Genomic DNA, 227,541 nt, shown 5'->3' on the forward strand with positions numbered 1-227,541 from the left:
ATGCAGATGAAGTCGATGCAGACCGCGAACGAGAACGCCCAGTCGGCCAACAAGCTCCTCGCGTACGGCTGATCCCCATTCAGAAACAAGGACCCACACACCATGACACGTTCGCTCGAAATCGCGAGGACCGGCCTCGATGCCCAGCAAGCCCAGCTGGACGTGATATCCAACAACCTGGCCAACGTCGGCACCACCGGCTTCAAGCGCAGCCGCGTGGTGTTCGAGGACCTGATGTACCAGAACCTGCGCCAGGTCGGCGGCCAGACCTCCGACCAGACGCGCCTGCCTTCCGGACTGCAGGTGGGCACCGGCGTGCGGGTGGTCGCTACCGAGCGCCTCCATGCGCAGGGCAACATGACCAAGACCGACAACCCCAAGGACGTGGCCATCAACGGCGACGGCTTCTTCCAGGTGCTGATGCCCGATGGCACGACCGCCTACACACGCGACGGCTCCTTCCAGACCGACCGCGACGGCCAGCTGGTCACCGCGAGCGGCTTCCCGATTCAGCCGGCCATCACCATTCCGCAGAACGCGACCGGCCTGACCATCGGACGCGACGGCATGGTGTCCGTCACGCAGGCGGGCAGCACCGCGACCGTGCAGATCGGCCAGCTGCAGCTCGCGACTTTCCTCAACCCTACGGGCCTTCAGAGCCTGGGCGAGAACCTGTATGCCGAAACCGATTCCTCCGGCGCGCCCAATCAGCTCAATCCGGGATTGGAGGGCGCGGGCATCCTCAGCCAGGGCTACGTGGAATCGTCCAACGTGAACGTGGTCGAGGAGCTCGTCAACATGATCAAGACGCAGCGCGCGTACGAGATCAACAGCAAGGCGGTGCAGACCTCCGACCAGATGCTGCAAAGGCTGGCCCAGCTATGACCTCCCGCAGGTTGGCCCGGTTCCGCGGTGTCGCTGGAAGGGGTGTGGTGGCGTTGTTGGGTGTCTTGCTGGCCGCCGGCTGCGCGCAGATCCCGCGCGAGCCGCTGGTGCACCAGCCGATGACGGCGCGCGCCAACCCCTACGCGCCCCTGCCGGCGCCGCGCGCCACCGGCGCCATCTTCCGCGACGGGCCGGGCGCCAATGCGCTGTTCGAGGACCGCCGGCCGCGCAACATCGGCGACATCCTGACCATCGTCATCAGCGAGAAGGTCAATGCCAGCAAGAACTCGGGTGCCAACGCCAGCCGCAACGGCAGCCTCACCGCCGCGTTCCCGACCATTCCCAAGTTGCTCGGTGGGCTGCTGGACGACCAGGACGCCAAGCTCTCGGGCAACAACATCCTCACCGCCAAGGGCGGCGCCAACGCCAATAACACCTTCAACGGCGTGATCACCGTCACCGTGGTGGACGTGATGCCCAACGGCAACCTGCTGGTGTCCGGCGAGAAGCAGATGGGCATCAACCAGGGCACCGAGTTCATCCGCTTCTCGGGCGTGGTGAACCCGCGCACCGTCTCGGGCAGCAACACCGTGCCCTCCACGCTGGTGGCCGATGCGCGCATCGAGTACACGGCCAAGGGCTACATCGACGAGGCGCAGCACATGGGCTGGATGCAGCGCTTCTTCCTGAACGTCATGCCGTTCTGATGGCTCTCCCCCAGGTTGGCTCACTTCGTGTAGCCGCCCACCCCCTCACCGGGGGCGACACCAGCGGCCCGGCAAAGCCGGTTCCGCGGTGTCCCCCGAACGCGGCCCGTTCCGGTGCCGCTCTGAAAGAGAGAGTTTGTTTATGAGCTTGTCGCGATATTTGATGACCGGGATTGCAGCGCTTTGTGTGTTGACGTCTCCCGCGCATGCCGAGCGCATCAAGGAGCTGGCCAGCATCCAGGGCGTGCGCGACAACCCGCTGATCGGCTACGGCCTGATGGTGGGCCTCGACGGCACGGGCGACCAGACCATGCAGACGCCCTTCACCACGCAGAGCCTGAACAACATGCTGCAGCAGCTGGGCATCAGCATCCCGGCGGGCGTGAACATGCAGCTCAAGAACGTGGCGGCGGTGATGGTCACGGCCACGCTGCCGTCCTTCGCGCGGCCGGGCCAGACCATCGACGTCACGGTCTCCTCCATGGGCAACGCCAAGAGCCTGCGCGGCGGCACGTTGCTGATGACGCCGCTCAAGGGCGTGGACGGCGCGACCTATGCGATCGCGCAGGGCAACATGGTGGTGGGCGGCGCCGGTGCCTCGGCCAGCGGCAGCAAGGTGCAGATCAACCAGTTGAGCTCGGGCCGCATTCCCGGCGGCGCGCTGGTGGAGCGCACGGTGGAAGCGCCGGTGGGCGGCGAGGGCACCTTCTCGCTCGAGCTCAACCGCTCCGACTTCGGCACCGCGCAGCGCGTGGTGGAAGCCATCAACCGCCAACTCGGCCCCGGCATCGCCGAAGCGGCCGATGCCCGCATGATCCGCGTGCGTGCCCCGCAGACGCAGGAGCGCGTCGGCTTCCTTGCCCGCCTGGAGAACATCGAGGTGACGCCGATGCAGGCGGTGGCCCGCGTGGTGATCAACGCGCGCACCGGCTCGGTGGTGATGAACCAGGCGGTGCGCGTCAACGACTGCGCGGTGGCGCACGGCAATCTCTCGGTCGTCATCAACACCGAACCCGTGATCAGCCAGCCCGGGCCCTTCTCGGGCGGCTCCACGGTCGTGGCGCAAACATCGCAGATCTCGGTCTCGCAGGGCGGGGGCGCGCTGCAGATGGTGCGTGGCGGAGCCTCGCTCTCGGACGTCATCAAGGGCCTGAACAGCCTGGGCGCCAATCCGCAGGACCTGGTTTCCATCCTGCAGGCGATGAAGAGCGCGGGCGCACTGCGCGCAGAACTCGAGATCATCTGAGGCCGCGGCATGGGGATGACCACCGACAACCGCAGCGCCGCGCTCGACCAGCGCTTCGCGCTCGACGTGCAGGGCGTCGACGCCCTGCGGCGCACCGTGCGCAGCTCGCCCGAGGAGGGGCTGAAGCAGGTGTCGCGGCAGTTCGAGGCGCTGTTCATGAACATGGTGCTCAAGAGCATGCGCCAGGCGGTGCCGCAGAGCGGCCTGCTCGACAGCCAGAACGAGAAGCTCTACCTTTCGATGTTCGACCAGCAGCTCACGCAGAACCTGTCGGGGCGCGGCGTGGGGCTGGCCGAGGCGATGCTCGCGCAACTGAGCCGCAGCCTTCCATCGTCCGTGCCGCAGGGCGATGGCGATGCCGCGGGCATGTCGCTCGCGCCGCCGGGCGCCTTCGCGCTCAAGCCGCAGGCGGGCATTCCGCTGGGCTCGTCGCCCACCCCGGCAGCGGTGCCGGCGGCGCGGCGCTCCGCGGACCTGAGCCTGTACCAGAGCAACGTCGAGCGCCCGCCCGCCACGGTGGATTCGCTGCAGGGCAAGGTCGACGCCTTCGTAGAGCGAATGGGCGCCTCGGCCCAGGCCGCGAGCGAAGCCAGCGGCGTGCCCGCGCCGCTGATCCTGGCGCAGGCCGCGCTCGAATCGGGCTGGGGCAAGCGCGAGATCCGCGCCGACGACGGCACGCAGAGCTACAACCTGTTCGGCATCAAGGCCGATCGCGGCTGGAAGGGCCCGACGGTCGAGACCACCACGACCGAGTACGTGGACGGGGAGCCGCAGAAGGTGCGCGCGAAGTTCCGGGCCTACGGCTCCTACGAGGAGGCCTTCACCGACTACGCGAAGTTCATCACGCGCAACCCGCGCTACGCCAACGTGCTGGCCACCGACGACCCGGCCGCGGCCGCGCACGGCCTGCAGAAGGCGGGCTACGCCACCGATCCGCAGTACGGGCACAAGCTCGTTCGCATCATGCAGAAGTTCACCTGAACCTAAAGGAATACCTCCATGGCTGAAATCGCAAGCCTGCGCCCGCAGGCCGACATCCCGGCACCCGTCGGCAACCGGCTGGAGGTGGTCACCTTCACGCTGGGCGAAGAGGAATACGGCATCGACATCCAGAAGGTGCAGGAGCTGCGCGGCTACGACGCGGTGACGCGCATCGCGAACGCGCCGGAATTCATCAAGGGGGTGGTGAACCTGCGCGGAATCATCGTTCCGATCATCGACATGCGCATCAAGTTCGCGCTGGGCGCGCCGACGTACGACCAATTCACGGTGGTGATCGTGCTGAACATCGGCGGGCGCGTGGTGGGGATGGTGGTGGACAGCGTGTCGGACGTGATCACGCTGGGCGCGGAGCAGATCAAGCCTGCGCCGGAGATGGGCGCAGCGCTGGACACCGACTACCTGATCGGGCTGGGCACGCTGGAGGAGCGGATGCTGATCCTGGTGGACATCGACAAGTTGATGTCGAGCGAGGAGATGGGCCTGATCGAAATGATCGCAGGCTGACTGGGCACATTGGTTCAACGAGAGAGCCGGCCGGGCGCCGGTGAAAGGGAGTGAGATGAAGAACTGGAAGATCGGCACCCGCCTGGGCATCGGCTTTGCGCTGGTGCTGGCATTGCTGGCCATCGTCGCGGGCATCGGCGTGCTGCGCCTGCAGAACGTGGGCGAGGCGACCGAGGAGATGGTGCAGCGCTCGCTGGTGAAGGAGCGCCTGGCCGCGACCTGGCTGCAGAACACCAGCAACAACAGCGTGCGCACCTTCGCGCTGCTCAAGAGCAACGACGCCGAAGTGCAGGACTACCTGCAGAAGAACATCACCAAGACCAGCGCGCTCATCTCGCAGACGCAGAAGAAGCTCGAGGAGCTGCTGGACACGCCCGAGGAGCAGGCGATCAGCGCCGAGATCAAGAAGCGGCGCAGCGAATACCTGGGCCTGCGCAACGGCATCCTCAAGCTCAAGACGGAGGGCCGGCAGGACGAGGCGGCACGGCTCACCAACGAGAAGCTGATCCCGATGCTCGACGCCTATGACGCCAGCATCCGCAGCATGCTGACGCACCAGGCCGCGCGCATCGACCTCGCCGCCGGTTCCATCGACGCGCTCTACCGTTCGGGGCGCGTGAACGTGATTGCGCTGGCCCTGGTCGCGCTGGCACTTGGCGCGGTGCTGGCCTGGCTGCTGACGCGCAGCATCACGCGCCCGCTCAACGAGGCGGTGCAGGTGGCCCAGACCGTGGCCGTCGGCGACCTGCGCAGCGAGGTGGTGGTGAAGACGAGCGACGAGACCGGCCTGCTCATGCAGGCGCTCCAGGGCATGAACGCCAACCTGGCGCGCGTGGTGGGCCAGGTGCGCAACGGCACGGACACCATCGCGGCGGCCTCCACGCAGATCGCTTCAGGCAACCAGGACCTCTCGACGCGCACCGAGCAGCAGGCGAGCTCCCTGCAGCAGACGGCCGCCTCGATGGAAGAGCTGACCTCCACCGTCAAGCAGAACGCCGACAACGCGCGGCAGGCCAATCAACTGGCGCTTTCGGCCTCGGAAGTGGCGGTGAGGGGAGGCCATATGGTCAACCAGGTGGTGGACACCATGGCTTCCATCCATGCCTCCTCGAGGAAGGTCGTCGACATCATCGGCGTGATCGATGGGATTGCCTTCCAGACCAACATTCTGGCTTTGAACGCCGCGGTCGAGGCCGCCCGCGCCGGCGAACAGGGCCGCGGCTTCGCGGTGGTGGCATCGGAAGTGCGCAACCTCGCGCAGCGCTCTGCGGCCGCAGCCAAGGAAATCAAGGGCCTGATCGACGACTCGGTGGGCAAGGTCGATGCCGGCACGGCGCTGGTGGGCGAAGCCGGCAAGACGATGGAAGAGATCGTGGGCAGCATCCGCCGCGTGACCGATATCGTGGGCGAGATCAGCGCGGCGAGCCACGAGCAGACGCAGGGCATCGAGCAGATCAACCAGGCGATCACGCAGATGGACCAGGTGACGCAGCAGAACGCGGCGCTGGTGGAAGAGGCCGCCGCCGCCGCGCAGTCGATGCAGGAACAGGCCGGCAGCCTGGTCGAGGCGGTGAGCGTGTTCAAGCTGGATGTCCGCACGCGTGCACTTGTTTTCGAGCGCGAGCCTCAAGACTGGCGCGCAACTGCCGATAACTGATCGAGCACCGCGCCAACAGCCGGTTGGCCACCGAACCCGCGAATTTCTTCAGAGAGATCAAGACATGCTGAACAAGACCCACGAATCCGCCCACCAGGCCGTGCCCGGCACGGTCGCCTCCCTCGCCTCCGGCGGCCGCCCGCTGGAATTCCTGGCCTTCACGCTGGGCGAGGAGGAATACGGCATCGACATCCAGAAGGTGCAGGAGCTGCGCGGCTACGACGCGGTGACGCGCATCGCGAACGCGCCGGAATTCATCAAGGGGGTGGTGAACCTGCGCGGGATCATCGTTCCGATCATCGACATGCGCATCAAGTTCGCGCTGGGCGCGCCGACGTACGACCAGTTCACGGTGGTGATCGTGCTGAACATCGGCGGGCGCGTGGTGGGGATGGTGGTGGACAGCGTGTCGGACGTGATCACGCTGGGCGCGGAGCAGATCAAGCCTGCGCCGGAGATGGGTTCGGCGCTGGACACCGACTACCTGATCGGGCTGGGCACGCTGGAGGAGCGGATGCTGATCCTGGTGGACATCGATCGGCTGATGTCGAGCGAGGAGATGGGCCTGGTGGAAAGGATCGCTGCCTGATCTGGCTCTCCCCCAGGTTGGCTCACTTGGTGTAGCCGCCCACCCCCTGCCGGGGGCAACACCAGCGGCCCGGCGAAGCCGGTTCCGACGGTGTTTCACCAACGGGCCTGGCTCCGCCGGCCGCGATTTCCGCACGACGAGAAGGAATACTGAAATGAAGAACTGGAAGATCGGCACGCGCCTGGGCCTCGGCTTCGCCGTGGTGCTCCTGCTGCTGGCTGCCACCTCGGGCGTCGGGGTGCTGCGCCTGCAGAGCGTGGGCAATGCCACCGACGACATGGTGCGCGGCGCCTTGGTCAAGGAGCGGCTGGCCAGCGAATGGGCCAAACTGCTGGGCGCGGCGATCGTGCAGACCTTCGCGATGGCCAAGGCCACCGAACCCGGCACCGAAGCCCATTTCGCCAAGGCCCGGCTCGAGACCTCGCAGCGCATCAATCCGGTGCAGAAGAAGCTGGAGGAGCTGCTGAGCGCGCCGGAGGAGAAGAAGCTCTACGGCCAGGTGGCCGAGGCGCGCAAGGTCGTCCTGGAGACCCTGGCCGAGATCGTCAAGCTCAAGGCCGGCGGTGATGCGGCAGGCGCCAACCAGCTGGCCGACACCCGCTTCTCCGCCGCGCTCAGCGTCTATGAAGAGGCGGTGTCCAGGATTGCGGCCTACGAGCGCGAGCAGATCGATGCGACCACTGCCGGCATTGCGAGGGACCACCATGGCGGGCGCATGCTGATGATGGTGCTGTCGGCCGTGGCGCTGGTGCTGGGCGTCCTGTGCGCCTGGCTGACCGCGCGCAGCATTACCCGGCCGCTGGGCGAGGCCGTCAGGGTCGCCGAGACCGTGGCGAGCGGCGACCTCAGCGCCCGCATCGAAGCGGACTCGCGCGACGAGACCGGCCAGCTCATGAGCGCGCTGCGCAACATGAACGCGAGCCTGGCGCGGGTGGTGGGCGAGGTGCGCGAGGGCACCGACACCATCGCGACGGCATCGGGCCAGATCGCCTCGGGCAACCAGGATCTCTCGTCGCGCACCGAAGAGCAGGCCAGCTCCCTGCAGCAGACCGCGGCTTCGATGGAAGAGCTGACCTCCACCGTCAAGCAGAACGCGGACAACGCGCGGCAGGCGAACCAATTGGCGCTCTCGGCCTCCGAAGTGGCGGTGAAGGGCGGGAGCGTGGTCGGCCAGGTGGTGGACACCATGGCCTCGATCCATGCCTCGTCCAAGAAGATCGTCGACATCATCGGCGTGATCGACGGCATCGCCTTCCAGACCAACATCCTCGCGCTCAACGCTGCGGTGGAAGCGGCGCGGGCCGGCGAGCAGGGCCGGGGCTTCGCGGTGGTGGCGTCCGAGGTGCGCAACCTCGCGCAGCGCTCGGCTGCAGCCGCCAAGGAAATCAAGGGCCTGATCGACGACTCGGTGGGCAAGGTCGACGCCGGCACGGCGCTGGTGGGCGAAGCCGGCAAGACGATGGAAGAAATCGTCGGCAGCATCCGCCGCGTGACCGACATCGTGGGCGAGATCAGCGCGGCGAGCCACGAGCAGACGCAAGGCATCGAGCAGATCAACCAGGCGATCACGCAGATGGACCAGGTGACGCAGCAGAACGCGGCGCTGGTGGAAGAGGCTGCCGCCGCGGCGCAATCGATGCAGGAGCAGGCCGGCAGCCTCGTGCAAGCCGTCAGCGTGTTCAGGCTGAAGACAACGGAGCCGAGCCTCGGCTGAATCTTTCCCCCCAACCGGAATCGCATCATGAAGTTTCTTTCCAACCTCCGCATAGGGACGCGCCTGGCCCTGGGCTTCGGCCTCGTGCTCGCCCTGACCCTGGCTTCCGCCGCCATCGCGCTGATCAGCGCCAACAAGAACGCCGAGGCCACGCGCCAGATGATGCAAGGCCCGCTGGCCAAGGAGCGGCTGATCTCCGACTGGTACGTGCTGACCTACTCGGCCATCGCACGGACCTCGATGATCGCGAAGACCACGGATGCGACCCTGCCCGTCACCTTCGCCGAAGTCATCTCCGACAGCGTGAAGAAGGGTGCCGAAACCATGGCCAAGGTCGAGGCCCTGCTGGTGACCGACCAGGAGAAGGCCACCTTCAAATCCATCGTCGAGCTGCGGGCCAAGTACCAGCTCGCCAAGGACGCGGTGCAGAAGGCCAAGGCCAGCGGCGATGCGGCAGAGACCGAGCGCGTGTTCAAGGACGTGTTCCAACCCGCCGCCAAGGCCTACGAGAGCCAGGTGCTGGGACTGCTGTCGATGGAACGCAAGGCCATCGACGACACGAGCGACGCCATCGACGCGGCGAACGCGCGCGGCTTCAACCTACGCGTCCTGATGACGGCGCTGACGCTGCTGGTCGGCGGGCTCTGCGCCTTCCTGATCGCGCGCAGCATCACCCGGCCGCTGGGCCAGGCGGTGAAGGTCGCCGAGACGGTGGCGAGCGGCGATCTCGGCACCCGCATCGAGGTGCAGTCGCGCGACGAGACCGGGCAACTCATGCACGCGCTCAAGAACATGAACGAGAGCCTGGCTCGCGTGGTGGGCCAGGTGCGCGCCGGCACCGACACCATCGCCACCGCCTCGGGCCAGATCGCGGCGGGCAACCATGACCTCTCCTCGCGCACCGAGGAGCAGGCCAGTTCGCTGGAAGAGACGGCGGCCTCGATGGAAGAGCTGACCTCCACCGTCAAGCAGAACGCGGACAACGCGCGGCAGGCGAATCAGCTGGCGCTCTCGGCCTCGGAAGTGGCGGTCAAGGGCGGTAGCGTGGTCTCGCAGGTCGTGGGCACCATGGGGTCGATCAATGCCTCGTCCAGGAAGATCGTCGACATCATCGGCGTCATCGACGGCATCGCCTTCCAGACCAACATCCTGGCGCTCAATGCCGCGGTGGAAGCAGCGCGGGCCGGCGAGCAAGGCCGCGGCTTCGCGGTGGTGGCCTCGGAAGTGCGCAACCTGGCGCAGCGTTCGGCGGCCGCGGCCAAGGAGATCAAGGCCCTGATCGACGATTCGGTGGACAAGGTCGAGGAGGGCAGCAGGCAGGTGGCCGAGGCCGGCCGCACCATGGAAGAGATCGTCGACAGCGTCAAGCGCGTCACCGACATCATGGGCGAGATCACCTCGGCCAGCCAGGAGCAGACCCAGGGCATCGAGCAGGTCAACCAGGCCATCAGCCAGATGGACCAGGTGACGCAGCAGAACGCGGCGCTGGTGGAAGAGGCCTCGGCCGCTGCGCACTCCATGCAGGAGCAGGCCGCCAGCCTGGTCGAGTCGGTGCGCGTCTTCAAGCTCGGCCACGACGAGCCTGCGGCGATGGTGCTGGCACACGCGCAGGACAAGAGCCGCACGGCCGCTGCGAAGGCGAAGAGCACCGCAGCCGAAGGCGGAGGTACGCCAGTGAGCCGGGCGCCCGTGCTGCCAAAGCGCGTCACGCCGGCCATCAAGGGCCCGGCGCCCGCCCCAGCCAAGGCCGCGCCCAAGGCGCTCCCGCAGGCTGCGAGCGCGGCACCGGCCGGCGACTGGACGGAGTTCTAGGGTGATCAATCGGCAGCACTCAATTTCGGGCCCGGCCCGCCGATAAACCGTGGGTCCGGCCCGAGTTCATGGGCCCACATGAAGGAAGAAGAAAATGCAGTGGTTCCAAGAGCTTCGTGTCAGCGTCAAGCTGATCCTCGCCTTCCTGGTGGTCGCGGCGCTGGGCGCCGTGGTCAGCGCGCTCGGCATCTTTCACATGAGCCGGATCAGCGCATCGACCGGAAGGCTCTACAACCATGAGATGCGCACGCTCGAAGCGGCGCAGGCGGCCAACATCCACCTGCTGTATGCCAGCCGCGCGCAGATGAGCCTGCTGTCGGCCTCGACCAAGGGCGAGCGCAATGCCGGCATCGCAGAGCTCAGGAAGGCCGGCGCCGAGCTGGGCGAGCGCATGGCCCAGATCAAGCCGGTACTGCTCGAAAGCGAGGCGGGCGCCAAGCTTCACGAGCGCTACGAGGCACTGGTGCAGCCGCTGCGCAAGCGCATGGGCGAGTTCGTCGAGCTGATCTCCAAACAGTCGCTGGACAGCTCGCAGTTCGACGGCCGCGTGGCTGAGGAGAGCACACAGCTGCTGAAGGATTCGCGCGCGGTCGAGGAAGTGCTCACCCAGATGGTGAAGCATGCCGACGGCATGGCCAAGGCCAGCATGGAGAGTGCCGAGGGCACCTTCAAGACCTCGCGCCTGCTGATCATGGCGATGACCTTGGTGGGCCTGGTTGCCAGCGTGGGCCTGGGCGTGGTGGTGGCCCGCCTGCTGTCGCGCCAGCTCGGCGGCGAGCCGGCCTATGCAGCCGACGTGGTGGGCCGCATCGCGGATGGCGATCTCACGGTGGGCGTGGCGGCGGAGACGGCCGCCCAAGGCAGCGTGCTGCACTCGATCAAGCAGATGCAGGACCAGCTGACCGACGTCGTGGTCAGGATCAAGCATTCGAGCGATGCGATCGCGACGGCATCCGGCGAGATCGCCTCGGGCAACCAGGATCTCTCGTCGCGCACCGAAGAGCAGGCCAGCTCCCTGCAGCAGACGGCCGCTTCGATGGAAGAGCTGACCTCCACCGTCAAGCAGAACGCGGACAACGCACGGCAGGCCAATCAGCTGGCGCTCTCGGCCTCCGAAGTGGCGGTGAAGGGCGGGAGCGTGGTCGACCAGGTGGTGGACACCATGGCCTCGATCCACGCCTCATCCAAGAAGATCGTGGACATCATCGGCGTGATCGACGGCATCGCCTTCCAGACCAACATCCTCGCGCTCAACGCTGCGGTGGAAGCGGCGCGGGCCGGCGAGCAGGGCCGGGGCTTCGCGGTGGTGGCATCGGAAGTGCGCAACCTCGCGCAGCGCTCGGCCGCAGCCGCCAAGGAAATCAAGGGCCTGATCGACGACTCGGTGGGCAAGGTCGATGCCGGCACCGCGCTGGTGGGCGAAGCCGGCAAGACGATGGAAGAAATCGTGGGCAGCATCCGCCGCGTGACCGATATCGTGGGCGAGATCAGCGCGGCGAGCCACGAGCAGACGCAAGGCATCGAGCAGATCAACCAGGCGATCACGCAGATGGACCAGGTGACGCAGCAGAACGCGGCGCTGGTGGAAGAGGCCGCTGCCGCTGCGCAATCGATGCAGGAACAGGCCGGCAGCCTGGTGCAGACCGTGAGCGCGTTCAGGCTCGCTGCATGAGCTCAGGGCCCGCCTTCAGCTTCGGCCGCCGCTGCCGATAAACAGGAAACGGGCCGGCCGCCGCGCCGCGCCCCCTTTCCGGAACAGATATCCCTACAGGTAAAGCAATGTCGATGTTCTATACCGGCCTGACGGGCCTGAGCGTGGCCCGCAGCGCGCTCATGACCACGGCGCACAACACGGCCAACGTCTACACGGCGGGCTACAGCCGCCAGACCTCGATGATCGCCAGCAACGGCGCCATCGGCCTGGCCTCGGGCTTCGTCGGCACGGGCGCCCGCGTCACCACGGTGGCGCGCAGCTACGACGCCTACCTCACCTCGCAGCTCAACGGCGCCGAGGCCTCGGGGGCCGCGCTCGCCAGCTACAACGCGCAGATCAGCCGCATCGACTCGCTGCTGGCCGACAAGACCTCCGGCCTCTCGCCGCTGATGCAAGGCTTCTTCTCCAGCGTGCAGGGCGTGGCCAACACGCCGGCCGACCCGGCGGCGCGCCAGCAGCTCATCAGCTCCGCGCAGGCGTTGGCCAACAAGTTCCGCGCCACCGACCAGTACCTCAGCGACCTCAACACCTCGGCCAACGAGCAGATCCAGGGGAGCGTGGGCGAGATCAACACCTACGCCAAGCAGATCGCCACCCTCAACCACCAGATCGGCCAGCTGAGCGCCGTGGCCGGCGGCCAGCCCCCCAACGACCTGCTGGACCAGCGCGACCAGCTGGTCAACCAACTGGGCAAGCTGGTGGACGTGAAGGTGCTGGAACAGGACGGCGGCAAGTACAACGTCTTCATCGGCAACGGCCAGTCGCTGGTGCTGGGCGACCAGGCGATGTCGCTCAAGGCCGGTCCCTCCGCAGCCGACCCGACTCGCACGGCGCTGTCGCTGGTGGGCATCAACGGCACGGCTACGGAGCTAGCCGACAGCGTGTTCAGCGGCGGCTCCATCGGCGGGCTGATGGCCTTCCGCAACGAGACGCTCAGCACCTCGCAGAACGCCATCGGCCGCCTGGCCATGGCGCTCACCGACAGCTTCAACGACCAGCACAAGCTGGGCATCGACCTCAACGGCGTGCTGGGCACCGACTTCTTCTCGCAGGCCGCGCCGGGCGTGTTCACCAACGCCCACAACAATGGCGACATGGTGCTCGGCGCGAGCATCACCGACACCTCGCAGCTCAGCATCAGCGACTACGCGGTGGAAGTGAAGGACGTGGCGGGCGTGCTCAACTACTCGGTCACGCGCCTCACCGACAAACAGGTGATCGGCACCTTCGCGGCCTTCCCGATCAGCTTCGACGGCGTCAGCCTCAGCGTGGCCAGCGGCACGGCGCAGGCCGGCGACCGCTTCCTGGTGCAGCCCACGCGCACCGGCGCGCGCGACGTCGACGTGCTGGTGATCGATCCGGCCAAGGTGGCCGCGGCCTCGCCGCTGATTGCGGGCAACACCGCCGGCAACCAGGGCAACGGCGCGCTGGGCGCGCCCACGGTCGACGCGGGCTACCTGGCCGCGCCGCTCGCGGCGCCGGTGACCCTGAGCTTCGACGCCGCCACCGGCGAGTTGTCGGGCTTCCCGGCGACTTCCGCGGTCACCGTGACCCTGGCCGACGGGACCTCGACCGTCTATGCCGCCGGCGACCCCGTGCCCTACACGGCCGGCGCATTGATGAGCTTCGACGGGATCACCGTCAAGATGACGGGCGCGCCCGCCGATGGCGACACCTTCACCATCAAGAACAACAGCGGCGGCGTCTCCGACGGCAGCAATGCGCTGCTGCTCGGCGCGCTGCAGAAGAAGACCGCCATGGATGGCGGCACCTCCACCTTCGGCAGCGCCTTCGCGCAGCTGGTGAGCGCAGTGGGCAACCGGACGATGGAGATCCGCACGGCCGAGCAGACGCAGACGAGCGTGACGGAGCAGATCCGCGCCAGCCGCGACTCGATCTCGGGTGTGAACCAGGACGAGGAAACCGCCAACCTGCTGATGTACCAGCAGATGTACCAGGCGAACGCCAAGGTGATCCAGACCGCCTCGACCATGTTCGACGCCATCCTCGGCATCCGCGGCTGACAGCGCCGCGGGCCACACACCATCTTCCAGGAGTCGCGATGCGCATCAGCACCCAATCCTTCTATGCACGGAGCATGAACGACATCGGTTCGCAGCAGCAGCAGCTGTTCCGGATCCAGCAGCAGCTCGCCGCCGAGAGCAAGTTCCTGACGCCGGCCGACGACCCGGTCGCGTCGGCGCGCGCGCTGGGCGTCTCCGATACGCTCGCGCAGTCCTCGCAGTACGCGACCAGCCGCGGCCGCGCGACCCTGTCGCTGTCGCGGGAGGAGGACGCCCTCAAGTCCGCCACCGAGATCCTGCAGAACGTCAAGACCATGATCGTGCAGGCCGGCAACGGCACCCTGTCCGACGCCGACCGCGCCTCGCTGGCCACCGCGATGCAGAGCAACCTCGACCAGCTGGTGAACGTGGCCAATGCCGACGACGGCAACGGGCAGTTCCTGTTCGCCGGCTACAAGAGCGCCAACCCGCCCTTCGTGGCGCAGGCCGGTGGCGGCGTGCAGTACATGGGCGACCAGGGGCAGCGCCTGATCCAGGTCGACGTGGCGCGGCAGATGTCAGCCGCCGACGATGGCCGCAGCGTTTTCCAGTCGGTGCAGGGCAGTGCGGGCTATGTCGCCAGCGCGAGCGCGGCCAACACCGGCTCGGGCGTGTTCGGCGGGGTCGGCGTGACCGATGCCTCGGCGCCCCTCTACGGCAAGGACTTCGACATCAGCTTCGCCGGCGGCAACTACACGGTGACGACGAACGACACCCCGCCCGTCGTTGCGGCCACCGGCCCCTACACGCCCGGCACGCCCATCGCCTTCGGCGGCGTTCAGCTCAGCATGAGCGGCACGCCGGCGGACGGCGACAGCTTCCGGGTCGCCACCGCGAAGAACGCGGGCACGGACGTCTTCGCGGCCATCGGCGATGTGATCAGCGCGCTGCGCCAGCCGCTCGCCGCCGGCGGCGCCGCGGCGCAGGCCCATCTGCAGAACGCGCTCTCCACCGGCAACGTGAAGATCACCAACGCGCACGACAACGTGCTGACCATCCGCTCCTCGGTCGGCTCGCGCATGAACGAGATCGATGCCCTGGACGACGCGGGCGCCTCGCGCGACCTGATCGACAAGAGCTATCTGTCCGACCTGCAGGACCTGGACCCGGCCGCAGCCATCTCGGAATTCCTGCAGCGCCAGACCTCGCTGCAGGCGACGCAGCAGACCTTTGCGCGGCTGCATGGGATTTCGTTGTTCAATTACCTTTGAACGCGCCGGCAAACCAGGCTTGAAAGGCAGCGCGCAGGTTGACGCAAGCAGCAGCTTTCCTCCGAGAATGTTGGTGGCTGGGTCATTCTTGTCTTAGGCTTCAGGAAGTCCTTCGTCGAAATGCAAACGCCGATCTTCCTTCCGGCGCTCGAGTCTGGCGCACGCGACGTGATCGCTGATCGTGCTCGGCAGACAGCTGCAGCCGCTGCGCTGATGGGCTGCCTGTTGGTCGCGCACGGCACGGCGGCCGCCGATGCTGCAGCTGGCGCGCGGCTCTCCGCCGCGCGCTGCGCATCTTGCCACTCGTCCACCGAAGCGATCCACTCGACGGTGCCGCTGCTCGAAGGCCAGCCCAGGGCTTACTTCATTGCCCAGTGGCGTGCCTTTCGCGAGCGCAAACGTACTGCCCCGGTGATGGTGACCCTCGCCGCGGAGTTGAGCGAGCAGGATGTCGATGACCTTGCCGAACACTTCGCCGCACTGGTGCCCCCTCCCACGGTGCAAGCGGCCGGCAGCGAGGCCGGCCGCGCATTGGCCGACCGCTTGCGATGTGCCGGCTGCCACGGTCCGGGGTTGAAGGGGACGAACGCCGGCGCGGCACGACTCGCCGGGCAAAAGGTGCGTTACACCACCTGGTCGTTGCAGCTGATGCGCAGCGGCACGCGGCCGCACGGAAGCTCCGCGAAGCCGGATCCGCTGCTTGCCGGCCTCAGCAATGCCGAGATCGAGTCGCTGGCCGCGTATCTGGCCTCGCTGCCCTGAACTTGGGGCCGCTGGGGCGCGCCTCCACGACCTGGATGTGCTCGTCGATCACCTCGATCAAGGCTGGCTGGGATGCTTCCGGCCGCGGGCGCCGCCCAGCCTGGGCAGCAACATGCCGACCTGCTGGCGGTACGCCTGGTAGCGTTGACCAAACTGTTCGATGAGATCGCGCTCCTCGAACCAGATGCCGATCAGGATGTAGCCGGTAGAGGCCGCGGCGAACAGCAGATGGCCCGCCGTCATTGTCGGCGCGGCCCAGAAGGCCAGGATGAAGCCGAGATAGATCGGGTGCCGCACATGGCGGTAGAACAGCGGCGTGCGAAAGTCTGCGGCCGGCAGCGCGTCCCCGCGCATGTTCGCCCACACCTGCCGCAGGCCGAAGAGCTCGAAGTGGTTGATCAGGAAGGTGCTGATGAGGAGCACGCCCCAGCCCAGCCAGAACACGCCTTGCAAGGCGATGCGCGCAACGGGATCGTCGACCCTCCACAGTACCGGCTCGGCGATGGGCCGCCACTGCCACAGCAGCAGGGCGAGCGCCGCGCTGGCCGCCAGCACGAAGGTGCTGCGCTCCACCGATTCCGGGATCAGCCGGGTCCACCAGCGCTTGAAGCCGCGTCGGGCCATGACGCTGTGCTGCACCGCGAAGAGCCCCAGCAGCATGACGTTCACGAGCAGCGCCTCGACGAGCGGCGCACTGGTCCCGCTGTCGATGGTCTTTGGCAGTAGCGGCAGGTTGCCGACGAAGCCGATCGCGTAGGCGAAGGTGGCGAGGAAGAAGAGGTACACCACCAGCCCATAGAGTGCGGCGAGGATTGCCATGACGAATCTCCTGTAGCGATGATTTGAGGACGAGTCGAGCCCGCGTACCTGCGCGCTGCAGGCACGAAAGGCCTTGGGAAGAAAGACTGGCCCGCTGCGGGCCGGTGCCGCCGGCGCTACGGCACTTCGCAGCCGTGCGGCTTGCGCGGCTTCATCGTGCCCACCCGCGGTTGTCGAGCACCTGGGCAATGCGCAAGGCGGCGCGGGCCGCCCCATCGGTTTCTACCGGACGGTAGCGCACAGGTTCATGCATCGCGGCGAGCGCCCGCCGGGCCAGGGCATCCGGGTCCAGCGTCGCCGCGTAGTCCATCGAGCGGTCGGCGGCATAGTTGGCGAGGCGCTGGCGCACGTGCACACACTGTTCGAAATGGCGCTGGAGCGGAAAGCTCAGGAAGGGGCGGCGCGTGGCCACGAGTTCCATCGTGGTCGACAGCCCGCCCTGCACCAGCGCCAGGTCGCAGCAAGCCAGATGCTCGAAGAGGTTGTGCACGTAAGACCGCAGCTCCAGCCCGGGCTGGGGCTCGAACTCGTCGGTGGACAGCCGAGGGCCGGTGACGAGGATCAGGCGCAGTTCGGGCAGTTCGCGTTTCATGCGCGGGAAGGCCTGCGCGATCCGTTGCAGCAGGTGCCGGCCGGTAGAGGTGCCGCCCACCGCTGCAATGGCGATCTTCTCGTCGCTGCGGTAGCCATGCCGCATGCGCAAGCGCTCGGTATCCGCCAGGGCGCGCGGATCGAAAGGCAGGCAGTAGCCGCAATAGCAGAAATTGCGATCGGTCCAGTCGCGGATGGCCGGCATGCCGGGGCCGAAGGGCTGCTCGGTCACGTCTTCGCGGTTGCCGACGAAGATGGCCGCGTCGCGCAGGTACGGATAGCGCGCCACGTGCTCGATGTCGTCCGCGTTGCGGTCGGCGCACAGCAAGGCTTCGCGCTCGTTGCCTTCCTCCATGGGCAGGCAGCCGACGAAGTCGGTGAGAAAGACATACGGTTGGCGCTTGAGCTCCGGGTTCTCGTGATAGTGGTAGTCCACTTCCCACGCCTCGTCGCCGATCACGATGTCGTAGTGCTCGGCCTCGATCAGGTCCACGAAGCTCATGAAGTTGTGGCTCATGACCTCGTCCATGGTGCGCAGCGCGAAAAAGGCCGAGAGGTCGTGTTCGCCGGCCACCCGTTCGAAGTGGCGGCTCTCGTTGGCCAGGCGCCGGGTGATCGGGTGCAGGTGTTCGCCTTCGCGCTCGAGGTAGCTCGCGGCGGGGTCGGTGGTAAACCAGTCGATCGACAGGTCCGGCTGCAGCTTGCGCAGCTCACGCGCGATGGCCAGGTCGCGCTGCACGTGGCCCAGGCCGATGGGGCTGGAGACGAACAGCGCGCGGCGAGGGCGCTTCATGGCACGCGTCCAGGTGCGCTCGCGCGGCCTGCCGCCGATGAACTCTCGCAACGTGCGGTTGAAGACCACCGGGTCGCGTGCCGCCGTCACATGGCCGCCGCCCCCGATGGTGAGCATTTCCGAGCCCGCCACCAGCGCATGGATCTCGCGGCCCTTGGCGTACGGAATGCGCCCGTCCTGGTCGCCGTGGATCACCAGCGTGGGACAGGCCACGCGGCGCGCCAGCTCTCGCACGTCCTTGTCCAGCCAGGCGTTGCGGCACCAGTCCAGCCAGTCGGCCCGCGTGGCCCAGGCGTAGTGCGCGCCGTCTTCGTACGGCTTGGTCGAGTGCGCTTCGCTGAAGATGGTGGTCATGAACCAGTCGACATAGGCCGGCCAGTCGCCGCGCAGCAACTCGCCTTCCTTCGCAACACGTTGCGCCAGCCTTGGGTCTTCGAGCAGCGACTCTGCAAAGCCGCCGGCCGCGACCATGTGCGTGACGCGCTGCGGCTGTTCGGCCGCCAGCCGCAGCACGGTCATGGCCGCGGCCGAAATGCCGACCAGGGCCACGCGTTCGGCGCCCACCGCATCGAGCACGGCAACGAAGTCGCCGTAGAAGTGATCGAAGCTGTAAGCCTCCTGCCCCGCCGGCCGGTCGGAGCGGCCGTTGCCGCGACCGTCCATCGTGATGACACGGAAGTGCCGTGACAGGTAGGGCACCGTACCCTTGAGCATCTGGCTGTGCACGATCTGGAAGGGCGGTGCGAAGGCAATCCACGGGCCGCTCTCGCCCCAGGTTGCGTACCAGACCCTGACGCCCTCGCGCTCGATGAAACCCTCTTGTACCGGCTGCACGGTTTCGTACGGGGAGGAGACGGCATCCGGCACGGTACCGGCCTCGGGCAGGGGACCTGCGATCCGGGCCAGACGCTGCGGCAGCTTGCGATCGGCCGTGCTCATGGGGATCTCCTGCCGCGCACGACGGGTGCTTGTGCAGTGCGGGCGGCCGCCTTGGCGTCCAGCGATTCGAGCAACCATTGCACGGCGTCCAGCGCAGCGCGGTGCTGGGCCTGCTCTTCCTTCACGCCCAGCAGGTCGGCGAATTCCATGCCGAGCCAGAACTCCGAGATCCAGCAGGCGATGACCTCGGGCGTGAACGGGGGCGGCAGCTTCGTGCCGTCGGCCTCCAATGCAGCAACGGCCTCGCGCACTGCCTCCAGCACGAGTTCCTTCCAGGCCAGCAGGCGCGGCAGGAACTTCTCGCGCAGACCGGCGTTCGACAAGCTGGCCGCCCACAGCTCCGCTTGCAGGCGCACGAATCCCGATCCGAGGTCTTCCTCGTAGAACCGCCGCGCGCTGGCCCACTTCTGCGCGAAGCCGTCGTCGCTGGCGTACATCGAGGCCTGTCGTGCCAACAGCCGCTGGTTCGCGGCGTCGAGCACATCGATGACCAACTGGTCCTTGCTGCGGAAGTGGTAGTTGATCAGCGCATGGTTGACGCCGGCGTCCTTGGCAATCTCGCGCACGCTCAACGCGGCGTAGCCTTCGGACACCAGGCGTCTGAACGCCGCATCCAGGATGCGCTCCCGCGTGTGCGTCGCGTCACCGTCGTGAAGCTTCGAGACCACGGATCCAGACCGGCGGGCAGTAGCGTCTGACATCGTTGATTCACCGACTGGTTTAAACAGTCGTTCAATACTAAGAGCTCGATGGGCGGATGTCAATCGGGCGCCAGCGCCCCCAGAAGATGCAGCACCACCTGGCGACGGTGCGGGCGCAGGCGGTGCTCCCACACGTAGATGCCCTGCCATGTGCCCAGGGCGAGGCGGCCGTTCAAGACCGGGACCGACAGCTGCACCGCCGTGAGCGCGGCGCGGACATGGGCCGGCATGTCGTCCGGCCCTTCGTCGCGATGGCGGAACAGCGGATCACCATCGGGCACCAGGCGGGCAAGGAAGCGATTCAGATCGGCCTGCACATCGGGATCGGCGTTCTCCTGGATCAGGAGGCTGGCGGAGGTGTGGCGGATGAAGAGGGTGAGGAGGCCGGTCCGGACACGTTGCGCGTCGACCCATTCCGTCACGGGGCGCGTGATCTCGACGAGCGCGCGCCCGGGCGTATCGATGTCCAGGGAGGTGGTGGACTGCTGCTGGTGCATGGGATGAAGGATAGGGCGATACACCTGCCGGCTTCGACGGACGGCAATGGAGGCTCCCACCTGCGATGCTAGGTTGATCGAGATCAATAGAGGGCGGGGAAGTCGCTCCTAGAGTTGCTTCTTCTTTCAACCCGTGGAGTTTCCAGCATGCGCTCTTTTTCCGAACTCAACTTGTCTCCCGCACGCGAAGCGCGCCGGGTACTCCTGGTGTCCCTGATGGCCTTTGTTCCAGCCTTCGGCGGAGTCGCTTTCGCGCAGGGCTCGGGTGAAGCCGATCCGGCTCAAGCCAAGGCACGTCCCACGGCCAGGTCGACCCCGGCGGAGCGCTCGGCAGCGCGGGCCGGCCGCGCGACCGAAGGCGGCGAGGCCGCACGGGGCCCCCAGATGGGCGAGGTGGAGGTGCGACCGACCACCGCGCCGCGCCTGTCGAAAGCAGAACGCAAGGCGGCAACTGCGCAGCGCCGGGCTGCTGCCCGCGCGGCGAACCGCCGAGGGGAATTCGCGCGTGGCGGGAATGCGGACGCACCGGAGACCAAGAAGCGCTGAGTGCCGGTCGGTTCCACGGGGGGCCGTTCGGCAAGGTCAGGCTTCATTCGCAAACAAGGCCCTGCCGAGGATGGCTGCTGTTGCAGGAAGGGGTTTGCGAAGCCAGATCTCGATGCACCTAGACGCCTTGCGCTCCTTCACCGTCTCGCCGGCGAACCCCTGCCCCTGATCTTCAATGACGACACGGACATCGAAAGCGTCAGCACGCTGGTGCGCGCCGGCCAGCTCGAAGCAACGTTGCAGGTCGTGCTGCCCGCATGGCTAGGCAGTCCGCAGCCGGGCTTGGTGGTGCGCGGAATCACACGTCTGGGTTGGATGACGCTCGGTGCTCATGTGCTGGATTCGCCAGGTGTCATTGACGAACTGTCTATGCCTGACAGGCCCGGTGCCCTCACCCCCACCCTTCCGGGCTCGACCCGTATCGTCCGAACAACGCCCAGCACGAGACTTTCCTCACGCCGGCACAAAGTTTTCACGACCAGCAATGCTTCTTTACGTGGGCTTCAGCGACGCTTAAGCATCGACCCAGAGACTGATTCCACAGCAGAGGAAGAAGTCCCGAGCTCCACCGAAAGGATCCCCCGTCATGAAGCGTTCTGCCGCCCCCCAGCCCCTGACCCCCTCGCAGATCGAGCTGGTGCTCGAGTTGCTCGAGCTGCGCCAGCTGGCCCCGAAGGAGACCGCCACGAAGTTCAACGAGCTGGTCCAGGCCGGGACGTTCTCGGAAGCCCAGCAGGATGCCATCGAGATCCTCTTCGGGCTCGAGGAAGACGAGATACCCGACGCGCTGTTCGATTTCGTGGACGAGGATGCCCGGCCCATCGTTCGCGATGCGCTGGCGCACGAGGCGCGGCTCAGCTTCGTGGCCGCCTGAGAGGCTCAGGCAGACAGGCCGGCGCGATGCCGGCACCCCCTGGTCAAGAGGCCGCCGCCTTGCGATAGCGCTGCCGGGCCTCGGCCAGCATGGCCTCCTTGGGCAGCAGCTGGGTGCCGCCCACCCACAGCCGGGCCGGATTGCCCTTGCGATCGCGCACCAGACGGATCGATTGGCCGGGGCTGTTGTACCCGGAGGTCCTGGCAATGACCCCGCTGTCCTTGCCCGAGATCTCGAACTCCGTCGTCGCGCCGTCGAAGGGCACGCTCATCGCTGGCGCGACGTGGCAGACCACCTCGCCCATCGCGACCAGATCGCTGGCACCCCACATGCTCCACCAGCGGCCATTCCAGGCCGCCTGCTTGCGGCCCGGCGCGCCATGGCGCTTGAATGCGGAAAGAATGCTCTGGATGCCGTCCACCCATGCGTAGGACCACCCGTCCAGCGCGTTGCAGAGCACCGTGATCGTGAAGCCCGACTCCGGGAAGCGCGCCGTGCGCGAAACGAAGCCCTGCAGGCCGCCGGTGTGGCCATACCACTCCCTTGGCCCGGGTCCGCTCATCATGGTGCCGTAGCCATAGTGCGACTCCTGCATGCTGCAGGGGTCGCGCCAGCGGCGATGGATCATCTCGCGCCGGCTGGCGGCCGACAGGATGCTCTTCCTGCTCTCGGGCGCGAGCTGCGCGAAGAAGCGGGCCACGTCCGCCGCGGTCGAGACGAAGCCGCCTGCCGGCGCGATGGCATGGCAGACGTTGTCGCCCGGCACGATCAGCCGCTGCCCGAAGGGAAACTGGGTGCTGTGCCCCTTGGCCAACGGGGCCGACCGAGGCAGTTGCGGCATGTCGGGCACGGTCTCGCGCAGGCCCGCGGCCTTGACGACGTGGCGGGCGATCCATGCCGTGTACTCGGTGCCGCTGATCTCCTCGATCATCAGCCCCAGCAGTCCGTAGCCATGGTTGGAGTACTTGAGCTGAAGGCCGGGCGCGAGCGGCTGCTTCTTCGCCAGTTCCGCCCGCAGCTCGTCGCGCGACAGGAAAGGCCGCCGGTCGAGGAACTGCCCGCTGTCCGCACCGTCGCGCACGACGCCTGCGCCGTGGGACAGCAGCTCGCCGACCCGCGCCTTCGCCAGCTCCTTGTGCAGGCCGCCCACATGGCGGCCGATCGGATCATCGAGGCCAAGCTTGCCCTGCTCCCGCAGCAGCATGACGCCGCTGGCGGTAAAGGTCTTGGAGTGCGAGGCGATGCGAAAGCGATGCCGCGGCGTGAGCGCCTCGCCGGTGCTCAGGTCGGCCGCGCCGAGCGCGAACTCCGCGACGAGTTCCTGGTCCTGCGCAATCGCCACGCTGCAGCCGACCTGCTGGTGTCGTTCGAGCTGGAAGGCGAGCCAGGCGGGGATGTAGGCGAGGGCGGGCTGGAGCCAGGCGGACGTGGCGTTCTTCTTCTTCATGGTGTGGTCGCTGCGGCAAAAAAAGGGGAGGGGAGTGTAGTGCGGCAGGCGCAGGGCACGCCAATCCGCCGATGCGGCCCTCGCGGGCGCATCGACCGCAGCAGGCGCTCAGCCAAAAGTGAACGCGTAGACCTGCACCCCGGGATCCATGAACTCGATCTCGAACAGGCGGTCCTTCCCGGCCGTTGTCTGGCGAACCAATTGGTAAAGCCGCTGCCCATCGATGGTGCCGTTGCCCTGGGCGTCGGTGTCGAAGCCGTGGTCCGAGAGCGGGGGCTGGCCATCCAGGCGCACCCTGAATCGCACGGGCCTGCCGTCGGCCGAGGGGCCGAGCACCAGGTGCAGGTCGCGTGCATGAAAGCGATAGGCGATGCGTCCATCGACGCGGTTCAGCACCGCGCGCTCGCGCTCGACCGTCCAGTCGCCGGCCAGCGCCCAATGGTCGGTTCGCAACGAGGCGGGGACCTGGTAGCCGTTTGCGCGGTCGCGCGCCAGGCCGCCCGGCGAGGCAAAGTTGTGCGCGCGGTGGTAGCCCAGGTAGGTCTCCTCCGATCCTGCAGCGGTGGGCGCGGCCGCGGCCTGGACGCCCTGGCCCTGCGGCGCGACGCGTCCGGATGGCACCTGCGGCCGTCCCGCCTCCTGCAGCAACTGCTGGATGACCTGCTCCGCCTCCTCGTACTGGTTCTCCCCGAACTGGTGGTGACGTATGCGCCCCTGCGCATCGATGAAGTAGAAGGCTGGCCAGGCCCGGTTGCCGAACCCGCGCCAGATGGCGAAGTCGTTGTCGACGGCGACGGGGAACCCGATGCCCAGATCCTTCGTGGCCTTGCGCACGTTGGACAAGCGCTTCTCGAAGGCGAACTCGGGCGCATGCACGCCGAGGACCACCAGGCCCGCGTCTTTGTACTTGTCGGCCCATGCGCGAAGGTACGGGAGGGTGCGCAGGCAGTTGATGCACGAGTAGGTCCAGAAGTCCACCAGCACGACCTTTCCGCGCAGGCCTTCGGGCGTCAGCGGATCGGAGTTGATCCATTCGGTCGCACCTGCCAGCGAAGGGAAGAAGCCTTCCGTTCCAAGTACGCGTGCTGGTGCCGGTGCCGGTTCGCGGGCGGCGGTCGGCAGCATGACCGGCTCGTCGACGCCGGCGCCGGGGCGCGGCAGGGACGACAGCGGTCCCGGATGCTCGATCTTCTCCAGCAGCGTCTTCTCCAGTTCCGAGGTGGTCGCGAACGAGAGCCGGCTGAGCAGGCCGGTGTCCAGGCCGAGCGCGATCGCGCCGACACCGACCAGGACTGCCGCACCGGCGGCACGCCGGATCCATTCGCCGGTCCGCAGCGATCCCTTCAAGGCCGAGAACACGCGTGCGCCGAACAGCAGCGCGGCCGCCAGGGAGGTGCACGCGCCCGCGGCATATGCGAGCAGCAGCAACGAGGTGCCGGCGCTGGCGCCGTTGAGTGCCGCGCCGGTCAGGATCAGCCCGAGGATCGGTCCTGCGCAGGGCGCCCACAGCAGGCCCGTGCCGATGCCCAGCAGGAGCGGCGACAGGACCGACGGGCGCGGCGATGAAGGCGCCGCTCCCGGTTGGGACGGCTCGGACAGCCGCATGCCCAGCGCGACGAGCGGCCTGCTCATGCGATCTGCCCAGGCCGGCAGCAGCAGCGTGAGGCCGAACAGGGCGAGCAGGGCCATGGCCGCGTACCGGCCGTACTCGTTGAGCGCGACGACCCAGCCGCCGCCTACGGCAGCCAGTGTGGCGATGCCGGTGAAGGCAAGCGCCATTCCCAGCAGCATCGGCAGGCCATGCGAACGGAACGGGCGGTCGGCGCGCGCGAACACGAAGGGGAGCACCGGCAGGATGCAGGGGCTCAGGATGGTGAGCACGCCGCCGAGGTAGGCAATCGCGAGAATGATCATGATGCGGGGTCCCGTTGGAGGGGCATGACGACCCGGGCCTCCAGGCCGCCTTCGTCGCGGTTGTGCAAGCTCAGCTGCGCGCCCATCGCGATGCCAAGCTGGTGGGCGATGGCCAGCCCGAGGCCCGTGCCTCCCGTGCTCCGGTTGCGAGAGCCTTCGACCCGGTAGAAGGGCTTGAGAACGGCTTCGAGCTGATCGGGGGGGATGCCCGGCCCGTTGTCGACGATGGCGATGACGAGCCGGTCCGCGTCGGCGCGCACCTGCATGCGCACCTCGCTTCCGAACTTCAGCGCGTTGTCGACCAGGTTGGCGACGATCCGGCGCAGCGCGTTCGGACGCGTCACGATGGGCCCGCCGATCCGCCCCTCCAGGCGCACTTGCTGGCCCGAGTCCTGGTAGTCGGCGACCATGCTTTCGAGCAGCGCGTCGGCATCGACGCGGCACGGCGGCTCCGTGGCACCGTGCAGCGTCCTTGCATAGGTGACGCCTTCCCTGACGAGCGCATTCATGGCGTCGAGGTCCTGCCGGAACTTCAACTGGTCCTTCTCGTTGTCCATCATCTCGGTGCGCAGCCGCATCCGGGTGATGGGCGTCTGCAGATCGTGGGAGATGGCAGCCAGGATCTCCACCCGCTCGGCCATGTAGCCCGCGATCCGTCGCTGCATGGCGTTGAACGCACGCGCCGCGTGCGCCACTTCGGTAGGGCCTTCCTCCCCGAGCATCCGGCCCTTCAGGTCGGGCCCGAGCTCGTCCGCGGCAGCCGCGAGGCGGGCCAGGGGCCGCGTGACGAGGCGCACCGCGAACCAGGCGCAGATGCCGAGCACCGCGAGCTGCAGCAGCAGCACCCACATGACCCAGTTCGATACCGGCATGCCGACCCGGCGCGCATCGACGACCACCGGGCTGCCGTCGCTGAGCCTGACCTGGATGCGGACGTCGTCGCCGGTGGCCTGTGCCACCTTCACGACTTCGAAGGGGTGCAGCGCGTTCACGATGGCCGCGGCAAACGCCTGCGACTGCTCCGAAGCGGGCTGCGGGCCCGCGACGCCGTCGCCCAGCATGAAGCGGTAGTTGCGCCGCTCCAGCCGGCCCAGCCAGCCCTCGCGCTCGGCGGCGGGCAGGTGGTCCAGGATGGCGATCGAGCTCGCGATGTCGCGCTCGATGCCGGTCATCATCAGCTCGCGAAGCGCCATGCCGCGCTCGTAGCGGATCGCCGCGAAGGTCAGCAGCTGCGCGATCGCGAGGCCCACCACGATGATGAGCGTGACGCGGGCGAACAGGGAGCGAGGGGTCATGGCCTGCCTTCCGGTTTGGTGACCCGACGCGACGCGATGAGGTGGCAGTTCACCGGATTGCGGACCTCGTGCGCGATGCCCCCCGCGAAGAACAGCAGGGCGAGCCAGAACTTCTTCATGCCGGCCTCACGAACCCGTCGGAGACGGCTCTGCCAGGAGTGCCTGGATCTTCTTCTCGGTCACCCCGTAGCTGCCCTCGCCGAAGTGCGAGTAGACGATGCGCCCCTGCTTGTCGATCAGGTAGACGGCAGGCCAGTACTGGTTCCTGAAAGCCTTCCATGTCGCATAGTTGTTGTCCTGGGCGACAGCATGCTTGATCTCCAGGCGCTCGATGGCCTTCTGGACATTCCTGGTGGACTTCTCGTACGCGAACTCGGGCGTATGCACGCCGACCACGACCAGGCCGCTGTCCTTGTACCTGGCATGCCAGTCCTTGACGTACGGCAGATGGTTCAGGCAATTGATGCAGGTGTAGGTCCAGAAGTCGACCAGGACCACCTTGCCGCGCAACTCTTCCATCTTCAAGGGCTCGGAGTTGAGCCACTTCTCGAGGTCCTGGAACTCGGGCGCCGGCTGCTGCGCGGCGACCGGCGTGTTGCCGGCCAGCGGAGCGCCGGCGAAGGTCAGGGCGGCAAACGAGGCCGCGAGCAAGGCGGCAAAGGCGAGATGGTTGAACTTCATGGCGATCCTTTGCGGACGGGTTGGTGAAGGAACGCCCGGATCTTCAACCCTATCGCCCTCGAACGGCGCGGAAGCGGTACATCTCTGTATCGACGCACGAAGTCGACACACTACGTTTCACAAGGCAGGGTGGTCGCCCTCGGTCTTCGAGGCGGTATCGCCTCCGGTGCAGGTCGCCCTACAGGTCCGTCAACCTGGTCGTGTGGTCGGTGGTCAGTCGACTGTCAGGAGCGCCGGCCTCCTGCAAACGTCCCACCGACAACAGAAGCGCGGCGGCGGCGAGTGCGCCGGCCGCGACGAGCATTCCGAAACCGAACGTGTGTACGAGCCATGCTGTGCCAACGGCACAAAGCAGAAGTGCAAATGCTTTGGGCATGCAAGTAGTTTGACCCGGGTGATCCGATCCCCGGTGTGACCAAACTGGCGAAATGGGCAGATAGCAACGGCTCAGTCCAAATGGACTGGTCGCAGCGCGAGCGGGGAAGCACACGCAAAAGAAGGACTTGCGGCGACCTCGTTCGCGCGGCGCCGGCGATCGTCCGCTGTCCCCGCCTCAGGGTTTCGCGGCCGCGTCCTGGTTCCGGAACGCCGCCTCGCCGGCGTCCGACACCTCGACCCACTTCTTGTCCGGCACCGCGTCCGCGGCGTAGTTGTCGTGCCAGTTCCACCACTTGTAGGTCGGCGTCTGGGGATAGCCTTCGGGCGAGTCTTCCCAGACCTCCTGCCGGCCCAGCGGCGTGATGTCGAGGTAGTTCCAGGTGTTGCCCATCTGCTCGTCGCCGCGGTTGTTGAGGAAGTAGGTGCGGAACACACGGTCGCCGTCGCGCAAGAACACGTTCGTGCCATGCCACTCGTCCACGCCGAAGTCGGCGTCGAAGCGGTCGGTGAGGGTGAACCACGGCAGCTCCCAGCCCATCCGCGCCTTCAGCCGCACGATGTCCGGCTGGGGCGCACGCGAGACGAAGACCAGCGTGGTGTCACGGGCGTTCAGGTGGGCGACGTGGGCGACCTGGTCGGCCACCATGGAGCAGCCACGGCAGGCATGGTCGGGCCAGCCGAACACGCCCGGCTCGAAGAAGGCACGGTAGACGATCAACTGGCGCCGGCCGTCGAACAGGTCGAGCAGGCTGGCCTTGCCCGCCGGCCCCTCGAAGGCATAGGCCTTCTCCACGGCCATCCACGGCATTCGCCGGCGCTCGGCGGCCAGGGCGTCGCGGGCGCGGGTCTGGGCCTTTTCCTTCACGAGCAGCTGCTCGCGGGCCGCCTCCCACGCCTGTGGCGACACGATCGGTGGTGTGTGCATGGCGGGCTGGCCGCCTTGCCGAGCGTTCTCGGTTGACTGGGTCATGGTCGAATCTCCTGTTGGGCGAATGCCCGTGCCTCGGGCTGAGGCGCGATGCCATTCGCTGCGGGTCGTGCGGCAGTCTGGCACCGGGAATCGAACGGGGGGAGTAACAAGTTTGGCGGCATTTCCCGCGGGCCGTCACCCTGCCTGGCGGCTCACCAGGAAGTCCACGAAGGTGCGCACGCGCAAGGGCACGAAGCGCAGCTGCGGATAGAGGAGGTTGTAGGGCCGGCTTCGCCCGCCGAAGGGCTTGAGCACCTCGATCAGCCGCCCCTGGCGCAGGTCTTCCTCGACCACGAATCGATAAGCCTGGAAGATGCCCGCGCCGTGACGGGCCAGCGTGACCCCCGCGAGAACATCGTCCGAGCAGGCGTAGCCGCCGGAGGTGGACACCTCGATGTCTTGACCATCCCTTCGAAACAGCCAGGGGATGGTGCGGCCGCTGCTGGGCAGTTCGAACTGGATGCATTCGTGGGCGGGCAGGTCGTCCACGGTTCGTGGTTCTCCGCGCCGGTTCAGGTAGTCGGGGGCAGCGACCAGCACGAGCTCGGCGTCCTCGAGACGGCGTGCGATCAGCGTCGAATCGCCGGGCGCTCGCACCCGCACCGCCAGGTCGTAGCCATCGGCGGCGAAGTCGATGTTGCGGTTGCTGACGTGAACCTCGACCCGGATGTCAGGGTAGCGCGCCCTGAATGCCGGCAGCAGTGGCAGCAATCGGTAGTGCCCATAGGTGGTCGGCGCGCTGATGCGCAGCAGGCCGCTCGGCGTGACCTGCTGGCCGCTGACCTCGCGCTCGGCCTCCACCAGCTGGTGGAGCGCCTGGCGGCACTGCTCGTAATAGGCCTGGCCCGCATCGCTCAGCCGGATCTGCCGCGTCGTGCGCAGGAAGAGGCGAACGCCGAGGCGTTCCTCGAGCCGGGCCACGGTCCTGCTCACCGCGGCCGGCGTCAGGCCCGCGATGTTGGCGGCGGCGGTGAACCCGCCATGCTCCGCGGCCAGGCAGAACAGTTCCAGGCTTCCCAGCATCAAGTCATCGAATTGCCGGTTCATGATTTACACGATGTAAGGACTGAAGTGGCATGGTCTGTCTTTATTAACACCATGGGGACAAATAGAGTACGGCCCAGGGGGAAGTGACACAAGCCCCCTCTCACCTCCACCACCGAAAGGAAGTCACCATGAAGACCCACCCCAAGACCGTCGTCATCACCGGCGCCTCGAGCGGCATCGGCCTGGCGCTGGCCGCCGCTTTCCTCCATCGCGGCGACAACGTCGTCGGCAACGCCCGGACCGCCGAACGCCTGCAGGAAGCCGCCGCGTCGCTCGGTTCGCCCGACAACTTCCTGGGCGTGCCCGGCGACGTCGCCGATCCGGCCGTCGGCAGCGCGCTGGTCCAACGGGCCATCGAGCGCTTCGGCCAGGTGGACGTGCTCGTCAACAACGCCGGCATCTTCAACGCCAAGCCTTTCGTCGAGTACACGCAGGATGACCTGGAAGCGTTGGTCAACACCAACCTGAAGGGCTTCTTCTATCCGTCGCAGGCCGCTGCGCGCCACATGGTCGAACGCAAGGCGGGGCACATCATCAGCATCACCGCGAGCATCGCGTTGGCACCGAACCAGAGCGTGCCGGCCCTGCTGCCCGTGCTGATCAAGGGCGGCATCAACCAGGCGACGAAGGCCCTGGCGCTGGAACTGGCGCCCCACAACGTCCAGGTGACGGCCGTGGCGCCGGGCATCGTCGACACGCCGATGTACACGAAGGACATGCACGGCTTCCTCAACACGCTGCAGCCGGCGGGCCGCATCGGGACGGCGCAGGAAATCGTCGACGCCGTGCTGTACTTGAGCGGCGCCGGCTTCACGACCGGCATCGTGCTGCCGGTGGATGGCGGCATGGCCGCCGGCAAGTGGTGAGACGGGGCGCCGCCCGCTCACTCCTGCGCTTCGACCGTCGATGAAAAGACGTAGCCCTCGCTGCGCACCGTCTTGATGTAGCGGGGCTCGCGCGCATCGTCACGCAGGCGCTGCCGCAGCCTGCTGACGAGCAGGTCGATCGAACGCTCGAAGAGCTCCGCTTCCCGGCCCTGGGTCAGGCTCAGCAACTGGTCGCGGCTCAGCACCTTCTGGGGATGGTCGAGAAAGACGCGCAGCAGCCGGTACTCGGCGCCGCTCAGGGCCACCATCACGCCGCTATCGTCGATCAGGTGGCGCGCGGTGGTGTCGACCTGCCAGTCGCCGAAGGCCAGCCGGGTGGCGCCTTCGGTCGATCGCATGTTCGGCGGCAGCATCCGCGTGCGGCGCAGCACGGCACGCACGCGGGCGAGCAGTTCGCGGGCGGCGAAGGGCTTGGCCAGGTAGTCGTCGGCGCCCATTTCCAGCCCGAGGATCCGGTCGGCTTCCTCGTTGCGGGCCGTCAGCATCAGGATGGGCGTGGCCTTGTACTTGCCCGCGCGCAGGTCGCGGCAGAGCGACAGGCCGTCTTCGCCCGGCAACATCAGGTCCAGGATGATCAGGTCGAAGGGGCCCGATTCTTCCAGCGCCGCCCGCATGTGGCGGCCCGTTGGCACCGCGGCGACGCGCAGGCCGTTCTTGACCAGGTAGGCGGTCAGCAGTTCGCGGATCTCCCGGTCGTCGTCGACGATGAGGATGTGGTCGGAGCTCTTCGGAGTCATGGCGGCGCGGCTTTGCAGGGGGCGGGTGTGCAGGCGCAAATGTAGCCCTCCATGCATGTCTCTGGTTGCGCGGCCTGCCCGATGTTCGCGGGCAGGCCGGCTTGATGCCGGATCGGCTTCAGACCAGGCGGATCACGACGTCGATGTTGCCGCGCGTGGCCTTCGAATACGGGCAGGTCTGGTGCGCGGTGTCCACCAGTGCCTGGGCGACCTCGCGGTCCAGGCCCGGCAGGCTGACGTCGAGCCGGGCCTGGAGGAAGTAGTCGGGCCCCGCGGTGCCCAGGTCCACCTCGGCATCGACGGCGAGGTCCGGCGGCAGCCTGACTTTCAGCTTGCCGGCGGCCAGCCCGATGGCACCGATGAAGCAGGCCGACCAGCCGACCGCGAACAGCTGCTCGGGGTTGGTGCCGGGCTTGCCGGAGCCCGGCGAGCTGAGCTTGACGTCCAGCGCGCCGTCGCTGGACTTGCCGGCGCCGTCGCGGCCTCCGGTGGTGTGGGTACTGGCGGTGTAGAGGACCTTGTCGATCTTCGTGGTCATGTGGATGTTTTCAGGTTGGGTTGAGGGATGCTTCGTCATCGCCAAGGGCCGGATCTGCTTCGTCGGCAGGACCGGATGGCGATGACGCAATTCAATCGGGCGGCTGTATCGACGGTGTGTCGAGCCACCCTGACATTTGCATTCCCATGTGTCGGCCTCGGCGTGCGACACAGCGGCATACAAAGCGCCCACCCCGGGGGGCCTGCCTCGGGCTTCTTCGCGGCCGCTGGGGCGCCCTCAGGCAAGAGGCGGGGGCTGGTCGTCGGCTGGCCGGGCGAGCGCATTGGCCGCCGACTGCAATTCGGGCACGAAGGTGAGCAGCCTGCGAGTGAGCCAGTAGAGGTGGGACGCATCGATGGGGTCGGGCAACCTCAGCGTCTTGATCAGGCGCTGCGCCCGCTCCCCGAGGCCGACAGTGCCCAGCGACTCGAGGACCATCGCCAGCTCGCGCCGCACCTGCTCGTCCACGAGGTCATGCTCATCCAGGCTGTGCCAGATCGCCTCGACTGCGCGTTCGCACAGCTCGGCCTCCGATGGCGGCGTCATGGCTTCTGCATAGTCCAGCAATCCGGGAGGCATCGGACGCACGCCGGGCGCTTGGTTGGACGCGAGGCTTCTACGTGAAGGCATCGGCTGCTCCTTCCTGCAGACACGATACGCCGCGGCGGGCTCAACGGCAATGCGGGAGACCAGGGGGTCCCGGAGGCCGGCCGGTGCAGGATGCTGGCATTCCATGATTGAGCCTGGCTCAATCGAAGCTAAGGTCGGCGGCATGGACCGCCTGCCGCCCCTCAACGCCATTCGTGCCTTCGAGGCTGCCGCACGGCACATGAGCATCACGCTGGCGGCCGACGAGCTCAACGTCACGCCCGGCGCCGTCAGCCGGCAGATCAAGAGCCTCGAGGAGACGCTGGGCCTGCAACTGCTCGAGCGCGGGCACCGGCAGATCTCGCTGACGCGCCAGGGCGGCGACTATTACCGGGCGGTGACGCGCGCGATCGACGCGCTGCGCGACGCGACCCGACGGCTCAAGCGGCGCAGCCAGCGCAGGCAGCTCAAGATCCGCGCCTACACCACCTTCGCGATGCGCTGGCTGATCCCGCGGCTGTCGGGCTTCCATGCCGCGCACCCGGATGTCGAGGTGCTGCTGAAGGCCTCGCTCGCGCCGGTCGATTTCCGCAAGGAGGACATCGACGGTGCGATCCGCCTGGGCGACGGCAACTGGCCCGGCACCCACAGCTACCGGCTGGTGGACAACGTCCTGGCGCCGGTCGCCAGCCCCGGGCTGCTGAAGACGGGGCCGAAGCTCAAGCGGCCGGCCGACCTGGCGCACCACACGCTGCTGCACACCGTTGCCCGGCCGGACGACTGGGCCTACTGGCTGGAGGCGGCCGGTGGCGCCAGGCAACTCGACCCGCGCGCCGGCATGACCTACGAGAGCTCGGCCATGAGCTACGCCGCCGCCATCGAGGGCCAGGGCGTCGCCATGGCGCAGCTCTTCCTGGTGGAGAAGGATCTGGAGGAGGGCCGGCTGGTACTGCCCTTCCGCAAGACGCTCGACATGGGTGACTTCACCTACTACCTGCTCACGCCCAGCCATCGCGACGAGCCGGCGCCCATGAAGACCTTCCGCCTCTGGATGATGGAGCAGTTCAGGAAGCCCTGAGCGGGCCGGCTTTTGGCTTGCGTCCTGCTCGGGCCCGGCCATCCGTCAGGAGGCAGCGAGTGCCGGCGCCGAGGCTTGATCGCCCGCATCCGGGCATCGAATCGCCCCGGCGCGCAGCAAGGTCGCGATCTCCGCGTCATCGAATCCCGATTCGCGCAGCACCTGCCGCGTGTGTTCGCCGCAAGAGGGTGCCGGCCGGTGCGGCTGCGCGTTGGCCTGCGCGCTGTCGACGGGGAAGCCGGGCATGCGGATCGTTCCGTGCACCGGGTGTTCGACCTGTGCCAGCATGCCGTTGGCCTCGAGCTGCGGATGCTGTGCGAGGTCCTCGTAGCTCGCCACCCGTGCGCACAGGATGTCGGCCGCGCGCAGCAGCGGCAGCCATTCGCCGGTCGTCCGGGTCTTCAGCGCCTCGGTCAGGATCTCGACCATGGCCAGGCGGTTGGCGACGCGCAGGGGCGAGGTGGCAAAGCGCCGATCGGTCGCGAGCGCGGGCAGGCCCAGCAGCGCGCACAGCCTCGTCCAGCGCTCGGGCATGTAGGCGGCGATCATCAGCCAGCCGTCGCGCGTCTCGAAGGCCTGGTTGGGGGCCGAGTAGGGCGCCGCGCTGCCGACGCGCACGGGCAGCTGCGCGTCGGCCAGGAAGCTGGTGATGGACGATTGCTGCAGTGCCAGCGCGGCATTGAGCAGGCTCACGTCGAGCTGGCCGCCTTGGCCGTCGCGTGCGCGCTGGGCGAGCTTGGCGAGCACGGCCATGACCGCGACGTAGCCGGTCATCACGTCGACGATGGGCGCCTGGACCTTGCAGGGCTCCGCGCCCTCGAGCCCGATCAGGCTCATGAGGCCGGAATCGGCCTGCACGATGCCATCGACGCCCGCGCGCTGGGCATAGGGGCCGGTCTGGCCATAGGCCGAGATGGAGCAGTAGATAAGCCCGGGATGTTCGCCGGCGAGCGTTTCGAAGCCCAGGCCCAGCCGGCTCATCACCCCCGGCCGCATGCTCTCGACCACGATATCCGCGCCTGCGACGAGGCGCCTGGCGACCGCCACGCCGCCTTGCGTCTTCAGGTCGAGCGACGCCCCCAGCTTGTTGCGATTGAACCCGTGGTAGAGCGCGGCATCCTCGCCGATCCAGCCCGGCCCGAGGCTGCGGCCGAGCTCGCCCCCGGGCGACTCGACCTTGACGACGCGCGCGCCCATGTCGGCCAGCAGCATGGTGCAGGTCGGCCCGGCGCCGATCTGCGTGAAGTCGACGACCGTCAGGCCGTCCAGCGCATGGCGAAGCATGGTCAGGCTCCCGGAGAAGCAGCGCCGAGGCTGCGCTTGAATGCGCCTTGCGCAGTGGCGACCAGCTCGCCCGATTCGGTGAGCAGCTCGCCCGTTGCGAAGTAGAGGCTGCGGCCCGACCTCGTGACCTTGCCGGTGGCGCGCAGGCGGCCGGTGCTTGCCTTGCGGAGGTAACTGATGGCCAGCGACACCGTCACGGCCTGGCCCATCGCCTCGCCCTCGTGCGCAGCGAGACCGGCATAGCCGCAGGCCGCGTCCAGCAGGGTCGCGGCGACGCCGCCCTGCAGGCTGCCCTGGCGGTTCAGGTGGCGCGCGCCCACCTCGATCTCGAAGGTGGCGTGGCCCGCGCCCACATCCACCAGCGCGATGCCCAGGTACTCGAGCAGCGGGTTGTCGCTCACAGCGACACCTTGATGCCGTTGTCGTGGATGACCCGGTCCCAGCGCTTGAGCTCCTTGCCGATGTAGTCCTTCAGCTCGGCCGGCGTCGAGCTCTGCACCTCGAAGCCCTGGTTGGCGATCTGCCTGGCGACCGCCGGGTCCTTCAACGCACCGGCCATGGCCTCGTTGAGCTTGTTCACGACCGCCGCGGGCGTCTTCGCGGGCGCCAGCAGGCTGTACCAGAGGCTGGCGTCGTAGTTCTTCATGCCGGCGTCGCCGAAGGTGGGCAGCTCGGGCATGAGCGCGGTGCGCTTCTGGCCTGCCACGCCCAGTGCGCGCAGCTTGCCGGCCTGGATGTGCTGCGCCACCGAGGCGTAGGTCGCGAACGACACCTGTACCTGGCCTGCGATCAGGTCGGTGATCGACGGGCCCGTGCCGCGGTAGGGCACGTGCAGCATCTCGGTCTTGTTGAGCTTCGCGAAGACCTCGCCGGCCAGGTGCTGCGGCGTGCCGTTGCCGGGGCTGCTGTAGCCCAGCTTCCCCGGGTTGGACTTCGCGTAGGCGATGAACTCCGGCAGTGTCTTGTACGGCTCCTGCGTGTTCGCGACCAGCACGATCGGTACCGAGCCCAGCAGGCCGACCGGCTCGAAGTCGCGCTCGATGCGAAACGGCACCTTCATGTCGAGGAAGGGGTTCATCGTCACCTGGCTGGATGCGATGACCAGCGTGTAGCCGTCGGGTGCAGCCCGCGCGACCAGCTCGGTGCCCAGGTTGCCGCCGGCGCCGGGCCGGTTGTCGATGACGATGGTCTGGCCCAGCAGCTGGCCCATGCGCGGCGCGATGGCGCGCGCCAGGATGTCGTTGCCGCCGCCCGGCGAGAACGGCACGACCAGCGTGACCGGCTTCTGCTTCGGGAACTCGGCCTGCGCTGCGGCCGGCAGGGCCAGCGCGGCCATGGAGGCGGCGAGGGCCAGGACGGCCTGGCGCCGTTGGGAAAGGGTGTTCATGATCGGTTTCCGTTCGATGTTGTCGTGATTTCAACGCCCGGCGTAGGCGGGCGGCCGCTTCTCGGCGAAGGCCTTGCGGCCTTCGAGGCGGTCCTCGGTATCGCGCAGCACGCCCCAGTAGAGCTCGGTGAGCTGCTGCGCATCCGCCTCGCTCAGGTGCTGGGTCTGGCGGGACAGCTTCTTGATGGCCTGCACCGCCAGCGGCGCATTGGCTGCCACGGTCTGGGCCAGCGCCAGCGCGCGGTCCATCAGCGCCTGGGGTTCGACCACCTGCGTGACCAGGCCGATGCGCAGTGCCTCCGCGGCGGCGATGCGCTCGCCGGTCAAGGCCATCTGCATCGCATGCGCCGAAGGGACCGCCTTGAGCAGGCGGTGCAGGCCGGAAACCGCGGGGATCGATCCCACCCTGGCTTCCGGCAGGCCGAAGCCGGCATTGCTCGACGCGATGCGCAGGTCGCATTGCAGCGCGATCTCGAGGCCGGCTCCGAGGCAATGGCCGTTCACCGCCGCGATGACCGGCTTCCAGACGCACAGGTCCGCCAGGTCCATCAGGCGGATGTACAGGCCCAGGTCCACGGAGCGCTCGGTGTCCTGGAACACCGCCTCCGCGTAGCTCGCCGGCGAGGTCTGCGTGCCCTTCAGGTCGGCGCCGGCGCAGAAGGCGCGCTCGCCCGCGCCGGTGATGATGGCGGCGCGCAGCTCGCTGCGGTCGCGCAGTTCCGCCAGGTGCGCGCGCAGCTCGCGCAGCGCCTCCACGCTCAGGGCGTTGAGCGCCTGCTGCCGGTCCATGGTCAGCACCGCGACCGCACCGTGGATCTCGAATCGGACGTTCACGGCGTCACCTCACACGCTGGGAGAGGAAAGGCTGCGCCCGCCGCACACGTACAGCGTCTGCCCGGTCACATAGGACGACAGGGGGTCGAGGAAGAACACGACCGCGTTCGCGATGTCCTCCGCGGTGCCGATGCGCTTGACCGGTACCGAGCCCTTCAGCCGCGCCTGCACCTCGGGCGCGAAGTTGCGGAACAGCGGCGTGTCGACGATGCCCGGCGCGACGGCGTTCACCGTCACGCCCTGGGAGGCGAACTCGATGGCCAGCGAGCGCGTCAGGCTCACCACGCCGCCCTTGGCCGCCGAGTAGTTGGCCTGGCCGAAGCCGCCCAGCCAGGCGCGCGAGGAGATGTTGACGATGCGTCCCTGGCCGCGCTCGATCATGCCCGGCAGCACGGCGCGGCAGCACAGGAACTGCGAGCGCAGGTTGGTGTCGATGACCAGGTCCCAGTCCTCGTCGCTCATCTTCAGGAAGCGCATGTCGCGCACCGCGCCGGCGTTGTTGACGAGGTGGTCGATGCGGCCGGCCTTCTCGGCGACCTCGGCCATTGCCCGGTTGACCGCAGCGGAATCGGTCAGGTCGACGGTCACGCCGATGGCCCGGCGGCCGTCGGCCTCGAGCGCGCCGACGGCATCGGCCAGGGCCGCGCCGTCGCGGTCCAGCAGCGCCACCGTCGAACCTTCGCGCGCCAGGCGCTTCGCGATGCCCAAGCCGATGCCGCGTGCGGCGCCCGTCACCACGGCCACCTGGCCGGTCTCGAATCGTGCAGCAGTCATGGTCAGGCTCCCAGGAGATGGACGGAGGAGGCCGCGTGGTCTACGCCGGCAATGCCGCCCCCGGTGCACTGCGCCAGCCCGATGCGCGCACCCGCGACCTGGCGCGTGCCGGCACGGCCCTGCAGGTGCCACATGAGCTCCACCATCTGCGCCACGCCGGTGGCGCCCAGCGGATGGCCCTTGGCCAGCAGCCCGCCGCTCGGGTTGACCGGTAGCCGGCCGCCCAGCTGCGTCGCCCCGGAACGCAGCAGCGGCACCGCCTCGCCGCGCGGCGCCAGGCCCAGCGCCTCGTAGTACAGCAGCTCGGCGATGGTGAAGGCGTCGTGCAGTTCCACCACGTTCACGTCCTGCGGGCCCAGGCCGGCCTGCTCGTAGGCCTGGCGCGCGGCGCGCGCCGTGATCTCGGCATCGAGGATGTCGTCGTCGGCCGCCTCGCGGATGCCAGAGACCACCACCGAGGACAGCACCTTCACCGGCTTCTGCCTGCGGCCGGGCCGGCTGCTCAGCACCACCGCCGCCGCGCCGTCCACCTGCGAGGGGCAGCACTGCAGCAGCGTCAGGGGGTCGGCGATCATGCGCGAGGCCAGCACCTCCTCGACCGTGGTCTCGGTGCGCTGCTGCGCGTACTCGTTGAGCGAGCCGTTGCGGCGGTTCTTCACCGCGACGGCGGCCAGATCCGACGCCGTCGCCTCGCGCTCGTGCAGGAAGCGCGTGCCGCGCATCGCGTACACCGCCGGCAGCACCATGCCGGCCTTGGCATACAGCTCGGTCTTGTGGTCGTTGCGCTGTAGCGGGATGGTGCCGCCGCCCAGCGCGGTGAGCTGCTCGATGCCGAAGACCAGCACGGTGTCGTACTGCTGCGCGAGCAGGGCGTGGCGCGCGAGATGCACGCCGGTCGCGCCGCTGGCGCAGGCGTTCTCGACGTTGTAGACCGGCACGCCCTCGAAGCCCAGGTCGCGCACGATCAGCTGGCCGAGGATCATGCCGCCGAGCACGTTGGCGCAATAGATCGCCTGGATCTCTTCCTTCGACACGCCTGCGTCGTCCATGGCCTTCAGGATGGCCTGCTGCGCCAGCTCGGGCGCAATGACGCCGGGGTGGCGGCCGAAGGGCGTCATCGCGCCGCCGGTGATGTGGATGTGTTGCATGTTGCGCTCCTCGGGACGGTCAGTGGCCGACGGCCACGAAGACGTAGCCGAATGCGTCGTCGGGGCGGGCCGCGTAGCGTTCGCCGATCGTCGGCCGCGGCTTGCCGCACAGGCGCCCGAAGATGCGCACCGGCCCGGGGAAGTCGACATAGCCGAGTGCATAAGGGGCCTGGCCGCTCTTCGCGCCCGGGTGGATGACGGTGTAGCTGTAGACCTCGCCGACGGCATCGACGCCGACCGTCTCGTGCCGATCCGCCAGCGGCGAGGAGGACGGCAGCGCGGGAAAGACCAGCTCGCCGGTGGCGCGGTCACGCGAGGCGAGCAGGGCGGGTTCGGAAGCGGCGCTCCACAACGGGTATGAAAGCTCGGGCACGAAGGTCTCCTGGTGGGTGGAATGGGCCCTAGTTTTGGCTTTCGAGCCTTCGCGCTCAAACGATATTTGCAGGGCGCACGGTTGAGAAAAACGCAAGCAGGACACGGGTCGCGCGGATTGCGCATGACGCGCCGGGGCGTCGCATGGCGGAGCTCGCGTCGCGGCATCTCGATCGCGGCATGGCGGGGTGCGGCTCCCTGGGGCGGAGACCTTCGGCTGATTGGTGGACCACTACTCTTGATAACCCTCTCACGCTGGCATATAAGAGCTTCGTGGTTTCCTTGTTTCGTCTGCAAGACGGCAAAGGAGGGCGCCATGAAGAGACGCATCTACTGGCTGATGCCCGACCTGGCGAGCGCCCGGCGGGTGATGCATGACCTGGTGCAGGCGCGGGTCGATACCGCGCACATTCACTTCGCAGGTCCCGAAGGCGCGGACATGCGCGGGCTCCATGCGGCCAACGTCTGGCAGACCTCGGACCTGGTGCACGCCGCCGAAAGCGGCCTCGTGATCGGCAGCGCGGTGGGCGCGGTCGCGGGCCTGGTGGCAGCGCTGCTGTTTCCCATCGTCGGCGATGCGCCGCAATGGGAGGTGGCGGTGGTGCTCGCGGTGCTGGGCGGCCTGTTCGGCGCCTGGTCCTCCAGCATGATCGGCATCTCCATTCCCAGTCCGCGGCTGGCGCGCTTCCAGGGCGCGATCGCCTCGGGCCAGGTGCTGCTGATGGTCGACCTGCCGCGCCCGCGCGTGGCGGAGGTCGAGGCGCTGCTCGAGCGCGCCCATCCCGAAGCCCGCTTCGCAGGCGAAGAGCGGCTGGTCCCGGTCTTGCCCTGAAACGCGCATGCGCGGCGCACGGATGAAGGGCCTCGCACATGATCATTGCCATCGTGCTGGCACTCATCGTCCTCGGGTCGGTGCTGTTTCACTTCGTCAATCCCTGGTGGATCACGCCACTGGCGTCGAACTGGAAGGCGATGGACGACACCCTGACGATCACGCTGGCGATCACCGGCGTCTTCTTTGTCGGCATCAACCTGTTCATGGTCTACGCGCTGCTGCGCTACCGGCACCGGCCCGGCAGCCCACGCGCGGCGCACGAGCCTGAGAGCAAGGCGCTGGAGCGCTGGCTGATCGGCATCACCACCGTGGGCATCATGGCGCTGCTGGCGCCGGGCCTGGTGGTCTATGCCAGCTACGTGAAGCCGCCGCACGACGCCACGGTGCTGGAGGTGCTGGGCCAGCAGTGGCAATGGCGCTTCCGGCTCCCCGGCGCCGACGGCAAGCTGGGCCTGAGCGAGACGCGCCACGTCACGTCGACCAATCCCTTCGGGCTCGACCCGGCAGATCCCGCGGGCCAGGACGACATCCTCATCGCCGACCAGGAGGTCCACCTTCCGCTGGGCAGGCCGGTGCACGTGATCCTGCGCTCGCACGACGTGCTGCACGACTTCTACGTACCGCCGTTCCGCGCCCGCATGAACATGGTGCCGGGGCAGATCAGCACCTTCTGGTTCACGCCCACCCAGGCCGGGCGCTACGAGGCGATGTGCGCGCAGCTGTGCGGCGTCGGCCATCCGAACATGCGTGCCGTGGTGGTGGTGGAGGACGCGGCCGGCTACCAGGCCTGGCTCCAGGACAAGCAGACCTTCGCGGTGACGCAGCGGCCGCCGCCGTCCACCGAGGGCGGGCCGGTCGCGCAGGGCCGCGCACTGGCCGCCGCGAAGGGCTGCGTGGCCTGCCACTCCACCGATGGGAGTCCGCGCGTGGGCCCGTCCTGGAAGGACCTCTTCGGGAAGACCGAGAACATGCGCGACGGCTCCACGGCGTTCGTCGACGATGCCTACCTGCGCGCCTTCATCCGCGACCCGCAGGCGCGCGGGGTGAAGGGCTTCGCGCCCGTCATGCCCAAGATTCCCTTGAGCGACGAGGAGCTCGCGGCGCTGGTGGCCTACATCAAGAGCCTGAGCCCCGCGCCGCCGCTGGCCCCGCCACAACAGAAGGCGCAGCGATGAGCCGGGCGCGCGCCTGCGAGGAGTGAAGGAACCCCAATGTCCAGCGTCGTCGTCCCCGCCCCGCACCATGAAGCGAAGAGCTTCTGGACCCGCTATGTCTGGAGCCAGGACCACAAGGTGATCGCGGTCCAGTACGCCTGCACCGCCATCGCCGTCGGCGTGATCGGCGTGGTGCTGTCGAACCTGATGCGGCTGCAGCTGGGCTTTCCCGGCGCCTTCGAGTTCATCACCGCCGAGCGCTACTACCAGTTCGTCACCATGCACGGGATGATCATGGTGATCTACCTGCTCACCGCGCTCTTCCTCGGCGGTTTCGGCAACTACCTGATCCCGCTGATGGTCGGGGCGCGCGACATGGTGTTCCCGTACCTCAACATGCTGAGCTTCTGGGTGTACCTGCTGTCGGTGCTGGTGCTGATGGCGAGCTTCTTCGTCACCGGCGGGCCCACCGGCGCGGGCTGGACGCTCTACCCGCCACAGTCCATCCTGCCCGGCACGCCGGGACGCGACGTCGGCATCATCCTCATGCTGGTGTCGCTGCTGATCTTCATCGTCGCCACCACCATGGGCGGCCTCAACTACGTGACCACCGTGCTGCAGGCACGCTGCGAGGGCATGACCCTGCTGCGCATGCCGCTGTCGGTGTGGGGCATCTTCGTGGCCACGATCCTGGCGCTGCTGGGCTTCCCGGCACTCTTCGTTAGCGGCGTGATGCTGCTGCTGGACCGCGCGGTCGGCACCAGCTTCTTCATGCCGGCGCTGCTGTCGATGGGGCAGGCGACCCCCTACAAGGGCGGCAGTCCGCTGCTGTTCCAGCACCTGTTCTGGTTCTTCGGCCATCCCGAGGTCTACATCGTCGCGCTGCCGGCCTTCGGGCTGGTCTCCGACCTGATCAGCGTCCATGCGCGCAAGCGCATCTTCGGCTACCGCATGATGGTCTGGGCCATCGTGGCCATCGGCGGGCTGAGCCTGGTGGTGTGGGCCCACCACATGTTCGTGGCCGGCATGAACCCGTACTTCGCCTTCTTCTTCGCGACCACCACGCTGATCATCGCGGTGCCCACGGCGATCAAGGTCTACAACTGGCTGCTGACGCTGTGGCGCGGCGACATCCACCTGTCGGTGCCGATGCTGTTCTCGCTGGCCTTCATCTGCACGTTCGCCATCGGCGGGCTCACCGGCCTCTTCCTCGGCAACGTGAGCGTGGACATCCCGCTGTCGGGCACCTACTTCGTGGTGGCGCACTTCCACATGGTGATGGGCGTGGCGCCGTTGCTGGTGGTGTTCGGCGGCATCTACCACTGGTACCCCAAGGTGACGGGCCGCATGCTCGACGACCGGCTGGGCCAACTGCATTTCTGGATCACCTTCATCGGCACCTACCTGATCTATTTCCCGATGCACTACCTCGGCTTGCTGGGCATGCCGCGGCGCTACTACAACTTCGATCTCTACCAGTTCATCCCGCCCTCGGCCTACAGCCTCAACGCCTTCATCACGGTGGTGGCGCTGGCGGTCGGCGTGGCGCAGGTGCTGTTCATCTTCAACCTGGCGTGGAGCGTGCGGCATGGCCGGGTGGCGGATGGGAATCCATGGCGGGCTGCTTCGCTGGAATGGCAGACGCCGCAGACGCCGCCGGTGCACGGCAATTGGGGGCCGGCGCTGCCGGTGGTTTATCGCGGGGCTTATGCCTATGGAGTGCCGGGGGCGCGGGAGGACTTTATTGCGCAGAATGCGCCGCCGGATGCGGGTGGGGTGGAGGAATCCGAGGAGCGGGGCGGCAAGAGTGGGGATGGGGGAAGGGCGGCATGAGCACTGCACTGCGCCTTCTGCTTGTACGTTGCGCTTCGGTTGAGGCCGGAGCCGGGATTTCGCCCCGGCGGGCGAGTTACTTTCTTTGTCTCGCCAAAGAAAGTAACCAAAGAAAGGCGACCCCACTGCGCGCGTCCCTCCGCTTCGCTACGGGCAACCTGCGGTGCTCGCTTCAGGCGGGGTGCGCGCAAACTCGCTTCGCTCAAACACGCGCGGCCCTTTTTTCGCCTGAAGCTGCGCTCCTCGGCACGCGCAGAGGGGCGTGGGGACCGGTCGGGCCATTGCTTCGCTCGGCCATCAACGGCCTTGCTGCGCAAGGCCTGGAACAGGTGCAGGTGCATGCGCCAGTGCGTGCGCATGAGCACGAGCGTGTGCGTGAGTGTCAGCGTGAGAGAAGACCCGAAGCTCACGCCAACCTGCACACCACACAAGGACGCGCCATGGCGCGTTGGATTCCAAGTCCCCTCTGGCCGCGCCGAGGAGCGGAGCTTTTCGCGGATCAGGGCCGCGCGTGTTTGAGCGAAGCGAGTTTGCGCGGACCCCGCGAAAAGCGAGCACCGCAGGTTGCCCGCAGCTTCGCTGCGGGTCGCGGCCAGTGGGGTCGCCTTTCTTTGGTTGCTTTCTTTGGCGAGACAAAGAAAGTGACTCGCCCGCCGGGGCGAAATCCCGGCTCCGGACTCACACCAAGCGCAAAGTACAAACAGAAAGCCCGGTCCTCCCACCCCAACCCTCCCCAAGAGGGGGATCGAGCAAGACCGGACAAAGACGAAGGCCCGAGGGAGACCACCCGATGAACACCAGCGCCGTCCTTCGCCCCGGCTACGGCCGCCACCGCCCCGACCCGAACGCCGCCGCGCTCTCCGCAAGCATCGGCCTGTGGGTCTTCATCGGCGTCGCGACCGTGCTGTTCTCGCTGTTCGTCGCCGCCTACGTGATGCGCATGAGCGGCGAGGACGCCGTGGCGATCACGCTGCCGTGGCAACTGGGCCTCAGCACCGCGCTGCTCGCCGGCGGCAGCATGGCGCTGCAGGCCTCCGCCTCGGCGGCACGCCGCGTCGCAATGCGCCGAACCCGCCGGCTGCTGCTGGCCGGCGGCCTTTGCGCAGGCGCCTTCCTGCTGGTGCAGCTGTGGGCCTGGTCGGCGCTGCTGTCGGCGCAGGTCATGCCCGCCGGCAATCCGGGTGGCAGCTTCTTCTACCTGCTGACGGCGGTGCACGGGCTGCATGTCGCGGGCGGCCTGGCAGCCTGGGCCTGGACGGCGCGCGCCGCCTGGCATCCCGCCGCGGACCTGGTCGGACTGGGCTGGCGCATCGGGCTGTGCGCGCGCTACTGGCACTTCCTGCTGGGGGTGTGGGTGGTGCTGTTCGCCATGCTGGGCTGGCTGACGCCCGAAGTGGCGCGCTTCATCTGCGGCACGGCTTAGGAGTCACACGCCATGAACACCGCCGCCGTCCCCCCGATCGCGCCACTCATCCTCGCGCCAGCCACCGCCCCGGCCGGCTGGCGCGGGCTGATTGCCGACTGGTCCTCCGACCGCGAAGCCTTCCACGTCTCGTGGGGCAAGGCGATGATGTGGATCTTCCTGCTGAGCGACACCTTCATCTTCAGCTGCTTCCTCGTCGGCTACATGACGGTGCGGGTCTCCACCACCGTGCCCTGGCCGAACCCCAGCGAGGTGTTCGCGCTGCACGTGGCCGGCGCCGACGTGCCGCTGCTGCTGATCGCGATCATGACCTTCGTCCTCATCAGCAGCAGCGGGACGATGGCGATGGCGGTGAACTTCGCCTACCGCCGCGACCGCGCCAACGCCGCCGCGCTGATCCTGGTGACGGCGCTGTGCGGCGAGGTCTTCGTCGGCATACAGGCCTTCGAGTGGTCCAAGCTGATCATGGAAGAGGGCGTTCGGCCCTGGGGCAACCCGATGGGCGCGGCGCAGTTCGGCTCGGCCTTCTTCATGATCACCGGCTTCCACGGACTTCATGTGTCCTGTGGAGTGGTGTACCTGCTGGTCGTCGCCTTCAAGCTGATCCGCGGCGACTACGAGCGAACGGGCAACTACCAGATCGTGGAGATCGCCGGGCTCTACTGGCATTTCGTGGACCTGGTGTGGGTGTTCATCTTCGCGCTGTTCTATCTCTGGTGAGGAGGCAAGACCATGGACCCCGGCACCGGCCAGCAGCATCCGATCAGCCTCTACCTCAAGATCTGGGGGCTGCTGTTCGTGCTCAGCACGCTCTCTTACCTGGTGGACTACCTGCACCTGCAGGGCTATCTGCGCTGGGGGCTGATTCTGACCTTCATGATCCTGAAGGCAGGCCTGATCGTCGCGGTCTTCATGCACATGGCCTGGGAGCGGCTGGCACTGGTCTACGCCATCCTGCTGCCGCCGCTGGCGCTGCTGGTGCTGGTCTGGCTGATGGCGGCGGAGGCGGGGCACACCTTGCTCACGCGGCTGCTTTTCTTCAACTGAAGCCCCAACGGATCCACCGTGCGGGGGATTCCTTCGCGCCCGGGGCGCCCTAGAGTCGAGATGCACGCGGCGAATGCGTGCACCCGAAGGGAGCAACCATGACAACATCGCAACTGATGCTCGGCGCCGTTGCGGCGGCGCTGGCCCTGATGGCGGCCTTGCCATCGCCCGCACCCGCGCAGGCGCACGCGCCGGACCGGAGCCACCTGGCCTCGGTCAGCGTCGAGGCGCTGCAGCGCACCTACCTCGAATGTGACCGCGTCGCGACCCACACCCTGCTGGACCTCGGCAGCGCCGCGCATTGCTCGATCGTCGGCGAGGAGCTCAAGCATCGCGTCTTCGGCGGCGACTTCGAGCGGCTGATTGCGTGGTGGCGTGCGAACAGGTGGAGCAGCGCGGAGGCGCTCTCCGACTCGCAGTCGCCCGACCGCAGGGCGGACGCTCGCTAGCCCTGCGCTGCGTTCGGATGTCCATCCGGACATCCGCTTTGAACAGCCCGGGTTCTGACGACAATGGCCCGCAGCACAACCCATGAACCCGGTCGCCTCGTCGATGCTCAAGCTTGCCCTGGCCTGCACGATCGCACTGGCCGGCGTCACCATGCTCCAGGACCGCATGCTCTACTTTCCCGCGCCGGCCACGGTGGCCGAGATGGCCACGGGCGGGCTGCAGGCCTGGCCGTCGGAGCAGGACTTCCGCGGCCTGGCTGTGGAGCCGGGCGGCATCGCCCGCGGCACCGTCATCGTCTTCCATGGCAACGCCGGACATGCCGGCCACCGCGCCTACTACGCCGGCGCGCTCGCGGGGCTGGGCTTTCGGGTGCTGCTGGCCGAGTACCCGGGCTACGGCCCGCGCGGCGGGGACGTGGGCGAGCGCAGCCTCGTCGAAGACGCGCGACAGACCGTGGCGCTGGCACATCGTGCGTATGGCCCGCCGCTGGTCGTCATCGGCGAATCGCTGGGCGCCGGCGTCGCGGCGGCGGCGGTCGCGCAGGAGCGCGATCAGGTCTCCGGACTGATGCTGATCACGCCCTGGGACCGGCTCGCGCACGTCGCCGCCTACCACTACCCCTGGCTGCCCGTGAGCTGGCTGCTGCGCGACCGCTACGACAGCGTCGCCCACCTCGCCGCCTTCGGCCGCCCGGTGCTGGTGGTGGTCGCGGGCCGCGACCGCGTCGTGCCCTCGCGCCTGGGCATCGCGCTCCACGAGGCGCTGCGCCCGCCCAAGCGGCTGGTGACGATCGAGGAGGCCGGCCACAACGACTGGCCCGGGCAGGTCGACGCACGATGGTGGCAGGCCGCGATGGACTTCCTGCTGGGCAAGGCCCCGCCCTGAGCCTCCCCCTGCGCCAGCAGCGTCCACTGCGTCAATGCGGCGATCAGGCACCACAGCAGCGGGATCGGCCACAGCAGGGCCGCGAACACCCGCGCCAGGCGTGCCTGCGGCGGCGCGCGCAGGAGCAGCAGCAGGCCGAGCGTCCCGATCGCCGTCGGGTCGGGCGCCATCCCGAAGAGCCCGGCCTCGCGCCAGGGGCGGCCCAGCAGCACCAGGCCGACCCACGGCTGCACCAGCACGGCGAAGAGCAGCAGCCCGAGGCCCAGCACCTCGCGCCCGCGGCGCTGTCTCCGCAGTTCGAGCCCGATGCCCGCGGCGCACAGGAGCAGCAGCCCTTCAATGCCGAAAGCCACCCCGAACCAGCTCGCCGCCCAGTTGATGGCGGCGTAGCGTTGCAGGTGGAATGCCCAGGCCACCCAGAGCCAGCACGCCGCGAGCATGGCGCAGCAGGCGCGCGCCCCCGGGCCGGGGCGCCCCTTCAGCGCGACGAGTACCAGCGCCAGCCCGAGCGCCACGGCGAAGAACTGCGCCGGCCACAGCTCGGCGTTGTAGAGCTCGAAAAGCCGGTGCCAGGTGCGTGCAGAGAACAGCAGGAAGTCCGAAGGCCGGTAGCTCCACCACTCGGACATCGCTCACAGCGCCTGCACGTGGGCCGCCATGCGCTGGCGCATGGGCGCGTCCGGCATCGGGCCGAGCAGGGCGCCCATGTTCTGCTGCACATGCGCCACGCTGCGGGTGGCCGGGATCGCGCAGGTCAGCGCCGGGTGCGAAATGATGAACTTGAGCGCGAACTGCGCCCAGCTGTCGCAGCCGATCTCGTCGGCCCAGGGCGGCAGCGGATGGCGTTGCAACGCGCGCAGCAGCGCGCCCTCGCGGAAGGGCCGATTGGCGATCACGGCGATGCGGCGCTCGCGCGCCAGCGGCAGGATGCGCGATTCCACCTCGCGGTCGAGCAGGTTGTAGCTGACCTGGACGAAGTCGATCGGCTGGTTGGCCATGATCGATTCGATCTCGCGGTGCCGGCGCCCCTCGGAGGTGGTGATGCCCACGTAGCGCAGCTGCCCGGCCGACTTCATTGCGAACAGCGTGGGCAGGTGCGCCTCCCAGGCGAGCAGGTTGTGCACCTGCATCAGGTCGAAGCGCGGCACCCGCCAGAGCCGCCGCGACTCCTCGATCTGCCCGGGCCCGCGCGCCCCGGCGCCGATCCAGACCTTGTCCGCCGCGAACACGCCCGCCGTGCGGTTGATGCGGGCCAGCCCCTCGCCGATGACCGACTGCGAGGAGCCGTACATCGGCGACGAATCGATCATGCGGCCGCCGGCGTCGAAGAAGGCGCGCATCACCTCGGCGCATTCTTCGCGCGCGGCGCGGTCGTTGCCGACATTGAAGGTGATCCAGCTGCCCAGGCCGATCGCCGGCACCCGCTCCCCGGTGGAAGGAATCGCCCGCGTGGCCGGGCCGCGCGGCCGCGCCTGGGCATGCCCGGCGCAGGGGCCCAGGAGGGGCGGGAGGCCCGCCGCGAGCGAGCACAGGAACTCGCGGCGGGTCGGCGCGATTCGCAGACCTGCAGCCATGCTTGTGTGTCCCTTGGAAGCTTGCATGTTCTCAAGGACGCGCCGCCGCCGCAAGCCCGTGCGGCACCAGCCGCTCAGGGCGCGCGCAGCGCCTGCGTCAACTCCATCACCGACGCCAGCCCGCTCGCGAAGCGCGGCGCCAGAAACGCACCCAGCTGCGGCATCAGCAACTGCAACATCCCGATCCCCGCCAGCAGCGTCAGCGGAAAGCCCACTGCAAAGATGCTGAACTGCGGCGAGGCGCGGTTCAGGATGCCCATCGCGAGGTTCAGCGTGAGCAGCGCCGTGATCAGCGGCAGCGCCAGCATGAAGCCTGTCGCGAAGATCTGCGCGCCGCCGTGCACCAGCAGCAGCCAGCCTTGCGCGGCCAGCGGCGCGTCGGCGACCGGCAGGACCTGGAAGCTGTCGGCGAGCGCCGCCACCAGCAGCAGGTGGCCGTCCAGCGCGAGGAAGATCAGCATCGCCAGCATGTGCAGCAGCCGCGCCACCACCATGGTCGCGCCGCCGCTCATCGGGTCGAAGAAGGAGGCGAAGGACAGGCCCATCTGCAGGCCCACGTACTCGCCCGCGGCCAGCACGGCGGCGAACATCAGGCGCATCGTGAAGCCGATGGCCGCGCCGATGAGCACCTGCTGCATCACGATCCACACCCCGCCGATCGAGACCACCGGCACCTGCGGCATCGCCGGCAACGCGGGCGCCAGCGCAATGGCCAGCAGCGCCGCGATCGCGACCTTGAGCTGCCGCGGCACATTGGGCTCGCCGAAGATCGGTGCCGTGCCGACCAGCGCCAGCATGCGCACGAACGGCCAGAGGAAGGCCACCATCCAGGCGTTCAGCTCCGCCGAGGTGATGGAGAGGACGCTTGGGCTCACCAGGTAACCGCCTGCGAGTTCGCTTGGCGTCCTGTTCTCTTCCCTTCGGGGGAGGGGTAGAGGTGTTCGTTCGCCTGTTTTGGCGGTGTGCTTGTTTTGAGGCAGGAGCCGGGGCGTCGTCCCGGCAGCCGAGTCACTTTCTTTTGTCTCGCCAAAAGAAAGTAACCAAAGAAAAGGCGACCCCACTGGCCGCGACCCGCAGCGAAGCTGCGGGCAACCTGCGGTGCTCGCTTTTCGCGGGGTCCGCGCAAACTCGCCTCCGGCTCAAACACGCGCGGCCCTTTATCCGCGAAAAGCTGCGCTCCTCGGCGCGGCCAGAGGGGACTTGGAATCCAACGCGCCATGGCGCGTCCTTGTGTGGGGTGGGGGTTGGCGTGAGCTTCTGGTCTTTGCTGACGCTGACACTCGCGCCCATGCGCATGCGCATGCCCATGCCCATGCTCGTGCTCGTGCTCGTGCTCGTGCTCCAGTTCGTGCGTGTTCGCATGTGCCAGTTCCAGGCCTCGCGCAGCGAGGCCGTTGGTGGCCGAGCGAAGCGATGGCCCGTCCCATATCCCCTCTGCGCGTGCCGAGGAGCGGAGCTTTTCGCGGATCAGGGCCGCGCGTGTTTGAGCGCAGCGAGTTTGCGCGGACCCCGCGAAAAGCGAGCACCGCAGGTTGCCCGTAGCGAAGCGGAGGGACGCGCGCAGTGGGGTCGCCTTTCTTTGGTTACTTTCTTTGGCGAGACAAAGAAAGTGACTCGCCCGCCGGGGCGAACTCCCGGCCCCAGCCTCAAACCAACAACAGCGCAACAAGAGAGGCCCGATGCCCAGCGAGTCCCAGCCGAAAGCCAACACCCGATGCCTCATCCACTAGGCGACGAGCTGCGGGATGCTCGAGAACAGCGTGCGGATGTAGTCCAGCATCTGCCCCAGCATCCACGGCCCGGCGATCACCAGCACTGCGAACACGGCCAGCAGCTTCGGGATGAAGGACAGCGTGGCCTCGTTGATCTGCGTCGCAGCCTGGAAGATGCTGATGACCAGGCCCACCACCAGCGCCACCAGCAGCAGCGGCGCGCCGAGCAGCAGGGAGACGTGGATGGCCTGGCTGCCGATGGACATGACCGATTCGGGTGTCATTCCAGGATTCCTATACGAAGAAGCTCTGGGCGAGCGCGCCGATGAGCAGTTGCCAGCCGTCGGCCATGACGAAGAGCATCAGCTTGAAGGGCAGGGCGATGGAGGCGGGCGGCACCATCATCATCCCCATCGACATGAGCACGCTGGCCACCACCAGGTCGATGATCAGGAAGGGGATGAAGATGGTGAAGCCGATCTGGAAGGCGGTCTTCAGCTCGCTGATGACGAAGGAGGGCAGCAGGATGCGCAGCGGCACGTCCTCCGGCCCTTCCATCGCCGGCACCTTGGCCAGCTTGGCGAACAGCGCGAGGTCGTTCTCGCGCGTCTGCTTGAGCATGAAGGTCTTGAAGGGGGCGATGCCGCGCTCGAGTGCACGCTCGGTGCTGATCTTGTTTTCCGACAGCGGCTTGTAGGCCTCGTCGTAGACCTTGTCGAAGACCGGCGCCATCACGAAGAAGGTGAGGAAGAGCGACAGGCCCACGAGGATCTGGTTGGGCGGAGAGGCCTGGGTGCCCAGCGCCGTGCGCAGCAGGCCCAGCACGATGAGGATGCGGGTGAAGCTGGTCATCGACAGCAGCAGCGCCGGCAGGAAGCTCAGCGAGGTCAGCAGCACCAGCGTCTGCACGCTGAGCGACCAGGTCTGGCTGCCGCCGGGCCCGGGCGTGCTGGTGAGCCCCGGCAGGCCTTGCGCGAAGGCGAGCGCGGGCAAGGCCAGCGCGAGCAGCAGGCCCGCGCGGCGCAGGTGGCGAAGAGGAAGGCGTCGCATCAGGCGCCCGGCTTCGGATGGATGCCCAGCGATTCACGCAGCTTCTGCGCGAACAGCTCCACCGCCTTCGCGCTGCCGCCGTGTGCCGCAGGCGGCGCCGATGCCGCGGGCAGGGCCTGCGCCGGCAGCGAGTGCAGCGCGTTGACCTGGCTCGCGGTGACGCCCAGCACCAGCCAGGTCTCGCCCACCTCGACCACCACCACGCGCTCGCGCTGGCCGACCATCGCGCTGCCCACCACCTTGACGAGGGCGCTGCCGCCGAAGCGCGGCAGGCCGAAGCGGCGCGCCAGCCAGGCGCACAGGAAGATCAGACCCAGCACCAGCACCATGCCGAGCCCGGCTTGCAGCAGGCCGGATGCGCCGACGGCCGGCGCAGCCTCGGCGGCGGGCGCGGGCACCGTGGGCAGGGCCGCGTGCGCGCAGAGCGTGGCCGCGCAGGCTGCCAGCACGGCCGCGCCGCGCGTGAAAGGCCCAGGGAGCTTCATGAACGGCTGAGCTTCTGCATGCGCTCGGAGGGGGTGACGATGTCGGTCAGTCGGATGCCGTACTTGTCGTTCACCACCACCACCTCGCCCTGCGCGATCAGGTAGCCGTTGATCAGCACGTCCAGCGGCTGGCCGGCCAGTCCGTCGAGCTCCACCACCGAGCCCTGCGACAGCTGAAGCAGGTTCTTGATGGTGATGCGCGTGCGGCCGATCTCGGCCATCAGCTGCACCGGCACGTCGAGGATGCGTTCGATGTCCACCGCGCCGGCGGCGGCGGCGGTGTTCTGCAGCGGCTGGAAGACCTGGGCGCCGGCCGGTGCCGCCGCCGGGGCGGGGGCGCTCGCCGGCTGGGGCGCCGGGGCTGAAGCCGCGGTCTGCTCGGCCAGGGCGCTCGCCCAGTCGTCCATGTCGCCGCCGGAGGAAGTGTTGTCAGTCATGGTCGCTCTTCGGATCGCTGTCTTTGTGGGAGATCATCTGTTGCACGCGCAGCGCGTAGCGTTCGTTGGAGACGCCGTAGCCGCACTCCATCACGGGAACGCCGTCGACGCGCGCGAGCACGGTTTCGGGCAGCTCGATCGGCAGCACGTCGCCGACCTGCAGGCGCATCAGCTCGCCGATGGTGGTGCCGATGGTCACGAAGTCGGCGGTGAGCGCCACGTCGGCGCTCTGCATCTGCTGGCTCATCTGCTTGACCCAGCGCTTGTCGATCTCGATCTCGTCCTGCACCGGGTTGGACAGCAGGTCGCGGATCGGCTCGATCATCGAGTAGGGGATGCACACGTGCAGGAAGCCGCCCACCGGGCCGAATTCGATCTGCAGCGTGGTGGTGACCACCACCTCGTTCGGCGCCACGATGTTGGCCAGCTTGCCGTGCATCTCGGCGCGGATGTAGTCGAAGGCCAGCGGGAACACAGGCTGCCAGGCATCGCCATAGCACTGCAGGCTGAGGTTGAGCAGGCGCTTGATGATGCGCTGCTCGGTGCGCGTGAAGTCGCGGCCCTCCACGCGCACGTGGTAACGCCCGTCGCTGCCGAAGAGGTTGTCCACCACCAGGAACACCAGCTTCGGATCGAACACGAACAGCGCCGTGCCGCGCAGCGGCTTCAGGTGCAGCATGTTGATGTTGGTGGGCACCGGCAGGTGCCGCACGAACTCGCCGTACTGCTGGATCTGCACCGGGCCGACCGAGACGTCGGGGCTGCGGCGCATGAAGTTCAGCAACGCGCTGCGCAGGTTGCGCGCGAAGCGCTCGTTGATGACCTCCAGCGTGTGCATGCGGCCGCGCACCACGCGGTCGGGCGCGCCGAGGTCGTAGAGCGGCAGGCCGTCGGCCTGGGGCTCGGGCGCGCGGCGCTGGTCGACGGCGCCGCCGGTGACGCCCGACAGCAGCGCATCGACCTCGTCCTGCGAGAGCACCTGTTCATAGGCCATGGGTCGTGTGTCCGAAGCGAGGGCTGATCACTGCACCACGAAGGTGTTGAAGGAGACGCCGGCGATCGCCTGCGGCTGGGCCTCGGGAGAGAGCGGCCGGTTGAGCTCGGTGCGGATCTCCTCGGCGAGCTTGGCCTTGTCCTGGGTAGACAGCAGCGTCTCGGGCTGGCGGTTCGACAGCAGCAGCAGCAGGCGGCTGCGCAGCTCGGGCATGAACTCGACCAGCTGCGCCTTGGCCTGCTCATCGTTCACCTTGAGCGCCATGCCGATGTGCAGGAAGCGGCTGCGGCCCTCGGACTGCACGTTGACGGTCAGCGGCTCGAGGGTCACGAAGATGGGCTTGGGCATCGGCTTGGGCGCCGCGGCGGCCGGCGCTTCCTGCGCGAACAGGCTGCTGCGGCTCAATGCGAAGCCGCCGCCGGCCAGCGCGGCCAGGCTGGTGAGGACCAACAGTCCGATCAAAAGCTTCGAGGAGCGCGGCGCCGCGGCGGTGGGGAGAGAGGGACTGGTGGCCATGGGAAGCAACGTTTGGGTGGTCTTATTTTTGGTTGATGCGCGGCGAAACGAAGCCCCGATCAAGCGGGGGAAAGGGCCTCAGATCGCGCGTTTCGGATTCAGGCGAAGGTGTCGATGGCGGTGGTGCGCGATGGTGTGCTGGCGCGTGCGGGCAGCGGCGTGGTTGCCGCTTCGCTGCGCCCCGCGCCCGGATAGCTCGCGCCGTTCGCGGATGCGTTCTGGCGCTGCTCCTGCTGCTGGCCGGAGCCGCCCGCGCCGGCCCAGGGCCGCGATTCGGCGCCGACCGAGGTCTGGCCCAGGCTGATGCCCTGCTCGGCCAGGGTGCTGCGCAGTTGCGGCAGCGCGGCCTCGACGGCCTTGCGCACGGACTCGTGCGCGGAGACGAACATGGCCTGGGCCTGGTTGTCGCCGACGCTGAGGGTGATCTTCAGCGGGCCGAGACCGGCCGGGTTGAGATTGAGCTCGGCCACCTGCTGGCCGCCGGCCGTCATGCGCAGCATCTGGTGGCCCAGCGCCGGGGCCCACTCGGCACTGCCGACGGGCGGGGCGAGGGTCTGCGCCGGTGCCGGGCTGGCCGCGGGCTGCGCGCGGTCCAGCGCGGGCTGCATCGGGGAGGCCGCTGCGAGCACGGCCGGGGGCGCCACGGGTGCGGAGGCGGTCTCTGTGTCTGCCGCCGCCGCTGCGAGGATGGCGGGTTGCGCCTCGACGGACGTGGCATCGCCGGCGGTGAGCGACGCTGCGGGCACGGCCTTCGTGTCGGCGGGGGCTGAAGCCGCCGCGGCGCCGGCGGCTGCCGGTGTCTTTGCGGACGGCAGCGCGCTGGCCAGCGGGAGCGCCGATGCGGGGGCGTTGGCGGTGGCGGGCTGCACGGTGGCCTCGGCGCTCGCGGCCGGCATGCCCGGCAGCACGAGGCCCTTGTCGGCCGGTGCGGCGGAGCTGCCAGCCGCCGTGGTCGTGTCCACGGCCGGGCCGGTCGGTGGCGCCTTGGCATCCTGGCGCGCGCCTTCGTCCGCGGCGGACGATGCATCGGCGCCGGGCGTCGATGCGACGGCGGCCGCTGCGGCGAGCGATGCGTCCTTCGGCAGCGCCGTGCCGGCCGCGGGCAGCACCGTGCCGCCCTTGCCCATGCCCGTGCCCGTGCCGGTGCCCGCGCCGTCAGCCGCGGTGGGCGCCGGCGCCGTGGCCACGACCTGCGGCGCGAACAGCGCGATGGTCAGCAGCTCCGAGCCCGGCTCGTCCTTCCGCCCCATGTGGCGGTTCGGTTTCTGCGGCGTGGCCGCGGCTTCGGCGCTGGCCGCTTCCGCGCCGTCCTGCGCGCGGCGCGTGCCGGCGCGTGAGCGCTCCAGAACGGCGCCGAAGCTGCTGCGTGTGCTCTCGTCCGCGGCGGGGCGGCCCCGCGCGCCGGACTGGGCGGCCGGCTGCGCCGAGCTCGCCGGGAGGGCGGCGGAGGGAATGAAGGTGGGCATGGGCGGTTCCTCTAGAAATTCGGTTGGGCGGCGCGGTCGATGAACTTGCGCGCCGCGCGCTCGTCGCTGTCGCGCTGCTCGCGCTTGGCCTGCACGGCGAGCTCCTGGCGGCGCAGGCGATCGGCCAGCGTGTCGAAGGAGTTGAGGCGCCGCGCCTGGTGCTGCCAGTCGCCGCGCCCGAGGTCCAGCCGCAGCCCGGCCTGCTTGACGATGGCGCGCTGCTGCTCGATCGCGCCGTCCAGCGTGCCCAGGAAGTTGTTGAAGTTGCGCCACTGCGAGGCGGGCAGGCCGTGCGCCATCAGCGACTGCAGCTGGTTGGCATAGTCCTGGCGGTACTGCAGCAGCAGGTCCAGCTTCTGGTGCGCGCTGACTTGTGCGCTCTGCAGCACGCCCAGGCGGCGCGCTGCTTCTTCCTTTTGCTTGCGCGCCAATTCCTGCAGGGTGTCGAGGGGGAGCTTCTTGGACATGGCGTGACTCCGTCAATGCGGGCTACTCGAACAGGCCGGCCATGCGCGCCACCGAAGCCGCGTAATCGGTGCGCTCGTCCATGCCCTGCTGGAGGAAGGCCTCCAGCTTGGGATACAGGGCGATGGCCTGGTCCAGCTGCAAGTCGTGGCCGGCGGCGTAGGCGCCGACGCTGATCAGGTCGCGGTTGCGCTGGTAGCGCGACAGCATCTGCTTGAAGCGGCGCACCGTGTCGAACTGGGACGACGGGATCAGCGCCGTCATCGCCCGGCTGATCGAGGCCTCGATGTCGATGGCCGGGTAGTGGCCGGCCTCGGCCAGCGTGCGCGAGAGCACCACGTGGCCGTCGAGAATGGCGCGCGCCGAGTCGGCAATCGGGTCCTGCTGGTCGTCGCCCTCGGAGAGCACGGTGTAGAAGGCGGTGATCGAGCCGCCGCGGCCCTGCGCGTCGCGCGCGCCGTTGCCCGCGCGCTCCACCAGTGCCGGCAGCTTGGCGAAGACCGAGGGCGGGTAGCCCTTGGTCGCGGGCGGCTCGCCCACCGCCAGCGCGATCTCGCGCTGCGCCATGGCGTAGCGGGTGAGCGAATCCATGATCAGCAGCACGTCCTTGCCCTGGTCGCGGAAGTATTCGGCCAGGCAGGTCGCATAAGCCGCGCCCTGCAGTCGCAGCAGCGGCGAGTTGTCGGCCGGGGCGGCGACCACCACGGCGCGCGCCAGGCCTTCCTCGCCCAGGGTGTTCTCGATGAAGTCCTTGACCTCGCGGCCGCGCTCGCCGATCAGCCCGACCACGATCACCTCGGCGCTGGTGTAGCGCGCCATCATGCCGAGCAGCACGCTCTTGCCGACGCCGGAGCCGGCGAACAGGCCCATGCGCTGGCCGCGGCCGACGGTCAGCATCGCGTTGATGGCGCGCACGCCGGTATCGAGCACCGAGTCGATGGGCGCGCGGGTGAGGGGGTTGATGGGCGGCGCCGACAGCGGCACCTTGCGCGCGATCTCCAGCGGGCCCAGGCCATCGAGCGGGCGGCCGACGGCATCGACCACACGCCCGAGCATGCCCTCGCCGACCGGGAGGCGCTTGCCATGGGCCTCGTCGCCGGCCGTGGCCGAGCCCGGACGCGCGAACACGCGTGCGCCGGGGATGAGACCGGCCACCTCGCTCTGGGGCATCAGGAACAGGCGATCGCCGGCGAAGCCGACCACTTCGGCCTCGGCATGGCGCTGGGGATAGCCGGGCGGCAATTCGATCAGGCAGTCGCTGCCCACGGGCAGCTGCAGGCCGACGGCCTCCAGCACCAGGCCGACGGCCCGCGTGAGGCGGCCGGAGTGGGTGACGGTGGCAGCGGTGCGGTTGATCTCCACGCGCGCCTGCGCGAGCGTGCCGAGCCAGGACTGCAGATGCGGGTTGGCGGTGGCGGCCGGCATCAGAGCTCCGCGGCGTCGATGTCGCGGCTCAGGGCCGCGGTCACGCTCTTCCAGCGTGTCTCCAGGCTGGCATCCATCTCGCCGCTGGCGGACTGCACCCGGCAGCCGCCGCGTGCCAGCGTGTCGTCGGGGCGCACCTGCCAGCCGGCGATCTGCAGCTCGTTGCCCAGGCTGCTCTTCACCAGCGCCACGTCGTCGGGATGCAGCAGCAGGCGCGGTTCGCCCTGCAGTGCGGGTTCGGCATGCAGCAGGTCCTGCACCAGTGGCAGCACCCATTCGGGCTCCGCGCGCAGGGTGCGGTGCACCACCTGGCGCGCCACGTCGAGCGCCAGCGTGAGGATGGCGTCGGCCAGTTCGCTCTCGGCCCGGCGCAGCGCGGCCGGCAGCGTGGCGGCGAGGGCGCGCAACTGCTCGGCATGGGCGCTGGCGGCGGCGAGGCCCGTGGCCAGCCCTTCGGCGTGGCCTTCGGCGCGGCCCTTCGCCAGGCCCTCGCGGTGGCCTTCGATGCGGCCTTCGGCACGCGCCTGCAGGCGCAGGCGGGAGAGCTCGTTGTCGCGCGCCAGGGCCTCCGGGTCCACGCGCGGAACGACCAGGGGCTGCATGCTGTCGTGCGCGGCATCGTCGCTTTCCAGCGTGCCCATTTCCCAGCGCTGCCAGGCCGACAGCGAGGGCTTGGCGGCGGCCTTCGGCGCGGCGGCCGGCCGCGCGGGCGCATAGGCCGCGGCGAGCCGTGCGCGCGACGCGGGAGCGGTGGCTGTTTGCTTAGACGAAGTCATCGGTTCCCGGGGCGGCGATCACGACCTCGCCGGCATCGGCGAGGCGGCGCACCACTTGCAGGATGGCCTTCTGCTCGGCTTCGACCTGCGAGACCCGCACCGGGCCGCGCAGCTCGATGTCCTCGCGCAGCGTCTCGGCGGCGCGCTGCGACATGTTCTTGAGGAACTTGTCGCGCAGCTCCTGCGTCGAGCCCTTGAGCGCGACGATGAGCGACTCGGATTCGATGTCCTTGAGCAGGCGCTGGACGAAGCGGTCCTCCAGGTCCAGCAGGTTCTCGAAGACGAACATCTCGTCGACGATGCGCTGCGCCAGGGTCTCGTCGTGCTCGCGCACGTGGGCGATCGCCTCTTCCTCCTGCGCGGTGCTCATGAGGTTGACGATCTCGGCCGCAGTGCGAACGCCGCCCAGGCGGCTGCGCTTGAGGCCTTCGCCCGAGAGCATCTCGGTCAGCACGTCGGTCAGCTCGGCCAGCGCCGCGGGCTGCACGCCGCCGAAGGTGGCCACGCGCATGATCACGTCGTGGCGCAGGCGCACCGGCAGCTTTTCCAGCACTTCGGAGGCCTTCTTGCGGTCCAGGTGGACCAGCAGCGTGGCAAGGATCTGCGGGTGCTCGTCGCGGATCAGCTCCACGACCTCGCCGGCCTCCAGGTCGTTGAGCCGCTCGATGCCGCCGTGCGGCTCGTCGGGCTGCAGGATGTCCTCGAGCAGGTTGCTGGCGCGGTCGTCGCCCAGCGCCTTGCGCAGCACTGCGCGGATGTAGCTGCCCGAGCCCAGGTGCAAGGCGGAGAGCTGTTCGGTCTCGAGGCGGAATTCCGCGAGGACGGCCGCCAGCTCCTCCTTGGAAACCTGGCTCAGCTTGGCCATCGCGGCGCCCAGTGCCTGCACCTCGGTGGTGGGCAGGTGGTGCAGCGTGGCGGCGGCGCGGTCCTCGCCGAGGGACATCAGGAGGATGGCGGCCTTGCGTGTTCCGGCTTCGCTCATGGGTTCATCCAGTGCTTGATCAGAGTGGCGACGAGCCGCGGGTCCTGCTCGGCGGTCTGCTGTACGTAGTCGAGGTCGGCCTGGCGGCGCTCGGCTTCGCGCTGGAGGGCGCTCAGCTGGGCGGCGCCGGCTTCATCCTCGGGATCGATGGCGGAGGCCGCCGGTGCCGGTTCGGGTGCCGCCGCGGCGGGCGGCGGCGCCAGGTGCTTGCGCAGCAGCGGCCGGAACACGGCGAACCAGGCGAACAGGGCGAGCACCCCGAGCAGCAGGTACAGGCCGATGCTCTTGGCGAGTTCGATGTTGGCGGGGTCCTTCCAGAGGGGCACCTCGGCCTGCTGCTCGTCCTGCCCGTCGCGGGCGAAGGCGCTGTTGAGCACGTTGAGCGAATCGCCGCGCTCCTGGCTGTAGCCCATGGCCTCCTTCACCAGGTTGCGGATCTGGTCGACCTCGGCCGGCGTCAGCGCGCGTGCCTTGCCGTCGGCGCCGGCCACGTGGTTCACCACCACCGCCACCGACAGGCGCTTGATCCCGCCGGCGCCCTGCTGCACATGGCGGATGGAGCGGTCGAGCTCGTAGTTGGTCGTCGTGTCCTTGCGCGAGCTGCTGGGCCCGGCCGGCGCGGTGCTGGTGGTCGCCGTCGTGGTGGTGGCGGCGCCCGGGGGCGTGGCGCCGTTGGCGGGTGCGTTGGCCGGCCGCGGTGCCGTGATCGGTGCGCCGGGGTTCACCGGCGGCTGGTTCGACAGCGCGCCCGGCACGCCGCCCGGCGGGGTGGCGCCGAGCTGGTTCGACTCGCTGGACTGCTGGCTGCGCACCGCGGCGTTGCGCGGGTCCTGGTTCGGCGCGAACTTCTCCTCGGTGCGCTCGACCACCGAGAAGTCGATGTCGGCCGCGACCTGGGCGCGCACATTGCTCGCGCCGAGGATGGGCTGCAGGATGGCCTCGATGCGGCGGATGTAGCCTTGTTCGATCTCCTGCGCGTACTTGAGCTGGCTCACGTCCAGCCCGCGCGCGCCGGCGTTGGCGGCCGACAGCAGGTTGCCGCGCTGGTCCACCACCGTCACGCTCTTGGGGTCCAGCTCCGGCACGCTGCTGGAGATCATGTGGACGATGGCGCTGACCTGGCCCTCGTCGATGCCGCGGCCGCGGTGCAGGCTCAGCACCACGGAGGCGGAAGGCTTCTTCTGCTCGCGCACGAAGAGCGAGGGCTTGGGCAGCGCCAGGTGGACGCGGGCCGACTCGACCGTGCCGATCGACTCGATCGAGCGGGCCAGCTCACCCTCCAGCCCGCGCTGGTAGTTGACCTGCTCGGCGAACTGGCTGGTGCCGAACTTCTGGTTGTCCATCAGCTCGAAGCCCACCCCGCCGCCCTTGGGCAGGCCCTGGGCCGCGAGCTTGAGGCGCACTTCGGGCACCTTGTCGCCCGCGATCAGGATCGCGCTGCCGCCCTCGGCGAACTTGTAGGGCACGTTCATCTGCGTCAGCGAGGCGATGATCGCGCCGCCGTCGCGGTCCGAGACGTTGGTGTAGAGCACCTTGTAGTCCGGTGCGCGGCTCCAAAGCGTGAAGGCGGCGGCCGCCGCCACCAGGGCTGCGGCGCCGACGATCAGCGGCAGCTTGGGCTGGGCGCGCAGGCGTTCCAGCAGCGGCGTGCCCGCCGCTGCCGGCATCGCGCCCGCGGGCGCTGCCGTGCTGCTCATGCTTGGGCCCCGGCCATGGCACAGGCCAGGAGGAGCGGGAGAAGTCGTCGAGGTGGAGTCATGCCGTTGAAGTCGCGAGCAGCCTTTTTGTTTCGCGATCGATTCTCGGCAGCAGGCGTGAAATCGATTGGTCGAACAGCCGGGGTTTTCGCCGTCAGTTGAGCGCATCTCTTTCGGGTCCCCGCGGTTACGCTGAAAACACGCGGGAGAGCCACGGCCCTCCTGTAGGAACGCAAGCGTCTTCCAGACTTACCAAAAGGTTCTACATGTCCATCTCAGCCATCGAATCCGTCCTGCAGCAGATGCGGGTGACCGCGCTCCAGACCGGCATCGCGCCGCGCCCCGCCGCCGAGTCGGCCCCGCAGGCCGGCTTCGCCGCCGAACTGAGGCGCTCGCTCGAGGGCATCAGCACGGCGCAGAACAAGGCCTACGGCCAGGCCGAGGCCTTCGAGCTCGGGCGTCCCGGCGTCGCACTGAACGACGTGATGGTCGACCTGCAGAAGGCCAACGTGGCTTTCCAGACCGGCCTGCAGGTGCGCAACCGGCTGGTGGCGGCCTACCAGGAAGTGATGAGCCTGCCGGCATAGGCTCCCCCCAGGTTGGCTCACTTCGTGTAGCCGCCCACCCCCTACCGGGGGGCAACACCAGCGGCCCGGCAAAGCCGGTTCCGCGGTGTTCCTGGAATCAGGGGCGCGAAACGAGCTCTGGGATGGCCCTAAAGATTTGGAAAGCGCTGCCGATAACTGAACCAACGATGGCTTGAATCTCACGGTGGGAAGCGGGTCCAGCGTTGCGGCCGGTTTGGCCGAAGTCCACAACCTTTGTTTATCAGGAGTCGAACATGGCGCAAGTCATCAACACCAACAGCCTCTCGCTGGTGGCGCAGAACAACCTCAACAAGTCCCAGAGCTCGTTGAACACGGCGATCGAGCGCCTGTCCTCCGGCATGCGCATCAACAGCGCCAAGGACGACGCGGCCGGCCAGGCCATCGCCAACCGCTTCACCGCCAACGTCAAGGGCCTGACCCAGGCCGCGCGCAATGCCAACGACGGCATCTCGCTCGCCCAGACGACGGAAGGCGCGCTGAACGAAATCAACAACAACCTGCAGCGCGTTCGCGAACTGTCGGTGCAAGCCGCCAACGGCACGAACTCCTCCAGCGACCTCTCGTCGATCCAGGCTGAAATCAAGCAGCGCCTCGACGAAATCGACCGCGTGTCGGCCCAGACCCAGTTCAACGGCGTGAACGTGCTCGCCAAGGACAGCAAGCTGAGCATCCAGGTCGGCGCGAACGACGGCGAGACGATCGACATCAACCTGCAGGAAATCACGTCCAAGACGCTCGGCCTGGGCAACATGGACATCACGAAGAAGTCGCTCGACCTGTCGACCGTCAGCGCGACCGCCACGACCGTGGTGACCCCGGGTACGACCGGCGCGACCACCTCGGTGAACCTGACGGCCGTCGACGGCGCCGCCGCCAGCTCGTACACCGTGTACGTCGACGACGCCGACGCCGACACGCTCTACGTGTCCGACGACGGCGGCACGACCTTCTACGCCGCCACCTACGACAGCGCATCGGGCACCCTCGGCTTCGACGGCTCCACCCCGCTGGGCGCCGCTCCGACGGCAACGCTGGCTGCGGCCGGCCAGGAAATCTCCACCGGCACGGGCGCGACCGTCAACGTCGACAACGTCGTGGCAGTCAACACCGACGCCGCCGCGTCGATCGACATGTTCGTCGACCAGAACGGCGACTGGTTCGTGTCGCGCGACGGCGGCACCAACGTCATCGCGGCGACCTTCGACGCGACGACCGGCCAGGTGACCTACGACAGCGGCGACTTCGCCACCGAAGCGCCGCCCGCCACCGGCATCTCGGATGCGATCACCAGCTACGAAGTGCCCCCGGTCGCGGTGCCGGATGTCACCGCCGACCTCTCCGGTCTGCCGGCGGCTTCGGTGGGCGCGTCCCCGACCCTGCACAAGGTCACGAACGCCGACGGCTCTGCCGGTGGCTACGTGGTCAAGGGCCAGGCGAACGGCGCCGACGTGTACTACAAGGCCAACGTGGCCAACGACGGCACCGTGACCCTGGGCGAGCAGTACAACCAGGACCCGCTGGCTTCGATCGACAAGGCCCTGGCCGGCGTCGACGAGCTGCGCAGCCAGCTCGGTGCGGTCCAGAACCGTTTCGAGTCGACCATCACGAACCTGAACAACACGACCAACAACCTGTCGGCCGCCCGTTCGCGTATCGAGGATGCCGACTATGCGGTGGAAGTGTCGAACATGACGCGCGCCCAGATCCTGCAACAGGCCGGCACCTCCGTCCTGGCGCAGGCCAACCAGACCACGCAAGGCGTTCTCTCGCTGCTGCGCTGATCGGCAAATCGCGCCCATGCACCTGCCGCAAGGCAGGTGCGCGCGGCGCAGACGTGGGGCTTTCCAGCCGCGCGTCTGCGCTTTTCCCTGCGGCTTCCAAGATAGAGGCCGCAGGGAAAAGCGAACAACCGGAGTCGGTGTCATGTCAGTCCCAGTCAGCCCTGCGGCAGAGAGCGCGCGGGCAGCGCAAATGCTCGCCGGCCGTGGCGGCGATGCCGACGCTGCGGCGGCGGCCAGGACGACGCCGGAGCCGGACCCGGCTGCGGTCGAGGCGGCGCCGGACGCGATCGAGAACGCGGTGCGCGAGATCAACGAATCCCTGCGGGGCCAGTCGATCGGCGTGCGCTTCGAGGTCGACGGCGAGACCGACCGGCTGGTCGTGAAGGTGGTCGACCGGACGAGCGGCGAACTGATCCGCCAGATCCCGTCCGAGGAAGTGCTGCGCATCGCGAAGCTGCTGGGCAGGGTGCCCGGCGCGCTGGTGAGCGAGTCGGCTTGAACGATAGAACTGGCAACTGAAGAGGAACAACAACCATGGCAGTCAGCAGCATCGGCGTCGGCTCCGGGCTCGACCTGGGTACCTTGCTCAAGCAGCTCGAGACCGCCGAGAGCCAGCCCCTGGTCGCGATCCAGAGCCGGGCGACCAGCTACACCACGAAGCTGTCGGCCTACTCGCAGGTGCAGAGCGCGCTCAACACGCTGAAGACCGCCGGCGACAAGCTCGCCGATCCGGCGTTCTTCAAGACGGTGAAGGCCTCGGTCGGCGATGCCGACGTGCTGAGCGCGACGACCAGCGGCACCTCGGTGTCCGGCAGCTACGCCATCGATGTCACGCAGCTGGCGCAATCGCAGTCGCTGGTGTCGACCGGGCAGGCGAGCGCGAAGACGGCGATCGGCAAGGGCACCATCACGATCAACTTCGGCACCATCGACGGCGGCACGCTGAACCCCGCCACCGGGCAGTACACCGGCGCGAGCTTCGATGCCGATGCCGAGCGCGAGCCGGCGCAGATCACCATCGGCGACAGCACCAACACGCTCGAAGGGATCCGCGATGCGATCAACAAGGCGAACGCCGGCGTCACCGCCAGCGTGGTGAACGACGGCAGCGGCACGCCCTACCGCCTGGTGCTGGTGTCGGCCCAGTCGGGCGAGGCCTCGACCATGCAGATCTCGGTGGCCGGCGATGCCGCGCTGCAGAACCTGCTGGCGTACGACCCGGCCGGCACGCAGACGATGAAGCAGACCACGGTCGGCCAGGACGCCAGGCTCAACGTGAACGGCATCGACATCGTCAGCGCCAGCAACACCGTGCAGGAAGGCATCCAGGGCACCACGCTGACGCTTGCGAAGATCGGCACGAGCAGCCTCAAGCTGACGAGCGACACCTCCGCGGTCTCGGCGGCCATCACCGCCTTCGTCAACGCCTACAACAGCCTGCAGAGCACCGCATCCAAGCTCACGGCCTACAACGCCGACACCAAGACCGGCGCTGCCCTGATGGGCGACCAGACGCTGCGCAACGTGCTGACGCGGGTCCGCCAGACCCTCACGGGCGCGCAGGAGGGCGGGCCCAACGACATGAAGGTGCTGTCGGAGATCGGGGTGAGCTTTCAGAAGGACGGCACGCTCGCGATCGACTCGACCAAGCTGGCCGGCGCGCTGAGCAAGAACCTGGAGGGCGTTGCCGGACTGTTCTCCAGCGCCACCGGCAGTACCGGCGGCTACGGCAAGCAGGTGAGCGCGCTCGTGACGGAAGTGACCTCCAGCGACGGTGCGCTGACCATCGCCACCAACGGCGTGAACGCCACGCTCGAGGACCTGAGCGACCAGTACAACGCGGTGCAGGCGCGCGTCGAGTCCACGGTGGAGCGCTACCGCGCCCAGTTCACGCAGCTCGACGTGCTGATCAACAGCCTCAACAACACCATGACCTATCTCACGCAGCAGTTCGATGCGATGAACGCCGTGAGCAAGAAGTAATCAGCCCAACGAAAGCCGTCGATGTACACACCCCACAACCTCAGGACCGGCGCCGGCGCCTATGCGCGCCTGGGCGTCGAAACGCAGGCGATGAGCGCATCGCCGCACCAGCTCATCTGCATGCTGTTCGACGGCGCCATCACGGCCATCGGGATGGCGCGGCACCACATCGCGGAGGGCGACGTCGCGGCCAAGGGACGTGCGATCTCGAAGGCCGTCGGCATCGTCGCCAATGGCCTGAAGGCCAGCTTGGACGCGAAGGCCGCCGGCGCTGCCGGTGCCGAACTGGTTGCGAACCTGTCGGCGCTGTACGACTACGTGATCCGGCGCCTGCTGCAGGCCAACCTGCGCGACGACCTCAGCGCGCTCGACGAGGCCCGGTCGCTGCTCGAAAGCGTGGCGTCCGCATGGCGCGAGATCGGCGCCGCCGAGCGCTAACCCAAGATGAAGGAAAGGGAGACGGACATGACCGCGACGAGCGAGGTTGTCCATTGCTATGCCCAGCTCGCCTCGACCCTGTCGTTGATGGCGACGCTGGCGCGCGTGAAGGAATGGGACCGCTTGCCGGAGCTCGAGGCGCAGTGCGCATCGGTGCTAAAGCGGCTGAGTGCCGTCTCGGCACAGGAGACGCTGGGCCCCGCGCAGGTCGCGGAGGCACGGCGCCTGCTGCAGCGCATCCGCGCCGACCAGCAGGCGGTGTGCGAGCTGGTCAAGCCGCAGCTGGCGCATCTGGTCGCCACCCTGGCCGACATGCAGAAGCGCAGCGAGCTCGACCGCGCCTACGGCTTGTCGCGCTGAGCGCCGAGGCACGCCCACCCGGATGAGCAGGCTCGGCGCACCCACCGACCACGCACTGTTGGCCGCGAAGCTCGCGCCGCGGCTGGAACTGGTCGCGCTGCAGCAGGGCCAGGTGGCGAGCGATGCCGAGCCCGGTCCGGTGGTCCAGGTCCAGAAGGTCGCGAACGATGTGCGCCTGCCCTCCCATATCGCGCTGGAGCGCCAGCTCCCGGCCGGCCTGCCCGCTGCGCCGGCTGCGCCGGACACGCCGGCGCCCCCGGCCGCGCGCCTGTCCCCGGCGGCCCGCCTGATCGGCGCCTTGCTGGCGCAGTGGCCGGACGCGGGACCGTTGCGAGCAACCGCGCCGCTGTGGCCCTCGGCGCGCCAGCCGGCGAATGCCGCCACGGTTGCCGCGGCGCTCGCGCAGGCGGTGGGCCGCAGCGGGCTGTTCTACGAATCGCATCTGCGCGAGTTCGTCGCGGGCACGCGCACGCTGGCGCAGTTGGCGCAGGAACCGCAGGCGCGCTGGGCCGCGCCGGTTTCGCCGGCTGTTCAACTGCAGCGTGGCGACCAGGCGGCACAGGCTGCTGCCGGGGCGGCGCATGTGCCGTCCGATGCGATGCGGGACGGTTTGCCCGCCGCATCCGCCGTACCCGTCGTGCCGATGCCCGTCGCTCCTGCGCTGCCACTTGCGGCGCAGGCGGCCGATGCGGCGCCGGCATCCGCGCCGGGCGCTGCGCTGCCCACTGAGTCGACACCTGCGCAGGGCGAGCCGGATGCGCCCGTGCCACCTGCGCCGGCCCCGCGTGCCAATGCTGTCTCCACCGATGCGGTCCCGCTGGCCGATGCTCGGCGCGTGCGCGCGGCGTACCGCGCAGGCGAGGGCGCTTCCGCCGCAACGTTCGAGGCCGATGCCGCGACGCAGCGCGCGGAAGCGGCGGCGACCGTGCGACATGGCGCGGCGCCAGCCGTCCCGAGTGCGCTGCCCCAGGCCGCCGAGCTGATCCATCCGCAGGCTGCCACCGTGGTGCACCAGCAGCTCGACCTGCTGGCCACCGCCGTGTTCCGCTGGAGCGGCCAGGCCTGGCCGGAGGTTCCGATGGACTGGTCGATCCAGCAGGAGGAGGGACGGCCGCGCGACGAGGCCGCGCAGCAGGACGAGGCGCGGCGCTGGAGCACGACGGTTGCGCTGGAGCTTCCGCGGCTCGGGCCGGTGGAACTGCGCCTGACACTGGCCGGCGGCGCGGTGCAGGCGCAGTTCGTGACGGGCCATGCTGCCACCGCGGAACGGCTGCGGGCGCACGGCGCGGCACTCGAGCAGCGGTTCGAGTCCGCTGGCTTGCGGCTCGACGGCCTGCGCGTCAGCGAAAGGGAGGGGTGATGAGCTATTCCCTTGGTTGGGCTTTGGTGCCTCTCCCTTTGGGAGTCAACCAAAGCGCAAGGTACGAATCCAACGCGCGGGCGCTCCAATGACGAATGCCGAAGACGAGCGTCCGAGCGCTGTAGCCCTGTCCTACCTGGACAAGAACCGGGCGCCGATCGTGGTCGCCAAGGGTTACGGGGTGGTGGCCGAATCGATCATGCGCGAGGCCCGCGAGAACGGGCTTTATGTCCACGCCTCGCCCGAACTGATCCGCCTGCTGATGCAGGTCGACCTGGACCGGCAGATTCCCCCGGAGCTCTATGTCGCCGTGGCCGAAGTCATGGCCTGGATCCATGGCCTGGAGCAGGCCGAGGTGCACACCGCATCGCGCTGAGTTGCAGTGCGCCAAGTAATACTTTTGGGGGCGCAATTGACGTTCAGCTTTTGTTCATTTAAACCACGGCCGGACTGTTACTACTTTTTTCTAATCTAATTGGACGATAGGGTACTTATGAAAATGCATGAGTTCTTCTTAAGGCTGTTCCACCCTCGTGGCGCCCTGTAGGACTCTTCGCACAAAGTCTGTAATTTATTCCTCACTTCCCTGGGCCAAACGCTACAAACGTTACAAATCTTAAGTGTCCTGCATACACTTGAGGCTTGATTGAACGGAGTGCAAAGTGGAAACGGACAAGGTGATGAACGGGGCAGGCGGAGACATTTCGAAAGAAATTGGGGACATCAATCTCGCCTACATGCTCCTGGCCCAAAAACTCGTGAAACAGGACCGTGCAGCCGCGATGTTCAAGCTCGGCGTGAGCCGCGAACTCGCCGACATGCTGGCCGGCATGTCGCTGGCGCAGATCCTCAAGCTGGCCGCCTCCAACTTTCTGCTGTGCAGCTTCCGCATCGACGACCATCCGTCGATGTCGGCCGTCGTCGGCGACGAGAAGGACACGACGCTGCAACAGGCACACATGTCGATCCTGATGGCGGCGCGGCGCCTGCAGGTGCGCGACGTCGGCGTTGCGGCGTGAGCGCGGCTGGCGGGCAGATGACCCGGAAAAGCGTGCTGCGCGAGGTGCGCGAGGTGCAACTCGCGATCGAGCTGATCGAGCTCGGCGCCCGCCTGCAATTCCTGGAGGCCGAAGTCGATCTGAGCCGGGAACGCCTGATCCGCCTCTACAAGGAACTCAAGGGCGTCTCGCCGCCCAAGGGATTGCTGCCTTTTTCGACGGATTGGTACATGACATGGCTGGCCAATATCCATTCGTCGATGTTTTACAACATGTATCAATTCATGTTGACACATGCCGATGAGAGCGGTCTGCAAGCGCTCATCAAGAGTTATCGGCTTTATGTGGAGCAGATTGAATTGCAAGGCGGCGAAATCGTGCTGGATTTCACGCGCGCCTACACCATGGTGCGCTTTTTCGACAGCGACATGCTGCAACTGAGCGCCTGCTGCCGGTGCGGCGGCAAGTTCGTGGCGCACGCCCACGACAGCAAGAACGGCTACGTGTGCGTGCTGTGCCGCCCGCCCTCCCGCGCGGGCAAGGCGCGGGGCGCCAAGCGTGCGGAGGCGGACATTTCAAGCCGATCGGGACTTCAGAAACCGGCTTCCCCTGCCGATAGACCGGAAGCAGCGCCTGCGGGGAGGGCACTGCAGGCGGCCCTGCCCTGACGGCAGGCACTGGATTCGAAGCCTTGACGGGCAAAGGGGAAGCGCGTGCTGGTTCTGGTCGGGTATCTGGTAGTGGTGGGGGCCGTGTTCGGCGGCTATGCCTTGATGGGCGGCCACTTCGGCGTCCTGTTCCAGCCGGTGGAGCTTCTGATGATCGGCGGTGCCGCCCTGGGCGCCTTCATCGCGGGCAACAACGGCAAGACCATCAAGGCCACCATCAAGGAGCTGCCGCTGCTCCTGCGTTCCTCCAAGCACAACCGGCAGCTGTACATGGACCTGCTGGCGTTGCTCTACGAGCTGCTGGCCAAGGCGCGCAAGGAAGGGATGATGAAGCTCGAGGCCGATGTCGAGGCGCCCGCCTCGAGCGAGATCTTCGGACGCTACCCCGACATCCTGGGCGACTCCAACATGATGGAGTTCCTCTGCGACTACCTGCGCCTGGTGATCAGCGGCAACACCGACGCCTTCGAGATCGAGGCGCTGATGGACCACGAGATCGAGACCATCAAGCACGAGGCCGAGGTGCCCAGCCACAGCCTTTCGCGCATCGCCGACGCGTTGCCCGCGCTGGGCATCGTGGCCGCGGTGATGGGCGTGGTCCATGCGCTGGGCTCGGCCGACCTGCCGCCTTCGGAAATGGGTGCGCTGATCGCCCACGCCATGGTCGGCACCTTCCTCGGCGTGCTGCTGGCGTACGGCTTCGTGTCGCCGCTGGCCTCGCTGATCGAGCAGAAGGTGGCCGAGGGCATGAAGATGTACCAGTGCGCCAAGGTCACGCTGCTGGCCAGCCTCAATGGCTACGCGCCGCAGCTGGCGGTGGAGTTCGGCCGCAAGGTGCTGTTCTCGACCGAGCGGCCGACCTTTACCGAGCTCGACAGCCATGTGCGCGAAGTCAAAGCCCGCTGAGCGCGCAGGGGAGTCGGCATGAGCGCAGACAAGGGCCGCATCGTCGTCAAGCGCGTCGCGGCTGAGGGCGGCGGCGGGCACCATGGCGGCGGCTGGAAGATCGCCTATGCCGACTTCATGACGGCGATGATGGCCTTCTTCCTCGTGATGTGGCTGCTGTCCAATGCGAGTCCCAACCAGCGCGAGGGCATCGCCGAGCATTTCCGCATGCCGCTGAAGGTGGCGATCAACGGCGGCGAGAAGAGCGGCACCAGCAGCAGCGTCATTCCCGGTGGCGGCATGGATCCGACCACCCACGTCGACGGCGAGGTCCGCCTGGCCCAGGCCGACATGGAAGACACGGCCGACGCGGACCGCCTTGCCAGCATGAAAAAGCGGCTGGACGACCTGATCGAGAACAGCCCGATCTTCAAGCAGTTCCGCTCGCAGATCCTGATCGACATCACGACCGAGGGCTTGCGGCTGCAAATCGTGGACAACGAGAACCGCCCGATGTTCGACCTGGCCAGCGCCCGGCTGCTGCCGCACGTGCGCGGCATCCTGCGGGAGATCGGACCGGTGTTGATGGAGCTCCCCAACAAGATCACGCTGTCGGGTCACACCGACGCCATCGTCTACACCAACGGCGACCGCTCCTATGGCAACTGGGAACTGTCGGCCGACCGCGCCAACGCCTCGCGCCGCGAGCTGGTGATGGGCGGCATGGCCGAGGACAAGGTGATGCGCGTGGTCGGCCTGGCCGACAGCATGCACCTGGACAAGGCCGAGCCGCGCAACCCGATCAACCGCCGCATCAGCATCATCGTGCTCAACCACCGCACGCAGCAGCAGATCGAGCGCGAGAACGGCGGCGACGGCGCCGGCGGCGCCACGCGTGCCGGGCGCCTGCAACGGCCTGCGCCCTTGCCCGTCGACAACGTCAAGGTGACGGCGTACAAGCCGCCGCCGCAGCAGAACTAACCCGGCCCGCAGAAGCCGGATCAAGGAGCACCCAATGGACCTCAGTCAATTCACACAAGCATTCTTCGTCGAGGCGGTCGAGCTGCTGGCGGAGATGGAACAGCTGCTGCTCGAACTCGACGTCGCGGCGCCCGATGCCGAGCAGCTGAACGCCATCTTCCGCGCCGCGCACTCGATCAAGGGCGGCGCGGCCACCTTCGGCTTCACCGCCCTGACCGACACCACGCACCTGCTGGAAACACTCCTGGACCGGGCGCGCCATGGCCAATTGAGCCTGAGCGCTCCGATGATCGATGCCTTTTTGGAAACGAAGGACGCCTTGCAAGAACAACTGACGGCCTACCAGGCGGGCAAAGAACCGGAGCCTGAGAGGGTGGCGCAGATCTGTGCCGTGCTGCAACAACTGGCGCTGGAGAACGGCGCCGCCGAGCCTCCGCTCATGGCGGCGCCCGCCCCGGCCCCGGTGGCCGCCGCGCCCGCCGAACCCGTGCCGCAAGGCGCGCTGCGCATCCGCTTCTCGCGGCTGTCCGACAGCGAATGCGACCTGCTCGCGGACGAGCTCGGCAACCTGGGCAAGGTGCTGTCGCGCACGCGCAGCGGCGGCCAATTGACGGCGCTGCTCGAGACCACCTGCAGCCCCGATGACATCATCGCCGTGTGCTGCTTCGTCATCGACGAATCGCAGATCGACATCACGCGCGAGGCGGCGGCGCCCGAAGCGGCCGTGGCCGCCGTCTCAGAGGCCCCGGCCGCCGCGCCGAAGGCAGCGCCGGTTGCCGGCGCGCCGGCTGCGCCGGCCGCTGCAATGGCAAATGCCAAGGAGTCCAGCTCGATCCGCGTCGACGTGGAGAAGGTCGACCAGCTCATCAACCTGGTGGGCGAGCTGGTGATCACCCAATCGATGCTGACCCAGGCCGCGACCATGCTCGACCCCGTGGCCTACGAGCGCTTCCTCAGCGGCCTCGGCCACCTGGAGCGCAATGCGCGCGATCTGCAGGAGTCGGTGATGTCCATCCGCATGATGCCGATGGACTACGTCTTCAGCCGTTTCCCGCGCGTGATCCGCGACGTCAGCGCCAAGCTGGGCAAGCAGGTCCGGCTCGACACCTACGGCAAGGAAACCGAGCTCGACAAGGGCCTGATCGAACGCATCGTCGACCCGCTCACGCACCTGGTGCGCAACAGCCTGGACCACGGCATCGAGACGCCGGAGCAGCGCCTGGCCAAGGGCAAGGACGCCACCGGCCAGCTGCTGCTGTCGGCCCAGCACCACGGCGGCAACATCGTGATCGAGGTCAGCGACGACGGCGCCGGCCTCAACCGCGGCAAGATCCTGGCCAAGGCGCAGCAGCAGGGCATCGCGGTCAGCGACGGCATGCCCGACGACGAGGTGTGGCAGCTGATCTTCGCGCCCGGCTTCTCCACTGCCGAGCAGGTCACCGACATCTCGGGCCGCGGCGTCGGCATGGACGTGGTCAAGCGCAACATCCAGGAGATGGGCGGTCACGTGGAGATCAGCTCTCGCGAAGGCCGCGGCACCACCACCCGCATCGTGCTGCCGCTGACGCTCGCCATCCTCAACGGCATGTCGGTCAAGGTCGGCGAAGAGGCCTACATCCTGCCGCTGAGCTACGTCATCGAGTCGCTGCAGCCGCTGGCGGAGCACCTGCATTCGATCACCGCCGACGGCCACGTGATCAAGGTGCGCGGCGAATACCTGCCGCTCATCGAGCTGCACCGCGTGTTCGACGTGGCCGGCGCGCAGACCCATCCGACGCAGGGCATCCTGGTGATCGTGCAGGCCGACGACACGCGCTTCGCGCTGCTGGTCGACGAGCTGCTCGGCCAGCACCAGGTGGTGGTCAAGAACCTCGAAACCAACTACCGCAAGGTGCCCGGCATCTCGGCCGCGACCATCCTGGGCGATGGCAGCGTGGCCTTCATCATCGACGTCGGCGCCATGCCGCGAATCCAGCGGGCCCAGGCGGCCAGTGCCGCCGCATTGGCGGGCGCCTCGAGGATGGATGCCATCGCGGCCTGAGAGCACCGGAACCACGCCATGCGCTTCGACTTCTTCCGGCGTCACGAATCCAGCGACGCCCCCGCGTCCGGGCAGGCAGCCGCTACCGGCGAACGCGACGCCAGCGGCTACGTGACCTACGCCCAGCTGCTCGACGCGGGCAAGCGCGTCATGGGCTACAGGCTGGCTTGGCGCGCGGCCTCGCCGGCCAGCTCGGTGGATGCCCTCTCGCAGTTCAAGGCGCTCATGAGCTGCGCCGGCAGGCATCTCAACAGCCCCAAGACCGGATGGGCCCTCGGACGCACCCTCCTGTTCATCGACGTCTCCGCCGAGTCGATCGTGGCCGGCGAGCTGCAGCTGCTGCCGCCCGAGAACGTCGTGCTGTGCGTCGGGTCCGAGCTGCTCGTGAACGAGGAGCTGCGTCCCATCGTGCTGTTCCTGCGCGAGCAGGGCTTCAGCTTCATGCTCTGCGGCGCCGACGCGCTGCCGCAGGAAGAGGAGCTGTGCGGACTCGTGACCCACTTCGACGTGGGTGCGGGCGACCGCGCGCTGGTGGAGCGCCTGCGCGGCGAGGCCCGGCCGGGCTGGCCGCCGCTGCAGCTGATCGTCACGCGCATGGACGAATGGAGCGACTTCAGTGCCGCCGCCGCTCAGCGGCTGGAGGTGTTCGTCGAGGGACGGCACCTCGGTCCCGGAGAGCACGACGCGCCCAGCGAAGGCACCATGCAGCCGGAGTCGATGCTGATCGTGCAGCTGATGCAGATGATCCAGCGCAACCAGGACGTGCGCGAGATCGAGGCCGTGCTCAAGCGTGACGCCGCGTTGACCTACCGGCTGCTGCGCTACATCAACTCGCCGGCCATTGGCGCCGGCGTCGAGATCCATTCGCTGCGCCATGCCGTGACCATGCTCGGCTATGCACCGCTGTTCCGCTGGCTCTCGGTGCTGCTGGCCATGAGCAATGCCAAGGCCAGCCCGCCATTCTTGATGAAGAAGGCCGTCCTGCGCGGCCGCTTCGTCGAGCTGATGGGCAAGGGCATGCTGCCGGCCTCGGATGCCGACAACCTGTTCGTGGTCGGCATGTTCTCGCTCATCGACCGGCTGCTCGGCGTCCCCATGCGGGAAGTGCTCGGCAAGGTCCAGCTCAGCGAGGCGGTCCAACAGGCGATCCTCACGCGCGAGGGTGCCTATGGGCCGCTCCTGGCGCTGGCCGAGAGCTGCGAGGAAGACGGCACGCGCGCCGCGAGCCTGGCCGAGGCGCTCTTCATGAGCGCCGACCAGGTCAACGCCGCGCACCTGTCGGCACTGGCCTGGGCCCAGGACCTCGGCCCCGCCGAGGCACCCTGAGCGCGGCGAGATGCAGGGCTTTTGGGCGCTTGATCGCCACATTGAAAAAGACATGCGCTATGTACATTGAAAGCCCATCCCCGGCGTCGCTCGTGAACTCCGAATTCCTCTTCACAGACCACGATTTCGCGAAGGTCCGCACGCTGATCCATCGCCGCGCGGGCATTGCGCTGGGCGAGCAGAAGCGCCAGATGGTCTACAGCCGGCTGTCGCGCCGGCTGCGCGAACTGCGGCTGCCCGAGTTCTCGCGCTACCTCGAGATGCTGGAGTCCAGCCATGACGGCGAGGAGTGGCAGGCCTTCATCAATTCGCTGACCACCAATCTGACCTCCTTCTTCCGCGAGGCGCACCATTTCCCGGTGCTGGCGGAGCATGCGAGGCGCAGCAAGCAGCCTGTCACCGTCTGGTGCGCCGCTGCCTCCACCGGCGAGGAGCCGTATTCGATCGCCATCACGCTGGTCGAGGCCTTGGGCGAACGCGCCGGCACGGCCCGCGTGATCGCCACCGACATCGACACTGCCGTGCTGGCCAAGGCCTCGGCAGGCGTCTTCACGCTGGAGCAGGTCAAGAGCCTGCCGGCCGAGCGGCTGCGGCGCTTCTTCAGCAAGGGCACCGGCGCCAACGCGGGCAAGGTGCGGGTGCGGCCCGAGCTCGCGGCGATGGTCCGGTTCGAGCGCCTCAACCTGCTGGACCCGGTGTGGCCGGTGAAGGAGCCGGTAGACGCGATCTTCTGCCGCAACGTGATGATCTATTTCGACAAGCCGACGCAGAAGCGCATCCTTGATCGCTTCGAGCCGCTGCTGAAGCCGGGGGCGCTGCTGTTTGCCGGGCACTCGGAGAATGCGTCGCTGGTGAGTCCGGGGTTCAAGGCGATCGGGCAGACGGTCTACGAAGTGAATCGGAAGGCGAGGCCATGAGCGCTTCACAGCTGCGCAAGGGTGCTGCCCTCTTGCTCCCTCGCCCGTTTTGGGGAGAGGGTTGGGGTGAGGGCGCTCGGTGGTCTGGTTTGGACGTTGCAGTTGGTGTGAGTGCGGAGCCGGGAATTCGCCCCGGCGGGCGAGTTACTTTCTTTGTCTCGCCAAAGAAAGTAACCAAAGAAAGGCGACCCCACTGCGCGTGTCCCTCCGCTTCGCTACGGGCAACCTGCGGTGCTCGCTTCAGGCGGGGTCCGCGCAAACTCGCTTCGCTCAAACACGCGCGGCCCTTAATCCGCCTGAAGCTGCGCTCCTCGGCACGCGCAGAGGGGATATGGGACGGGCCATCGCTTCGCTCGGCCACCAACGGCTTCGCTGCGCGAAGCCTCGAACAGGGGCATGCGAACAGGTACGAACATGTGCATGTGCATGTGCATGTGCATGTGCATGTGCATGTGCGCGAGAGTCAGCGTGAGCAAGGACCCAGAGCTCACGTCAACCTGCACACCACACAAGGACGCGCCACGGCGCGTTGGACTCCAAGTCCCCTCTGGCCGCGCCGAGGAGCGCAGCTTTTCGCGGATAAAGGGCCGCGCGTGTTTGAGCGAAGCGAGTTTGCGCGGACCCCGCGAAAAGCGAGCACCGCAGGTTGCCCCGTAGCGAAGCGAAGGGGTCGCGGCCAGTGGGGTCGCCTTTTCTTTGGTTACTTTCTTTTGGCGAGACAAAAGAAAGTGACTCGGCTGCCGGGACGACGCCCCGGCTCCTGCCTCAACACACCAGCAACGTACGAATCGACAGCCCGGTGCCTCCACCCCAACTCTCCCCCGAAGGGCCAGAGACCAAGACAAGAGGCTTCCACATGACCGCCGCAGCCCCAGGCTCCGTCGCCAGCCACCACTACTTCGACCGCGACTTCGACCGCATGGCGGTCAAGCTGCTGCCCTCGGAGTACTACGTCACCGCCGCCGACACAGTGATGACCACCGTGCTGGGCTCCTGCGTGGCGGCCTGCCTGGTCGACCGCGACGCCGGCGTCGCCGGCATGAATCACTTCATGCTGCCGGAGGACGGCGAGCCCGGCACCCGGGGCCAGGCCGAGTCGATGCGCTACGGCGCCTACGCGATGGACGTGCTGATCCGCGAGCTGCTGCGTGCCGGCGCACGGCGCGATCGCCTGCAGGCCAAGGTCTTCGGCGGCGCCGCGGTGCTCGCCAACATGACCACGCTGAACATCGGCGACCGCAACGCCGACTTCGTGCTGCGCTATCTGGAGACGGAGCGCATCACCGTCGCCGCCCAGGACCTGCGCGGCCCGCACGCGCGCCGCGTGTGCCTGCTGCCGCACAGCGGCAAGGCCGTGGTGCGAAAACTGCGCGCACAGGTCGACGTGCAGTCCGTGCAGCGCGAAGAGGGCGAGCTGCTGCGCAAGCTCGCGGCCGCCAACAAGAGCAAGGGGAGTTGCCTCTCGTGAAGAAGATCAAGGTGCTGTGCGTGGACGATTCGGCGCTGATCCGCAGCGTGATGACCGAGCTCATCAACAGCCAGAGCGACATGACGGTGGTCGGCACCGCCGCCGACCCGCTGGTGGCGCGCGACCTCATCAAGCAGACCAACCCGGATGTGCTGACGCTGGACGTCGAGATGCCGCGCATGGACGGACTCGAGTTCCTCGAGAAGCTGATGCGCCTGCGGCCGATGCCGGTGGTGATGGTGTCATCGCTGACCGAGCGCGGCTCCGAGATCGCCTTGCGTGCGCTGGAGCTCGGTGCAATCGACTTCGTCACCAAGCCGCGGCTGGGCGTGCGCGACGGGCTGATCCAGTACACCGAGCACATCGCCGGCAAGATCCGGGCCGCCGCCCAGGCGCGGCTGCTGCCGAGCCGCCCGGCGGCGGCGCTGCCGGCCGCCGGGAGCGCCCAGGAGCCGCTGCTGCGCAGTCCGCTGCTGTCGACCGAGAAGCTGATCATCATCGGCGCCTCCACCGGCGGCACCGAGGCCATCCGCGAGGTGCTGCAACCGCTGCCGCCCGACGCGCCGGCGGTGCTGATCGCGCAGCACATGCCGCCCGGCTTCACCCGCTCGTTCGCGCAGCGCCTCGACGGGCTGTGCCGCATCCATGTGAAGGAGGCCGAGCAAGGCGAGCGCGTGCTGCCGGGCTACGCCTACATCGCACCCGGCGGCTGGCACCTCGCGCTGGGCCGCAGCGGCGCCAACTACGTGGCCCAGCTCAACCAGGAGCCGCCGGTGAACCGCCATCGGCCCTCGATCGATGTGCTCTTCGACTCGGCGGCCCGGCATGCGGGCAAGAACGCGATCGGGATGATCCTCACCGGCATGGGCCGTGACGGCGCCGAGGGCCTGCTGCGCATGCGACAGGCGGGCGCCCACACCCTGTCGCAGGACGAGGCGAGCTGCGTCGTCTACGGCATGCCGCGCGAGGCCGTGCTGCTCGGTGCCGTGGACGAGGTGTCGCCCCTGAACGAGATAACCCGCCGCGTGCTCGCGCACCTGCGCACCTTCGGCGAACGCACCAACCGCGTGTGACGCCGGCTTGTATCTGAACCATTGAAGCTGGAGAAATCGTGATCGATAAGAGCATCAAAATCCTGGTCGTGGATGACTTCCCGACCATGCGCCGCATCGTGCGCAACCTGTTGAAGGAACTCGACTTCCTCAACGTCGACGAGGCCGAGGACGGTGCCGCCGGCATCGAGAAGCTGCGCGGAGGCGACTTCGGCTTCGTGGTGTCGGACTGGAACATGCCCAACATGGACGGCCTGACCATGCTGAAGGCCATCCGCGCCGACCCGGAGCTGGCCAAGCTGCCGGTGCTGATGGTCACGGCAGAGGCCAAGAAGGAGAACATCATCGCCGCGGCGCAGGCTGGCGCCAACGGCTATGTGGTCAAGCCCTTCACCGCGGCGACGCTCGAGGAAAAGCTCAACAAGATCTTCGAGAAGCTGCAAAAAGAGGCCGCCTGACATGAGCTCCAACACACAAGGCAACACGCATGACGAACTGCTGGGCCGCATCGGCCACCTGACGCGCCAGCTGCGCGAGGGCATGCGCGAGCTGGGCCTGGACAAGCAGGTCGAGCGCGCAGCGCAGGCCATTCCCGACGCGCGGGACCGCCTCAACTACGTGGCCGCCATGACGGAGCGGGCGGCGCATCGTGCGCTCAACGCCATCGACGTGGCGCAGCCGATGCAGGAGGCGCTATCGAACGGCGCGAAGGACCTGAGCGGGCGGTGGGACCAGTGGTTCGCCAACCCGATCGAGCTGGACCAGGCCCGCGGGCTGGTAATGGACACGCGCGGCTACCTGCAGCAGGTGCCGGAGCGCGCCAGCGCCATCAACTCGCAGTTGATGGAGATCATGATGGCGCAGGACTTCCAGGACCTGACGGGCCAGGTCATCAAGAAGATGATGGAAGTGGTCAACGAGGTCGAGACGCAGCTGCTGCAGGTGCTGATCGACAACTCGCCGATGGAAAAGCGGCCGGAGCTCGCCGTGGTTCAGGCCAACGGCTTGATGAATGGGCCGCAGATCAAGGCCGACAACCCCGATGCGGTGACGGATCAGTCGCAGGTGGATGACCTGTTGGCGAGCTTGGGGTTCTAGCGTCTGCGGACCCTGTCTCGCTCCGTCCCGGCGCGTCAAGGTAGTTGTCGCTCGTTCGAGCAGCCATCGACTGAATGTCGTTGGTGGCCGAATGCATCTTGATGATGGAGTCGCCTGGCCGCATCGAGATCGGCGAAGCCTTTGGCGGAAATTTTCCCGCTGACACCAGGTTGACTTGCTATTGCGGTCGATGCTCGCCAGAACGGCCTGCAATTCAACCTCGCGTCGCCTGCCAGAATGCTTCTCGTCTTTCGCAAAAATGAATGACCTCTTTCAGTACGAATTGTGAGTAACCCTACTTTTTATCACCTGGCCTGGTTATGCGGTCGAGAAGTGGGTCGTCTGGCGAAATTTTGTAATACCGTATCCAATCTTTGATTTGATCAGTCGATAAGTCGCTGACCCCAGAAATGGCAGATTGAAGATTGTTTAGAATATCCGAGGCGTCCTCCGTTTTTAATTCGCCGAATTTATGCCCTGATTCGGCTCGATATTCTCGAACGGCCTGATCGGCGAGCCTGTATGAACTGTTTTCCTTCCCCCAGAAAAAGAGCGCATCTTCGAATCTCGATCCTTCCCATTTGTTCGATCCAATCCCTCTTGCACAATCGTCTGAGAAAAGCACGGGAATTCCAGCCTGAACAAGGCCAGGTGTCATATCTTTTTGGTATTCATCAAAATCTTCCTGAACCCCGACGGTATTGCGCACGCACTCATTGGTATCGAAACCTGCAACGATTACAAAATCAGCAGCACGTACTTGTTCACGAAGCTCAGGATCTTCTAGTTTGTTGAGTGGACTTATCGAATAATAAGTGTGCGGAACACTGCCAACTGCCCTTTTCAGCTCTGGCTTCAGATCTGGCTGGGCTGGTCTTGTGCAAATTAGGACTTGCCCACCCAATTCCTTGACCTTATCGATCAGCGACAATTGATTTTTTGTGATCTGCTCATCGAAGTCGTTTCGATCCTCGCCGACTTCATCAATAAGCAATAACGTTGGCTTCAGCCCCTTCTCGCGTAAGGAATCAAGTGCACGATCGAGTTTCAAAGCTGGATACCCGTTTTCATCTTTAGCCAGGGTTGCATTCATAATGTGCAGCTTTTTTTCGCCTACCTCAAGAACATGGTTTGCTTCGCCAGCCTCAAAAGACGTTACTTCATTCGAGGTTTCATTTTCTGTTCCTCTGTATTCGTCTTTTTGTAAGCTGGCTGGATCGGCTTGCGTAAGTTCTATAAAAGCATTTTCATGAACTCGCCTGGCAAGCTCTAGCCTATAAGTCGCCCCGAATCCTGCTGCAGTTCGCGCCAGTCTACGCTCTTGATGACGGCTATTGATCCACTGCACTGGATGATCGGGGTTGAACATCTGATTGATCAAGCAGCCACGGAGATTCTTGAACCCTCGCACAATATTTTGTTCAACGTCTTTAACACCGCGGGCTGCTGCCTCACTGGTCGTCATTTCTTTCGTATATCGTGGGTGGCCTGATGGGATCATGGCTTTCTCCAATGATAAAAACGGGTCAAGAGTGGCTTTAAAGTCGCGGGAATAACCGCTTTACATTCCATTGCCGATGCCAAAGGAAGGAGATGTTGATGTGGTTGTAACGGCAAGTGGCGCCAAGTTCCCATTCACCCTGAAGATCACACAGGAGCATTGGAAAAATGCGCCGAAAGTCACAGTTCGGACCGACGCTTGGGATAGGCGCTGAAGACAGGTAAGTTGCCGCTGTATGATAGAAGTTCGATCCTGGAGGTATACAAATTGTCGCCTGATCAATTCCGCGAGCTATGCCGCAGCACCGCGAGGATACTTCAACTGGATCGGCCAGATGCATTATTCGATGACGACGGTGTGCACCTGGACGGAGTAAAGGTAGGACTTTTCCATGCTGAGGATTGGGATCGAGATGGAATTTTTTGCTACGCCGACCTTGGCTCCATCGATTCTTGTGCAGCAGCGCCGCAGCTGGCTGAAGAGATGCTCGCGCTCAATCTTGAGCTGGACTCTGGCTTGGGCGAGGTCATCGGCATAGAGCGACAAAGCCGTCATCTCGTTTTTCGCGCGCGGCTCGATAATGGGAGCAAACCACTGCGTGAAGCTGAAGTGGCCGAACAACTACGCAGCTATGCGGCGCTTGCGAACGAACTCTACCAAACTGTCCTCGCGGATCTGAGCCGTCCGGCCCAGCACACAGCTTAACCCTCCGCAAGGCATTATTCGGAAATTTACCTTCGACACACTGGTGGGCCTGCTCTGCCGCCATTGGCAAGTCGGTCAGTCTTGTGGTCAGCTGACGCTGGCGGGCTAAAGGAGCTGAAGCCTGCTTTCCCATTTCCAGGCGACACATTACTGTACTAGTGTGTGCGCTTAGTACAAGATGAGGCCGGCGAAATTGACCCATTGCAAATGGCGGCCATGGGTCAAAAGGAAACGGTCGTGAGCGAACTATGTAAAGAGCCGAGAGTCACGCGCCAGACTCGGGCGGATAGCGTAGCGTCGCCGCGGGTCAACGGGAACCAGCAACTGCTGAGACGCGCACAAGATGGGGTACGCATTGCGCGAGGCGGACCAAGATGGCGCGGACTGGACGAGCTCGAGCAAAAATTCAACCGCTTCGCTTTCAAGACCCTGACGCAGCTCCAGAAGTTGGGGGACAGAGGCTCGGACAAGACGCCGGATCATCCCCAAGCCGATCAGTGGGCGCGCCTGGGGCCCGATCGTCGCAAGTTCATCTCGGCCGCGCGAGACAACATCTGCGCACTAGCGGCTAGGGGCAGATTCGAGAGGAAATTGCCGCAGGCACTGATCGGCAACTCGCCGCGACGGAGATGCGGACGGAGATCGCAATCGAACGATTCCTCGATGGTCCTGCCGGGAACTGAAAGCACGCATCCGTTCCGCAGGTGGTACCAATTGCTCCATCGAAAGGTCAATCGTGATATTTTCTCAAGGAAGTAGTCCAAAAGCAATTTTGCAGAATCTTCGATTTTCAAAATGCCAGTGGCACAACGTCGAAAGCACCTCCAACAACGACGCAGCTGGCGCAGCATTACGGTTTTGATTTGCAGTTGCTCGGAGCTGAGACTCACGGAACAATTTTATTATTCGGGCAGATTCACAAGAGTTCACTGGGCGAAGATGCCATTGAAATGAAGCTTGCCATTGTGGATGCGCAACAGAAAATCCTTGATGATTTGTTGCAAATTCGCCCAGAGCGTGTTTTCGTGGAAGGCTTGTCTGTCCCTCAATCGTCCAAGGATGTTCTGGTATCGAAGTGTTTTTCTGATTATTGCTTGGGGCAGACATTGACTGCAGATCAAGAAAATCTGTTACTAGATTCTTTTGCTCCCGACATCTATTTGGCGCTTGCCACACAGCTTCGCAAAGCGTAAGCCTTCTTCCAACAACTACAGAAGAGGACCGCATCCGGTCTAGCCAAGCGGATTGGGCGCCACCGAGCGATAGGAAGTGGATCTTGGAAGAGAGGGAGGCCCGGGTCATGAAAATGGTTCAACAATCGTTGAATGACCAGGAGGGGCTGTCGCTCTGATATTTGGTGTCGGGCACCAACAAAATTGATCAGGCGCTTGTGATGCTGGATTTCGTCCGACCATCTACTCTAAAGATTACATTGGATTTTCCAGTCAGGTCATGCGGATGCCGGACGAAATGTACATCGCCAAGATTGGTCGAGCGCGAGCGGCTTTTGAACAACTGAATGATTCAAATGCTTGGCGGGATAGAAAGACTTTAAGGTCGTGCCAAATGCTGAAACAGCTGGTCGAGGCGTTAGGCATTCATGAATCAACTATACGGGCGCCGAATCATGAGCTGATGCTCAGATATGTGAGCGACGTCAATGTTGACGATGTGAATCGACGTATGGTGATCGATGCATTGGCGAGTCGGCTGTGTTTTTGCGGTGACCAGGAGCTCGCGGAAATTCTGGTTGCATTTGACAAGATGCACCTTCTGCCCCAACTCACATCGGAACCGCGTGTGGGGCATGCTCTAATGCTCAATAAAATATCAAAAACGCAGCCAATTTTAAAAGAACTCGCCGATATCATCGTTTCGAATGCACTTCTGCTTCCCCAGGAGCATTGTCGTCAGGTGCTTTCCGTGTTGGATAGAAGGGGGGTTTTTACAACGATCGAAGTCGAGCGCACTGCGATAGACGACGCCCTGAAGGCGGCCAAGTACTTCGTGCGCCTACCCTTTTCCTTCTGATTGAGCTTGGGTCCTCACTCCGGGGCGTATCGCACGGTGTGCGTAGCCTAACCCCCGAGTTGGAGGGCATTCCTGCCCCTGATCGAGGGATTGTCCAGCGCCCCCGAATCCAATAATCAGCCACGACTCGGCGATGTTCGCCGATGCTCTCCCGGAGCAGGAATGGCTGAAGAAAGCGATCTCGAAAAGACAGAACCGGCCTCGCCGCGGCGCCTGGAGAAGGCGCGCGAAGAAGGCAACGTGGCCCGCTCTCGCGAGCTGGTCACCTTCGTTCTGCTCGCCACCGCTGTCGCCGGCCTGTGGGCGCTGTCCGGGCCGTTGGGCCGGCACTTCCAGGCATCGTTCATCCACGGACTGCGCTTCGAGCGTGCGGCGGCCTTCGACACCTCCTTCATGCTGACGCAGGCCGGGCTGCTCGCGATGCAGGCGCTGATCGCGACGGCGCCGCTGATGGGCATGCTCGTGCTGGCCGCGCTGGTGGCGCCGCTGATGCTCGGCGGCTGGCTGTTCTCGACCCAGGCGCTGGGCCCCAAGTTCGACAAGCTCGATCCCATCGCGGGTATCAAGCGCCTGATCTCCACCCAGTCGCTGGCCGAACTGTTCAAGGCACTGGCCAAGTCGCTGCTGATCGGCGGCGTGGCCTGGCTGGTGATCATGGATGGCATGGACGAGGTCAACGCGCTGATGGCCCAGTCCGAGCGCGCCGCGCTGCCGCAGATGATCCTGCTCGTGGCGCGCAACTGCGCACTCATCACCGCCGCGCTGCTGCTGATCGCACTGGTGGACGTGCCCTGGCAGCTGTGGAGCTACTACCGCAAGCTGCGCATGTCGCGCGAGGACCTGCGCCAGGAGCACAAGGAAAGCGAGGGCGACCCGCACATCAAGGCGCAGATCCGCCGCCAGCAGCAGCAGATGGCCAAGCGCCGCATGATGTCCGAGGTGCCCAAGGCCGACATCGTGGTCACCAATCCCACGCACTTCGCGGTCGCCCTCAAGTACGTCGACGGCGACATGCGCGCGCCGCGCGTGGTGGCCAAGGGCACGGACCGCGTGGCCGAGCGCATCCGCGAGATCGCCCGGGAGAACAAGGTCGCGATCCTCGAGGCGCCGCCGCTCACGCGCGCGCTCTACAAGAACACGCGCCTGGGCGACGAGATTCCTGCCGGCCTCTACACGGCAGTGGCCGAGGTGCTGGCCTGGGTCTACCGGCTCAAGCGCTGGCAGGCCGAGGGCGGCGAGGCGCCGCGCACGCCGGGCGATCTGCCCATTCCCCAGGACCTTGAATACAACGTGCAGGCTGCATGAACGCGATCGCCACTTTCCTGCGACTGCCGCCGCAGAGCCTCTCGGGCACCCACATGAAGGGCCTGGCAGGGCCCATCCTCATCATCATGATCCTGAGCATGATGGTGCTGCCGCTGCCGCCCTTCCTGCTGGACCTGCTGTTCACCTTCAACATCGCGATGTCGGTGATGGTGCTGCTGGTCAGCATGTACACCATGAAGGCGCTGGACTTCGCCGCCTTCCCGGCGGTGCTGCTGTTCTCCACACTGCTGCGCCTGTCGCTCAACGTGGCCTCCACCCGCGTGGTGCTGATGCACGGCCATACCGGCCCCGACGCAGCGGGCAAGGTGATCGAGGCCTTCGGCCACTTCCTGGTGGGCGGCAACTTCGCGGTCGGCGTGATGGTCTTCATCATCCTGGTGCTGATCAACTTCATGGTCATCACCAAGGGCGCGGGCCGCATCGCCGAGGTCGGCGCGCGCTTCATGCTCGACGCCATGCCCGGCAAGCAGATGGCGATCGATGCCGACCTCAACGCCGGGCTGATCGGCGAGGACGTGGCGCGCAAGCGGCGCACCGAGGTCGCGCAGGAAGCCGACTTCTACGGCTCCATGGACGGTGCCAGCAAGTTCGTGCGCGGCGATGCCATCGCAGGCCTGCTGATCATGGTGATCAACATCATCGGCGGGCTGGTGGTGGGCGTGGTGCAGCACGGGCTGGACTTCTCGACTGCCGGCAAGACCTACACGCTGCTGGCCATCGGCGACGGCCTGGTGGCGCAGATCCCGGCGCTGGTGATCTCGACCGCGGCCGGCGTGATCGTGTCGCGCGTGACCACCGACGAGGACGTGGGGCGCCAGCTCACCGGCCAGCTCTTTTCCAACCCGCAGGTGCTGTTCCTCACGGCCGCGATCATCGGCCTGATGGGCATGATTCCCGGCATGCCGAACCTGGCCTTCCTGCTGATCGCGGGCAGCCTCGCCTGGTTCGGCCGCCGGCTGCTGCTGCGCGCGCCGCAGAAGGCGGCCGAGCAGGCGGCTGCCGCCAAGGCCGCGGCCGCCGCGCCGGCGACCGAGGCGGCCGAGGCCACCTGGGATGACGTGGCCCTGGTCGACCCGCTGGGCATGGAAGTCGGCTATCGGCTGATCCCGCTGGTGGACCAGTCGCAGCAGGGCGAGCTGCTGGGCCGCATCAAGAGCATCCGCAAGAAGATCGCGCAGGAGCTGGGCTTCCTGGTGCCGGTGGTGCACATCCGCGACAACCTCGAGATCCAGCCCAACAGCTACATCATCCGCCTCAAGGGCGTGGAGATCGGGCGCGGCGAGGCGTATCCGAACCAGTGGATGGCGATCAATCCCGGCCAGGTCACGGGCACGCTGCCCGGCACACCGACCCAGGACCCGGCCTTCGGCCTGCCCGCGGTGTGGATCGACGCCAGCCAGCGCCAGCAGGCGCAGGTCTTCGGCTACACGGTGGTCGACGCCTGCACGGTGATGGCCACGCACCTCAACCACCTGATCCAGACCCACGCCGCCGAGCTGCTGGGCCGCCAGGAGGTGCAGCAGCTGCTGGACCAGGTCGGCAAGACCGCTCCCAAGCTGACCGAGGACCTGGTGCCCAAGGTGCTCTCGCTGAGCACGCTGCACAAGGTGCTGCAGAACCTGCTCGAGGAGGAGGTGCCGATCCGCGACATGCGCACCATCCTCGACGTGATGGCCGAGCACGCGCCGACCGTCAAGGACGCCACCGAGCTGACCTCGCTCACGCGCCTGGCGCTGGGCCGCGCCATCGTGCAGCAGCTGTTCCCGGGCGATTCGGAGCTGCAGGTGCTCGGGCTCGACGCCGCGCTCGACGGCGTGCTGCAGCAGGCCATGACCAACAACAGCGGCATCGAGCCGGGCCTGGCCGACAACCTGCTCGCGCAGACCCAGGCCGCGATCGCGCGCCAGGAGCAGATGGGCCTGGTGCCGGTGCTGGTCGTGCAGCACTCGCTGCGCGTGCTGCTCTCTCGCTTCCTGCGGCGCAGCCTGCCGCAGCTCAAGGTGCTCTCGCATGCCGAGATCCCTGATTCCCGTCACATCAAGATCACCGCCACCATCGGAGGAAGAGTTTGAACATCATCACGGACGTGCGCAGCGCCGCACGCAAGTTCGTCGCCGCCACCAGCCGCGAAGCCCTGCGGCTGGCCCGCGAAGCGCTGGGTTCGGAGGCGATGGTGCTGACCAACCGCGTCGTCGCCGAGGGCGTGGAGATCGTCGCCATGGCGCCGGAGGAAATGGAGCAGGTGGCGGAGCACGCGACGCCTGTGGCGTCCGCTGTTGCGCCGGCACCGGCACCGGCCCCGGCGCCTGTGCCCGCGGCCGCCGTGCCGGCGCCTGAGCCCATCGCGACCGCTGCGATGCCCGCGCCCATGCCTGTGCCCTCGATGCCCCAGATGCCCTTCGTGCCCGCCATGCCTTCTCGGCCGGCGGTGCCCGTCACGCCCTTGCTGCAACGGGCCCTGCCGGCTGCGCACGTCCTCCCGACCGAGCCTGCCGTCGAGGCGCCGGCCGCCGCCGCGCGCCACGCCGACCCGGTGCTCAGCGAGCTGCACTCCATGCGCGGGATGATCGAGGAACAGCTGGCCACCGTCGTCTGGAACGACCGCCAGCGCCGCGACCCGATGCGCGGGCGCCTGCTGCGCACGCTGCTTGGCGCCGGCTTCAGCGCCCGCCTGGCCAAGGCCATGCTGGAGCACCTGCCCGCCGGCCAGAGCTATGCCGAGGGCATGGCCTTCGTGCGCTCGGAACTGGTGCGCACCGTGCCGGTGATGCAGGACGAGGATGCACTGCTGGCCCAGGGCGGCGTCTATGCGCTGATGGGCCCCACCGGCGTCGGCAAGACCACCACCACCGCCAAGCTCGCGGCGCGCTGCGTGATGCGCTTCGGCGCCGACAAGCTGGCGTTGGTCACCACCGACAGCTACCGGATCGGCGCCTACGAGCAGCTGCGCATCTATGGCCAGATCCTCAACGTGCCGGTCTACGCGGTGAAGGACGCGACCGACCTGCAACTGGTGCTCAACGACCTGCGCAACAAGCACATGGTTCTCATCGACACCGTGGGCATGAGCCAGCGCGACCGCGCCGTCTCGGAGCAGATCGCCATGCTCGGCAGCAGCCCGCGGCCGGTGAAGCGGCTGCTGCTGCTCAACGCCGCCAGCCATGGCGACACCCTCAACGAGGTGGTGCATGCCTACCGCCACGGCGCGAGCGGCAACGAATTGGCCGGCTGCATCTTCACCAAGGTGGACGAGGCCACGCACCCTGGTGCGCTCATCGACACCGTGATCCGCCACCGGCTGCCGGTGCACTACGTCTCCAGCGGCCAGAAGGTGCCGGAGAACCTGGCGCCGGCCGACCGCGCCGCGCTGGTCGACAGCGTGTTCCAGGCCAAGGCGCCGAGCGCGCTCTTCGTGCCCGGCGAGAGCGACCTGCAAGACAGGCCGGCCGCCGCCGAGGACGCGTCGGAAGTAGCGCAGGCGCAGGCCGAGACCGAGCGCCTGCGGCTGAAGTACCAACAGCTGATCCATGCCATGGCCCACGACGCGCAGGAGGTGGCGTGGGCCGCGAAGGCGCTGACCGATGCCGACCTGGGCTTCGACGCGGCGCGCGAGCTGTGGCGCATGGCGGCCGACGAGAACGTGCTGCACAAGACCGTGCTGCAGTCGCTCAAGGCGCATGCATGGAGCGAAATCGCCACCGGCTGCGACCGCCACGTGCTGGCGCTCGGCGGGCAACTCGGCCTCAAGTCGAACGAAGGCGGCGATGCCTATGGATGCGAGAGCAGCCTGCTGCTGTCGGATCGCGATGGACGGCCGCTGGCCGCGCCCAACCAGTGGCTCTCCACTGCCGGTGCGGGCACGTCTGTCGCGGCGGCGCGCAGGGCCGGGCTGCGCCCGCTGCAGTGGGTGGCTCAGCAGGACTTCGGCAAGCCGGTGGTGCATGCGTTGCCGCGCCTGCCCGCCATCGAATTCATGGGCGAGCTCCAGGCCCGCGGCCTGGCCTGGCTGGCGCGTGCGCCGGGCTCGACCGCCATCGTCGACGCGGCCGGCGGCCGCGGCACGCTGGCGCGGCTGGCGCTGGCTTTCGGCGAGGCGCACCCGGTGCGCTTCAAGGGCAAGCCGGCGCTGCAGGCCGAGGCGCACGCCGAGGTGCTGCTGCGCGGCGAGCATGGGCTGCCTGCCCTGCGCTGCGTGGTGACGCGCGTGATGGAGCCGAAGAGCCGCAAGATCCTCGCGCAGGGCTACCTGCTGTCGAACATCGGCAGCGAGGTCGGCGCGGCGCAGCTCGCGCAGTGGCAGGCCTGGGCGGCGGAGGCCGAGCCCTGCTTCCGGCTGATCCGCCAGGGCCTGCAGCTGGTGGGCGGCATGGGCGAGCTGGGCGACCCGCACATGATGAAGCGCGTGCTGATCGCCGGCCAGGCCAGCACCACCGTGTGGCGCCTGCTGCACGCCGAAGGGGAATGGGCGGGCCGCACCCGCTCGCTGCTGAGCCAGCTGACCGGCCGGCGCCTGCGGCCCGACCGCGCACCCACCGGCAACGTGCTCTACGAGGGCGTGGCCAAGATGTTCCTGTTGCTGGAGGCGCTGGGTACGTGAGCAGATTGGTACTCGATCAGGCCGACGGGCTGCGCCGCCTGCTGGCGCAGACCCGCACCCGTGTGTTCGCCTTCGCCAGCATGGGGCGCGGGCTCGGCGTCACTACCGTGGCGATGAACCTGGCCGCGGCCCTGGCATACCAGGGCAGGGAGGTGCTGCTGCTGGACGAGCATGGCACGCGGGCGGGCACCGTCTCGGCCGCCTGGTCGGTCGATCCTCTTGGAACGCTGGCCGATGTGGCCAGCCGCCGCCTCACCCTGGAGGGTGCAGCCGCGCGCGCGCCCTGCGGCGTCTACGTATTGCCGGCGGTGCCGCGAACGCCGGCCGGCAGCCCCGACCCGCGCACGCTGTGGGACGGCGACGTGATCCTGGTCGACGCCGCACTCGACGGTGAAGGCCGTCTCTCCGCCCTGGCGCAGGCGGCCGATGAGCTGGTGCTGGTGATGCAGCCGCACGCGGCCTCCATCACCGCCACCTACGCGGGCATCAAGCGGCTGCACTACGCGCATGCGCTGCGCCAACTGCGCTTCCTGGTCAACGGCGTGGCCGAGCCCGGGGCAGCGCAGCAGGTGATGCACAACCTGGCCCAAGCCGGCAGCCGCTACCTCGCGGTCTCGCTTCAGCCGGCCGGGTTCGTGCGTGCCGAGACGCACGCGGGCGACGCCGGGCGGCTGGGTCGCACCGTGGTCGAGGCCTATCCCGCCAGCCCGGCGGCGGCGGATTTCCGTCGCATCGCCGACGAGATGGGCCAGTGGCCCTGGCGCCCGGGCGCAAGCCTCGCGCCGCAACCCGCGCCCGGGACGCAGGGCACGAACACCGCCGAGGCCTGCTGAGGCCGCGGCACCCGGAGAAGGAAAAGGACGACCGTGTACACCGCACAGGGAACCATTGAAAAGTCCCATCTGCTCAAGCAGCACCAGCCCATGGTGCGGCGCATGGCGCTGCAGATGCTGGCCAAGCTGCCTGCCAGCGTGGAGCTCGACGACCTCATCCAGGCCGGCATGATCGGCCTGCTCGATGCGTCGACGCGCTACCAGGACAACCGTGGCGCGCAGTTCGAGACCTTTGCCAGCCAGCGCATCCGCGGCGCCATGCTCGACGAGCTGCGCGCCAACGACTGGGGCTCGCGCGGCCTGCGCCAGTCGGCGCGCAAGGTCGAAGGCGCGATCCAGGCGCTGGAGCACCGGCTGGGCCGGGCGCCCACCGAGGGCGAGATCGCCAAGGAGCTGAAGATGACGCTGGAGGCCTACCAGGGCCTGCTGCAGGAGATCCAGGGCTGCCAGTTGCTCTACGTCGAGGACTTCTCGCAGGACGGCGAGGGCGACAGTCCGTTCCTCGACCGTCATGCGAGCGAGGCGCGCGGCGAGCGTGGCGGCGCCAGCGACGACCCGCTGGCCCAGCTGATGGAGAGCGGCTTCCGGCACCAGCTGGTGGCCGCCATCGCCGAGCTCCCCGAGCGCGACCGGCTGCTGCTCAACCTCTACTACGAGGAGGAGCTCAATCTGCGCGAGATCGGCGCCATCCTCGAGGTCAGCCAGTCGCGCGTGTGCCAGCTGCACAGCCAGGCCATCAGCCGGCTGCGGGCGAAGCTCAAGGACCTGCTGTAACTTGCCCGGCGCCGGGCTTCAGTGCCCGCCCGAGGGCCCCCGGCGCGCCTGCGACTGGTTGGCCGAGCCAACCTGGCTTTCGCGATCGTTGCGGCTCTCCGGCGTGCGCTTCGGCTCGTTGCGCTGGGTGGCGGCCTGGTGACCGGCCTTGTTGTGCTCGGTCTGACCCTTTCGGTCGTTCTGCGAATTCGACATGCGGCTCCTTACGAATGAAACGGACATGCTTTCATGTAGCGCCGTGCCGCGCGTGCTTTCACGCCTGTCAGCGCCGCCTCGGGGTGTAGGAAAACGCCGCCACCCGTGCGGCAATGTTGATTTCTGCCGCGCAATCGCACAGCATGATCGCCATGGACACACCCATCTTCAGCGCGCTGCCCGGCGGAGGCCAGACACTCGCCGGTGAAGGGGCCGAACTCGCCGAGCTCGGCCTCGAAGGAACCGTGGTCGCGCTGACGGCGGACCACCATGCGTACGCCAGCGAGCACGAGCGCGCGACCCGCGCCCAGCTCGCCTGGCGGCTGGCCCGGCTCAAGAAGTCGCGCTTCGAGGGCGAGTACGACAACGCGCGCATCTATCCCGCGCCGGTGTACTTCGTGCCCAGCGACACGCTGGTCGGCGACGCGCTGCCCAGTGCGCTCGGCATCGCGAGCCATCACGCCCTGTTCGGAGGCGTGGTGCCCCATCCCTTCGTGCTCACCAAGGCGTTGGTGCACCCGCTGATCGATCCGGCCGCCGCGGCGCCGCCCGGATGGAGCCACGGCTTCGCCGGCCAGGTCGCGCATGCGGTGCTGCAGGGCTTCTCGGTTTTTGCCCGCGAGGATGCGAGCCGCGCCGGCATGCGGCTGCTGGAACAGGGCGCCGTGCGCGTCAAGCCCGTGCGCGCGACCGGCGGCCGTGGGCAGCAGGTGGTGCGCGACCCGCAGGCGCTGGAGGCGTGCATCGCAGCCCTGGATGCAGCGGAAATCGCCGAGCACGGGCTGGTGCTGGAAGAGAACCTCGAGCAACCCGTGACCTACAGCGTCGGCCAGGTGCACGTGGGCCGGGCCATTGCCAGCTACTACGGCTGGCAACGCATGACGACGGACAACCAGGGCCACAAGGTCTACGGCGGCTCGGACCTCACGGTGGCACGGGGCGACTTCGATGCGCTGCTGGAGCTGAGCTTTCCCGAGGAGATCCGCCTCGCCGTGGAGCAGGCGCGCAGCCTGCACAGCACGGTCCTCGCGGCGTTCCCGGGCTTCTTCGCCTCGCGCATCAACTACGACGTGGCGCAGGGCGAGAGCAGCGCAGGGCGCTGGTGCTCCGGCGTGCTGGAGCAGTCCTGGCGCGTGGGTGGTGCGAGCGGCGCGGAAATCGCGGCGCTCGAGGTTTTCGAGGAGCAGCCGGAGCGCCGTGCGGTCAACGCCTCCTGCTTCGAGATCTACGGCGAAGGCGTCGTGCCGCCGCCCAATGCGTGCGTGTACTTCAGCGGCGTGGATGCCAGTGTCGGCCCGATCACGAAGTACACCGTGGTCGAACCCTGATGCCCACCCGACATGCACTGATCGACATTCCCGTAGATGGCGTGCACATCGCCGGCACGCTGGTCGCTGCGTCGACCATGGTGCCCGGCGTGCTGCTGGTGCACGGCTGGGATGGTAGTCAGCAGCAGGACATCACACTGGCCCACGAGCTCGCGGCCCTGGGCTGCATCTGCCTGACCTTCGACCTGCGCGGCCACGCCCGCCACGTCGCGCAGCGCGAGGCCGTCACGCGCGAGGACAACCTGCGCGACGTGCTGGCCGCCTACGACACGCTGGTCGGCCATCCGGCGGTGGACCCCCAGGCCGTCGCCGTTATCGGCAGCAGCTACGGCGGCTACCTCGCGGCCGTGCTGACCTCGCTGCGCCCGGTGCGCTGGCTGGGCCTGCGCGTGCCGGCCATCTACCGCGACGAGAACTGGGAGCAGCCGAAGCGGCGGCTCAACGGCGACGACCTGACCCTGTACCGCCAGACCACCATCGAACCCGAGAAGAACCGCGCGCTGGCCGCCTGCGAGGACTTCTTCGGCGACGTGCTCATCGTCGAGTCGGAGCACGACACCATCGTGCCGCACCCGGTGATCGAAAACTACCTGGCCGCTTTCAAGTACGCGCACTCCGTGACCCACCGCCTGATGGCCGGCGTGGACCACGCGATGTCGAAGAAGGTTTGGCGGCAGGCCTACGTCCAGATCGTGGTCGCCTGGATGACCGAGAGGCGCCTGGCGGCGAAGGCCGAGGACAAGGAACGCCCGCCCCAGCAGGCGCAGCGCTACGAAACCTGGCCGAGCGCGAGCGTTTGAACGTGTTGTGCGCAAGCCGCCGACATAAACGAGAAATTTTTAATACGCCTGTTTGCTGCGCGCCCTTCAGGAAGCGCGGGACTGAGCCGAAAAGCACTCAGATTCAATCAAACAGCGAGCATCAAAAATACATGTCCAGACTCATCATCCTCGCCAGGCACGGCAGTGTGCGGCAAGTCAACATCGATGGCCAGGTCACCACGATCGGACGCGATCCCGAGTGCGGCGTGCAGATCGACAGCCTGGGCGTGAGCCGGCGCCACGCCACCATCCACTGGACCGGCGACCGCTTCGTGCTGACCGACCTGGAGAGCTTCAACGGCACCTTCGTCAACAACGAGCGCATCTGGGAACATGCACTGCAGAACGGCGACGCGATCGCCATGGGCGAGTGCCAGCTGCGCTTTCTCTACAGCTCGAAGGCGCTGCCCAGCGCCGATGCGTTGCGGCTGGTGACGCGGGCCGACGACCTGCGCGACTGGCATGCCGCGCGGGAGCGCAGCGACTGGGCTGCGTTCTTCCGGCGGGGCGGGGCGACGAACCGGCGCGGCGGGGCGGCAATGCACCATCGTTAATGGCGGGGAGGGAACCGGGGCATGGCTTGCGTTACCCACATGGACCTATAACTTCAGAGAACGACTGCCGCCTTGCGGCGTCGCTGCCATGCCATGTCAGCTATCGAATCCTTGCTGGGCCCCGATCCTGGGGCGCACGCAGGCGAGCCAGCCCGCACGCCCCGCACGCTGCTCGTCGATACGGATGTCCTGATCCATCTTCAGGAAGACGAAAGCCGCGAGGAGGTCACCCTCTACAGCGTGCCGGGATCGATGCAGGAAGTCGCCTGGTTGTCCGAGCGCACCGAGGCGTGGTCGCACGTGCTGCCCCATCCTGCGCAGGAGCAATCCGTGTGCACGCTCACCGTGAATCACGAGACACGCGAGGTCTTCCTGTCCGAGACCTGGCCCCGTGCGGCGCTTGACCAGGTCACGCTGGGCGAGGAACTGAACACCCATGCCGAGCGGCATCGCCTGTGGCGGCGCATGCTGCTGGTGCCGCAGGATGGTGGCGTCGAACCTTCCCCGTCTCTTCTTTAAAGGCTGAGGTCCCATGAGTACTCCAAGGAGTAGAACGCAGCGCATGACCGGCATGGGTTGCCAGCCACCGTTGATCTCGCGCTCCCCAGGCACTTCAACCCTTCAGCAGAGCGAAGTTGTAGAAATTTCCCATCAGGGCCAGTACATTCCGGCATATCTCCAACCGACCGCGCTGCCTCGTGTCCAACACGTCGTGCCCGTGGGGCACGGGCAGTACCCTTCCGATTTCCCAAACCAATTGCCCCCGATCGTGGAGCGCGATGCGTATCGCGTGCTCCAGTTGCCCCTTCCACCGTTCATGGACAAATGGTTGAAGCCCGGTTCTGAGCGCCTGGATTCCTACCTGCTGCCCGACATCGGGTCGCCGTCTTCAAGCAAGCTCCCCGAAGTCGGCTCTCCGCCTGGCAAGCGATCCTGGCCATTCGCCGGCAACGTGCCACCGGTCGAGCTGGCGCGCTTGCATGGCTCTACGCTCCCAAAGTCGCAACCGCCGGAAGCGCCGCAAATCCGGACCCTCGATCTGGACGAAGTCGAGGCGCGCTTGATGGCGTCTCAGAATCCGCAGAAATTGACCCCCGAGACTCCAGAACTGCCGAAGAGTCGTCCTCTCGTCGACAAGCTTGTGACGACCGATGCCTTCTTCTCGTCTGATGATGCAGATCTCGATCCGGTTGCGTTTGTGTGCGCCGTAAAGAGTCTCTCCCTGCGCTCGCACCAGGGCACGCTGCTTGATCTGCAGGAATATGACTCCTACGAGGAGATGGCCGAATTCGTCAAGACCCTGGCGCCCAACGAAAGTCAGAATCTGTTGACCCCGATGCGGAACTGGAAAGCGGCGGGGAAACTGTACGAGACCAAAATGATTGGACTGCTGATTCTGGAAACCGACTATGTCCCATCGCCGAAGCAATTGAAAGAATTCATGGGTGATCTTCCTTGCGCTTGGCCGCGCGCGCTGGAGCACTTGCGCAAGCCTTGCCTGGATAGGCATGTCGACAATGCAAGAAGGAAAACACGAGTCGCTTTATCGAGAGCAGAGTTTGTTCGAAGGCTGACTGCGCGCTATCCGGACCCGCCGAAGCTCCATGGTTGAGCATGGGCCACGCGGGCATCCACGTGCATCCAGGTGCCGTGCTCCAGCGGAACACGTTCTGCGCAAGCCCGCTCTCGTTGTCTCGATTCATCCTCATGAACCATGCGATGAGGCCGACGGCGAGAGACGGGGCGGGGGAACCGGGCGAATATGCGTTCCTGTTTTCTCCCCAGCAAGTCTTTCTATCGATCATGGAGCCATCCCATCTGCGCGATCTGCTTGCTGGACTTGCCTTCGCTGACGAGTTGCAGGCATTGCGTCTGCCGCATCGTCAGGCGTGGCACGTCCGCACCGGGGTTCGACGCGGCAGGGAACACCTGCGCTGCCCCCGGCATTCGTAGCACTTCGATCTAGAGTCCAGGGGTTTGCATCGTAGTTGATGCGACTGTTTGCGCGTTGCTGCCAGCGAGCTGGCAGCAACGCGCGGCGAACACGGCCGGCGGCACGTACCCCAGGGTACTGTGCGGCCGGCGATGGTTGTAGTCCTCGCGCCAGTTGTCGATGACGCTGCGCATGTGGCTCAAGCTGGCAAACCAGTGCTGCGACAGGCACTCGTCGCGGAAGCGGCTGTTGAAGCTCTCGATGTAGGCGTTCTGCACCGGCTTGCCGGGCTGGATGAAGCGCAGCTCCACGCCGTTCTTCGCCGCCCAGGTCTGCATCGTGCGTCCGGCGAACTCCGGGCCGTTGTCGGTGCGGATCACCTTGGGCAAGCCCCGCTCGGCCTTGGCCTGGTCTAGCACGCGCGTCACGTACAGCGCGGGGATCGATGTGTCGGCAACGATCTGCACCGACTCCTTGGAACAGTCGTCCACCACCGTCAGCGTCTTTACCCGCCGGCCATTGGCCAGCTCATCAAACACAAAGTCCATGCTCCACACCTCGTTGGGTTGTGTCGGGCGTACCAGTGGCTGGCGCTCTGGCACCGGCAGCTTCTTGCGCCGCCGCTTTCGCACCATCAAGCCCTCTTCGCGATAGATCCGGTAGGTGCGCTTCACGTTGATGGCCCAACCGTCGATTTGCAGCCGGCTGTGCAGCATGCGGTAGCCGTGGCGGCGGTGCTGCCCCGCGAGCTCCTTCAGGCGCTCGCGCAAGGCCGCATTGCCGTCGTCGCGGGGTTCGTAGCGCAGCGTGCTGGCACTCATGCCCACCAGCCTGAGGGCCCGGCGTTCGCTCAGGCCCAGACCCCGAAACTGCCGCACGACCTCGCGCCGCGCCGCCACGGCCTTCACTTTCCCTTGAGCACCTCGCGCATGGCGTCGATCTCGAGCATCGAGTTGGCCAGCAGCTTCTTCAGCTTAGTGTTCTCTGCCTCCAGCGACTTCAGGCGCTGCGCGTCCGAGACGTTCATGCCACCGAACTTAGCCTTCCAGGCGTAGTAGCTCGGCTCGCTGAAGCCATGCTTCCTGCACAGCTCCTTGACCGGCATGCCCGCATCGGCCTCACGCAGGAAGCCAATGATCTGTTCCTCGGTGTATCGCTTCTTCATCGGTCCGATCTCCATTTCGGGTTGATCGGACTCTAGACCTAAGCTCTACGAATTTCCGGGGGCAGCGCAGCCTAGCCGAACTGTCCGCCTCATTTGCTCTGTTCTGATGAGCAAAACACATCACTTGATTTCAGTTCGCGTCTGCACTGATAGATGGTGTTGCTCTTCATCACCGAGCCGGAAATCTTGACGATGCGGCTCAGGTCTTGAACTGCTTGTTCCAGCGACTACACGTCTTGTCCTAACCGGTACATGCCGAGACTGAACAGGGACACAGGTCAACTTGCTGACCAGCGGCGTGGGCTCAGCGTTAACGAAACCCCAGGCCCTAGTCAAGCTAGTGCAACTATGTTGGGAAAGCGTCTATGCATGTGGTTCTTCTCCTCTCTTGTTTGGGGATGAAGAGTAGCGCGGACGCTCCCGACTTGGCGCGGCAGATTTCACGTTTTGTGGGTGCTTCTAGGCATGGCGTCGGCCTTCCACATTGGAAGGCCGTTTTCAAGCGAAGGCGTAGCCTTTCGGGCGATTTGCCTACAGATTGCCTACAACCCTTCACAAACAAAAAACCCTGCTATCGCTTTGATAGCAGGGTTTCCTTGCTGCGATTGGTGCCGGAGAGATGAATCGAACACCCGACCTTCTCATTACGAATGAGCTGCTCTACCGACTGAGCTACACCGGCTAAGCCCGCGATTATAGCGGCTCGTGATACCCGGTCAGCCGTCCGACCTCGTTCTTCGACCCCAAAACCACAGCCACCCGCTCGTGCAGCTTGGTGGGCTCCAGGTCGAGGATGCGTTGGCGGCCGTTGGTGGCGGCGCCGCCGGCCTGCTCGACCAGCCAGCTCATGGGGTTGGCCTCGTACATCAGGCGAAGCTTCCCGGCTTTCTCGGGTTCGCGCTTGTCCCAGGGGTACAGGAAGACGCCGCCGCGCATCAGGATGCGGTGCACGTCGGCCACCATGCTGGCGATCCAGCGCATGTTGAAGTCCTTGCCGCGCGGGCCGTCCTTGCCGGCCAGGCATTCGTCGATGTAGCGCTTTACCGGGGCGTCCCAGTGCCGCATGTTGCTCATGTTGACGGCGAACTCCCTGGTGTCGGCCGGGATCTGGATGTCCTCCTGCGTGAGCATGAAGGAACCCTGCTCGCGGTCCAGCGTAAACATCGCGACGCCGCTGCCCACGGTCAGCACCAGCGTCGTCTGCGGGCCGTAGATGCAGTAGCCGGCCGCGACCTGCATGCTGCCGGCCTGCAGGAAGTCGGATTCCTGCACGCCGGGCGAGCCCTCGGGCTTCTTCAGCACGCTGAAGATGGTGCCGATGCTGACGTTGACGTCGATGTTGCTGGAGCCGTCCAGCGGATCGAACAGCAGCAGGTATTCGCCCTGCGGGTAGCGGTTGGGCACCACGTAGATGCTGTCCATCTCCTCACTGGCCATGGCCGCGAGGTGGCCTCCCCATTCATTGGCCTCGATCAGCACCTCGTTGGCGATGATGTCGAGCTTCTTCTGGACCTCGCCCTGTACGTTCTCGCTCTCGGCCGAGCCGAGCACATTGCCGAGCGCGCCCTTGTTGACGGCCTGGCTGATGCTCTTGCAGGCGCGCGCCACCACTTCGAGCAGAAGGCGCAGCTGGCCGGGAATGAGGCCGTCGGCGCGCTGCTGTTCGATGAGGTAGCGGGTGAGCGAAACGTTCTTGGGCATTCAGTAACTCCAGAGGGAACCTGTCGATTCGGGGTATGGCTTATCCGGCGAGCGCACGCGTGACGACCTCGTGCGTGTCCTTGCTGAGATCGGGCTTGGCCGCCACGCGCATGATGGCTTCGCGCGCGGCGCTGCGGTAGGGCTCGGCCAGCTTGCTCCAGCGGTCGAGAGCGCGCGCCAGGCGCGCAGCGACTTGCGGGTTGATGGCATCGAGCTCGATCACGCGCTCGCTCCAGAACACGTAGCCCGCGGCATCGGGGCGGTGCAGCGCACCCGGGTTGGCGTTGCAGTAGCTGAAGATCACGCTGCGCGCGCGGTTCGGGTTCTTGAGCGAGAAGTCGGGATGCTTCATCAACTGCTTGACGAGCGGCAGGATGTCGCCGCCGCGGTCGGGGGCGCCGGCCTGCAGCGAGAACCACTTGTCGATGACCAGCGCCTCGTCCTTGAAGATCGCGTGGAAGCGCGCCAGGGCCTGCGCCGCCAGGGCGTGGCCCGAGGACACCAGTGCCTGGAGTGCATTGAAGCGGTCGGTCATGTTGCCGGCGTCCTTGAAGCGCTGCAGCGTCCTGCCGGGCCAGACCGTATCGCCCGTGGCGCGCGCGGCCAGGCAGAGGTAGGACAGGGCGAGGCCGGCCAGCGCGCGGCGGCCGGAGGAGCGAGGGTCGGGGCTGTAAGGGCCGGTGTCGCGGTGCTCCTCATAAGCCTGCTCCCAGTCGGCGAAGAGGCCGGCGGCGAGTTGGGCGCGCATGGCCTCGCGCACGAGATGCACGCGCTGCGGATCGACCATCTCCAACTGCTCGGCGATGTAGGTTTCCGACGGCAGCGTGAGCACCAGTTCCTTGAAGGCGGCATCGAGCGCGGGGTCGCGCAGCACGCGGCGCATGGCCTCCAGGCAGGCCTCGTTGAGCGGTGCTTCGCTTGCGCCCGCAACCGGCGCGTTGATCGCCTGGATCGCGGCGCGCAGCGCCAGGCGCTGGGCGGCCTCCCAGCGGTTGAAAGGGTCGGCGTCGTGCGCCAGCAGCGCGAGCAGCTGGGCGTCGCTGTACTCGTACTCCAGGATCACCGGCGCGCTGAAGCCGCGCAGGATCGAGGGCACCGGCTCGGCGTCGACATGGATGAAGGTGAACTGCTCGCCGGCGCGCGTCAGCACCAGGGTGCGCGTGCCCGCGCCCGGGGCCTCCTCGCCGGCCAGCTGCAGCGGCAGCTCGCGCCCGTCGGGGTCGAGCAGGCCGAGGTTGACCGGGATCACGAAGGGTTCCTTGAAGGGCTGGCCCGGCGTCGGCGGGCAGCTCTGCGCGAAGCTCAGGGTGTAGGTGCGCTGCGCGGCGTCGTACACGCCGTGGGCGGCCAGCCGCGGCGTGCCGGCCTGGCTGTACCAGCGCTTGAACTGCGGCAAGCGGTGCGCGAGCTCGGAATCGGGGTTTGCATCGGCAATGGCTTGCGCAAAGTCGTCGCAGGTCACGGCCTGTCCGTCGTGGCGCTCGAAGTACAGCGTCATGCCGCGCGCGAAGCCCTGCCGGCCGACCAGCGTCTGCATCATGCGCACCACCTCGGCACCCTTCTCATAGATGGTGACGGTGTAGAAGTTGCTGATCTCGATGTAGCTGTCCGGCCGAACGGGGTGTGCCATCGGGCCTGCGTCCTCGGGGAACTGGGCGGTGCGCAGCACGCGCACGTCCTCGATGCGCTTGACGGCACGCGCCGAAGCGTCGACGCACAGGTCCTGGCTGAACTCCTGGTCGCGGAACACCGTGAGGCCTTCCTTGAGCGAGAGCTGGAACCAGTCGCGGCAGGTCACGCGGTCGCCGGTCCAATTGTGGAAGTACTCGTGGCCGACAACGCTCTCGATGTTGCCGTAGTCGGCGTCGGTGGCGGTGGCCTGGTTGGCCAGGACGTACTTCGTGTTGAAGATGTTCAGGCCCTTGTTCTCCATCGCGCCCATGTTGAAGTCGCTGGTGGCGACGATCATGAAGCGGTCCAGGTCGAGCGGCAGGCCGAAGCGGGCCTCGTCCCACATCACGGAGTTGACCAGCGAGTTCATCGCGTGCTCGGTCTTGTCGAGGTCGCCGGCACGCACATAGACCTGCAGCAGGTGCTCCTTGCCGTTGCGGGCCTTGATGCGCTGCTCGCGCGCCACGAGCTTGCCGGCCACCAGCGCGAACAGGTAGCTGGGCTTGCGGAAGGGATCGACCCATTTGGCGAAATGGCGGCCCTCGGGCAGTTCGCCCTGCTCGACCAGGTTTCCGTTCGACAGCAGGACGGGGTAGGCGGCCTTGGCGGCGCGGATCGTCACCGTGTAGCTCGCCATCACGTCGGGACGGTCGAGGAAGTAGGTGATGCGGCGGAAACCCTCGGCCTCGCACTGGGTGAAGAAGGTGTCCTCGCTCACGAACAGCCCCATGAGCTTGGTGTTCTTGGCGGGGGCGCAGGTGGTGAAGAGCTCGAGCTCGAACGCGTCGGGCAGGTTGTCGATCACCAACTGATCGGCCTCCATGCGAAAGGAGGCGCCCTGGCCGTCGACCAGCACGCGTGCCAGGTTGAGCTCGTCGCCGTCCAGGCGCAGCGGCTCGGGCGCGACCTCGGGGTTGCGGCGCAGGCGCATGCGGTTGAGCACGCGGGTCTTGGCCGGGTCCAGGTCGAAGGTCAGGTCGACGGTGTCGATCCAGTAGGCGGGAGCGCGGTAGTCCTCGCGGCGGATCGCGACAGGCTCGGCTTGGGCATCACGCATGAGCATCGACATCAAAGTGTCTCCAGGGATTTTTTATACGCCTTGCTTGAGCGAGGCTTCGATGAAGGCGTCGAGGTCGCCGTCCAGTACCTTCTGGGTGGCCGAGATCTCGACATTGGTGCGCAGGTCCTTGATGCGGCTGTTGTCCAGCACGTAGCTGCGGATCTGGTGGCCCCAGCCGACGTCGGTCTTGCTGTCCTCCAGCTTCTGCTGTTCTTCCTGGCGCTTGCGCATCTCGTGGTCGTACAGGCGCGAGCGCAGGCGCTTCCAGGCGACGTCGCGGTTGCTGTGCTGGCTGCGGCCGTCCTGGCACTGCACCACGATGCCGGTTGGGATGTGCGTGAGGCGCACCGCCGAGTCGGTCTTGTTGATGTGCTGGCCACCGGCGCCGCTGGCGCGGTAGGTGTCCACTCGCACATCCGCGGGGTTGATCTCGATCTCGATCGAGTCGTCGATCTCCGGGTAGACGAAGATGCTGGCGAAGCTGGTGTGGCGCCCGCCCGAAGAGTCGAAGGGCGACTTGCGCACCAGGCGGTGCACGCCGGTCTCGGTGCGCAGCAGGCCGAAGGCGTACTCGCCCTCGACCTTGATGGTGGCGCCCTTGATGCCCGCGGTGTCGCCCGGGGTCTCGTCCTCGATCTGGGTCTTGAAGCCCTTGCGCTCGGCGTATTTCAGGTACTGGCGCAGCAGCATGCTGGCCCAGTCGCAGGCCTCGGTGCCGCCGGCGCCGGCCTGGATGTCGATGAAGGCGTTGAGCGGGTCGGCCGGGTTGTTGAACATCCGGCGGAACTCGAGCTGCTTGATGTCTTCCTCGAGCTTGGCGGCGTCGTCGGCGATGGCCTGCAGGCCATCCATGTCGCCTTCCTCCTTCGACATCTCGTAGAGCTCGGTGTTGTCCGAAAGCCCGCTGGTGAGCCGGTCGAGCGTGACGACCACGTCGTCGAGCGCCTTCTTTTCACGGCCCAGCTCCTGGGCCTTCTTCGGGTCGTTCCAGACGGAGGGATCTTCGAGCGATGCGTTGACCGTCCTCAGACGTTCGGCCTTGGCATCGTAGTCAAAGATACCTCCGTAGGTCGGCCGTCCTGGCGCTCAGGTCTGCGAGGGTTGCGCCGATTTGGTTGATTTGCTCTGCATCCATGGGGAATCCTGACGGTGTTCGGGGGTAAACCGGGGATTTTCTCACGCCCGTCAAGGCCCTTCGTCCGCCATGAATGCCTCGATGAGCGCCGCGACTCGGGCCGGCTGGTCGTGGTGCAGCATGTGGCCCGCTTCCTCGAGCCGTTCCAGGCGCACATTGCGCACCGATTTCAGCCGCTCCTGGAAGTCGGCCAGGGTGTAGCGGCCCTTCCACCAGTGGCCCAGGCTGTCGTCGGAGGCCACCACGGCCAGCACCGGGGCCTGGATGGCGGCGTAGAGCGCCAGCGCCTCGTCGACACGGAACAGGTTGGCATTCACGATCTTGTGCGCCGGGTCGCCCAGGATCTCCCAGCGCTCGCCGCCCTCGGCCGGTGTACGGGCGACGGACCAGTGGCCGGCCAGCCAGTCGGCCTTGTCCTGCGACAGGCGCGGGTTGGTCTTCATCAGCCGCCGCGCCACCCCGTCGGGGCCGGTATAGCTGGCCAGCGCCATCTCGCCGCGGTGCAGGCGCTTGAGCTGGTCGATCCACTTGCCGTAGCGGCCGGGCGCCTCAGCCGGCTCCAGGGGGGGCATGCCGAAGCCCTCGAGGTTGACGAGGCGGCGCAGCCGCTGGGGCCGCACGCCGCCGTACTGCATCGCGATATTGCCGCCCATGCTGTGGCCGACCAGGTCGACGGGCGTGTCGCCGGCGTAGTGGTCGAGCAGCCAGTCGAGGTCCGCGAGGTAGTCGGGCATCCAGTAGTTGTCGACGGCGCCGCCCTCGGTCAGGCCGAAGCCGCGCCAGTCCGGGGCAATCACGTGGCGCTCCGCGGCCAGGGCATCGACCACGAACTGCCAGGACGCGGCCACGTCCATCCAGCCGTGCAGCAGCACGAGGGGAGGGCGCGCCGGAGAAGGCGTGCCCCAGATGCGGACGTGGTAGCGCAGGTTGCGGATGGGGACGAATTCGCTGCGGGACGGGCGGAGGACTTGATACATGGCCGATCGATGATACGGACCAGGCCCGGGCCCTGCAGTCCAGCAGCGGACAGCAAGCCCGCGCGCTAGCCGGTAGCATTCATCGCATGCAAAAAATCCAACTCGGGCAGAGCGATCTGCGCGTCACGCCGATCTGCCTCGGCACCATGACCTTCGGCGAGCAGGTGGACGAGCCCACCGCCCACGCCATCCTCGGCCGTTCGCTCGAGCGCGGCATCGACTTCATCGACACGGCCGAGATGTATGCCGTGCCCACCCGCGCGGAGACTTTCGGCGCGACCGAGACCATCATCGGCCGCTGGTTCGAGAAGAATCCCGGCGTGCGCGACAGGATCGTGCTCGCCACCAAGGCGGCCGGCCCATCGCGTGGCATGCCCTGGGTGCGCGAAGGCAGCGGCATGACGGCGGCCGACATCGTGGCCTCCTGCGAAGGCAGCCTCCGCCGCCTGAAGACGGACGTGATCGACCTCTACCAGATCCACTGGCCCGAGCGCCACGTGCCGGCCTTCGGCAACATGTACTACGACCCGGCGCGCGAGACTTCGCGCACCTCCATCCACGAGCAGCTCGAGGCGATGGCCGGCCTGGTGAGTGCGGGCAAGGTCCGCGCCATCGGCCTGTCGAACGAGACGCCCTATGGCGTGCACGAGTTCGTGCGCCTGGCCGAGCAGCACGGCCTGCCGCGCGTGGCCACGGTGCAGAACGTCTACAACCTGCTGAATCGCACGGTCGAGAACGGCCTCGACGAGACCATGCACCGGCTCGGCGTCTCGCTGCTGGCCTATTCGCCGCTCGGCGCCGGCTTGCTGACCGGCAAGTACGACAAGAGCGGCATCACAGGGCCCGATGCGCCGCAGGGCGCGCGCATCGCGCGCTACGAGTCGGTTCGCAAGCAGCGCTGGGGCCGTCCCGAGTCGCTCGAGGCGGCGCGCCGCTACAACGCCCTGGCGCGCGGAATCGGCATGACGCCGACGCAGTTTGCGCTGGCCTTCTGCCACGGCAAGTGGCAGGTGGCGAGCACCATCATCGGCGTGACCTCGCTGGCCCAGCTCGAGGAGAACCTCGACGCCTGGGACAAGCGGCTGCCGCCCGAAGTGCTGGCGGAGGTGGACAAGCTGCGCTGGGAGATGCGGGACCCCGCTATCTGAGAGCACTGTCCCGCGCCCGCATGAGCAGGAAATCCCACGTCAGCGAAACCCCCGCCACCCAACTGCTGCGGGCGAACGGCATCGACTTCACCGAGCATCCCTACGAATACCTGGAGCACGGCGGTGCCCAGCACAGCGCCGAGGTGCTGGGCCTGGACCCCTTCACGGTGGTCAAGACGCTGGTGATGCAGGACCAGGACGCCAAGCCATTGATCGTGCTGATGCACGGCAACCGCACGGTCTCGACCAAGAACCTGGCGCGGCAGATCGGCGCCAAGTCGGTCGAGCCCTGCAAGCCCGAGGTCGCCAACCGGCACAGCGGCTACCTGGTGGGTGGCACGTCGCCCTTCGCGACGCGGCGGGCGATGGCGGTCTACATCGAGTCGACGATCCTCGAGCTGCCGAGGATCGTCATCAACGGCGGGCGGCGCGGCTACCTGGTGGGCATCGACCCGCAGGTCTGCGTGCGGCTGCTCGGCGCGAAGCCGGTGCAGTGCGCGCTGGCAGAATAGCCGGCCGATCCGGGCGGCACATCGCCCGCCCGGACCGTTTGGAGACACCGTGAGTTCCTACCTGCCTTCGTTGATCGCGATCGTCCTGTCATACCTGCTGGGCTCGCTGTCCTTTGCCGTCATCGTCAGCAAGGCGCTCGGCATGGCCGACCCCCGCAGCTACGGCAGCAAGAACCCGGGCGCGACCAATGTGCTGCGCTCCGGGAACAAGGGCGCGGCACTGGCGACATTGCTGCTGGATGCGGTCAAGGGCTGGCTGCCCGTTTTCCTGATCCATCGCCTGGGCGAGCCCTACGGCATGGGGCAGGGGACTGCGGCGCTGGCGGGGCTGGCGGCCTTTCTCGGGCACCTGTACCCGGTCTTCTTCGGCTTCCAGGGTGGCAAGGGTGTCGCCACGGCGGCCGGAGCGCTGCTGGGCATCGAGTGGTTGCTGGGGCTGGCGACCGGCACCACCTGGCTGATCATCGCCGTCTTCTTCCGCTATTCCTCGCTGGCCTCGATCGTGGCGGCCTTCTTCGCGCCCGCCTACTACCTGATCGGCGGCGGCATCGCGTGGCCGCTCTCGCGCGAGGTGCTGCTCGCGCTGATCGCGATCAGCCTGCTGCTGATCTGGCGGCACCGGGAAAACATTCGCCGCCTCGCGGCCGGCACGGAGTCCCGGCTGGGCTCCAAGGCCAGGACACAGGAGTGATTTCAAGCATGGCAAGCATTCAGCGCTTTCACGTCGGCCCGCGACTGTCCGAGACGGCGGTCCACAACGGCACCATCTACCTCGCGGGCCAGGTGCCCGACGACACCACGCAGGACATCCGCGGCCAGGCCGCACAGGTGCTGGCGATGGTTGACCGCCTGCTGGCGGAGGCCGGCAGCGACAAGTCGCGCATCCTGATGACGCAGATCTTCCTGGCCGACATCGGCGACATCACGGCGATGAACGAGGTGTGGGACGCGTGGATTCCCGCCGGACATACGCCCCCGCGCGCCACCGTGCAGGCGGCGATGGCCAATGCGGCCTACAAGATCGAGATCGTCGTCACCGCTGCCGCGGCGTAGCTCCGAAGCTCAGAACCGCTTCTCGAGGACCATCTGGTCCGCGTCGCGCCGCATCGAGAAGCGGCTGATGAAGCTGTTGCCCAGCAGTACGTAAGGCATAGGCTGCTGCGACACGATCGCCTCGACGTCGTAGACCTCGACGTCGCCGACCCGCACGGAATTCAGGCGCACCAGGTAGCCCTGTGCGGTGCCGTTCGCGGTATTCATGCGAACCGGCCGCCCCTTGCTGAAATCGAGCCCGATGCGCTGAGCGTCCGCCGCCGAGAGCGCAACAGCCGTGGCGCCGGTGTCGAGCATGAAGCTGACGCTGCGTCCATTGATCGCGCCCTGCGTCAAGAAATGCCCGCCGCTGGATGCCGGCAGCACAATGCGCGTGCCGCCCCCGCCACCACCCGCGCTGCCGCCGCCGATGCTGACCGGTTGGTCCATGCGCAGCGCCACGCGCTTGCCGCCGGCCTCCACCGTGGCCTGCTCGGCCGTCATCGACAGCAGCTTCACGCCCTGGAAGGTGTCGCCCACGGCCACCGTCTTGGGCGCACTGCCGTCGACGATCAGGATGGCGCGGCTGCCGATGGTGCCGGTCAGCATCACGGACTGGGCATGCGCGAAACCGCATGCCGCGGCCAGCAGCATCGGAAGAAGGCCGGCCTTCATAGGGCGCTCAGTCACGGAAGTTGTTGAAGGACAGGGGCATATCGGGCACGTCCTTCTTAATCAGTGCCATCGCGGCCTGCAGGTCGTCGCGCTTGGCACCGGTCACCCGCACCGCGTCGCCCTGGATCGCGGCCTGCACCTTGAGCTTGCTGTCCTTGACCAGGCGCTGGATCTTCTTGGCGGTCTCGCTCTCGATGCCGTTCTTGACCTTGATCACCTGCTTGACCTTGTCGCCGCCGATCTTCTGGACATCCCCCTTGTCGAGGAAGCGCACGTCCACGCTGCGCTTGGTGAGCTTGTTGCGCAGGATGTCTTCCACCTGCACGAGCTGGAATTCGGCATCGCCGATGAGCGTGATTTCCTTGTCCTTGAGCTCGACCGAGGCCGCGGTGCCCTTGAAGTCGAATCGCGTGCCGATCTCCTTGGCCGTGTTCTCCACGGCATTCTTGACCTCGGGCAGGTTGGGTTCGCAGACGGTATCGAAAGACGGCATGGACTCTCCTCTGAATCTCACGGGTGTGAATGCGACAATTCTCCCATGATCGTGGAGCACAACGTACCGCTGCAGCAGCACAACAGCTTCGGTATCGTCGCGCGCGCCCAGCACCTGGTGCGCATCGCGAGCGAGGCCGACGTGGCCGCGTTGCTGGCCGACGAGGCCTGGCGCGGCGCGCCCAAGTTCGTGCTCGGCGGCGGCAGCAACATCGTGCTGACCGGCGACGTCAAGCCGTTGGTGCTGAAGGTGGAGATCAAGGGGCGCCGGCTGGTCGAAGAGACGCCGCGCGCCTGGATTCTGGAGGCGGGCGCCGGCGAGACCTGGCACGACACGGTGCGCTGGATGCTCGACCAAGGCTTGCCCGGCGTGGAGAACATGGCGCTGATCCCCGGCACCGTGGGTGGGGCGCCGGTGCAGAACATCGGCGCCTATGGGGTCGAGCTGCAGGACCGCTTCGAATCGCTGGACGCCATCGACCTCGAGACCGGCCGCGCCTTCACCCTCGACGCGGCCCAATGCGCTTTCGGCTACCGCGACTCGGTGTTCAAGCACGCGGCGAGCGGCAGCAACGACTTCGGCCTGGCGGGCCGGGCGCTGATCACGCGGGTGCGCTTCCGGCTGCCGCGGCCCTGGAAGCCGGTGCTGGGGTACCTGGACCTGGAGCGCAAGATGGCCGAGACCGGCAATTTCACGCCCAGCCCGACAGAAATCTTCGACTGGGTCTGCGCCATCCGCAGCGCGAAGCTGCCGGACTGGCGGGTGCTCGGGAATGCCGGCAGCTTCTTCAAGAATCCCACGGTCACCCCGGAGCAATGCGCCGACATCATCGCGCGCGACCCGAAGATCGTGCACTACCCGATGCCCGACGGCAGCATCAAGCTGGCCGCCGGCTGGCTGATCGATGCCTGCGGGTGGAAGGGCAAGACCGTCGGCAATGCCGGCGTCTACGAGAAGCAGGCGCTGGTGCTGGTCAACCGCGGCGGCCCCGCGCACCCGGCGACCGGCGGCGAGGTCATGACGCTGGCCAAGGCGATCCAGACCAGCGTTTACGAGCGCTTCGGCATCCGGCTGGAGCCGGAGCCGGTGGTCGTGTAACGGGGGACGAACGGTCCAGTGGGCCGCGGTAAGCTCAGTCCGTCTCGTTCTTCAACTGAGGGAGCGAAGCGCCCTGGCCCGCCGAGAGCAGGCCCACCTGGGCGTAGATGCCCAGCTTTTCGCGTGTGTCCACGATGTCGAGGTTGCGCATGGTGAGTTGGCCGATGCGGTCGGCCGGCGAAAAGCTCGACTCGCCCTTTTCCATGGTGAGGCGTTCGGGCTTGTAGGTGAGGTTCGGCGACTCGGTGTTGAGGATCGAGTAATCGTTGCCGCGGCGCAGCTCGATGGTGACTTCGCCGGTGACCGCGCGTGCTACCCAGCGCTGGGCCGTCTCGCGCAGCATGATGGCCTGCGGATCGAACCAGCGGCCCTGGTAGAGCAGGCGGCCCAGGCGGCGGCCGTGGTCGCGGTACTGCTCGATGGTGTCCTCGTTGTGGATGCCGGTGACCAGGCGCTCGTAGGCGATGAAGAGCAGCGCCAGGCCCGGGGCCTCGTAGATGCCGCGGCTCTTGGCCTCGATGATGCGGTTCTCGATCTGGTCGCTCATGCCGAGGCCGTGGCGGCCGCCTACGCGGTTGGCTTCCAGCAGGAGTTCGACCAGGCTGGGGTATTCCACGCCGTTGATCGCGACCGGACGGCCTTCGACGAAGCGCACGGTGACTTCCTCGCGCTTCACCTCCACCTCGTCCTTCCAGAAGGCGACGCCCATGATCGGCTGCACGATCTTCATGCCGCTGTTCAGGTGCTCCAGGTCCTTGGCCTCGTGCGTGGCGCCGAGCATGTTGGAGTCGGTGGAGTAGGCCTTCTCGGCCGACATCTTGTAGGCGAAGCCGGCCTTCTGCATGAAGGCCGACATTTCGGCGCGGCCGCCCAGTTCGTCGATGAAGGTCTGGTCCAGCCACGGCTTGTAGATCTTCAGCGCCGGGTTGGTGAGCAGGCCGTAGCGGTAGAAGCGCTCGATGTCGTTGCCCTTGTAGGTGCTGCCGTCGCCCCAGATGTTGACGTCGTCTTCCTTCATGGCCGCGACCAGCATGGTGCCGGTGACGGCGCGGCCCAGCGGCGTGGTGTTGAAGTAGGTGAGGCCGGCGGTGGTCACGTGGAAGGCGCCAGCCTGCAGTGCGGCGAGGCCTTCGGCGGCGAGCTGCGTGCGGCAATCGACCAGCCGGGCCTTCTCGGCGCCGTAGAGCATCGCCTTGCGCGGGATCTCGTCGTAGTCGGGCTCGTCGGGCTGGCCCAGGTTGGCCGTGTAGGCGTAGGGGATGGCACCCTTGTTGCGCATCCAGTGCAGCGCGGCGCTTGTGTCCAGTCCGCCGGAAAACGCGATGCCGACCTTCTGGCCGGCGGGAATGTTCTGAAGGATGGTGGCCATGGTTCGAATCCCGGGTTCAGCCGAAATGGCAGATGTAGCTGTACGGCTCGCCGCTCACGCGGATCTGGAAGCTGGAATTGCCGGGCACGCTGAACTTCTCGCCGGCGCCCGAGGCCACCCATTCGCTGCTGCCGGAGAGCAGGTACTCGCAGCGGCCGGCCGTGCCTTCCATCGTCTCTGGGGCGCCGGTGCTGAAGGTGAGGGTGGAGGGCAGGATCACCCCCACCGACTTCTTGCTGCCATCGGCCAGCGTGAGGCTGTGGCTCACGCATTTGCCGTCGAAATACACGTTGGCCTGTGTTGCGACCGTGGCGTTGCGGAGGGATTCGGTGCTTGTCGTCATTTGAAGGGGAGGGCCTGGCGCTGCGGAGAGGAAAGCCCGTGATTTTAGGCTTTGCCGGCAGGCCCTCCGGGCCGGCGCTCAGCGCCAGCGGCCGTGGTGTCCGCCACGCCAGCCGCCACCCCATCCACGCGAGTAGCCGAGGTTGAGCGAGATGCCCACCGGCGGATAGACGTACGGTGCCGGGTAATAGGCAGGTGCGACATAGACCGGTGCCGGGTAGTAGAGCGGGGCCGGCTGCACATAGACCGGCGCGGGCTGACCATAGGCCGGTGCGCCGCCGCCCGAGATGACCACCCCTGGTTCGGGCGTCACGCTGTTCCAGTCGGGTTGGCCGCCGTCGTCGTCGATGGGGCGCTGCGCGATCTGCGGTTGCGGCGCCACCGGCGAGGGGGTTGCGACGCCGTAGTCGCCGACCTCGATCGGGATGCTGGCGCCGGGGCGGGTGTCGGTGACCGTGGTGTAGTGCCGGCCGCCGTATTCGTAGGTCACGTTGTACCGGGTGTTGCCCGTGGTTTCGTGCGAGGGCGTGGCCGAGATCACGCGGGCCCAGACCTGCTCGGCCTGGGCAAGGCTCGCGGTACCGGCAAGGGCAGCCAGGAGCGAGAGGGCGATGGTGTTGCGAATGGATTTTTGCGTGCGCATGTCAGGACTCCTGAGGGTGGGGCACAGGGCCCCTCTGAACCTGGTTCGACGCGATCCGGCAGCCCGGGTTCAACCGTTTACACGGTGTGGCTTTTCCATTGGGCAGCATCGAATCCCGTGGTAACGCCGGCTGGCGGGCCCCAGTTGACCACCGGACGCTTGATCAGGCTGGGATTGGCCAGCAAGGCGGCGCGGGCGGAGGCGGTATCCACCACCGAGGCGCGCGTCGCCTCGTCGAGCCGGCGCCAGGTTGTGCCGCGCCGGTTGACCAGGGCCTCCCAGCCCGGCGCGCGCAGCCACTGGTCGAGCTCGGCCTCGGGAACGCCCTCCTTCTTGAAATCGTGAAAACGGTAGGGGATGCCGTGTTCGTCGAGCCAGGCGCGGGCACGCTTGACGGTGTCGCAGTTCGTGATGCCATAGAGCGTTGTCATCTCGCGATGATGCCCGTGCGGCGAGTGGGCGACAATTCCGGGCTCCATGAAAAGCCTTGCCGACTGGCTCGCTCACGCCGAGCGCCTGCACCCCAAGAACATCGAACTCGGGCTCGAGCGCGTCCGCGCAATGGCCGCCAAGCTCGGTCTCGCCTTCGACTGCCCCGTGATCACGGTGGCCGGCACCAACGGCAAAGGCTCGACCTGCGCGATGCTGGAGTCGATCCTCATGCATGCGGGATACCGCACCGCGGTGTTCACCTCGCCCCATCTGGTGCGCTTCGAGGAGCGGTTGCGGCTCTCGGGCGAAGCGGTGCCTGCCGAGGCGCTGGCGGCGCACTTCGAAGCCGTCGAGCGGGTGCGCGGCGAGATGGCCCTGACGTACTTCGAGTTCACCACGCTCGCCATCCTGCTGTGCATCGCAGCCAGCAAGCCCGATGTCGCGATCCTCGAGGTCGGCCTGGGCGGACGGTTGGACGCGGTCAACGTGATCGATGCCGATTGCGCCATCATCACCAGCATCGACCTGGACCACATGGAGTTTCTGGGCCCCGACCGCGAAAGCATCGGCTTCGAGAAGGCCGGGATCATGCGCGCCGGCCGGCCCGCGATCGTCAGCGACCCGATCCCGCCGCAAAGTGTCATCGGGCACGCCGAAGCCATCGGCGCCGATCTCTGGCGCGTGGGGCGCGACTTCAACGTCTCCGGCGACAAGCAGCAGTGGGGCTGGAGCGGCCGCGGGCGGCGCTACAGCGGACTGGCCTACCCGGCGCTGCGCGGCGCCAACCAGCTCGTCAATGCAGCCGGCGTGCTGGCCGCGCTGGAGTCGCTGCGGCAGCGGCTGCCGGTCACCGCCCAGGCGGTGCGCACCGGGCTGGCCTCGGTCGAGCTTCCGGGCCGCTTCCAGATCGTGCCGGGCGAGCCCGCCCTGGTGCTCGACGTGGCGCACAACCCGCACGCGGTGGCAGCGCTGGCCGAGAACCTCGATGCCATGGGCTTCTACCCGACCACCCACGGCGTGTTCGGCGTGATGGCCGACAAGGACCTGGCGCCGATGTTCGCGCGCATCGGCCCGATGGTCGACCGCTGGTACTTCACCGACCTGCCGACCCCGCGCGCCGCCAAGGCCGCCAACCTGCTGACGCGCTGGACGGCGCAGAACACCCGCGCCGATGCCTCGGCGAGCGCGTATGCCGCTCCCATGGAGGCGTTGCAAGCGGCCATCGATCGAGCGGACCCCGCTGATAGAATCGTGGTCTTCGGATCGTTCTTCACAGTGGGTGGTGTGCTCGAGCACGGAACACCTCGTCTGCGGGCCCGGCACCTGTCGCCGGACTCCTGATTGGCCTGATCTCCGGCGCCTTTTCTACTCACGCTGCACTCCATCAGGGAATCGAATTTCATGGCGTTCTTCCAGTTCCGCACCCGCGGTCCGCAGGCCAACGAAGGGCGAAACGCCGGCGTCCCGGCGCCGCCGGCCGAAAGCGTCGAGGCGATGCGCCGGCGCGCGCGGCATCGGCTGGTGGGCGCCGCGGTGCTGGTGCTGATCGGCGTGGTCGGGTTCCCGCTCCTGTTCGACACCCAGCCGCGGCCGGTGTCGGTCGACATCCCGATCGAGATCCCCGATCGCAACAAGACCAAGCCGCTGCCCCTGCCGGCACAGCCAGCGCCTGTCCCGTCGACGGCCGCGCCGCCGGCGAGTCCGCCAGTGGCCACACGGTCCTCGGGTGGCGAGATGATCACCGAGTTGGCGGACGGCACGGAAGTCCCGGCGTCCAGGCCCGCACCCTCCGCGCCGCCGGTCGAGACCAAACCGCCGCGGGTGGCTGAAGCCAGGCCCGAACCCAAGCCTGAAGCCAAACCAGAACCCAAGCCGGAACCCAAGCCAAAGCCGGAGCCCAAGCCCGAAGCCAGGGCGGAAGCAAAGTCCGATGCCAGGGCGGAAGCAAAGCCCGATGCCAGGGCGGAAGCAAAGCCCGATGCCAGGGCCCCCGCCAAGACCGCTGACGATGCTGCCCGGGTGCGTGCCCTGCTCGAAGGCAAATCCGCCGCCGCCGCGGCTGCCAAGCCCACCGCCGCAGGGGACGACAGCGGCCGTTTCGTGGTTCAGGTCGGGGCCTTCGCCGATGCCGACAAGGCGCGCGAGGTCCGGCAGAAGCTGGAGAAGGCCGGGCTCAGGACTTACACGAATGTCGCGAAAACGGCCGACGGCGAGCGCACGCGGGTGCGCGTCGGCCCCTTCGGCACGCGCGCCGAGGCGGACAGGGTGGCGGGCAAGGTCAAGGGCTTGTCTTTGTCGGCTGCCGTCCTCAGCTTGTAGGCGGACGTGGCTGCCCTCGACTGGCTTGCCATCGCGCTGCTGGTGGTGTCGATGCTTTTCGGTCTGGTGCGCGGATTGGTGTACGAGGTGATCCTGCTGGCCGCCTGGGTGGCCGCCTTCTTCTGCGCGCAGTGGTTCGCGGCCGATGTGGGCGCCTGGCTGCCCTTCGGCGATCCGGCGGCCAACTGGCGCTATGCGGCGGGCTTCGCGCTGGTGTTCGTGGGGGTGGTTTTCGGCGTCGGGCTGGTGGCCAGCCTGATGCGCAAGCTGATCACCGCCGTGGGGCTGCGGCCGGTGGATCGCCTGTTGGGCGGCGTTTTCGGCCTGGCGCGCGGCGCGGTTGCGCTGCTGGCCACGGCGGTCGTGGTTCATTTGCTCGCGCTGAGCGACGCGGCCTGGTGGCAGGAATCGCGCAGCGCCACTGTTCTGGATGCGGCATTGCAGGGCTTGAAACCCGCGCTGCCTGAAAAATTGGCAAGCTACCTGCCCTGAGCCCTGAGAGGATCGCTTCATGTGTGGAATCGTCGGCGTTGTCAGCAACGCACCCGTCAACCAGCTGCTCTATGACGCGCTCCTGCTGCTGCAGCACCGCGGCCAGGACGCCGCCGGCATCGTCACGCTGCTGGAGCGCAAGTTCTTCATGCACAAGGCAAAGGGCATGGTGCGCGACGTGTTCCGCACGCGCAACATGCGGGCGCTGCCGGGCAGCGTGGGCCTGGGGCAGGTGCGCTACCCGACTGCCGGCAACGCCTTTAGTGAAGAGGAGGCCCAGCCCTTCTACGTGAACGCGCCGTTCGGCATCGTCCTGGTGCACAACGGCAACCTCACCAATGCGCACGCACTGCGCGCCGAGCTGTTCTCCACCGACCACCGCCACACCAATACCGACAGCGATTCCGAAGTGCTGCTCAATGTGCTGGCGCACGAACTCGACCGCTCGACGCGCGGCGGCATGCTCAATTCCGAGACCCTGTTCGCCGCCGTGCGCAACGTGCACCGGCGCGTGCGCGGCTCCTATGCCGTAGTGGCGCTGATCGCGGGCCACGGCCTGCTCGCCTTCCGCGACCCCTACGGCATCCGGCCGCTGGCCATCGGGCGCGGCGCCGACGGCACCTACATGGTGGCCAGCGAGACGGTGGCGCTCGAGGGCTCGGGCCACGTGTTCGAGCGCTATGTAGCGCCGGGCGAGGCGGTGTTCATCGACCTTCAGGGCCAGCTGCATGCGCAGCAATGCGCCGAGTCGCCCAGCCTCAACCCCTGCATGTTCGAGTTCGTGTATCTTGCGCGGCCCGATTCGGTGCTGGACGGCATCTCGGTCTACCAGGCGCGGCTCAACCTCGGCGAAACGCTGGCCCAGCGAGTGATCTCCACCGTGCCGCCGAACGAGATCGACGTGATCATCCCGATCCCCGAATCGAGCCGCCCCAGCGCGACACAGCTCGCCCATCTGCTGGGCATTCCGTATCGCGAAGGCTTCGTGAAGAACCGCTACGTAGGCCGCACCTTCATCATGCCGGGGCAGGGCGTGCGCAAGAAGTCGGTGCGCCAGAAACTCAATGTCATCGGCAGCGAATTCAAGGGCCGCAACGTGCTGCTCGTCGACGATTCGATCGTGCGCGGCACGACCAGCCGCGAGATCGTGCAGATGGCGCGCGAAGCCGGCGCCCGCAAGGTCTACCTCGCGAGCGCGGCGCCGCCGGTGCGCTACCCGAACGTCTACGGCATCGACATGCCGACCAAGGACGAGCTGGTCGCCCATGACCGCACCGTCGAGGAAATCCGCGAGCTGATCGGCTGCGATGCACTGATCTACCAGGATGTCGAGGGCATGAAGCGCGCCGTGCTCAAGGCCTCGCCGGGCAACGGTCCGAAGCTCGACGGTTTCGATGCCTCGTGCTTCGACGGCGTCTACGTGACGGGCGACATCGACACCGAGGCCATCACCCGCATGAACGGCAACCGTCCCCGCATCGAAGAGACCGACGAGGACTCGTCGCGCCTCGCACTTCCCAACCTGAGCTGAAGCAGAACATCGTGACCGACCGATCCCTCCCCCCGGGGCTGCACCGCGACACGCTCGCCGTGCGTGCCGCGCTCGAGCGAAGCCAGTACGGCGAGAACTCGGAGGCGCTGTTCCTCACCAGCAGCTTCGTGCAGCCCGACGCCGAGATTTCCGCGCGCCGCTTCGCGGGTACCGAGGAAGGCTTCACCTACACCCGCACCTCGAACCCGACGGTCGCCAGCTTCGAGCGGCGGCTTGCCGCGCTCGAGGGCACCGAGGCGGCGATCGGCGCCGCCAGCGGCATGGCTGCGATCCTCATGATGTGCATGGGGCTGCTCAAGGCCGGCGACCATGTGGTGTGCTCGCGCTCGGTGTTCGGCTCCACGCTCAACCTGATCGGGCGCGACTTCGGCAAGTTCGGCGTGGAGACCACCTTCGTCTCGCAGACCGACGTGGCCGAATGGAAGGCCGCGATCAAGCCCAACACGAAGCTGCTGTTTGCCGAGACACCGACCAACCCGTTGACCGATGTGTGCGATATCCGTGCGCTGGCCGACCTGGCGCACGGTGCAGGCGCGCTGCTGGCGGTCGACAACTGCTTCTGCTCGCCGGCCCTGCAGCGGCCCGTCGAGTTCGGGGCCGACCTCGTCATCCACTCGGGCACCAAGTACCTCGAGGGCCAAGGCCGCGTGCTGGCCGGCGCCATCTGCGGCTCGCAGAAGCTCATCGACGTGTTCGCGACCGTGGTGCGCACTGCCGGCATGGCGCTGTCGCCCTTCAATGCCTGGGTCGTGCTCAAGGGCCTCGAGACCCTGGGCATCCGCATGCAGGCCCATTGCGCCGGTGGCCTTGCGCTGGCGCAGTGGCTCGAGACGCAGCCCGCGGTGAAGCGGGTGTACTACCCTGGCCTGGCCTCGCATCCGCAGCATGAGCTGGCGATGCGCCAGCAGTCGGGGCAGGGTGGGGCCGTGGTCTCCTTCGATGTGCAGGGCGATACGCCCGAGGCCGCACGCGCCAACGCCTTCCATGTGATCGACAGCACCCGCGTGCTGTCGATCACCGCCAATCTCGGCGACACCAAGACCACCATCACCCACCCGGCCACCACCTCGCACGGCCGCCTGAGCGAAGAACAGCGCCAGGCCGCCGGCATCGGCCAGGGCCTGATCCGCGTGGCGGTCGGGCTCGACCATATCGACGATATCCGTGCCGACCTCTTGCGCGGCCTTGACACGCTCAGCACCTGATTCCATGACCGTTCGCACCCGCATCGCGCCGTCACCCACGGGCTTCCTCCACCTCGGCACCGCGCGCACCGCGCTCTACTCGTGGGCCTATGCGCGCCACTACGGCGGCCAGTTCGTGCTGCGCATCGAGGACACCGACGTCGCCCGCTCGACGCAGGAGTCGGTCGAGCAGATCCTCGCCTCGATGCACTGGCTGGGACTGGACTACGACGAGGGCCCGATCTACCAGATGCAGCGCCTCGACCGCTATGGCCAAGTCGTCGAACAGATGCTCGCTGCCGGCACGGCCTACCGCTGCTACTGCACGCCCGCCGAGCTCGATGTGATGAAGGAGGCGCAGCGCGCCCGCGGCGAGAAGGCCCTCTACGACGGCCGCTGGCGCCCCGCGCCGGGCAAGGTGCTGCCGCCCATCCCCGCGGGCGTGCCGCCGGTGATCCGCTTCTGCAATCCGCCCGACGGCAACGTGAGCTGGGACGACCTCGTCAAAGGTCCGATCACCATCAACAATCGGGAGATCGACGACCTCATCATCGTGCGCGCCGACGGCGTGCCGACCTATAACTTCGCGGTGGTGGTCGACGACTGGGACATGAACATCTCGCATGTGTTCCGCGGCGATGAGCACATCAACAACACGCCCTGGCAGATCAACATCTTCCGCGCGCTCGGCGCGCCGTTGCCGCAGTTCGGCCATGTGCCCGTGATCCTCGGCGAGGACGGGCAGAAGCTCTCGAAGCGTCGCGGTGCCGTCAGCGTCACGGCCTACGAGGAGGGCGGCTACCTGCCTGAGGCCATGCTCAACTACCTCGCACGGCTTGGCTGGAGCCATGGCGACGACGAGCTGTTCACGCGCGAGCAGATGGTGGCCTGGTTCGACGGCACGCATCTCTCCAAGAGCCCGGCGCAATGGGATGCGGCCAAGCTCGCATGGGTGAATGCGCAGTACATCAAGGCCAGGCCGGATGCAGAGCTTGCCCCGCTCGTAGCTGAGCAATTGCAGAAGCGAGGCATCGTGCCGGACGACAGGCTTGCGGCGATCTGCGCACTGTTCAAGGACCGCTGCGACACCACGGTGGCGTTGGCCAACTGGGCCGCCGCGTTCTACGCGGACGTGCAGCCCAGCGAGGCCGATCGCGCGCAGCATTTGACGGATGCCGTTCGTCCCGCGCTCGCCGTGTTGGCCGACAAGCTTGCGACCGTGGCGTGGGACAAGGCGTCCATTGCCGCCGCGATCAAGGAGGTGCTGGCCGCGCAGGGCCTCAAGATGCCCGCGCTGGCCATGCCGGTGCGTGTGCTGGTGATGGGCACGGCGCAGACGCCGTCGCTCGATGCCGTGCTCGCACTCTTCTCTCGTGAAGAAATTTTGAAGCGATTACAGGTCGCGTAAATTTAGACGCTATAATTTGAGGCTCGACGCCCACAGGGGGTATAGCTCAGCTGGGAGAGCGCTTGCATGGCATGCAAGAGGTCAGCGGTTCGATCCCGCTTACCTCCACCATCTGGAAGTCGAGACAACCAAGCGTTGATCGCAACGCGGTTCTTAGGTTTATGACCCTATCGTCTAGAGGCCTAGGACACCACCCTTTCACGGTGGCTACCGGGGTTCGAATCCCCGTAGGGTCGCCAGTTTTCACGCAAGTGAAGAAGGCACAAGTCGGCGGCACTTGGCTCCATCCGGAGTGAACGCAGCCTACCAGGAGTGGTAGTTCAGTTGGTTAGAATACCGGCCTGTCACGCCGGGGGTCGCGGGTTCGAGTCCCGTCCACTCCGCCAAAAAATCAACGGGTTACGTCAGCAATGACGTAACCCGTTTTTCTTTGTCCGGGCCGTGGAACGTGATTTGCTCGATGCGCGCCGCTTCCCGCTGGCGAGACGAACGCCGCCGTCTTCATCTAAGGCACCAACCTTCAGTCGCCTTCTTCCAGCCGAAAGCCATGACGGACGGCTGTTCCAGCAAGCGCCGCAGCGAGCATGCTCGCGCAGCGCAGCATCAATCCGCCGGTATTCACTTGTTCTCCTGACGTGTCCAGACCTTTTCGCGCACCAGCTCCGCAATCTGGATCGTGTAGCTCTGGAACAGCTCGTTCTTGCCGATGGGGATCGCCCGGCGATGGTCGGCATCGCGCATCCATGCTCGGAGGGCTTCCGCGTCGCGCCAATACGAAAGCGAGATCAGCTTGCCTTCGTTGTCGCGGCTGAGGAAGCTCTCCTTGGAGACAAAGCCGTCGATCTTCGCCGCTGCAACGAGCAGCTGCGCAACCATTTCGCGATTGCGCTGCTCCATTCCCGGGAGGACCTTGAATTCGATGATGCAGATCAGCATGGCGAGTGTCCGGTTAGGCAAACTGCTCGGCCGCCAGGGCGCTCAAGGCCTTCCTGTCGACCTTGTTGATGGGGGTCTTCGGCAATGAGGGCAGCCGAAAATAGCGAGCCGGCTGCTTGTAGCGTGCGAGCCGCTCCGCGCAATGCCGCTCCAGCACGGTTTCGTGGGTCGTGTCATCCATGCCTGGGCGGGAGACCACGAAGGCGAGCAGGATCTCGCCGCGATAGCTGTCGGGCTTGCCGACGACGGCTGCCTCGAGAACGCCTGGGTGTTCCTGTAATACTTCTTCGATCTCGCGGGGGTAGACGTTGTAGCCGCCGACGATGATGAGGTCTTTCTTGCGTCCGCGGACGAACAGGTGCCCATCGCCGTCGATCTCGCCGAGGTCGCCGGTGTACAGCCACCCGTCGCGCAGCGTCTCGGAGGTCTCAGCCGGCAGATTGCGGTACCCCTGCATGAGCTGGGGGCCTTGCGCCCGGATCTCGCCGCATTCACCGGCACCCAGCAATTGCCGCCCCGTCTCGGCATCGACGATCTCGATCCTCGTGCCGGGCAGCGGGAGCCCGACGGAGCCTGCCTTGACCGCATGGCCAGGTCCGTTGAAGCTCAGCACGGGGCCGGCCTCGGTCATGCCGTAGCCTTCATAGATCGCGACCTGGACCGTTTCCTCCCAGCGGCGCAGCACGGCGAGCGGCAGCGCCGATGCACCCGAATAGCACATGCGCAAGGACGACCAATCCGTGGTTTCAAACCGGGGATGCGCCATCAGCGACACGTAGATCGAGGGACTCCCCGGAAAGAGAGTGATGCGGTGCCGTTCGATGGCATCGAAGAGGTCGTCGCGGCGGAATGTGGGGAGGATGACCAGGGTGCCGGCGCATCGCGCCGCGAGATACAGCCCCATCGCCATTCCGTACGAATGGAAGAGCGGCATGGCGCACAGGATGCGTTCGCCAGCGGGGCGAGTGGGGAGCATGGCTTCCCTCTGCTCGACGTTGGTGCGCAGCGCGGCGTGCGTGAGATTGACGCCTTTCGGCCGTCCCGACGTACCGCCCGTGTATTGAAGAAGGGAAAGGGAAGAGGGGGCGACCTCCGGTGGCAAGTTGTCCGTGTCCGGACCTCCAATGCATGCCTGCCCACCAACCTTGTTCATCCAGATCACCGACAGGCCCAGGGAATCGGCCAGTGGGGCCACCAGTTCTTGCAGTGCCTGGTCCGCGATGACCGCGTCGCAGCCGGCATCCTGCAACTGGAAACGAAGCTCGCGCGCGGTGTATTCCGGATTCATCGGCAGCATCTGGGCTCCCGAGGCCAGCACACCGAAGTGGGCGATGCAGGCTCCGAAGCCGTTTCGCAGAATGACCGCCACGCGTGCCGGAGTCGTGGCTTCCCGCAGGCGATTGGCAAGAGCGATGACTTCCCTGTAATAGTCGTGGTAGCTCATGGTCTCGCCTTCGCAGACCAGTGCAAGTCGGTCCGGCGTCTGCACGGCGGCCTGCAGCAGCAGCTCGATCACGGTGCCCCGATATCGCTCCAGAAGATTCTTGGGTTCGGTCATGAGGCAGCATCGCTCACGCGCAGCACGAGCGCCATGGCTGTGTCTCCAGCCGCGCAGCCGGTGAAGAGCCCCAGTCCTCCCCCGCGCATCTCGAGCGTCTCGATCAGCTCGATGATGGCGCGCAAGCCGGTCGGCGCCTGCGGATGTCCCCAGACCAGCGAGCACCCGAACGCGTTCATGTCGAGAAGGGAGAGTCCGGTCTCCCGTGCGAGGACGATGTCGTTGACGGCGAAGGGGTTGTGCGTCGTCACCGCATGCAGCTCGGCAAAGCGCAGATCGGCGCGCTGCATGGCCTGCCTGGCGGCCGGCACCGGCGCGTACGGCATCTGCATGGCCTCGGCGCGCGCCTGGCCCGTCGCGAGGATCTCGATCTGCACATCCGGTCGGATGCTGAGCTGTCGCGCCCGATCGCGGGTGGCGACCAGCATGCCCGCGCTGCCGTCCGCCGGGTGGGTCTGGGCACCGTAGGTCACGGTGCCGTCCGGCATCACCGGCTTCAGCCTGGCGAGCCCTTCCTGTGTGGTGGGGTGAATGCCTTCGTCGCCGGAGAGTGTCGCCACCGACTTCTTGAAACGGGCATCGGGCACCTCGAACGGGAGCTGCATGAAGCGGCGGTGGAAGGCGCGATCGTCCGCCAGCGCGGTGGCGTACTGCTCGTAGCGGTGCAGCACCAATTCGTGCTGCTCTCCCTGTGAGATGCCGAAGCGGGCGGCCACGGCTTCCGCGGTACTCAGCATCGAATGCGAAGTCCAGGGGTCTCGTTCGAAGGAGCCCGTGACCCAGCTCTCGTGCTCGCCGGTGCCGCCGACGCCGCGCGGATCGGGGTAGTAAAGCTGCGGCCCATTCGACACTCGGTCCGCCGCCAGCACCAATCCGCAGGCGGATGCGCCGGTGGCGACCTCGTGCGCCGCCGATGCCAGGCAGCGCACGGAGGTGGCGCAGGCCTGCGCGATGGTCGGCCCCGCCAATGCCGGCATGCCGGCCAGGGCCGCGACCCACGGCAACCCATAGAACGCGCCACGCTGTGGCACGGTGGTGCCGAGCACGCCAAAATCGATCAAGTCCGTGTCGATGCCCTTGGCGTCCAGCGCCCTGCGTGTGAGCCAGGCGCAGAACTCGAGGCTGTGCAGGTGCGACAGGCTGCCCTGCCAGCGCGCGAAGGGAGACGACCAGTAGGCGCCGTAGGGAATGAATGCGCGAATCATCGCTCGGCTCGCCAGGTGCCGCCCTGGGCCCGCACCATCACGCGCGCTCGGCTGTCGAGTCCATTGTGGTCGGAGGCCGTGATGCGGTAGATGCCGTTCGTGCCGACCAGGCCCGAGGTCTGGGTCTCGAGTGCATCGCGCAGCGCCGAGCGGAACTGTGCCGTGCCGGGCTTGGCCTTGGCCAGCGCGGCGGCGGCCGCCTTGTCCAGCAGCAGGTAGCCGTCGTACGCCCACGTGGCGAACGCATTCACCGGCCCGGGCCGCTCCAGCTTTCCGTACAACGCGGCAAACTTCAAGGAGACCTCTTTGACCGGATCGCCGTCCGGCAGGTCCTTGTAGATCACCACGGGGCCGATTGGCGCCAGTGCCCCGTCGATGCGGGAACCACCCACGCGCAGGAAGTCGTCGTTGACGACACCGTGCGTGTGGTAGACCGGGCCCTTGAAGCCACGCTCGATCAAGGTCAGGTGCGGCAGGGCGGCCGGTGTCCCCGTCGCCCCGACCAGCACCGCATCGGGTTTCAGCGCGAGGGTCTTGAGCACTTGCGGCACGACGGACGAGTCGTTGCGGGCGAAGCGCTCGTCGTTGAGCACCTTGATGCCGTACTTGCCGCTCAGCGAGGTCAGGCTGCGATAGACCTGGTCGCCCCAGGGCTGCGAGTAGCCGATGTAGCCCACGGTCTTGACGTTCTTCTTCTGCATGTGCTCCAGCACACCACCGATCATCAGGTCGGCTGACTGGGGCACGACGAAGACCCAGGGATGCTGGTTGGCCGGGACGTCCATCGGGGCGAGCGAGACATGCGGCGTGCGGCTTTCCAGTGCGACGTCCGCCAGCACGAGCGAACTGGGCGTGTTGGAGGAGCCCACCAGGACGTCGACGCGATCGGACAGGACCAGCTTGCGCGCGTTCTTCACCGCCAGTGAAGGATCGGTCGCATCGTCGAGGATGGTGTAGCGCACTGGCTCACCGGCCAGCTTGTCAGGCAGAAGGCTGATCATGTCCCGCTCGGGACCGCCTTGCGACGAAGCGGCGCCAGTGACACTGAGCACTACGCCGACTCATCCATCCGGCGAGGCAGGCGACTGAACACAAAAGCCGGAGCTTCCTCAGGATTCTGGGTGCGTTCACAAGGTGTCCTCTGCAACGAAGTGGAACGAAGCGTTCGGCGCAGCATAGGCGACCGCCCCGGGCTGCAGGGCCAGGATCCGAAAAAGTGATACGCGTATAACCCGGGCCGAAATGCGCCTGGCCTTGCCGGGCCGTACCGGATAATTCCGTGATGCCCTTCGCATCCGACTCCAACGACAAGGAGGACGCTGCGCCCCCGGCCGGCTCGCTCTTTGGCCGTTTGCGCATGCGGCATCTCGTCGCCATCGAGATACTTGCCGAACGAAAGAACATCCGTCAGGCTTCCCAGGCCTTGTTCCTGTCGCAACCGGCATCGACCAAGCTGCTGCAGGAGATCGAATCGATCTTCGAGGCCCGCCTCTTCGAGCGCACAGCACACGGCATCGAGATCACGCCGCAAGGCGAGGTGCTGCTTCACTGGGCTCGCAAGGCCATGGCCGACATGGACGCCGCACGCGCGGAGATCAGCGCGCTGCGCGATGGATGGGAAGGCCGGGTGCGGGTTGGTGTGTTCCCTGTTGCAGCATCGATGCTGGTTCCCGAAGCGGTCGCGCTCCTCAGCAGGTCGCGGCCAGGCATCCAGGTGGAACTGCAGGAGGGCCTTGAGACGACGCTGCTTCCTCAGCTGGAGAAGGGACGCCTCGACTGCGTGATCGGCCGTGCAACACACCTGGCCGGAGCACGCGGCCTCTCCCACGAGACCTTGTTCGAGGAGCCCACCGTCGTCGTCTGCGCGGTCGACCACCCTCTGCTGGAATCACCCGACTGGACGAATGCCGACATCGATCGCTACGAGTGGATCCTTCCGGCACGATCGGGCCAACTGTATGCCCTGGTCGCCACCGGCCTGGCCAGGCGCCGGGCAGCGCCTCCGCGCGTGGCCGTCGAGACGTCTTCCATTCTCACGCTGGTCGAGATCCTTCGCCAGTCACAGCTGCTTTCCGCGATCGCCAGCGGCGTTGCGCGGCGCTTCCTGGAAATCGGCCTGTTGAAGACCCTGGACCTGCCGCTTTCCGCTTCGCTGCATCCGGTGGCGATCATCACGAATCACGCGGCTTCGATGCACCCGGCCACATCGATGTTTCTCGAGGCCGTGCGCGAGGTGTGTGCGAAGCGCTCAGCTGCGTGATGCGATCTGGCTCAACCGGCAACGCCTGAATAGCCTTCGTGCGCTCTCCGCTTCGGCGGGCCTGAGCGGCCCGCATCGCATGATGGGAACAACAACGCCGCCGCCCCCTGGCCCCATAAAGCAGTGGGCTTCCAGGCGCCGGCGCGCGCTTGCCTGAGCTGTGACGGCGCACTAAGGCGCCGGGGGCCTTGCCTCGGCGCCGAGCGCCAGGCTGTGGACGCGGGCACGCCCGAACTGCGCGACGCCGACGCCATAGTCCCATTGCTCCACGGTGCAGCGCCGTTCGCCGTCTGCGCCTTCGAAGCGGATGAGGTTGACCGAATTCGGGGCGCCCGCGCGCAGCCGGGTGGACACGGCGGTGCCCGCCTGAACGCACCACATCCTGCGCGCGGGCCCGCCGGCGTCTTCGTGCAGCGGCAGCACGAAGGGCAGGTGGATGTGCCCGCCGAGGACCAGGTCGGCCTCGGCCTCGGCCCAGATCCGCATGGCCTCCTCGCGGCCGATGAGCAGGTTCTTGTGATCCTCTTCGCGCGTGACTGCGACCGGCTGGTGCACCACCACGACCCGCAGCTGCCGGGCCGAGCCTTTCGCGAGGCGGCGCGCCACGCGTTCGGCCTGCTGCGCGGAGGTGGCGCCGTTCTCGTGCCGGTACCAGCGCGTGGTGTTGACGCCGACGAGGAGGAAGTCCGGCAAGTCCACGACCGGCTCGAGCTCGTCGCCAAAGGCCGCGCTGTAGCGCGCATACGGCGCCAGCAGGCGGGTGGACAGCGCGAAGAGCGGGATGTCGTGGTTGCCCGGTATGGCCAGCAGCCGTGGAATGGCCAGGCTGTCCACGAACGCGCGAGCCCGCGCGAACTGCGCGCGCGTCGCTCGCTGCGTGATGTCGCCGGAGAGCACGAGCGCATCAGGCCGCTCGGTCCGCACCAGCATGGCCAGCGCACGCATCACATCGGGCTGCTCGGTGCCGAAATGCGGATCGGACATGTGAAGCAAACAGCTCATCGACCCGCATCCTCCCGCTCGCTGCGGGCCGGCTTGATGAGCCAGAGCGGCTCGGGCGCGACCCGGAAGTGCAGCGGCATGGCCATGCGCAGCACCTCGCCGTCGGCCGCGACCTTGGCGTGGCGCCGCGTGGTCCTGGCCGGGCTGACGGACATCGACCGGAAGGAGGCGTGCATGACGTTGTCCGACTCGGCGAGCCGGCCCATGGCGCCGCGCAGCATCAGCGCGAACATGGCGAGGCGGCTGCTCGGCCGAAGGGCAATGGCCGTGAGTTCGCCCTGCTCGACCGCTTCGGGCCGCGGCATGCCGACCTGCTGCAGTTGCAGCGCGTTGTTGCCGACGAAGAGCGTCGGCGTGCGCACCAGGCGCTCCTCGCCGTGCCAGCGGATGCGCAGATCCCAGCCGGGGTGGGGGCGCATCGCGGTCGCTATCGCCGCCCAAAGCGCTACCCACCGGCTGCGGCCATAGCGGGATTTGTAGACTTCACGGTCCTCCAGCACGCGCGCATAAAGGCCGAGGCTGGCATTGACCAGGAAGACGCGATCGTTGACCAGGCCCACCTGCACCGGCACCGGCCGCTCGCCGAGCAGCACCCGCAGCGCCTCGTCGATGTCGGTGGGAATCGCATGCGTGCGGCTGAAATAGTTGAAGGTGCCCTTCGGCAGCACGCCCAGTGCGCAGCCGCTGCCCAGCACCGCCTGCGCGACGGCGTTGATCGTGCCGTCGCCACCCGCGGCGACAACCACGCCGCTTTCGGCACGCGCCGCATCGACCGCCTCGCGGATCCGTTCGGACAGGCGGTGCAGGCGCGAGACTTCGAAGAGCCGATACGCCCGGCCCTGCGCGGCGCAGGCGCGCGCGATCGCCTCGCGCAGGGCCTGCGCACTGCCGCGCCCCGAATGGACGTTGAAGACGACGAAGAGCGCAGACTGCGCGTGCGAGTTGCAGCCAGACATCGGTTATGCCCGCATCCACGCCGCCATGCCGTCGAGCACTTCCGCCAGGACCTCCTTGTCGCTGCGGCCTGAACGGCGCAGCACGTGGAAGGCATGGTCCGCCTCGGCGATTTCCATCAGCGTCGCGGAAGCACCGAGCTTCGAGACCACGGCGCGGATGCTGGCCAGGTCCGCAAGCTCGTCGCGCGTGCCCTGCACGAACAGCATCGGCACGTGCACGTCGGACAGATGGTCGGCGCGCCCGGTCGAGGGCGTCCCGGCCGGGTGCAGCGGAAAGCCGACGAACACGAGGCCGGCCACCCCTGGCAGCGGATCGAGCGCCTGCGCCTGCGAAGTCATGCGCCCCCCGAAGGACTTGCCTCCCGCGAAGAGGGGCAGCGATCCGAAGCGCTCCACCGCCTGCGCCACCGCCGCGCGCACGGCGGCATGCGCGACGGGCGGCGGATCGGGCCGCTTCTTGCCGAGTTCCATCGACGGAAACTGGTAGCGCAGGGTGGCGATGCCACGCGCTGCGAGCCCTTCGGACATAGCGCCCATGAAGGCGTGTCCCATGCCCGCCCCGGCGCCATGGGCGAAGACGTAGCAGGCGATGGGGTCGGCCGGCATCTGCACCAGTCCCGAGACGGTGCCATGGTCGCCGACCTGGAAGTTGATTTGTTGCGTGCTCGGGCTCATGCTGGATTCTGTCGGACGTGCCCAGTTTGCGGCCTGCGTCGGCCGAACACCCCCGAAACAAGGGTTTTCCCGGGCGTTATATAGCAAGCCCCACATAGGCCGTATGGGCGCGTCCGTATGCGTACGGCTTCGCAAAGGAATACCTTTGCAGGCACGATTTTTGATCGCCACGAAGACCGCCCCCACGAGCCATGAGCATGAACGCCAGCACCCAACCCATCCGCTTCTTCCACCGCGGCCGGATCGTCGACGTGAGCGGCGTGCATCCCACCCGCTCGGTGCTGGACTGGCTGCGCGAGGACGCGCGCTGCACCGGCACCAAGGAAGGCTGCAACGAGGGCGATTGCGGTGCGTGCACGGTGGCGATCGGCGAACTGGCCGAGGCCGGCGAGAAGGATGCGGTGGGCGGCCTGCGGCTGCAGACGGTCAACGCCTGCATCCAATTCCTGCCCACGCTGCACGGCAAGGCGCTGTTCACGGTCGAAGACCTCAAGGCGCAGTGCACCGGCCGGCGCGACCGGGCCCCGCGCGACAAGCAGGCGGCGACCCAGCTGCATCCGGTGCAGCAGGCCATGGTCGACTGCCATGGTTCGCAATGCGGGTTCTGCACGCCGGGCTTCGTGATGTCGCTCTGGTCCACCTACGAGCACCACCGGAACGCGGGCACGCAGCCCACGCGCCAGCAGCTGGCCGACGATCTCTCGGGCAACCTGTGCCGCTGCACCGGCTACCGGCCGATCCTCGACGCCGGCCAGCGCATGTTCGACCTGCCGGCGGTGCGGCTGGACACGGAGCCGGTGGTGGCCGCGCTCCAGAGCCTCAAGCACCAGGCGAGCTTCGACTACGTCGCGCCGCTGGGCCAGCGGCTGGACCATTTCCATGCACCGACGACGCTGGCGCAACTGGCCGCGCTGCGCGAGGCCAAGCCGGCCGCCCAGCTGCTGTCCGGCTCCACCGACGTCGGCCTGTGGGTCAACAAGCAGTTCCGCGACCTGGGCGACATCATCTACGTGGGCGACGTGGCCGAGATGAAGGTGGTGGAGGAGCGCGAGGTCGACGGTACCCCCGCTCTCTACATCGGCGCCGGCGCCTCGCTCGAGAACGCCTTCCGCGCGCTCGCGGCGCGGGTGCCCGCGCTCACCGACGTCTGGCTGCGCTTCGCCTCGCCGCCGATCCGCAACGCCGGCACCATGGGCGGCAACGTCGCCAACGGCTCGCCAATCGGCGACTCGCCGCCGGTGCTGATGTCGCTGGACGCCGAGATCGAGCTGCGCCGCGGCGAGCGTGTGCGCCGCATGCCGCTGCCCGAGTTCTACGTCGACTACATGAAGAACCGGCTGGAGCCCGGCGAGTTCGTGCAGGGCCTGGTGCTGCCGCTGGCGGCGATGAAGCGCCAGGTGCGGGCCTACAAGATCAGCAAGCGCTTCGACTGCGACATCTCGGCGCTGTGCGGCGGCTTCGCGGTCGAGCTCGACGGCGACATCGTCAAGGAAGTGCGGCTGGCCTACGGCGGCATGGCCGCGGTCGTCAAGCGCGCGGCGCAGGCCGAGGCCGCGCTCGTGGGCAAGCCCTGGACGCAGGCCAGCGTCGCCGCCGCCAAGCTGGCGCTGGCGCAGGACTTCAAGCCCCTGACCGACATGCGCGCCAGCGCCGACTACCGCCTGCTGGTGGCGCAGAACCTGCTGCAGCGCCTGTGGCTGGAAACGCGCACGAAGGAGCCGCTGCCGGTGGAAGCCACCAGCGTCTGGAGCGCGATGCCGCACGCAACCGCTGCTGCCGCCGCCGCCGAAGGAGTCTGAACATGAACAAGCCGCTCGACCCCGCACTGCTGCAATCGGCCGAAGCCTTCGCCGACTACCTGAAGAACACCGCCGCGCGCATCGACGTGCATGCCGAGGCGAAGGCGCACGACGACGGCGCGCGCGTCGGCATCAGCCGCCCGCACGAGTCGGCGCACCTGCACGTGGCGGGAGAAGCCACCTACATCGACGACATCCCCGAGCTCGCGGGCACCCTGCACTGCGCGCTCGGCCTGTCGCCGGTGGCGAACGGGCGGCTCAAGAACATGAACCTGGAGGCGATCTGCGCCATGCCCGGCGTGGTGGCGGTGCTGACCGCGGCCGACATCCCGGGCAGCAACGACTGCGGCTCGATCGTCCACGACGACCCGATCCTCTGCAGCGGCGACATCCGCTACCTGGGCCAGCCGGTGTTCGCGGTGATCGCCGAGACGCGCGACGCCGCGCGCCGCGCCGCCGCCCGCGCGAAGGACGCGCTGGACATCGAGGCCGAGCCGCCCGTCATCACGCCGCAGCAGGCGCACGAGAAGGGCCAGTACGTGCTGCCGCCGATGCACCTGGTGCGCAGCACCCAGGAAGGCGGCGCGCAGGCTGCGATCGCCAGGGCGCCGCGCCGGCTCAAGGCCACGCTCGACGTGGGCGGACAGGAGCAGTTCTACCTCGAGGGCCAGATCAGCTACGCAATCCCGAAGGAGGGTGGCGCGATGCACGTGCATTGCTCGACCCAGCACCCGAGCGAGATGCAGCACCTGGTGGCGCATGCCTTGCACCTGCATGCCAACGCGGTGCAGGTCGAGTGCCGGCGCATGGGCGGGGGCTTCGGGGGCAAGGAGTCGCAGTCGGGGCTTTTCGCCTGCGTGGCGGCGGTGGCGGCGAACAAGCTGAAGCGCCCCGTCAAGCTGCGGCTGGACCGCGACGACGACTTCCTGATCACCGGGCGGCGCCACTGCTTCTGGTACGAGTACGAAGTAGGCTTCGACGACGAGGGCCGCATCCTCGGCGCCGAGATCAGCATGGTCTCGCGCGCCGGCCACTCGGCCGATCTCTCGGGCCCGGTGATGACGCGGGCGCTGTGCCACTTCGACAACGCCTACTGGCTGCCCGACGTGGCGATGCACGGCTACTCGGGGCGCACCAACACGCAGAGCAACACCGCCTTCCGCGGCTTCGGCGGGCCGCAGGGCGCGATCGCGATCGAGAACATCCTCGACAGCGTGGCGCGCGAGCTCGGCCGCGATCCGCTGGACGTGCGGCGCGTGAACTTCTACGGCAAGGGCGAGCGCAACGTCACGCCCTACGGCCAGGTGGTGTCCGACAACATCATCCATGAGCTGGTCTCCGAGCTGGAGGGCACCAGCGCCTACCGCGCACGGCGCGAGGAGATCGCAGCCTTCAACAAGTCGAGCCCGGTGCTCAAGCGCGGCATCGCGCTGGCGCCGCTGAAGTTCGGCATCTCCTTCAACGTCAAGCACTTCAACCAGGCCGGTGCGCTGGTGCACGTCTACACCGACGGCTCGATCCTGGTGAACCACGGCGGGACCGAGATGGGGCAAGGCCTCAACACCAAGGTGGCGCAGGTGGTGGCGCACGAGCTGGGCGTGAGCTTCGAGAGCGTGCGCGTCACGGCGACCGACACGCAGAAGGTGGCCAACACCTCGGCCACCGCGGCATCGACCGGCGCCGACCTCAACGGCAAGGCCGCGCAGGACGCGGCACGCCAGATCCGCGAGCGCCTGGCCGCCTGCGCCGCCGCGCGCCATGGCGGCAAGGCCGAGGACGTGCGCTTCGCCAACGACCAGGTCGAGGTCGCCGGCCGCTCGCTGTCCTTCAGCACTGTCGTCGGCGAGGCCTACCTCGACCGCGTGCAGTTGTGGTCCGACGGCTTCTACGCCACGCCCGGCCTGAGCTGGGACAAGGACAAGATGCAGGGCCGCCCCTTCTATTACTACGCCTACGGCGCCGCCGTGAGCGAGGTGATCGTCGACACGCTCACCGGCGAGTGGAAGCTGCTGCGTGCCGACATCCTGCACGACGCCGGCAAGTCGCTCAACCCTGCGGTGGACATCGGCCAGGTCGAGGGCGCCTTCATCCAGGGCATGGGCTGGCTCACCACCGAGGAGCTGGTTTGGCATCCGAAGACCGGCCTGCTCACCACCCACGCGCCCAGCACCTACAAGATCCCGACGGCCAACGACTGCCCGCCGGTCTTCAACGTGCGCCTGTTCGAGGGCCAGAACTTCGAGGACTCGATCCACCGCAGCAAGGCGGTGGGCGAGCCGCCGCTCCTGCTGCCTTTCTCGGTCTTCTTCGCGATCCGCGACGCGGTGTCGGCGGTGGGCGAGCACCGGGTGGACCCGCCGCTGACGGCGCCGGCCACCAGCGAATCCATCCTGCGCGCGGTCACGGCCGTGGCGGCCGCGCAGGCGGCCTCGGCCTGAAGCAGCCCGTTGAACAAGGGGATCGATGTGAATGCCGCGCTGTATAACTGCCCGGACATCGGCATCACCCTGCGGGCAGCTCATGAGAGACCAAGCGCTTCTGGACAAGATCGACCTGCACCTCATCCGGGTGCTTCATACCGTGCTGACCGACCGCAGCGTCTCGCGCGCCGCCATTCGCCTGGGCATGTACCAGCCGGCCGTCTCGGCCGCGCTGAAGCGCCTGCGCGAGCTCTCGGGCGACCCGCTGCTGGTGCGCTCGGGCTCGGGCATGGTGCCCACGGACGCGGGGCTGCGCATGATCGACCCGGCCGCCAGCATCCTGCGCGCGGCGGAGATGCTGTTCTCCGACGCGCGGGGCTTCGATCCGCAGACCGCGCAGACCACCTTCCGCATCGCCGCCTCGGACTACCTGGACCCGCTCTTCCTGCCCATGCTGGTGGCGCAGGTCAAGGCACAGGCGCCGCTGTGTCGCATCGAGATCCATGCGCTCTCGTCCGACTCGGACTACCACGCGCACCTGTCGCTCGGCCAGGTGGACCTGGTGATCGGCAACTGGCTCAAGCCGCCCGAGGACCTGCACATGGCGCGGCTCTTCGGCGACGAGATCGTCTGCCTGGTCAACCAGGACCATCCGGCCGTGCGCCGCGGCTGGGACCTGGAGAGCTGGCTCGCGGCCGAGCACGTGGCGCCCACGCCGCTGCACCCGGGCGCGCGCGGCATCATCGACCAGATGCTCGACGAGGTGGGCCGGCAGCGCAACATCACGGCGCGCTGCGCGCATTTCGGGCTGATCCCGGACATGGTGGCCTCCAGCCTGCTGGTGCTCACCACGGGGCGGCAATACTGCGAGCGCTTCGTCGAGCGGCTGCCGGTCGCGATCCTCCCGTGCCCGGTCGAGCTGCCGCGCCTCATGTACTACCAGCTCTGGCATGAGCGCACCCATTCCTCCAGCTCGGCGCGCTGGCTGCGCGAGCGGACCAAATCGGTGGCGGCCTCGCTGAGGCCCGCACCTTCGGCGGCCGGCTCCGGATAGCCGGCCTCTTTACCCACTCGCGCCCGGCGTCGCGACAGCTGCCCAACGCCACAACAGAAAGACTCGGAGACAACGCGATGAACCGTACAGAGCAGGTGCTCGGCATGCCCGGGCACGACACGCCGACCCTCACAACGCAGGGGCCCGCGGCCGGCTGGACAGAACGCCTGTTCAAGCTCAGGGAGCACAACACCACGGTGCGCACCGAGATCGTGGCGGGCCTCACCACCTTCCTGACGATGGCCTACATCATCTTCGTCAACCCCTCGATCCTGGGCGACGCTGGGATGCCGAAGGACGCGGTGTTCGTCGCCACCTGCCTGATCGCGGCGCTGGGCACCGGGATCATGGCCCTCTACGCCAACTACCCGATCGCGCTGGCACCGGGCATGGGGCTCAACGCCTACTTCGCCTACGTGGTGGTGCTGCAGATGGGCTTCACCTGGCAGGCGGCGCTGGGCGCGGTCTTCGTCTCGGGCTGCCTGTTCCTGCTGGTCACGGTGTTCCGGCTGCGCGAGCTGATCATCCGCGGCATCCCGCAGTCCATACGGCTGGCGATCACGGTGGGCATCGGGCTTTTCCTCGCGATCATCGCGCTCAAGAGCGCGGGCATCGTCGCGCCGTCGAAGGCCACCTACGTCACGTTGGGCGACCTGCACACGCCGCAGGCGGTGCTGGCCACCATCGGCTTCTTCCTGATCGTGGTGCTCGACCGCCTCAAGGTGCCGGGCGCGATCCTGATCGGCATCATCACGGTGACGGTGCTGTCCTTCTTCTTCGCCGGCAACACCTTCCACGGCGTGTTCGCGGCGCCACCGTCGATCGCGCCCACCTTCCTGCAGCTGGACATCAAGTCGGCGCTGTCGGGCGGCATCCTCAACGTGATCCTGGTGTTCTTCCTGGTCGAGCTGTTCGACGCCACCGGCACCTTGATGGGCGTGGCCCGCCGCGCCGGCCTGCTGGTGCCGGGCAAGATGGACCGGCTCAACAAGTCGCTGCTCGCCGACAGCGGCGCGATCTTCGCCGGCTCGCTGCTGGGCACGTCGAGCACCACGGCCTACGTGGAGAGCGCGGCCGGCGTGCAGGCCGGCGGGCGCACCGGGCTCACCGCGCTGACGGTGGCGGTGCTGTTCCTGGCTGCGCTGGCGATCTCGCCCCTGGCCGGCGCCGTGCCCGCCTACGCCACCGCGCCTGCGCTCTTTTTCGTGGCATGCCTCATGCTGAGGGACATCACCGAACTCGATTGGGACGACACGACCGAGGTGATCCCGGCCGCGGTGACCGCCCTGGCCATGCCCTTCACCTACTCGATCGCCAACGGCCTGGCCTTCGGCTTCATCACCTATGCGGTGCTCAAGCTGTTCACCGGGCGCGCCAGGCAGGTGCACTGGATGGTCTGGCTGATCGGCGGCGTGTTCCTCTTCAAGTTCATCTACATAGGCGGACACTGAACGGCAGAAAATAATGCGATCGCCCCCCAGGGCGATGCAGGGCGATCCGAAAACCCAGAGGCCAGGCACAGGCATGACAATCCACAGACTCCAGCTTTCCAACATCACCAAGCGCTATCCCTCGGTCGTCGCCAACAGCGACGTATCGCTGACGGTGGCGCCGGGCGAGACCCATGCCGTGCTCGGCGAGAACGGCGCCGGCAAGTCCACGCTGATGAAGATCATCTACGGCTCGGTGAAGCCGGACGAGGGCAGCGTGACGTTCAACGGCCAGCCCGTCAGCGTGCGCAACCCGCAGGAGGCGAGGGCGCTGGGCATCAGCATGGTGTTCCAGCACTTCAGCCTGTTCGACACCCTGACCGTCGCAGAGAACGTCTGGCTCGGGTTGGACAAGAGCCTCACGCTGGCCGAGGTCACGCGCCGCATCGTGGCCAAGGCCGGCGAGTATGGGCTCGACATCGACCCGTCACGGCCGGTCCATACGCTATCGGTCGGCGAAATGCAGCGGGTCGAGATCATCCGCGCCCTGCTGACCGATCCCAAGCTGCTGATCCTCGACGAGCCGACTTCGGTCCTGACGCCGCAGGCCGTGCAGAAGCTCTTCGTGGTTCTGAAGAAGCTGTCTGCCGACGGCTGCAGCATCCTCTACATCAGCCACAAGCTGCACGAGATCCGCGAGCTGTGCACCGCCTGCACCGTGCTGCGCGGCGGCAAGGTGACGGGCGTGTGCGACCCGCGCCAGGAGAGCAACGAATCGCTGTCACGCCTGATGATCGGTGCGGAACCACCGCCCTTGCAGCACCGGCCGGTGCATGCAGGGGCCGTGGCTCTGCGGGTCCAGGCCTTGACGCTGCCGCGCGAGGACCAGTTCGGCGTCGACCTCGACGCCGTCTCGCTCGAGGTGCGCGCCGGCGAGGTGGTGGGCATCGCGGGTGTGTCGGGCAACGGCCAGAAGGAGCTCCTGTACGCGCTCTCCGGCGAGGACACGCGCGCCCAGGCCGGAATGATCGAAGTCTTCGGCCAGCCGGCCGGGCACTTCCGTCCGCGCCGGCGGCGCGCGCTGGGCCTGCACTTCGTGCCCGAGGAGCGGCTGGGCCGCGGTGCGGTGCCGACGCTGAGCCTGGCGCACAACATGCTGCTCACGCGCAGCAACGCGGTGGGGAAGGGTGGCTGGATCCGCACCGGCGCGCTGCAGCAGCATGCGGGGCGGATCATCGAGCGCTTCAAGGTCAAGGCCGGCGGGCCGGGCGCGGCGGCGCGCTCGCTCTCGGGCGGCAACCTGCAGAAGTTCATCGTCGGGCGCGAGATCGATGCCGACCCGAAGATCTTCGTGGTCTCGCAGCCCACCTGGGGCGTGGACGTGGGCGCGGCAGCGCTGATCCGCGGCGAGATCCTGGCACTGCGCGACGCCGGCTGCGCCGTGCTGGTGGTGAGCGAGGAGCTGGACGAGCTGTTCGAGATCAGCGACCGGCTGCACGTGATCGCCAAGGGCCGGCTCTCGCCCTCCGTCGATCGCGCCGCCGCCACGGTGCCGCAGATCGGCGAGTGGATGAGCGGCCTGTGGGGCGCCCGGCCCCAGGCGATGCCGCAAGAGGAGGTGGCCCATGCTTAAGCTCGAACCCCGTCCGCAGCTCTCGCGCTTCTGGAGCTACGGCTCGCCGATCCTCGCGCTGCTGATCACGGTGCTGATCGGCATGGCGCTCTTCTCGGCGCTGGGGAAGGACCCGGTCAAGGGGCTCGCGGTCTTCTTCTGGGAGCCGATCAAGAGCGGCTATGCGCTGGGCGAACTGATGGTCAAGGCGACGCCGCTGCTCATCATCGCTCTCGGCCTGGCCGTGTGCTTCCGCTCCAACGTGTGGAACATCGGCGCCGAAGGCCAGTTCGTCTTCGGCGCCATCGCGGCCGGCGGCGTGGCCTTGATGGCCGACAAGAGCACCGGTTCGTGGATCGTGGCCGCGATCCTGGTGGCCGGCATCCTGGGCGGCATGGTCTGGGCCGGCATCGTCGCCTTCCTTCGCGACAAGTTCAACGCCAACGAGATCCTCGTGAGCCTGATGCTGGTGTACGTGGCGACGCTGCTGCTGGGCTACATGGTCTACGGCCCGTGGAAGGACCCGATGGGCTACAACTTCCCGCAGACGAAGACCTTCGAGGCGGTGACCCAGATCCCGCGGCTCATGAAGGGTTCGCGCGTTAGCATCGGACTCATCATCGCGCTGATCGGCGCGGCGGCGCTCTGGGTGTTCCTGTTCCGCACGCGGGCCGGTTTCGCACAGCAGGTCGGCGGGCTGGCGCCGGCGGCGGCGCGCTACGCGGGCTTCTCGGCACGGCGCGCAATCTGGATCGCGCTGCTCACCTCGGGCGGCGCGGCCGGGCTGGCGGGTGCACTGGAAGTGGCAGGCCCGATCGGACAGCTCACGCCCTACGTGCCGGCCGGCTACGGCTTCGCGGCCATCATCGTGGCCTTCGTCGGGCGGCTGCATCCGGTGGGCATGATCTTCTCGGCCATCTTGATGAGCATGTTCTACATCGGCGGCGAGCTGGCGCAGTCGCGCCTGGGGCTGCCCAAGTCGCTGACCGGCGTGTTCCAGGGGCTGCTGCTGTTCACGCTGCTGGCCTGCGACACGCTGATCGCCTACCGCATCCGGCGCAAGTCGGCACCCAAGCCGGTGGCCGCGCCCGCGGGCACCTCGTCGCTGCAGGCGAGCACGCCGCTGACGGCGCCTGTCACTGTCCAGGCTACGGAAGGAGCCCTCTGATGGAAAGCTACGCACTCCTCCTGGGCTCTACGCTCAGCGCCGGCACCGTGCTCGCGATCGCGGCGCTGGGCCTCCTGATCAACGAGAAGGCCGGCATCGTCAACCTCGGGGCCGAGGGCATGATGCTGTGCGCCGCCATCGCCGGCTTCGCCACCGTCGTGACCACGCACAACAGCTGGCTGGGCTTCGCGGCCGGCATGGCGGCCGGCGCGCTGCTGGCGGCCTTCTTCGGCGTCCTGGTGATCTGGCTCAACACCAACCAGTACGCGACCGGGCTGGCGCTGAGCCTCTTCGGCGTCGGCTTCTCGGCCTTCGCGGGCATCAACTTCGTGCAGGCCAAGCTGCCCGAGAGCACCAACTACGCGCTGCCGCTGCTGGGGGACATCCCGCTGGTCGGGCCGGCGCTGTTCCGCCATCACCCGATGGTGTATTTCGCGGTGCTGCTGACCATCGGGCTGATCTGGTTCCTGTACCGCACGCGCGCCGGGCTGGTGCTGCGCTCGGTGGGCGAGTCGCCGGAGTCCTCGCATGCGCTGGGCTACCCGGTGCGGCGCATCCGCTTCATGGCGGTGATCGCGGGCGGCGCGCTGTGCGGGCTGTCGGGCGCGTATCTCTCGACCGTCTACACGCCGCTGTGGGTCGAGGGCATGGTGGCCGGCCGCGGCTGGATCGCGCTGGCGCTGACCACCTTCGCCACCTGGCGCCCGGTGCGGGTGCTGCTGGGTGCCTACCTGTTCGGCGGAGTCTCGATGCTGGGCTTCCACCTGCAGAGCACGGGTGTCAACGTGCCCAGCCAGTTCCTCAGCATGCTGCAGTACATCGCGCCGATCGTGGTGCTGGCCCTGATCTCGCGCAACCCCGCATTCATCCGCATCAACATGCCGGCTTCCATCGGGAAACCCTTCTACCCCGGCTCATAATCGCGTTCACAATTGTTTCCGACAAACATCCTTCGAGGGTTCCCCCAATGAACGATATGAACAAACGTTTCCTGCTCAAGCTGGCTGCACTGACCGCGGTCGCCTCGGCCGCGCTCATCGGCTGCGGCAAGAAGGAAGAAGCGCCGGCCCCGGCCCCCGCTGCACCGGCACCGGCGCCGAGCGCCGCGGCGCCCGCGCCCGCCGCACCGCTGAACGTCGCTTTCGCCTATGTGGGCCCGGTGGGCGACGGCGGCTGGTCCTTCGCGCACGACAACGGGCGCAAGGCCATCGAGAAGGAATTCGGCGGCAAGATCAAGACCACCTTCGTCGAGAGCGTGCCCGAGTCGGCCGACGCCGAGCGCGTGTTCCGCGACATGGTGAGCCAGGGCAACAAGCTGATCTTCGGCACCACCTTCGGCTACATGGAGCCGATGCTCAAGGTGGCGAACGACCACAAGGACGTGAAGTTCGAGCATGCCACCGGCTACAAGACTGCCGAGAACATGCGCACCTACGACAGCCGCACCTACGAGGGCGCGTACATGGCCGGCATCATCGCGGGCTCGATGACCAAGAGCAACACGCTGGGCGTGGTCGGCTCGGTGCCGATCCCCGAGGTGTTGCGCAATATCAACTCCTTCACGATGGGCGCGCAGTCGGTCAACCCGAAGATCACGACCAAGGTGGTGTGGGTCAACGAGTGGTTCAGCCCGCCGAAGGAAACCGAGGCTGCGACTGCGCTCATCAACGGCGGCGCCGACGTGCTGTTCCAGAACACCGATTCGCCGGCCGTGCTCAAGACCGCGCAGGAAAAGGGCAAGCGCGCCTTCGGCTGGGACTCGGACATGACGGCCTACGGCCCCAAGGCCCACCTGGCTTCGGCCATCATCAACTGGACGCCGTACTACACCAAGGCGGTGCAGGACGCGCTGGACGGCAAGTGGGCCACCGGCCAGACCTGGTGGGGCGTCAAGGAAGGCGCGATCGACATCGTCTCCATCGCCGAGGACGTGCCGGCCGAGGCCAAGGCCAAGGTCGAGGAGGTCAAGAAGGGCCTGAAGGATGGCAGCTTCTCGATCTGGAAGGGGCCGATCGTCGGGCAGGACGGCAAGGAGCTGGTGGCTGCCGGCGCCGCCGCCGACGACAAGTTCCTCTCGGGCGTGAACTTCTACGTCAAGGGCGTGGAAGGCAAGGTGCCTGGCGGCGACAAGAAGTAAGCGGGCCCGCCCGGCTTTCGCTTGGAAGGGTTGCCGCTGCGGCAACCCTTTTTGCATTTCCGTTTCCCACGATGATCGAAAGAGAACTCTGGCATCCCGTGGCGCTGTCGGGCGAGGTCGCGCAGGCGCCGCTCGCGGTGCGGCTGCTGGGCGACGGCCTGGTTCTGTGGCGCGACGCCGCGGGCGCCGTGCAGGCCTGGGCCGACCGCTGCCCGCATCGCGGCGCGCAGCTCTCGCTGGGGCGCGTCTGCGATGGCGGCGCCACGCTCGAATGCCCATACCACGGCTGGCGCTTCGCCAGCGGCGGCCGCAGCGTCTATGTGCCGGCGCTGCCGGACTTCGTGCCGCCACCCACGCATCGCGCCACCGTCCATGCGGTGCAGGAGGCCTATGGCCTGGTGTGGGTGCGGCTGGAAGGCGAGGGCGGCGAACTGCCGGTGTTCCCGGCCGAACACGATGCGCGCCTGCGCAAGCTCGACTGCGGGCCCTACGAGGTCCAGACCAGCGCGCCGCGGCTGGTCGAGAACTTCCTGGACATGGCGCACTTCGGCTTCATCCATGAAGGCTGGCTGGGCGCGCGCGAGATGGCCGTGATCGACGACTACCGCGTCGAGGCCACGCCCGAAGGCCTGCTCGCGACCGGCTGCAAGGCGTGGCAGCCGCAGTCGACCATCAACTCCACGGCGCCCGCGCTGGTCGAATACCGCTACGAGGTCACCGCGCCCTATGCCGCGGTGCTGACCAAAGTGCCGGAGGCGGCCAGCGTGGGCATCGAGGGTTACCAGGAATCGATCGCGCTTTTCATCTGCCCGATGGAGCCCGAGCGCTGCCGCGTCTGGTTCCGGCTTGCCATGGCCGACTTCGAGCGCGACGACGCGCAGCTGCGCGCCTTCCAGGACACCATCTTCCTGCAGGACAAGCCCGTGCTCGAATCGCAGCGCCCGCGCAGCCTGCCGCTGGACCTGCGGGCCGAGCTGCATACTGCGGCGGACAAGGCTTCCTCCTTCTACCGCCGGCACCTGAGGGCGCGCGGCATCACTTTCGGAGTCTGCTGAACATGACGAGCCCCACGCTTCCGCCCATCGCCGCCGATCGCCTCCCCGCGCTGCTGCGTGCCATGCCCAAGGCCGAGCTGCACATGCACATCGAGGGCTCGCTGGAGCCCGAGCTGATCTTCGCGCTGGCGCAACGCAATGGCGTGGCCCTTCCCTACGCCAGCGTGGAGGAGTTGCGCCGCGCCTATGCCTTCACCAACCTGCAGAGCTTCCTCGACATCTACTACGCCGGTGCCAGCGTGCTGCTGAAGGAGCAGGACTTCTACGACATGGCCTGGGCCTACCTCGAGCGCGCCGCCGCCGACAACGTGGTCCACACCGAGATGTTCTTCGACCCGCAGACCCACACCGCGCGCGGCGTCGCGATGCAGACGGTGATCGACGGCCTGCACCGCGCCTGCGTCGACGCGAACGCGAAGCTGGGCGTGAGCGCCGCGCTGATCCTGTGCTTCCTGCGGCACCTGAGCGAGGAGGAGGCCTTCGCCACGCTGGAGCAGGCGCTGCCGTTTCGCGACAAGTTCATCGGCATCGGCCTCGATTCCAGCGAGGTCGGCCACCCGCCCGAGAAGTTCGCGCGCGTGTTCGCGCGCTGCCGCGAGCTGGGCTTTCACCTCGTCGCCCATGCGGGCGAAGAGGGGCCGCCGGCCTACGTGTGGAGCGCGCTCGATGTGCTGAAGGTGGAGCGGGTCGACCATGGCGTGCAGAGCATCAAGGACCCGGCGCTGATGAAGCGGCTGGCGCAGGACCGCATCCCGCTGACCGTCTGCCCGCTGTCCAACCTCAAGCTCTGCGTCTTTCCGGACCTGGCACGGCACAACCTCGGCGAGCTGCTCGATGCAGGCCTGGTCGCGACCGTGAACTCGGACGACCCGGCCTACTTCGGCGGCTACATGAACGAGAACTTCGTCCAGACCTTCGCGGCAACCGGGTTGACGGCGCAGCATGCGTGGCAACTGGCGGCGAACAGCTTCGAGGGCAGCTTCGTCGATGCGGCGACCAAGGCGGGCTGGATGAACCGGCTGAACGAGAGCTTTACGCAGTTCGGCAAGGCGTGAGGAGGTGTCAGCGGACCGCCTGCATGTTCGGATTTACCCCATGTCGAAGAGCGGCAGCTACGGCCTGCGTGCGCGTCCGGTGCGGATCGCTTCCTTGCGCGCCTTCTGCAGTTCCTTCAGCTGTGCCAGCTGGCTCGGGCAGTCGGCGTTGGTCGCCACCAGCACGAAGGGGCTGCGCCGCAGCGCCTCGACGGATTTCTCGACGTCGGTCGGCATCCGGTTCTTGTTGACCAGACCGGCCGCGACGGCTGCCCGGGAGTCCTTGAAGAAGCCTTTCTCGAAGGCTGGCGTGCCGCAGCGCGCCGCGATCACGCGGTAGTCGGCTTCCTGCTGCTCCGCGGCATGGGGCGCCGCAGGCTGTCGTGTCGTCTGGGCGTCCACCGGCAGGGAGATGCCGATGACCGACGCCGATAGGAGTGCTCCCAGTTCAACACGCGCTTTCATAAGACCTGCCGCTTCACGAACGCTAGGGGGTTCGTCATCGGGCATGGTACTGCCGCACGACGGCAGTTGCATGGCGCCGGCGTGAACTAATGCCCTGAGCATCCATGGAGTTGCGGATTCGCATCGATGCGGTGGCGCCGGCGCCACGCAGATTCGCACCGAACTCGACCGGCTATCCTGGGGCATGGACAACTTGTTCGTGGCTGCCGCACTGCTGAGCGCGGTCCTGCACGCGGCCTGGAACGCCGCGGTGAAGGCCAGCGCGCAGCCGGCCCGGGCGATGACGGCGCAGATGCTGGTCTCGGCGCTCCTGGCCGTGCCCGCCCTGATCTGGGCCGGGCTGCCGGCTGCCTCGTCCTGGCCATGGATGATCGCCTCCGTGCTGCTGAACATGGGCGCCGTGACGGCGCTGCTGCGCGGCTACGCGCATGCCGGCTTCGGGATCGTCTACCCGATGGCGCGGGCCTCGTCGGTGCTGATGGTGCTGCCGCTGGCCGCGGCGGTGGCGGGCGAACGGCCGACGCTGCCGGGCATGCTCGGCATCGTGCTGGTGAGCGCGGCCATGTCGATGCTCGCGCTGGGCTCGGCCCGCCGGCGTGCGCTGACGCGGCCGGCGCTGGGCTGGATCCTGGCCGCGGGGGGCTTCGCGGCAGGCTATGCCGTCTGCGACGCGCAGGGCGTGCGGCAAGCACAATCCCCGCTGGCCTACGGCTCCGCGCTGACGATCGCGAACGCGGCCACCTGGACCTTGCTGCAGCGGCGTGCCGGCGGTCCCCCCGGCAGCCTGCGTGCGCAGTGGCCGCGCGCCGTGCCGGCCGCCCTGGCCGCGATGCTGTCCTACCTGCTGATCCTGTGGGTGCTGCAGCATGCGCCCATCGCACTCGGCTCGGCACTGCGCGATACCAGCGCGATCTTCGCCGCCCTCATCGCGGTCGTGTTCCTGAAGGAGCCGCTGGAGCGGCGCGTCCTGTTCGCCATCGTGCTGGCGACGGCCGGCTCGATGTTGATCCGCGCGGGCTGACCTGGCCCCCTTTGAGCCTCCCCGGAGAATGGATGCCTGACCTCCTTGCAAGCCATCTGCGGCCGGCCTGCCCGTCTGGCTTATGCTGCCCGGTCCACCATGTCGATGAAATCAGGTTTCAGCAACCTTCGCATCAGCTTGAACACGCGCCTGAGCGCCGGCGTGGCGGCGGTGGTGCTGGCCGCGACCTTCGCCATCGCCACCGTCGCCTTGCATCTTGTCAAGGCCAGCATGCAGGCATCGATCGCCAACGAGGAGTTCGCGCGGGTGACGGCCATCGCCGATGCGGTCGACCAGAAGTTCGTCGGCCGGCGGACCTTGCTGAAGACCCTTGCCGAAAGCGTGCAGTCGCACGATGTCCCGAGCGCCGCGCCGCTGCAGGGCCTGCTGGAGAAGCACCAGTCGCTGCGCGAGGCCTTCGACAACGTCTCGTTCATCGATCTCGAGGGCGAGATCGTCGCCAACCTGAACGGGGCGCAGATGATCGGACGCGCGAATGTCAAGGACCGCTCGTACGTCGCGGACACCATCTCCGCCGGCGCCGGGGTGATCTCGGCGCCCTACCGCAACCGGCTCAACGGACTGGCACAGGTCGCTATCACGCAGCCGGTGCGAGACGGCGCCGGGCAGGTGCGCCTGGTGATATCGGGCTCCATCAACCTGAAGGAGCGCAACATCCTTGGGGAGCTGGCCGACGTCAAGTTCGGCAAGACGGGCCACTTGTTCATTGTTTCCAATGATGGCATCGTGATCGATCATCCGCGCCCGGAGCTGGTGCTGAATCAGGCTGGCACCGATGGCGCCGGGGATACCGAGATCCAGCGCGCGATCTCGGGTTTCGAGGGCACGACCGAGGGGCTGGACCAGGACCGGGTGCGTGCCCTGTACGCCTTCAAGCGCATGCGCCAGGCCGATTGGATCCTGGGCGCCGTGTATCCGCAGAATGAGGCGTTCGCGCATATCGATGCCATCGAGCGCGTGGCCTGGGGCGGCGCGATCGTGCTGGCCGTGCTGGCCGGCGCGGCCGCGCTGGCCGTGGTGCGGGGGCAGCTGCAGCCGCTTTCGCAGCTGCACCGGCGCATGCTGGATGCGCAGGCCGCGCCGGCGGAAGCCGCGGCGCCACGCAGCTATGCCCGCGACGAGATCGGCGATCTCTGGCGGACTTTCGACGAACTGATGCTGCAGCGGCGAGCCAGCGAGAAATTTCTGCGAGACATCACGGACAACCTGCCGGCCATGGTGTCGCACGCCGATGCGCAAGGCCGCTACACCTTCGTGAACGCGCGCCTGTGCGAGAAGCTGGGCCGCAGCGCGGCCGAACTCGTGGGCCAGCCCATGCGAGACGCGCATGGTGCCGACTACAGCGTGATCCCGGAGCGCTACCTGCAACGCGCGCTGGCCGGCGAGCCCGTGACCTTCGAACGCCGGGGCTCCATCAGGCAGGGCGAGGAGCCCCGCTTCTTCCAGACCGAGCTCATCCCCGACCGGGACCCGACAGGCACGGTCCGCGGCTACTACGCGATGTCCTCCGACGTGACGGAGCGCAAGCGCATCGAGCTGAGCCTGGCGCACAGCGAGGCGCAGATCCGCACCATCACCGACAACATCCCTGCGCTGGTCTCGCACGTGGACGCCTCGCTGCGCTACACCTTCGTCAATGCGAAAGTCAAGGCGCTGCACAAGTCCGACGCGTTGGTCGGCCGGCCGATCTCGGAGGTGCGCGGCCCGTCGGACTTCGCAGGTGTCGAGCCCTACTATCTGCGCGCGCTCGCCGGGGAGACGGTGATCGTCGAGACGGCCGGCGATGCGGCCCTCGGGATCGACGGCCGCACCTACAAGGCCTACTACATCCCCGACCAGGACGATGTCGGCATGGTGCAAGGCGTGTTCGCCATGACCTTCGACATCACCGACGAGGTCAACGTCCGCAAGGCCCTGAGCGAGCAGGAGAAGCGGCTGCGCGACGTCACGGACAGCATTCCTGCCCTGGTGGGGTATTTCGATCGCGATGAGAACTGCCTCTACGGCAACAGCCGGGCGCGGCAGATGGCGGGCCTGGGCAATGGCCCGCTCGAAGGCGTGACCTTGCGCGCCGCCGTGGGCGAGGCGGTTTACGCGCAGCACGTGCCCTTTCTCCCGGCAGTGCTTGCGGGGCAGGCCGCGCGCTTCCCGGTCGAGGCGCCACTGTACGGCAAGAGCGGCTACTTCCAGGTGAACCTGATTCCGGACAAGGACCTCCAGGGAAGAGTGCCGGGCTTCTACGTCATGACCTTCAACATCACTGCGTTGAAGGAGGCGGAAAAGCTCCTGGCCGAGAGTGAGATGCGCCTGCGCACCATCACCGACAACCTGCCGGCACTCATCACCTACATCGACCGGGACCAGAAGATCACCTTCGCGAACGGCACCTACCGCGAGTGGCTGGGGCTCGATCCCGCCAAGCTGGTGGGGCACCATATCCGAGACGTCGCGGGACCCGAGCTGTACGAGTCGCGCAAGGCCATGATCGATCGGGCGCTGGCGGGGGAGCGCGTCGAGTTCGAGGCAGCCACCAAGCGGGGGGACTTCGATCGCGTCACCCACGTCATCTATGTGCCGGACGTCGGAGCCGACGGAGCGACCCATGGCATCTTCTCGCTCAGCCTGGACATTACCGAGCTGAAGGTGGTGGAGCGCAAGCTGATAGAACTGGCGCGGGTGGACACCCTCACTGGCCTGCCGAACCGCCTGGCCTTCAACGAGCTGTTGCCCGCGGCGATTGCCCGCGCTGCACGCGCGGAAAGAGCGCTCGCCCTGATGTTCCTCGACATCGACCATTTCAAGTCCATCAATGACACGCTCGGCCATGCAATGGGCGACGAGGTGCTGGCCGAGTTCGCCCGGCGCCTGCAGGCCAGCGTCAGAAGCACCGACACGGTGGTGCGGCTGGCCGGCGACGAGTTCGTGATCGTGCTCGAGAACCTGGACAGGCCGGAGGCGGCCTCGATGGTGGCCAGGAAGGTCATCGCGCGCGTCAACTCGGCGGCCTTCCAGCTCGATGGCCGCGGGCTGGATGTCACGACCAGCATCGGCGTCGCCTTCCATCTCCCTGCCGGTGCCGCCGTCACGACGGCGGAACTGCTGGCCCGCGCGGACGCTGCGCTCTACCGCGCCAAGGCGGCGGGGCGCAATACTTTCGTGCTCAGTGCGGACTGAGTTTTCTCATGGGGGAAGGGAGCGCCCGTGCGCCGCGTACAGCTGTGCTGAAATCGTGCCGGGGGACCTCAGAATCCCCAAGGCAAAACTGAACAAGAGGTCAAAGCCATGTCGTCTGCTGAAGTCGTCACGCCGGATCAGTTGTTGAAGGAGCTCGATGCCCAGAGCCGCATGCCGATCATGCGCATCGGCCAGGCGTTGGTCTCGCTCGGCATGGTCACCGAGAAGCAGCTGGAGGCCGCGCTGGCGCAGCAGCAGCTCGATCGCAACGTGCCGCTGGGCGAGACGCTGGTGCGCATGGGCGTGGTCAGCCGCTCCCAGCTGCAGATTGCGCTGGTGCGCAAGATGGGCTACCCGCTGGTCAACCTGCAGCTGTTTCCACCCGCGGCCGAGGCCCTGCGCAAGATCGACCATGGGGTGGCGCGGCGCCTGCAGGTGATGCCGCTGATGATCCACGAGGGCCGCCTCGTGCTTGCCCTCGACGACCCTGCCAGCCGGCACGCGGCCATCGACGAGGTGGAGTTCATCGGCCAGATGAAGGTGGTGCCGGTGATCGGCCAGTGCCGCGACCTGGACGAAGTGCTGCAAAAGGCGTACGAGAAGATCGGTGCGCAGGCGCAGGGGCGCTCGGCGGCGACCGACCCGATGAGTATCGACTTCGACCTGGCCGGCACCAGCGAGCTGCTGGAGACGCTGGAAAAGGAGGTCCGCCCACCGGCCGACGAGGACGCGCCGATCGAGCAATCGGACAACTCGCTGGTGCGGATGATCAACAGCATGATCCAGGAGGCGCACCGCGAGGGCGTGTCGGACATCCACATCGAGAGTTACCCCGGGCGCGAGAAGACGCGCATCCGCTTTCGCCGCGACGGCCGGCTTTACACCTACCTGGAACTGCCGCCCAGCTACCGCAATGCAATCGTCGCGCGCGTGAAGATCATGTGCGACCTCGACATCAGCGAGAAGCGCAAGCCTCAGGACGGCAAGATCAACTTCGCCAAGTTCTCGCCCCAGCATCGCATCGAGCTGCGCGTCGCGACCATCCCGACCACCAGCGGGCTGGAAGACGTGGTGATGCGCATCCTGGCGTCGGCCAAGCCCATTGCGCTGGATGCGCTCGGATTGTCGGCGCGCAACCTGGCGCGTCTGACCGAGGCCATCGAGCGCCCCTACGGCATGGTCCTGTGCGTCGGGCCGACCGGCTCGGGCAAGACCACCACGCTGCACTCGGCGCTCATGCACATCAACACGCCCGAGCGCAAGATCTGGACCGCGGAAGACCCCATCGAGATCACCCAGCCGGGGCTGCGGCAGGTGCAGGTCAACCCCCGCATCGACTGGACCTTCGCCAAGGCGCTGCGGGCCTTCGTGCGCGCCGATCCGGACGTGATCATGGTGGGCGAGATCCGCGACGAGGAGACCGCGAAGACGGCGATCGAGGCCTCGCTGACGGGCCACCTGGTGCTGTCGACGCTGCACACCAACAGCGCGCCCGAGACGGTGACCCGGCTTCTCGACATGGGCATGGACCCCTTCAATTTCGCGGACTCGCTGCTGGCGGTGCTGGCGCAGCGGCTGGTGCGCCGCCTCTGCACGCACTGCATCAGCAGCCGTCCCCTGACGCCGGAGGAGATCGACGAACTGGTGTCCGACTACCTGAATGCCTACGCGGTGAAGGCCTCGCCGTCCGATCGCGAGGGGGTGGTCGCTTCCTGGGAGCGCCGCCATGCCCGCGACGGGCGGCTCATGAGCTTCTCGAGCGCAGGCTGCAAGGAGTGCAGGGACACCGGCTTCAGGGGGCGCGTCGGCATCCACGAGCTGATGCTGATGTCCAAGGGGCTACGTCGCCTGGTGCAAGGTGGCGCCCGTGCCGAAGAGATTCAGCAGACGGCGCTGCGCGAGGGCATGCGCACCTTGCGCCAGGACGGCATCGCCAAGGTGCTGTCCGGCCAGACCACGATCGACGAAGTGCGCGCGACCAGCAACGTCTGATGCTGGCGCGGGCCCCTTCTCGACCGGCTGGGGCCCCGGGTCAGGCGGCGTCCCACGCCACGACCGGCAGGGCGGCGATGGCAGGTTCGGCGAACAGGAAGCCCTGGAAGAGGTCCACGCCCAGCGCGCGCAGCGCATGGACTTCTTCCGCGGCCTCGACCCCTTCCGCGATCACCCGGATCTGGAGCTCGTCGCAGGTTGCCACCAAGCCTTTCACGATCACGATGCGGACCGGGTCCGTGTGGATGTCGCGGACCAGGCTCATGTCGATCTTCACGACGTCGGGCTGGAAGGCGGCGAGCAGTTCGAAGCCCGCATAGGCGGCGCCGAAATCGTCGATCGCGGACGTGAACCCGTAGCGCTTGAAGATGCGGAAGGTGGCGGCGAGGCCAGGCAGGTCATCGACGCGCTCGCCTTCGGTGATCTCGAACATCAGGCGCTGGACTGGAAAGTTGCAGCGCGCGGCCGCGGCCATGGCGGTGCGGAAGCAGGCCTCCTGGCCGGCGACGTCGTTGGGCATGACGTTGAGGCTGAGCCTGGACTCCATGCCCAGCGCGGCCGCGAGCTCGATTGCCTTCACGCGGCTGGCCTCGTGGAACGCAAAGCGGTCTTGCGGGCCCACGCGGGCGAGCACTTCGGAAGCGCCTTCGCCGGCAACGCCGCGCACCAATGCCTCGTGCGCGAAGATTTCCCGCCGCGCGAGGTCGACGATGGGCTGGAAGGCCATCGTGAAGACCGAGTCATCGCCCGGGGAAGCGGCGTCGGCTCTGATCGGGGCAGTCACTGGAAATGGTCCTCGCGGGCGATGGTTGAGCGGGTGCCGCCGGGCGGTCGCAGGGCGCGGCGCAAATTCCTGCACGCCCGCATTGTGCGCGTGCCCGGGCGCCGCGGCGCGGCTTCGGCGCCACAAAGCGGCCGCTCAGCGGACGAAGTCACGGCCGGCAGCGTCGCCTAAAATGCTGCCCCCGGCGCTGCTGCCCCGCAGCGCCGATTTTTTGACCGGGGCCATGTAGAGGAACACCATGTACAAAAACCTCGCCGCCGCGCTCGCGGCCGCCTGTTTTTTCATTTCGCCTTCTTTTTCGCAATCCGCCGCCCGGGCCGACCCGCTCAAGATCGGCTTCGTGTATGTCGCACCCGTCACCGATGCCGGCTGGGTGCGGCAGCACGAGGAGGGCCGCAAGGCCGTCGAGGCGGCGCTCGGCGGCAAAGTGAAGACCACTTATGTCGAGAACGTGCCGGAGGGCCCCGATGCCGAGCGCGTGATCCGCGATCTCGCGCAGCAGGGCCACAAGCTGATCTTCACGCCCAGCTTCGGCTACATGGAGCCCACCCTCAAGGTGGCGCGCGACTTCCCCGACGTGAAGTTCGAGTCCATCACCGGCTACAAGCCCGCACCCAACGTCTCGACCGCGAACGCCCGCTACTACCAGGGCCGCTACCTGGCGGGCGTGGCGGCGGGGCGCATGAGCAAGACCCATGTCGCGGGCTACGTCGCGGGCTTCCCGATTCCGGAGGTGCTGCAGGGTATCAACGCCTTCACGCTGGGTATGCGCTCGGTCGATCCGAAGGCGCGGGTCAAGGTCGTGTGGCTCGACGCCTGGTTCGATCCGCCACGGGAGCGCGACGCTGCGATGACGCTGTTCAACCAGGACGTGGACGTGATCGCCTTCCACACCGGCTCCACCGCCGTGATGGCCGCGGCGCAGGAGCGCGGCAAGATGGCTGTGGCCTACCACTCCGACATGCGCAAGGTCGCGCCCGATGCGCAGATCGTCGCCGTCACCCACGAGTGGGGCGGCTACTACACGCGGCGCGCGAAGGCGGTGCTCGACGGCAGCTGGAAGCCGGTCAACGTCTGGGGCGGCGTGAAGGAAGGAATGGTCCGCGTCGGCGACTTCGGCCCCAAGGTGCCCAGGGCCGTACAGGAAGAGGTGCTGGCACGGCAGCAGGACATCGCGAGCGGCAAGCTGCAGGTCTTCCGCGCGGGCCAGGACGTGCGCGACAACGAGGGCAAGGTCGTCATCGCCAAGGGCACGGGCCTGCGCGACGATCAGATCCTCGTCATGAACTGGCTGGTCGAGGGCGTCGAAGGGCGCGTTGCACGCTGACGCCGACGGGCCGTCTCAGTGCACGAAGCCGCGCTCGCGGTGGAAGTACGCCGCCTCGGGGTCGAGCTTCTTCACCTGCACCGCCGGCGAGCCGGCGTAGACCGCGTACTCCTCGCCGTGCGCCTTGTTGAGCACCGAGCCCGCGCCCAGCATCGAACGGTCGGGCAGGGCGGCGCCGCCCAGCACCGTCACCCGCGTGCCCACCAGGCAGTAGGCACCGATGCGGATGGGCTTGCAGTCCTGCCTGTTCTCCTGCACGTTGATGCCGTGCGTGATCAGCTGAGAGTGGTAGCCCGCGACGGTGGTGAAGGCGCCGATGTCGACGCGGTCGGTGCAGTCGATGATGTGCTGCTTGGTGACGGCCGCATGCTCGCCCAGCGAGAGCGTCGGGTCGCGGTCGGTGCGATGCCTGAAATGGGCCCCCGCCGGCGGGTGGCCGGTGATCCAGTTCGAGCGGTCGATGACGGAGTGCGCGCCGCACTCGAGCCGGCCCAGGTGGATGGCGACGTTGAAGTGGCCGATGTACGCCCCTTCGCCCATCACCAGGTGGCCCGGGAAGACATAGGAGAGCCCGATGCGCGCACCGTCGGCGATCTCGTAGCCCCAGAAGCGGCGCAGCACCGCGCGCTTCAGCGTCCAGGGCAGGAACACCACCAGGAGGCCCAGCAGCCGCTTCACCGGGCGGCCTTCCGTTCGTCGAGCACGCGACGGTAGGTCGCCACGTAGTTGGAGGCCATGTGCTGCGCCGAGTAGTGCGCGGCGTTCTCGATGCCCAGCCGGCGCATCTCGGCGAAGCGCGGTGCTGCGTTTTCGATGGCGGTGGCCATGGCGTCGGCGTCGTCGGGGTCCACGTAGACCGCGCCTTCGCCGCCGATCTCGTTCATCGGCGCCAGGTCGGAGGTGAAGACCGGGCAGCCGCAGGCCTGGGCCTCGATCACCGGCCAGCCGAAGCCTTCCTGCAGCGAAGGGAAGAGCAGGGCGGTCGCGCTGGCGTAGAGCGCGCGCAGCTCCTCGTGCGAGACGCCTTGCACGGTCTTGATCCGGTCGGCCACGCCGTGCTTGCGCGCCAGCTCGGCCATCTCCGGCACCAGTTCCGGGCCGATGAACAGCAACTGCTCCACCGGCGCGGGCCGGCCGCTCGCCTCCGCGCGCTCGTGCAGCGCGATGAAGGTCTCCAACACCTTGCGGCGGTTCTTGCGCGCCAGGTCCCAGCCGACATGGACCAGGAACTTGTCCCCGGCCGAGATGCCGAAGCGCCGGATCAGGCCCTGGGCCTCGTCGGGCGGCACCGGCCGGAAATCGTCGTTGAGCCCGTTGAGCACCACGGTGACCCGCGCTTCCTCGGCCAGTCCCAGCGCCAGCAGCTCGCGACGGGTCAGGTGCGAGACGCAGGCCACCAGGTCGGCCGTGCGCAGCCCCTTGACGATGAGCCGCTGGAACAGCCGGCCCGTCCAGCCCACGTTCCAGCCGTCGACCATGCCCTTGGCGGCCTGCACCGCGATGACGTCGTGGCAGGTGATGACGTTGGGCTTGGACTTCACCCAGGGGATGTACATGCCGTTGGAATGGTCCGCGACGTGCACGATGTCGGCCCAGCGCAGGTGGCGTGCGAGAGAGGGAATGAAGAGGATGAACTTGTCCACGTAGCCCAGCCACTTCCACAGCCGCGAGGAGGTGGGCACCCGCAGCACGCGCCGCGGCGGCGTCAGCACGCGCAGTTCGCAGCCGTTGTGGGGAAGTTCGCGTTCCAGGATGCGCTTGAAGGCCAGCATGCTGGTCTGGCCGTCGGGGACATAGTTCCCGATGAGGAGCACTTTCATGTTGGACATGCGCGGCGGTCTGCGTCGCGTGAAGTCATCGCTGTTCCTGTTGGGGTGAAAAAAGAATTATGTTCTAGCGGCAGGGGCACCCGGGCGGTCGGCCACGGACGCCGGGGCTGTCATATAGCCTCCATACGCGCTCGCACATTTCGTACCGGGCCCGCTGCCTTACCCTCCCAGCCCATGCAAGCCTACCGTGCCTCCCTTTTGCGATTCGATGCCGCCGGCCAGCCGGTTTTCGACGAGGACGGCCTGCTGGTCGTCGGCCCCGACGCCGCCGGCCGCCAGCGGGTGCAGGATGCCGGTGCCTTTGCAAGCGTCGCCGCTCGCCATCCGGGCGTGGCGGTCACGCACTGGCCAGGCCGCATCATTGCGCCGGGCTTCGTGGACATGCACATCCACTTCCCGCAGACCGACATCATCGGTGCGCCTTCCGAGGGCCTGCTGCCCTGGCTCGAGAACTACACCTTCCCGGCCGAGAGCCGCTTCGCCGAGGCGGCGCATGCGGCCGAGGTGGCCGAGGTCTTCTTCGACGAGCTGCTGCGCAACGGCGTCACCACCTCCCTGACCTTCGCGACCTCGCATCCAGCCTCGGTCCAGGCCTTCTTCGAGGCGGCTCAGCGCCGTTCGCTGCGGATGATCACGGGGAAGGTGCTGCAGGACCGCCATTCGCCCGACGGTGTACGCGATCAAACTGAACAAAGCCTGATCGACACCGAATCGCTGATTCGCCGCTGGCACGACGTGGACCGGCTGGGCTACGCGATCACCCCGCGCTTCGCCCCCACCAGCACCGACGCGCAGCTGCGCGGCGCGGGCGAGCTGGCCGCCAAATACCCCGGCACCTGGATCCACTCGCACGTGGCCGAGAACAAGGACGAGGTGAAGTGGGCGCGCGAGCTCTTCCCCGGCGCCCGTTCCTACCTCGACGTCTACCAAGGCTTCGGCCTGATGCGCGAGCGCGCCGTCTATGCCCACTGCATCCATTTCGACGACGACGACCGCCGCCTGATGCGCGAGACCGGCACCGCCGCGGCCGTGAGCCCGACCAGCAACCTGTTCCTCGGCAGCGGCTTCTTCGACTTCGAGGGGGCCGACCGCATCGGATGCGCCTACGGCCTGGCCAGCGACGTGGGGGGCGGCACCAGCTTCAGCCCCTTCTCGACCATGCTGGCCGCCTACTACGTGGGCCGCGAGGGCCAGACCAAGCCGGGTGTCAGCATCGCGCCCTCGCAGCTGTGGTGGCGCCACACCGGCGGCGCGGCGCGGGCCCTCGGGCTGGAGGGCGTCATCGGCAACCTGCAGCCGGGTTGCGAGGCCGACTTCGTGGTGCTCGACCCCAAGGCCACCCCGATGCTCACGCGCAAGACGGCGCGGGCGGACAGCCTGGAAGAATTGCTGTTCGCGATGATCGTGCTGGGGGACGACCGGCTGGTGGAGCGCACCGTGATCCCCCAGGCCCCGGCCGGCTGAGCCTTTCGGGCAATGGGCGCTGCCTAGAATAGCGGCCCCAAGGAAGGACCCGCGTTATGACACCCCCACGCTCATCACTTCGTGTATCGCTGCCCCCCAAGGGGGCTTCATCGCCCTTCGGGCGGCCGGGCGGGCGCTGACATGAGCATCAAGAGCGACAAGTGGATCCGGCGCATGGCCGAGAAGAACGGCATGATCGAGCCCTTCGAGCCGGGCCAGATCCGCGAGCAGGACGGCCATCGCATCATCAGCTACGGCACCTCCAGCTACGGCTACGACATCCGCTGCGCGCCCGAGTTCAAGGTCTTCACCAACATCCACAGCACGGTGGTCGACCCGAAGAACTTCGACGAGAAGAGCTTCGTCGATTTCCACGGCGACTCCTGCATCATCCCGCCCAACAGCTTCGCCCTGGCGCGCACGGTGGAGTACTTCCGCATCCCGCGCAACGTGCTGACCATCTGCCTGGGCAAGAGCACCTACGCGCGCTGCGGGATCATCGTCAACGTCACCCCTTTCGAGCCCGAATGGGAAGGCTACGTGACGCTGGAGTTCAGCAACACCACCCCACTGCCGGCCAAGATCTACGCTGGCGAGGGCTGCGCCCAGGTGCTCTTCTTCGAGAGCGACGAGGTCTGCGAGATCAGCTACAAGGACCGCGGCGGCAAGTACCAGGGGCAGCGCGGTGTGACGCTGCCCAAGGCCTGACGACTCGCGGCGCTGTCCTGCACGCGCTTGCGCCTCGCCTGCCATGCGGCGCCATCCGGGCTGCGCGAGGATCCTTGGCCGTGGATGTGCTCCCGGATCGGGCGCGTACCATCGGCGGGGCAGCAGCCGTCGCAGGCGGCAAGGAGACGCGTCATGAGATGGGAAGGTAACGAACAATCGGACAACGTCGAGGACCGCCGCAGTGGAGGCGGCGGCTTCGGCGGGTTGCCGATCGGTGGGCGCAGCGTCGGGCTGGGCACCATCGCGGTCGCCGTGATCGCGGGGTGGATCTTCGGCATCAATCCGCTCACCCTGCTGGGGATGATGAGCGGCGGCGAGCCGCCGGCCCAGGTTCAGCAGCAGGGCCCGGCCCAGAAGCCGCCGGCGGAGGACCGCGAGGCCGCGTTCGTCTCCACCGTGCTGCGCAACACCGAGGTGGTGTGGAGCGACATCTTCCGGCAGAACGGCAGCAATTACACGCCCACGCGCCTGGTGTTGTTCCGCGGCGCCACGCCCACGGCCTGCGGCGCCGGCCAGGCAGCCATGGGGCCCTTCTACTGCCCGGGCGACAAGAAGGTCTATATCGACCTGGGCTTCTACGACACCCTCTCCCGCCAGCTCGGCGCGCCCGGCGAATTCGCCCGCGCCTACGTGATCGCGCACGAGGTGGGCCACCACGTGCAGGACGAGCTGGGCGTCACCGGCAAGGTCGACCAGATGCGCGGTCGCCTGAGCCCGGCGCAGAACAACGCGCTGAGCGTGCGGGTCGAGCTGCAGGCCGACTGCTTCGCCGGCGTCTGGGCCCACCATTCCCAGGAGTCCAAGCGTTGGCTGGACCCCGGCGACATCGAGGCCGCGATGAACGCAGCCGCCAAGATCGGCGACGACGCCCTTCAGCGCTCGGCTGGCCGGGCCGTGGTCCCCGACAGCTTCACCCATGGCTCCAGCGCGCAGCGCCAGCGCTGGTTCGGCGCGGGCTACAAGAGCGGCAAGATCCAGGATTGCGACACCTTCGCCGCGCGGGGCCTTTGAGGCGGAGCTCGGGCGCTATCGAAAAGAGAGCAATCCGACCCGTCACCGCACTGTCATCCCCGTTTATTGCCGCAGTGCGACAATAGTGGGCTTCATGACCAGTTCCTTCTCCAATCTTTCCCTGGCCGAACCGCTGGCGCGCGCGGTGGCCGAAATGGGCTACGAGAGCATGACGCCGATCCAGGAGCAGGCCATTCCGGTGGTGCTCGCGGGTCAGGACGTAATGGGCGCGGCGCAGACCGGCACCGGCAAGACCGCGGCCTTCTCGCTGCCCCTGCTCCAGCGCATGCTCAAGCACGAGAACAGCTCGACCTCGCCCGCGCGCCATCCTGTGCGTGCGCTGGTGCTGCTGCCCACGCGCGAGCTGGCCGACCAGGTCGCGCAGCAGGTCAAGCTGTACGCCAAGTACACCAACCTGCGCAGCACGGTGGTGTTCGGCGGCATCGACATGAAGCCGCAGACGCTGGAGCTCAAGAAGGGCGTCGAGGTCCTGGTGGCCACGCCGGGCCGGTTGCTGGACCACATCGAGGCCAAGAACGCGGTGCTCAACCAGGTCGAGTACGTGGTGCTCGACGAGGCCGACCGCATGCTTGACATCGGCTTCCTCCCTGACCTGCAGCGCATCCTCTCGTACCTGCCCAAGCAGCGCACCACCCTGCTGTTCTCGGCCACCTTCTCGCCCGAGATCAGGCGCCTGGCCGGCAGCTACCTGCAGAACCCGGTCACCATCGAGGTGGCGCGCCCGAACGAGACGGCCTCCACCGTCGAGCAGCATTTCTACAGCGTGAGCGACGACGACAAGCGCCGCGCGCTCAAGCAGATCCTGAGGCAGCGTGGCCTCAAGCAGGCCTTCGTCTTCGTCAACAGCAAGCTGGGTTGTGCGCGGCTTGCGCGCTCGCTCGAGCGCGAGGGGCTCAACACCACGGCCTTGCACGGCGACAAGAGCCAGGACGAGCGCCTGAAGTCGCTGGCTGCCTTCAAGGCCGGCGAAGTCGACTTGCTGGTGGCCACCGACGTGGCGGCGCGCGGCCTCGACATCAAGGACGTGCCGGCCGTCTTCAACTTCGACATCCCCTTCAACGCCGAAGATTACGTTCACCGCATCGGCCGCACCGGCCGCGCCGGCGCCTCGGGCCTGGCGGTGAGCTTCGCCAGCGGCGGCAACGACGTGCGGCTGGTGGCCGACATCGAGAAGCTGATCAAGAAGAAGATCGAGCTGGAGCCGGTGGAGTTCGAGGAAGACCGTCCGCGCGGGCGCATCAACGATGGCCGCCGCCACTGGCGCGACGAGGGCGAGGCCGGCGACGCGCGCGACGTGCTCGACCAGCCGCGCGAGCGCAACGGCGAAGCCCGCTTCGGACGCGGCGCACGGCCGCACCGCGCACCCTCGGCGCCGCGCGATCCGTTCTTCGAGAAGCCCTACGAGAGCCCGGAGCGCGAGGCCGCGCCTTCCTGGGAGGCCGCTGCCAAGGCAACGCCCGCGCGCGGCCTTTCGAGCAACATCAAGAGCAAGCGCAAGGTCCCGGCGTTGTTCAAGGCCTCGGAGCCGCAGCCGAACTGACCCCGGCGCTCAGCCAGGCTTCTGTGCCTGCGCGCAGCGCACCTGGATCAGCTCGCGATCCGCGGCCTTCGCGCCGATGCGCACCGCGCTCAGGCAACCGCCCCAGACGCAGCCCGTGTCGGTCGACAGCAGGTCGGGCCGCGACAGCCAACCCAGCGTAGACCAGTGGCCGAAGGCGACCGTCAGGTTCGCGGTGCGCCGCCCCGGCACGTCGAACCAGGGCATGAAGCCCGCGGGCGCGGCGGCTGATCCGTCCTTGGTCTCGAACTCCATCACACCCTCTGCGCTGCAGAAGCGCAGCCGCGTCAGGGCGTTGACGATGACGCGCAGGCGTGCGCTGCCACTGAGCGCATCGCTCCATTGCGCGGGCTCGTTGCCGTACATGGTCTGCAGGAACTCGGTCCAGGCGGGGCCGCGCAGCACCGACTCGAGCTCCGCCGCCAGCGCCAGCGTGTCCGCGAGGCTCCATTGCGGCAGCACGCCCGCATGCACCATCAGCAGCTCGCCATCGGCCAATTCGCGATGCAATGCCATCGGTTGCCGGCGCAGCCAGTCGAGGAGGGCTTCGCGGTCGGGTGCGGCCAGCACCGCGTCCAGCGTGTCCTTGCGACCGTGCTTGCGCGCGCCCTGGGCCACGCCCAGCAGGTGCAGGTCATGGTTGCCCAGCAGGCTCTGCGCGGCGCCGTCCAGGCGCTGCATGCGACGCAGCACGGCCAGCGAGTCGGGGCCGCGGTTGACCAGGTCGCCCAGCAGCACGAGCTGATCGCGGCTGGGGGAGAAGGCGATGTGGTCGAGCAGGCGCGCCAGGGGTTCATCGCAGCCCTGCACGTCGCCGATCAAGTAAAGTGCCATGGGTCCCCATTCTCCCCCGCCTCCATGGATGTTTTTCTCCTGGCCTTGCTGACCACGCTCAACGCGTTGTTCGCAATGTCCGAAATGGCCCTGTCCACCAGCCGCCGGGCGCGCCTGGCCGCGCTGGCTGAAACGGGGGACGCGGGCGCCGCGGCCGCGCTGGACCTGATGGAATCGCCCACGCAGTTCCTCTCGACCGTGCAGATCGGCATCACCTCGATCGGCATGCTGAGCGGCATCGTCGGCGAGGCCGCCTTCGCCGGGCCCCTGGCCATCTGGATGGAGGGCGCGGGCATGGGCCCGGGGGCGGCCAGCTTCGTGTCCACCGCATTGGTGGTGAGCTGCATCACCTTCTTCACCATCATCTTCGGCGAGCTGGTGCCCAAGCGCATCGGCCAGCTCTATCCCGAGCCGGTGGCACGCCACGTCGCACGGCCGATGCACATGCTGGCCGCGGCCGCGAAGCCCTTCGTGCTACTGCTGTCGGGCGTGACGGCCGCGACGCTCAAGTTGCTGCGCATCGACCTGAACGCCGGCCGCATGGTGACCGAGGAGGAGATCTCGGCCAGCCTGGAGGAGGGCGTAGACGCCGGTGTCATCGAGATGCACGAGCACCAGATGGTGCGCAATGTGTTCCACCTGGACGACCGGCGCCTCAGCTCGCTGATGGTGCCGCGCGCCGACATCGACTGGCTTGAAGCATCCGCCAGCGTCGAGGAGGCCCTGCGGAAGGTGTCGGTGGACGCGGTGCGCGACGAGGTCCATTCGTGGTACCCGGTGTGCCGCGGCTCGCTGGACGACGTGGTGGGCACCATCAGCGTGGCCCGGCTGCTGGCGCTGGGGCTCGCGCACGCCGGCAGCATCGAGGACGAGGCGCAGCCGGCGATCTTCGTGCCCGAGACGCTCACCGGCATGGAGCTGCTCGAGCAGTTCCGCGCGCGCGCCGCGCGCCTGGTGTTCGTGGTCGACGAGTACGGTGTGGTGCAGGGGCTGATGACGCCGGGCGACCTGCTCGAAGCCATCACCGGCGAGCTGCAGACCGCCACCCAGGCCGACGCCTGGGCCCGCAAGGGGCCCGATGGGGTGTGGGAGCTCGACGGGCTGATGCCGGTGGCCGAGTTGCGGGCGCGCCTGGGCATCCGAGAGCTGCCCGACGAGGATCGCGGCCGCTACAACACGGTGGCCGGGCTACTGATCTTCGTGGCCGGCCACCTGCCCGAGGTGAACGAGGAGATCGATTGCGAGGGCTGGCGCTTCCGGATCGTGGCGCTCGACGGCAAGCGCATCGACCGGGTGGTGGCTCGTGCGATCGCTGCGGCGGCCCAGAACGTGGCGGCCTGAGGACAGCGCGCGCTCGCAGATTGCGAACGAAGGCTCCGTGCGATTCAGCGCGGCCGCGGATGCTGAGCGCGCCACATCCAGGGCGGCACGGGGCGGCGATCCGCCCACAGCCCGGCACGCTTGACCTTGGCCTCGAACTCGGCGAACTCGTACTGGCCCCGCTCCGTGGGGCTCTGTTCGTCGGCATAGGCATGCGACCACCAGGCCATGCCCACGCTGAGCATCGCGAGGCCGGCGTCCAGCGTTTTCGCGCAGCGGGCTTCGGTACAGTCGTCCGGTGCAACCTGCACGCGGCACACGCGGCGGTGATAGCGGTCGTCGTCGTGTTCGCAGTGCAGCCGCGCCATCTTGCGGTAGGCGATCTGCGACAGCGCCTGCTTGGCACGCCGGCCGAAGGGCTGGTTGAGCTCGGGCGCGTCGATGGCATGCAGCCGCACGGTGAGCTGGCGAAAGGCGCCAGGCTCGCCGCACCGGACCTTGAGGGTGTCGCCGTCGCTGATGGCGACGACCAGGCAGAAGAGGGCGGAGGAAAGCATGAGGCCAAAGCGGTCGATGCTAAAGGCTCTGCCCGATGCAGGCCGCCGCTACGCCCCCTCGCGCAAGGCCTGCAGCACTCGCGCCAGCGCCGGGCTGGGCTCCTGCCGGTCCCACACCATGCCCACCGGTCCCACGTCGGAGCCCAGCGACAGCGGCAGGATCGACAGCATTCCCAAGCGCTGGTAATGGTGCGCCGCGGCGCCGGAGAGCACGCCGATGCAGCGGCTCTCGCGCATCAGCGCCTGATTGAGTGTGGGGGAGGTCGATTCGATCCACGGCTCGGGCGGTGCGAGGCCCTGCTCGACAAAGGTGGCGTCGATCGCGCGGCGCAGCGCCGTGTGCTGCGGCGGCAGGATCCAGGGATGTGTCGCAGCCTTCGCCCACGTCACGCCGGCTGCGCGCAGCAGCGGATGCCTGCGGCCCGTCACCGCGCAATGGGGGTCCTTGAACAGCGCCTCACTGTGCACGTGAGGGCCGAAGGCCCGCTCGTCCAGGCGACCCACGATCAGGTCCAACTCGCGGCGCTCGAAGCGCGCCCACAGGCCCGCGGCCGTATCCTCCACCACCTCGATGCGCAGCGGCTCCAGCTGCTTCTCCAGCGCGAGCAGCGCACGCGGCAGCAGGCCGGCGCTGGTCACCAGCATGCTCCCGATGCGCACCGCGCCCAGCGTGCCGGCCGCCACGGCCGCGAGCTCCTGCTGCAGCTGGCGCGAGTCCGCGACCATGCGCCGCGCATGGCGCAGCGCCACCGGCAGATAGGGGCTGGGCCGGATCTGCCGTCCGCGCAGGAACAGCGGCACGCCCAGCGCTGCCTCGACCTCGGCCAGCCATTGCGACACTGCCGGCTGGCTCGCGCCCAGCGCCTCCGCCGCGGCCGTGAGGCTGCCGTGCCGCTCCACCGCCAGAAGGATCTCGAGGTGGCGCAGGCGCAGGCGGCGCAGGTTCAGCGCCAGCCGGCGCTCCTCGTCTTGCATAAGAGATTGCGATGGATCCAGATGAAAGAAGGTGTGGATCATTATGTGACGCCGCCCGATGATCCGGCCATCCGAAACACTCCCCGCAGGAGATGCAATGAACGCGACGACCCGACGCAGCGTGCTGGGACTGGGCCTGGCCCTCGTCTTGGCCGGCAGCCACGCCCAGACCTACCCGGTACGCCCCGTCAAGCTGGTGGTGCCTTTCCCAGCCGGCGGCGGCACCGACATCGTGGCGCGCAAGGTGGCCGAGCACGTGCGCGAGGAACTGGGGCAGCCCGTGGTCGTCGAGAACAGGGCCGGCGCCAGCGGCAACATCGGCGCCGACAGCGTTGCGCGCTCGGCACCCGATGGCTACACCCTGATGCTCACCGCTGCGCCCTTCGCCATTGCCCGGCGGTGTTCAAGAACCTGAGCTTCGACCCCGTCAAGGACTTCACCCCGGTGGCCCAGATCGCCAGCGTGCCTCTCCTGGTCGTGACCCGCGCCGAATCGCCGCTCAAGAGCATCGCCGACCTCGCCGCCGCCGCGAAGAAGGACGGCAACGCCATCAACTATGCCACCTTCGGCAACGGTGCGCCGCCGCACCTGGTGGGCGAGCGCATGAAGTCGCTGGGCGCCTTCGATATGACCCACGTGCCCTACAAGGGCGGGCAGGCCGCGCTGCCGGACATCCTCTCCGGCCAGATCGACGTGGCCATCATGGACGTGGTCTCGATGACGCCGCTGATCAAGGCCGGCCGCTTGCGCGCGCTGGCCATCACCGGCCCGAAGCGCTCGCCTGCCTTTCCCGACGTGCCCACGTTGGCGCAGGCCGGCATCCCTTTCGACACGGTGGGCTGGTACGCGGTCTTCGGCCCAGCGGGGCTGGACCCCGTCGTCGCGACGCGCCTCAACGCTGCGCTGCTCAAGGTGATGGCGCGGCCTGACATGCGCAGCCTGCTGATCGACGGCGGTTCCATGCCGGTCGATCGGCAGACGCCTGCCCAATGGGCCACCGCCTTCAAGGAAAACGTCCAGGTCTGGGGCCGTGTCGCCCGCGAGTCCGGCGCTTCCGTCGATTGAGGGGGCCCCGTGCAACCGTCTTCTCTTGCCCCTGACGCAGCCGTGCACGAGGTCGAGATCGTGCGCGACGTGGTCTACGGCCGCGGGCTCGTGCAGCGCCTCCGGCCGGGTGGGCCGGTCGAGCGCGAACTCGCACTCGACCTCTACCGCCCCGTCGATCCCGCGCGGCCCGGCCAGCTGCGCCCGGCCCTGGTGCTGGCCTTCGGCGGCGCCTTTCACCGCGGCTCCAAGGAAAACGACGCCTTCGAGGCGGAGGGCGGCAACACCTCCGTGGCCGAGTACTGCCTGCGATTCGCCCGCCGCGGCTACGTGGCCTGCGCGATCGACTACCGACTGGTCCCGGAAGACCCGGAACCCGGCGCTACGCCCGTGGTAGGCCAGCCCGAGCGGATCCCGACCTCGCGCGTCGCCGTGGTGCGCCGCCTGTTGCAACTGCCGCCCGCTACCCCCGAGATGCTTTGGCGCGGCATCGAGGCCGCCAGCGACGACATGGCTGCCGCCGCGCGCTTCGTGCGCCTCCAGGCCGCCGCGTGGCAGGTGGACCCGGCGCGGATCGCCATCGGCGGGTTTTCCGCCGGCGCCCGCACCGCGCTCAACGTGGCCTTCGGCGAGCAGGTGCCGGTGGCGGCGGTGCTGGCGCTGTCCGGCTACATCGATGACAACGACCTCGCGGGACACCTGGCGCGCCGCGCCGGCGGCGGCCCGGCCGTGCTGCTGGTGAGCGCCGAGCACGACCTCGACTACGTGGCGGCCGCTGCGCCGGGCCTGGTTGCCCGCCTGCGCGGGGCGGGCCTGCAATGCGACCAGGTGCGGGTGCCCGGCGCCAGCCATTTCTACCGCGCCGAAGCCGCCGCCCGGTACGATCGGTATGGCACCACCACCGTCGAGGGCGCCATGGATACCTTCCTGCGCCATGTCCTCGGCCCGACGCTCGGATGAGCGAGGAGACCGCCATGACCGAATCCTTCCTGCAGGCCTTCGCCGACGCGTGGAACCGCCACGACATCGACGCCCTCATGCAGTTCATGACCGAGGACTGCGTCTTCGAGGCCAGCGCCGGGCCCGAGCCCTGCGGCACCCGCTTCGTGGGGCAGCAGGCGGTGCGTGAAGGCTTCAGCCGCGTCTGGCACGACTATCCCGACGCCCAGTGGCTCGGCGCGCGGCACTTCATCGCCGGCGATCGGGGCGTCTCCGAATGGACCTTCGTGGGCACCCGCGCCAGCGACGGCGTGCGCGTCGAAACCAACGGCTGCGACCACTTCACCTTCCGCGACGGCCTGATCCAGGTCAAGAACTCCTGGCGCAAGGCTCGCGGCTGAGCCCCTGCGTGTGGCGCCGGCGCCCCAGCGCGCCAAAAGCCGCTTGGGGAAGTAACTATTTGTATGATTCAATCGGCGGCGGAGTAGAGGACCGTCGAGGACATCCATGAAAAGACTGCTGAGCATCTTCTGCATCGCCGCCCTGGTGGCCGGCTGCGCGACCCGACCCAACGAGGGTCCCGGTTCAGGTTCCGGCGCGGACTACGTCCCCGCCGTTCAGGCGCCTGCCAACAACCCTGCAGCCTATGAACAGGACCTGGCCCGGTGCCGCGCCTCGGCCGCCACCATCCCGTTCCGGGCCAGCCAGCATGACGATGCGCTCGTCGTGCTCGACACCGGCGTGGTTGGCGCCGGCTGGATGGCGGGCATCCCGACGCTCAGCGGCGTGGCGGTGGTCGGCGGCCTTTATGCCTTCAACAAGGCTGTCTACACCCCCGAGCGCCGCGCCTGGCATGCCAAGCAGGAAACCGCCATGGTCAACTGCCTGGCGCAGAAGGGCTACGTCAACACCGATCCCAGCGTGCGCGTGACCTGGGTGCCGCCGGGCCAGCGCTTCGCCCAGCCAGCGCTGCGCAGCACCGGGCGCGATACCTACAACGCCGAGCAGTTCGCCAAGGCCCGCCGCTGCAGCGTGCTGCCGATGGCCACCCTGATCGAGAAGGGCCCCGGCTACGAGCGCCATCGCATCCCGTGCAGCAACGGCGAGACGATGGCGGTGCGCTGCGAGTTCGGGAACTGCCGGGGGGGGTAGGAGCGCCAAGTCCGGCGCACACCAGAAGCCAGATGGCTCATTCCGCCCATACCCGGCGGATCGAGTGCGGCGCGAGTTCGATGTCTTCGTCCGGTTCGGTCTCGAATCCCGATGAGGCTACGGAATCGGAATCCGTTTCGCTGATTTGTCGGTCGTCGGGCTCGTACCTTTCGGTTCTCGGTGTGTAGAGATCTTGAGGCGTTTGGGGCTCTCGAAGAGGGGGAAGGGTTCTTTCGGCTCCCGGTCGGTAGACCCCACCTCCTCGTGCGTCTTCACTGTGCTTCAGGATCAGCGCCCAGTAGACAATGAAGATGCCGAACCCGGCCACCAGGTTCCAGATCGTCAGCTGAGTGTTTTCGTCGTTGTCCTTGATCCTGTCCCCCATCAAGGCAGTCATGAGGACCAGGAGAGCGTGGACGGAGCCGTTCGCGCTTTGCCGGGCGGCATCGGTGACGAGCAGTTGTCTGCACAAGCGCTCGACCGCCTCCATGACTGAACTCACATTGGCGGGCAGAAACCCAAGTCCAATGCGAACCCCTTCGGTGTCCTGGCGCCTCTTCTCGGCAACGTCCTCGTTCAGTTGCTTCAGAAGCTCGGATGGAAGAATTGTCGGTTTGTCACTGGCAATCGAGGCCATCACGTCCTGCTCGACGGAGGTGAGCTTCGAGCCTGGGAGATAAATTCTCACGAACTCGTACGTGTATAGCTCTTCCACGATGGCCTCGCGTTCCTTCGACGTCAAACCACCGTGCAATCGGCATGTGTTCCTGATCATCTGGGCAAAACGAGTGAAGTCCGGTGTCTTCACATTGGATTGCAGAGTGGATATCGGAGGCAGTCTTGCGGGCTTCAGCGCGGTGTCACTGATGAATTCGCGCACCAGAAGCTTCAGCAACTCCTTTTCTTCTGCGCTCAGCCCGCTCGGGTCTGCACGCTGCAGCTCTTGCCATTTTTCCGCGTACTGATCAACTTCTTTTTGGAGTTCTGCCAAGTCTCGGCTTTGCTCCTTGTCGATTCGACCCACCGCGAGACTTTTCAGTCGATCCAGCTCACGTGCCTTCTTGTAGACGCCGAGCTCTTTCTCGATGTCTTTCACGCGCGCTAACTGCTCCGCGTCATAGCAGTTCGGGTCTTTGCTCAATGCCCCCCACATGTGCGTCAAATTTTTTGTCTGTTGATACACCCGAAGCGCCTTGCGAAGACTCTCCAGGTAGTGCTGGTGCGCCTCGTCAAGCTGATCCTTTCCGAGATTCTTCATGCGCTTGAACTCTCGTTGGTACAACTCGAGGTTCTTCGCGTCGATCTTTTGCCGGCGTTCCTGGCGAGGTGTCTTCAGCAGCTCCTTGGCCACATCGGTCAGCTCGCCGATGTACCCGGAGTGCGCGGCCTCCTCTTGCATGTTGGGCGCTTCCTTTTTCCGGTATTTCCAGGTCTGGATCCACCTCAGGATGGTCGGCAGGATCACCTCGTCCCCAACCTCGACAGCGGCCCACGTCATGGCGTTTCCCACGGAGGCGGGAAGATCCAGGACAGCGGTCTGGAGGGCTGCAAGATGTTCCGGCATCATCCTCTCGGTTTCATTGCCTGTGCGAGGGAGGGCACCGGCGCCGGCGGTCGGCAGTGTTTTGCCTATGAACACTCCCGCAAACGCATTGAGCAAGCCGTAGAGGCCTCCAGATGTGACTACACCGAGCGTTGAAACGGATTCGACGTTGTCGTTTAAAGTGACCCAGAAGTTCAAGCCATCGCGAGCGAGGCAGTAGAAAGCCACAGGCGAAAACTTCAAGGCCAACCTGGCCAGCACGTCGGTCTCGTAGCAGGCCAGCAGCAGGCCGAGGTACAGCATGCCCAGCCACAGGCGCGAAATGACGCTCGTTGGGTTGGCGGTGCCCAGAACGCCGGAGAGGATGCCACCCAGAACGTTGAGTGCCGGGGCAAGGGTGAGAGCCAGGATACCCGCAATGCGCAGCGAGCCTTCCTGGCCGCCGAGCGCTTCGGCTTTGGCTACCTCGAAGGCGACGGCATCTTGAATGAGTTTGGCCAGAAGCACGAACAAGAAGGTACGCGCCATCACATTGGCCGTATTGGCGGCCAATCGGCCGGCATCGCTGCGGAAGTCATTGCGCGCGACCGCGCCGAGACAGTCGATCAGCAGGCAGCGCCGTTCCTGCCTGGCGTCGGCCCCCTGTCCTTCATGGTTCGCCACCGCCGGCTGCATGCATTTCACAAGGTGCCGGACATCGGCGGACAACTCGTCGTCGTCGTCTGAAAGTTCTGGCGCGTCGTGGCCCGCGGGATCGACGATCAGGCCCTCTGCATAGGTGGTGATCGCGTTCAGCGCCCGGATGTCCTGCTGAGGCAAGCTCCGCTGCACTCTACGGAGGGCGCGGGGCAGGTCCTTTGTGGCGATGCGATTGATGTGCGGCAACGCCGACTGTCTGACCAGACCACGCTCTGTGGCGGCCATGCGTTTGTCAAATGTCTCCTTGATCTCCGCGATGGGGATTGTGAGTGTAGGGATTTCGCGCCTTGCCGGAATCTCATCCATCGAACGGCCGCCGCCTTGCGGTTCTGTTCGTGGCGTCTCGGGTGGCGCTTTGGGTGGTGTATTGGTGCTGTAGGAGTGGGAACTGCTGGTGGAGCTGGAGCTGCGATGCATCGAGGGCCTTCTTGATTGATTGGGGAAGGCCGTGTCTAACCGCGATGCGCAACACGGTCAAAATTTGTCGCAACTTTGTCGCGCTTTGTCGCGACCTTCTCGCACGCGGCCGCACCTGCCCGCGCTCTGCTCAGCCCTCGCGCGCCACAGGATGCTGTGCCAAGGCCTCCAATGCCAGAACGAGGGCCGAATGATCATCCTGCCCATGGCCCAGCGCCGCGCACGCATTCATGAGCTGCGCCGCACCGGCGGTCTGCGGCAGCGCGACACCCAGCGAGCGAGCGCTCTGCATCGCAAGGTTCAGATCCTTCTGGTGCAGCGAGATTCGGAAGCCCGGCGCGAAGGTGCGCTTGATCATCCGCTCGCCGTGCACCTCGAGGATGCGCGAAGAGGCGAAGCCGCCCATCAGCGCCTGGCGCACCTTGGCCGGGTCCGCACCGGCCTTGCTGGCGAAGACCAGTGCCTCGCCCACGGCCGCGATGTTCAGCGCCACGATGATCTGGTTGGCCACCTTGCACACTTGGCCGTCGCCCGCGGTGCCGACCAGCGTGACGTTCTTGCCCATCTTCTCGAGCAGAGGCCGCACGCGTCCGAAGACGCCTTCGTCGCCGCCGCACATGATGGTCAGGCTGGCCGCCTTGGCGCCCACCTCGCCGCCCGAGACCGGCGCATCGACATAGCCGCACCCCAGTTCCTCGATGCGCTTCGCGAAGCCCTTGGTCGCGATCGGATCGATGGAGCTGCAGTCCACCACCGTTTTGCCCTTGGTCAAGGCCGAGGCCACGCCGTTCTCGCCGAACAGCACCTTCTCCACATCGGGCGTGTCGGGGACCATGATGAAGATCACGTCGGCCTGCTTCGTCACATCGGCAGCCGAGCTGCACACGATGGCGCGCGAGCCGAGGGGCTCGGGCACCGGCCCGTGCGTGTTGACGAAGAGCGTGTGGCCTGCGTCGAGCAAATGCCCCGCCATGGGCGCGCCCATGATGCCGAGGCCGATGAAACCGATCTTTTGGGATGTCGTGGTGGACATGCGATGAATTCCTTGTCTTGTCTGTCTGTCGTTATTGGCGTTACTGGGTGAGGGCGGTGCGCCATCCGAGCCCGTCGAAGGTGTCGCTCTTCGGCTTGTATTCGCAGCCGATCCAGCCGGTGTAGCCGGCGCCATCGATGTGCTTGAAGAGCCACGGGTAGTTGATCTCCCCCGTGCCGGGCTCGCCGCGCCCCGGGTTGTCGGCCAGCTGGATATGGCCGATGCGGGCCATGTTCTTGGTGATCGTGGCGGCCAGCTCGCCTTCCATGCGCTGTGCGTGGTAGATGTCGTACTGCAGCAGCAGGTTGGCCGAACCCACCTCGTCGATGATCGACAGCGCCTGGTCGGTGCGAGTGAGGAAGAAGCCGGGAATGTCGAAGTGGTTGACCGGCTCGATCAGCAGCATGATCCCGGCGCTCTGCAGTTCGCGGGCGGCGAAGCGCAGGTTCTCCACCGCAACCTGCCGTGCCTCCTGCGCGCTCACGCCCGGTGGCAGCTTGCCCAGCAGGCAGTTGAGCTTGGGGCAGCCCAGCGCCGTCGCGTAGTCGATGGCCATGCCCACACCCTCGCGGAACTCGCCCACGCGGTCGGGGTGGCAGGCGATGCCGCGCTCGCCCCCCTCCCAGTTGCCCGCGGGCAGGTTGTGCAGCACCTGCTGCAGGCCGTTGGCGCGCAACGCGGCGGCGAGCTCCTTCTTGTCGAAGGGGTAGGGGAACAGGTATTCGACAGCCTTGAAGCCGGCCTTGGCGGCGGCTTCGAAGCGCTGCATGAAGGGCAGCTCGGTGAACAGCATCGTCAGGTTGGCGGCGAAGCGCGGCATCTCGTGGGTCTCCTCTGAATCAATCCAGCATCGCCGCGGCAACGGCGGTCGGTGCGTCCTCGGGGTTCTCGGCCAGCGCCTCGAACTCGTTGATGGCGTCGATCTCGGTGCCCATCGCGATGTTGGTCACGCGCTCCAGCATCACCTCGATGACCACCGGCACGCCGAACTCGGCCATCAACTGCTCGGCGCGCTGGATGGCGGGCTTCATCTCCTCCTGCTTGTAGACGCGCAGCGCCTTGCAGCCCAGGCCCTCGACCACCTTCAGGTGATCGACGCCGTAGTCGCGCTCGATACCGCTCTGCTCGGTGGCGTTGATGTTCTCGAAGCCCAGCTGCACGCAGTAGTCCATCTCGAAGCCGCGCTGCGCCTGGCGGATCAGGCCCAGGTAGGAGTTGTTGACCACGATGTGGATGTACGGCAGCTTGAACTGCGCGCCCACGGCCAGCTCCTCGATCATGAACTGGAAGTCGTAGTCGCCCGAGAGCGCGACGATCTTGCGCGACGGGTCGGCGGCACGCACGCCGAGCGCGGCGGGAATGGTCCAGCCCAGCGGGCCGGCCTGGCCGCAGTTGATCCAATGCCGCGGGTTGTAGACGTGCAGGAACTGCGCGGCCGCGATCTGCGAGAGCCCGATGGTGCTCACGTAGCAGGTGTCGTTGTCGAAGTTGCGGTTCATGCACTGGTAGACGCGCTGCGGCTTCATCGGCACGTCCTCGAAGTTGGTCTTGCGCAGCATCGTCTTCTTGCGCTCCAGGCACTCGCCGGCCCATTCGCGGCGACTCGGCATCCGGCCCGCGGCCTTCATTTCCTCGGCCACCTCGACGAAGAGCTGCAAGGCCGCCTTCGCGTCCGAGACGATGCCGAAGTCGGGCGTGAACACCCGGCCGATCTGAGTGGGCTCGATGTCCACGTGCACGAAGGTGCGGCCCTTGGTGTAGACCTCGACCGAGCCGGTGTGGCGGTTGGCCCAGCGGTTGCCGATGCCCAGCACGAAATCGGAAGCGAGCATCGTCGCGTTGCCGTAGCGGTGGCTGGTCTGCAGGCCGCACATGCCGGCCATCAGCGGGTGGTTGTCGGGGATCGCGCCCCAGCCCATCAGCGTGGGGATCACCGGCACGCCGGTCGCCTCGGCGAAGCGCACCAGCAGGTCGCACGCATCGGCGTTGATGATGCCGCCGCCGGCCACGATCAGCGGGCGCTCGGCTGCATTCAGCATGGCGATGGCCTTGTCGATCTGGGCGCGCGTTGCGGCCGGCTTGTAGGGCGTGAGCGGCTGGTAGGTGTCGATGTCGAACTCGATCTGCGCCATTTGCACGTCGAAGGGCAGGTCGATCAGCACCGGGCCCGGGCGGCCCGAGCGCATCAGGTGGAAGGCCTGCTGGAACACCTGCGGTACCTGGCCCGGCTCGCGCACCGTGACCGACCACTTGGTGACCGGCTTGGAGATCGACTCGATGTCCACTGCCTGGAAGTCTTCCTTGTAGAGGCGGGCGCGCGGCGCCTGGCCCGTGATGCAGAGGATCGGAATCGAGTCCGCCCAGGCCGAGTACAACCCGGTGATCATGTCGGTGCCGGCCGGCCCCGAGGTGCCGATGCAAACGCCGATGTTCCCGGCCACCGCGCGGGTGTAGCCCTCGGCCATGTGCGAGGCGCCCTCTACGTGGCGCGCCAGGATGTGGGCGATGCTGCCGTGCTTGCGCAGGGCCGAGTAGAGCGGATTGATGGCGGCGCCGGGCACGCCGAAGGCCTGCGTGACACCTTCTTTTTCCATCACCAGAACGGCGGCCTGGGCCGCGGTCATCTTTGCCATGTGAAGTCTCCTTGGGATGCCTGCACTTTAGGAATTCGAGGCTTCCGGCAGAAGGCGGCGCGGGACCATAAAAGCTATTCCGTGCCGGAATAACTGGGCTACGATGAGCAGGATGGACCGACTGCTTGCCATGGAGATGTTCGTTCGCGTGGTGGAGACCGGCAGCTTCTCCAAGGCCGCACGCGAGTTCAACACCACCCAGCCCACCGTGACCAAGCAGGTCGCGGCCACCGAGGCCCGGTTGAAGGTGCGGCTGCTCAACCGCAACACGCGCGGCGTGAGCCTCACCGAGGCGGGATCGCTCTACTACGACAAGTGCAAGAACATCGTGCGCGAGGCGGAGGAGGCCGAGCACGTCGTGCGCCGTCGCGACTCCCAGGCCCAGGGCCTGCTGCGCATCGGCACCTCGGTCGCCTTCGGCCGGCGCGTGGTGGTGCCGCTGGCGCTGGAGTACATGGCGCGCCATCCGCAGGTGCAGGTGGACCTGAGCTTCGAGGACCGCTACGTGGACCTGATCGCGCAGGGCATCGACGTCGCGGTGCGGATGGGCAAGCTCGCCGATTCCTCGCTGGGCGCTCGCTTCCTCGGCATGAACCCGTGGGTGATCGTGGCGGCGCCGGCCTACCTGAAGAAGCACGGCACGCCGAAGCGCGCGCAGGACCTCAGCGCCCATGTCGCGCTGATCTACAGCAGCGTCGTGGGCGATGATGTCTGGCGCATGCGCACGCCCAAGGGTGAGCCGGTGACGGTGCCGGTCACCGGCCGCCTGCGCTCCAACAACCTCTCTGCGGTGCTGGCCGCGGCGCGCGAGGGGCTGGGCATCGCGCTGATGCCGCGCTACGTGGCGAGCGACTCGCTGGCGGCGGGGCGGGTGATGGAGGTGCTGCCGGGCCATGCGCTGCCGGAGCAGGAAATCCATGCGGTCTTTCCGTCGCCGAAGCTGGTGCCGGGAAAGGTGTCGGGCTTCGTGGCCTTCTTGCAGGGGCGCTTCGGCGAGGGGTGGTGGCAGGGCTGATCCGCGGGGGCCGTCGGTCGGTCACGCGGATCGTCGCCGAGGCAACGGACTGGTGATGCCGTCAGGCCGCGGCGAGCGCCCGCTGCTGCTCATCCAGCCTGAACACGCCCACCACCTCCGACAGCTTGCCCGCCTGGTCCTGCAGCGAGCTTGCCGCGGCCGCCGCCTCTTCCACCAGCGCCGCGTTCTGCTGCGTCACCTGGTCCATCTGCGTGATCGCCTGGTTGATCTGCTCGATGCCCTGCGTCTGCTCGTGGCTCGCCGCGCTGATCTCGCCCACGATGTCGGTCACGCGGCGGATGCTGCCGACGATTTCTTCCATCGTCTTGCCGGCTTCGCCCACCAGCGCGGTGCCGGCGTCGACCTTGCCCACCGAGTCGTCGATCAGGCCCTTGATTTCCTTGGCGGCTGCAGCCGAGCGCTGCGCGAGGTTGCGCACCTCGGACGCCACCACCGCGAAGCCCCGGCCCTGCTCGCCGGCCCGCGCCGCTTCCACCGCAGCGTTGAGCGCGAGGATGTTGGTCTGGAAGGCGATGCCGTCGATCACGCCGATGATGTCCACGATCTTCTTGGACGAGGCGTGGATCGAGGCCATGGTGTCCACCACCTGGCCGACCACGCTCCCGCCCTTCACCGCCACTTCGGAGGCCGAGAGCGCCAGTTGGTTCGCCTGCCGCGCGTTGTCCGCGTTCTGCTTGACGGTGGAGGTCAGCTCTTCCATCGACGCGGCCGTCTGTTCCAGCGAACTGGCCTGCTCCTCGGTGCGCGACGAGAGATCCTGATTGCCAACGGCAATCTGCGTGCTGCCCGACGAGACATTGACCACCACGCCCTGCACCTGCTGCAGCGCGTGCTGCAGCGCGCCCCGCATGCGGTCGATGGCCTGCAGCAGCCGGCCGGTCTCATCACCGGCATAGCGGGCCTGCGGCCGGCCGCTCAGGTCCATGTCGGCGATGGCGCCGGCGGCGCTTTGCGCCAGGCGCAGCGGGCGCGTGATGCTGCGCGCCAGGTACCAGGCCAGCATCGTGCCGACGACGAGCGACAGCGCGGAGCAGACGACCAGCATCATCGTGGTCTGGACCCGCAGGGCCTCCGCGCGCTGTGCCGCGGCGTCGAGGCCGGCGCGCTGCAGATCGACCATCTGCTTCACGCCCGCGAGGTAGGCGACCGAGGTCGGCTCGAAGCGCGCATCGAAGACCCGGCCCGCGCCCTCGAGGTCGCCGGCCAGCTTGAGGCGGCTCACCTCCTCGCGCGCGGCCAGGTAGCCTTTGCGCAGCTCGCCGACCTTCTCGAACAACTCGCGCTCCTCGGGCGCGGTCATCTGCGACTCGATGAACTTCTGCAGCTCGTTGGTGTCCTTGATGGCCGCTGCAGTGTGCGGCGCGAAGTAGGCGATCAGCGCGGTGTCGCTGCTCTTGGCGATGGCCGCGGCGCGCTGCACGCCCGAGGTGGTGTGGCGCAGCCAGTCGGACGCGGCGCGCTCGGTCTTGACCTTCTGTTCGGTCATTTGGGTGATCTCCCCGCCCAGCTGCTGCAGCTTGAGCGCCGAGACTGCGCTGCTGGCCAGGAAGAGGGCGAGGATGAGGCCGAGCACGATGGCCAGGCGCTTGCCGATGGAAAGATTGTCTAGTAGCACGATGAACTCCGGGCGAATGGGGGAAGCGATGAATGCGGCAGCGCCGGAACGCCTCGCCGCCCCGGCGGGGAACGCGAAGGTCCTCGGCCGAAGCCCCGTAGAGCTCTATCGGCAGCCCGGGCTGGAACTTGAGGAGTACCGGCCGGGCGATGTGCCCGCCGATGTCGCCGCTGCGTTACCGACCCACGGCGTCGAAGCCGCTGCGCACAGCAGGAAGTCGCGGGTTCGGCACACAATCGCAGGCGCACAGTGCGCAGGAGATTTCCTCATGAATCCATCGATGCCGCCTGCTCCGCCGCGCCCGCCCGGGAGCCAGTCAGAGAAGGCACCGCCGGTGCCAGCGGGCGCACCCCTGACGCCCGAATGGCTGCGATGGGCCGCTGAACAGTTGCTGCGCGGCTGCACGCCGGAATCGGTCCTGGCCTCCATGATCGCTGCCGGCCTCGACCCGCAAGCCAGCGCGGAGCTGATTGAACTGGTGCCCGGCAACGCCGTCTACGTCGCGGCCGAGGGCCGGGCGCAGCAACTGCGCAAGCTCGAGTCCACGCTGGCCAACCTGCAGCTGCTCTGGGAGATCGACCCGATGTACAGCATCGTGGACAAGCGCGTGTCGGTCAGCGAGGAGGAGTTCATCGAGCGCTATGTGCGAGGCTGCCGGCCGCTGGTGCTCACGGGCCATACGCGGGACTGGCCTGCGATGCAGCGATGGTCGCCAGACTATCTGAAAGAGCGCTTCGGCCATCTCGATGTCGAGGTCCAGGCCGAACGCCAGGCGAATCCACGCTACGAGGAAGACAAGGCGTCGCACCGGCGGAACGTTCGCCTGGGCGATTTCGTCGACCAGGTGCTGGGCGGCGGCGAAACCAACGACTACTACCTCACCGCCAACAACGAAGCATTGCGGCGGCCCGACTTCGCTCCTCTGCTGGAGGACATCGGCAGCCTGCCGCCGTGTTGCATTCGCGCGGAACTGGCCGAGCGGTCGTCCTTCTGGTTCGGGCCGGCCGGCACCGTGACCCCCTTGCACCACGACACGCTGATGCTGTTCCACACGCAGGTTGTCGGGCGCAAGCGCTGGCGCCTCATCTCGCCCTTGCAGGGGCCACGCCTGTACAACACGAACGGGGTCTTCAGCCCCATCGACCTGGACGCGGTCGACCTGAGGCAGTTTCCCCTGTTCGCAGGCGTGCGCGTACTTGAAGTCGTGGTCTGGCCGGGCGAGACGATGTTCCTGCCGCTGGCCTGGTGGCATCAGGTGCGTGCGCTGGACGTCAGCGTGTCCTTCTCGTACTCGAACCTGGCCCTGCCGATTCCGAACCTCTTCACCTACTTCGATCCGGTGCCGCGTGCCGTCCCGGATGCTTGATGGAGAGCGCGCCCTGCGGCTGGCGCAGGGCGCACGCTTCGACCTCTGAAGGCCTGGCTCAGGCAACGCGGCACGATTTGACGACAAAGGGCGCCGGGTCGGTGCCGAAAAACGCGTTGGTGCAAGGGACCGTCCCATTGACCGTCTTCTGCACCCAGCGCGTGTCGGCGCCATACCGCACCACGGTCGGCGCCGACACGGTGAAGCTTTGTCCCTCGTTGGCCAGGAATGCGCCCGAGGGCGGCGGCGCTGGGACGGGAGCAGGCGCTGGGGCAGGTGCAGGCGCTGGGGCAGGTGCAGGTGCTGGGGCGGGTGCAGGCGCTGGGGCAGGTGCGGGTGCGGGTGCGGGTGCGGGCGCTGGTGCAGGTGCTGGTGCAGGCGCTGGTGCTGGTGCTGGTGCTGGTGCTGGTGCTGGTGCGGACGCCAGCCTGCAGGACTTCACCACGAACGGTGCCGGGTCGGTGCCGAAGTAGGCATTGGTGCAGGGTACCGTGCCGCTAACCGTCTTCTGCACCCAGCGTGTGTCAGCGCCGTAGGCCACCAGGGTCGGACTCGACACCGTAAAGGTGCCCCCTTCGACGGCCAGCATCGCTCCGGACGGCGGCGGCGCAGGTGCAGGTGCAGGTGCAGGCGCAGGTGCAGGTGCCGGTGCCGGTGCCGGTGCCGGTGCCGGTGCCGGTGCCGGTGCCGGTGCAGGTGCAGGTGCAGGGGCCGGTGCAGGTGCAGGTGCAGGTGCAGGTGCAGGGGCCGGTGCAGGGGCAGGCGCAGGTGCGGGCGCAGGGGCAGGCGCAGGGGCAGGCGCAGGGGCAGGCGCGGGTGCGGGCGCAGGGGCAGGCGCGGGTGCGGGCGCAGGGGCAGGGGCAGGCGCAGGTGCGGGTGCAGGCGCGGTCGCCAGCCTGCAGGACTTCACCACGAAGGGCGCCGGGTCGGTGCCGAAGAACTCGTTGGTACATGGCACCGTGCCGACTACCGCCTTCTGTACCCAGCGCGTGTCGGCGCCATAGGCCACCAGGGTCGAGCTCGACACCGTGAAGGTGCCGCCTTCGACGGCCAGCGTCGCGCCGGACGGTACAGGTGCGGGTGCAGGAGCCGGTGCGGGTGCGGGTGCGGGTGCGGGCGCCGGCGCCGGCGCCGGCGCCGGCGCAGGCGGTGCCGCAGTCCCCGTGTCCGCCACGCAGGACTTGGTCACACCCGGCGCGGGATCGGTGCCGAAGAAGGTTGTGTTGCAGGTGCCTGTACCCGTCACGACCTTGTCGACCCAGCGCGAGTCGACGCCGTAGCTGACCACGGTCGAGCTCGTCGTGCTGAAGGCAGCGCCTTGCGCGGCCACGGTGCGGTCGGCAGTCGTTACCTGGCTGCCCGCCGTCACGCCGCCGGCCTTGGGCGCCAGCACATGGCAAGTCTTGGCGACGTTCGGCGCCGGATTCATCCCGAAGAACTCGCTCCTGCAGCTCACGTTGCCCGTGACCGTCTTGTGGGCCCAGTTGCCGCCCTGCCCGAACTGCACGACGGTGGAAGCCGGCAGCGTGAAGGTGTGGCCCTGGTCGGCCACCTTCGTCCAGCCGCCCTGCACCTTCAGGATCTTCGCGACGGAGGGCACGCCGGCGCTGTCGATCGCGAACAGCATGTAGTAGCCGGCGGGCAGGATGTTCGGGCTCTCGTTGAGGGTGATGTTGACCGTCGAGCTCCCGGCGGCCTGGGTGAAGGGAAGGTTGAGAAAGCGTTGGCCGAAGTCGGTCGAATGCGTCACCGCGCCGGTGCGCACCAGCGTGACGCGCTGGATCGACAGCGGCGACACGACGCTGATCTGGAAGTCGCTGCCGAGGGTCAGCTGGGCCGGGGCCGTGTTGATGATCGGGCGCGCCGCGCGCTGGCCGCTGCTGTCGAACAGGTAGGGCGGCGAATAGATCTCGGCGTTGAGGTTCAGCACCGGCCCGGGCGAGCCGCCGCCGACAGAGAGCACCGTGGCATCGGGCAGCAGCATCGCCGTGGAGTGGTAGAGCCGGGCCTTCTGCGCCGCGTTGCCGGTCGTCCACTGGCCCGTGGCCGGGTTCCAGAGGAGGGCCGTGAACGCGGTGTCGACCAGCTCGTTGTCCTGGGCCGAGCCGCCGGTGACCAGCACCTTGCCGTCGGCCAGCACGGTGGCCGTGCCCCATTCGCGGTTGGGGCCGGGGCCCGCGACGGTGCTGACGACCGGCGTGCGCCCGTTGATGTCGACCACCACCGCGCTGCCGTCGTCGGCCACCATCAGCATCTTGCCGCGGTCGAACATCGCCCAGGGCAGCACCCAATTGAGGAACTTCGGCAGCGTGCCGATCGGTCCCATGGTGGGCGCTTCGGTGTTGATACTGAACATCTGGTTGCTGCTGGCCACGACCACGCGGCCGTTCGGCGCCAGCACGGCGCGGGGATAGAACCAGTCGCCCGGCCAGTTGGGGATGGCCGAGAGCGTGCGCCAGCCCTGGCCCGGCGTGTAGATCTCCGGCACGCCGGAGCCGGCGCCGCCGCCGTCGATGCCTGCCAGCATCAGCGCCCGGCCGTCGGCCAGCGGAACCGCAGTGCCGTACCAGCGCGCATAGGCCATCGGCGGCCCCGCGGTGATGGTGGAGGAGGCCGGATCGTAGAAGTTGACGTCGGCCACGCCGCCGTTGACTTGGTTGGGCGTAATCCCGCGCGTGTCGCCACCCGCCATCAGCACCTGCCCGGCCGGCAGCACGGTCTGGGCGGTGCAGAAGAGGTCGGTGCGCACGCTGTGCTGCAGCAGGCTGTGGGCGTTGGTGGTCGGCGTCCAGACGTCGTAGTAAAGCTGGGCTCCCTGGGCGCCGCTCGGGTCGGTGCCGTAGCTCATGACCTTGCCGTCGGGCGTCAGCACGGCGTGGATGGCATTGATGGGCCAGGTGATAGGTGCCGCCCACTGGCCGCCGGTGTCGGGCGCCACGGCGTCGGCGGCCGCCGCGGCGGCTGCACTCGTGATGGCGCTCGTTGTCGTCGTGGGCGGACCGGCGACGCCCGGACCGCGGTCGACAGGGGCGGGGCGGTCCCGCTCCAGTTCGCGCTGCCGGGCGATGTCCTCGGGCGTCTTGACGGCCTTGCGTGCCCTGACGAGCGAGGTCTTGGCGTCGGCATCGGTGGTAGTGGCGGGCGAGGAGGGATCGGCCATGCTGGCCGCTGCTGCGGCGACAGTCGGAGCCATCCCGCCTTCATCATTCCCGGGGGTGGGGGCGGGGGCCGGGGCGGGTGCGGAGGTATCGGTGGTGCCGGCCGCGGAGCCGGCCAAACCCGTAGTCGCTACACCACCGTCGCTGCCGCCGCCGCCGCATGCCGTGATCACCAGTGGCGCCCACAGGGCCATCCACCTGAAGCCCGAAGCCCGGGGAAACGGCGGCGAGGCAGTTGGCATATCCAACCCCCAAGAAAGGAGAACTTAGAGGTTATACAGCCACCATTCTGAGTGTCGTCCACCAATATATGTAGCGCCAAAGATCTAGGTGGTATCCCTGAGCCCCGATTGAACCGACTGGGAGCCACGCCTTGGACAAGATTGCAACTGATGCACGCCTCGGCGTTCGGGGCATTTGTCATTGAAAGCAGCATGCGCCCGGTCGCAAATGTCGAAGCGCACTGATCAACCAGGACACATTTCAGAGACAAAAGATCAGATTTGATTTGGGCCGATCGGCCCAGAATCCGGCCCCTCGACGGGAGCGAGGGCCGCAAAGCTGAAGCCATGACTTGGCCTTCCCCGGACGCGGGGAGGCCAAGAACTTGAACAAGCACCTTCACAGGATCGTCTTCAACGCTGCGCGCGGCATGCGCATGGTCGTGCAAGAAACGGCGCGCAGCGCGGGCAGAGCCAGCGGCGCCACTTCCGCCCGTATCGGGAGTGCGCTGGCGAGCCTGCTGGTTGCCATGGCGGCGCAGGCGCAGATCGTCGGCGCACCCGGTGTTGCACCGGGCCTCAGGCCCACGGTGCTGGTGGCGCCCAATGGGGTTCCTCTCGTCAACATCCAGACTCCTTCGGCTGCGGGCGTCTCGCGCAACCTCTACCACCAGTTCGACGTCCAGCCGCGCGGCGTCATCCTCAACAACAGCCGCACCGATGCGCAGACCCAGCTGGGTGGCTGGGTGCAGGCCAATCCGTGGCTGGCCAACGGGCCGGCGCGGATCATCCTCAACGAGGTGGTCAGCGGCAACCCCACGCAACTGCGCGGCGCGATCGAGGTCGGCGGCCAGCGCGCCGAGGTCATCGTGGCCAACCCTGCGGGCATCGCCGTCGATGGCGCCACCTTCATCAACGCCAGCCGCGCAACCCTGACCACCGGCACCCCGCAGCTCGATGCGGCAGGCGGCCTGGACGGCTACGTGGTGCGCGGCGGCACCGTGAGCATCGACGGCGCTGGATTGGATGGGTGCGAAGAACGCCATCAGCACCGAAGGCTCGCATGTGAGCGGCACGCAGGGCGTGATGCTCGATGCCGGGCGCCTGCTCAACATCGTCGAGGGGCGCAACACCAGCAGCGCCAGCGCCGACTTCGACAGGAAGCGCTCCAGTCCGATCAAGGACCCGGTCTTCATGCAGAACCGGGCATCCGGCACCGGCATCGACGTCAAGACCGACACCGCCGCGGCGAGCACCCTCACCAGCAGCCAGGGCGGCGTCCTGCTGCGGGGCGGGGCAGTGAACCTGCAGGGCGTGCAGGTCGCAGTTGCCAAGGACATTGCCATCGAAGGCAGCGAGGTCAATATCGTCGGGGCCACGAACCGCAGCCAAGTCAGCGGGGAGCAGCGCCAGCGTGGCGGCGACTTCGGCCCCCTGGGCCTGCACGACCTGGGGCATGGCCTGGGGGCGAAGAGCGCGGACACGCTAAACGCCGAGACCACCACCCTCGCGCGCACGACGCTGAACGGCGCCAACGTCAGCATCAGCGCCACCGGAGCGGATGGCAAAGGGGGTGACCTGCACATCGCCGGCACCACCATCGACACCCCCGGCACCCTGAACCCGAACGCCGGGACCCTGTCCCTGGACACCCAGAGCACGGTGGCCACGCTGGAGACCGGCAGCCAGCGCAAGGACTTCTCGTGGCAGCAGCAGGCATCGCGCGGCAGCAGCGACGAGACCACGCACTACAACCTGTTCAATGTCGGCACGCTGGCGGTCGACGCCCATCGGGTACAGGCCGGGCTGGGCGCGAGGGACAGCCTCGACCAGCTCGCCAGGCAGCCGGGCATGGGCTGGATCGAGCAGCTCAACGCCGATCCCAATCTCAGCGGCAAGGTCGACTGGGCCAGGGTCGAGGAGGCGCACCGCAACTGGGACTACAAGCAGCAGGGCCTCACGCCCGAGGGCGCGGCCATCGTGACGCTGGCGGTGGCGTACTTCACGGCCGGAGCGGCATCGGGCCTTGGCGCCAGTGCCGGCACGGCCGTGGGTGGGACAGCCGGCACAGTCGCCGGGGGCGCGGTCACGGCCGGCGTCACCGCGCTGGCGAGCCAGGCGAGCGTGGCGTTGATCAACAACCGGGGCGATATCGGTGGGGCGCTGAACGACCTGGGGTCCAGCGCCAGCGTCAAGAGCCTGCTGACAGCCATCGCCACGGGCGGGGTGCTGGCGGGGCTGAACCTCGATCCGACGGGCTTGCCGACAACGGGAGGCGGAGCGCAGCCCTTCATGACGCAGCTCAGGCAGAACCTCACGGCAGGCGCGGCCCGAGCCGTGATCGACACGGCCATCAATGGCGGCAGCTTCGAGGAGAACCTGAGGGACGGTCTGAGGACTGCGCTACTGGACACCGTTGCCGCGCAAGGTGCCAATGCGATCGGCGACAACTTCGAGGGCTTCACCAACAAGGTAGCTCAAGATGACTAGAGATGCGCTGACCACAGCTGGCTACTTGGATCAATGGATCAAGTTCTTTGAATCATCCATTTCGGACAGCATCCAACGGATCTCCGAGCCCTCAAAGAACCCAGCATATCGGCCGCAGTATGTTCGAGACTTAGCCTTCATGCACGCGAAGGTGATGTATTACCGCTATTCTCGTGGCGACCCAACCTCCGACTTGGCCCAATACTTCGACCCGCTACTTCTCTTTTGGGAAGAGTCGGAACGTCTAGGTAAGGGCGTTTGGACGCCAGAACAGAAGTACAAGCGGCAAACATGGTCCGTCAACATCGATCAGTACATCGACTGCTTTTGGTTGATTGGTTTGGCGCTTGCACTAGATATCTCAGAGTCGCAGTGGCGGCGGCTAGTTTCCCTGTGCGGCAATGATGGCGAGGACCGGCTGTTGGACCGAATCATTGCCACCAGATCGCCGCAACGCAAGATTGGCCACGCGCTGATTTACCCCAAGCCATACCAAGGACTTTTGGAGGCGATCGACGCATCGTCCAACATGCAGGCGCTCAAGCTTAGCGAGTTTGTCGGACTCTGGTACAAGGAACTGGCTGGCGCCGTGAAGTCGGGAAGGCGCACGCAAGCGTATTCCTCTCGGGTCCCTTATTGGTATGAGTACCACAAGCCAATGAGGGGTGCGTACTTCGGCTACTGGTGCGTCGAGGCGGTGGCTGCCGTGAAAGCGTTCGGCCTGGACGACAGCCTCTGCGTAGGACACCCTCATTATCCGGGCGATCTTCTTCGCCCCGAACAGGTCACAGCGCCCGACGTGTCGCGCCTCCTGCCCGACTTGGCGGCAACGATCGGCGCTCCACCTGAACCGCCGTTCACAGGTGAGCCGCGTCACCTTACAAAGTGGGAAGCGTTCAAGATGCTGGTCAAGAGCAAGCTGAACTCCTAGCGAGACATCGGCGGGACCAACGATGCGCGAGACAGCCTGTCGTTCAGGCGGCCGCGACGTCAACATCCGCACCACGACCACCACCAACCAAGTCGGCCCGAACGGCAACATCCGAATCGACCGCGTGGCGGGCCTCTATTGAGGAGAAACCAAAGGACGAGTTGAAGAACGCGATCCTGGTGGAGTTCGGGGCCATGATGTGTCCTTGAAAAGGAGGCAACTTCACTCGGCCAAGAGCCGCATCGATCTGCACACTGCTGGAACAAGACAGGTTGCTTCGGGACGAATTCGAGGCAGTTCATTCCCCTTAAGCCGCCACGAATGCCCCGTGCAACCCCAGCGGCAAGGCGCGGGGCAGGACCGCCTGCGCCACCGGCCCCGCGCCCAGCCGGTCAGCCTCGAAGCAGGACAGCACCGTCTTCCCTCGCGCCAGGTCGAGCACGGTTCCCAGAACCCAGCCCGGCCGCCGGCCGTCGGGCACGAAGACATGCTCCTCCACCATCGCCTGCGGCCCGTACACGAAGCGCTGCGAGCGGCCGGTCTCGACATCGGTGCGCGCGATCGCGCCGAAGCCCGGCCGCCCCTTCACCTGCTGCGTCGCATGCACCACGCTGCGGTGACGCAGCCCCACGCGGCGCGGATCGATGCGCGGGAACTCCGCCTCGAGTTCCAGGACGTTCTGCGTGGCGCGGCCGGTGCCGAGGTCCAGGGTGGCCACGGTCAGGCGGGGTTCGGCGCTCCTCACCAGGCGCCCGCGCATCAGTTCGCGGTTGGTGGTGAAGATCGAGCTCGCATCCTCCGAGCGCGCGTAGTCGATGTGGATCCGCGTGCCGCCCGGCGTGGCCTCTTCCCATGCGTTGCCCACATGGAACAGGAAGCCGGCCGGCAGCGTCAGCAACTGCCGCTTGTCCCAGTCCTTCTTGTCGATGACGAGGGCACGCATGCCCAGCTCGGGCCGCCACACGTGCGCATCGAGGAAGCTGGTACCAGCGGCCCGTCGCTTGCCCTCGCTGTCGTAGACCAGCGGCGGCATCAGGAAGACCAGGTGCCGCTCGGTCACGGCGAAGTCGTGGACCATCGGCAGGTCGGCCACCGGCACCGCGGCGGCGCGGCGCAACCGGCCCTCGGGCCCGATCTCGTAGAGCGCCAGCAGCGCCTGGGCGCTGCCGATGCCGAAGTTCCAGACCGTGCCGTCCGGGTCCACCTTGGGGTGGGCCGAGAAGGGCATGCCTGCGAGGTCGGCGCGCCAGGTCTTCGGGCCCAGCGTGTCGAGCGTGCGCGCGTCGATGCGCGTGGCGGAGCCACCTTCCCACAAGGCGAGCACTTCGCCCTGCAGCGGCAGCACGCTGGTGTTGGCGACATTGATGCTGTCGGCCGATGTGGGCGGCTCGACGCCCGGCGGCACCGTGCCGAAGGCCTCGGTCAGCCGCCGGCCGGCGCGCACCTCGGCCACGCGCTTGGGCGTGGCGACGTAGCGGCCCTGGTGATGCACCTGGCGTCCCTCGATGACGAGGCGCTGCACCATGCCGTCGCCGTCGAACCAGTGGTGGTAGCGCTGGCCGCCCAGGTCGTGGCCGGCCGGGCCGATGCGGTAGAGCGTGCCGGCCACTGCGTCGGGAAAGCGCCCGCGCACCTGGGCGGGCGCCAGCGGCAGGTCGCCCGGCGCAGAGGCGAAGCCCAGCTTCCACGGAGCGTCGGAGGCTTCGAAGTCGGACTGCCAGTCGTCGGCCGTGGCCGCGTGGGCGAGCAGCGGAGCGAGGAGGGGTGTCGCGCCGGCCGTGGCCAGCAGGCGCAGGAGTTCGCGTCGTTGCATGGCTCGCCTCAGCGCAGGTGGATCACGGTCTGGAGATCGGCATTCAGCTGGAGCGCCGCCGCGTCGAAGCCCGGTGCCCCGCGGTCGCCCTTGGCATCGTTGGAGAAGCCGTAGCGCTCGGTGGGCAGGCCCATCAGGTTGGTGTCGAGCTTGCCGTTGCCGTTCTCGTCGGCGAACACGCGCAGCGCGTAGCGCCCTGGGGCCAGGCCGGGGAAGGAGAGCCTGGCCGCGCCGGCGCTGGCCTGCACGATCTGCGCGGCCACCGTCTTGTTGCTCTCGTAGCCTTGGGCGCTGTCGTAGAGCGCCACGTAGAGCGGTGTCGGTGCCGCAGGGCCGTCGACGACGCTCACATGCAGGTCGGCCGCCAGCGCGCCCAGCGGGGCGAGCAGGGCGGCGGCGAGGAGGGGAAGCTTGTTCATGAGGGCCTCTTGGAAAGTGAGGCCCCGACGATCGCGCAGGCAGGCCGCGCTGCCCAGCGCGATGCGACGAGATGCGGGATCGCGGCGCGAAGCGCCTTGTCGCGCGAGCGAAGCGCCGAGAATCCGGGGGAGGGCGGTTCTAGGGCGGCCCCGCAGCCTCTTCGTTCGACGAAGCGAACAGGTCCCAGGTCGCCATGAAAAGCGCCGCCACCACCGGCCCGATGACGAAGCCGTTCACCCCGAACAGCGCCATGCCGCCCACCGTGGACATCAGCACGATGTAGTCGGGCATCTGCGTGTCCTTGCCCACCAGGATCGGGCGCAGCACGTTGTCGACGAGGCCGATCACCACCACGCCGAAGACGATCAACGCGACGCCTTCCCAGACGTGGCCGGTCGCCAGGAAATAGATGGCCACCGGCAGCCAGATCAGCGCCGCCCCGACCGCGGGCAGCAGCGAGAGAAAGGCCATCAGCGCTGCCCACAGCAGCGCGCCCTGCACGCCCAGCACCCAGAAGGCCAGCCCCCCCAGGGCGCCTTGCACGGCGGCCACCGCCACGTTGCCCTTGACGGTGGCGCGGATCACGGTCGTGAACTTGTTGAGCAGGAAGTGCGTGTGTGGCCGCGCTATCGGCAGCGCCTCGCGGATGAGCTTCGACAGCGCGGCGCCGTCGCGCAGCAGGAAGAACAGCATGTAGAGCATCAGCGCGAAGCTCACCACGAAATCGAAGGTGTTCTGCCCGATATTGAGCGCCTGCGTGGCGACCAGTTGGCCGGTCTGGGCGGCGCCCTGCGCGATCCGGGACAGCATCGCCTCCACGTTGCCCAGGCCGAAGCGGTCGAGCAGGTTGAGCAGCCACTGCGGCATGGCGCCGAGGACCTGCTGGAAGTAGCGCGCAAAGTTGATTTCGCCCGTGCGGATGCGCTGCGTCACCAGCGAGGCCTCCTGCACCAGCGAGACCGTCACCATCGCCAGCGGGATGATCACGATCACCAGGCAGATCGCCAGGGTGGCCAGCGCTGCCAGGTTGTGGCGCCCCGGCATGCGCTTGAGCAGCCGCCTGTAGAGCGGGGTAAACAGGATGGCCAGCGCCACGGCCCAGAGCACCGCGCCGAAGAAGGGCAGCAGGATCCAGAAGAAGGCGGCCGTCACGGCCGCGAGCAGGAGGAGGAAGACCGTGCGCTGCAGATCGGGTGAATTCATGGCCCGGCGACTGTAGCCGAGGCCGGGCCATGGGCCTGTCAGCGGGCAGCCCGTGCCGGCGCCGCCGGCGCGGCAAGGCTGGCGGTCAGCGCGAGGCTCGTGGCAGCGCCACCGGCGCCAGCGTGGCGCGCAGGCGCTCGTCGGCAGCGGGGCTGGCGGCGACCTCGGCTTCCAGCGCCTCCTCGACATTGCCGATGTGGTCCAGCATCAGCTGGCGCGCGCGCTTCATCTCGCCCGCCTCGAGCGCGGCGACGATGGCCGCATGCTCGGCGCAGGACTGTCCCGCCTCGTGCGTGGACTGGAACAGCGTGGCCGCCAGCGTGGTGCGCGCCGTGAGGTCGCGCAGCACGTCGCACAGCAGCCGATGGCCCATCTGATCGGCCAGGCAGACGTGGAAGTCGGCCAGCAGGAAGGCGCGGGTGGCGGCGTCGGCGCCGGCGATGGCGCGCTTCTCGTCGGCGATGTGCTCGCGCAGCTTGCGGATCACCTTCGACAGCGGCCGACCCGACTCGGCCAGGATGCCCGCCTCGATGATGCGGCGCGCTGCGAAGGCATCGCGCGCCTCCTCGGCCGAGGGCTCCACCACATACCAGCCGCGGCGCGACTGCACCTCGACGAAGCCCCGCGCCTGCAGCTGCATCAGCGCCTCTCGCACCATGGTGCGGCTGACCCCGAAATTCTCCGCCAGCTGCTGCTCGCCGAGGCGCTCGCCGGGCGCGAGCTTCTGGGCGAGGATGGCTTCGACCACGCGTGCGGCAATGGTGGTGGGGGTGACATCGGTGGTAGTCATTGGAGTACCTTCGCCTTCGGCTACGGTGCTATTCGCCTTCGGAGCGGCCGTGCGGCTCATGGCGCGCTAGTGTGCCGGATGAGCAGCGTGCGCCGCGTGCGCTGCGGCAACCGGCGAATCGGGCTCGGCCAGCGGCTGGTCTTCCGGCGAGTGGGTGCCGTCCAGCACGGCACGGGCACGCTCGCGGTCGATGTCGCCTTCCCAGGCTGCGATCGCGACGGTGGCCACGCAGTTGCCGATCAGGTTGCCCAGGGCGCGGGCGATGCCCATGAACCAGTCCACCGACAGCACCAGCACCAGCCCGATCGCGGGAATGGCGGGAATCGCATGCAGTGTCGCGGCCAGCACCACGATGGCCGAGCCCGGCACGCCGTGCGCGCCCTTGGACGTGACCAGCGCGATCGCAAGGATGGCCAGCAGGTCCGACATCGAGATCGGCGTGTTGGTCGCCTGCGCGATGAAGACGGCCGCCAGCGTGATGTAGATCGAGAAGGCGTCGAGGTTGAAGGAGTAGCCGGTCGGGATCACCAGGCCCACCGTCGAGTCGCGGATGCCCATGTGGCGCAGCTTGGCCATGATCTGGGGCAGCACGCTGTCCGACGAGGTGGTGGCGAAGACGATGGCGAGCTCTTCGCGCAGGTAGCGCAGCAGCTTGATCAGGCTGAAGCCCGAGAGCCTCATCACGAAGCCCAGGATCACGAACACGAAGACGAGCACCGAGGCATAGAACAGCACCACCAGCATGCCGAGCTGCTTGAGCGAGCCGATGCCGTACTTGCCCACCGTGAAGGCGATGGCGCCCAGCACGCCCAGCGGCGCCAGCTTGATGATGATGCCCATGATCTTGAAGAGCACCAGCGACAGCGAGTCCACCACCATCGCCACCGGCTTGCCGAGGTCGCCGAGCAGCGCCAGCGCGCAGCCGAACAGCACGGCGAACAGCAGCACCTGCAGCACGTCGCCGGTAGCGAACGCGTTGACCACCGTGGTCGGGATCAGCTTCATCAGGAACTCGACCGTGCCCCCGCTGGTGAGTTTGTCGGCATTCGACGCATAGGCGCTCATCGCCGCCGGGTCGAGCGCGCGCGGGTCCACGTTCATGCCCACCCCGGGCTTGAACACGAAGGCCAGCACCAGGCCCAGGGCCAGCGCGATGGTGGTCAGCACCTCGAAGTAGATCAGCGCCTTGACGCCGACCCGGCCCACCCGTTTGAGGTCGCCCGCGCCGGCGATGCCGTGCACCACCACGCAGAAGACCAGCACCGGGATGATCATCTTGATCAGCTTGATGAAGCCGTCGCCCAGCGGCTTGAGCTTCACGGCGAAGTCGGGGAAGAACAGGCCCGCCGCCACGCCGAGTACCAGCGCGATGACCACCTGACCGAAGAGCGATTTGGCGAAACGGGGCATTTCTTGTCTCCGTGATGGTTGCATGCAAGACAAAGAGGATCTTGCATACAAGCAATGTAGGCAAGATTTTGCGATTTTGCTTGCGGGTATTCCCGGAGATAGGTCGACCGGCTCGCTGTTCTGGGAGAAGAAGTCGTAGGCGAGGTGGCGTGTGGATCCCTGTCGAGCGCGTCGAAGGTGGATTGCTCAGCGGTGGAGCGTACTTGCGGACCGTCCCGGACTTTACCGGGGTCAACAACCTGCTCAGCCTGCCGGAACTCCCCACGATGAACAGCCTGCTGGCGCAGGCTCTGTATGGCTATCGGGGGCTGGGTCAATGAGCACCCGGAAAGAAAGCCGCGTCACGGCACAGTTCGCTGTGGTGGACCAGCACAGGGTTCGGCGTGTCGTGACTGAGCGCACAGACTTCATGCACATTACAACGCTCGATGGGCGCCATGAGGCCCCGATCCCCGGCCTCAAGGAGTACTTGATGGACGGGAGGCAATGTGAATAAGAACGATGAGAACTCGTTCGAAACCCCCGGCGGTGGCTTGCAACTGACCCGCGCGTAGTGCGCGCCGCCTGGCGCGCACGCAGGTGCACGATTGCGGCGCCGACGCGCGCCGCATCTATGCTTTGCCGGGCGATGTCCTCGGCGTTACAGGGAGACGGGCGACATGGAAGGCGTATGGACCGCCCCGGTGATCGCGCAGCTGATGATGGCTCCGGCACTGGTCTGTGTGGCAGCGAATCGCCGCGAATGAGTCAGGCTGCGTGGGCCGCATTGCGGGTTGCGTTGCTCGCTTGCTTCCAATGGACCATCGGCAGACCGGGAACCGGCGAGCGGAAAAACGGGATCCGGGTCCCCATCAGGCTTCCAAGGTAGACCGTTCTCAGGTCCGCGCCACCGAAGGTAATGCTGGCCAACCAGGGGGCGATCGTTCCCCGTGCGCTCTGCATGTCCTCCACCCGGAGCGTCCCGTTGGCCATGCGCTCCAGCAGTCGTGCGCTCGCAACCGAATCGCCATCGTCCAGCAGGATCCGCTTGTCTCCCTGCGGCGTCACCGCGATCAGCTGATCGGTCATGATCAAGGTGCACCAGAGGTTCCCGTGCACGTCGAATGCAATGCCGTCGGGCATCCCGCCGAGATGACTGGGACCGAACGTCTCGCGGTTTACAAGGGCGACCCGGCCGGGCCTGGACTCGTCCAGCCGCATGCGCGTGATGCACGGTCCGGTCGTCTCGACGATGTACAGCCACTCTTCGCGGGCGTCGAGGCGAATTTCGTTGGTGAAGCGAAAGCCGTCGGCAACGACGTGCAGGCGTCCTCGCTCCACGACGGCGACATATCCGTCGCGCACCCTTGATGTCACGGCCGCTGTCCATGGGTTCACACGGGTGGAGACTGTCAACCAGATCCGGTCGCGCGAGTCCCGAAGCACGAAGTTGACCTTCCCGATGGGCATCCCGTCGATCCTGTCGTACAGGGTGCGGGTGGTACCGTCGCGCGTCATCACCTCGAGAAGATCCGTTCCGAAGTTCGAGATCAGGATGTCCCCGTTCGCCGCGAATGCCAGGCCATTCGGCAGCGTGCCCTGCGTGAACTTCGCCTGGTGGTCCTGGGTGGTGGCCTCCGAGTGACCCTGGAAGCCCTCGTCGGCCTTCTGCCCGATGAAGCGCTGCGATCCATCAGATGCGATGCGGGTGACGCCGCCGCGCGCGTCTGCGACCCAGAGCGTGCCGTCGGGCTCGGCCAGGATGCACTCCGGACGCTGCAAGTCTCGGCCGACGTAGCCGATCTGCGCGCGCTCGACGGAGAACCCGTCCAGCGGATTGGTCTTACTCACTTCGGGGCCGGTCGCCGTCAGAGGTCCATCTGGATGCCGAGAGGCGGGAGCACGCGCTGCAGATGCGCAAGTTCGCCTCGCATGTGCGTCTTGAATTGGTCCGGCGGCAGGATCCAGGGCTCCATTCCATTGCTCTTGAGCTTCGCGACCAGGGCAGGATCGCGCAGCGTCCTGGAAAAGCCGTCGTGCAGCGCAGCCAGGATGGCCGGGGGCACGTTCGGCGGCGCCAGGATCGTCACGTACGAGGGCAGATCGACGTCCTTCACCCCGATTTCTGCGAATGTGGGGACTTGGGGGAGCGAGGCCGCACGCTTGTTTCCCGTGATCCCGAGCGCCTTGAGTTTGTTCGACTCGAGGAATGGCCACACGACGGCGGTCCCGACGAACATGAGGTCGACGACGCCGGAGAGGAGGTCGGTCATGAAGTCGCCCCTGTAGGGGACGTGCAGAAGGTCCACTCCGGCGGACTTCGCGAACAGCGCTCCCACGACATGGGTCGAATTGCCGTTGCCCGCCGATGCGTAGCTGATCCTGCCCGGTGCGTTCTTCGCTGCGTCGAGCACGTCCTGGACGCTGTTGAAACGGGAGCCCGCCCTCGTCACCATGATGAACCCCTCGCCCACCGCGACGGGCGTGACGGGAGTGAAACCATCGATGGGATCGTAGGGGATCTTCTTCATGAGAACGGCGGTGGTCAGGTGACCAGCTGTCGTGAAGAGGACGACCGATCCGTCCGGCTTGGAGCGGGACACCTCGGCGGACGCGATCGTGGCCGCGGCCCCGGGCTTGTTCTCGACGATCGCATTGCGGCCGGTGACGGTGCGATAGGCTTCCGCGAACCACCGGGCCGAAGCGTCCAGGGCATTCCCCGGCGGAAACGGCATGATCATCCGCAACATGTCAGGCAGCACGGCCTGGGACCGGCCGAGCGCCGGCGACAGAGCCGCACATGTCGCAATGAGGGCGTGGCGGCGGGTCAGGGAGGTGGTCGTGTTCATGCTAGCTCTTTTGGGGCCTTCGAGTGCGTGAGCAACTTAAGTGTTGACCGTGAGCGCGAGCGGCATCAGGTCGGCCGGCTGCTTGCGCGTCTCCAGATACATCTGCAGCCAGTTCGCCCACTCGACCATCAGGTGGTCCACGTGGCCGGACACGAGGGCCTGCGGCGCGGCGGCGCCCCACCAGACGATGAACCGGGCTTCGAATCCGGAGGGCCTGTCGCGCAGCTGATGCGCCATGTAGGCAAAGGTCTGCCCATTCCGGCAGACGCCACGGCCCAGCCACCTGTGGGGAAACTCGGGGTCCATGGGGACCGGCAACTCGGCGTCGTCCGGCAGGACTTCCAATCGCAGCAGGCTGGGCATCGCGGTATGGCCAGCGATTTCGAGGATGCCGATCACCCCGCCCTCGAGCATCAGCTTGCCGAGATGGTCGGGGTGAGCGCGCTGCATGGCCATGCTGTTGGCGCCGCTGTAGCCGGTTCGCACCCAGTCCAGGAATTCCGCGCTGTTGCCTTCGGACACGAGCGCGGTCGCCCTCGATTCGACCCACTCGCCCTTGGAGGCAGCGGCCCACGCTTCCTTCTTCGCGTCCGACTCCTCCAGCTCCTTCGCGAACAGCTTCGCCATGCCTTCCGTGCCCAGCTTGTCCATCAGCAGGCTCATCATGTGCCTGGCGCGGCGCACTTCCATGCGGCGGATCGTGTCCTGCGAGAGGGTCTCGCCGTTCTTTTGAAAAACGAATTTCTGCATGTCGGTTCTCCGGGTTGAATGCGATGCGGTTGGGGGGGCTCCACGGCCGCGCGGCCGGGATCAGGCGTGTTCAAGGCTGTTGTTGACTACACGTATGGATAAAGTCTAGTGTCGACGCTACGCCATGCATGTCAGGGTTTACGAGGACGGAGATGAACAGCCTCGAGCCCTGCCGCCGGCTTCGCCAGGCCTCCTCCTGTACGGACGTATAAGATGGCGGAGCAATGCAGACCACGGCCAAATCTCCCCCGCGTCGCCTTTCCCCCGGCGCCAGTTCGACAGGTCCGAAGCGACGGGCGGACAGCGAGGCGACCCGCCAGCGAATCCTCAATTGCGCCGAGAAGCTGTTCGCCGATGCGGGCTTCCATGCCACCTCGGTGCGCGACATCGCGACGCTGGCGGAATGCCAGTTCGCCCTCATCGGCTACCACTTCGGCTCAAAGTCGGAACTGTTGGACCATGTGCTTACGCGCCGTTCGTCCGTCCTGAACGAGGAGCGGATGGAGCGGCTCGATCGCCTTCGCGATCGCAGCAAGGGAAAGCCGATCGCGATCCGCGAACTGGTCGAGGCTTTCGTCGGGGCCATCATGGAGCGCGCAGGCCAGGGCGACGCTGGATGGTCCAACTACACCCGGTTGATTGCCGCGATCGCCATCAGTGCGGAGTGGAGCTACCTGACGGACAAGCATTTCAACCAGGTGGCGCGCCAGTACGTTGCCGAGATGAAGCGGTCTCTGCCGAAGGTCACCGACGAGCGCCTGCACCAGGCGTTCTTCTTCCTGCTGGGCGCCATGTGCACCGTCTGCGCGCGGCCCGATCGGGTCGAGACGCTGTCGCAAGGTCGTTTCGGCTCCAAGGAAGTCGCTCACATGACCGAGAGCCTGTACACGTTCCTCGCGGCGGGGATCACGGCCGTAGCGCGGGATGCAGGTGCAAACAAGACCGCGGGCATGCCGCGGTAGGCAAGCAAGGCGGCATCGCCGTCATGCCGAGGCGGCATTTCCGCGCCACCGCAACGGCTTGTACCCTCCCGGGCATCTGCACCGAGACACCATGCCCTCCTACTGCATCGCGAATATCGAAGTCCACACGCCTGACATCTACGATTCCTATCGACGTCAGACGGCCGGCACGTTGCCGAAGTTCGGCGGACGGTTCCTTGTCCGTGGCGGCGTCACCGAGGTCGCCGAAGGGTCCTGGCAGCCTGCGAGGCTCGTCGTCATCGAGTTCCCGTCGATGGACGATTTGCAAGCTTGGTATCGGTCTCCGGAGTATCAGTCGATCGTCCGAGGCCGGCGCGAGGGCGCCCGCTCGGACGTGGTGTTCGTGGAAGGCTTTGCTCCTTGAAGCCGATCGGCATCCGACCACACAGAGGCAAGTGCACGGGCGGTGACGGCCGATGCGTTGCCTGTGCCATCGATGCGCGGCTGCGGCCACTTTGTCCGACCCCCCCGCCTCCCTCCACGTGATCCTCCAAAGATGAACACCGCAATCAGCCTCGACGACAAGTACACGGCCGTCTCGGGCCTGGCCTACATGAATGGCACGCATGCGCTGGTGCGACTGCCCATGCTGCAGCGTGAACGCGATGCCGCGGCAGGCCTCGACACAGCCGGCTTCATCAGTGGCTACCGCGGCTCGCCGCTGGGCGGCTACGACCAGGCGCTGCAGAAGGCGAAGCAGCACCTGGACCGCCACCACGTAAGCTTCTTGCCGGGCATCAACGAGGAACTGGCGGCGACGGCCGTGTGGGGCACGCAGCAGGCGAACCTGCGGCCTGGAGCGAAGTACGACGGTGTCTTCGGAATCTGGTACGGGAAGGGCCCGGGCGTGGACCGCAGCGCGGATGTGTTCCGGCACGCCAACCAGGCCGGCACCTCCGCGCACGGAGGAGTGCTTGCACTGGCGGGCGACGACCACAGCGCGAAGTCCTCGACGATGGCGGCGCAGACCGACCACCTGTTCCAGGCGGTGGGCATGCCGGTGCTCGCGCCGGCCACCCTGCAGGACTTCATCGACCTTGGGCTGCATGGCTTCGCGATGTCCCGCTTCACCGGCCTGTGGGTCGGCATCAAGTGCGTCACGGACTGCGTGGAGAGCGCCGGCATCGTCGATGTGTCGCCCGACAGGATCCGCCCGGTGCTGCCGCAGGGACTCGACTTGCCGCCGGGAGGACTGAACATCCGCTGGCCCGAGGAGGGTTTCCTTGCGATGGAGCAGCGGCTCATGCAGCACAAGCTGCCCGCGGCTCTGGCCTATGCGCGCGCGAACCGGCTCGATCGCGTGCACTTCGATTCGCCGGGCGCGCGCCGCGGCATCGTGACCTCCGGCAAGTCGTGGCTCGACGTGATGCAGGCCCTGGAGGACCTCGGCATCGACGCGACGGCCGCGCGCGAGCTCGGCCTGAAGGTCTACCAGGTGACGATGCCCTGGCCGCTGGAACCGGAAGGCCTTGTGGCTTTCGCGCAGGGCTGCGAAGAGCTGCTGGTCGTCGAGGAGAAGCGCGACCTGCTGGAGAGCCAGGCCAAGCAGGTGCTTTACGGGCGGCCTGCCGCGCCGCGCGTGATCGGAAAGGCCGGCGCCGATGACCTGCTGTCCGCCGCGGGCGAAATCGATCCCGCGATCGTGGCCCGCGCGGTCGCGAAGTGGCTCGGTCTAGCAGGGCCGCTCGCCACTCGTCGCATCGCCGCCATCGACGCGGCGGTGCGCGCTGCCGAGGTGCACAAGCCCTCGGAGCAGCGAACGCCCTATTTCTGTTCGGGTTGCCCACACAACACCTCGACCAAAGTGCCGGAGGGCTCGCGCGCGCAGGCGGGCATCGGCTGCCACTACATGGCGCAGTGGATGGACCGCGAGACCGAGACATTCACGCAGATGGGCGGCGAGGGCGCGAACTGGGTCGGCCAGTCCCGCTACGTGAGCGACGGCCACGTGTTCCAGAACCTGGGCGACGGTACGTACTTTCACTCCGGCCATCTCGCGATCCGACAGGCCGTCGCGGCCGGCACCTCGATCACATACAAGATCCTGTTCAATGACGCCGTCGCCATGACGGGCGGCCAGGAACACGACGGCCGCCTCACGCCGGCTTCGATCGCGCGGCAGGTGCTGGCCGAAGGCGTGCGCGAGGTGGTGGTGGTCACGGACGATCCGGCCAAGTACCCGGCGGGGTTCTTCCCTGCCGGCGTGCAGGTGCATCCGCGCACCGAGCTCGACCTCGTGCAGCGGCGCCTGCGCGAGATCCCGCAGGTGACTGCGCTCATCTTCGACCAGACTTGCGCGGCCGAGAAGCGCCGCCGCCGCAAGAAAGCCGCGATGCCGCAGGAGCAGCGGCGCGCCTTCATCCATTCCGGGGTCTGCGAAGGCTGCGGTGATTGCGGCGTGCAGTCCAACTGCGTATCGATCGAGCCGCTGGAGACCGACTTCGGCCGCAAGCGCCGCATCAACCAGTCGTCCTGCAACCAGGACCTGTCATGCGTGCAAGGCTTCTGCCCGAGCTTCGTGACGGTGACCGGCGGCAAGCCGCGCAAGGCACTCGCCGCTGCCGGCGATGGCGGTGGCAAGCCGATGCCAGCGTTGCCGGACACCCAAGTGCCCGCAATCGCAGCACGTTATGGCTTGCTCGTGACCGGTGTGGGCGGAACCGGCGTCATCACCATCGGGCAACTGCTCGGCATGGCCGCGCACCTGGAAGGCAAGGCCGCGAACGTACTGGACATGACGGGCCTGGCGCAGAAGGGCGGCGCCGTCACAAGCCACGTGCAGATCGCGCCCTCGCGCGATCTCCTGCACGCGCCCAAGCTCGCGGCCGCGTCAGCCGACGCGGTGATCGGCTGCGACCTTCTGGTGACGGCCGGCAGCGACGTGCTCGCTCGGCTGCGGCGAGCCCACACCCGCGTCGTCGTGAACACCGACTCGCCGCCGACCGGCGCGTTCACGCGCGACGCCGAATGGAGCCTGCCGGGCGACCAGCTGCTGGACGCTGTCACGCAGGTCGTGGGGACGGACCATGTCGCCAGCGTGCCAGCCGCATCGCTTGCAGCGGCCCTGCTCGGGGACGCGATCGCTGCCAACGCATTCCTGCTGGGATTCGCGTGGCAGAAAGGTCTGATCCCGCTGGCGGCGGCCTCGATCGAGCGCACGATCGAGCTGAATGCAGTGGCCGTCGAGATGAACCGTCAGGCCTTCCGGTGGGGACGCGCGGCTGCCGCGGACCTGCCCTCGGTCCAGGCGGCCGCGCGGCCCGCGCAAGTGATCCAGTTCGTGCCGCGCCTCACGCAGACGCTGGAGCAACTGGTCGAGCACCGTGCGGGCCACCTGATGGCCTACCAGTCGGCTGCGCTCGCGGCCCGCTACCGCACGTTCGTGGAGCGTGTCGCGCAGGCCGAGTCGGCACTCGGAGGCGGCCGGCGTCTCGCCGAGGCTGTGGCCCGTTCCTATGCGAAGCTTCTCGCGTACAAGGACGAGTACGAGGTCGCGCGGCTGTACGCCGACCCGAAGTTCCGCGAGCAACTCGACGCGGCGTTCGAAGGCGACTGGCGTCTCACCTACAACATGGCGCCGCCGGTGCTTCCCGGCCGCGATCCGCAGGGCCACCTGCGCAAGCGCGAGTTCGGCCCGTGGATCGCTTGCCTCTTCCCCCTGCTGGCGCGTCTGAAGGGGTTGCGCGGGACGGCCTTCGACGTGTTCGGCTACACGGCGGAGCGGCGCGAGGAGCGCCGGCTCATCGCGGACTACGAACGACTCGTCGAACACGTGCTGCACAGGCTCCACCCCGGCAACCACGGCCAGGCGATCGCGTTGGCCGTCCTGCCCGAGCAGGTGCGCGGCTTCGGCCACGTTAAGGAGAAAGCGATCGCGAGGATGCGGGCCGAGCAGGCGCGCCTGCTGGCCCTTTTCGACGCGGCTCCAGTGCCCGAAGTACGCGAGGCGGCCTGACGTGAACCGCGAGCAGCTGGTCCGCGTCGGCGGCAGCGACGTGCCCGAACGCGAAGCCACTTGCTGCGCGGTGCCGAATACGGGCAGCACTACCAGGTGGCGGAGGGCACGGCGCCCCGCCTGCTTGGCGGCGAAGCTCGCCTGGCGCCAGGCGATGTCGAGATTGTCTCGCCCACGCATGGCGTGCATCGCGTCCGCCGCACGCCAATGCTGTTGCAGAGTAGACTGCAGCTGGCCCCGTCTCGGGTCGCCGGATCGGAGCGCCATGTCGCCGCTTCGGCGCCGCCGAGTTGCGGCTTTTGGAATGACATGAACGTTAGGCAGCTGCGATACTTCCTCCAGGTCGCCGAAGTCGGCAGCGTGACGCGCGCAGCGGAGGTCCTGCACATCGCCCAGCCGGCGTTGTCGCGCCAGATTCGCTCGCTCGAAGAAGACCTCGACGCGACTCTGTTCCACCGTTCCGAACGCGGCATCGCGCTCACGGAGGCCGGGGCATGCCTTCGCGAGAGGGCCGTCGAACTGCTGCGGCACTTCGATCGGGTGCGCTCGGAGGTTCGAGACCGGTCTGGCGATCCCAGGGGTGAGCTGACGATCGCGCTGCCTCCGTCCATGTCGGAGCTGCTCGCATTTCCGGTCGTCCAGCGATTCAGGACCAGCTTCCCCAACGTCTTGCTGAGAGTATTCGAAGCTTCTAGCGGGGTCCTCGACGCGTGGTCGATGGTTGCACACGGCAAGGCCGACTTGGCGGTGGTGGGCTCCGGAGAACCGCTCGCCAGTCTCGAAGCCTACCCATTCATCGAAGAGCCAATGGGCCTGATCGGCCCAGCCGAATCAGGTCTTGCCTTGGACAAGCCGGTGACCCTCGAAGATCTCGTCGATCGGCCGATGGTCATGACAAGCCGCCCCAACGTGGGCCGCATGTTCTTGGAAAGTGCGATGGCCGAGCGCAATCTCCGCCTCAACGTCGCGCTGGAGGTCAATACTCGGCAGCTGGTGCTGAAGGCGGTCCAATCAGGGCTGGGCTTCACAACCTTGCCCTTGTGTTCCGGGTGCGAGCTGCTCGAGCGGGGTGCCATCTCCATGGCGCCGATCGAGGGCGTGGTGATCTCTTGGCTTTTGATCAAGGGTCGCGAACAGGGGTTGTCCGTCGCCGGCCAGCGCATGCAGCTCATGCTTCGTCAGGTTGCACACGAGCAGATATCCACCGGTCGCTGGCCACTCGCCAGGATGAAGGGCTTCATGCCGCCGGAGGGCGGGCTCCCTCCGCCGCTTTCCACGTGACACCCCGGATCGGCATCGCCTCCATGCTGAGAAAGCATTTCCACCGCTAGCGCCGGGTTGCTAGCCTCTCCTCGCGTCACATGACTACTAGAGGAGACAGTCGCATGAACAGGCGAAACATCATCGCCGCATCGATCGCATCGGTGCTGGGAACCCAACTGCACGCGCAGGGTAGCAACGACTATCCACGCCGCCCGGTCACGGTCATTTTTCCGTTCCCACCCGGATCGCCGGGCGATGTGGAAGTACGGGAAATCGGCAATGCAATGCAGAAGGCCACGGGTCAGCCGCTCGTCCTGGACTATCGCCCCGGCGCAAGCGGCACCATCGGCACGCAACTCGTCCAGCGTGCCGCACCGGACGGTTACACGCTCCTGTACGGCTCCACGACCTCGATCGTGACGTCGCCCGCCGTCATCATGAAGACGCCCTACAGCGGCACAGCCGACTTCGAGCCCATCACAGGCATTGGGCGCATCGACGCGGTGCTGCTCGTGCCGGCCAATTCCAAGTACCGCACCGCGCAGGAGCTTGCCGCGGCGATCAAGGCCAATCCGGGCAAGTTGAATTACGGCACGATCGGTCCTGGCTCGATGTCGCACCTGATCATCGAACTCTACCTGCGGACCATTGGCGCGCAAGCGACGCCTGTCGCGTACAAGGGGCCACCGCAGGCGGTGCAGGCGCTGATTGCAGGAGAAATCGACTTCCTCTCGGACAGTGTTGCGACATCCGGCGGCCTCATCGATTCCGGAAAGGTCCGACCGCTCGCAGTGGCAACCAACAAGCGCATGTCCCAGTTGCCTGACGTCCCGACATTGACGGAGACGGGCGTCAAGTTGGTCCTCGGGGTGTGGCTCGGGTTGTTTGCGCCCAAAGGAACGCCTCGTCCGATCCTGGATCAGTGGGCGATGTACGCGAGCGACTATTTCCGCGACGCCGACGCGCGTTCGAAGATGCTTGCGCGGGGCGTGGAACCGATCCCGAGCACGCCGCAGGAATTCGCGCGCCAGGTCGCAGCGGACGAGGCGCAGTGGCGGCCCCTGATCAAGTCGCTGAACATCCAGACTTGAAGTCGCGCGTCCGTCGGAGCGGGCAGCCTTCGGCTCGCCCGCTTCGTTTTGACCTCGCGTGCCCCTCGCCTCACCGCCACCGTCCAGTGCATGTCAGCCATGCCACGACAGTATTTCCCGAACTGAATCGCCATCCTTATTCTTGCCGATTCGACAAGCCGAAGGACGACGCAATGGAACGAATGAACGAAGCAGAAGTTGGCGCGAACGCTGACGCCCTCGTCGTGGACTGGGACGTCCCCATCACGATGGATGACGGAACGGTCCTGCGTGCCGACGTGTTCCGTCCCGTGGCGAAGGGCCGCTACCCCGTGATCCTCAGCTATGGTCCTTACGGCAAGGGATTGGCGTTCCAGGACGGCTATCCGGCTGCCTGGGAAGGCATGGTCCGCAGCAATCCCGATGTGGCCGAGGGCTCCAGCGGCCGCTATCAGAACTGGGAAACCGTGGATCCCGAGAAATGGGTGTGCGACGGTTATGTGTGCGTCCGGGTCGACAGCCGTGGCGCCGGCCGCTCGCCCGGACTGCTGGATCCCTGGTCGGAGCGGGAGAGCCGCGACATCTGCGAGGCGATTGCCTGGGCCGCAGCGCAGCCATGGAGCAGCGGCAAGGTCGGCATGAACGGGATTTCCTACTACGGCATGAACCAGTGGTTCACTGCGTCGCGCCGTCCCCCGGCGCTGGCGGCGATCTGCGTCTGGGAAGGCGCCGCCGACCTCTATCGGGACGCCGTGCGCCATGGCGGCATCCCTTGCACGTCGTTGTGGAAGGCCTGGTTCGAACCCCAGGTCCGGACCGTCCAGCACGGCGTCGGTGAGCGCGGTGCGCGCAGTCGCGTGACGGGTGAACTGGTTGCAGGCACCGAGACCCTGGATGAGGAGACGCTCCGGTCCAACCGGGTGGACTTCGCGCACGAACTGACGAGCCGGTCCCTCCGCCCCGATTCGTACTTCGAGACCCGGGCGGCACGATGGGACGCCGTCGACGTGCCGCTTCTCTCGGCGGGCAATTGGGGAGGGCTCGGCCTGCATCTGCGCGGCAACACCGAAGGGTTCATGCAAGCGGCATCCAAGCAGAAGTGGCTCGAGATGCATGGTGGCGACCACTGGTCTTCTTTCTACATCGCCAGTTCGGTCGCGCTGCAGAAGAGGTTTTTCGATCACTTCCTGAAGGGCGAGAACAACGGCTGGGACGCCGAACCTCCCGTGAACCTGAAGATCCGGCACGTGGACAAGTTCGTCGAGCGCAAGGAGCAGGCCTGGCCGCTGCCGGACACGCGCTGGACGCGGTATTACCTGGAGCCAGGCAATGCGGTCCTCGGCACTTCCGTCCCGGTGGACAACGCTTCCGTCACCTATGAGGGCCTCGGGCCGGGCCTGGTGTTCATGCTGCCGCCCTCGACCAGCGAACTGGAGGTGACGGGGCCGGTTTCAGCCCGCCTCTACGTTTCCTCCGAGACCGCCGACGCGGATCTCTTCCTGACCGTTCGACTGTTCACGCCCGACATGAAGGAAGTTACCTTCCAGGGCGCCAACGACCCGAACACGCCGATCACGCAAGGTTGGCTGCGTGCGTCCCACCGGAAGCTGGACGCAGCGCGCTCGAAGCCTTGGCGGCCCTGGCACTCGCACGACGAGATCATCCCGCTCGTGCCCGGCGAGATCTATCCCCTCGACGTGGAGATCTGGCCGACCAGCATCGTGGTGCCGCCGGGCTACCGACTGGCCCTGAGCGTCCGTGGCAAGGACTTCGAATACGCCGGCCCGCCGGTGATAGCCCAGCACCCCAGGCACGAAATGCGCGGCTGCGGGGCTTTCGTTCATGACGACGAGCGGGACCGCCCGCGCTCCGTGTTCGGCGGGCGGGTCACGATCCATACCGGTCCGGCGCATCCGTCCTCCATCCTTCTTCCCGTGATCCCGCCCCGGGCGTGATCCATTCCTCCAGGAGACAAGCTTCGTGAAGCAACGACGAGTCATCATCAGCTGCGCCGTGACCGGCAGTGTGCATACGCCTTCCATGACGCCGCACCTGCCGATCACCCCCCAACAGATTACGGACGCAGCGGTCGGTGCGGCCGAGGCTGGCGCCGCGATCATCCACTTGCACGCGCGTGATCCCGTCACCGGGCGCCCGGACCAGTCGGCGGAAGCGTTCGGCAAGTTCCTGCCGGAGATCAAGGAACGAAGCAATGCGGTGATCAACATCACCACGGGCGGCGCGCCCGGCATGACGGTCAACGATCGCATTCAACCGATGATCGCGTTCAAGCCGGAAGTCGCGTCGCTGAACATGGGATCGATGAACTTCGGCATTTATCCCATGCTGGAGCGCTTCAGCAATTTCAGGTTCGATTGGGAAGCGCCATTCCTGGAGAGCACCCGCGACCTCGTGTTCAGGAACACCTTCAAGGACATCGAACACATCCTGCGGGTCGGATCCGAGGGCGGCACCCGCTTCGAGTTCGAGTGCTACGACACCGCTCACCTTTACAACCTGCGCCATTTCCTGGACCGCGGACTGGTGAAGGGTCCCCTCTTCATCCAGTCCGTCCTCGGCATCCTGGGAGGAGCGGGGACGCATCCGGAGGATGTGGTGCACATGAAGCGGACGGCCGACCGCCTGTTCGGGGACCAGTATCACTGGTCGGTGATCGGCGCAGGCGCCGCGCAGCTGCGGGTGGCGATGCAGGCGGCGACGATGGGCGGAAATGTGCGCGTCGGCATCGAAGACTCCATTTGGCTCGGCCCGGGCAAGCTGGCGGAGTCGAATGCGGACCAGGTCCGGGCCGTGCGAAAACTGATCGAAGGGTTGGGGCTGGAGATCGCGACGGCCGACGAGGCGCGCGATCGCCTGCAGCTCAAGGGCGCCACAGGCGTCAACTTCTGAAGGAGAACCAGCGTGTCGAAAGTTCTTGTTGTGACCGGTTCCAGCCGGGGTATTGGTGCGGCGATCGCACTCCTTGGTGCGAAAGAGGGTTACGCCGTCGCAGTGAACTACCGGAGTGACCGGGAGGCCGCCGAAGCGCTCGTGCGGGACATCGCTGGACAAGGCGGCAGGGCCGTGGCGATCTGCGCCGATGTGTCGACCAGCGCGGGAGCCGAGAAGCTCTTCTCCGAAGTGGACCAGGCATTGGGCCCGGTTTCCGCGCTGGTGAACAATGCCGGCATCTCCGGTGGCAAGAGCCCGATCACGGAAATCGACGAAGACAGGTTGCGGCGGATCTTCGAGACGAACGTGTTCTCCGCGTTCTACTGTTCCCGCGAAGCCGTCAAGCGCATGCGCGGCACCGGCGGGGGCGGCTCGATCGTGAACGTCTCGTCGGCCGCGGCACGTCATGGCGGCATGCCGGAGCTGGCGCACTATGCGTCCACGAAGGCCGCGTTGGACGGCATGACCGTCGCGCTCGCCAAGGAGCTCGGGCAGCTCGGCATTCGGGTGAACAGCCTTCGACCCGGCGTCATCGTCACCGACATGCACGATGAGTTCGGAGGCGCAAAGCTCATCGAAAGCATCGCGCCGACGATCCCGATGCGGCGACCGGGCACTGCGAACGAAGTCGCCGAGGCTGTGCTCTGGCTGGCGTCGGAACGCTCGTCCTACGTCCACGGTGCCGTCATCGACATTTCCGGCGGTCGATAAGATGATTTTCGAGATGCGGACTTACCAGTTGCCGCCCGCGCGCCTCAAGGACTACCTCTCCATCTACGCGGAGAAAGGCAAGTCGATCCAGTGCGAGGTGCTGGGGCATCTGGCCGGCTGCTACACGACGGAAGTCGGGGAGCTGAACCAGGTGATCTTCATCTGGGGATTCAGTTCGTTTGAGGATCGGCTGCGTCGGCGCGCCGCGCTCGCCGCCCTGCCTGCGTGGCAAGCCTACGTCGCGGAAGTCGCTCCTCTTTTCATCCGGCAGGAGAGCAGACTTCTGATGCCTGCCCCCTTCACCGCCGCCTGAGCGATGCCGCGCCCACTCCTCGCCGCGCTGGTGTGCGGCAGCCCCCACCGGAACCACGACTTCGATTTCGCGCGGCTGCGGCTCGCCGGGGTGCTCTACGACACACAAGGCATTCGGACTGATTGCTACAACGACTATGAGGATTCAGCCGGGATCCTCGGCGCCGACCTGCTCGTCAGCTACACCTCGCAGGTGCCGGTGAGCGACAGGGCGGGGACCGCGATCCGGCGCTTCCTGGAACGCGGCGGGCGCTGGTTCGCGTTGCACGCGAGCAATTCGGTCGCGGGCAACCAGGCGATGCCGCGCATCCTCGGCACGCGTTTCATCTCGCACCCGAAGTACATGACCTTCCCGGTCAAGGTGACACGGCCGGAAGAACCGCTGTTCCAAGGCATCGGCGACTTCGAGGTGCCCGATGAACTCTATTGCGTCGAGGACGTCACCAAGGACCTCGACGTCCTGCTCCACGCGCGCTGGGGTGGCGAGGGGTTCGACGGCACCCGGTTCGAGGAAGCCGATCGCCCGTTGCTCTACCGCCGCGCCGTCGGCGAGGGCGGCGTGCTCTACCTGGCGCTCGGCCACGCCAACCGACCGTACGACAAGCCCCCGCACCTGCCCAATCAGCCCGACTCCCGCGGCCCCTGGGACCTCCCCGTGTTCAAGGACCTGGTGAAGCGCGGCGTCGAGTGGGCGGCGCAGCGGCGGCCGTTTTGACCTCACCCTCTGGAAACACCATGAAGATTGCCGTCGTCGGAGCCACCGGAAGAATCGGTGCCCCACTCACGCGAAAGCTGCTGCATGCGGGCCACCAGGTCAGGGCCCTCTCCCGGGGCGGTCCGTCCCTCGACGCCTTGACGCAGGCCGGTGCGGAGCCATTCCTGGGAAGCTTCGACACGGGCGCAGGAGAGCTCGGGAAATTCTTCCAGGGCGTGGACGCCGCCTTCCTGATGGTCAAGACGGACTGGACCAACAACCTGCACGGGCACTATCCGGCGGTAGCACGCCGCTTCGTCGATGCGTTGCGCGATTCGCCGGTCCGGCTGGCCGTGAGCCTGACGGCCATCGGCTCCGATGTCGAAGGTGACACGGGCCACTTCGCCAGCTTCCATCAGCTCGATCGGAAGCTGAACGAGCTGGAGAACATCGACCTGGTGCACTTGCGTGCGGGCTGGTTCATGGAGAACCTGCTGGCCTGGACGGATGGCATCGCAAAGCATGGACGCATCGCCTCTTTCCTGAACCCGGACGTCAGGATGCCCTGGGTTGCCACGCATGACATCGCCGAGCTCGCGGCCCGGGAACTGACGCATCCGACGGGCGACAGGCGCACCGTCCGGGGGGTCGGCTCGGAAGATCTCAGCATGACCGAGGTGGCGGCGATGATCGGCCGCGAGATCGGGCGCGCGGTGGACTACCGGTTGATCGACAGTAACCGCAAGGAAGTCGAGGCCGCGTTCCTGCAGAAGTTCGGCACCCCGGCGAGGTGGCTCTACGACAACCAGACATATGCCGCACTGAACGACGGACGTGTGCGCTTCCATGGCAAGCGCAGCCCGCTGCCCACGAAGATGGAGACCTTCCTTCGCAACACCTGGAAGCCGCATTACCTGGCATGCCTCGCCAAACCACACGAGCCCGAGTCCTTCAGCACGTGGTGCGCCCGGGAGGCGTGACGCCTCAGCAAGGACATCGACGCGGTGGTGGCGCATGGGAGCGCGTGACTGGTTTTCGACCGAGCCGGCCATGCAACGATTCAACTGAAAATTCAGTATGCAACATCAAATTTCGGACGCCAAGGCACTCCAACTGCACTCTGTCATCACCTCTGATGGGCAGGTCGTGCTCTCTCTGGTCAAAGAGCCGATTCCAGCGCTGAAGCCCGAAGAAATCCTCGTTCGCGTCGAAGCGACTCCGGTCAACCCGTCCGACATCGGTCTGATGCTCGGCGCCGCGGACCTCAGCCGGGCGTGGACTGCAGACGGTGCCGATGGACCGCAACTCGGAGCGCCCGTGCCTGCGGCGGCATTGCAGGCGATGCGGTCGCGCAGGGATGCTTCGACGGCGGTCGGTCTCGAAGGTGCAGGAACTGTCGTGGCGGCGGGAAGTTCACGTGCCGCGCAGGCCCTCATGGGGCGCACCGTCGCAGCGATGGCCGGGGGCATGTACGCCCGCTATCGCTGCATCCCCGCAGCCGAATGCCTCGTTCTTCCCGAGGGCACGACTGCCGCGCAGGCCGCCTCCTGCTTCGTCAACCCACTGACTGCGCTGGGGATGGTCGAGACGGCGCGCAGTGAAGGGCACACGGGGATCGTCCAAACCGCTGCGGCGTCGAATCTCGGGCAGATCCTGCATCGGGTTTGTCTTGCCGACGGCGTCCCGCTCGTCAACGTCGTGCGTTCAGAGCAGCAGGCGCAACTCCTGCGCGAGCAGGGTGCACGCTTCGTGTGCAACTCGAGTTCTGACGATTTCAGGGAAAAACTGACCGACGCCATTGCGGCCACCGGAGCGACGATCGTCCTCGACCCAATCGGCGGGACGAGCGGAGGGCAGATCCTGAGTTGCATGGAAGCGGCCATCGCCCGCCGTCCCGGCCAGGTGATCTCCCGCTATGGCTCCGACGTCCTCAAGCAGTTGTATGTCTACGGCAGTCTGGATCCTCGTCCGATCGAGATACCGCGCGACATCGGCACCGCATGGGCAGCCGGCGGCTGGCTTCTTCTTCGTTATCTCAAGGTGGTACCGCGCGAAACCCTCGACCGCCTCAAAGCCCGAGTTGCCGCAGAAATCACGACCACGTTCGCGAGCCGGTACACGCGCAGTGTTTCTCTGCCGGAGCTCATCTCGCCCGAGGTCCTCAGCACCTGCGCACGTCCCGTGACGGGAAAGAAGTTTCTGATCGAACCGTGGAAAGATTGCTGATCGATCCATCGGAAGCAGCGGAGCGGCTCGAGTGCTCACTTTCGTGATTCCAGCTCGGTAGGCTGGGCATGCAGACGCTCAGACGCTTGCGATCGCTCATCGTGAGGTGATTCGAATGAAGCGCGTTGACGGTCGGCTTCCTCAAATCGCTGCCCTGGAGCTTCTCGAGCGCAGCATCTTCTACGACCACCCCGATCTGGCGGTCATCCGCCTGAGCATAGCCGTCGATGTAGGAGCGAGGGTGCCTGACTCTGCCTGGAAGTATTGCCGGGAGTCTGCACAGACCAGTGCTGACCCGGCACTGCGCAGGCTGTTCGAGGCTGCCTCGCAACGCCATGCCCACAGACATGGTGGCCCCCCTTAGTCGGCCGAGGAGAGCCGGAAGCGTCCTGCCTTCGCGCAAGGAGAGAACCAATCCATGAATTCGATGTTCGACCAGCACCTGCCCCGCAACGAGGCGAATTTCGCGCCGATCACGCCGCTGTCCTTCATCCAGCGCGCGGCGGAGGTCTATCCGGCCCGGCTGGCCATGGTTCACGGCCCGCTGCGCCGAACCTGGGCGGAGGCCTACGAACGTTGCCGGCGCCTGGCCAGCGCGCTGACCCGCCACGGCATCGGCCGCGGCGACACGGTCGCCGTGATGCTCCCCAACACTCCGACCATGGTGGAGGCGCACTTCGGCGTGCCCATGGCCGGCGCGGTGCTCAATTCGCTCAACACCCGGCTGGACGCCCAGACCTTGGCTTTCATGCTGGACCACGGGGAGGCGCGCGTGCTGATCGTGGATCCGGAATTCACCGGGGTGGTCGGCAAGGCCCTCGCGCTGCGCCAGCGCAAGGATCCGATCCTGGTCGTCGACGCGGAAGACGAGGTGTGGACGGGCCGCCAGGACCGGATCGGCAGCACCACCTACGAGGCCCTGCTGGCCGGGGGCGACTCGACCTTCGACTGGCAGCTGCCGGGCGACGAGTGGGATGCGATCGCCCTCAACTACACCAGTGGCACGACCGGCAACCCCAAGGGAGTGGTCTACCACCACCGCGGAGCGGCGATCAACGCTGTCTCCAACATCCTCGAGTGGGACATGCCCAAGCACCCGGTCTACCTCTGGGCCCTGCCCATGTTCCATTGCAACGGCTGGTGCTTCCCCTGGACCGTGGCCGCCCGTGCCGGCGTGAACGTGTGCCTACGCAAGGTGGAAGCCCAGGCCATGGCGGACGCGATCCGCGAGCACGGCGTGACCCACTACTGCGGCGCACCAATCGTGCACAGCCTGCTGGTGAACGCCCCCGAGGAACTGAAGCGGGGCCTGCCGCGCGGGGTGAAGGCCATGGTCGCCGGCGCCGCGCCGCCCGCCTCGATGATCGAGGGCATGGAGCGCCTGGGCTTCGACCTCACCCACGTCTACGGCCTCACCGAGGTCTACGGCCCGGCCACCGCCTGCGCCAAGCACGAGGACTGGGACCGGCTCGAGATCGACGAACGCGCGCGCCTGAACGCCCGCCAGGGCGTGCGCTACCACCTGCAGCGCGATGCCCAGGTGCTGGACCCGCAAACCATGAAGCCCGTGCCCTGGGATGGCGAAACCATGGGCGAGATCATGTTCCGCGGCAACATCACGATGAAGGGCTACCTCAAGAATGAGAAGGCCACGCAGGAGGCGTTCGCCGGCGGCTGGTTCCGCACCGGCGACCTGGCGGTGCAGCACCCCGACGGCTACATCAAGATCAAGGACCGCAGCAAGGACATCATCATCTCCGGCGGCGAGAACATCTCCTCCATCGAGGTGGAGGACGTGCTCTACCGCCACCCCGACGTGCTCGCGGCTGCTGTGGTGGCCAAGCCCGACCCGAAGTGGGGGGAGACGCCCTGCGCCTTCATCGAGCTCAAGGCGGGCGCGCAGGTGACGCCGGAGGAGATCGTCGCCCACTGCAAGAAGTACCTGGCCGGCTTCAAGGTGCCGCGTGCGGTGGAGTTCGGCGAACTCCCCAAGACCTCGACGGGCAAGCTGCAGAAGTTCGAGCTGCGCAAGCGGGCCGGTTCCACCACCGCGATCGAAGTCTGAGCGGCAGGATCGGGCGCATGCCGCTCCTCAGCGTTATGCCGCGCAGGTGTTCAGGCACGCGGGCGCCTATAACGCTGTCCGCGCATCGATTTGGCTCCCCGAGACCTTCGTCCCGTGCTCAGGGTGACGTTGTTTGGGATTTCTCGGGCCCCTGGTGCCTGAGCCGGGCCCCTGGCAGGCCACGACTGGCGTGAGTGGCTGTTTGCGATTTTATTGAGCCAGAACACCAGATGTTCTAGGTAATTAAATGACCAAACAGGCCAATAAATGCGCGAACAGCCGGGGCGTGCGCGGCGCCTCCCTACGGATCCGGCCACGAGTGTTGTCCTGAGCGTCGGTACCGGGATGCCTCCCAGAGCAGGCGGATCCCCCATTCGTTTAACGCGATGGCGGCGCAGCTTGCAGTGGCGCGAAGAAAGCAGCCTGGATCTCCGTTGGCACTGTTCCGCCGCCTGAACGGTGAATTCGTCTTCAACTGGTTTATCAATTTAACCGTCTCTGTAGAATTTTTTCATGCGGTGCGAAACCAGTCAATCTGCCAAGCAGCGGAGATCTCACTTCCGGCATTGCTGGGCTCATGATTGGCCGAACCGGCAATGCCGACAACGCAATGCAAGAGTGACTGTGACCCTACTGAATAACGCAAAGATCAATGTATGCAAAGTCACCAGATGCTCACCCGTTGAATTCTCCACTTCGAACCACCTAATTCCGAATTCCTGTCTCACCAAAGCAACCGATGACCAAGTCCATACTTCCAAGTCAACCTGCCGACTATGTTCCAGCCAAAGTCTGGAGCCCGAAAAATAACTACGGCGGTACGTTCGGCAGCATCAACCGCCCGGTTTCCGGCGCAAGGTTCGAGAAGGCGTTACCGGTCGGCAAGCATCCTCTGCAGCTGTACTCGCAAGGAACCCCGAACGGACAGAAGATCACGATCATGCTGGAGGAGCTTTTGGCGGCAGGGCATTCTGGCGCTGAATACGACGCCTGGCTGATCGACATCTTCAAAGGCGATCAATTCGGGAGCGGCTTTGTGGGCATCAATCCCAACGGCAAGATTCCGGCACTTGTCGATCACTCCACTGATCCAGTCACGCGCGTTTTCGAGAGCGGTTCCATCCTTGTACATCTTGCAGAACGATTCGGCGCATTCCTACCGAGCGAAGGTCGGGCGCGGACGGAGACGTTCAACTGGCTGATGTGGCAGATGGGCTCGGCTCCCTTCGTCGGCGGAGGCCTGGGTCACTTCTACGCCTATGCACCGCTAAAGATCGAGTATGCGATCGACCGATACGCGATGGAAACCAAACGGCAGCTGCATGTGCTGGACACGCATCTGGCGACGCACGAGTTCCTCGCTGGCGATCAGTACACGATCGCGGATATGGCGGTCTGGCCGTGGTATCCGGGCAGCCTCTATGGCGTTTACAACATGCACGAGTTCCTGGCCGTCGAGGAATACACGCATCTGCTGCGCTGGTGCAAGGCGATAGCAGCTCGCCCTGCAGTGGCGCGCGGCAGGGTCGTCAACCGCGTTTCCGGAGAGCCGGGCACCTTCCTTCGCGAACGCCACGACGCCAAGGACTTCGAGTCGTTGCAGCAAGGCGAATAGTCAGCGCTCCCAGCCCCGGGCTGCACGACCTGCCATCCGCACGCGTCGCGGGCCCTGGTCCGGGCCCTCAAAAATTCAACCGTGTCTCCCAGGGCGATGCCTTCGCCCCTGGAGCTGCCGCATGGACATCCCGCGGCGCACCCAAGCACTGAGGCAATTTCCCAGTCCAGCAGACGGCCATACACGGCAGCGCTTTCCAACCATCAAGGCTCCTTCTCTATGAAACTGTATTACTCCCCTGGCTCCTGCGGGCTTGCTTCGCAAATCGCACTGCGCGAGGCCGGACAGGCCTACGACCTGATCAAGGTCGACTTCAAAACCAAGACGACAGTCGAAGGCGACTACCTCGAGGTATCGCCCAAGGGCTTCATCCCTGTGCTGAAGATGGACGACGGCGACCTGCTCACCGAAGGGGCGGTCATCCTGCAGTGGATTGCAGACAGGAATCCGGCCGCCAACCTTCTCCCACCGTTCGGGACCCGGGAGCGCTACACGGCGCTGGAGTGGCTCAATTTCGTGGCCAGCGATCTGCACAAGGGCATGGCCGTGATGTTCTCGCCGTTCCTCGATGAACCAACGAAAAAAAGGTTTGCGGATGGCAACCTGACCAGCAAGTTCGAATACATCGACGAACACCTGTCCCGGAACGACTACGTCCTGGGCGCGCAATTCTCGGTCGCCGATGCATATCTCTACAACGTCCTGTCATGGCCGCCGCGGGTGAAGATCGACATCACCGGCTACGCCTCCATCCAGAAATTCATGGCACGCATGGAACGACGGACCAGTGTGCGCGCGGCATTGGAAGCCGAAGGCCTCCTGGTGAATGCCTGAGCCCCCAACAGCTTCCGAAAACCTTCACTCACATGCCGACACTTTTCGATCCCATCGCATTGGGCGCACTCAACGCGTCCAATCGCGCCTTCATGGCGCCACTAACCCGGGCGCGCGCCACTCGAGACCATGTGCCGACGCCGATCATGGCCGACCACTACGCGCAGCGCGCCACGGCCGGCTTGATCATCGGAGAAGCCACTGGCATTTCGCGCCAGGCCGTTGGCTGGCCCTATGCTCCGGGACTGTGGTCCTCCGAGCAGGTCAAGGGCTGGATGCCCGTCACGCAGGCGGTGCATGACAAAGGCGGGCTCATCTTCGCGCAGCTTTGGCACATGGGCCGCATGGCCCACTCGGCCGTGACGGGCCGTCAGCCTGTATCGGCCAGTGCCACGGCCATGCCGGGAGATGCGCACACCTACGAAGGAAAGAAGCCTTTCGAGATCGCAAGGCCACTGGCGATCGAGGAGATCCCAAGTCTGATCTCCGACTATGTCAGCGCGGCAAGCAACGCCATGGCCGCGGGCTTCGACGGCGTTCAGATCCACGCAGCCAATGGCCAGCTGCTCGATCAATTCCTGCGGGACGGAACCAACGCCCGGACCGATGAATACGGCGGCAGCATCGACAACCGGGTGCGTTTGCTGGGCCGGGTCACGCAGGCCGTTGCGGACGAAGTGGGCGCCGATCGCACAGCCGTCCGCCTGTCCCCCAATGGCGAGAGCTACGGCGTGGACGACAGCAATCCGGCGTCGCTGTTCACGGCCGCGGCGGAGATGCTGAACGCTATCGGTATCGCCTTCCTTGAGTTGCGAGAGCCTGGCCCGGACGGGACGTTTGGCGCGACCGACGTCCCCCGACTGTCGCCACAGATCCGCAGGCATTTCAAGGGAGCCTTGGTACTCAACAGCGACTACGACGTGGAACGCGCCAAGGCTGACCTCGACAGCGGCCTGGCCGATGCGATCAGCTTCGGACGTCCCTTCCTCGCCAACCCCGACCTGGTCTGGCGCCTGCGCCACGACGCACCTTTGAACAAGGACGATATGGCGACCTACTACAGCCAGGGAGCTGAGGGCTACACCGACTACGAGACGCTGACGGGCAGCAAAGCCCTTGCTTGAGCGACTGACCGCTGCCCGCGCCATCCGGCCGCGAGCTGACGCAGAGGCATTTCTTTCATCCCCGCCGGGCGCCGCGCTGGCACCGGCACCTACAGCCCAAGAACAGGAACAAGATTCGTGATGCAAGATTGGAACGGCTAGAAGGCCGTAGAGGCTGGCGCCTCGCTCGAGGAAGTTTCCGAGGCACTGGGCGTGGCCATTGCGATGAACGCTGGAGCGGCGCTCACGTATTCGGCCCGCGTGGTCGAAACGTATCAGCAATTGCCCGGCAAGTAAGCCGCTGCAGGAAGCGCCGATGGCTTCGTCCCCGGTGGCCGCAAGTACCTTGCCTGCGCCCTCGGGTGGCAGCCCTTCGTCAGCGCATGGTGGCGTGGTTCGAGAACAGTTGCGCTACCCATTCGACGAACACACGCACCTTGGCCGAAAGGTGGCGGTTCTGCGGATACACCACGTGGATCGGCAGTGGTTCGTTGGTCCAGTCGTCCAGGATGGATACGAGCCGCCCGTCTTTGAGCATAGGTGCCATCAGGAAGTCTGCCATCTGCACGATACCCAGCCCGGCCAAGCCTGCAGCCGTGTACGCATAGCTGTCGCTCAATGCGATGTGACTGGACAAGGCGACCTGGATCTTCTCGCCGTCCTGCTTGAAATACCAATCGAACATCTTGCCCGAGCGTGCGGAGAAATAGTTGACGCATCTGTGGTGCACCAGATCGTTGGGATGCATGGGCCGGCCATGGCGCTTGAGGTAGGCCGGCGAGGCACAAGTGGTGTAGTGCATCGTACCCACGCGGCGCGCGATCAGGCTGGAATCGGTCAGGCGACGGCCTCCGCGAATCGCGCAATCCACCCCTTCCTCGACCAGGTCCACCTGCCGGTCACTGCAACCCAGTTCGAGCCGGATGTCCGGATACCGCTCGCGGAAGTCGGGAAGCGCGGGAATGATCACCTCGCTGGCCAGGCCGGTCGGAGCGTCGATACGCAGCCTTCCCGCGGGGCTGCCCCTTGTTTGAGACACGCAGTCCTCGGCTTCGCGCACCTCCGAAAGAATGCGCATGCAGCGCTCGTAGTAGGCGGCGCCTTCGGCGGTGACGCTGACGTGCCGGGTAGTCCGGTTCAGAAGCTTGACCGACAGCGAACCTTCCAACGACTGAATCAAGGTTGACACCGTTGCTTTGGGAAGCTTCAAGTTCTCTGCCGCACGGGTGAACCCTCCGGTGTCCACGACCTGGACAAACACTTCCATTGCCAAAAACTTGTTCATCCGTGGTCCTGGGTGAATCGAGAAACAGGGGTCGACGCCGCAAGGCGCAAGCGAGCCTTCAACGATCAGACGCGCACGGCATCCCGGATGCCGTGAATGTTCAGAAGACTGAACAACGGCTCTGCGCGTTCATCCGCAGGACATGTGAATGGAGAGCACCGGCGTGTCTGGGGCTCAGGCTTTGCCACTACGAAGATGCCTTTAAATCGACACGCCATCCGGCTTGCGCCTTGCGCACAACATTGCCGACCCAGTCCGCGAACGCTCGCACGGTCGGTGACAACTGACGGTTCTGGGGGTACAGGACGGAAAGCGGCACAGCCGGCGATGCATGGTCAACGAGCACCTGCCGAAGCCGTCCACTGATGAGGTAAGGGCGCACCATGTAGCTCCCTGCACGAATGAGACCGAGTCCTTCGAGGCCGCATGTGACGTACGCATCCGTGTCGTTGACGATCAGGCGCTCTCGCATCCTGATGCTGCGGTGCTCGCCATTCGTCTCGAAATTCCAATCGAGGGTGCGTGCCGTGCGACTGGACAGATAGCCTACGGCCTCGTGGCTCGTCAAATCCTCCAGAGTTTGCGGTGTGCCGTGCCGGGCCAGGTAGTCCGGCGAGGCGCAGGTTACCCATTCGAATGAGCCGATGCGCTTTGCAACCAGCGTGGCAGAGTCTTCGGGCGTCCCCGCTCGGATGACGCAGTCGATGCCCTCCTGCACGAGATCGACTGTGCGGTCAGACGCCGTCAACGTCAGTTCTACTTCCGGGTAGCGAGCCTGGAAGTCCTTGATGCAAGGCAGTACGACCAGGCGGGCGAGCGAGAGCGTCATGTCCACCCGCAGGCACCCTCGAGGCTGCCCGGCCCGACCGGGGAAGCTGGACTCAACGCCTTCTAGGTCCGCGAGCAAGCGCCTGCAATGCTCAAAGTACAGCGTGCCCTCCGGCGTCAGGCTGATGTGGCGCGTGGTGCGCTGCAGAAGTCTCACGCCCAGAAACTTCTCCAGATCCTTCACTGCCCGCGTGGCCCGGGACTTGGGCAGGAAGAGGCTGTCCGCGGCTCGCGTGAAACTGTGCATTTCGACGACCCGAGCAAAGATCTGCATCGACTGGAGGCGGTCCACAGGTTCTCTCCTTGCGAGACGATTATTGCTTAGGGCGGAATTGGGTGCAGCAGGACGACACCGCGTAGCTCGTTTTACTTCACAACCCATGAGGAGCGGGAGTTCATTGTTCCATACGAGGCAATAAAGTAACCCAGGTTTCGGGCTCGATGTTCAGGCGCCCCGCGCGCAGACTGCAAACAGTCCAATTTCATCGAGCACTCGTATGAACCCCCTTAAGAAACACCACTTGGCGGTCGTCACGACTGCCGTAGCGGTGGTCGTCGCTGGCAGTGTCCTTTGGAGAAACGGTTCCGAAGCGCATGCCGAGGCCCCTGCCGCGCTCCCTGTCGTCAAATACCGCCCGGCCTTGCAGCGCCCCGTGTCCAACACGCAGGACTACACGGGGCGGCTCGAGGCGGTGGAGGTCGTCGAAGTGCGGGCCAAGGTGCCCGGAACGCTGCTAGCGGTCCATTTCAAGCCTGGCGAGCATGTGCGCAAGGACGAAGTGCTCTTCACCATCGACCCGGCACCCTTCGACACCGAGGTGCGCCAAGCGCAGGCCAGCCTGGCAGGTGTTGAAGCGCGGCAACGGCTCGCAGACACGGAGCGCGCCCGCGGACAGAGGCTGCTCGAATCGAATTCGATCGCACGCAGGGAGTTTGACGCGCTCGACAACGCGGCACGCGAGGCTGCCGCAGCGCTGAAGGGAGCGCAGGCTGCGCTCGCACAGGCCCGATTGCAGCTCAGCTACACCCAGGTCCGCGCTCCCATTTCAGGCCGGATCTCCCGCGCGGAAGTAACCGCGGGCAACGTGGTCACAGCAGGCGGCGAAGCGACTCCGCTCACCCGGATCGTCTCCGACGGGAAGCTCTATGCGTCCTTCAATGTGGACGAACAGAGCTACCTCCAGATCATCGCCCCTTCGTTGAGGGCCGGCACGCAACCAGTGGTGAAGGTCGGCCTTGCCAATGACAGCGATTTTCCCTACGCGGCGTCCATCGAAGCGATCGACAACCAGATGGATACCCGGTCGGGAACCGTTCGGGTTCGCGCGCGCATCGACAAGGTGAATCCCGAGATGCTCCCCGGTCTTCGGGCGCGCATCCGTCTGCAAGGCGGTGCCCCCTACGACGCCGTGTTGGTGGACGAGGCCGTCGTAAGCACCGACCAGGACCGGAAGTATGTTCTCGTCGTCAATGCGCAGAACAAGGTCGAGCGCCGGGTCATCGACCTCGGCGTGCTGCAAGGAACGCAGCGGGTCGTGCGCAGCGGGCTCGCCCCGGGTGCCAAGGTCATCGTGGACGGCGCTTTCCGCGCGTCCCCCGGCGCGTCGGTGTCCGCAGTCGCTGCAGAGGTCCCCGAGGCCTCCGCCGGCGCCACCAACGGAGGCCGGTCGTGAACATCTCGAAATTCTTCATCGACAGGCCGATCTTCGCAGGCGTCCTGTCGGCGCTGATTCTCCTTGCAGGCCTCGTGGCGTCGTTCAACATGCCGGTCTCGGAATACCCGCAGGTCATTCCGCCGTCGGTCGTGGTGCACGCTCAATACCCGGGCGCCAACGCCAAGACGATCGCGGAAACCGTCGCGGCACCGTTGGAGCAGTCCGTCAACGGCGTTGAGGACATGCTCTACATGGACTCGAAGGCCAGCGGTGAGGGTCACCTGTACCTGACCGTGACCTTCAAGCTGGGAACCGATCCGGACCGGGCCCAGCAGCTGGTGCAGACCCGCGTGTCCCAAGCCCAGGCGAGACTGCCCGAGGATGTGCAGCGCCTGGGCGTGACGGCGGTCAAGAACCTGCCAATGATCACCATCGCCGTGCACATGGTGTCGCCGAAGGGGACCTACGACAACAACTACATCAGCAACTACGCCATCCTTCACGTGAAGGATCGTCTGGCCCGGATCACGGGCGTCGGCGACGTGGCGATCTGGGGTCCCGGCGGCTATGCCATGCGGGTCTGGCTGGACCCGGCCGCGTTGGCCGAGCGGGGACTGAGTGCAAGCGATGTCGCCAGCGCCATTCGACGCCAGAACATCCAGGCCGCTGTCGGGACGATCTGAAGTTCACCCACGTCCGCGGACACTGCCTTCCAACTCAACGTCAACGCCGACGGCCGGCTCAAGTCGCCCGAGGAATTCAAGGCCATCGTCATCAAGTCCGATGCCCGTGGAGCGATCACGCGCCTGGGCGACGTGGCGCGTGTGGAACTCGGCGCCGAAGACTACGGCATCCGCGCCACGCTGGACAACGCGCCCGCTGTCGCGGTGACCGTGCAGGAAGCTCCCGGTGCGAACTCGCTACAGATTTCCCGTGATGTGCACAAAGCCATGAAGGAGCTTGAGAAGGACTTTCCCGAAGACGTGGTCTATCGCATCGTCTATGAACCGAGCCGTGCTGTTCAGTCCGGCATCGAGGCAGTCATCGAAACACTTCTGGAGTCCGTGGCGCTCGTGGTGCTGGTCGTGTTCCTCTTCCTGGAGACCTGGCGCGCTTCCATCATTCCGCTCATTGCGGTTCCCATCTCGATCGTCGGTACGTTCACCTTCTTGCTGCTCGCTGGCTACTCCATCAACACGCTGTCGCTCTTCGGCCTCGTGGTGGCCATCGGCATCGTGGTCGACGACGCCATCGTGGTTGTCGAGAACGTGGAGCGGAATATCGCACGCGGGCTAAGCCCACGAGAGGCGACCTACCAGGCCATGCGCGAGGTGAGCGGTCCCATCATCGCCATCGCACTGACGCTCTCCGCTGTCTTTCTTCCACTGGCGTTCCTCAGCGGCTTGACTGGAGAGTTCTACAAGCAGTTCGCGGTCACCATCGCCATCTCCACGCTAATTTCGGCGGTGAATTCGCTGACGCTGTCGCCGGCGCTGTCGGCCTTGCTGTTGAAGGGACACGAAGACGCTCCTGACGCGGTCACCCGGGTGACGCAGAAGGTGTTCGGTCGCTTCTTCGGACGCTTCAATCGTACTTTCGATCGCACTTCCGAAGCATACGGAGGAGGCGTGGGCCGTCTGCTGAGGCACAAGGGCGCCATGCTCCTTGTGTATGCAGTGTTGTTGGGGGGAACCTGGTGGCTCACCGGCCATGTCCCGGGCGGCTTCGTTCCTGCCCAGGACAAGGAGTATCTCGTGAGCCTGGCGCAATTACCCGAGGGCTCGACGCTGGATCGGACCGAGGAGACCATGAACAAGATGAATGCTGCGGCGCTCAAACACCCAGCTGTCTTGGGCACTTCCAGCTACAGCGGCCTTTCAATCAATGGCGTGACGAAGAGCTCGAGCACCGCCCTGACTTTTGTCCTGCTCAAGCCATTCAAGGATCGCATGGGCATCAGCGCCGACCAGGTCGCAGCCGACCTGGGCCGTGAGTACAAGAGCATCGGCCATGCCTTCACCGGGATTTTTCCGCCGCCGCCGGTTTATGGCCTAGGCACCCTGGGCGGCTTCAAGCTGCAGATCGAGGACCGGGCGGACCTGGGGTACGACGAGCTCTACAAAGCGACGCAGGCCTTCATCAAGAAGGCATCCGAAGCGCCGGAGCTCGGCCCACTCTTCTCGACCTACACGGTCAACGCTCCCCAGCTGAAGGTGGACATCGACCGTGCGAGGGCGCAGCAGTTGGGCGTGGATACGCCCGCGGCGTTCAGCGCACTGCAGGCGTTCCTGGGCTCTTACTACGTCAACGACTTCAACTTTCTGGGCCGTGTGTACCAGGTGCGCATGCAGGCCGACAGTCAGTTCCGTTCCAAGCCGGACGACATCGGACAGCTGCACGTTCGCAGCGAGTCAGGTCAGATGGTTCCACTCGCATCGTTCGCGAAGGTCAGTCAGACCTATGGTCCCGACCAGGTCACCCGCTACAACGGGTTCACGTCCGCGGACGTCGGCGGCAGTCCCGCGCCGGGCTACTCGTCAGACCAGGCGATGGCGGCTATCCAACGGGTCGCGGCCGCAACGTTGCCACCAGGGATGACGTTCGAGTGGACGGACCTGACCTACCAGCAGATCATCGCTGGCAACAGTGCGGTCTGGATTCTTCCCCTCTGCGTTCTGCTGGTCTTCTTTGTCCTGGCGGCCCAGTACGAAAGCTTGACGCTGCCGCTGGCCATCATCCTGATCATTCCGATGAGCATCTTCTCAGCACTGCTCGGCGTTTGGCTGACGAAGGGGGACAACAACATCTTCACCCAGATCGGACTCATCGTGCTTGTCGGCTTGGCGTCGAAGAACGCCATCCTGATCGTCGAGTTCGCGCGCGAGCTAGAGATGGCAGGCCATTCCACGCTCAAGGCCGTTATCGAGGCCTGTCGCCTGCGGCTACGGCCTATCCTGATGACCTCGCTGGCATTCATCATGGGCGTGATTCCACTGGTTCTGTCGACGGGTGCAGGCGCGGAGATGCGCCAGGCGATGGGCATCTCCGTCTTCTTCGGGATGATCGGCGTGACGCTCTTCGGTCTTTTCCTCACTCCGGTTTTCTACGTGGCCGTTCGGGCCCTCAGCGGAGGAAGGCTGCTTCGATCCGCAGCGCACCACGAGGCGCCCGCGATCGTTCCGCGTCACCTTGAGCTTCAGCAGCCGGAGGTTCAAGCATGACCTACCGAACTCAAGCGCTCCAGCGAGCGGCTCGAATGTCTAGATCCGCACTTGCCATCGCGGCCAGTCTGTTCCTGCTGTCCGCCTGCTCCCTCACGCCCGTCGAGAATCGTCCCGGAATCGACATTCCTGGGAAGTTCGCGGAGTACGGGGGCCATCCGCTCGCGTTGCAGGCGTCGGAAGATCCAGGTCGATGGCGACCGGCCGAGCCCGCAGATCAGCAGGCGCCTTCTCCATGGTGGGAGGTCTTCGGCGACCCCGTGCTTGTGCAGCTCGAAGAGGAGGCGCTCAAAGCCAATCCGGACGTGACCATCGCGATGGCAAGGCTCAAGCAGGCCCGCGCATTGATCTCGCAAAGCGAGTCGGCGCAGCTTCCTGAAGTGGGGGTAGGGTTCGGTCCCACTCGACAGCGCATCAGCGGCACAGCTGCGGGGCGCGGGGATGGTGCACCGGGAACTGCGCAAACCCTGTGGCGCGGTCAGGTCTCCTTTGCATACGAAGCCGACATCTTCGGCCGGGTTTCATCGGGGGTCGCCGCCGCACGTGCCGATGGGGCCCGGCAGCAGGCATTGGCGCACCAGATGCTGCTGCTCGTCCAGGCCGACGTCGCCAAGACGTACTTCAGCCTGCGGCAGTTGGAAGGCGAACTTCGCCTTCTGCGGGACACCGTGAAGTTGAGAGGGGACGCTACGTCGCTGCTGGAGCGAAAGCTCGACGTCGGCGCCGCGGCCCCTTACGTCGTCGATCAGGCGAAGACAGAGTTGTTCTCGGCCCGCTCGGAGCAACTGGCTCTGGAACAGCAACATGCGCTGGCAGTACATGCCTTGGCGATCTTGCTGGGCAAGCTGCCAGCGGCGTTCTCCTTCGAGGTACGGCCTCTGGAGAACATTGCGGTTCAGCTTCCGCCGGGATTGCCATCCGCGTTGCTGGAGCGCAGGCCGGACATTGCCGCCGCTGAGCGCGCCATGACCGCGGAGAACGCCCGCATCGGCGTTGCGAAGGCGGCGTTCTTTCCGTCGGTTTCGCTGACGGGGTCCCTGGGCTATGAGTCGGCGGACCTGGGAAACCTGGCCAATTGGTCCCAACGTACGTTCCTGCTGGGTCCCCTGGTCGGAACGGCCTTGAGCATGCCAATCTTCGATGGAGGAAGGCGAAGCGCCGAAGTGGCCCGCGTGCGCGGCGTCTACGAGGAGAGGGTCGCCGAGTACCGCAAGACGGTGCTCCAGGCCTTCCGCGAGGTTGAGGACTCCCTGGTCTCGATCAGAACCCTTGACGAGCGAATCGTCCAACAGCGGGGAGCGGAAGACGCATCGTCTGGCGTTGCGCAATCAGCCAAGGCGAGATTTGACGAAGGCGACGTCGACTACCTGGTCGTGGTCGATGCCGAGCGCACCCGCTTGCGAAGCCGCCAGTCGCGTATCCAGTTCGAGGGCGAGCGCGCGCGCGCAACCGTTGATCTGATCAAAGCGCTCGGCGGTGGCTGGGACCTCTCAAAGGCTGAGAAGTCCGACATCAAAGGCTGATCCGACGGTGTCGCAGGAGCGGCCAAGGCCGTCTCCATCCACACGCGGCCGCGTGCCGCGGTCGCAGTCCTGCGGCTCGAGCTCGAGTGGCGCTGGTCAAAGGTCGTTGCCCGACCCCGATCTGCATTTCCTAATTGTCCTTTGGAGCTTACCTGTGTCTGTTTCTGATCTCTTCAAACCGCTCACTCTCCTGCACGGCCCGGCGATGAGGAATCGCTTCATGCTGGCGCCGCTGACCAACCAGCAAAGCGAGCTCGACGGCACTGCCTCCGCGTACGACCACTTTTGGATGGAGCAGCTGTCTCAAAGCGGCTATGCGTTGATCCAGACCTGTGCCACGACCGTGGAAGCAGGTGGCATCGCGTTTGCGCGGCAGTTGGGCATCCACAGTGATGACCATCTGCCAGGTCTGATACGGATGGCCACGACCGTTCGGAACGGTGGTGGCCTCTCGGCGGTGCAGTTGCACCACGCAGGCCACCGTGCCAACCCACTGCTGGGGGGGATCCCGGCCCCTGCGTCCAGCGCCACGTTGCCGGGCATCAAAGCGATCTCGACAGAAGTGGTGGAACGGATCCGCGACAGCTTCATCGCCGCCGCGAAACGCGCGTAGCTCGCAGGGTTCGACGGCGTCGCGGTACATGGCGCATTCGGTTGGATCCTCTCGGAGTTCATGTCGCCGCATCTGAACGACCGCACGGACAAGTACGGCGGCAGCCTCGAGAACCGGGCGCGTTTGACCATCGAGGTGATCGAAGGTATCCGCCGGGAATGCGGCCCTGATTTTCAGATTGGCTGGCGACTGTCGATCGAGCGGTACGGGTTGCGCCTGGAGGAACTGCGCGAGGTCACCGCAGATATCTTTGATCGCGAGTTGATCGACTATCTCGATCTGGCTTTGTGGGACTCTGCGCAAGTCGTCAGGGAAGGGCCATTCCGTGGCAAGACGATGCTTAGCCTCTTCGCCGAATTGCCTCGCAAGGGAGTTCGCCTGGGGACTGCCGGCAAGATCATGAGTGCCAAGCGTGCCGGTGAGTTGCTGGATGAGGGCTGCGACTTCGTGCTGATTGCCCGGGCCGGCATTCTTCAGCGGGACTTTCCCCTGCAGGTCATGGCCAATCCTACCTACGACAGTCCCGAGCTACCCGTGCCGGCTGAGTACCTGCGCGAGCGCGGGTTGAGCGAGCGCTTTATCGACCACATGCGGGGATGGCAAACCTTTGTCTTGCACGGCTCGCCGTAGGCTCCGCTTGCGGGTGATGTTGCGTCGCGCCATTTCAGGTGCGTATTCTCCTTTGCACAGGCTACTCCTTTGCCTGCTCGGTGTAGTGGGCTCGCTTCCCAGGCTTCGTGGGCGTTCCCCGGATCGGGTTCCGGCCTCTATTCGCAACTCGGGGAAGGGGCGCCCGCCGATTCCCCCGCGATCCATAGGCGTTCGGCCGAAACGTAGCCTGGTGGATGCCGTTGGCGACGGCTTCCACAGGCGGCCTTCGTGAGCGGCACAACGACGTGGCCGTCGCGATCGACACAGGACGCGCGGCGCCAGTTTTGGGCATCTACTTGCAGTTACCTGCCGCCCGAACCTGCTCGGGCGGACCTCGTTCGGGCATTTGCATCGGCGACCCGAAGATTGAGGAGCTTGGCGAGCTGCGAGCCACCTGGATCTTTTTTTGGGGATTTATTGGCCTGGAACACCAGTGTTCTAGGTCAATAAATGCCCGAACAGGAGAGCACGCGCGCGGGCTGGTCGGTGAAGACGAATTCGTGGCGGCGAGCGTGCGTGGTGCTCAGCCCCTCATGCGCTGCACGCCCGCAATCCAGCGCGCGAAGGCGGCCATCTGGTCGCCGACGAACTGGCGCGTGGTGGCGTCGGTGCACACGCCCTCGGCCGAGAACTTGGCTGTGGCGCCGCCGATGAAGACCTCAGGCTTCGCCATCACCTGGGCGTCCATGAACAGCATCACACGGCGAAGGTCGTATTGCACGCGCGCGCCGCCCAGCGGGCCGGGCGATGCAGAAACGATCGCGACGGGCTTGAAAGCGAAGGGCTGGTCCTCGCCGCGGCTGAGCCAGTCGAGCGTGTTCTTGAGTACGCCGGGTGTCGAGAAGTTGTACTCGGGCGTGGCGATGACTACGCCGTCTGCCTTGCGGATGCGCTCACGCAGCGCGGCCACGGCTGGGGTAGCCATGAGCCATCACGTCGCCGTCGAAGAAGGGGATATCGCGGATCTCGGCGATGTCCAGTGTCATGCCGGCGGGCATCACCTCGCCGGCGAGCTTGAGCGCTGCGCGGTTGATGGAGGCACTGCGCAGGCTGCCGCACAGGCCGACGATGTCGAGGGATATGGTCATGGGTTTTGGAGAGTGTCGAAGGAAGGAGGGAGGCGCCTCAATGCGCCGCGTAGTCGACCTGGTGCTTGGCGATGCGCAGGTCGCCGATTTCCTCGCGCACGCGTAGGTGCGCGGGGTGCGTGGCATAGGAGGCCAGCGCTTCCCGGCCGTCGAACTCGCTGTACAGCACGAGACCGCAGGCGTAGTCGGCATGGCTCAGGTCGACGCCAACCTCCAGGTGCAGCAGCCCCGGGATGTGACCGCGCAGACCCTGGAACTTGTCGCGCATCAGGTCCAGGTTCGCCAGGGAAAACGCTGTCCAACTGAAGCGCTGGCGGCCGAGGTATGCGTTCGCTGGCCAGCCTGCTATGCAGTTCCGGCCATCCGCAGCTGGTGCCTTACAAGGTGTTCCTAAGCGCCGACGGCTACCTGGTGATCGGAGCCGGCGTCAGAACAGCTTCGAGGCGCTGGCGCGTGCGTGTCGAACTGGCGCACCGCCTGCGCGACATGGCGCACGAGGTCGCGCAACGATGAAGATCGCGCGCGTCACCTTGCACAAGCGAGCATCCGTGCGTAGTCACTGGCTTCGGCGGGACGCGGATTGGTCATGTGCGAATGGTCCTGCAGCGCGCCTTCAACAATGCGTGGGAACATGGCTTCACTGACGCCCATTTCGCGCAACGTCGTTGGCAGACCCAGACGACGGTTCATCGCAGTGATGGCATCGGCGACGGAAGACGAATCGGCCAAGTCCATGGCGTGAGCCAGGCGGGCGAGCTTGTTTTCGTTCCTGACCGTGGTCGCTGCCTCGTTGAACTCGATGACGGCGGGCAGGAACACGGCATTCAGCATGCCGTGATGCAGGCTCGGATCGAGGCCGCCGAGCGAATGGCTGAGGCTGTGAACGCACCCGAGGCCTTTCTGGAACGCCATCGCGCCCTGCATCGACGCTGACATCATTTGCAGGCGTGCTTCGCGGTCGTGCGGCTCGCGTGTCGCGCGCTCGATGTGCGCCCATGCGCGCCATAGGCCGTCCAGCGCAATGCCGTCGGCGGGCGGGTTGAAGGCCGGGGCCATGAAGGTCTCGATGCAGTGCGCGATCGCGTCCATGCCGGTGGCAGCAGTGAGCCTCGCCGGCAAGTCGAGCGTCAGGTCCGGGTCGCAGATGGCCACTTTCGGCACCACATGCGCCGAGATCACGGCCACCTTTCGACGATCGTCGAGGATCAGCACTGCACCGCGGCCCACCTCGCTGCCGGTGCCGGCCGTGGTCGGAATCGCGATGACCGGCGCCGTTGCGGCGGTGATCCTTGCCAGGCCGCCTTCGATCATCGCAAAGCTCTTCAGCGGCCCTTCATGCGTGCCGCAAACGGCAACGCCCTTGGCCAGATCGATCGAAGAGCCGCCACCTACCGCGATCACGCCGTCGCAGCGTTGTGCGAGGAACAGCGCGACGGCGGCGCGCACCGCCGCTTCGTTCGGGTTGGAAGGCGTTTGATCGAACACCGCGACGGCGCTGGCGTCGGCCAGGCGTGCAAGCACGCGATCGACCAGGCCTGCCGCGCGCACGCCAGCGTCCGTGACGACCAGGGGACGCCGGATGCCGATGCGCTCGCACTCCTGCGGCAGCATGTCGATGGCACCGAAGCCGAATTGGACCGACGTGATGTAGTTGATCGGGGAGACCATGGTTCGAACCTCTTGTGGAAGGGGGTATGGCCGCCTACTGGCCGAGCACGTACTTGGGCAGCCAGGTGATCACCTGCGGCGCGAAGGCGCAGATCAGCAAGCCCAGCCCCTGCAGCGCGATAAAGGGCGGTGTCGACTTGTAGATGTCCTTCATCGTGATGCCCTTGGGCGCTACCGACTTCAGGTAGAACAGGTTGTAGCCGAAGGGCGGCGTGAGATAGGACATCTCAAGATTGATGATCAGCATGCCGCCGTACCAGAGGGGATCGAATCCGAGCGCTACCACGATGGGCAGGAAAATCGGCGTGGTCAGGAAGATGATGCCGATCGGGTCCATCACCATCCCGAGCAGGAACAGGATGACCATCATGATCGTCATGACCACCCACGGCGAGAGGTCCATACCGATGAGCAGGCTGCGTACCAGCTTGTCGCCGCCGATGCCGGCGTAGACCGATACGAACACGAGCGACGCAATGGCGATCCAGATCACCATCGACGTCGACTTCAGGGTTTCGCGTGCCGCGTCTGCGATGTCGCCCCAGCGCAGACTGCGGCGGGCGAAGCCGATCACCATGCTGCCGACCGCGCCGACCGCCGCTGCTTCCGTGGGGCCTGCGATGCCGGTGAACATGGCACCTAGCACCGCCAGGACCAGCAGCGCCACGGGCACGACGCCCAGCAGGCTTGCGATTCGCTCGCGACCGGTGATGCGGGCGCGTTCCTCGGCCGGCATCGCAGGGCCTGCCGCCGGGTTGATCCAGCACTTGACCAGCACGTAGCCGATGAAAAGCGAGGCGAGCAACAGGCCCGGCATCAGCCCAGAAAGGAAGACCTGGCCGACCGAGAGGTTGGCTAGGCCGCTGTAGACGATGCCCAGCACCGACGGCGGAATGAGCTGGCCGAGCGCGCCGCCCGCGAGGATGGTACCCATCGACATGTGCTTGTCGTAACCGCGCGCGAGCATCGCTGGCAGTGCGAGCGAACCCATGGCCAGCACGCCCACCGCGCTCACGCCGCTCATCGCCGCGATGATCGTGCAAGCCAACACGGTGCCGACCGCAAGGCCGCCGCGCAGCGGGCCGAACAGCACATGGATCGCGTGATACAAGTCGTTGGCAACGCCGGCCTTGTTGAGGATGCCGGCCATGAACATGAAGAACGGAATCGAGACCAGTGTGTAGTTGAAGGTGGCGCTCTTCACATGGCCCGCCAGCAGGTGCAGCGCCATCGGCCCCCATTCGAAATAGCCCACCACCACGGCCACGGTGCCGAGCGCGAAGGCCAGCGGAACGCCCAGGAAGATGAGCGCGAATAGCGACCCGAACAGGACGACCGTGAGGAGTTCGACACCCATTGATTGATACCCCGGGGAAGAGAAATTCAGGCGACGACGTCGTTGTCAGGCTTGACCGCGTGTGCCGGATCCACATATGCGCGCACGATCAGCGATGCCGCCTGCAGCAGCATGAGCGCGGCGGCCACCGGCGCGGCGGTGAGTACGGGGAAGATGTAGGGCGCCCACGGACTCTCCGCGCGCTCGCGGCTGGTGATGGCGTCGAGCGCCTGTTCGCCGGTGAACCACAACAGCACTGCGAGATAGAAAATCGTGACCACCAGGCCGATCACATCGGCCCGGCGGCGGGCGCGCGGCTTCAAGCCGAGCAGCAGCAGGTCGACGCGCACGTGCCCGCCGTGCAGCAGCGTGTAGCCGCCGCCGAGCAGGAAGTAGAAGCCGAACAGGATCTGCACCGATTCATTGACCCAGACCGTCGGGCTGTTGAACGCGTAGCGTGCCACCACCTCGATCATGGTGATGAGCAGGCTGGGCAGGATCAGCAGGGCCGCCAGGCGGCCCACCCAATCGTTGAGGCGATCGATCGCGTCGCAGAGTTGCCGCATGGGGGAGTCTGGTCAACGTCAGTTCGCGCGGTATCCGAGCTTCCCCAGGAACTTCAGCTGCGAGTCGAGCTTCTCGGCGTAGTCCTTTGATTCGACGGCATACTTGTCCTTCATAACGGCCAGGCGCGCGTTTTCCATCTTGCGCATCTCGCTATCGGGCCATTTGACGAGCGTCACGCCGCTCTTCTCGAGCTTGACCATCAGCTCCTTCTCCTCGGCCACCGCCGAAGTGTTGTAGTCCATACTGGCGACCTTCAGCGCCTCTTCAATCTTGGGCTTCAGGTCGGCCGGCACCTTGTTCCACGCGGCCTGGCTCACGATCCAGTCGGACGTGCCCCCGCCCGAGTACGACGGCACCGAGATGAACTTCGCCACCTCTTGCAAGCCGAGGCCGTAGTTCACCGGCATTGTCGTGAACTCGACGGCGTCGACCACGCCGCGCTGCAGCGCGGTGTAGACCTCCTCGCCGGGCAAGGCGACGACAGAGGCGCCGAGCTTGGCAAAACCGTCGGCGGCAAGGCCCGCCGCGCGCACCTTGAGGCCCTTCAGATCCTCGACGCCCTTGATCGGCTTCTTCGACCAGATCTGCTCGCCCAGCAAGGGCGAAACGCCGAGGAAGTGCATGTTGTGGCGCGCCACGATCTTGCGCATCAGCTCCGAGCCGCCGCCCTCGTAGAACCAGTTGTAGCCCTGAAGCGCATTGACTTCGGCCGGCCATTCGTTCACCGCCTTGAGCGCCGGCTCCTTGCCGCTGAAATAGACAAGGTAAGTGTGGCCGACGTCGAGCGTGCCCTTGCTCACCGCATCGACGACAGTGGCGCTGCTCATCAGCATGCCGGCCGGAAAAGTTTTGACTTCGACGCGTCCGCCAGTGCGTTGATTCACTTCCTTGGCAAAGCGTTCGACGAGATTCTTGTATTCGGTCGTTCCGGCGCCGGCGACGCTTTGCAAGCGCCAGGTGATTTCGGCGGCATGTGCGCCGAATTGCGGCAGCGTGAAGCACGCAGCTGCAAGGCAGGAGAAGACGAGGGCGCGGGTGTTCTTGGACCGGTTCATGGGTACCTCATGTATTCCAGGTTGATGGTGGGCGATGACAGAAAGCGCAGGGCTCAGGCTGCGATGCAGAGTTGCTCGAGACGCACCATCGCTTCCACGAGATCGCCTTCCGAAAGCCGGCGTTCGAAATTGCGGATGTGCGGTGCGGTAAGGGTGAGTGCGGCAATCGTGGACAACTGCCGCGCAGAAGGCGCGGCAAGGCCGAGCTCGGGCAAGCCCGTGGGCAGACCCACGGCGCGGTAAAAGGCGAACTGCTCGGCCATGAAGGCATCGGAGCGCTTCTCGAGCACGAACTGGACGAGCAACGCATAGGCGACCTGGCGACCATGCAAGGCGTCTGCTGTTTCCGGCACGGCCGTCAAGCCGCGCGTCATGGAATGCGCGACCGACAAGCCGGTGCCCTCGAACCCGATGCCGGCCAGCAGGATGCAAGCTTCGACGAGCGCCTCGAAGGCCGCGTCGGGCCGGCGGGCACGCGCTGCGGCCAGGCCGGCGACCGCATTGCGACGCACCGTCTCGTCGCACGTCTCTGCAAGCTTTGCCGCGAGCAGCGTCGCCTGGCCGCCGAACAGGTTGAGCCCGCCAGCGCCGATGCACTGCGCCGCCTCGTAGCGCTTAACGATCGCGTCGCCGATGCCCGAGACCAGCAAGTCGACCGGCGCCGCAGCGAGGATCGCGGTGTCGACCACGACCGCGTCCGGGTTGCGCGGCAGCTTTTCGACGCTCAGCAGACGGTGATGCTCGTCGTAGAGCAAAAAGACGCGGCTGGTGGGGCCGTCATTCGAGGGCGCCGTCGGCAAGGTGATGAGCCGCGTGCCGAGGGCGCACGCCACAGCCTTGCCCGCGTCCACACCCTTGCCGCCACCCGCGGCGATCACCACCTCGGGCTGCCACGCCTGCTGGGCACTGGCCATGCGTTTCACACTTGCGGGCGTGAGGTCGCCGGTGAACGAGACGGACGAGAACACGAGCCCACTGGCTTCGACGCTTTGCCGCACGCGCGGCGCGAACAGGCGCTCGACGGCGGCGTCTGAGACGAACAGCACGTTCCGGCCTAGTCCTGCAGCGATGTCGCCGATACGCAAGGACGCGTCCGGCCCTTGTACGTACAGCGCCGGCGCGCCGAGGATGCGAAGGGTGTCACCCATCGTTCAGGTCTCGACCGGAACGGCCACACCGGCCATCTCGCATGAGTTGGCGGGCTCAGAGACGGTGGCGCGCTGCATGTCGCGCTTCCAGCGCAGGTCGTCGAACTCCGTGCCGCGGTGCATGGTGCAGCGGTTGTCCCAGATCAGCAGGTCGTGCTGGCGCCAGCGGTGGGTGTAGACAAACTGCCGTTGCGTGGCATGCGCTGTCAGCGTCTCCAGCAGCTCGGCGGCCTCGGCGTCGGGTAGGCCGAACACGCGGCCGGCGTGCGACGCCAGGTAGAGCGACTTTCGGCCGTTCTCGGGAATCGTGCGCACCATGACCTGGGGCACCGGCGGCAGCGCGGCGTGCTCCTCGTCCGAGAACGCGGTGAAGCCGAGTTTGGCGCGCGAGGTGAAGATCGAATGCTCCACGATCAGGCCGTCGATGCGCTTCTTCATCGTGTCCGGCAGCGCATCGTAGGCCGCACGCATATCGGCGAATTCGGTGTGGCCCCCGATGGGCGCTACCGTGCGGCCGTACAGCAGCGACGCCTTGGCAGGGATCTTGCGGAAGGTGCTGTCGGTGTGCCACAGGCGGTTGCCCAGCTGGAACATGCGCTGGCGGCTGGTTTCGCCCCAGACCCGGTTGTTGGCGTCAAGGTTGGAGACATCGGCGATGTCTTCGCGAATGCGCAATGCCTCGTCGGTGCGGTGCTTCTGGATGGTGGTTTCCAGCGGGCCGAAGATTGTCGCGAAGTCGACATGTTGCTGTTGCGTCATCGTCTGCTCCGGAAAGATCAGCACGGCGTACTTCCAGAACGCCTGCTTGATCGCTTCCCGGTCTTCGAGCGACAGCGGCCGCGACAGGTCAACGTCGCCGATTTCGGCCACAAAGTTGGATGCAATGGGGTAGATGCTCAGCGCCATGGTCCTTGTCTCACTTCGTGTTTGCGATGCGATTTTCGCGTGGAACATTAGTGGAACACGGCTGGCATGCCAAGTATTTGGGGGCAAACCCTTGGTCGCTCATCTGCGTGCGGACGAGCGCCTTTGCGAAAGGAGGGGAGGAGGTGCCTCGAACTAGGGCCCCGGGTTTGACGCGCCCGGAAGCGTTGCCTTGGCGAACGCAAGCATGTAGTCGATCAGTTCGTCGGAGGCCTTGCCGGCAGCCTCCGCATCGCCCAGCACGACGGCCTTGGCCACCGCCAGATGCAAGCGCGCCGTATCGAGCAACTGTCGATCCTCATGCAGATGACAGAACCAGAATCGGCGCGAGACCGAATGAAGTGTCGTGGCGATGCCTGCAGCGACCGAGTTGCGTGCGCTGGAGGCCACGCAGCGGCTGCGCTGCGCATCGAGCCGCAGGAAGGCCCGCACATCCGAGTGCGCCACGGTATCCTCGATGGCTTTCGCCAGGGCTGCGATGGACTGTCGCTCTGCTGCGGTCGCACGTTGGGCCGCAGACCGTGCGATGAGGCGGTCGACTTCGCGCCGGGTCTCGAGCACCTGAAACTGCAGGCCCACATCCACCGGGGTCACCACCACGCCGCGCCTGGGCATGATCTGCACCAAATACTCGCGCGAAAGGCGATGCAGGGCTTCGCGGGTGGGCGTCGTTCCGATCCCGATGCGGCGGCTCAGGATCGCTTCTGACACCACCTCGCCCGGCGCGAGCTCCGCTGTGACGATCATCTCCTCCAGCTGCCGATACGCGTCTTGCATGAGCGTTGTCGCGGCGGCGCCGTCCTGCTCCGTCCCCCGCCGCTGCGCGGCCACCGCAGACTTCATGACTTCAGTGTCGGCTGTCGCCGTCGCCGTCTTCTTCATACCTGCCACGCCTCTTCTGGTTTGCCGGCTCCGAAGGGTGCCGGACAGGCGGCGATTTTGCCCCGGTGACCTTGTCATCGCTATAGTCGCCGGCTTGGTCGGCCGCACGATGCTGCCGATATCTTAGGCATAAGCAAAAGGCGGAAATGAAGATGGCGAGCGCTGCGGACAGCGTGATCAATCCAGGCAGCACGGCGGTCAGCCCCTCCAGCGACGGGGCGCAGAACACCCTGACAAGCGAAGCGTATCGACGACTGGAGGAGATGATCGTCACGCTGGAACTGGCACCCGGTTCGGTTGTATCGGAGGCCATCCTGAGCCGGCAGATCGACATCGGCACCACGCCGATTCGCGAGGCATTGCATCGCCTTTCGCGCGAGTATCTGGTGCAGATCATGCCCAGGCGCGGCGTGGTGGTGACACCTGTCGATGTCCGCTTGCAGTTCGAGATTCTCGAAACGCGACGCGAGTTGGATCGTCTTCTCGCCGGAGCGGCGGCAAGCCGCGGCAGCAGCGCAGACAGGGCGGCGATCCAGTCACTGGTGGCGCCGACCGAAAAAGCGGCAGAGGCTCTGGATATCAAGGAGTTCCTGCGCCTCGACGCTCAACTCAACCTGCTGCTCGCGCGCGCGGCGCGCAACACCGTCGCGGCCGAAACCGTCGCGAGGCTCCATTCGATATCCAGGCGCTTCTGGTTCTTCCATCTCGATGCGCCGCGCGATCTGCCGGTCACGGCCCGATTCCACCTCGAAGTCGTTCGGGCTGTTGCTGCGGGCGACGCCGCCCGGGCGGCCCAGGCTTCCGATCGCCTGATCGACCACCTCGTCGAATTCGCAAAACAGACGTTGCCACACGCCTGAATTTCGACTGGGGCCTTGCGCGCCGCCGGCTTCGGCGCCGGACTCGGGTTTACGAGCTTGCCAACTGGAAATTGTGGGCAATTTTGTTGGAATATCATTGGCATGCCAGTGATATGCCAGAATCGTCCGGCCCCTGCGATGACTTGATCTTCAAGGCAGCAGGCGGGCGCTCCGTCCACTGTCCACCCTGAGGAAATATGGAACAAGCTGAAATCGTCGCGCGACCCGTGGTCACGAAGCTCAACCCGGCGCTGGGCGCCGAAATCACAGGAATCGACCTTTCCCTGCCCCTGGATCCTGAGCAGATCCGGGAATTTCGCGATGCACTGGATACCTACGGTGTGCTGTGCTTTCGGGACCAGAAGCTCAGCGAGCAGCAGCAGATTGCCTTCACCGAGCAGTGGGGTTCGCTGGAAGAT

Annotated in this window: 210 protein-coding genes, 4 tRNA genes and 6 pseudogenes (2 of these 220 only partly in view); 127 read left to right on the plus strand and 93 right to left on the minus strand. The window is 66.9% G+C overall.

The genetic code is table 11. The annotated features are described in order from the left end of the window. From flgF to E5P3_RS10430, 14 genes are all read left to right on the plus strand, one after another. Positions 1-72: the final stretch of a flagellar basal-body rod protein FlgF gene (gene flgF / locus E5P3_RS10365; RefSeq protein WP_162585894.1), read on the plus strand. The gene continues 672 nt to the left of window position 1, outside the view; the window shows 72 of its 744 coding nt (coding positions 673-744); its start codon lies beyond the left edge, outside the window; it ends in the stop codon at positions 70-72. A 30-nt stretch (positions 73-102) separates the two neighbouring features. After that, positions 103-885, plus strand: a complete 783-nt coding sequence (flgG, locus tag E5P3_RS10370) for a flagellar basal-body rod protein FlgG (protein ID WP_068675577.1) — start codon at positions 103-105, stop codon at positions 883-885. Next, positions 882-1,592, plus strand: coding sequence for a flagellar basal body L-ring protein FlgH (locus E5P3_RS10375; protein ID WP_162585895.1), 711 nt, complete (start codon positions 882-884; stop codon positions 1,590-1,592). The genes flgG and E5P3_RS10375 overlap by 4 nt, the downstream gene beginning before the upstream one ends. Positions 1,593-1,734: 142 nt before the next feature. Beyond that, positions 1,735-2,838 carry a flagellar basal body P-ring protein FlgI gene (locus E5P3_RS10380; protein WP_162585896.1) on the plus strand — a complete coding sequence of 368 codons (1,104 nt, stop codon included), beginning with the start codon at positions 1,735-1,737 and terminating at the stop codon, positions 2,836-2,838. Between the two features lie 9 nt (positions 2,839-2,847). Further along, a complete protein-coding gene (gene flgJ / locus E5P3_RS10385; RefSeq protein WP_162585897.1) occupies positions 2,848-3,819 on the plus strand; it encodes a flagellar assembly peptidoglycan hydrolase FlgJ in 972 nt (323 codons plus the stop codon). Positions 3,820-3,837: 18 nt separating this feature from the next. Next, complete coding sequence (locus E5P3_RS10390; RefSeq protein ID WP_162585898.1) at positions 3,838-4,344, plus strand: chemotaxis protein CheW; 507 nt, start codon at positions 3,838-3,840, stop codon at positions 4,342-4,344. A 55-nt stretch (positions 4,345-4,399) separates the two neighbouring features. Then, positions 4,400-6,001, plus strand: a complete 1,602-nt coding sequence (locus tag E5P3_RS10395) for a methyl-accepting chemotaxis protein (RefSeq protein WP_162585899.1) — start codon at positions 4,400-4,402, stop codon at positions 5,999-6,001. Between the two features lie 64 nt (positions 6,002-6,065). After that, positions 6,066-6,590 (plus strand): chemotaxis protein CheW, encoded by a 525-nt coding sequence (locus E5P3_RS10400; protein ID WP_232073071.1) that lies wholly within the window; start codon positions 6,066-6,068, stop codon positions 6,588-6,590. 154 nt (positions 6,591-6,744) lie between these two features. Further along, positions 6,745-8,304, plus strand: a complete 1,560-nt coding sequence (locus E5P3_RS10405) for a methyl-accepting chemotaxis protein (protein ID WP_162585900.1) — start codon at positions 6,745-6,747, stop codon at positions 8,302-8,304. Between the two features lie 27 nt (positions 8,305-8,331). Then, complete coding sequence (locus tag E5P3_RS10410; protein ID WP_162585901.1) at positions 8,332-10,116, plus strand: methyl-accepting chemotaxis protein; 1,785 nt, start codon at positions 8,332-8,334, stop codon at positions 10,114-10,116. A 94-nt stretch (positions 10,117-10,210) separates the two neighbouring features. Continuing rightward, positions 10,211-11,788, plus strand: coding sequence for a methyl-accepting chemotaxis protein (locus E5P3_RS10415; RefSeq protein ID WP_162585902.1), 1,578 nt, complete (start codon positions 10,211-10,213; stop codon positions 11,786-11,788). 107 nt (positions 11,789-11,895) lie between these two features. Next, positions 11,896-13,854, plus strand: coding sequence for a flagellar hook-associated protein FlgK (gene flgK / locus E5P3_RS10420; RefSeq protein WP_162585903.1), 1,959 nt, complete (start codon positions 11,896-11,898; stop codon positions 13,852-13,854). Between the two features lie 38 nt (positions 13,855-13,892). Then, positions 13,893-15,104 (plus strand): flagellar hook-associated protein FlgL, encoded by a 1,212-nt coding sequence (gene flgL, locus E5P3_RS10425; RefSeq protein ID WP_162585904.1) that lies wholly within the window; start codon positions 13,893-13,895, stop codon positions 15,102-15,104. A 120-nt stretch (positions 15,105-15,224) separates the two neighbouring features. Then, positions 15,225-15,866: a c-type cytochrome gene (locus E5P3_RS10430; protein ID WP_162585905.1), complete on the plus strand. Its 642-nt coding sequence runs from the start codon at positions 15,225-15,227 to the stop codon at positions 15,864-15,866. 57 nt (positions 15,867-15,923) lie between these two features. Here the strand turns inward: E5P3_RS10430 and mddA are convergent, their stop codons facing one another. The 4 genes from mddA to E5P3_RS10450 form a co-directional block, all read right to left on the minus strand. Then, positions 15,924-16,685 (minus strand): methanethiol S-methyltransferase, encoded by a 762-nt coding sequence (mddA, locus tag E5P3_RS10435; RefSeq protein ID WP_162585906.1) that lies wholly within the window; start codon positions 16,683-16,685, stop codon positions 15,924-15,926. Between the two features lie 151 nt (positions 16,686-16,836). After that, positions 16,837-19,008 carry an alpha/beta hydrolase gene (locus tag E5P3_RS10440; RefSeq protein WP_162585907.1) on the minus strand — a complete coding sequence of 724 codons (2,172 nt, stop codon included), beginning with the start codon at positions 19,006-19,008 and terminating at the stop codon, positions 16,837-16,839. Further along, positions 19,005-19,676, minus strand: a complete 672-nt coding sequence (locus E5P3_RS10445; RefSeq protein ID WP_162585908.1) for a TetR/AcrR family transcriptional regulator — start codon at positions 19,674-19,676, stop codon at positions 19,005-19,007. Before E5P3_RS10445 ends, E5P3_RS10440 begins: the two co-directional genes overlap by 4 nt. Positions 19,677-19,768: 92 nt before the next feature. Further along, entirely contained in the window at positions 19,769-20,206 is a 438-nt protein-coding gene (locus E5P3_RS10450) for a secondary thiamine-phosphate synthase enzyme YjbQ (RefSeq protein ID WP_162585909.1), read from the minus strand. 147 nt (positions 20,207-20,353) lie between these two features. Here E5P3_RS10450 and E5P3_RS10455 point away from each other — a divergent pair, with 147 nt between their 5' ends. After that, a complete protein-coding gene (locus tag E5P3_RS10455; RefSeq protein ID WP_232073072.1) occupies positions 20,354-20,752 on the plus strand; it encodes a hypothetical protein in 399 nt (132 codons plus the stop codon). A gap of 586 nt (positions 20,753-21,338) precedes the next feature. Further along, positions 21,339-21,626 (plus strand): hypothetical protein, encoded by a 288-nt coding sequence (locus E5P3_RS10460; RefSeq protein ID WP_162585910.1) that lies wholly within the window; start codon positions 21,339-21,341, stop codon positions 21,624-21,626. Between the two features lie 43 nt (positions 21,627-21,669). On the opposite strand, the gene E5P3_RS10465 is transcribed toward E5P3_RS10460, so the two are convergent. From E5P3_RS10465 to E5P3_RS10490, 7 genes are all read right to left on the minus strand, one after another. Continuing rightward, positions 21,670-23,073 carry a serine hydrolase domain-containing protein gene (locus E5P3_RS10465; protein WP_162585911.1) on the minus strand — a complete coding sequence of 468 codons (1,404 nt, stop codon included), beginning with the start codon at positions 23,071-23,073 and terminating at the stop codon, positions 21,670-21,672. A gap of 108 nt (positions 23,074-23,181) precedes the next feature. Next, complete coding sequence (locus E5P3_RS10470) at positions 23,182-24,987, minus strand: cytochrome c biogenesis protein DipZ (RefSeq protein ID WP_162585912.1); 1,806 nt, start codon at positions 24,985-24,987, stop codon at positions 23,182-23,184. Then, positions 24,984-26,282, minus strand: coding sequence for an ATP-binding protein (locus E5P3_RS10475; protein WP_162585913.1), 1,299 nt, complete (start codon positions 26,280-26,282; stop codon positions 24,984-24,986). Before E5P3_RS10475 ends, E5P3_RS10470 begins: the two co-directional genes overlap by 4 nt. After that, complete coding sequence (locus E5P3_RS36125; RefSeq protein ID WP_269473976.1) at positions 26,279-26,401, minus strand: hypothetical protein; 123 nt, start codon at positions 26,399-26,401, stop codon at positions 26,279-26,281. The genes E5P3_RS10475 and E5P3_RS36125 overlap by 4 nt, the downstream gene beginning before the upstream one ends. 7 nt (positions 26,402-26,408) lie before the next feature. Beyond that, positions 26,409-26,963: a thioredoxin family protein gene (locus E5P3_RS10480; RefSeq protein ID WP_162585914.1), complete on the minus strand. Its 555-nt coding sequence runs from the start codon at positions 26,961-26,963 to the stop codon at positions 26,409-26,411. A 553-nt stretch (positions 26,964-27,516) separates the two neighbouring features. Then, the gene (locus E5P3_RS10485; RefSeq protein WP_162585915.1) at positions 27,517-28,311 is read right to left on the minus strand and encodes a DUF899 domain-containing protein; all 795 of its coding nucleotides are present in this window, start codon (positions 28,309-28,311) and stop codon (positions 27,517-27,519) included. A gap of 135 nt (positions 28,312-28,446) precedes the next feature. Then, complete coding sequence (locus tag E5P3_RS10490) at positions 28,447-29,358, minus strand: LysR family transcriptional regulator (protein WP_162585916.1); 912 nt, start codon at positions 29,356-29,358, stop codon at positions 28,447-28,449. 128 nt (positions 29,359-29,486) lie between these two features. On the opposite strand from E5P3_RS10490, the gene E5P3_RS10495 reads away from it, so the two are divergent. Continuing rightward, entirely contained in the window at positions 29,487-30,224 is a 738-nt protein-coding gene (locus E5P3_RS10495) for an SDR family NAD(P)-dependent oxidoreductase (protein WP_162585917.1), read from the plus strand. Between the two features lie 17 nt (positions 30,225-30,241). Here the strand turns inward: E5P3_RS10495 and E5P3_RS10500 are convergent, their stop codons facing one another. The 3 genes from E5P3_RS10500 to E5P3_RS10510 all read right to left on the minus strand — a co-directional run bounded on the left by E5P3_RS10500 (position 30,242) and on the right by E5P3_RS10510 (position 32,150). Further along, positions 30,242-30,982, minus strand: coding sequence for a response regulator (locus tag E5P3_RS10500; RefSeq protein ID WP_162585918.1), 741 nt, complete (start codon positions 30,980-30,982; stop codon positions 30,242-30,244). A gap of 118 nt (positions 30,983-31,100) precedes the next feature. Further along, positions 31,101-31,520: an organic hydroperoxide resistance protein gene (locus E5P3_RS10505; protein WP_162585919.1), complete on the minus strand. Its 420-nt coding sequence runs from the start codon at positions 31,518-31,520 to the stop codon at positions 31,101-31,103. A 237-nt stretch (positions 31,521-31,757) separates the two neighbouring features. Further along, complete coding sequence (locus tag E5P3_RS10510; protein WP_162585920.1) at positions 31,758-32,150, minus strand: hypothetical protein; 393 nt, start codon at positions 32,148-32,150, stop codon at positions 31,758-31,760. Between the two features lie 142 nt (positions 32,151-32,292). Here E5P3_RS10510 and gcvA point away from each other — a divergent pair, with 142 nt between their 5' ends. Continuing rightward, positions 32,293-33,186, plus strand: a complete 894-nt coding sequence (gene gcvA / locus E5P3_RS10515) for a transcriptional regulator GcvA (RefSeq protein WP_162585921.1) — start codon at positions 32,293-32,295, stop codon at positions 33,184-33,186. A gap of 45 nt (positions 33,187-33,231) precedes the next feature. On the opposite strand, the gene E5P3_RS10520 is transcribed toward gcvA, so the two are convergent. The 7 genes from E5P3_RS10520 to E5P3_RS10550 are packed head-to-tail and all read right to left on the minus strand — an operon-like array spanning position 33,232 to position 38,986. Then, the gene (locus tag E5P3_RS10520; protein WP_162585922.1) at positions 33,232-34,470 is read right to left on the minus strand and encodes a CaiB/BaiF CoA transferase family protein; all 1,239 of its coding nucleotides are present in this window, start codon (positions 34,468-34,470) and stop codon (positions 33,232-33,234) included. Positions 34,471-34,472: 2 nt separating this feature from the next. Further along, complete coding sequence (locus tag E5P3_RS10525; RefSeq protein WP_162585923.1) at positions 34,473-34,871, minus strand: PaaI family thioesterase; 399 nt, start codon at positions 34,869-34,871, stop codon at positions 34,473-34,475. Beyond that, positions 34,868-35,857, minus strand: a complete 990-nt coding sequence (locus tag E5P3_RS10530) for a tripartite tricarboxylate transporter substrate binding protein (RefSeq protein WP_162585924.1) — start codon at positions 35,855-35,857, stop codon at positions 34,868-34,870. The genes E5P3_RS10525 and E5P3_RS10530 overlap by 4 nt, the downstream gene beginning before the upstream one ends. 30 nt (positions 35,858-35,887) lie before the next feature. Beyond that, positions 35,888-36,691: an enoyl-CoA hydratase/isomerase family protein gene (locus tag E5P3_RS10535; RefSeq protein ID WP_162585925.1), complete on the minus strand. Its 804-nt coding sequence runs from the start codon at positions 36,689-36,691 to the stop codon at positions 35,888-35,890. A gap of 9 nt (positions 36,692-36,700) precedes the next feature. Then, positions 36,701-37,465, minus strand: coding sequence for an SDR family NAD(P)-dependent oxidoreductase (locus E5P3_RS10540; RefSeq protein ID WP_162585926.1), 765 nt, complete (start codon positions 37,463-37,465; stop codon positions 36,701-36,703). 2 nt (positions 37,466-37,467) lie between these two features. Continuing rightward, a complete protein-coding gene (locus E5P3_RS10545) occupies positions 37,468-38,613 on the minus strand; it encodes a thiolase family protein (RefSeq protein WP_162585927.1) in 1,146 nt (381 codons plus the stop codon). Positions 38,614-38,632: 19 nt separating this feature from the next. Then, the gene (locus E5P3_RS10550) at positions 38,633-38,986 is read right to left on the minus strand and encodes a Zn-ribbon domain-containing OB-fold protein (protein WP_162585928.1); all 354 of its coding nucleotides are present in this window, start codon (positions 38,984-38,986) and stop codon (positions 38,633-38,635) included. Between the two features lie 315 nt (positions 38,987-39,301). Here E5P3_RS10550 and E5P3_RS10555 point away from each other — a divergent pair, with 315 nt between their 5' ends. From E5P3_RS10555 to E5P3_RS10590, 8 genes are all read left to right on the plus strand, one after another. Beyond that, positions 39,302-39,817 carry a DUF1269 domain-containing protein gene (locus tag E5P3_RS10555; RefSeq protein ID WP_162585929.1) on the plus strand — a complete coding sequence of 172 codons (516 nt, stop codon included), beginning with the start codon at positions 39,302-39,304 and terminating at the stop codon, positions 39,815-39,817. Between the two features lie 38 nt (positions 39,818-39,855). Further along, on the plus strand, positions 39,856-40,995 hold the full coding sequence (locus E5P3_RS10560) for a c-type cytochrome (protein WP_162585930.1): 1,140 nt from the start codon (positions 39,856-39,858) through the stop codon (positions 40,993-40,995). 36 nt (positions 40,996-41,031) lie between these two features. Continuing rightward, positions 41,032-42,807 (plus strand): cytochrome c oxidase subunit I, encoded by a 1,776-nt coding sequence (locus tag E5P3_RS10565; protein WP_162585931.1) that lies wholly within the window; start codon positions 41,032-41,034, stop codon positions 42,805-42,807. A 790-nt stretch (positions 42,808-43,597) separates the two neighbouring features. Continuing rightward, positions 43,598-44,230: a bb3-type cytochrome oxidase subunit III gene (locus E5P3_RS10570; protein WP_162585932.1), complete on the plus strand. Its 633-nt coding sequence runs from the start codon at positions 43,598-43,600 to the stop codon at positions 44,228-44,230. Between the two features lie 12 nt (positions 44,231-44,242). Then, positions 44,243-44,950: a heme-copper oxidase subunit III family protein gene (locus tag E5P3_RS10575; RefSeq protein WP_162585933.1), complete on the plus strand. Its 708-nt coding sequence runs from the start codon at positions 44,243-44,245 to the stop codon at positions 44,948-44,950. A 12-nt stretch (positions 44,951-44,962) separates the two neighbouring features. Beyond that, on the plus strand, positions 44,963-45,277 hold the full coding sequence (locus tag E5P3_RS10580; RefSeq protein WP_162585934.1) for a cytochrome C oxidase subunit IV family protein: 315 nt from the start codon (positions 44,963-44,965) through the stop codon (positions 45,275-45,277). A gap of 98 nt (positions 45,278-45,375) precedes the next feature. Beyond that, positions 45,376-45,726, plus strand: coding sequence for a hypothetical protein (locus E5P3_RS10585; RefSeq protein WP_162585935.1), 351 nt, complete (start codon positions 45,376-45,378; stop codon positions 45,724-45,726). 82 nt (positions 45,727-45,808) lie between these two features. Then, positions 45,809-46,612, plus strand: a complete 804-nt coding sequence (locus E5P3_RS10590) for an alpha/beta hydrolase (RefSeq protein ID WP_232073073.1) — start codon at positions 45,809-45,811, stop codon at positions 46,610-46,612. A 47-nt stretch (positions 46,613-46,659) separates the two neighbouring features. Here E5P3_RS10590 and E5P3_RS35760 read toward each other — a convergent pair. The 15 genes and pseudogenes from E5P3_RS35760 to fliF form a co-directional block, all read right to left on the minus strand. Continuing rightward, a pseudogene (locus E5P3_RS35760) lies at positions 46,660-47,241 on the minus strand (DUF6064 family protein); the annotation flags it as partial. 3 nt (positions 47,242-47,244) lie between these two features. Next, positions 47,245-48,186, minus strand: coding sequence for an aldo/keto reductase (locus E5P3_RS10595; protein ID WP_162585936.1), 942 nt, complete (start codon positions 48,184-48,186; stop codon positions 47,245-47,247). A gap of 74 nt (positions 48,187-48,260) precedes the next feature. Beyond that, positions 48,261-49,013 carry a flagellar biosynthetic protein FliR gene (fliR, locus tag E5P3_RS10600; protein WP_162589632.1) on the minus strand — a complete coding sequence of 251 codons (753 nt, stop codon included), beginning with the start codon at positions 49,011-49,013 and terminating at the stop codon, positions 48,261-48,263. A gap of 899 nt (positions 49,014-49,912) precedes the next feature. Further along, entirely contained in the window at positions 49,913-50,182 is a 270-nt protein-coding gene (fliQ, locus tag E5P3_RS10605) for a flagellar biosynthesis protein FliQ (RefSeq protein WP_106559857.1), read from the minus strand. Between the two features lie 10 nt (positions 50,183-50,192). After that, complete coding sequence (fliP, locus tag E5P3_RS10610; protein WP_162585937.1) at positions 50,193-50,948, minus strand: flagellar type III secretion system pore protein FliP; 756 nt, start codon at positions 50,946-50,948, stop codon at positions 50,193-50,195. Next, a complete protein-coding gene (gene fliO / locus E5P3_RS10615; protein WP_162585938.1) occupies positions 50,948-51,433 on the minus strand; it encodes a flagellar biosynthetic protein FliO in 486 nt (161 codons plus the stop codon). The genes fliP and fliO overlap by 1 nt, the downstream gene beginning before the upstream one ends. Next, complete coding sequence (gene fliN, locus E5P3_RS10620) at positions 51,430-51,870, minus strand: flagellar motor switch protein FliN (RefSeq protein WP_162585939.1); 441 nt, start codon at positions 51,868-51,870, stop codon at positions 51,430-51,432. Before fliN ends, fliO begins: the two co-directional genes overlap by 4 nt. Then, positions 51,863-52,864 carry a flagellar motor switch protein FliM gene (fliM, locus tag E5P3_RS10625; protein WP_162585940.1) on the minus strand — a complete coding sequence of 334 codons (1,002 nt, stop codon included), beginning with the start codon at positions 52,862-52,864 and terminating at the stop codon, positions 51,863-51,865. The genes fliN and fliM overlap by 8 nt, the downstream gene beginning before the upstream one ends. Before the next feature lie 27 nt (positions 52,865-52,891). Further along, a complete protein-coding gene (gene fliL / locus E5P3_RS10630; protein ID WP_162585941.1) occupies positions 52,892-53,380 on the minus strand; it encodes a flagellar basal body-associated protein FliL in 489 nt (162 codons plus the stop codon). Positions 53,381-53,478: 98 nt separating this feature from the next. Further along, positions 53,479-54,846 (minus strand): flagellar hook-length control protein FliK, encoded by a 1,368-nt coding sequence (locus E5P3_RS10635; protein ID WP_162585942.1) that lies wholly within the window; start codon positions 54,844-54,846, stop codon positions 53,479-53,481. 11 nt (positions 54,847-54,857) lie between these two features. Continuing rightward, positions 54,858-55,313: a flagellar export protein FliJ gene (fliJ, locus tag E5P3_RS10640; protein WP_162585943.1), complete on the minus strand. Its 456-nt coding sequence runs from the start codon at positions 55,311-55,313 to the stop codon at positions 54,858-54,860. Between the two features lie 22 nt (positions 55,314-55,335). Further along, a complete protein-coding gene (gene fliI / locus E5P3_RS10645; RefSeq protein ID WP_162585944.1) occupies positions 55,336-56,736 on the minus strand; it encodes a flagellar protein export ATPase FliI in 1,401 nt (466 codons plus the stop codon). Further along, positions 56,736-57,512 carry a flagellar assembly protein FliH gene (gene fliH, locus E5P3_RS10650; protein WP_232073074.1) on the minus strand — a complete coding sequence of 259 codons (777 nt, stop codon included), beginning with the start codon at positions 57,510-57,512 and terminating at the stop codon, positions 56,736-56,738. Before fliH ends, fliI begins: the two co-directional genes overlap by 1 nt. Continuing rightward, positions 57,499-58,494 (minus strand): flagellar motor switch protein FliG, encoded by a 996-nt coding sequence (gene fliG, locus E5P3_RS10655; protein ID WP_162585945.1) that lies wholly within the window; start codon positions 58,492-58,494, stop codon positions 57,499-57,501. The genes fliH and fliG overlap by 14 nt, the downstream gene beginning before the upstream one ends. Continuing rightward, positions 58,491-60,191 carry a flagellar basal-body MS-ring/collar protein FliF gene (fliF, locus tag E5P3_RS10660; RefSeq protein ID WP_162585946.1) on the minus strand — a complete coding sequence of 567 codons (1,701 nt, stop codon included), beginning with the start codon at positions 60,189-60,191 and terminating at the stop codon, positions 58,491-58,493. Before fliF ends, fliG begins: the two co-directional genes overlap by 4 nt. 266 nt (positions 60,192-60,457) lie before the next feature. Between fliF and fliE the strand changes: the two genes are divergently transcribed. The 19 genes from fliE to cheZ all read left to right on the plus strand — a co-directional run bounded on the left by fliE (position 60,458) and on the right by cheZ (position 78,155). Next, complete coding sequence (gene fliE / locus E5P3_RS10665; RefSeq protein ID WP_162585947.1) at positions 60,458-60,778, plus strand: flagellar hook-basal body complex protein FliE; 321 nt, start codon at positions 60,458-60,460, stop codon at positions 60,776-60,778. A 254-nt stretch (positions 60,779-61,032) separates the two neighbouring features. After that, complete coding sequence (locus E5P3_RS10670; RefSeq protein ID WP_162585948.1) at positions 61,033-62,580, plus strand: flagellin N-terminal helical domain-containing protein; 1,548 nt, start codon at positions 61,033-61,035, stop codon at positions 62,578-62,580. A 142-nt stretch (positions 62,581-62,722) separates the two neighbouring features. Then, on the plus strand, positions 62,723-63,079 hold the full coding sequence (locus E5P3_RS10675; RefSeq protein WP_162585949.1) for a flagellar protein FlaG: 357 nt from the start codon (positions 62,723-62,725) through the stop codon (positions 63,077-63,079). A gap of 35 nt (positions 63,080-63,114) precedes the next feature. Then, positions 63,115-64,563, plus strand: a complete 1,449-nt coding sequence (gene fliD / locus E5P3_RS10680) for a flagellar filament capping protein FliD (protein ID WP_162585950.1) — start codon at positions 63,115-63,117, stop codon at positions 64,561-64,563. Between the two features lie 21 nt (positions 64,564-64,584). After that, a complete protein-coding gene (fliS, locus tag E5P3_RS10685; protein WP_162585951.1) occupies positions 64,585-65,001 on the plus strand; it encodes a flagellar export chaperone FliS in 417 nt (138 codons plus the stop codon). A gap of 27 nt (positions 65,002-65,028) precedes the next feature. Continuing rightward, positions 65,029-65,361, plus strand: coding sequence for a flagellar protein FliT (locus tag E5P3_RS10690; RefSeq protein WP_232073076.1), 333 nt, complete (start codon positions 65,029-65,031; stop codon positions 65,359-65,361). Positions 65,362-65,383: 22 nt separating this feature from the next. Further along, positions 65,384-66,721: a flagellar hook-length control protein FliK gene (gene fliK, locus E5P3_RS10695; RefSeq protein WP_162585952.1), complete on the plus strand. Its 1,338-nt coding sequence runs from the start codon at positions 65,384-65,386 to the stop codon at positions 66,719-66,721. 88 nt (positions 66,722-66,809) lie between these two features. Next, entirely contained in the window at positions 66,810-67,097 is a 288-nt protein-coding gene (locus E5P3_RS10700; RefSeq protein WP_162585953.1) for an EscU/YscU/HrcU family type III secretion system export apparatus switch protein, read from the plus strand. Between the two features lie 286 nt (positions 67,098-67,383). Further along, complete coding sequence (gene flhD / locus E5P3_RS10705; protein ID WP_162585954.1) at positions 67,384-67,740, plus strand: flagellar transcriptional regulator FlhD; 357 nt, start codon at positions 67,384-67,386, stop codon at positions 67,738-67,740. Positions 67,741-67,757: 17 nt separating this feature from the next. Then, positions 67,758-68,387, plus strand: a complete 630-nt coding sequence (gene flhC, locus E5P3_RS10710; protein WP_162585955.1) for a flagellar transcriptional regulator FlhC — start codon at positions 67,758-67,760, stop codon at positions 68,385-68,387. Positions 68,388-68,432: 45 nt separating this feature from the next. Next, complete coding sequence (gene motA / locus E5P3_RS10715; RefSeq protein ID WP_162585956.1) at positions 68,433-69,293, plus strand: flagellar motor stator protein MotA; 861 nt, start codon at positions 68,433-68,435, stop codon at positions 69,291-69,293. An 18-nt stretch (positions 69,294-69,311) separates the two neighbouring features. Continuing rightward, positions 69,312-70,253 carry a flagellar motor protein MotB gene (gene motB, locus E5P3_RS10720; RefSeq protein WP_162585957.1) on the plus strand — a complete coding sequence of 314 codons (942 nt, stop codon included), beginning with the start codon at positions 69,312-69,314 and terminating at the stop codon, positions 70,251-70,253. A gap of 34 nt (positions 70,254-70,287) precedes the next feature. Further along, positions 70,288-72,294, plus strand: a complete 2,007-nt coding sequence (cheA, locus tag E5P3_RS10725; protein WP_162585958.1) for a chemotaxis protein CheA — start codon at positions 70,288-70,290, stop codon at positions 72,292-72,294. An 18-nt stretch (positions 72,295-72,312) separates the two neighbouring features. Then, positions 72,313-73,620: an EAL and HDOD domain-containing protein gene (locus E5P3_RS10730; RefSeq protein ID WP_162585959.1), complete on the plus strand. Its 1,308-nt coding sequence runs from the start codon at positions 72,313-72,315 to the stop codon at positions 73,618-73,620. 59 nt (positions 73,621-73,679) lie between these two features. After that, positions 73,680-74,537 carry a CheR family methyltransferase gene (locus tag E5P3_RS10735; RefSeq protein WP_162585960.1) on the plus strand — a complete coding sequence of 286 codons (858 nt, stop codon included), beginning with the start codon at positions 73,680-73,682 and terminating at the stop codon, positions 74,535-74,537. Positions 74,538-75,393: 856 nt separating this feature from the next. After that, positions 75,394-76,005, plus strand: coding sequence for a chemoreceptor glutamine deamidase CheD (gene cheD, locus E5P3_RS10740; protein ID WP_162585961.1), 612 nt, complete (start codon positions 75,394-75,396; stop codon positions 76,003-76,005). Next, positions 76,002-77,078, plus strand: coding sequence for a protein-glutamate methylesterase/protein-glutamine glutaminase (locus E5P3_RS10745; RefSeq protein ID WP_162585962.1), 1,077 nt, complete (start codon positions 76,002-76,004; stop codon positions 77,076-77,078). Before cheD ends, E5P3_RS10745 begins: the two co-directional genes overlap by 4 nt. Positions 77,079-77,116: 38 nt before the next feature. Further along, entirely contained in the window at positions 77,117-77,515 is a 399-nt protein-coding gene (gene cheY, locus E5P3_RS10750; protein ID WP_162585963.1) for a chemotaxis response regulator CheY, read from the plus strand. Between the two features lies 1 nt (position 77,516). Next, complete coding sequence (gene cheZ / locus E5P3_RS10755) at positions 77,517-78,155, plus strand: protein phosphatase CheZ (protein WP_162585964.1); 639 nt, start codon at positions 77,517-77,519, stop codon at positions 78,153-78,155. Between the two features lie 295 nt (positions 78,156-78,450). Here the strand turns inward: cheZ and E5P3_RS10760 are convergent, their stop codons facing one another. Continuing rightward, a complete protein-coding gene (locus tag E5P3_RS10760; RefSeq protein WP_162585965.1) occupies positions 78,451-79,656 on the minus strand; it encodes a cysteine hydrolase in 1,206 nt (401 codons plus the stop codon). Positions 79,657-79,923: 267 nt separating this feature from the next. Here E5P3_RS10760 and E5P3_RS10765 point away from each other — a divergent pair, with 267 nt between their 5' ends. The 8 genes from E5P3_RS10765 (at position 79,924) to E5P3_RS10800 (ending at position 89,922) form a co-directional block, all read left to right on the plus strand. Further along, entirely contained in the window at positions 79,924-80,361 is a 438-nt protein-coding gene (locus E5P3_RS10765; protein WP_162585966.1) for a CesT family type III secretion system chaperone, read from the plus strand. An 863-nt stretch (positions 80,362-81,224) separates the two neighbouring features. Then, positions 81,225-81,554 carry a hypothetical protein gene (locus E5P3_RS10770; RefSeq protein WP_162585967.1) on the plus strand — a complete coding sequence of 110 codons (330 nt, stop codon included), beginning with the start codon at positions 81,225-81,227 and terminating at the stop codon, positions 81,552-81,554. Positions 81,555-81,927: 373 nt separating this feature from the next. Continuing rightward, the gene (locus tag E5P3_RS10775; RefSeq protein ID WP_232073078.1) at positions 81,928-82,392 is read left to right on the plus strand and encodes a hypothetical protein; all 465 of its coding nucleotides are present in this window, start codon (positions 81,928-81,930) and stop codon (positions 82,390-82,392) included. Positions 82,393-82,554: 162 nt separating this feature from the next. Then, a complete protein-coding gene (gene flhB / locus E5P3_RS10780; RefSeq protein ID WP_162585969.1) occupies positions 82,555-83,697 on the plus strand; it encodes a flagellar biosynthesis protein FlhB in 1,143 nt (380 codons plus the stop codon). After that, positions 83,694-85,790: a flagellar biosynthesis protein FlhA gene (gene flhA, locus E5P3_RS10785; RefSeq protein WP_162585970.1), complete on the plus strand. Its 2,097-nt coding sequence runs from the start codon at positions 83,694-83,696 to the stop codon at positions 85,788-85,790. The genes flhB and flhA overlap by 4 nt, the downstream gene beginning before the upstream one ends. Next, a complete protein-coding gene (flhF, locus tag E5P3_RS10790; RefSeq protein WP_162585971.1) occupies positions 85,787-88,315 on the plus strand; it encodes a flagellar biosynthesis protein FlhF in 2,529 nt (842 codons plus the stop codon). Before flhA ends, flhF begins: the two co-directional genes overlap by 4 nt. Next, entirely contained in the window at positions 88,312-89,148 is an 837-nt protein-coding gene (locus E5P3_RS10795) for a MinD/ParA family ATP-binding protein (protein ID WP_197893954.1), read from the plus strand. The genes flhF and E5P3_RS10795 overlap by 4 nt, the downstream gene beginning before the upstream one ends. 33 nt (positions 89,149-89,181) lie before the next feature. After that, positions 89,182-89,922, plus strand: a complete 741-nt coding sequence (locus E5P3_RS10800) for an RNA polymerase sigma factor FliA (protein ID WP_162585972.1) — start codon at positions 89,182-89,184, stop codon at positions 89,920-89,922. A gap of 18 nt (positions 89,923-89,940) precedes the next feature. Here E5P3_RS10800 and E5P3_RS10805 read toward each other — a convergent pair whose 3' ends face one another. Next, complete coding sequence (locus E5P3_RS10805) at positions 89,941-90,117, minus strand: hypothetical protein (RefSeq protein ID WP_174263061.1); 177 nt, start codon at positions 90,115-90,117, stop codon at positions 89,941-89,943. A gap of 152 nt (positions 90,118-90,269) precedes the next feature. On the opposite strand from E5P3_RS10805, the gene E5P3_RS10810 reads away from it, so the two are divergent. The 5 genes from E5P3_RS10810 to E5P3_RS10830 all read left to right on the plus strand — a co-directional run bounded on the left by E5P3_RS10810 (position 90,270) and on the right by E5P3_RS10830 (position 94,432). Then, the gene (locus E5P3_RS10810) at positions 90,270-91,445 is read left to right on the plus strand and encodes a DUF3182 family protein (protein WP_162585973.1); all 1,176 of its coding nucleotides are present in this window, start codon (positions 90,270-90,272) and stop codon (positions 91,443-91,445) included. Continuing rightward, positions 91,445-92,245, plus strand: a complete 801-nt coding sequence (locus tag E5P3_RS10815) for an alpha/beta hydrolase family protein (protein WP_162585974.1) — start codon at positions 91,445-91,447, stop codon at positions 92,243-92,245. The genes E5P3_RS10810 and E5P3_RS10815 overlap by 1 nt, the downstream gene beginning before the upstream one ends. Positions 92,246-92,376: 131 nt before the next feature. Continuing rightward, a complete protein-coding gene (locus tag E5P3_RS10820; protein ID WP_162585975.1) occupies positions 92,377-92,820 on the plus strand; it encodes an FHA domain-containing protein in 444 nt (147 codons plus the stop codon). A 93-nt stretch (positions 92,821-92,913) separates the two neighbouring features. Further along, entirely contained in the window at positions 92,914-93,339 is a 426-nt protein-coding gene (locus E5P3_RS10825) for a type III secretion system chaperone (protein ID WP_162585976.1), read from the plus strand. A gap of 43 nt (positions 93,340-93,382) precedes the next feature. Then, on the plus strand, positions 93,383-94,432 hold the full coding sequence (locus tag E5P3_RS10830; RefSeq protein ID WP_162585977.1) for a hypothetical protein: 1,050 nt from the start codon (positions 93,383-93,385) through the stop codon (positions 94,430-94,432). 182 nt (positions 94,433-94,614) lie between these two features. Here the strand turns inward: E5P3_RS10830 and E5P3_RS36455 are convergent, their stop codons facing one another. The 7 genes from E5P3_RS36455 to E5P3_RS10865 all read right to left on the minus strand — a co-directional run bounded on the left by E5P3_RS36455 (position 94,615) and on the right by E5P3_RS10865 (position 102,462). Further along, entirely contained in the window at positions 94,615-94,767 is a 153-nt protein-coding gene (locus E5P3_RS36455; RefSeq protein WP_162585978.1) for a LuxR C-terminal-related transcriptional regulator, read from the minus strand. 15 nt (positions 94,768-94,782) lie between these two features. Continuing rightward, positions 94,783-95,918, minus strand: a protein-coding gene (locus E5P3_RS10840; protein WP_162584305.1) for an IS3 family transposase whose coding sequence is annotated in 2 segments (ribosomal slippage) — positions 94,783-95,666 and positions 95,666-95,918 — 1,137 coding nt in all. Because the reading frame shifts where the segments join, the coding sequence is not laid out codon by codon here. 606 nt (positions 95,919-96,524) lie between these two features. Continuing rightward, positions 96,525-96,600: transfer RNA gene (locus E5P3_RS10845), tRNA-Thr, on the minus strand. Between the two features lie 11 nt (positions 96,601-96,611). Then, positions 96,612-97,619 (minus strand): class 1 fructose-bisphosphatase, encoded by a 1,008-nt coding sequence (locus tag E5P3_RS10850; protein ID WP_162585979.1) that lies wholly within the window; start codon positions 97,617-97,619, stop codon positions 96,612-96,614. Positions 97,620-97,659: 40 nt separating this feature from the next. Further along, positions 97,660-100,353: an aminopeptidase N gene (gene pepN / locus E5P3_RS10855; RefSeq protein ID WP_162589635.1), complete on the minus strand. Its 2,694-nt coding sequence runs from the start codon at positions 100,351-100,353 to the stop codon at positions 97,660-97,662. Positions 100,354-100,380: 27 nt separating this feature from the next. Further along, a protein-coding gene (gene prfB, locus E5P3_RS10860; protein ID WP_162585980.1) for a peptide chain release factor 2 occupies positions 100,381-101,485 on the minus strand; the annotation gives its coding sequence in 2 pieces (ribosomal slippage) (positions 100,381-101,403 and positions 101,405-101,485; 1,104 coding nt in all). A 50-nt stretch (positions 101,486-101,535) separates the two neighbouring features. Next, the gene (locus tag E5P3_RS10865) at positions 101,536-102,462 is read right to left on the minus strand and encodes an alpha/beta fold hydrolase (RefSeq protein WP_162585981.1); all 927 of its coding nucleotides are present in this window, start codon (positions 102,460-102,462) and stop codon (positions 101,536-101,538) included. Positions 102,463-102,548: 86 nt separating this feature from the next. Between E5P3_RS10865 and E5P3_RS10870 the strand changes: the two genes are divergently transcribed. Genes E5P3_RS10870 through E5P3_RS10885 form a run of 4 tightly spaced genes read left to right on the plus strand, consistent with a single transcriptional unit; the run spans position 102,549 to position 105,175 of the window. After that, complete coding sequence (locus E5P3_RS10870) at positions 102,549-103,610, plus strand: aldo/keto reductase (protein ID WP_162585982.1); 1,062 nt, start codon at positions 102,549-102,551, stop codon at positions 103,608-103,610. A 20-nt stretch (positions 103,611-103,630) separates the two neighbouring features. Further along, positions 103,631-104,122 (plus strand): aminoacyl-tRNA deacylase, encoded by a 492-nt coding sequence (locus E5P3_RS10875; protein WP_162585983.1) that lies wholly within the window; start codon positions 103,631-103,633, stop codon positions 104,120-104,122. A gap of 49 nt (positions 104,123-104,171) precedes the next feature. Next, the gene (plsY, locus tag E5P3_RS10880; protein WP_162585984.1) at positions 104,172-104,813 is read left to right on the plus strand and encodes a glycerol-3-phosphate 1-O-acyltransferase PlsY; all 642 of its coding nucleotides are present in this window, start codon (positions 104,172-104,174) and stop codon (positions 104,811-104,813) included. 8 nt (positions 104,814-104,821) lie between these two features. Beyond that, on the plus strand, positions 104,822-105,175 hold the full coding sequence (locus E5P3_RS10885) for a RidA family protein (RefSeq protein WP_162585985.1): 354 nt from the start codon (positions 104,822-104,824) through the stop codon (positions 105,173-105,175). Positions 105,176-105,184: 9 nt separating this feature from the next. Here E5P3_RS10885 and E5P3_RS10890 read toward each other — a convergent pair whose 3' ends face one another. Next, a complete protein-coding gene (locus tag E5P3_RS10890) occupies positions 105,185-105,829 on the minus strand; it encodes a retropepsin-like aspartic protease family protein (RefSeq protein ID WP_162585986.1) in 645 nt (214 codons plus the stop codon). 7 nt (positions 105,830-105,836) lie between these two features. Beyond that, the gene (locus E5P3_RS10895) at positions 105,837-106,322 is read right to left on the minus strand and encodes a YajQ family cyclic di-GMP-binding protein (RefSeq protein WP_162585987.1); all 486 of its coding nucleotides are present in this window, start codon (positions 106,320-106,322) and stop codon (positions 105,837-105,839) included. A gap of 45 nt (positions 106,323-106,367) precedes the next feature. On the opposite strand from E5P3_RS10895, the gene murB reads away from it, so the two are divergent. Further along, entirely contained in the window at positions 106,368-107,420 is a 1,053-nt protein-coding gene (murB, locus tag E5P3_RS10900) for a UDP-N-acetylmuramate dehydrogenase (RefSeq protein ID WP_162585988.1), read from the plus strand. A 34-nt stretch (positions 107,421-107,454) separates the two neighbouring features. Here the strand turns inward: murB and argG are convergent, their stop codons facing one another. The 4 genes from argG to E5P3_RS10920 all read right to left on the minus strand — a co-directional run bounded on the left by argG (position 107,455) and on the right by E5P3_RS10920 (position 110,205). Next, positions 107,455-108,789 (minus strand): argininosuccinate synthase, encoded by a 1,335-nt coding sequence (gene argG, locus E5P3_RS10905; protein WP_162585989.1) that lies wholly within the window; start codon positions 108,787-108,789, stop codon positions 107,455-107,457. Positions 108,790-108,805: 16 nt separating this feature from the next. Next, positions 108,806-109,132 carry a pyrimidine/purine nucleoside phosphorylase gene (ppnP, locus tag E5P3_RS10910; protein WP_162585990.1) on the minus strand — a complete coding sequence of 109 codons (327 nt, stop codon included), beginning with the start codon at positions 109,130-109,132 and terminating at the stop codon, positions 108,806-108,808. 78 nt (positions 109,133-109,210) lie between these two features. Continuing rightward, positions 109,211-109,774 carry a hypothetical protein gene (locus E5P3_RS10915; protein ID WP_162585991.1) on the minus strand — a complete coding sequence of 188 codons (564 nt, stop codon included), beginning with the start codon at positions 109,772-109,774 and terminating at the stop codon, positions 109,211-109,213. 77 nt (positions 109,775-109,851) lie between these two features. Next, a complete protein-coding gene (locus tag E5P3_RS10920) occupies positions 109,852-110,205 on the minus strand; it encodes an ArsC family reductase (protein WP_162585992.1) in 354 nt (117 codons plus the stop codon). A gap of 46 nt (positions 110,206-110,251) precedes the next feature. On the opposite strand from E5P3_RS10920, the gene folC reads away from it, so the two are divergent. From folC to E5P3_RS10965, 9 genes are all read left to right on the plus strand, one after another. Continuing rightward, entirely contained in the window at positions 110,252-111,547 is a 1,296-nt protein-coding gene (gene folC / locus E5P3_RS10925; protein WP_443083242.1) for a bifunctional tetrahydrofolate synthase/dihydrofolate synthase, read from the plus strand. 60 nt (positions 111,548-111,607) lie between these two features. After that, a complete protein-coding gene (locus tag E5P3_RS10930; protein WP_162585993.1) occupies positions 111,608-112,525 on the plus strand; it encodes an SPOR domain-containing protein in 918 nt (305 codons plus the stop codon). 6 nt (positions 112,526-112,531) lie between these two features. After that, positions 112,532-113,017 (plus strand): CvpA family protein, encoded by a 486-nt coding sequence (locus E5P3_RS10935; protein ID WP_162585994.1) that lies wholly within the window; start codon positions 112,532-112,534, stop codon positions 113,015-113,017. 19 nt (positions 113,018-113,036) lie between these two features. Further along, entirely contained in the window at positions 113,037-114,548 is a 1,512-nt protein-coding gene (purF, locus tag E5P3_RS10940) for an amidophosphoribosyltransferase (protein ID WP_162585995.1), read from the plus strand. An 11-nt stretch (positions 114,549-114,559) separates the two neighbouring features. Further along, positions 114,560-115,774 carry an O-succinylhomoserine sulfhydrylase gene (locus tag E5P3_RS10945; RefSeq protein WP_162585996.1) on the plus strand — a complete coding sequence of 405 codons (1,215 nt, stop codon included), beginning with the start codon at positions 114,560-114,562 and terminating at the stop codon, positions 115,772-115,774. Between the two features lie 4 nt (positions 115,775-115,778). Beyond that, the gene (gene gltX / locus E5P3_RS10950; RefSeq protein WP_162585997.1) at positions 115,779-117,161 is read left to right on the plus strand and encodes a glutamate--tRNA ligase; all 1,383 of its coding nucleotides are present in this window, start codon (positions 115,779-115,781) and stop codon (positions 117,159-117,161) included. A gap of 35 nt (positions 117,162-117,196) precedes the next feature. Further along, a tRNA-Ala gene (locus E5P3_RS10955) sits at positions 117,197-117,272 on the plus strand. Positions 117,273-117,324: 52 nt separating this feature from the next. Further along, positions 117,325-117,400, plus strand: a tRNA-Glu gene (locus E5P3_RS10960). Between the two features lie 70 nt (positions 117,401-117,470). Next, positions 117,471-117,547, plus strand: a tRNA-Asp gene (locus E5P3_RS10965). Positions 117,548-117,779: 232 nt separating this feature from the next. Here E5P3_RS10965 and E5P3_RS10970 read toward each other — a convergent pair. Genes E5P3_RS10970 through E5P3_RS10985 form a run of 4 tightly spaced genes read right to left on the minus strand, consistent with a single transcriptional unit; the run spans position 117,780 to position 121,912 of the window. Continuing rightward, positions 117,780-118,097 carry an antibiotic biosynthesis monooxygenase family protein gene (locus E5P3_RS10970; RefSeq protein WP_162585998.1) on the minus strand — a complete coding sequence of 106 codons (318 nt, stop codon included), beginning with the start codon at positions 118,095-118,097 and terminating at the stop codon, positions 117,780-117,782. Between the two features lie 13 nt (positions 118,098-118,110). After that, the gene (locus E5P3_RS10975; protein WP_162585999.1) at positions 118,111-119,655 is read right to left on the minus strand and encodes a class I adenylate-forming enzyme family protein; all 1,545 of its coding nucleotides are present in this window, start codon (positions 119,653-119,655) and stop codon (positions 118,111-118,113) included. Beyond that, positions 119,652-120,860: a thiolase family protein gene (locus E5P3_RS10980; protein ID WP_162586000.1), complete on the minus strand. Its 1,209-nt coding sequence runs from the start codon at positions 120,858-120,860 to the stop codon at positions 119,652-119,654. The genes E5P3_RS10975 and E5P3_RS10980 overlap by 4 nt, the downstream gene beginning before the upstream one ends. After that, positions 120,857-121,912, minus strand: a complete 1,056-nt coding sequence (locus tag E5P3_RS10985; protein WP_162586001.1) for an ABC transporter substrate-binding protein — start codon at positions 121,910-121,912, stop codon at positions 120,857-120,859. Before E5P3_RS10985 ends, E5P3_RS10980 begins: the two co-directional genes overlap by 4 nt. 230 nt (positions 121,913-122,142) lie before the next feature. Between E5P3_RS10985 and E5P3_RS10990 the strand changes: the two genes are divergently transcribed. Then, on the plus strand, positions 122,143-123,120 hold the full coding sequence (locus E5P3_RS10990) for a LysR substrate-binding domain-containing protein (RefSeq protein ID WP_162586002.1): 978 nt from the start codon (positions 122,143-122,145) through the stop codon (positions 123,118-123,120). Positions 123,121-123,291: 171 nt separating this feature from the next. Here the strand turns inward: E5P3_RS10990 and E5P3_RS10995 are convergent, their stop codons facing one another. Genes E5P3_RS10995 through E5P3_RS11005 form a run of 3 tightly spaced genes read right to left on the minus strand, consistent with a single transcriptional unit; the run spans position 123,292 to position 125,753 of the window. Next, positions 123,292-124,122, minus strand: coding sequence for a metallophosphoesterase family protein (locus tag E5P3_RS10995; protein WP_162586003.1), 831 nt, complete (start codon positions 124,120-124,122; stop codon positions 123,292-123,294). Further along, positions 124,119-125,078, minus strand: a complete 960-nt coding sequence (locus E5P3_RS11000) for a diacylglycerol/lipid kinase family protein (RefSeq protein ID WP_162586004.1) — start codon at positions 125,076-125,078, stop codon at positions 124,119-124,121. The genes E5P3_RS10995 and E5P3_RS11000 overlap by 4 nt, the downstream gene beginning before the upstream one ends. Positions 125,079-125,081: 3 nt before the next feature. Further along, on the minus strand, positions 125,082-125,753 hold the full coding sequence (locus E5P3_RS11005) for an alpha/beta hydrolase family protein (RefSeq protein WP_162586005.1): 672 nt from the start codon (positions 125,751-125,753) through the stop codon (positions 125,082-125,084). A 191-nt stretch (positions 125,754-125,944) separates the two neighbouring features. Here E5P3_RS11005 and xdhA point away from each other — a divergent pair, with 191 nt between their 5' ends. The 10 genes from xdhA to E5P3_RS11055 all read left to right on the plus strand — a co-directional run bounded on the left by xdhA (position 125,945) and on the right by E5P3_RS11055 (position 139,483). Further along, positions 125,945-127,552: a xanthine dehydrogenase small subunit gene (gene xdhA / locus E5P3_RS11010; RefSeq protein WP_162586006.1), complete on the plus strand. Its 1,608-nt coding sequence runs from the start codon at positions 125,945-125,947 to the stop codon at positions 127,550-127,552. A 2-nt stretch (positions 127,553-127,554) separates the two neighbouring features. After that, entirely contained in the window at positions 127,555-129,990 is a 2,436-nt protein-coding gene (xdhB, locus tag E5P3_RS11015) for a xanthine dehydrogenase molybdopterin binding subunit (protein ID WP_162586007.1), read from the plus strand. A gap of 82 nt (positions 129,991-130,072) precedes the next feature. Further along, on the plus strand, positions 130,073-131,026 hold the full coding sequence (locus tag E5P3_RS11020; protein ID WP_068676270.1) for a LysR family transcriptional regulator: 954 nt from the start codon (positions 130,073-130,075) through the stop codon (positions 131,024-131,026). Between the two features lie 104 nt (positions 131,027-131,130). Further along, positions 131,131-132,477 carry an NCS2 family permease gene (locus E5P3_RS11025; protein WP_162589637.1) on the plus strand — a complete coding sequence of 449 codons (1,347 nt, stop codon included), beginning with the start codon at positions 131,131-131,133 and terminating at the stop codon, positions 132,475-132,477. A 73-nt stretch (positions 132,478-132,550) separates the two neighbouring features. Beyond that, positions 132,551-134,089 carry an ABC transporter ATP-binding protein gene (locus E5P3_RS11030; RefSeq protein WP_162586008.1) on the plus strand — a complete coding sequence of 513 codons (1,539 nt, stop codon included), beginning with the start codon at positions 132,551-132,553 and terminating at the stop codon, positions 134,087-134,089. Next, positions 134,082-135,236: an ABC transporter permease gene (locus E5P3_RS11035; protein ID WP_162586009.1), complete on the plus strand. Its 1,155-nt coding sequence runs from the start codon at positions 134,082-134,084 to the stop codon at positions 135,234-135,236. Before E5P3_RS11030 ends, E5P3_RS11035 begins: the two co-directional genes overlap by 8 nt. Then, positions 135,236-136,156, plus strand: coding sequence for an ABC transporter permease (locus tag E5P3_RS11040; RefSeq protein ID WP_162586010.1), 921 nt, complete (start codon positions 135,236-135,238; stop codon positions 136,154-136,156). The genes E5P3_RS11035 and E5P3_RS11040 overlap by 1 nt, the downstream gene beginning before the upstream one ends. A 47-nt stretch (positions 136,157-136,203) precedes the next feature. Then, positions 136,204-137,373 carry a BMP family ABC transporter substrate-binding protein gene (locus E5P3_RS11045; protein ID WP_162586011.1) on the plus strand — a complete coding sequence of 390 codons (1,170 nt, stop codon included), beginning with the start codon at positions 136,204-136,206 and terminating at the stop codon, positions 137,371-137,373. Between the two features lie 71 nt (positions 137,374-137,444). Then, a complete protein-coding gene (locus tag E5P3_RS11050) occupies positions 137,445-138,428 on the plus strand; it encodes an aromatic ring-hydroxylating oxygenase subunit alpha (RefSeq protein ID WP_162586012.1) in 984 nt (327 codons plus the stop codon). A 2-nt stretch (positions 138,429-138,430) separates the two neighbouring features. Continuing rightward, positions 138,431-139,483: an adenosine deaminase gene (locus tag E5P3_RS11055; RefSeq protein WP_162586013.1), complete on the plus strand. Its 1,053-nt coding sequence runs from the start codon at positions 138,431-138,433 to the stop codon at positions 139,481-139,483. Between the two features lie 57 nt (positions 139,484-139,540). Here E5P3_RS11055 and E5P3_RS11060 read toward each other — a convergent pair whose 3' ends face one another. Next, on the minus strand, positions 139,541-139,927 hold the full coding sequence (locus E5P3_RS11060; RefSeq protein ID WP_162586014.1) for a hypothetical protein: 387 nt from the start codon (positions 139,925-139,927) through the stop codon (positions 139,541-139,543). 184 nt (positions 139,928-140,111) lie between these two features. On the opposite strand from E5P3_RS11060, the gene E5P3_RS11065 reads away from it, so the two are divergent. The 3 genes from E5P3_RS11065 to E5P3_RS11075 all read left to right on the plus strand — a co-directional run bounded on the left by E5P3_RS11065 (position 140,112) and on the right by E5P3_RS11075 (position 146,135). Next, on the plus strand, positions 140,112-140,948 hold the full coding sequence (locus tag E5P3_RS11065) for a DMT family transporter (RefSeq protein ID WP_162586015.1): 837 nt from the start codon (positions 140,112-140,114) through the stop codon (positions 140,946-140,948). 105 nt (positions 140,949-141,053) lie between these two features. Further along, positions 141,054-144,143 (plus strand): sensor domain-containing diguanylate cyclase, encoded by a 3,090-nt coding sequence (locus E5P3_RS11070; protein ID WP_162586016.1) that lies wholly within the window; start codon positions 141,054-141,056, stop codon positions 144,141-144,143. 108 nt (positions 144,144-144,251) lie between these two features. Beyond that, on the plus strand, positions 144,252-146,135 hold the full coding sequence (locus E5P3_RS11075) for a GspE/PulE family protein (protein WP_162586017.1): 1,884 nt from the start codon (positions 144,252-144,254) through the stop codon (positions 146,133-146,135). Positions 146,136-146,175: 40 nt separating this feature from the next. Here the strand turns inward: E5P3_RS11075 and E5P3_RS11080 are convergent, their stop codons facing one another. Both E5P3_RS11080 and E5P3_RS11085 read right to left on the minus strand, forming a co-directional pair. Next, positions 146,176-146,919: an EAL domain-containing protein gene (locus tag E5P3_RS11080; protein WP_232073084.1), complete on the minus strand. Its 744-nt coding sequence runs from the start codon at positions 146,917-146,919 to the stop codon at positions 146,176-146,178. 135 nt (positions 146,920-147,054) lie between these two features. Continuing rightward, positions 147,055-147,204, minus strand: coding sequence for a hypothetical protein (locus E5P3_RS11085; RefSeq protein ID WP_232073521.1), 150 nt, complete (start codon positions 147,202-147,204; stop codon positions 147,055-147,057). Here E5P3_RS11085 and E5P3_RS11090 point away from each other — a divergent pair. Further along, positions 147,158-148,246 (plus strand): BMP family ABC transporter substrate-binding protein, encoded by a 1,089-nt coding sequence (locus E5P3_RS11090; RefSeq protein ID WP_162586018.1) that lies wholly within the window; start codon positions 147,158-147,160, stop codon positions 148,244-148,246. The genes E5P3_RS11085 and E5P3_RS11090 overlap by 47 nt on opposite strands. 15 nt (positions 148,247-148,261) lie before the next feature. On the opposite strand, the gene E5P3_RS11095 is transcribed toward E5P3_RS11090, so the two are convergent. Together E5P3_RS11095 and E5P3_RS11100 are read right to left on the minus strand one after the other, a co-directional pair. Further along, positions 148,262-148,924 (minus strand): acyltransferase, encoded by a 663-nt coding sequence (locus tag E5P3_RS11095; RefSeq protein WP_162586019.1) that lies wholly within the window; start codon positions 148,922-148,924, stop codon positions 148,262-148,264. Then, positions 148,921-150,066 (minus strand): glycosyltransferase family 4 protein, encoded by a 1,146-nt coding sequence (locus E5P3_RS11100; RefSeq protein ID WP_162586020.1) that lies wholly within the window; start codon positions 150,064-150,066, stop codon positions 148,921-148,923. Before E5P3_RS11100 ends, E5P3_RS11095 begins: the two co-directional genes overlap by 4 nt. A gap of 183 nt (positions 150,067-150,249) precedes the next feature. Here E5P3_RS11100 and guaD point away from each other — a divergent pair, with 183 nt between their 5' ends. The 4 genes from guaD (at position 150,250) to E5P3_RS11120 (ending at position 154,840) form a co-directional block, all read left to right on the plus strand. Further along, entirely contained in the window at positions 150,250-151,539 is a 1,290-nt protein-coding gene (gene guaD / locus E5P3_RS11105; RefSeq protein WP_162586021.1) for a guanine deaminase, read from the plus strand. Between the two features lie 141 nt (positions 151,540-151,680). Next, on the plus strand, positions 151,681-152,247 hold the full coding sequence (gene dcd / locus E5P3_RS11110; protein ID WP_068676294.1) for a dCTP deaminase: 567 nt from the start codon (positions 151,681-151,683) through the stop codon (positions 152,245-152,247). A 153-nt stretch (positions 152,248-152,400) separates the two neighbouring features. Beyond that, the gene (ypfJ, locus tag E5P3_RS11115; protein ID WP_162586022.1) at positions 152,401-153,279 is read left to right on the plus strand and encodes a KPN_02809 family neutral zinc metallopeptidase; all 879 of its coding nucleotides are present in this window, start codon (positions 152,401-152,403) and stop codon (positions 153,277-153,279) included. Positions 153,280-153,373: 94 nt separating this feature from the next. Further along, the gene (locus E5P3_RS11120) at positions 153,374-154,840 is read left to right on the plus strand and encodes a DEAD/DEAH box helicase (RefSeq protein WP_162586023.1); all 1,467 of its coding nucleotides are present in this window, start codon (positions 153,374-153,376) and stop codon (positions 154,838-154,840) included. A gap of 9 nt (positions 154,841-154,849) precedes the next feature. Here E5P3_RS11120 and E5P3_RS11125 read toward each other — a convergent pair whose 3' ends face one another. Then, positions 154,850-155,692, minus strand: a complete 843-nt coding sequence (locus E5P3_RS11125; RefSeq protein ID WP_162586024.1) for a symmetrical bis(5'-nucleosyl)-tetraphosphatase — start codon at positions 155,690-155,692, stop codon at positions 154,850-154,852. Positions 155,693-155,716: 24 nt separating this feature from the next. Between E5P3_RS11125 and E5P3_RS11130 the strand changes: the two genes are divergently transcribed. Next, positions 155,717-157,033: a hemolysin family protein gene (locus tag E5P3_RS11130; RefSeq protein WP_162586025.1), complete on the plus strand. Its 1,317-nt coding sequence runs from the start codon at positions 155,717-155,719 to the stop codon at positions 157,031-157,033. A 44-nt stretch (positions 157,034-157,077) separates the two neighbouring features. On the opposite strand, the gene E5P3_RS11135 is transcribed toward E5P3_RS11130, so the two are convergent. Further along, entirely contained in the window at positions 157,078-157,569 is a 492-nt protein-coding gene (locus E5P3_RS11135) for a thermonuclease family protein (RefSeq protein WP_162586026.1), read from the minus strand. A gap of 48 nt (positions 157,570-157,617) precedes the next feature. After that, entirely contained in the window at positions 157,618-158,544 is a 927-nt protein-coding gene (locus E5P3_RS11140; protein ID WP_162586027.1) for a LysR substrate-binding domain-containing protein, read from the minus strand. 97 nt (positions 158,545-158,641) lie between these two features. Here E5P3_RS11140 and E5P3_RS11145 point away from each other — a divergent pair. From E5P3_RS11145 to E5P3_RS11160, 4 genes and pseudogenes are all read left to right on the plus strand, one after another. Beyond that, positions 158,642-159,609, plus strand: a pseudogene (locus tag E5P3_RS11145) (tripartite tricarboxylate transporter substrate binding protein). Positions 159,610-159,618: 9 nt separating this feature from the next. Next, on the plus strand, positions 159,619-160,548 hold the full coding sequence (locus E5P3_RS11150; RefSeq protein ID WP_162586028.1) for an alpha/beta hydrolase: 930 nt from the start codon (positions 159,619-159,621) through the stop codon (positions 160,546-160,548). Between the two features lie 14 nt (positions 160,549-160,562). Further along, positions 160,563-160,928 carry a nuclear transport factor 2 family protein gene (locus tag E5P3_RS11155; RefSeq protein WP_332107377.1) on the plus strand — a complete coding sequence of 122 codons (366 nt, stop codon included), beginning with the start codon at positions 160,563-160,565 and terminating at the stop codon, positions 160,926-160,928. A gap of 106 nt (positions 160,929-161,034) precedes the next feature. Beyond that, positions 161,035-161,679: a hypothetical protein gene (locus tag E5P3_RS11160; protein ID WP_162586030.1), complete on the plus strand. Its 645-nt coding sequence runs from the start codon at positions 161,035-161,037 to the stop codon at positions 161,677-161,679. Positions 161,680-161,716: 37 nt separating this feature from the next. On the opposite strand, the gene E5P3_RS11165 is transcribed toward E5P3_RS11160, so the two are convergent. From E5P3_RS11165 to gcl, 4 genes are all read right to left on the minus strand, one after another. Next, entirely contained in the window at positions 161,717-164,338 is a 2,622-nt protein-coding gene (locus E5P3_RS11165) for a hypothetical protein (RefSeq protein ID WP_162586031.1), read from the minus strand. A gap of 130 nt (positions 164,339-164,468) precedes the next feature. Then, positions 164,469-165,371 carry a 2-hydroxy-3-oxopropionate reductase gene (locus E5P3_RS11170; RefSeq protein ID WP_162586032.1) on the minus strand — a complete coding sequence of 301 codons (903 nt, stop codon included), beginning with the start codon at positions 165,369-165,371 and terminating at the stop codon, positions 164,469-164,471. A gap of 40 nt (positions 165,372-165,411) precedes the next feature. Next, a complete protein-coding gene (hyi, locus tag E5P3_RS11175; protein ID WP_162586033.1) occupies positions 165,412-166,191 on the minus strand; it encodes a hydroxypyruvate isomerase in 780 nt (259 codons plus the stop codon). Positions 166,192-166,210: 19 nt separating this feature from the next. Beyond that, positions 166,211-168,004 (minus strand): glyoxylate carboligase, encoded by a 1,794-nt coding sequence (gene gcl / locus E5P3_RS11180; protein WP_162586034.1) that lies wholly within the window; start codon positions 168,002-168,004, stop codon positions 166,211-166,213. 112 nt (positions 168,005-168,116) lie between these two features. Between gcl and E5P3_RS11185 the strand changes: the two genes are divergently transcribed. After that, positions 168,117-169,019, plus strand: a complete 903-nt coding sequence (locus tag E5P3_RS11185; protein ID WP_162586035.1) for a LysR family transcriptional regulator — start codon at positions 168,117-168,119, stop codon at positions 169,017-169,019. Between the two features lie 61 nt (positions 169,020-169,080). Here E5P3_RS11185 and E5P3_RS11190 read toward each other — a convergent pair whose 3' ends face one another. Continuing rightward, a complete protein-coding gene (locus E5P3_RS11190; protein ID WP_162586036.1) occupies positions 169,081-170,655 on the minus strand; it encodes a methyl-accepting chemotaxis protein in 1,575 nt (524 codons plus the stop codon). A gap of 268 nt (positions 170,656-170,923) precedes the next feature. On the opposite strand from E5P3_RS11190, the gene E5P3_RS11195 reads away from it, so the two are divergent. Continuing rightward, positions 170,924-172,021, plus strand: a complete 1,098-nt coding sequence (locus tag E5P3_RS11195) for a cupin-like domain-containing protein (protein WP_162586037.1) — start codon at positions 170,924-170,926, stop codon at positions 172,019-172,021. Between the two features lie 58 nt (positions 172,022-172,079). Here E5P3_RS11195 and E5P3_RS36130 read toward each other — a convergent pair whose 3' ends face one another. Then, positions 172,080-175,214, minus strand: coding sequence for a galactose oxidase early set domain-containing protein (locus E5P3_RS36130; protein WP_162586038.1), 3,135 nt, complete (start codon positions 175,212-175,214; stop codon positions 172,080-172,082). 572 nt (positions 175,215-175,786) lie between these two features. Between E5P3_RS36130 and E5P3_RS11205 the strand changes: the two are divergent. The 3 genes and pseudogenes from E5P3_RS11205 to E5P3_RS11215 form a co-directional block, all read left to right on the plus strand. Further along, positions 175,787-176,428: pseudogene (locus tag E5P3_RS11205) on the plus strand (two-partner secretion domain-containing protein); the annotation flags it as partial. An 823-nt stretch (positions 176,429-177,251) separates the two neighbouring features. Further along, positions 177,252-177,890: a DUF637 domain-containing protein gene (locus E5P3_RS36460; protein WP_232073460.1), complete on the plus strand. Its 639-nt coding sequence runs from the start codon at positions 177,252-177,254 to the stop codon at positions 177,888-177,890. After that, complete coding sequence (locus tag E5P3_RS11215; RefSeq protein ID WP_162586040.1) at positions 177,883-178,821, plus strand: PoNi-like cognate immunity protein; 939 nt, start codon at positions 177,883-177,885, stop codon at positions 178,819-178,821. Before E5P3_RS36460 ends, E5P3_RS11215 begins: the two co-directional genes overlap by 8 nt. 43 nt (positions 178,822-178,864) lie before the next feature. Here the strand turns inward: E5P3_RS11215 and E5P3_RS11220 are convergent, their stop codons facing one another. The 6 genes from E5P3_RS11220 to E5P3_RS11245 all read right to left on the minus strand — a co-directional run bounded on the left by E5P3_RS11220 (position 178,865) and on the right by E5P3_RS11245 (position 184,457). Then, entirely contained in the window at positions 178,865-179,017 is a 153-nt protein-coding gene (locus E5P3_RS11220; RefSeq protein ID WP_162586041.1) for a hypothetical protein, read from the minus strand. 111 nt (positions 179,018-179,128) lie between these two features. Next, positions 179,129-180,634: a carotenoid oxygenase family protein gene (locus E5P3_RS11225; RefSeq protein WP_162586042.1), complete on the minus strand. Its 1,506-nt coding sequence runs from the start codon at positions 180,632-180,634 to the stop codon at positions 179,129-179,131. An 8-nt stretch (positions 180,635-180,642) separates the two neighbouring features. Then, on the minus strand, positions 180,643-181,053 hold the full coding sequence (locus tag E5P3_RS11230) for a DUF2141 domain-containing protein (protein WP_162586043.1): 411 nt from the start codon (positions 181,051-181,053) through the stop codon (positions 180,643-180,645). A 139-nt stretch (positions 181,054-181,192) separates the two neighbouring features. Beyond that, positions 181,193-182,257, minus strand: a complete 1,065-nt coding sequence (locus tag E5P3_RS11235; protein WP_162586044.1) for an AI-2E family transporter — start codon at positions 182,255-182,257, stop codon at positions 181,193-181,195. 85 nt (positions 182,258-182,342) lie between these two features. Next, positions 182,343-183,047, minus strand: coding sequence for a GntR family transcriptional regulator (locus tag E5P3_RS11240; protein WP_162586045.1), 705 nt, complete (start codon positions 183,045-183,047; stop codon positions 182,343-182,345). A 66-nt stretch (positions 183,048-183,113) separates the two neighbouring features. Beyond that, positions 183,114-184,457: a C4-dicarboxylate transporter DctA gene (locus E5P3_RS11245; protein WP_162586046.1), complete on the minus strand. Its 1,344-nt coding sequence runs from the start codon at positions 184,455-184,457 to the stop codon at positions 183,114-183,116. A 149-nt stretch (positions 184,458-184,606) separates the two neighbouring features. On the opposite strand from E5P3_RS11245, the gene E5P3_RS11250 reads away from it, so the two are divergent. After that, complete coding sequence (locus E5P3_RS11250) at positions 184,607-184,777, plus strand: DUF3892 domain-containing protein (protein ID WP_162584103.1); 171 nt, start codon at positions 184,607-184,609, stop codon at positions 184,775-184,777. Positions 184,778-185,204: 427 nt separating this feature from the next. Here the strand turns inward: E5P3_RS11250 and E5P3_RS11255 are convergent, their stop codons facing one another. From E5P3_RS11255 to E5P3_RS11265, 3 genes are all read right to left on the minus strand, one after another. Next, entirely contained in the window at positions 185,205-186,218 is a 1,014-nt protein-coding gene (locus E5P3_RS11255) for an SMP-30/gluconolactonase/LRE family protein (protein ID WP_232073086.1), read from the minus strand. Between the two features lie 86 nt (positions 186,219-186,304). After that, positions 186,305-187,285, minus strand: coding sequence for a Bug family tripartite tricarboxylate transporter substrate binding protein (locus tag E5P3_RS11260; RefSeq protein ID WP_162586048.1), 981 nt, complete (start codon positions 187,283-187,285; stop codon positions 186,305-186,307). A 36-nt stretch (positions 187,286-187,321) separates the two neighbouring features. Beyond that, a complete protein-coding gene (locus E5P3_RS11265) occupies positions 187,322-188,035 on the minus strand; it encodes a hypothetical protein (RefSeq protein WP_232073088.1) in 714 nt (237 codons plus the stop codon). Positions 188,036-188,259: 224 nt separating this feature from the next. On the opposite strand from E5P3_RS11265, the gene E5P3_RS11270 reads away from it, so the two are divergent. The 18 genes and pseudogenes from E5P3_RS11270 to E5P3_RS35785 form a co-directional block, all read left to right on the plus strand. Then, positions 188,260-188,997, plus strand: coding sequence for a TetR/AcrR family transcriptional regulator (locus E5P3_RS11270; RefSeq protein ID WP_162586049.1), 738 nt, complete (start codon positions 188,260-188,262; stop codon positions 188,995-188,997). Positions 188,998-189,088: 91 nt separating this feature from the next. Beyond that, positions 189,089-189,382 (plus strand): DUF1330 domain-containing protein, encoded by a 294-nt coding sequence (locus E5P3_RS11275; RefSeq protein ID WP_162586050.1) that lies wholly within the window; start codon positions 189,089-189,091, stop codon positions 189,380-189,382. Positions 189,383-189,514: 132 nt separating this feature from the next. Continuing rightward, the gene (locus E5P3_RS11280; RefSeq protein WP_162586051.1) at positions 189,515-192,973 is read left to right on the plus strand and encodes an indolepyruvate ferredoxin oxidoreductase family protein; all 3,459 of its coding nucleotides are present in this window, start codon (positions 189,515-189,517) and stop codon (positions 192,971-192,973) included. A 60-nt stretch (positions 192,974-193,033) separates the two neighbouring features. Next, positions 193,034-194,254, plus strand: coding sequence for a LysR family transcriptional regulator (locus E5P3_RS11285; RefSeq protein WP_162586052.1), 1,221 nt, complete (start codon positions 193,034-193,036; stop codon positions 194,252-194,254). 104 nt (positions 194,255-194,358) lie between these two features. Further along, positions 194,359-195,327 carry a Bug family tripartite tricarboxylate transporter substrate binding protein gene (locus E5P3_RS11290; protein ID WP_162586053.1) on the plus strand — a complete coding sequence of 323 codons (969 nt, stop codon included), beginning with the start codon at positions 194,359-194,361 and terminating at the stop codon, positions 195,325-195,327. Positions 195,328-195,413: 86 nt separating this feature from the next. Beyond that, entirely contained in the window at positions 195,414-197,261 is a 1,848-nt protein-coding gene (locus E5P3_RS11295; protein WP_332107378.1) for a CocE/NonD family hydrolase, read from the plus strand. Between the two features lie 85 nt (positions 197,262-197,346). Further along, positions 197,347-198,216, plus strand: a complete 870-nt coding sequence (locus E5P3_RS11300) for a 3-keto-5-aminohexanoate cleavage protein (protein WP_232073090.1) — start codon at positions 197,347-197,349, stop codon at positions 198,214-198,216. A 12-nt stretch (positions 198,217-198,228) separates the two neighbouring features. Next, a complete protein-coding gene (locus E5P3_RS11305; RefSeq protein ID WP_162586055.1) occupies positions 198,229-198,969 on the plus strand; it encodes an SDR family oxidoreductase in 741 nt (246 codons plus the stop codon). Position 198,970: 1 nt separating this feature from the next. Next, positions 198,971-199,282: an NIPSNAP family protein gene (locus tag E5P3_RS11310; protein WP_162586056.1), complete on the plus strand. Its 312-nt coding sequence runs from the start codon at positions 198,971-198,973 to the stop codon at positions 199,280-199,282. A gap of 3 nt (positions 199,283-199,285) precedes the next feature. After that, a complete protein-coding gene (locus E5P3_RS11315) occupies positions 199,286-199,996 on the plus strand; it encodes a ThuA domain-containing protein (protein WP_162586057.1) in 711 nt (236 codons plus the stop codon). A 20-nt stretch (positions 199,997-200,016) separates the two neighbouring features. Then, positions 200,017-200,955, plus strand: coding sequence for an NmrA family NAD(P)-binding protein (locus E5P3_RS11320; protein WP_162586058.1), 939 nt, complete (start codon positions 200,017-200,019; stop codon positions 200,953-200,955). A 97-nt stretch (positions 200,956-201,052) separates the two neighbouring features. Continuing rightward, complete coding sequence (locus E5P3_RS11325) at positions 201,053-202,201, plus strand: alcohol dehydrogenase catalytic domain-containing protein (protein WP_174263063.1); 1,149 nt, start codon at positions 201,053-201,055, stop codon at positions 202,199-202,201. A 418-nt stretch (positions 202,202-202,619) separates the two neighbouring features. Beyond that, positions 202,620-204,266: an acyl-CoA synthetase gene (locus E5P3_RS11330; RefSeq protein WP_162586059.1), complete on the plus strand. Its 1,647-nt coding sequence runs from the start codon at positions 202,620-202,622 to the stop codon at positions 204,264-204,266. Positions 204,267-204,700: 434 nt separating this feature from the next. Next, complete coding sequence (locus tag E5P3_RS11335) at positions 204,701-204,847, plus strand: hypothetical protein (protein ID WP_162586060.1); 147 nt, start codon at positions 204,701-204,703, stop codon at positions 204,845-204,847. Positions 204,848-205,005: 158 nt separating this feature from the next. Then, the gene (gene yghU / locus E5P3_RS11340; RefSeq protein WP_162586061.1) at positions 205,006-205,881 is read left to right on the plus strand and encodes a glutathione-dependent disulfide-bond oxidoreductase; all 876 of its coding nucleotides are present in this window, start codon (positions 205,006-205,008) and stop codon (positions 205,879-205,881) included. A gap of 219 nt (positions 205,882-206,100) precedes the next feature. Then, positions 206,101-206,715, plus strand: coding sequence for a glutathione transferase GstA (gene gstA / locus E5P3_RS11345; protein WP_162586062.1), 615 nt, complete (start codon positions 206,101-206,103; stop codon positions 206,713-206,715). Between the two features lie 32 nt (positions 206,716-206,747). Further along, positions 206,748-207,839, plus strand: coding sequence for an alkene reductase (locus E5P3_RS11350; protein WP_162586063.1), 1,092 nt, complete (start codon positions 206,748-206,750; stop codon positions 207,837-207,839). 141 nt (positions 207,840-207,980) lie between these two features. Next, positions 207,981-208,115 (plus strand): annotated as a pseudogene (locus E5P3_RS35785) (carboxymuconolactone decarboxylase family protein); the annotation flags it as partial. 79 nt (positions 208,116-208,194) lie between these two features. Here E5P3_RS35785 and E5P3_RS11355 read toward each other — a convergent pair. Together E5P3_RS11355 and E5P3_RS11360 are read right to left on the minus strand one after the other, a co-directional pair. Then, positions 208,195-209,103, minus strand: a complete 909-nt coding sequence (locus tag E5P3_RS11355) for a LysR family transcriptional regulator (RefSeq protein WP_162586064.1) — start codon at positions 209,101-209,103, stop codon at positions 208,195-208,197. A gap of 187 nt (positions 209,104-209,290) precedes the next feature. Continuing rightward, complete coding sequence (locus tag E5P3_RS11360; protein ID WP_162586065.1) at positions 209,291-210,223, minus strand: LysR family transcriptional regulator; 933 nt, start codon at positions 210,221-210,223, stop codon at positions 209,291-209,293. A gap of 205 nt (positions 210,224-210,428) precedes the next feature. Here E5P3_RS11360 and E5P3_RS11365 point away from each other — a divergent pair, with 205 nt between their 5' ends. From E5P3_RS11365 to E5P3_RS11380, 4 genes and pseudogenes are all read left to right on the plus strand, one after another. Continuing rightward, positions 210,429-211,604, plus strand: a complete 1,176-nt coding sequence (locus tag E5P3_RS11365) for an efflux RND transporter periplasmic adaptor subunit (protein ID WP_162586066.1) — start codon at positions 210,429-210,431, stop codon at positions 211,602-211,604. Next, positions 211,601-214,807 (plus strand): annotated as a pseudogene (locus E5P3_RS11370) (efflux RND transporter permease subunit). Before E5P3_RS11365 ends, E5P3_RS11370 begins: the two are co-directional and overlap by 4 nt. After that, entirely contained in the window at positions 214,804-216,330 is a 1,527-nt protein-coding gene (locus E5P3_RS11375; RefSeq protein WP_162586067.1) for an efflux transporter outer membrane subunit, read from the plus strand. The pseudogene E5P3_RS11370 and the gene E5P3_RS11375 overlap by 4 nt, the downstream one beginning before the upstream one ends. Positions 216,331-216,484: 154 nt before the next feature. After that, a pseudogene (locus E5P3_RS11380) lies at positions 216,485-217,573 on the plus strand (NADH:flavin oxidoreductase). 544 nt (positions 217,574-218,117) lie between these two features. On the opposite strand, the gene E5P3_RS11385 reads toward E5P3_RS11380, so the two are convergent. From E5P3_RS11385 to E5P3_RS11390, 3 genes are read right to left on the minus strand one after another with little or no spacing between them, the layout of a single operon-like run. Beyond that, positions 218,118-218,519 (minus strand): NADPH-dependent FMN reductase, encoded by a 402-nt coding sequence (locus tag E5P3_RS11385; protein ID WP_232073091.1) that lies wholly within the window; start codon positions 218,517-218,519, stop codon positions 218,118-218,120. Further along, entirely contained in the window at positions 218,488-218,682 is a 195-nt protein-coding gene (locus tag E5P3_RS35790) for an NADPH-dependent FMN reductase (protein ID WP_232073092.1), read from the minus strand. The genes E5P3_RS11385 and E5P3_RS35790 overlap by 32 nt, the downstream gene beginning before the upstream one ends. A gap of 37 nt (positions 218,683-218,719) precedes the next feature. Beyond that, positions 218,720-218,950, minus strand: a complete 231-nt coding sequence (locus E5P3_RS11390; RefSeq protein ID WP_162586068.1) for a Dabb family protein — start codon at positions 218,948-218,950, stop codon at positions 218,720-218,722. A 56-nt stretch (positions 218,951-219,006) separates the two neighbouring features. Between E5P3_RS11390 and E5P3_RS11395 the strand changes: the two genes are divergently transcribed. Beyond that, on the plus strand, positions 219,007-219,195 hold the full coding sequence (locus E5P3_RS11395; RefSeq protein WP_162586069.1) for a hypothetical protein: 189 nt from the start codon (positions 219,007-219,009) through the stop codon (positions 219,193-219,195). A 12-nt stretch (positions 219,196-219,207) separates the two neighbouring features. On the opposite strand, the gene E5P3_RS11400 is transcribed toward E5P3_RS11395, so the two are convergent. The 7 genes from E5P3_RS11400 to E5P3_RS11430 form a co-directional block, all read right to left on the minus strand. Next, the gene (locus tag E5P3_RS11400) at positions 219,208-220,350 is read right to left on the minus strand and encodes an iron-containing alcohol dehydrogenase (protein WP_162586070.1); all 1,143 of its coding nucleotides are present in this window, start codon (positions 220,348-220,350) and stop codon (positions 219,208-219,210) included. Between the two features lie 34 nt (positions 220,351-220,384). Beyond that, positions 220,385-221,707, minus strand: coding sequence for a TRAP transporter large permease (locus E5P3_RS11405; RefSeq protein WP_162586071.1), 1,323 nt, complete (start codon positions 221,705-221,707; stop codon positions 220,385-220,387). A gap of 26 nt (positions 221,708-221,733) precedes the next feature. Then, the gene (locus E5P3_RS11410) at positions 221,734-222,252 is read right to left on the minus strand and encodes a TRAP transporter small permease subunit (protein ID WP_162586072.1); all 519 of its coding nucleotides are present in this window, start codon (positions 222,250-222,252) and stop codon (positions 221,734-221,736) included. A gap of 18 nt (positions 222,253-222,270) precedes the next feature. Next, positions 222,271-223,308, minus strand: a complete 1,038-nt coding sequence (locus E5P3_RS11415) for a TRAP transporter substrate-binding protein (protein ID WP_162586073.1) — start codon at positions 223,306-223,308, stop codon at positions 222,271-222,273. 53 nt (positions 223,309-223,361) lie between these two features. Continuing rightward, a complete protein-coding gene (locus tag E5P3_RS11420) occupies positions 223,362-224,456 on the minus strand; it encodes a glycerol dehydrogenase (protein ID WP_162586074.1) in 1,095 nt (364 codons plus the stop codon). A 3-nt stretch (positions 224,457-224,459) separates the two neighbouring features. Further along, the gene (locus tag E5P3_RS11425) at positions 224,460-225,449 is read right to left on the minus strand and encodes a TauD/TfdA dioxygenase family protein (protein ID WP_197893956.1); all 990 of its coding nucleotides are present in this window, start codon (positions 225,447-225,449) and stop codon (positions 224,460-224,462) included. A 66-nt stretch (positions 225,450-225,515) separates the two neighbouring features. Beyond that, entirely contained in the window at positions 225,516-226,262 is a 747-nt protein-coding gene (locus tag E5P3_RS11430; RefSeq protein ID WP_162586075.1) for a GntR family transcriptional regulator, read from the minus strand. A 146-nt stretch (positions 226,263-226,408) separates the two neighbouring features. Between E5P3_RS11430 and E5P3_RS11435 the strand changes: the two genes are divergently transcribed. Both E5P3_RS11435 and E5P3_RS11440 read left to right on the plus strand, forming a co-directional pair. Next, positions 226,409-227,122: a GntR family transcriptional regulator gene (locus E5P3_RS11435; RefSeq protein WP_162586076.1), complete on the plus strand. Its 714-nt coding sequence runs from the start codon at positions 226,409-226,411 to the stop codon at positions 227,120-227,122. Positions 227,123-227,319: 197 nt separating this feature from the next. Then, positions 227,320-227,541, plus strand: partial view of a TauD/TfdA dioxygenase family protein gene (locus E5P3_RS11440; RefSeq protein WP_162586077.1) — the 5' end (the start) only. It continues 720 nt past the right edge of the window; only the first 222 of its 942 coding nucleotides appear in the window; it begins with the start codon at positions 227,320-227,322; the stop codon falls past the right edge of the window.

This window comes from Variovorax sp. RA8 (assembly GCF_901827175.1).
Taxonomy (GTDB): Bacteria; Pseudomonadota; Gammaproteobacteria; order Burkholderiales; family Burkholderiaceae_C; genus Variovorax.

Coding starts and splice junctions, on each gene's coding strand:
- E5P3_RS10405 (WP_162585900.1), top strand. CDS start 6,745: ATGAAGAACTGGAAGATCGGCACGCGCCTGGGCCTCGGCTTCGCCGTG.
- E5P3_RS11280 (WP_162586051.1), top strand. CDS start 189,515: ATGAACACCGCAATCAGCCTCGACGACAAGTACACGGCCGTCTCGGGC.
- argG (WP_162585989.1), bottom strand. CDS start 108,789: ATGGCCACCATCCTTCAGAACATTCCCGCCGGCCAGAAGGTCGGCATC.
- flgL (WP_162585904.1), top strand. CDS start 13,893: ATGCGCATCAGCACCCAATCCTTCTATGCACGGAGCATGAACGACATC.
- gltX (WP_162585997.1), top strand. CDS start 115,779: ATGACCGTTCGCACCCGCATCGCGCCGTCACCCACGGGCTTCCTCCAC.
- E5P3_RS11045 (WP_162586011.1), top strand. CDS start 136,204: ATGAACGATATGAACAAACGTTTCCTGCTCAAGCTGGCTGCACTGACC.
- E5P3_RS10495 (WP_162585917.1), top strand. CDS start 29,487: ATGAAGACCCACCCCAAGACCGTCGTCATCACCGGCGCCTCGAGCGGC.
- E5P3_RS10670 (WP_162585948.1), top strand. CDS start 61,033: ATGGCGCAAGTCATCAACACCAACAGCCTCTCGCTGGTGGCGCAGAAC.
- E5P3_RS10490 (WP_162585916.1), bottom strand. CDS start 29,358: ATGAACCGGCAATTCGATGACTTGATGCTGGGAAGCCTGGAACTGTTC.
- E5P3_RS10470 (WP_162585912.1), bottom strand. CDS start 24,987: ATGATCATTCTCGCGATTGCCTACCTCGGCGGCGTGCTCACCATCCTG.
- E5P3_RS10850 (WP_162585979.1), bottom strand. CDS start 97,619: ATGCCCAAGAACGTTTCGCTCACCCGCTACCTCATCGAACAGCAGCGC.
- E5P3_RS11140 (WP_162586027.1), bottom strand. CDS start 158,544: ATGCAAGACGAGGAGCGCCGGCTGGCGCTGAACCTGCGCCGCCTGCGC.
- E5P3_RS11235 (WP_162586044.1), bottom strand. CDS start 182,257: ATGAATTCACCCGATCTGCAGCGCACGGTCTTCCTCCTCCTGCTCGCG.
- E5P3_RS10585 (WP_162585935.1), top strand. CDS start 45,376: ATGACAACATCGCAACTGATGCTCGGCGCCGTTGCGGCGGCGCTGGCC.
- E5P3_RS36455 (WP_162585978.1), bottom strand. CDS start 94,767: ATGCCGGGGGCAGCGCAGGTGTTCCCTGCCGCGTCGAACCCCGGTGCG.
- E5P3_RS11315 (WP_162586057.1), top strand. CDS start 199,286: ATGCCGCGCCCACTCCTCGCCGCGCTGGTGTGCGGCAGCCCCCACCGG.
- E5P3_RS11160 (WP_162586030.1), top strand. CDS start 161,035: ATGAAAAGACTGCTGAGCATCTTCTGCATCGCCGCCCTGGTGGCCGGC.
- fliO (WP_162585938.1), bottom strand. CDS start 51,433: ATGAAGCTCCCTGGGCCTTTCACGCGCGGCGCGGCCGTGCTGGCAGCC.
- E5P3_RS10805 (WP_174263061.1), bottom strand. CDS start 90,117: ATGTCGAATTCGCAGAACGACCGAAAGGGTCAGACCGAGCACAACAAG.
- E5P3_RS10865 (WP_162585981.1), bottom strand. CDS start 102,462: ATGTATCAAGTCCTCCGCCCGTCCCGCAGCGAATTCGTCCCCATCCGC.
- E5P3_RS11225 (WP_162586042.1), bottom strand. CDS start 180,634: ATGCAACGACGCGAACTCCTGCGCCTGCTGGCCACGGCCGGCGCGACA.
- gcvA (WP_162585921.1), top strand. CDS start 32,293: ATGGACCGCCTGCCGCCCCTCAACGCCATTCGTGCCTTCGAGGCTGCC.
- E5P3_RS10375 (WP_162585895.1), top strand. CDS start 882: ATGACCTCCCGCAGGTTGGCCCGGTTCCGCGGTGTCGCTGGAAGGGGT.
- fliJ (WP_162585943.1), bottom strand. CDS start 55,313: ATGTCCAAGAAGCTCCCCCTCGACACCCTGCAGGAATTGGCGCGCAAG.
- E5P3_RS10500 (WP_162585918.1), bottom strand. CDS start 30,982: ATGACTCCGAAGAGCTCCGACCACATCCTCATCGTCGACGACGACCGG.
- fliD (WP_162585950.1), top strand. CDS start 63,115: ATGGCAGTCAGCAGCATCGGCGTCGGCTCCGGGCTCGACCTGGGTACC.
- gstA (WP_162586062.1), top strand. CDS start 206,101: ATGAAACTGTATTACTCCCCTGGCTCCTGCGGGCTTGCTTCGCAAATC.
- E5P3_RS10895 (WP_162585987.1), bottom strand. CDS start 106,322: ATGCCGTCTTTCGATACCGTCTGCGAACCCAACCTGCCCGAGGTCAAG.
- E5P3_RS35790 (WP_232073092.1), bottom strand. CDS start 218,682: ATGACCATATCCCTCGACATCGTCGGCCTGTGCGGCAGCCTGCGCAGT.
- E5P3_RS10760 (WP_162585965.1), bottom strand. CDS start 79,656: ATGATCCCATCAGGCCACCCACGATATACGAAAGAAATGACGACCAGT.
- E5P3_RS11265 (WP_232073088.1), bottom strand. CDS start 188,035: ATGCAGAAATTCGTTTTTCAAAAGAACGGCGAGACCCTCTCGCAGGAC.
- E5P3_RS10735 (WP_162585960.1), top strand. CDS start 73,680: ATGTACATTGAAAGCCCATCCCCGGCGTCGCTCGTGAACTCCGAATTC.
- E5P3_RS11405 (WP_162586071.1), bottom strand. CDS start 221,707: ATGGGTGTCGAACTCCTCACGGTCGTCCTGTTCGGGTCGCTATTCGCG.
- E5P3_RS36130 (WP_162586038.1), bottom strand. CDS start 175,214: ATGGCTCCGACTGTCGCCGCAGCAGCGGCCAGCATGGCCGATCCCTCC.
- E5P3_RS10395 (WP_162585899.1), top strand. CDS start 4,400: ATGAAGAACTGGAAGATCGGCACCCGCCTGGGCATCGGCTTTGCGCTG.
- E5P3_RS11325 (WP_174263063.1), top strand. CDS start 201,053: ATGCAACATCAAATTTCGGACGCCAAGGCACTCCAACTGCACTCTGTC.
- E5P3_RS11135 (WP_162586026.1), bottom strand. CDS start 157,569: ATGCTTTCCTCCGCCCTCTTCTGCCTGGTCGTCGCCATCAGCGACGGC.
- fliL (WP_162585941.1), bottom strand. CDS start 53,380: ATGGCCACCAGTCCCTCTCTCCCCACCGCCGCGGCGCCGCGCTCCTCG.
- E5P3_RS10830 (WP_162585977.1), top strand. CDS start 93,383: ATGACCGGCATGGGTTGCCAGCCACCGTTGATCTCGCGCTCCCCAGGC.
- E5P3_RS10595 (WP_162585936.1), bottom strand. CDS start 48,186: ATGGCTGCAGGTCTGCGAATCGCGCCGACCCGCCGCGAGTTCCTGTGC.
- E5P3_RS10520 (WP_162585922.1), bottom strand. CDS start 34,470: ATGCTTCGCCATGCGCTGGACGGCCTGACGGTCGTCGACTTCACGCAG.
- fliE (WP_162585947.1), top strand. CDS start 60,458: ATGTCCATCTCAGCCATCGAATCCGTCCTGCAGCAGATGCGGGTGACC.
- fliH (WP_232073074.1), bottom strand. CDS start 57,512: ATGACTTCGTCTAAGCAAACAGCCACCGCTCCCGCGTCGCGCGCACGG.
- E5P3_RS11430 (WP_162586075.1), bottom strand. CDS start 226,262: ATGAAGAAGACGGCGACGGCGACAGCCGACACTGAAGTCATGAAGTCT.
- E5P3_RS11435 (WP_162586076.1), top strand. CDS start 226,409: ATGAAGATGGCGAGCGCTGCGGACAGCGTGATCAATCCAGGCAGCACG.
- E5P3_RS10410 (WP_162585901.1), top strand. CDS start 8,332: ATGAAGTTTCTTTCCAACCTCCGCATAGGGACGCGCCTGGCCCTGGGC.
- fliI (WP_162585944.1), bottom strand. CDS start 56,736: ATGCCGGCCGCCACCGCCAACCCGCATCTGCAGTCCTGGCTCGGCACG.
- E5P3_RS11320 (WP_162586058.1), top strand. CDS start 200,017: ATGAAGATTGCCGTCGTCGGAGCCACCGGAAGAATCGGTGCCCCACTC.
- cheD (WP_162585961.1), top strand. CDS start 75,394: ATGACCGCCGCAGCCCCAGGCTCCGTCGCCAGCCACCACTACTTCGAC.
- fliK (WP_162585952.1), top strand. CDS start 65,384: ATGAGCAGGCTCGGCGCACCCACCGACCACGCACTGTTGGCCGCGAAG.
- flgG (WP_068675577.1), top strand. CDS start 103: ATGACACGTTCGCTCGAAATCGCGAGGACCGGCCTCGATGCCCAGCAA.
- E5P3_RS11240 (WP_162586045.1), bottom strand. CDS start 183,047: ATGACTACCACCGATGTCACCCCCACCACCATTGCCGCACGCGTGGTC.
- E5P3_RS11195 (WP_162586037.1), top strand. CDS start 170,924: ATGAATCCATCGATGCCGCCTGCTCCGCCGCGCCCGCCCGGGAGCCAG.
- E5P3_RS36125 (WP_269473976.1), bottom strand. CDS start 26,401: ATGAAGAAGTTCTGGCTCGCCCTGCTGTTCTTCGCGGGGGGCATCGCG.
- E5P3_RS10675 (WP_162585949.1), top strand. CDS start 62,723: ATGTCAGTCCCAGTCAGCCCTGCGGCAGAGAGCGCGCGGGCAGCGCAA.
- E5P3_RS10890 (WP_162585986.1), bottom strand. CDS start 105,829: ATGAAGGCCGGCCTTCTTCCGATGCTGCTGGCCGCGGCATGCGGTTTC.
- E5P3_RS11050 (WP_162586012.1), top strand. CDS start 137,445: ATGATCGAAAGAGAACTCTGGCATCCCGTGGCGCTGTCGGGCGAGGTC.
- E5P3_RS10570 (WP_162585932.1), top strand. CDS start 43,598: ATGAACACCAGCGCCGTCCTTCGCCCCGGCTACGGCCGCCACCGCCCC.
- E5P3_RS11005 (WP_162586005.1), bottom strand. CDS start 125,753: ATGAGCCCGAGCACGCAACAAATCAACTTCCAGGTCGGCGACCATGGC.
- E5P3_RS10480 (WP_162585914.1), bottom strand. CDS start 26,963: ATGAAGTTCAACCATCTCGCCTTTGCCGCCTTGCTCGCGGCCTCGTTT.
- fliS (WP_162585951.1), top strand. CDS start 64,585: ATGTACACACCCCACAACCTCAGGACCGGCGCCGGCGCCTATGCGCGC.
- E5P3_RS11400 (WP_162586070.1), bottom strand. CDS start 220,350: ATGGTCTCCCCGATCAACTACATCACGTCGGTCCAATTCGGCTTCGGT.
- E5P3_RS10565 (WP_162585931.1), top strand. CDS start 41,032: ATGTCCAGCGTCGTCGTCCCCGCCCCGCACCATGAAGCGAAGAGCTTC.
- E5P3_RS11415 (WP_162586073.1), bottom strand. CDS start 223,308: ATGAACCGGTCCAAGAACACCCGCGCCCTCGTCTTCTCCTGCCTTGCA.
- E5P3_RS10455 (WP_232073072.1), top strand. CDS start 20,354: ATGCGCTCTTTTTCCGAACTCAACTTGTCTCCCGCACGCGAAGCGCGC.
- folC (WP_443083242.1), top strand. CDS start 110,252: ATGAAAAGCCTTGCCGACTGGCTCGCTCACGCCGAGCGCCTGCACCCC.
- fliF (WP_162585946.1), bottom strand. CDS start 60,191: ATGAGCAGCACGGCAGCGCCCGCGGGCGCGATGCCGGCAGCGGCGGGC.
- E5P3_RS10450 (WP_162585909.1), bottom strand. CDS start 20,206: ATGCACCAGCAGCAGTCCACCACCTCCCTGGACATCGATACGCCCGGG.
- E5P3_RS10580 (WP_162585934.1), top strand. CDS start 44,963: ATGGACCCCGGCACCGGCCAGCAGCATCCGATCAGCCTCTACCTCAAG.
- E5P3_RS11040 (WP_162586010.1), top strand. CDS start 135,236: ATGGAAAGCTACGCACTCCTCCTGGGCTCTACGCTCAGCGCCGGCACC.
- E5P3_RS11215 (WP_162586040.1), top strand. CDS start 177,883: ATGACTAGAGATGCGCTGACCACAGCTGGCTACTTGGATCAATGGATC.
- E5P3_RS11020 (WP_068676270.1), top strand. CDS start 130,073: ATGAGAGACCAAGCGCTTCTGGACAAGATCGACCTGCACCTCATCCGG.
- flhA (WP_162585970.1), top strand. CDS start 83,694: ATGAACGCGATCGCCACTTTCCTGCGACTGCCGCCGCAGAGCCTCTCG.
- E5P3_RS10555 (WP_162585929.1), top strand. CDS start 39,302: ATGAAGAGACGCATCTACTGGCTGATGCCCGACCTGGCGAGCGCCCGG.
- E5P3_RS10545 (WP_162585927.1), bottom strand. CDS start 38,613: ATGCAACACATCCACATCACCGGCGGCGCGATGACGCCCTTCGGCCGC.
- hyi (WP_162586033.1), bottom strand. CDS start 166,191: ATGCCGCGCTTCGCCGCCAACCTGACGATGCTGTTCACCGAGCTGCCC.
- fliN (WP_162585939.1), bottom strand. CDS start 51,870: ATGACTGACAACACTTCCTCCGGCGGCGACATGGACGACTGGGCGAGC.
- murB (WP_162585988.1), top strand. CDS start 106,368: ATGATCGTGGAGCACAACGTACCGCTGCAGCAGCACAACAGCTTCGGT.
- E5P3_RS10775 (WP_232073078.1), top strand. CDS start 81,928: ATGCTGAAACAGCTGGTCGAGGCGTTAGGCATTCATGAATCAACTATA.
- yghU (WP_162586061.1), top strand. CDS start 205,006: ATGACCAAGTCCATACTTCCAAGTCAACCTGCCGACTATGTTCCAGCC.
- E5P3_RS11310 (WP_162586056.1), top strand. CDS start 198,971: ATGATTTTCGAGATGCGGACTTACCAGTTGCCGCCCGCGCGCCTCAAG.
- E5P3_RS10975 (WP_162585999.1), bottom strand. CDS start 119,655: ATGACCGAACCCAAGAATCTTCTGGAGCGATATCGGGGCACCGTGATC.
- E5P3_RS10970 (WP_162585998.1), bottom strand. CDS start 118,097: ATGCTGATCTGCATCATCGAATTCAAGGTCCTCCCGGGAATGGAGCAG.
- E5P3_RS11120 (WP_162586023.1), top strand. CDS start 153,374: ATGACCAGTTCCTTCTCCAATCTTTCCCTGGCCGAACCGCTGGCGCGC.
- pepN (WP_162589635.1), bottom strand. CDS start 100,353: ATGCTCATGCGTGATGCCCAAGCCGAGCCTGTCGCGATCCGCCGCGAG.
- E5P3_RS11245 (WP_162586046.1), bottom strand. CDS start 184,457: ATGCCCCGTTTCGCCAAATCGCTCTTCGGTCAGGTGGTCATCGCGCTG.
- E5P3_RS10825 (WP_162585976.1), top strand. CDS start 92,914: ATGTCAGCTATCGAATCCTTGCTGGGCCCCGATCCTGGGGCGCACGCA.
- E5P3_RS11330 (WP_162586059.1), top strand. CDS start 202,620: ATGAATTCGATGTTCGACCAGCACCTGCCCCGCAACGAGGCGAATTTC.
- E5P3_RS10485 (WP_162585915.1), bottom strand. CDS start 28,311: ATGACCCAGTCAACCGAGAACGCTCGGCAAGGCGGCCAGCCCGCCATG.
- E5P3_RS36460 (WP_232073460.1), top strand. CDS start 177,252: ATGGGCTGGATCGAGCAGCTCAACGCCGATCCCAATCTCAGCGGCAAG.
- E5P3_RS10730 (WP_162585959.1), top strand. CDS start 72,313: ATGCGCTTCGACTTCTTCCGGCGTCACGAATCCAGCGACGCCCCCGCG.
- E5P3_RS11100 (WP_162586020.1), bottom strand. CDS start 150,066: ATGAAAGTGCTCCTCATCGGGAACTATGTCCCCGACGGCCAGACCAGC.
- E5P3_RS10700 (WP_162585953.1), top strand. CDS start 66,810: ATGACGAATGCCGAAGACGAGCGTCCGAGCGCTGTAGCCCTGTCCTAC.
- fliQ (WP_106559857.1), bottom strand. CDS start 50,182: ATGACACCCGAATCGGTCATGTCCATCGGCAGCCAGGCCATCCACGTC.
- dcd (WP_068676294.1), top strand. CDS start 151,681: ATGAGCATCAAGAGCGACAAGTGGATCCGGCGCATGGCCGAGAAGAAC.
- E5P3_RS11025 (WP_162589637.1), top strand. CDS start 131,131: ATGCCCGGGCACGACACGCCGACCCTCACAACGCAGGGGCCCGCGGCC.
- E5P3_RS11390 (WP_162586068.1), bottom strand. CDS start 218,950: ATGCGCGACAAGTTCCAGGGTCTGCGCGGTCACATCCCGGGGCTGCTG.
- E5P3_RS10995 (WP_162586003.1), bottom strand. CDS start 124,122: ATGAGCTGTTTGCTTCACATGTCCGATCCGCATTTCGGCACCGAGCAG.
- E5P3_RS11230 (WP_162586043.1), bottom strand. CDS start 181,053: ATGAACAAGCTTCCCCTCCTCGCCGCCGCCCTGCTCGCCCCGCTGGGC.
- E5P3_RS10430 (WP_162585905.1), top strand. CDS start 15,225: ATGCAAACGCCGATCTTCCTTCCGGCGCTCGAGTCTGGCGCACGCGAC.
- E5P3_RS11030 (WP_162586008.1), top strand. CDS start 132,551: ATGACAATCCACAGACTCCAGCTTTCCAACATCACCAAGCGCTATCCC.
- E5P3_RS10440 (WP_162585907.1), bottom strand. CDS start 19,008: ATGAGCACGGCCGATCGCAAGCTGCCGCAGCGTCTGGCCCGGATCGCA.
- E5P3_RS10915 (WP_162585991.1), bottom strand. CDS start 109,774: ATGCGCACGCAAAAATCCATTCGCAACACCATCGCCCTCTCGCTCCTG.
- E5P3_RS11275 (WP_162586050.1), top strand. CDS start 189,089: ATGCCCTCCTACTGCATCGCGAATATCGAAGTCCACACGCCTGACATC.
- flhB (WP_162585969.1), top strand. CDS start 82,555: ATGGCTGAAGAAAGCGATCTCGAAAAGACAGAACCGGCCTCGCCGCGG.
- E5P3_RS10885 (WP_162585985.1), top strand. CDS start 104,822: ATGGCAAGCATTCAGCGCTTTCACGTCGGCCCGCGACTGTCCGAGACG.
- E5P3_RS11375 (WP_162586067.1), top strand. CDS start 214,804: ATGACCTACCGAACTCAAGCGCTCCAGCGAGCGGCTCGAATGTCTAGA.
- E5P3_RS11075 (WP_162586017.1), top strand. CDS start 144,252: ATGTCGTCTGCTGAAGTCGTCACGCCGGATCAGTTGTTGAAGGAGCTC.
- E5P3_RS10810 (WP_162585973.1), top strand. CDS start 90,270: ATGGACACACCCATCTTCAGCGCGCTGCCCGGCGGAGGCCAGACACTC.
- E5P3_RS10380 (WP_162585896.1), top strand. CDS start 1,735: ATGAGCTTGTCGCGATATTTGATGACCGGGATTGCAGCGCTTTGTGTG.
- E5P3_RS10920 (WP_162585992.1), bottom strand. CDS start 110,205: ATGACAACGCTCTATGGCATCACGAACTGCGACACCGTCAAGCGTGCC.
- E5P3_RS10590 (WP_232073073.1), top strand. CDS start 45,809: ATGAACCCGGTCGCCTCGTCGATGCTCAAGCTTGCCCTGGCCTGCACG.
- ypfJ (WP_162586022.1), top strand. CDS start 152,401: ATGAGATGGGAAGGTAACGAACAATCGGACAACGTCGAGGACCGCCGC.
- E5P3_RS10400 (WP_232073071.1), top strand. CDS start 6,066: ATGCTGAACAAGACCCACGAATCCGCCCACCAGGCCGTGCCCGGCACG.
- flhC (WP_162585955.1), top strand. CDS start 67,758: ATGACCCGGAAAAGCGTGCTGCGCGAGGTGCGCGAGGTGCAACTCGCG.
- flgJ (WP_162585897.1), top strand. CDS start 2,848: ATGGGGATGACCACCGACAACCGCAGCGCCGCGCTCGACCAGCGCTTC.
- E5P3_RS10390 (WP_162585898.1), top strand. CDS start 3,838: ATGGCTGAAATCGCAAGCCTGCGCCCGCAGGCCGACATCCCGGCACCC.
- xdhA (WP_162586006.1), top strand. CDS start 125,945: ATGAGCATGAACGCCAGCACCCAACCCATCCGCTTCTTCCACCGCGGC.
- E5P3_RS11290 (WP_162586053.1), top strand. CDS start 194,359: ATGAACAGGCGAAACATCATCGCCGCATCGATCGCATCGGTGCTGGGA.
- gcl (WP_162586034.1), bottom strand. CDS start 168,004: ATGGCAAAGATGACCGCGGCCCAGGCCGCCGTTCTGGTGATGGAAAAA.
- E5P3_RS11165 (WP_162586031.1), bottom strand. CDS start 164,338: ATGCATCGCAGCTCCAGCTCCACCAGCAGTTCCCACTCCTACAGCACC.
- E5P3_RS11270 (WP_162586049.1), top strand. CDS start 188,260: ATGCAGACCACGGCCAAATCTCCCCCGCGTCGCCTTTCCCCCGGCGCC.
- fliM (WP_162585940.1), bottom strand. CDS start 52,864: ATGGCCTATGAACAGGTGCTCTCGCAGGACGAGGTCGATGCGCTGCTG.
- E5P3_RS11420 (WP_162586074.1), bottom strand. CDS start 224,456: ATGGGTGACACCCTTCGCATCCTCGGCGCGCCGGCGCTGTACGTACAA.
- E5P3_RS10560 (WP_162585930.1), top strand. CDS start 39,856: ATGATCATTGCCATCGTGCTGGCACTCATCGTCCTCGGGTCGGTGCTG.
- E5P3_RS11365 (WP_162586066.1), top strand. CDS start 210,429: ATGAACCCCCTTAAGAAACACCACTTGGCGGTCGTCACGACTGCCGTA.
- cheZ (WP_162585964.1), top strand. CDS start 77,517: ATGAGCTCCAACACACAAGGCAACACGCATGACGAACTGCTGGGCCGC.
- E5P3_RS11185 (WP_162586035.1), top strand. CDS start 168,117: ATGGACCGACTGCTTGCCATGGAGATGTTCGTTCGCGTGGTGGAGACC.
- E5P3_RS11395 (WP_162586069.1), top strand. CDS start 219,007: ATGCGTTCGCTGGCCAGCCTGCTATGCAGTTCCGGCCATCCGCAGCTG.
- E5P3_RS10990 (WP_162586002.1), top strand. CDS start 122,143: ATGCCCTTCGCATCCGACTCCAACGACAAGGAGGACGCTGCGCCCCCG.
- E5P3_RS10530 (WP_162585924.1), bottom strand. CDS start 35,857: ATGAACACCCTTTCCCAACGGCGCCAGGCCGTCCTGGCCCTCGCCGCC.
- E5P3_RS10575 (WP_162585933.1), top strand. CDS start 44,243: ATGAACACCGCCGCCGTCCCCCCGATCGCGCCACTCATCCTCGCGCCA.
- E5P3_RS10475 (WP_162585913.1), bottom strand. CDS start 26,282: ATGACCCCTCGCTCCCTGTTCGCCCGCGTCACGCTCATCATCGTGGTG.
- E5P3_RS11260 (WP_162586048.1), bottom strand. CDS start 187,285: ATGAACACGACCACCTCCCTGACCCGCCGCCACGCCCTCATTGCGACA.
- E5P3_RS11220 (WP_162586041.1), bottom strand. CDS start 179,017: ATGGCCCCGAACTCCACCAGGATCGCGTTCTTCAACTCGTCCTTTGGT.
- E5P3_RS11000 (WP_162586004.1), bottom strand. CDS start 125,078: ATGTCTGGCTGCAACTCGCACGCGCAGTCTGCGCTCTTCGTCGTCTTC.
- E5P3_RS11355 (WP_162586064.1), bottom strand. CDS start 209,103: ATGAACAAGTTTTTGGCAATGGAAGTGTTTGTCCAGGTCGTGGACACC.
- E5P3_RS10690 (WP_232073076.1), top strand. CDS start 65,029: ATGACCGCGACGAGCGAGGTTGTCCATTGCTATGCCCAGCTCGCCTCG.
- guaD (WP_162586021.1), top strand. CDS start 150,250: ATGCAAGCCTACCGTGCCTCCCTTTTGCGATTCGATGCCGCCGGCCAG.
- E5P3_RS11035 (WP_162586009.1), top strand. CDS start 134,082: ATGCTTAAGCTCGAACCCCGTCCGCAGCTCTCGCGCTTCTGGAGCTAC.
- E5P3_RS11065 (WP_162586015.1), top strand. CDS start 140,112: ATGGACAACTTGTTCGTGGCTGCCGCACTGCTGAGCGCGGTCCTGCAC.
- E5P3_RS11060 (WP_162586014.1), bottom strand. CDS start 139,927: ATGAAAGCGCGTGTTGAACTGGGAGCACTCCTATCGGCGTCGGTCATC.
- purF (WP_162585995.1), top strand. CDS start 113,037: ATGTGTGGAATCGTCGGCGTTGTCAGCAACGCACCCGTCAACCAGCTG.
- E5P3_RS10510 (WP_162585920.1), bottom strand. CDS start 32,150: ATGCCTTCACGTAGAAGCCTCGCGTCCAACCAAGCGCCCGGCGTGCGT.
- E5P3_RS10980 (WP_162586000.1), bottom strand. CDS start 120,860: ATGATTCGCGCATTCATTCCCTACGGCGCCTACTGGTCGTCTCCCTTC.
- ppnP (WP_162585990.1), bottom strand. CDS start 109,132: ATGACGACAAGCACCGAATCCCTCCGCAACGCCACGGTCGCAACACAG.
- motB (WP_162585957.1), top strand. CDS start 69,312: ATGAGCGCAGACAAGGGCCGCATCGTCGTCAAGCGCGTCGCGGCTGAG.
- fliR (WP_162589632.1), bottom strand. CDS start 49,013: ATGGTGGCCTTCCTCTGGCCGTTCGTGCGCATGCTGGCGCTGGTCGGC.
- E5P3_RS10540 (WP_162585926.1), bottom strand. CDS start 37,465: ATGACTGCTGCACGATTCGAGACCGGCCAGGTGGCCGTGGTGACGGGC.
- E5P3_RS11125 (WP_162586024.1), bottom strand. CDS start 155,692: ATGGCACTTTACTTGATCGGCGACGTGCAGGGCTGCGATGAACCCCTG.
- E5P3_RS10460 (WP_162585910.1), top strand. CDS start 21,339: ATGAAGCGTTCTGCCGCCCCCCAGCCCCTGACCCCCTCGCAGATCGAG.
- E5P3_RS11090 (WP_162586018.1), top strand. CDS start 147,158: ATGTACAAAAACCTCGCCGCCGCGCTCGCGGCCGCCTGTTTTTTCATT.
- E5P3_RS11300 (WP_232073090.1), top strand. CDS start 197,347: ATGACGCCGCACCTGCCGATCACCCCCCAACAGATTACGGACGCAGCG.
- E5P3_RS11055 (WP_162586013.1), top strand. CDS start 138,431: ATGACGAGCCCCACGCTTCCGCCCATCGCCGCCGATCGCCTCCCCGCG.
- E5P3_RS10635 (WP_162585942.1), bottom strand. CDS start 54,846: ATGCCCACCTTCATTCCCTCCGCCGCCCTCCCGGCGAGCTCGGCGCAG.
- xdhB (WP_162586007.1), top strand. CDS start 127,555: ATGAACAAGCCGCTCGACCCCGCACTGCTGCAATCGGCCGAAGCCTTC.
- E5P3_RS10815 (WP_162585974.1), top strand. CDS start 91,445: ATGCCCACCCGACATGCACTGATCGACATTCCCGTAGATGGCGTGCAC.
- E5P3_RS10820 (WP_162585975.1), top strand. CDS start 92,377: ATGTCCAGACTCATCATCCTCGCCAGGCACGGCAGTGTGCGGCAAGTC.
- fliP (WP_162585937.1), bottom strand. CDS start 50,948: ATGCGACGCCTTCCTCTTCGCCACCTGCGCCGCGCGGGCCTGCTGCTC.
- E5P3_RS11410 (WP_162586072.1), bottom strand. CDS start 222,252: ATGCGGCAACTCTGCGACGCGATCGATCGCCTCAACGATTGGGTGGGC.
- E5P3_RS10465 (WP_162585911.1), bottom strand. CDS start 23,073: ATGAAGAAGAAGAACGCCACGTCCGCCTGGCTCCAGCCCGCCCTCGCC.
- E5P3_RS11350 (WP_162586063.1), top strand. CDS start 206,748: ATGCCGACACTTTTCGATCCCATCGCATTGGGCGCACTCAACGCGTCC.
- flgK (WP_162585903.1), top strand. CDS start 11,896: ATGTCGATGTTCTATACCGGCCTGACGGGCCTGAGCGTGGCCCGCAGC.
- mddA (WP_162585906.1), bottom strand. CDS start 16,685: ATGGCAATCCTCGCCGCACTCTATGGGCTGGTGGTGTACCTCTTCTTC.
- E5P3_RS11130 (WP_162586025.1), top strand. CDS start 155,717: ATGGATGTTTTTCTCCTGGCCTTGCTGACCACGCTCAACGCGTTGTTC.
- cheA (WP_162585958.1), top strand. CDS start 70,288: ATGGACCTCAGTCAATTCACACAAGCATTCTTCGTCGAGGCGGTCGAG.
- E5P3_RS10930 (WP_162585993.1), top strand. CDS start 111,608: ATGGCGTTCTTCCAGTTCCGCACCCGCGGTCCGCAGGCCAACGAAGGG.
- fliG (WP_162585945.1), bottom strand. CDS start 58,494: ATGAGCGAAGCCGGAACACGCAAGGCCGCCATCCTCCTGATGTCCCTC.
- E5P3_RS10875 (WP_162585983.1), top strand. CDS start 103,631: ATGAGCAGGAAATCCCACGTCAGCGAAACCCCCGCCACCCAACTGCTG.
- E5P3_RS11385 (WP_232073091.1), bottom strand. CDS start 218,519: ATGGCTACCCCAGCCGTGGCCGCGCTGCGTGAGCGCATCCGCAAGGCA.
- E5P3_RS11155 (WP_332107377.1), top strand. CDS start 160,563: ATGACCGAATCCTTCCTGCAGGCCTTCGCCGACGCGTGGAACCGCCAC.
- E5P3_RS11070 (WP_162586016.1), top strand. CDS start 141,054: ATGAAATCAGGTTTCAGCAACCTTCGCATCAGCTTGAACACGCGCCTG.
- E5P3_RS10870 (WP_162585982.1), top strand. CDS start 102,549: ATGCAAAAAATCCAACTCGGGCAGAGCGATCTGCGCGTCACGCCGATC.
- E5P3_RS10415 (WP_162585902.1), top strand. CDS start 10,211: ATGCAGTGGTTCCAAGAGCTTCGTGTCAGCGTCAAGCTGATCCTCGCC.
- E5P3_RS11170 (WP_162586032.1), bottom strand. CDS start 165,371: ATGTCCACCACGACATCCCAAAAGATCGGTTTCATCGGCCTCGGCATC.
- E5P3_RS11085 (WP_232073521.1), bottom strand. CDS start 147,204: ATGAAAAAACAGGCGGCCGCGAGCGCGGCGGCGAGGTTTTTGTACATG.
- E5P3_RS10505 (WP_162585919.1), bottom strand. CDS start 31,520: ATGACCACGAAGATCGACAAGGTCCTCTACACCGCCAGTACCCACACC.